This window comes from Paraburkholderia sp. MPAMCS5, from assembly GCF_036016995.1.
Taxonomy (GTDB): domain Bacteria; phylum Pseudomonadota; class Gammaproteobacteria; order Burkholderiales; family Burkholderiaceae; genus Paraburkholderia.
Genome location: NZ_JAYXBK010000001.1, coordinates 505,197 through 735,036 on the forward strand (window position 1 = coordinate 505,197; position 229,840 = coordinate 735,036).

207 protein-coding genes and 3 pseudogenes are annotated in these 229,840 nt (G+C 63.4%); 106 read left to right on the forward strand and 104 right to left on the reverse strand.

Annotated elements, in window-relative coordinates:
* Positions 1–99 precede the first annotated feature (99 nt).
* Positions 100–1,110, forward strand: coding sequence for a GlxA family transcriptional regulator (locus VOM14_RS02385; protein WP_327627053.1), 1,011 nt, complete (start codon positions 100–102; stop codon positions 1,108–1,110).
* 109 nt (positions 1,111–1,219) lie between these two features.
* On the forward strand, positions 1,220–1,510 hold the full coding sequence (locus tag VOM14_RS02390) for a DUF4148 domain-containing protein (RefSeq protein ID WP_327627054.1): 291 nt from the start codon (positions 1,220–1,222) through the stop codon (positions 1,508–1,510).
* Positions 1,511–1,708: 198 nt separating this feature from the next.
* On the opposite strand, the gene VOM14_RS02395 is transcribed toward VOM14_RS02390, so the two are convergent.
* Complete coding sequence (locus VOM14_RS02395; RefSeq protein WP_327627055.1) at positions 1,709–2,998, reverse strand: 4-aminobutyrate--2-oxoglutarate transaminase; 1,290 nt, start codon at positions 2,996–2,998, stop codon at positions 1,709–1,711.
* A gap of 166 nt (positions 2,999–3,164) precedes the next feature.
* Complete coding sequence (locus VOM14_RS02400) at positions 3,165–4,001, reverse strand: DMT family transporter (RefSeq protein ID WP_327627056.1); 837 nt, start codon at positions 3,999–4,001, stop codon at positions 3,165–3,167.
* 280 nt (positions 4,002–4,281) lie between these two features.
* On the opposite strand from VOM14_RS02400, the gene VOM14_RS02405 reads away from it, so the two are divergent.
* From VOM14_RS02405 to VOM14_RS02425, 5 genes are all read left to right on the forward strand, one after another.
* Positions 4,282–5,316, forward strand: coding sequence for a M14 family zinc carboxypeptidase (locus VOM14_RS02405; RefSeq protein ID WP_327627057.1), 1,035 nt, complete (start codon positions 4,282–4,284; stop codon positions 5,314–5,316).
* Positions 5,313–6,161 carry an alpha/beta fold hydrolase gene (locus tag VOM14_RS02410; RefSeq protein WP_327627058.1) on the forward strand — a complete coding sequence of 283 codons (849 nt, stop codon included), beginning with the start codon at positions 5,313–5,315 and terminating at the stop codon, positions 6,159–6,161. Before VOM14_RS02405 ends, VOM14_RS02410 begins: the two co-directional genes overlap by 4 nt.
* A 156-nt stretch (positions 6,162–6,317) precedes the next feature.
* Complete coding sequence (locus VOM14_RS02415) at positions 6,318–11,159, forward strand: NAD-glutamate dehydrogenase (protein WP_327627059.1); 4,842 nt, start codon at positions 6,318–6,320, stop codon at positions 11,157–11,159.
* A 155-nt stretch (positions 11,160–11,314) separates the two neighbouring features.
* Positions 11,315–12,235 carry a cation diffusion facilitator family transporter gene (locus VOM14_RS02420; RefSeq protein ID WP_327627060.1) on the forward strand — a complete coding sequence of 307 codons (921 nt, stop codon included), beginning with the start codon at positions 11,315–11,317 and terminating at the stop codon, positions 12,233–12,235.
* A gap of 92 nt (positions 12,236–12,327) precedes the next feature.
* Positions 12,328–13,386, forward strand: coding sequence for a purine-nucleoside phosphorylase (locus VOM14_RS02425; RefSeq protein WP_327627414.1), 1,059 nt, complete (start codon positions 12,328–12,330; stop codon positions 13,384–13,386).
* A 184-nt stretch (positions 13,387–13,570) separates the two neighbouring features.
* On the opposite strand, the gene VOM14_RS02430 is transcribed toward VOM14_RS02425, so the two are convergent.
* Positions 13,571–13,879, reverse strand: coding sequence for a DUF4148 domain-containing protein (locus tag VOM14_RS02430; RefSeq protein WP_327627061.1), 309 nt, complete (start codon positions 13,877–13,879; stop codon positions 13,571–13,573).
* 224 nt (positions 13,880–14,103) lie between these two features.
* Positions 14,104–15,108 carry a LysR family transcriptional regulator gene (locus VOM14_RS02435; RefSeq protein WP_327627062.1) on the reverse strand — a complete coding sequence of 335 codons (1,005 nt, stop codon included), beginning with the start codon at positions 15,106–15,108 and terminating at the stop codon, positions 14,104–14,106.
* Between the two features lie 173 nt (positions 15,109–15,281).
* On the opposite strand from VOM14_RS02435, the gene VOM14_RS02440 reads away from it, so the two are divergent.
* From VOM14_RS02440 to VOM14_RS02460, 5 genes and pseudogenes are all read left to right on the forward strand, one after another.
* Positions 15,282–16,157 carry an alpha/beta hydrolase gene (locus VOM14_RS02440; RefSeq protein WP_327627063.1) on the forward strand — a complete coding sequence of 292 codons (876 nt, stop codon included), beginning with the start codon at positions 15,282–15,284 and terminating at the stop codon, positions 16,155–16,157.
* Positions 16,158–16,179: 22 nt separating this feature from the next.
* A complete protein-coding gene (locus tag VOM14_RS02445) occupies positions 16,180–17,388 on the forward strand; it encodes an efflux RND transporter periplasmic adaptor subunit (RefSeq protein ID WP_327627064.1) in 1,209 nt (402 codons plus the stop codon).
* Between the two features lie 70 nt (positions 17,389–17,458).
* Complete coding sequence (locus VOM14_RS02450) at positions 17,459–20,644, forward strand: efflux RND transporter permease subunit (protein WP_327627065.1); 3,186 nt, start codon at positions 17,459–17,461, stop codon at positions 20,642–20,644.
* Positions 20,645–20,657: 13 nt separating this feature from the next.
* On the forward strand, positions 20,658–22,208 hold the full coding sequence (locus VOM14_RS02455; protein WP_327627066.1) for an efflux transporter outer membrane subunit: 1,551 nt from the start codon (positions 20,658–20,660) through the stop codon (positions 22,206–22,208).
* 89 nt (positions 22,209–22,297) lie between these two features.
* Positions 22,298–22,492: pseudogene (locus VOM14_RS02460) on the forward strand (divalent metal cation transporter); the annotation flags it as partial.
* A 188-nt stretch (positions 22,493–22,680) separates the two neighbouring features.
* On the opposite strand, the gene flhC reads toward VOM14_RS02460, so the two are convergent.
* The 3 genes from flhC to VOM14_RS02475 all read right to left on the reverse strand — a co-directional run bounded on the left by flhC (position 22,681) and on the right by VOM14_RS02475 (position 25,383).
* A complete protein-coding gene (gene flhC, locus VOM14_RS02465) occupies positions 22,681–23,250 on the reverse strand; it encodes a flagellar transcriptional regulator FlhC (protein WP_327627067.1) in 570 nt (189 codons plus the stop codon).
* 14 nt (positions 23,251–23,264) lie between these two features.
* The gene (flhD, locus tag VOM14_RS02470) at positions 23,265–23,585 is read right to left on the reverse strand and encodes a flagellar transcriptional regulator FlhD (RefSeq protein ID WP_327627068.1); all 321 of its coding nucleotides are present in this window, start codon (positions 23,583–23,585) and stop codon (positions 23,265–23,267) included.
* A gap of 574 nt (positions 23,586–24,159) precedes the next feature.
* A complete protein-coding gene (locus VOM14_RS02475; RefSeq protein ID WP_327627069.1) occupies positions 24,160–25,383 on the reverse strand; it encodes a YeeE/YedE family protein in 1,224 nt (407 codons plus the stop codon).
* A gap of 258 nt (positions 25,384–25,641) precedes the next feature.
* Here VOM14_RS02475 and VOM14_RS02480 point away from each other — a divergent pair, with 258 nt between their 5' ends.
* The 3 genes from VOM14_RS02480 (at position 25,642) to VOM14_RS02490 (ending at position 26,996) form a co-directional block, all read left to right on the forward strand.
* Complete coding sequence (locus tag VOM14_RS02480) at positions 25,642–26,106, forward strand: RbsD/FucU family protein (protein WP_327627070.1); 465 nt, start codon at positions 25,642–25,644, stop codon at positions 26,104–26,106.
* Positions 26,107–26,243: 137 nt separating this feature from the next.
* Positions 26,244–26,675 carry a DoxX family protein gene (locus tag VOM14_RS02485; RefSeq protein ID WP_327627071.1) on the forward strand — a complete coding sequence of 144 codons (432 nt, stop codon included), beginning with the start codon at positions 26,244–26,246 and terminating at the stop codon, positions 26,673–26,675.
* 48 nt (positions 26,676–26,723) lie between these two features.
* Positions 26,724–26,996 carry a hypothetical protein gene (locus VOM14_RS02490; protein ID WP_327627072.1) on the forward strand — a complete coding sequence of 91 codons (273 nt, stop codon included), beginning with the start codon at positions 26,724–26,726 and terminating at the stop codon, positions 26,994–26,996.
* Positions 26,997–27,174: 178 nt separating this feature from the next.
* On the opposite strand, the gene VOM14_RS02495 is transcribed toward VOM14_RS02490, so the two are convergent.
* Together VOM14_RS02495 and VOM14_RS02500 are read right to left on the reverse strand one after the other, a co-directional pair.
* Positions 27,175–28,650 (reverse strand): MFS transporter, encoded by a 1,476-nt coding sequence (locus VOM14_RS02495; protein WP_327627073.1) that lies wholly within the window; start codon positions 28,648–28,650, stop codon positions 27,175–27,177.
* A 222-nt stretch (positions 28,651–28,872) separates the two neighbouring features.
* A complete protein-coding gene (locus tag VOM14_RS02500) occupies positions 28,873–30,174 on the reverse strand; it encodes an MFS transporter (protein ID WP_327627074.1) in 1,302 nt (433 codons plus the stop codon).
* A gap of 386 nt (positions 30,175–30,560) precedes the next feature.
* Between VOM14_RS02500 and VOM14_RS02505 the strand changes: the two genes are divergently transcribed.
* Positions 30,561–31,283: a response regulator transcription factor gene (locus VOM14_RS02505; RefSeq protein ID WP_327627075.1), complete on the forward strand. Its 723-nt coding sequence runs from the start codon at positions 30,561–30,563 to the stop codon at positions 31,281–31,283.
* A gap of 15 nt (positions 31,284–31,298) precedes the next feature.
* Here the strand turns inward: VOM14_RS02505 and VOM14_RS02510 are convergent, their stop codons facing one another.
* Entirely contained in the window at positions 31,299–32,204 is a 906-nt protein-coding gene (locus tag VOM14_RS02510) for a dihydrodipicolinate synthase family protein (RefSeq protein ID WP_327627076.1), read from the reverse strand.
* Positions 32,205–32,552: 348 nt separating this feature from the next.
* Here VOM14_RS02510 and VOM14_RS02515 point away from each other — a divergent pair, with 348 nt between their 5' ends.
* From VOM14_RS02515 to VOM14_RS02540, 6 genes are all read left to right on the forward strand, one after another.
* Entirely contained in the window at positions 32,553–33,509 is a 957-nt protein-coding gene (locus VOM14_RS02515; protein WP_327627077.1) for a 4-hydroxyproline epimerase, read from the forward strand.
* Positions 33,506–34,633, forward strand: a complete 1,128-nt coding sequence (locus tag VOM14_RS02520) for an NAD(P)/FAD-dependent oxidoreductase (protein ID WP_327627415.1) — start codon at positions 33,506–33,508, stop codon at positions 34,631–34,633. The genes VOM14_RS02515 and VOM14_RS02520 overlap by 4 nt, the downstream gene beginning before the upstream one ends.
* Positions 34,626–34,901 (forward strand): 2Fe-2S iron-sulfur cluster-binding protein, encoded by a 276-nt coding sequence (locus VOM14_RS02525; RefSeq protein WP_327627078.1) that lies wholly within the window; start codon positions 34,626–34,628, stop codon positions 34,899–34,901. Before VOM14_RS02520 ends, VOM14_RS02525 begins: the two co-directional genes overlap by 8 nt.
* Positions 34,902–34,977: 76 nt before the next feature.
* Positions 34,978–36,258 carry an FAD-dependent oxidoreductase gene (locus VOM14_RS02530; RefSeq protein WP_327627079.1) on the forward strand — a complete coding sequence of 427 codons (1,281 nt, stop codon included), beginning with the start codon at positions 34,978–34,980 and terminating at the stop codon, positions 36,256–36,258.
* A gap of 200 nt (positions 36,259–36,458) precedes the next feature.
* Complete coding sequence (locus VOM14_RS02535; protein WP_327627080.1) at positions 36,459–37,226, forward strand: AraC family transcriptional regulator; 768 nt, start codon at positions 36,459–36,461, stop codon at positions 37,224–37,226.
* Between the two features lie 10 nt (positions 37,227–37,236).
* Positions 37,237–37,566, forward strand: coding sequence for a hypothetical protein (locus VOM14_RS02540; protein WP_327627081.1), 330 nt, complete (start codon positions 37,237–37,239; stop codon positions 37,564–37,566).
* 42 nt (positions 37,567–37,608) lie between these two features.
* Here the strand turns inward: VOM14_RS02540 and VOM14_RS02545 are convergent, their stop codons facing one another.
* The 3 genes from VOM14_RS02545 to VOM14_RS02555 all read right to left on the reverse strand — a co-directional run bounded on the left by VOM14_RS02545 (position 37,609) and on the right by VOM14_RS02555 (position 40,397).
* Positions 37,609–37,866, reverse strand: coding sequence for a hypothetical protein (locus VOM14_RS02545; protein ID WP_327627082.1), 258 nt, complete (start codon positions 37,864–37,866; stop codon positions 37,609–37,611).
* A gap of 145 nt (positions 37,867–38,011) precedes the next feature.
* On the reverse strand, positions 38,012–38,344 hold the full coding sequence (locus VOM14_RS02550) for a hypothetical protein (RefSeq protein WP_327627083.1): 333 nt from the start codon (positions 38,342–38,344) through the stop codon (positions 38,012–38,014).
* 169 nt (positions 38,345–38,513) lie between these two features.
* The gene (locus VOM14_RS02555) at positions 38,514–40,397 is read right to left on the reverse strand and encodes a bifunctional sugar phosphate isomerase/epimerase/4-hydroxyphenylpyruvate dioxygenase family protein (RefSeq protein WP_327627084.1); all 1,884 of its coding nucleotides are present in this window, start codon (positions 40,395–40,397) and stop codon (positions 38,514–38,516) included.
* 330 nt (positions 40,398–40,727) lie between these two features.
* Between VOM14_RS02555 and aroQ the strand changes: the two genes are divergently transcribed.
* From aroQ to VOM14_RS02570, 3 genes are read left to right on the forward strand one after another with little or no spacing between them, the layout of a single operon-like run.
* Entirely contained in the window at positions 40,728–41,183 is a 456-nt protein-coding gene (gene aroQ / locus VOM14_RS02560) for a type II 3-dehydroquinate dehydratase (protein WP_327627085.1), read from the forward strand.
* A 44-nt stretch (positions 41,184–41,227) separates the two neighbouring features.
* Positions 41,228–42,106, forward strand: a complete 879-nt coding sequence (locus tag VOM14_RS02565) for a shikimate dehydrogenase (RefSeq protein ID WP_442955508.1) — start codon at positions 41,228–41,230, stop codon at positions 42,104–42,106.
* A 57-nt stretch (positions 42,107–42,163) separates the two neighbouring features.
* Complete coding sequence (locus VOM14_RS02570; RefSeq protein WP_327627087.1) at positions 42,164–43,525, forward strand: MFS transporter; 1,362 nt, start codon at positions 42,164–42,166, stop codon at positions 43,523–43,525.
* A 90-nt stretch (positions 43,526–43,615) separates the two neighbouring features.
* On the opposite strand, the gene VOM14_RS02575 is transcribed toward VOM14_RS02570, so the two are convergent.
* From VOM14_RS02575 to VOM14_RS02585, 3 genes are all read right to left on the reverse strand, one after another.
* Positions 43,616–44,326, reverse strand: coding sequence for a TetR/AcrR family transcriptional regulator (locus VOM14_RS02575; RefSeq protein WP_327627088.1), 711 nt, complete (start codon positions 44,324–44,326; stop codon positions 43,616–43,618).
* Positions 44,327–44,454: 128 nt separating this feature from the next.
* Positions 44,455–45,747 (reverse strand): NAD(P)/FAD-dependent oxidoreductase, encoded by a 1,293-nt coding sequence (locus VOM14_RS02580; protein ID WP_327627089.1) that lies wholly within the window; start codon positions 45,745–45,747, stop codon positions 44,455–44,457.
* 58 nt (positions 45,748–45,805) lie between these two features.
* Positions 45,806–46,738, reverse strand: coding sequence for a dihydrodipicolinate synthase family protein (locus VOM14_RS02585; protein WP_327627090.1), 933 nt, complete (start codon positions 46,736–46,738; stop codon positions 45,806–45,808).
* A 128-nt stretch (positions 46,739–46,866) separates the two neighbouring features.
* On the opposite strand from VOM14_RS02585, the gene VOM14_RS02590 reads away from it, so the two are divergent.
* Together VOM14_RS02590 and VOM14_RS02595 are read left to right on the forward strand one after the other, a co-directional pair.
* Positions 46,867–47,871, forward strand: a complete 1,005-nt coding sequence (locus VOM14_RS02590; protein ID WP_327627091.1) for a LysR family transcriptional regulator — start codon at positions 46,867–46,869, stop codon at positions 47,869–47,871.
* 191 nt (positions 47,872–48,062) lie between these two features.
* Entirely contained in the window at positions 48,063–51,149 is a 3,087-nt protein-coding gene (locus VOM14_RS02595) for a transglycosylase domain-containing protein (protein ID WP_327627092.1), read from the forward strand.
* On the opposite strand, the gene VOM14_RS02600 is transcribed toward VOM14_RS02595, so the two are convergent.
* From VOM14_RS02600 to VOM14_RS02615, 4 genes are all read right to left on the reverse strand, one after another.
* Positions 51,143–52,366: an ROK family transcriptional regulator gene (locus tag VOM14_RS02600; protein ID WP_327627093.1), complete on the reverse strand. Its 1,224-nt coding sequence runs from the start codon at positions 52,364–52,366 to the stop codon at positions 51,143–51,145. The two genes, VOM14_RS02595 and VOM14_RS02600, sit on opposite strands and share 7 nt — an antisense overlap.
* Positions 52,367–52,397: 31 nt before the next feature.
* Positions 52,398–53,195: an ATP-binding cassette domain-containing protein gene (locus VOM14_RS02605; protein WP_327627094.1), complete on the reverse strand. Its 798-nt coding sequence runs from the start codon at positions 53,193–53,195 to the stop codon at positions 52,398–52,400.
* 46 nt (positions 53,196–53,241) lie between these two features.
* Positions 53,242–54,228, reverse strand: coding sequence for an ABC transporter permease (locus VOM14_RS02610; RefSeq protein WP_327627095.1), 987 nt, complete (start codon positions 54,226–54,228; stop codon positions 53,242–53,244).
* Positions 54,229–54,325: 97 nt separating this feature from the next.
* Positions 54,326–55,330, reverse strand: a complete 1,005-nt coding sequence (locus VOM14_RS02615; protein ID WP_327627096.1) for a sugar ABC transporter substrate-binding protein — start codon at positions 55,328–55,330, stop codon at positions 54,326–54,328.
* Between the two features lie 374 nt (positions 55,331–55,704).
* Here VOM14_RS02615 and VOM14_RS02620 point away from each other — a divergent pair.
* The 6 genes and pseudogenes from VOM14_RS02620 to VOM14_RS02645 all read left to right on the forward strand — a co-directional run.
* Positions 55,705–55,952: pseudogene (locus VOM14_RS02620) on the forward strand (ABC transporter); the annotation flags it as partial.
* Complete coding sequence (locus tag VOM14_RS02625) at positions 55,933–57,354, forward strand: hypothetical protein (RefSeq protein WP_327627097.1); 1,422 nt, start codon at positions 55,933–55,935, stop codon at positions 57,352–57,354. The pseudogene VOM14_RS02620 and the gene VOM14_RS02625, both read left to right, overlap by 20 nt.
* Positions 57,355–57,591: 237 nt before the next feature.
* On the forward strand, positions 57,592–58,824 hold the full coding sequence (locus VOM14_RS02630) for a Crp/Fnr family transcriptional regulator (protein ID WP_327627098.1): 1,233 nt from the start codon (positions 57,592–57,594) through the stop codon (positions 58,822–58,824).
* Positions 58,825–58,847: 23 nt separating this feature from the next.
* On the forward strand, positions 58,848–59,612 hold the full coding sequence (locus VOM14_RS02635) for a flagellar motor protein (RefSeq protein ID WP_327627099.1): 765 nt from the start codon (positions 58,848–58,850) through the stop codon (positions 59,610–59,612).
* Positions 59,613–59,664: 52 nt separating this feature from the next.
* The gene (locus VOM14_RS02640; RefSeq protein WP_327627100.1) at positions 59,665–60,366 is read left to right on the forward strand and encodes an OmpA family protein; all 702 of its coding nucleotides are present in this window, start codon (positions 59,665–59,667) and stop codon (positions 60,364–60,366) included.
* Positions 60,367–60,726: 360 nt separating this feature from the next.
* A complete protein-coding gene (locus tag VOM14_RS02645) occupies positions 60,727–62,274 on the forward strand; it encodes a methyl-accepting chemotaxis protein (RefSeq protein WP_327627101.1) in 1,548 nt (515 codons plus the stop codon).
* Positions 62,275–62,402: 128 nt separating this feature from the next.
* On the opposite strand, the gene VOM14_RS02650 is transcribed toward VOM14_RS02645, so the two are convergent.
* From VOM14_RS02650 to VOM14_RS02675, 6 genes are all read right to left on the reverse strand, one after another.
* On the reverse strand, positions 62,403–62,987 hold the full coding sequence (locus VOM14_RS02650; RefSeq protein ID WP_327627102.1) for a glutathione binding-like protein: 585 nt from the start codon (positions 62,985–62,987) through the stop codon (positions 62,403–62,405).
* Between the two features lie 71 nt (positions 62,988–63,058).
* On the reverse strand, positions 63,059–64,702 hold the full coding sequence (locus VOM14_RS02655) for a GMC family oxidoreductase (protein WP_327627103.1): 1,644 nt from the start codon (positions 64,700–64,702) through the stop codon (positions 63,059–63,061).
* The gene (locus VOM14_RS02660; RefSeq protein WP_327627104.1) at positions 64,692–65,357 is read right to left on the reverse strand and encodes a gluconate 2-dehydrogenase subunit 3 family protein; all 666 of its coding nucleotides are present in this window, start codon (positions 65,355–65,357) and stop codon (positions 64,692–64,694) included. Before VOM14_RS02660 ends, VOM14_RS02655 begins: the two co-directional genes overlap by 11 nt.
* Positions 65,354–66,337: a hypothetical protein gene (locus VOM14_RS02665; RefSeq protein WP_327627105.1), complete on the reverse strand. Its 984-nt coding sequence runs from the start codon at positions 66,335–66,337 to the stop codon at positions 65,354–65,356. The genes VOM14_RS02660 and VOM14_RS02665 overlap by 4 nt, the downstream gene beginning before the upstream one ends.
* 27 nt (positions 66,338–66,364) lie before the next feature.
* Positions 66,365–67,486, reverse strand: coding sequence for an enolase C-terminal domain-like protein (locus tag VOM14_RS02670; protein ID WP_327627106.1), 1,122 nt, complete (start codon positions 67,484–67,486; stop codon positions 66,365–66,367).
* Positions 67,487–67,497: 11 nt separating this feature from the next.
* Positions 67,498–69,333: a thiamine pyrophosphate-requiring protein gene (locus VOM14_RS02675; RefSeq protein ID WP_327627107.1), complete on the reverse strand. Its 1,836-nt coding sequence runs from the start codon at positions 69,331–69,333 to the stop codon at positions 67,498–67,500.
* 198 nt (positions 69,334–69,531) lie between these two features.
* On the opposite strand from VOM14_RS02675, the gene VOM14_RS02680 reads away from it, so the two are divergent.
* The 3 genes from VOM14_RS02680 (at position 69,532) to VOM14_RS02690 (ending at position 71,768) form a co-directional block, all read left to right on the forward strand.
* Positions 69,532–70,530, forward strand: coding sequence for an SDR family oxidoreductase (locus VOM14_RS02680; RefSeq protein ID WP_327627108.1), 999 nt, complete (start codon positions 69,532–69,534; stop codon positions 70,528–70,530).
* 87 nt (positions 70,531–70,617) lie between these two features.
* Positions 70,618–71,259, forward strand: coding sequence for a DsbA family oxidoreductase (locus tag VOM14_RS02685; RefSeq protein ID WP_327627109.1), 642 nt, complete (start codon positions 70,618–70,620; stop codon positions 71,257–71,259).
* A gap of 176 nt (positions 71,260–71,435) precedes the next feature.
* Positions 71,436–71,768 (forward strand): DUF2322 family protein, encoded by a 333-nt coding sequence (locus VOM14_RS02690; RefSeq protein ID WP_327627110.1) that lies wholly within the window; start codon positions 71,436–71,438, stop codon positions 71,766–71,768.
* Between the two features lie 42 nt (positions 71,769–71,810).
* On the opposite strand, the gene VOM14_RS02695 is transcribed toward VOM14_RS02690, so the two are convergent.
* The 3 genes from VOM14_RS02695 to VOM14_RS02705 form a co-directional block, all read right to left on the reverse strand.
* Positions 71,811–73,307, reverse strand: a complete 1,497-nt coding sequence (locus VOM14_RS02695; protein WP_327627111.1) for a PepSY-associated TM helix domain-containing protein — start codon at positions 73,305–73,307, stop codon at positions 71,811–71,813.
* A gap of 56 nt (positions 73,308–73,363) precedes the next feature.
* Positions 73,364–75,745 (reverse strand): TonB-dependent receptor, encoded by a 2,382-nt coding sequence (locus tag VOM14_RS02700; RefSeq protein WP_327627112.1) that lies wholly within the window; start codon positions 75,743–75,745, stop codon positions 73,364–73,366.
* Positions 75,746–75,836: 91 nt separating this feature from the next.
* Positions 75,837–76,238, reverse strand: a complete 402-nt coding sequence (locus tag VOM14_RS02705) for a DUF2946 domain-containing protein (protein ID WP_327627113.1) — start codon at positions 76,236–76,238, stop codon at positions 75,837–75,839.
* 225 nt (positions 76,239–76,463) lie between these two features.
* Between VOM14_RS02705 and VOM14_RS02710 the strand changes: the two genes are divergently transcribed.
* Entirely contained in the window at positions 76,464–78,614 is a 2,151-nt protein-coding gene (locus tag VOM14_RS02710) for a tetratricopeptide repeat protein (RefSeq protein WP_327627114.1), read from the forward strand.
* Here the strand turns inward: VOM14_RS02710 and VOM14_RS02715 are convergent, their stop codons facing one another.
* From VOM14_RS02715 to VOM14_RS02735, 5 genes are read right to left on the reverse strand one after another with little or no spacing between them, the layout of a single operon-like run.
* A complete protein-coding gene (locus tag VOM14_RS02715) occupies positions 78,615–79,214 on the reverse strand; it encodes a molybdopterin-dependent oxidoreductase (RefSeq protein WP_327627115.1) in 600 nt (199 codons plus the stop codon).
* Between the two features lie 52 nt (positions 79,215–79,266).
* Positions 79,267–79,935, reverse strand: coding sequence for an O-methyltransferase (locus VOM14_RS02720; protein ID WP_327627116.1), 669 nt, complete (start codon positions 79,933–79,935; stop codon positions 79,267–79,269).
* Between the two features lie 22 nt (positions 79,936–79,957).
* Positions 79,958–80,374, reverse strand: a complete 417-nt coding sequence (locus VOM14_RS02725; protein WP_327627117.1) for a DUF1801 domain-containing protein — start codon at positions 80,372–80,374, stop codon at positions 79,958–79,960.
* Positions 80,375–80,407: 33 nt separating this feature from the next.
* Positions 80,408–80,935 (reverse strand): SRPBCC family protein, encoded by a 528-nt coding sequence (locus tag VOM14_RS02730; RefSeq protein WP_327627118.1) that lies wholly within the window; start codon positions 80,933–80,935, stop codon positions 80,408–80,410.
* Entirely contained in the window at positions 80,932–81,267 is a 336-nt protein-coding gene (locus VOM14_RS02735; RefSeq protein WP_327627119.1) for an ArsR/SmtB family transcription factor, read from the reverse strand. The genes VOM14_RS02730 and VOM14_RS02735 overlap by 4 nt, the downstream gene beginning before the upstream one ends.
* Before the next feature lie 342 nt (positions 81,268–81,609).
* On the opposite strand from VOM14_RS02735, the gene VOM14_RS02740 reads away from it, so the two are divergent.
* A complete protein-coding gene (locus tag VOM14_RS02740) occupies positions 81,610–81,750 on the forward strand; it encodes a hypothetical protein (RefSeq protein WP_327627120.1) in 141 nt (46 codons plus the stop codon).
* 155 nt (positions 81,751–81,905) lie between these two features.
* Here the strand turns inward: VOM14_RS02740 and VOM14_RS02745 are convergent, their stop codons facing one another.
* A complete protein-coding gene (locus VOM14_RS02745; protein WP_327627121.1) occupies positions 81,906–82,049 on the reverse strand; it encodes a hypothetical protein in 144 nt (47 codons plus the stop codon).
* Between the two features lie 61 nt (positions 82,050–82,110).
* On the reverse strand, positions 82,111–82,401 hold the full coding sequence (locus VOM14_RS02750) for a hypothetical protein (protein ID WP_327627122.1): 291 nt from the start codon (positions 82,399–82,401) through the stop codon (positions 82,111–82,113).
* Positions 82,402–82,797: 396 nt separating this feature from the next.
* Between VOM14_RS02750 and VOM14_RS02755 the strand changes: the two genes are divergently transcribed.
* A complete protein-coding gene (locus tag VOM14_RS02755; protein WP_327627123.1) occupies positions 82,798–83,904 on the forward strand; it encodes a 4-oxalomesaconate tautomerase in 1,107 nt (368 codons plus the stop codon).
* 143 nt (positions 83,905–84,047) lie between these two features.
* Here the strand turns inward: VOM14_RS02755 and VOM14_RS02760 are convergent, their stop codons facing one another.
* On the reverse strand, positions 84,048–85,370 hold the full coding sequence (locus tag VOM14_RS02760) for a LysR family transcriptional regulator (protein ID WP_327627124.1): 1,323 nt from the start codon (positions 85,368–85,370) through the stop codon (positions 84,048–84,050).
* Positions 85,367–86,068: a GntR family transcriptional regulator gene (locus VOM14_RS02765; RefSeq protein WP_327627125.1), complete on the reverse strand. Its 702-nt coding sequence runs from the start codon at positions 86,066–86,068 to the stop codon at positions 85,367–85,369. The genes VOM14_RS02760 and VOM14_RS02765 overlap by 4 nt, the downstream gene beginning before the upstream one ends.
* 402 nt (positions 86,069–86,470) lie before the next feature.
* Here VOM14_RS02765 and VOM14_RS02770 point away from each other — a divergent pair, with 402 nt between their 5' ends.
* From VOM14_RS02770 to VOM14_RS02795, 6 genes are all read left to right on the forward strand, one after another.
* Complete coding sequence (locus VOM14_RS02770; RefSeq protein WP_327627126.1) at positions 86,471–87,316, forward strand: gallate dioxygenase; 846 nt, start codon at positions 86,471–86,473, stop codon at positions 87,314–87,316.
* Complete coding sequence (locus tag VOM14_RS02775) at positions 87,313–87,672, forward strand: protocatechuate 3,4-dioxygenase (protein ID WP_327627127.1); 360 nt, start codon at positions 87,313–87,315, stop codon at positions 87,670–87,672. Before VOM14_RS02770 ends, VOM14_RS02775 begins: the two co-directional genes overlap by 4 nt.
* Before the next feature lie 108 nt (positions 87,673–87,780).
* Entirely contained in the window at positions 87,781–89,124 is a 1,344-nt protein-coding gene (locus VOM14_RS02780; RefSeq protein ID WP_327627128.1) for an MFS transporter, read from the forward strand.
* A gap of 123 nt (positions 89,125–89,247) precedes the next feature.
* Positions 89,248–89,790 (forward strand): hypothetical protein, encoded by a 543-nt coding sequence (locus VOM14_RS02785; RefSeq protein WP_327627129.1) that lies wholly within the window; start codon positions 89,248–89,250, stop codon positions 89,788–89,790.
* A gap of 83 nt (positions 89,791–89,873) precedes the next feature.
* Entirely contained in the window at positions 89,874–91,097 is a 1,224-nt protein-coding gene (locus VOM14_RS02790; RefSeq protein WP_327627130.1) for a porin, read from the forward strand.
* A 216-nt stretch (positions 91,098–91,313) separates the two neighbouring features.
* Positions 91,314–92,780: an alkaline phosphatase family protein gene (locus tag VOM14_RS02795; protein WP_327627416.1), complete on the forward strand. Its 1,467-nt coding sequence runs from the start codon at positions 91,314–91,316 to the stop codon at positions 92,778–92,780.
* Between the two features lie 21 nt (positions 92,781–92,801).
* Here VOM14_RS02795 and VOM14_RS02800 read toward each other — a convergent pair whose 3' ends face one another.
* Positions 92,802–95,168 carry a DNA polymerase II gene (locus tag VOM14_RS02800; RefSeq protein ID WP_327627131.1) on the reverse strand — a complete coding sequence of 789 codons (2,367 nt, stop codon included), beginning with the start codon at positions 95,166–95,168 and terminating at the stop codon, positions 92,802–92,804.
* 150 nt (positions 95,169–95,318) lie between these two features.
* On the opposite strand from VOM14_RS02800, the gene VOM14_RS02805 reads away from it, so the two are divergent.
* A complete protein-coding gene (locus tag VOM14_RS02805; protein WP_327627132.1) occupies positions 95,319–95,744 on the forward strand; it encodes a PRC-barrel domain-containing protein in 426 nt (141 codons plus the stop codon).
* 46 nt (positions 95,745–95,790) lie between these two features.
* On the opposite strand, the gene VOM14_RS02810 is transcribed toward VOM14_RS02805, so the two are convergent.
* The 3 genes from VOM14_RS02810 to VOM14_RS02820 form a co-directional block, all read right to left on the reverse strand.
* Positions 95,791–96,801 carry a DUF2891 domain-containing protein gene (locus tag VOM14_RS02810; RefSeq protein WP_327627133.1) on the reverse strand — a complete coding sequence of 337 codons (1,011 nt, stop codon included), beginning with the start codon at positions 96,799–96,801 and terminating at the stop codon, positions 95,791–95,793.
* 529 nt (positions 96,802–97,330) lie between these two features.
* Positions 97,331–97,480 (reverse strand): hypothetical protein, encoded by a 150-nt coding sequence (locus VOM14_RS02815; protein ID WP_327627134.1) that lies wholly within the window; start codon positions 97,478–97,480, stop codon positions 97,331–97,333.
* Positions 97,481–97,586: 106 nt separating this feature from the next.
* Positions 97,587–98,516 (reverse strand): LysR family transcriptional regulator, encoded by a 930-nt coding sequence (locus VOM14_RS02820; RefSeq protein ID WP_327627135.1) that lies wholly within the window; start codon positions 98,514–98,516, stop codon positions 97,587–97,589.
* 141 nt (positions 98,517–98,657) lie between these two features.
* Here VOM14_RS02820 and VOM14_RS02825 point away from each other — a divergent pair, with 141 nt between their 5' ends.
* The 3 genes from VOM14_RS02825 to VOM14_RS02835 all read left to right on the forward strand — a co-directional run bounded on the left by VOM14_RS02825 (position 98,658) and on the right by VOM14_RS02835 (position 102,147).
* A complete protein-coding gene (locus VOM14_RS02825) occupies positions 98,658–99,521 on the forward strand; it encodes an amidohydrolase family protein (protein WP_327627136.1) in 864 nt (287 codons plus the stop codon).
* A 153-nt stretch (positions 99,522–99,674) separates the two neighbouring features.
* Positions 99,675–100,976, forward strand: a complete 1,302-nt coding sequence (locus VOM14_RS02830) for a dicarboxylate/amino acid:cation symporter (RefSeq protein ID WP_327627137.1) — start codon at positions 99,675–99,677, stop codon at positions 100,974–100,976.
* A gap of 121 nt (positions 100,977–101,097) precedes the next feature.
* The gene (locus VOM14_RS02835; protein ID WP_327627138.1) at positions 101,098–102,147 is read left to right on the forward strand and encodes a porin; all 1,050 of its coding nucleotides are present in this window, start codon (positions 101,098–101,100) and stop codon (positions 102,145–102,147) included.
* A 52-nt stretch (positions 102,148–102,199) separates the two neighbouring features.
* Here VOM14_RS02835 and VOM14_RS02840 read toward each other — a convergent pair whose 3' ends face one another.
* A complete protein-coding gene (locus VOM14_RS02840; RefSeq protein ID WP_327627139.1) occupies positions 102,200–103,339 on the reverse strand; it encodes an MBL fold metallo-hydrolase in 1,140 nt (379 codons plus the stop codon).
* Between the two features lie 82 nt (positions 103,340–103,421).
* On the opposite strand from VOM14_RS02840, the gene VOM14_RS02845 reads away from it, so the two are divergent.
* On the forward strand, positions 103,422–104,036 hold the full coding sequence (locus VOM14_RS02845; RefSeq protein ID WP_327627140.1) for a TetR/AcrR family transcriptional regulator: 615 nt from the start codon (positions 103,422–103,424) through the stop codon (positions 104,034–104,036).
* A gap of 12 nt (positions 104,037–104,048) precedes the next feature.
* On the opposite strand, the gene VOM14_RS02850 is transcribed toward VOM14_RS02845, so the two are convergent.
* From VOM14_RS02850 to VOM14_RS02865, 4 genes are all read right to left on the reverse strand, one after another.
* Positions 104,049–105,824 (reverse strand): SulP family inorganic anion transporter, encoded by a 1,776-nt coding sequence (locus tag VOM14_RS02850; protein WP_327627141.1) that lies wholly within the window; start codon positions 105,822–105,824, stop codon positions 104,049–104,051.
* A gap of 33 nt (positions 105,825–105,857) precedes the next feature.
* The gene (locus VOM14_RS02855; protein ID WP_327627142.1) at positions 105,858–106,250 is read right to left on the reverse strand and encodes a hypothetical protein; all 393 of its coding nucleotides are present in this window, start codon (positions 106,248–106,250) and stop codon (positions 105,858–105,860) included.
* A gap of 250 nt (positions 106,251–106,500) precedes the next feature.
* A complete protein-coding gene (locus VOM14_RS02860) occupies positions 106,501–106,917 on the reverse strand; it encodes a cupin domain-containing protein (RefSeq protein WP_327627143.1) in 417 nt (138 codons plus the stop codon).
* A 120-nt stretch (positions 106,918–107,037) separates the two neighbouring features.
* On the reverse strand, positions 107,038–108,003 hold the full coding sequence (locus VOM14_RS02865; protein WP_327627144.1) for a LysR family transcriptional regulator: 966 nt from the start codon (positions 108,001–108,003) through the stop codon (positions 107,038–107,040).
* Positions 108,004–108,125: 122 nt separating this feature from the next.
* Between VOM14_RS02865 and VOM14_RS02870 the strand changes: the two genes are divergently transcribed.
* Entirely contained in the window at positions 108,126–108,731 is a 606-nt protein-coding gene (locus VOM14_RS02870; RefSeq protein WP_327627145.1) for a peroxidase-related enzyme, read from the forward strand.
* A gap of 12 nt (positions 108,732–108,743) precedes the next feature.
* On the opposite strand, the gene VOM14_RS02875 is transcribed toward VOM14_RS02870, so the two are convergent.
* Positions 108,744–109,994, reverse strand: coding sequence for an MFS transporter (locus tag VOM14_RS02875; RefSeq protein WP_327627146.1), 1,251 nt, complete (start codon positions 109,992–109,994; stop codon positions 108,744–108,746).
* Between the two features lie 169 nt (positions 109,995–110,163).
* Here VOM14_RS02875 and VOM14_RS02880 point away from each other — a divergent pair.
* A pseudogene (locus VOM14_RS02880) lies at positions 110,164–110,397 on the forward strand (LPS-assembly protein LptD); the annotation flags it as partial.
* A gap of 3 nt (positions 110,398–110,400) precedes the next feature.
* On the opposite strand, the gene VOM14_RS02885 reads toward VOM14_RS02880, so the two are convergent.
* Positions 110,401–111,327 (reverse strand): LysR substrate-binding domain-containing protein, encoded by a 927-nt coding sequence (locus VOM14_RS02885; RefSeq protein WP_327627147.1) that lies wholly within the window; start codon positions 111,325–111,327, stop codon positions 110,401–110,403.
* Between the two features lie 301 nt (positions 111,328–111,628).
* On the opposite strand from VOM14_RS02885, the gene VOM14_RS02890 reads away from it, so the two are divergent.
* Positions 111,629–112,366: a DUF899 family protein gene (locus VOM14_RS02890; RefSeq protein ID WP_327627148.1), complete on the forward strand. Its 738-nt coding sequence runs from the start codon at positions 111,629–111,631 to the stop codon at positions 112,364–112,366.
* 5 nt (positions 112,367–112,371) lie between these two features.
* On the opposite strand, the gene VOM14_RS02895 is transcribed toward VOM14_RS02890, so the two are convergent.
* Positions 112,372–114,345 carry a putative bifunctional diguanylate cyclase/phosphodiesterase gene (locus VOM14_RS02895; protein WP_327627149.1) on the reverse strand — a complete coding sequence of 658 codons (1,974 nt, stop codon included), beginning with the start codon at positions 114,343–114,345 and terminating at the stop codon, positions 112,372–112,374.
* A 181-nt stretch (positions 114,346–114,526) separates the two neighbouring features.
* The gene (locus tag VOM14_RS02900) at positions 114,527–114,910 is read right to left on the reverse strand and encodes a hypothetical protein (RefSeq protein ID WP_327627418.1); all 384 of its coding nucleotides are present in this window, start codon (positions 114,908–114,910) and stop codon (positions 114,527–114,529) included.
* A 350-nt stretch (positions 114,911–115,260) separates the two neighbouring features.
* Here VOM14_RS02900 and VOM14_RS02905 point away from each other — a divergent pair, with 350 nt between their 5' ends.
* Complete coding sequence (locus VOM14_RS02905; RefSeq protein WP_006049832.1) at positions 115,261–115,539, forward strand: HU family DNA-binding protein; 279 nt, start codon at positions 115,261–115,263, stop codon at positions 115,537–115,539.
* A 192-nt stretch (positions 115,540–115,731) separates the two neighbouring features.
* Here VOM14_RS02905 and VOM14_RS02910 read toward each other — a convergent pair whose 3' ends face one another.
* From VOM14_RS02910 to VOM14_RS02920, 3 genes are all read right to left on the reverse strand, one after another.
* Positions 115,732–116,850, reverse strand: a complete 1,119-nt coding sequence (locus VOM14_RS02910) for a 3-deoxy-7-phosphoheptulonate synthase (protein ID WP_327627150.1) — start codon at positions 116,848–116,850, stop codon at positions 115,732–115,734.
* 150 nt (positions 116,851–117,000) lie between these two features.
* Positions 117,001–117,873: a DUF72 domain-containing protein gene (locus VOM14_RS02915; RefSeq protein ID WP_442955510.1), complete on the reverse strand. Its 873-nt coding sequence runs from the start codon at positions 117,871–117,873 to the stop codon at positions 117,001–117,003.
* Positions 117,874–117,984: 111 nt separating this feature from the next.
* Positions 117,985–118,752: a TetR/AcrR family transcriptional regulator gene (locus VOM14_RS02920; RefSeq protein WP_327627151.1), complete on the reverse strand. Its 768-nt coding sequence runs from the start codon at positions 118,750–118,752 to the stop codon at positions 117,985–117,987.
* Between the two features lie 212 nt (positions 118,753–118,964).
* On the opposite strand from VOM14_RS02920, the gene VOM14_RS02925 reads away from it, so the two are divergent.
* The 4 genes from VOM14_RS02925 (at position 118,965) to VOM14_RS02940 (ending at position 124,704) form a co-directional block, all read left to right on the forward strand.
* The gene (locus tag VOM14_RS02925; RefSeq protein WP_327627152.1) at positions 118,965–120,146 is read left to right on the forward strand and encodes an isovaleryl-CoA dehydrogenase; all 1,182 of its coding nucleotides are present in this window, start codon (positions 118,965–118,967) and stop codon (positions 120,144–120,146) included.
* 27 nt (positions 120,147–120,173) lie between these two features.
* Complete coding sequence (locus VOM14_RS02930; RefSeq protein WP_327627153.1) at positions 120,174–121,781, forward strand: carboxyl transferase domain-containing protein; 1,608 nt, start codon at positions 120,174–120,176, stop codon at positions 121,779–121,781.
* Positions 121,782–121,809: 28 nt separating this feature from the next.
* Positions 121,810–122,595, forward strand: a complete 786-nt coding sequence (locus tag VOM14_RS02935) for an enoyl-CoA hydratase/isomerase family protein (protein ID WP_327627154.1) — start codon at positions 121,810–121,812, stop codon at positions 122,593–122,595.
* Positions 122,596–122,664: 69 nt separating this feature from the next.
* On the forward strand, positions 122,665–124,704 hold the full coding sequence (locus VOM14_RS02940) for an acetyl/propionyl/methylcrotonyl-CoA carboxylase subunit alpha (protein ID WP_327627155.1): 2,040 nt from the start codon (positions 122,665–122,667) through the stop codon (positions 124,702–124,704).
* Positions 124,705–124,714: 10 nt separating this feature from the next.
* Here VOM14_RS02940 and VOM14_RS02945 read toward each other — a convergent pair whose 3' ends face one another.
* Positions 124,715–125,506, reverse strand: a complete 792-nt coding sequence (locus VOM14_RS02945; protein ID WP_327627156.1) for a phosphate/phosphite/phosphonate ABC transporter substrate-binding protein — start codon at positions 125,504–125,506, stop codon at positions 124,715–124,717.
* A gap of 31 nt (positions 125,507–125,537) precedes the next feature.
* Positions 125,538–125,816 (reverse strand): DUF1488 family protein, encoded by a 279-nt coding sequence (locus VOM14_RS02950; protein WP_327627157.1) that lies wholly within the window; start codon positions 125,814–125,816, stop codon positions 125,538–125,540.
* A 219-nt stretch (positions 125,817–126,035) separates the two neighbouring features.
* On the opposite strand from VOM14_RS02950, the gene VOM14_RS02955 reads away from it, so the two are divergent.
* Entirely contained in the window at positions 126,036–126,224 is a 189-nt protein-coding gene (locus tag VOM14_RS02955) for a hypothetical protein (RefSeq protein WP_327627158.1), read from the forward strand.
* A 102-nt stretch (positions 126,225–126,326) separates the two neighbouring features.
* Here the strand turns inward: VOM14_RS02955 and gph are convergent, their stop codons facing one another.
* The 5 genes from gph to VOM14_RS02980 form a co-directional block, all read right to left on the reverse strand.
* A complete protein-coding gene (gph, locus tag VOM14_RS02960; RefSeq protein WP_327627159.1) occupies positions 126,327–127,064 on the reverse strand; it encodes a phosphoglycolate phosphatase in 738 nt (245 codons plus the stop codon).
* The gene (locus VOM14_RS02965; RefSeq protein WP_327627160.1) at positions 127,061–127,831 is read right to left on the reverse strand and encodes an HAD family hydrolase; all 771 of its coding nucleotides are present in this window, start codon (positions 127,829–127,831) and stop codon (positions 127,061–127,063) included. Before VOM14_RS02965 ends, gph begins: the two co-directional genes overlap by 4 nt.
* A 188-nt stretch (positions 127,832–128,019) precedes the next feature.
* Positions 128,020–128,445 carry an ExbD/TolR family protein gene (locus VOM14_RS02970; protein ID WP_327627161.1) on the reverse strand — a complete coding sequence of 142 codons (426 nt, stop codon included), beginning with the start codon at positions 128,443–128,445 and terminating at the stop codon, positions 128,020–128,022.
* The gene (locus VOM14_RS02975) at positions 128,436–129,224 is read right to left on the reverse strand and encodes a MotA/TolQ/ExbB proton channel family protein (protein ID WP_327627162.1); all 789 of its coding nucleotides are present in this window, start codon (positions 129,222–129,224) and stop codon (positions 128,436–128,438) included. Before VOM14_RS02975 ends, VOM14_RS02970 begins: the two co-directional genes overlap by 10 nt.
* A 26-nt stretch (positions 129,225–129,250) precedes the next feature.
* Positions 129,251–130,045 (reverse strand): TonB family protein, encoded by a 795-nt coding sequence (locus VOM14_RS02980; RefSeq protein WP_327627163.1) that lies wholly within the window; start codon positions 130,043–130,045, stop codon positions 129,251–129,253.
* A 214-nt stretch (positions 130,046–130,259) separates the two neighbouring features.
* Between VOM14_RS02980 and VOM14_RS02985 the strand changes: the two genes are divergently transcribed.
* Entirely contained in the window at positions 130,260–131,435 is a 1,176-nt protein-coding gene (locus VOM14_RS02985) for a YVTN family beta-propeller repeat protein (protein WP_327627164.1), read from the forward strand.
* Between the two features lie 26 nt (positions 131,436–131,461).
* Here VOM14_RS02985 and VOM14_RS02990 read toward each other — a convergent pair whose 3' ends face one another.
* On the reverse strand, positions 131,462–133,813 hold the full coding sequence (locus VOM14_RS02990; RefSeq protein ID WP_327627165.1) for a TonB-dependent receptor: 2,352 nt from the start codon (positions 133,811–133,813) through the stop codon (positions 131,462–131,464).
* A 206-nt stretch (positions 133,814–134,019) separates the two neighbouring features.
* Between VOM14_RS02990 and VOM14_RS02995 the strand changes: the two genes are divergently transcribed.
* The gene (locus tag VOM14_RS02995; RefSeq protein WP_327627166.1) at positions 134,020–135,066 is read left to right on the forward strand and encodes a histidine kinase; all 1,047 of its coding nucleotides are present in this window, start codon (positions 134,020–134,022) and stop codon (positions 135,064–135,066) included.
* Here VOM14_RS02995 and VOM14_RS03000 read toward each other — a convergent pair.
* From VOM14_RS03000 to VOM14_RS03055, 12 genes are all read right to left on the reverse strand, one after another.
* Positions 135,036–135,698, reverse strand: coding sequence for a response regulator transcription factor (locus tag VOM14_RS03000; RefSeq protein ID WP_327627167.1), 663 nt, complete (start codon positions 135,696–135,698; stop codon positions 135,036–135,038). The genes VOM14_RS02995 and VOM14_RS03000 overlap by 31 nt on opposite strands.
* Before the next feature lie 2 nt (positions 135,699–135,700).
* The gene (pqqE, locus tag VOM14_RS03005) at positions 135,701–136,942 is read right to left on the reverse strand and encodes a pyrroloquinoline quinone biosynthesis protein PqqE (RefSeq protein ID WP_327627168.1); all 1,242 of its coding nucleotides are present in this window, start codon (positions 136,940–136,942) and stop codon (positions 135,701–135,703) included.
* A 4-nt stretch (positions 136,943–136,946) separates the two neighbouring features.
* Complete coding sequence (gene pqqD / locus VOM14_RS03010; protein ID WP_327627169.1) at positions 136,947–137,216, reverse strand: pyrroloquinoline quinone biosynthesis peptide chaperone PqqD; 270 nt, start codon at positions 137,214–137,216, stop codon at positions 136,947–136,949.
* Positions 137,213–137,947, reverse strand: coding sequence for a pyrroloquinoline-quinone synthase PqqC (gene pqqC, locus VOM14_RS03015; RefSeq protein ID WP_327627170.1), 735 nt, complete (start codon positions 137,945–137,947; stop codon positions 137,213–137,215). Before pqqC ends, pqqD begins: the two co-directional genes overlap by 4 nt.
* 42 nt (positions 137,948–137,989) lie before the next feature.
* The gene (pqqB, locus tag VOM14_RS03020; protein WP_327627171.1) at positions 137,990–138,928 is read right to left on the reverse strand and encodes a pyrroloquinoline quinone biosynthesis protein PqqB; all 939 of its coding nucleotides are present in this window, start codon (positions 138,926–138,928) and stop codon (positions 137,990–137,992) included.
* Positions 138,925–139,938 (reverse strand): alpha/beta fold hydrolase, encoded by a 1,014-nt coding sequence (locus VOM14_RS03025; RefSeq protein WP_327627172.1) that lies wholly within the window; start codon positions 139,936–139,938, stop codon positions 138,925–138,927. Before VOM14_RS03025 ends, pqqB begins: the two co-directional genes overlap by 4 nt.
* Positions 139,935–140,501, reverse strand: coding sequence for a cytochrome b (locus tag VOM14_RS03030; protein ID WP_327627173.1), 567 nt, complete (start codon positions 140,499–140,501; stop codon positions 139,935–139,937). The genes VOM14_RS03025 and VOM14_RS03030 overlap by 4 nt, the downstream gene beginning before the upstream one ends.
* A 15-nt stretch (positions 140,502–140,516) precedes the next feature.
* Positions 140,517–141,359 (reverse strand): formylmethanofuran dehydrogenase subunit C, encoded by an 843-nt coding sequence (locus VOM14_RS03035; RefSeq protein ID WP_327627174.1) that lies wholly within the window; start codon positions 141,357–141,359, stop codon positions 140,517–140,519.
* Positions 141,356–142,315, reverse strand: coding sequence for a formylmethanofuran--tetrahydromethanopterin N-formyltransferase (gene fhcD / locus VOM14_RS03040; protein ID WP_327627175.1), 960 nt, complete (start codon positions 142,313–142,315; stop codon positions 141,356–141,358). Before fhcD ends, VOM14_RS03035 begins: the two co-directional genes overlap by 4 nt.
* Positions 142,316–142,325: 10 nt before the next feature.
* Positions 142,326–144,047 carry a formylmethanofuran dehydrogenase subunit A gene (locus VOM14_RS03045; protein ID WP_327627176.1) on the reverse strand — a complete coding sequence of 574 codons (1,722 nt, stop codon included), beginning with the start codon at positions 144,045–144,047 and terminating at the stop codon, positions 142,326–142,328.
* Positions 144,044–145,438, reverse strand: coding sequence for a formylmethanofuran dehydrogenase (locus VOM14_RS03050; RefSeq protein WP_327627177.1), 1,395 nt, complete (start codon positions 145,436–145,438; stop codon positions 144,044–144,046). Before VOM14_RS03050 ends, VOM14_RS03045 begins: the two co-directional genes overlap by 4 nt.
* A gap of 303 nt (positions 145,439–145,741) precedes the next feature.
* Positions 145,742–146,515, reverse strand: a complete 774-nt coding sequence (locus tag VOM14_RS03055) for a HisA/HisF-related TIM barrel protein (RefSeq protein WP_327627178.1) — start codon at positions 146,513–146,515, stop codon at positions 145,742–145,744.
* 15 nt (positions 146,516–146,530) lie between these two features.
* Between VOM14_RS03055 and VOM14_RS03060 the strand changes: the two genes are divergently transcribed.
* The 3 genes from VOM14_RS03060 (at position 146,531) to VOM14_RS03070 (ending at position 149,476) form a co-directional block, all read left to right on the forward strand.
* Positions 146,531–147,583, forward strand: coding sequence for an ATP-grasp domain-containing protein (locus VOM14_RS03060; protein ID WP_327627179.1), 1,053 nt, complete (start codon positions 146,531–146,533; stop codon positions 147,581–147,583).
* The gene (locus VOM14_RS03065; RefSeq protein ID WP_327627180.1) at positions 147,580–148,743 is read left to right on the forward strand and encodes a hydantoinase/oxoprolinase family protein; all 1,164 of its coding nucleotides are present in this window, start codon (positions 147,580–147,582) and stop codon (positions 148,741–148,743) included. Before VOM14_RS03060 ends, VOM14_RS03065 begins: the two co-directional genes overlap by 4 nt.
* Before the next feature lie 142 nt (positions 148,744–148,885).
* Positions 148,886–149,476 (forward strand): amino acid kinase family protein, encoded by a 591-nt coding sequence (locus tag VOM14_RS03070; RefSeq protein WP_327627181.1) that lies wholly within the window; start codon positions 148,886–148,888, stop codon positions 149,474–149,476.
* A 43-nt stretch (positions 149,477–149,519) separates the two neighbouring features.
* Here VOM14_RS03070 and VOM14_RS03075 read toward each other — a convergent pair whose 3' ends face one another.
* The 3 genes from VOM14_RS03075 to pqqA all read right to left on the reverse strand — a co-directional run bounded on the left by VOM14_RS03075 (position 149,520) and on the right by pqqA (position 151,119).
* Positions 149,520–150,287, reverse strand: coding sequence for a (5-formylfuran-3-yl)methyl phosphate synthase (locus VOM14_RS03075; protein ID WP_327627182.1), 768 nt, complete (start codon positions 150,285–150,287; stop codon positions 149,520–149,522).
* A 74-nt stretch (positions 150,288–150,361) separates the two neighbouring features.
* The gene (locus VOM14_RS03080) at positions 150,362–150,946 is read right to left on the reverse strand and encodes a DUF447 domain-containing protein (protein WP_327627183.1); all 585 of its coding nucleotides are present in this window, start codon (positions 150,944–150,946) and stop codon (positions 150,362–150,364) included.
* A gap of 98 nt (positions 150,947–151,044) precedes the next feature.
* A complete protein-coding gene (gene pqqA, locus VOM14_RS03085; protein ID WP_013342881.1) occupies positions 151,045–151,119 on the reverse strand; it encodes a pyrroloquinoline quinone precursor peptide PqqA in 75 nt (24 codons plus the stop codon).
* Positions 151,120–151,497: 378 nt separating this feature from the next.
* On the opposite strand from pqqA, the gene VOM14_RS03090 reads away from it, so the two are divergent.
* The 8 genes from VOM14_RS03090 to rpe all read left to right on the forward strand — a co-directional run bounded on the left by VOM14_RS03090 (position 151,498) and on the right by rpe (position 160,560).
* Positions 151,498–152,997 carry a form I ribulose bisphosphate carboxylase large subunit gene (locus VOM14_RS03090; protein WP_327627184.1) on the forward strand — a complete coding sequence of 500 codons (1,500 nt, stop codon included), beginning with the start codon at positions 151,498–151,500 and terminating at the stop codon, positions 152,995–152,997.
* A 122-nt stretch (positions 152,998–153,119) separates the two neighbouring features.
* Positions 153,120–153,548 carry a ribulose bisphosphate carboxylase small subunit gene (locus tag VOM14_RS03095; RefSeq protein WP_327627185.1) on the forward strand — a complete coding sequence of 143 codons (429 nt, stop codon included), beginning with the start codon at positions 153,120–153,122 and terminating at the stop codon, positions 153,546–153,548.
* A 3-nt stretch (positions 153,549–153,551) separates the two neighbouring features.
* Positions 153,552–154,541, forward strand: coding sequence for a CbbX protein (gene cbbX / locus VOM14_RS03100; protein WP_327627186.1), 990 nt, complete (start codon positions 153,552–153,554; stop codon positions 154,539–154,541).
* A 25-nt stretch (positions 154,542–154,566) separates the two neighbouring features.
* The gene (locus tag VOM14_RS03105; RefSeq protein WP_327627187.1) at positions 154,567–155,682 is read left to right on the forward strand and encodes a class 1 fructose-bisphosphatase; all 1,116 of its coding nucleotides are present in this window, start codon (positions 154,567–154,569) and stop codon (positions 155,680–155,682) included.
* Positions 155,683–155,745: 63 nt separating this feature from the next.
* Positions 155,746–156,618 carry a phosphoribulokinase gene (locus VOM14_RS03110; RefSeq protein ID WP_327627188.1) on the forward strand — a complete coding sequence of 291 codons (873 nt, stop codon included), beginning with the start codon at positions 155,746–155,748 and terminating at the stop codon, positions 156,616–156,618.
* Positions 156,619–156,674: 56 nt separating this feature from the next.
* Positions 156,675–158,738 (forward strand): transketolase, encoded by a 2,064-nt coding sequence (tkt, locus tag VOM14_RS03115; protein ID WP_327627189.1) that lies wholly within the window; start codon positions 156,675–156,677, stop codon positions 158,736–158,738.
* A 52-nt stretch (positions 158,739–158,790) separates the two neighbouring features.
* Positions 158,791–159,828: a class II fructose-bisphosphate aldolase gene (fba, locus tag VOM14_RS03120; RefSeq protein WP_327627190.1), complete on the forward strand. Its 1,038-nt coding sequence runs from the start codon at positions 158,791–158,793 to the stop codon at positions 159,826–159,828.
* Positions 159,829–159,849: 21 nt separating this feature from the next.
* On the forward strand, positions 159,850–160,560 hold the full coding sequence (gene rpe, locus VOM14_RS03125; protein WP_327627191.1) for a ribulose-phosphate 3-epimerase: 711 nt from the start codon (positions 159,850–159,852) through the stop codon (positions 160,558–160,560).
* A 24-nt stretch (positions 160,561–160,584) separates the two neighbouring features.
* Here the strand turns inward: rpe and VOM14_RS03130 are convergent, their stop codons facing one another.
* The 3 genes from VOM14_RS03130 to VOM14_RS03140 form a co-directional block, all read right to left on the reverse strand.
* On the reverse strand, positions 160,585–161,967 hold the full coding sequence (locus VOM14_RS03130) for a DUF6513 domain-containing protein (RefSeq protein WP_327627192.1): 1,383 nt from the start codon (positions 161,965–161,967) through the stop codon (positions 160,585–160,587).
* Positions 161,968–162,036: 69 nt separating this feature from the next.
* Positions 162,037–162,615, reverse strand: coding sequence for a flavoprotein (locus VOM14_RS03135; RefSeq protein ID WP_327627193.1), 579 nt, complete (start codon positions 162,613–162,615; stop codon positions 162,037–162,039).
* Entirely contained in the window at positions 162,612–164,696 is a 2,085-nt protein-coding gene (locus tag VOM14_RS03140) for a sigma-54-dependent Fis family transcriptional regulator (protein WP_327627194.1), read from the reverse strand. The genes VOM14_RS03135 and VOM14_RS03140 overlap by 4 nt, the downstream gene beginning before the upstream one ends.
* A gap of 455 nt (positions 164,697–165,151) precedes the next feature.
* Between VOM14_RS03140 and VOM14_RS03145 the strand changes: the two genes are divergently transcribed.
* Positions 165,152–165,700 (forward strand): dihydroneopterin aldolase, encoded by a 549-nt coding sequence (locus VOM14_RS03145; RefSeq protein ID WP_327627195.1) that lies wholly within the window; start codon positions 165,152–165,154, stop codon positions 165,698–165,700.
* Positions 165,701–165,815: 115 nt separating this feature from the next.
* On the opposite strand, the gene VOM14_RS03150 is transcribed toward VOM14_RS03145, so the two are convergent.
* The 9 genes from VOM14_RS03150 to VOM14_RS03190 all read right to left on the reverse strand — a co-directional run bounded on the left by VOM14_RS03150 (position 165,816) and on the right by VOM14_RS03190 (position 174,239).
* The gene (locus VOM14_RS03150; protein WP_327627196.1) at positions 165,816–166,223 is read right to left on the reverse strand and encodes a hypothetical protein; all 408 of its coding nucleotides are present in this window, start codon (positions 166,221–166,223) and stop codon (positions 165,816–165,818) included.
* 84 nt (positions 166,224–166,307) lie between these two features.
* The gene (fae, locus tag VOM14_RS03155) at positions 166,308–166,817 is read right to left on the reverse strand and encodes a formaldehyde-activating enzyme (protein ID WP_327627197.1); all 510 of its coding nucleotides are present in this window, start codon (positions 166,815–166,817) and stop codon (positions 166,308–166,310) included.
* Between the two features lie 105 nt (positions 166,818–166,922).
* Entirely contained in the window at positions 166,923–167,975 is a 1,053-nt protein-coding gene (locus tag VOM14_RS03160; protein ID WP_327627198.1) for a triphosphoribosyl-dephospho-CoA synthase, read from the reverse strand.
* Between the two features lie 5 nt (positions 167,976–167,980).
* On the reverse strand, positions 167,981–168,961 hold the full coding sequence (locus VOM14_RS03165) for an ATP-grasp domain-containing protein (protein WP_442955515.1): 981 nt from the start codon (positions 168,959–168,961) through the stop codon (positions 167,981–167,983).
* Between the two features lie 92 nt (positions 168,962–169,053).
* Positions 169,054–170,097: a methenyltetrahydromethanopterin cyclohydrolase gene (gene mch / locus VOM14_RS03170; protein ID WP_327627200.1), complete on the reverse strand. Its 1,044-nt coding sequence runs from the start codon at positions 170,095–170,097 to the stop codon at positions 169,054–169,056.
* The gene (locus VOM14_RS03175) at positions 170,060–171,274 is read right to left on the reverse strand and encodes an ATP-grasp domain-containing protein (RefSeq protein WP_327627201.1); all 1,215 of its coding nucleotides are present in this window, start codon (positions 171,272–171,274) and stop codon (positions 170,060–170,062) included. The genes mch and VOM14_RS03175 overlap by 38 nt, the downstream gene beginning before the upstream one ends.
* 180 nt (positions 171,275–171,454) lie before the next feature.
* A complete protein-coding gene (locus VOM14_RS03180; protein ID WP_327627202.1) occupies positions 171,455–172,396 on the reverse strand; it encodes an NAD(P)-dependent methylenetetrahydromethanopterin dehydrogenase in 942 nt (313 codons plus the stop codon).
* A 99-nt stretch (positions 172,397–172,495) separates the two neighbouring features.
* Positions 172,496–173,524: a beta-ribofuranosylaminobenzene 5'-phosphate synthase family protein gene (locus VOM14_RS03185; protein ID WP_327627203.1), complete on the reverse strand. Its 1,029-nt coding sequence runs from the start codon at positions 173,522–173,524 to the stop codon at positions 172,496–172,498.
* Between the two features lie 304 nt (positions 173,525–173,828).
* Positions 173,829–174,239 carry a 4a-hydroxytetrahydrobiopterin dehydratase gene (locus VOM14_RS03190; RefSeq protein WP_327627204.1) on the reverse strand — a complete coding sequence of 137 codons (411 nt, stop codon included), beginning with the start codon at positions 174,237–174,239 and terminating at the stop codon, positions 173,829–173,831.
* A gap of 548 nt (positions 174,240–174,787) precedes the next feature.
* Here VOM14_RS03190 and VOM14_RS03195 point away from each other — a divergent pair.
* The 11 genes from VOM14_RS03195 (at position 174,788) to VOM14_RS03245 (ending at position 185,276) form a co-directional block, all read left to right on the forward strand.
* Positions 174,788–176,599 (forward strand): methanol/ethanol family PQQ-dependent dehydrogenase, encoded by a 1,812-nt coding sequence (locus VOM14_RS03195; protein WP_327627205.1) that lies wholly within the window; start codon positions 174,788–174,790, stop codon positions 176,597–176,599.
* Positions 176,600–176,787: 188 nt separating this feature from the next.
* Complete coding sequence (locus tag VOM14_RS03200; RefSeq protein WP_327627206.1) at positions 176,788–177,207, forward strand: c-type cytochrome; 420 nt, start codon at positions 176,788–176,790, stop codon at positions 177,205–177,207.
* Positions 177,208–177,238: 31 nt separating this feature from the next.
* Positions 177,239–178,150, forward strand: a complete 912-nt coding sequence (locus VOM14_RS03205; protein WP_327627207.1) for a substrate-binding domain-containing protein — start codon at positions 177,239–177,241, stop codon at positions 178,148–178,150.
* Positions 178,147–178,956: a hypothetical protein gene (locus tag VOM14_RS03210; protein WP_327627208.1), complete on the forward strand. Its 810-nt coding sequence runs from the start codon at positions 178,147–178,149 to the stop codon at positions 178,954–178,956. The genes VOM14_RS03205 and VOM14_RS03210 overlap by 4 nt, the downstream gene beginning before the upstream one ends.
* A gap of 12 nt (positions 178,957–178,968) precedes the next feature.
* Positions 178,969–179,931, forward strand: coding sequence for a LysR family transcriptional regulator (locus VOM14_RS03215; RefSeq protein ID WP_327627210.1), 963 nt, complete (start codon positions 178,969–178,971; stop codon positions 179,929–179,931).
* A gap of 51 nt (positions 179,932–179,982) precedes the next feature.
* On the forward strand, positions 179,983–181,002 hold the full coding sequence (locus tag VOM14_RS03220) for an AAA family ATPase (protein WP_327627211.1): 1,020 nt from the start codon (positions 179,983–179,985) through the stop codon (positions 181,000–181,002).
* Between the two features lie 3 nt (positions 181,003–181,005).
* Positions 181,006–181,887: a DUF58 domain-containing protein gene (locus VOM14_RS03225; protein WP_327627212.1), complete on the forward strand. Its 882-nt coding sequence runs from the start codon at positions 181,006–181,008 to the stop codon at positions 181,885–181,887.
* Positions 181,884–182,798, forward strand: a complete 915-nt coding sequence (locus VOM14_RS03230; RefSeq protein WP_327627213.1) for a calcium incorporation protein MxaA — start codon at positions 181,884–181,886, stop codon at positions 182,796–182,798. The genes VOM14_RS03225 and VOM14_RS03230 overlap by 4 nt, the downstream gene beginning before the upstream one ends.
* Positions 182,795–183,781, forward strand: a complete 987-nt coding sequence (locus VOM14_RS03235; RefSeq protein ID WP_327627214.1) for a vWA domain-containing protein — start codon at positions 182,795–182,797, stop codon at positions 183,779–183,781. Before VOM14_RS03230 ends, VOM14_RS03235 begins: the two co-directional genes overlap by 4 nt.
* Positions 183,778–184,347, forward strand: coding sequence for a tetratricopeptide repeat protein (locus VOM14_RS03240; RefSeq protein ID WP_327627215.1), 570 nt, complete (start codon positions 183,778–183,780; stop codon positions 184,345–184,347). Before VOM14_RS03235 ends, VOM14_RS03240 begins: the two co-directional genes overlap by 4 nt.
* A gap of 44 nt (positions 184,348–184,391) precedes the next feature.
* Entirely contained in the window at positions 184,392–185,276 is an 885-nt protein-coding gene (locus VOM14_RS03245; protein ID WP_327627422.1) for an MxaL protein, read from the forward strand.
* A gap of 11 nt (positions 185,277–185,287) precedes the next feature.
* Here the strand turns inward: VOM14_RS03245 and VOM14_RS03250 are convergent, their stop codons facing one another.
* On the reverse strand, positions 185,288–186,193 hold the full coding sequence (locus VOM14_RS03250) for an ATP adenylyltransferase family protein (protein ID WP_327627216.1): 906 nt from the start codon (positions 186,191–186,193) through the stop codon (positions 185,288–185,290).
* Positions 186,194–186,239: 46 nt separating this feature from the next.
* Positions 186,240–187,061 (reverse strand): LysR substrate-binding domain-containing protein, encoded by an 822-nt coding sequence (locus VOM14_RS03255; RefSeq protein ID WP_327627424.1) that lies wholly within the window; start codon positions 187,059–187,061, stop codon positions 186,240–186,242.
* Between the two features lie 124 nt (positions 187,062–187,185).
* Here VOM14_RS03255 and VOM14_RS03260 point away from each other — a divergent pair, with 124 nt between their 5' ends.
* A complete protein-coding gene (locus tag VOM14_RS03260) occupies positions 187,186–188,037 on the forward strand; it encodes an alpha/beta fold hydrolase (RefSeq protein WP_327627217.1) in 852 nt (283 codons plus the stop codon).
* Between the two features lie 13 nt (positions 188,038–188,050).
* On the opposite strand, the gene VOM14_RS03265 is transcribed toward VOM14_RS03260, so the two are convergent.
* The 5 genes from VOM14_RS03265 to VOM14_RS03285 all read right to left on the reverse strand — a co-directional run bounded on the left by VOM14_RS03265 (position 188,051) and on the right by VOM14_RS03285 (position 194,648).
* Positions 188,051–189,313, reverse strand: a complete 1,263-nt coding sequence (locus VOM14_RS03265; protein ID WP_327627426.1) for an acyltransferase family protein — start codon at positions 189,311–189,313, stop codon at positions 188,051–188,053.
* A 178-nt stretch (positions 189,314–189,491) separates the two neighbouring features.
* Positions 189,492–190,490 carry a glycosyltransferase family 2 protein gene (locus VOM14_RS03270; RefSeq protein ID WP_327627218.1) on the reverse strand — a complete coding sequence of 333 codons (999 nt, stop codon included), beginning with the start codon at positions 190,488–190,490 and terminating at the stop codon, positions 189,492–189,494.
* Between the two features lie 273 nt (positions 190,491–190,763).
* On the reverse strand, positions 190,764–191,780 hold the full coding sequence (locus tag VOM14_RS03275) for an ATP-grasp fold amidoligase family protein (RefSeq protein WP_327627219.1): 1,017 nt from the start codon (positions 191,778–191,780) through the stop codon (positions 190,764–190,766).
* A 245-nt stretch (positions 191,781–192,025) separates the two neighbouring features.
* Entirely contained in the window at positions 192,026–193,213 is a 1,188-nt protein-coding gene (locus VOM14_RS03280; protein ID WP_327627220.1) for an acyltransferase family protein, read from the reverse strand.
* Positions 193,214–193,451: 238 nt separating this feature from the next.
* Positions 193,452–194,648, reverse strand: coding sequence for a hypothetical protein (locus VOM14_RS03285; protein ID WP_327627222.1), 1,197 nt, complete (start codon positions 194,646–194,648; stop codon positions 193,452–193,454).
* 437 nt (positions 194,649–195,085) lie between these two features.
* Here VOM14_RS03285 and VOM14_RS03290 point away from each other — a divergent pair, with 437 nt between their 5' ends.
* Positions 195,086–196,264 (forward strand): GGDEF domain-containing protein, encoded by a 1,179-nt coding sequence (locus tag VOM14_RS03290; protein ID WP_327627223.1) that lies wholly within the window; start codon positions 195,086–195,088, stop codon positions 196,262–196,264.
* 95 nt (positions 196,265–196,359) lie between these two features.
* Here VOM14_RS03290 and VOM14_RS03295 read toward each other — a convergent pair whose 3' ends face one another.
* Positions 196,360–196,962, reverse strand: a complete 603-nt coding sequence (locus tag VOM14_RS03295; protein WP_327627224.1) for a UbiX family flavin prenyltransferase — start codon at positions 196,960–196,962, stop codon at positions 196,360–196,362.
* Positions 196,963–197,189: 227 nt separating this feature from the next.
* Here VOM14_RS03295 and VOM14_RS03300 point away from each other — a divergent pair, with 227 nt between their 5' ends.
* Positions 197,190–198,830, forward strand: a complete 1,641-nt coding sequence (locus VOM14_RS03300; RefSeq protein ID WP_327627225.1) for a UbiD family decarboxylase — start codon at positions 197,190–197,192, stop codon at positions 198,828–198,830.
* 213 nt (positions 198,831–199,043) lie between these two features.
* Positions 199,044–200,135, forward strand: coding sequence for a porin (locus tag VOM14_RS03305; protein ID WP_327627226.1), 1,092 nt, complete (start codon positions 199,044–199,046; stop codon positions 200,133–200,135).
* Positions 200,136–200,250: 115 nt separating this feature from the next.
* On the opposite strand, the gene VOM14_RS03310 is transcribed toward VOM14_RS03305, so the two are convergent.
* The 3 genes from VOM14_RS03310 to VOM14_RS03320 form a co-directional block, all read right to left on the reverse strand.
* Complete coding sequence (locus VOM14_RS03310; RefSeq protein WP_327627227.1) at positions 200,251–201,087, reverse strand: ABC transporter ATP-binding protein; 837 nt, start codon at positions 201,085–201,087, stop codon at positions 200,251–200,253.
* A 61-nt stretch (positions 201,088–201,148) separates the two neighbouring features.
* Positions 201,149–202,141, reverse strand: coding sequence for an ABC transporter substrate-binding protein (locus tag VOM14_RS03315; protein WP_327627228.1), 993 nt, complete (start codon positions 202,139–202,141; stop codon positions 201,149–201,151).
* Positions 202,142–202,232: 91 nt separating this feature from the next.
* Positions 202,233–203,024, reverse strand: coding sequence for an ABC transporter permease (locus VOM14_RS03320; RefSeq protein WP_327627229.1), 792 nt, complete (start codon positions 203,022–203,024; stop codon positions 202,233–202,235).
* A gap of 405 nt (positions 203,025–203,429) precedes the next feature.
* Here VOM14_RS03320 and VOM14_RS03325 point away from each other — a divergent pair, with 405 nt between their 5' ends.
* The 7 genes from VOM14_RS03325 (at position 203,430) to VOM14_RS03355 (ending at position 211,025) form a co-directional block, all read left to right on the forward strand.
* On the forward strand, positions 203,430–204,266 hold the full coding sequence (locus VOM14_RS03325) for an alpha/beta fold hydrolase (protein ID WP_327627230.1): 837 nt from the start codon (positions 203,430–203,432) through the stop codon (positions 204,264–204,266).
* Positions 204,267–204,323: 57 nt separating this feature from the next.
* Positions 204,324–205,217 carry an FAD binding domain-containing protein gene (locus tag VOM14_RS03330; protein ID WP_327627231.1) on the forward strand — a complete coding sequence of 298 codons (894 nt, stop codon included), beginning with the start codon at positions 204,324–204,326 and terminating at the stop codon, positions 205,215–205,217.
* The gene (locus VOM14_RS03335; protein ID WP_327627233.1) at positions 205,217–207,532 is read left to right on the forward strand and encodes a xanthine dehydrogenase family protein molybdopterin-binding subunit; all 2,316 of its coding nucleotides are present in this window, start codon (positions 205,217–205,219) and stop codon (positions 207,530–207,532) included. Before VOM14_RS03330 ends, VOM14_RS03335 begins: the two co-directional genes overlap by 1 nt.
* Before the next feature lie 2 nt (positions 207,533–207,534).
* On the forward strand, positions 207,535–208,032 hold the full coding sequence (locus tag VOM14_RS03340) for a (2Fe-2S)-binding protein (protein WP_327627234.1): 498 nt from the start codon (positions 207,535–207,537) through the stop codon (positions 208,030–208,032).
* A gap of 94 nt (positions 208,033–208,126) precedes the next feature.
* Positions 208,127–209,527, forward strand: coding sequence for an MFS transporter (locus VOM14_RS03345; protein ID WP_327627235.1), 1,401 nt, complete (start codon positions 208,127–208,129; stop codon positions 209,525–209,527).
* A 3-nt stretch (positions 209,528–209,530) separates the two neighbouring features.
* Entirely contained in the window at positions 209,531–209,908 is a 378-nt protein-coding gene (locus tag VOM14_RS03350; protein ID WP_327627237.1) for a RidA family protein, read from the forward strand.
* Positions 209,909–209,990: 82 nt separating this feature from the next.
* Positions 209,991–211,025 (forward strand): XdhC family protein, encoded by a 1,035-nt coding sequence (locus VOM14_RS03355; RefSeq protein ID WP_327627238.1) that lies wholly within the window; start codon positions 209,991–209,993, stop codon positions 211,023–211,025.
* Between the two features lie 36 nt (positions 211,026–211,061).
* On the opposite strand, the gene VOM14_RS03360 is transcribed toward VOM14_RS03355, so the two are convergent.
* Both VOM14_RS03360 and VOM14_RS03365 read right to left on the reverse strand, forming a co-directional pair.
* Complete coding sequence (locus VOM14_RS03360; RefSeq protein WP_327627239.1) at positions 211,062–212,681, reverse strand: class I adenylate-forming enzyme family protein; 1,620 nt, start codon at positions 212,679–212,681, stop codon at positions 211,062–211,064.
* Positions 212,682–212,685: 4 nt separating this feature from the next.
* The gene (locus tag VOM14_RS03365) at positions 212,686–213,651 is read right to left on the reverse strand and encodes a LysR substrate-binding domain-containing protein (RefSeq protein WP_327627240.1); all 966 of its coding nucleotides are present in this window, start codon (positions 213,649–213,651) and stop codon (positions 212,686–212,688) included.
* A gap of 394 nt (positions 213,652–214,045) precedes the next feature.
* Here VOM14_RS03365 and VOM14_RS03370 point away from each other — a divergent pair, with 394 nt between their 5' ends.
* From VOM14_RS03370 to VOM14_RS03385, 4 genes are all read left to right on the forward strand, one after another.
* On the forward strand, positions 214,046–214,483 hold the full coding sequence (locus VOM14_RS03370) for a PaaI family thioesterase (protein WP_327627241.1): 438 nt from the start codon (positions 214,046–214,048) through the stop codon (positions 214,481–214,483).
* 278 nt (positions 214,484–214,761) lie between these two features.
* Positions 214,762–216,219: a UbiD family decarboxylase gene (locus VOM14_RS03375; RefSeq protein ID WP_327627242.1), complete on the forward strand. Its 1,458-nt coding sequence runs from the start codon at positions 214,762–214,764 to the stop codon at positions 216,217–216,219.
* Between the two features lie 15 nt (positions 216,220–216,234).
* Complete coding sequence (locus tag VOM14_RS03380) at positions 216,235–216,870, forward strand: CoxG family protein (protein ID WP_327627244.1); 636 nt, start codon at positions 216,235–216,237, stop codon at positions 216,868–216,870.
* Between the two features lie 91 nt (positions 216,871–216,961).
* On the forward strand, positions 216,962–218,377 hold the full coding sequence (locus tag VOM14_RS03385) for an MFS transporter (protein WP_327627246.1): 1,416 nt from the start codon (positions 216,962–216,964) through the stop codon (positions 218,375–218,377).
* Between the two features lie 169 nt (positions 218,378–218,546).
* Here VOM14_RS03385 and VOM14_RS03390 read toward each other — a convergent pair whose 3' ends face one another.
* Positions 218,547–219,800, reverse strand: coding sequence for an MFS transporter (locus VOM14_RS03390; protein WP_327627247.1), 1,254 nt, complete (start codon positions 219,798–219,800; stop codon positions 218,547–218,549).
* A 473-nt stretch (positions 219,801–220,273) separates the two neighbouring features.
* Between VOM14_RS03390 and VOM14_RS03395 the strand changes: the two genes are divergently transcribed.
* Complete coding sequence (locus VOM14_RS03395; RefSeq protein WP_327627428.1) at positions 220,274–221,374, forward strand: porin; 1,101 nt, start codon at positions 220,274–220,276, stop codon at positions 221,372–221,374.
* A 94-nt stretch (positions 221,375–221,468) separates the two neighbouring features.
* Here the strand turns inward: VOM14_RS03395 and VOM14_RS03400 are convergent, their stop codons facing one another.
* Positions 221,469–222,485 (reverse strand): ABC transporter substrate-binding protein, encoded by a 1,017-nt coding sequence (locus VOM14_RS03400; protein ID WP_327627248.1) that lies wholly within the window; start codon positions 222,483–222,485, stop codon positions 221,469–221,471.
* 206 nt (positions 222,486–222,691) lie between these two features.
* Here VOM14_RS03400 and VOM14_RS03405 point away from each other — a divergent pair, with 206 nt between their 5' ends.
* The 6 genes from VOM14_RS03405 to VOM14_RS03430 all read left to right on the forward strand — a co-directional run bounded on the left by VOM14_RS03405 (position 222,692) and on the right by VOM14_RS03430 (position 229,739).
* Entirely contained in the window at positions 222,692–223,609 is a 918-nt protein-coding gene (locus VOM14_RS03405) for a LysR substrate-binding domain-containing protein (protein WP_327627249.1), read from the forward strand.
* 339 nt (positions 223,610–223,948) lie between these two features.
* Positions 223,949–224,989, forward strand: coding sequence for a Bug family tripartite tricarboxylate transporter substrate binding protein (locus tag VOM14_RS03410; protein WP_327627250.1), 1,041 nt, complete (start codon positions 223,949–223,951; stop codon positions 224,987–224,989).
* A gap of 28 nt (positions 224,990–225,017) precedes the next feature.
* Positions 225,018–225,872 carry an amidohydrolase family protein gene (locus VOM14_RS03415; protein WP_327627251.1) on the forward strand — a complete coding sequence of 285 codons (855 nt, stop codon included), beginning with the start codon at positions 225,018–225,020 and terminating at the stop codon, positions 225,870–225,872.
* A gap of 47 nt (positions 225,873–225,919) precedes the next feature.
* Positions 225,920–227,926, forward strand: coding sequence for a tripartite tricarboxylate transporter permease (locus VOM14_RS03420; RefSeq protein ID WP_327627252.1), 2,007 nt, complete (start codon positions 225,920–225,922; stop codon positions 227,924–227,926).
* Positions 227,927–228,152: 226 nt separating this feature from the next.
* Entirely contained in the window at positions 228,153–228,683 is a 531-nt protein-coding gene (locus VOM14_RS03425) for a carboxymuconolactone decarboxylase family protein (RefSeq protein WP_327627254.1), read from the forward strand.
* Between the two features lie 48 nt (positions 228,684–228,731).
* Positions 228,732–229,739 carry a LysR substrate-binding domain-containing protein gene (locus tag VOM14_RS03430; RefSeq protein WP_327627255.1) on the forward strand — a complete coding sequence of 336 codons (1,008 nt, stop codon included), beginning with the start codon at positions 228,732–228,734 and terminating at the stop codon, positions 229,737–229,739.
* The last annotated feature ends 101 nt before the right edge of the window (positions 229,740–229,840 follow it).

Sequence of the window (229,840 nt, forward strand, 5' to 3'; positions counted from 1 at the left end):
TTTTTGGCGCGCCTTGCCCGCCCGCGACACGCTTGCTACGCTCGCCTGGACCCGCGCGTTCGCCCGCGCATTCCCGTCCGTTTTCTCAAAGTTCGCGAGATGCCTGAAGAGATATCGTTCCTGCTGCTGCCGGGCTTCTCGGCGATCGGCTTCATGTCGGCGGTCGAGCCGTTGCGCGTGGCGAACCGCTTTCAAGGCGAGCTTTACCGATGGCGCATTCTGAGTCTCGACGGCGCGCCGGTCGCGGCGAGCAACGGCATTTCGATCAACGCGGACGCCGCCATCGGCGATGTGGACGACGCGCCCACGCTCTTCGTCGTGGCGGGCTTCGAACCGCTCGCGTGCTACACGCGCGAACTCGCCGAGTGGCTCAAGCGTCTGGAGCGCGGCGGCGCGACGCTCGGCGGCATCGATACCGGCAGCTTTATTCTCGCGGAAGCCGGCCTGCTCGGCCGCGCGGACAATGTGACCGTGCATTGGGAAGCGCTGTCGGCGTTTCGCGAGCGCTATCCTGCGCTGGACGCGAGCCAGGAACTCTTCGAGATCGGCGCGCGGCGGATCACGTGCGCGGGCGGTACGGCGTCGATCGATATGATGCTCGATCTGATCGGGCGCGAGCACGGCGCCGCGTTGGCGTCGGCGGTCTCGGAGCAGTTCGTGGTGAGCCGCATCCGCCAGCGCTCGGACCATCAGCGCATGGAGATCGCCACGCGTTACGGCGTGCACAACCGCAAGCTGATTCAGGTGATCGGCGTGATGGAGCGGCATATGGAAGAACCGTTGACGCCGGACCGGCTAGCACAGGAAATCGGCGTGACGCGGCGGCAGCTGGAACGGCTCTTTTGCGCGTCGCTGAAGGACACGCCGACGCATTTCTATCTGCAACTGCGGCTTTCCCGCGCGCGCGAGTTGCTGCAACAGACCGACATGTCGATCACGTCGATTTGCGTCGCGTGCGGGTTCGAGTCGCCGTCGCATTTTTCGCGGACCTATCGCGCGCGATTTGGCGCGAGTCCGAGAAGCGATCGCCAGGTGACAGGCGGCTTAATGCCGTCGAAAGCGATAATCAAGGTGCCTGTGGGCGATTTATTGCTTCCGCAGCAACAGTGAATTCATGAATTGGGGGTTTACCCTAGGATACCATCCTCCTACACTGTGCATACCTGCTGAAAAGAACCGTTTTCGGCACTGCACATAAGAATCTCTGGAGGTAGTAATCATGAAATCGCTGATCGAAGCTGCTGTTATCGCCGCTCTTATTACCGCGCCGCTCGCGGCTTTCGCGCAATCGAACCAGCCGGTGACGCGCGCACAGGTTCGCGCCGAGTTGGTCCAGCTGGAAAAAGCGGGCTACAACCCGAGCACGGCTAACAGCGACGATTACCCGGAAAACATTCAGGCCGCTGAAGCGCGCATCGCCGCGGAAAACCGCACGGCTCAGTCCACGGGCTATGGTTCCGCGACCGACGGCTCGTCGAATGCGGGCAGCCGCGCTCAAACGTCGAACTAAGCTTGAGTGGATGCAACCGGCCGGCGCGATCTAGCTGGCCGCGCGGGTAGAAAAAAACCGGCACGTCGCAACGTGCCGGTTTTTTTGCATTTGGACCAGACTCACACGCCGCCTCCGCACAGCGAAGTGCTTGTGCGACACGCCGCGCGCGCCTGACCTCGCGGCTCTGGAAACGCGACGCGAGACCGATCGTTTCCTTCAGGCCGCAACCGCCACACTCTCCTTGATGACGTCTTCGAGAATGACGAGCGCTTCGTCGAAAATCGCGTCCTGAATCGTGAGCGGGAACAGAAAGCGCACCACGTTCGAATCAATGCCGCACACGAGCAGCAGCAAGCCGCGTTCGAGCGCGCGCTGCTGCACACGCTTCGTGAACTCCGCGTCGGGCTCCGAGCCGCCCGGCTTGCAGAATTCGACGGCGACCATCGCGCCCGGCCCGCGCACGTCGGCGATATGCGGCACATCTTTCCGCAGTTCGATCAGTTTCGCCTTGACCCGCTCGCCCAGCGCAGTGGCTCGCTCGCACAACTTCTCTTCGTCGATGATGTCGAGCACCGCATGCGCGGCGGCGAGCGCGAGCGGATTGCCGGCGTAAGTGCCGCCGAGCCCGCCGGGCGCCGGGGCGTCCATCACCTCGGCGCGGCCGATCACGCCCGACAGCGGCATGCCGCCCGCGAGGCTCTTGGCGACCGTCATCAGATCGGGCACGACGTCGTAGTGATGCATCGCGAACAGCTTGCCGGTGCGCGCGAAGCCGGTTTGCACTTCGTCGGCGATCAGCAGAATGCCGTGCTCGTTGCACAGCTTGCGCAGCGCGCGCACGAACTCGGCCGGCGCGGGATAGAAACCGCCTTCGCCCTGAACCGGTTCGAAGATGATCGCGGCCACGCGCTTCGGATCGACATCGGCTTTGAACAGGAATTCGAGCGCTTTCAGCGAATCCGCCGTGCTCACGCCGTGCAGCGGATTCGGGAACGGCGCGTGGAACACGTCGGAGGGAAACGGGCCGAAGCCGGTCTTGTACGGCGCGACCTTGCCGGTCAGCGCCATGCCCATCAGCGTGCGGCCGTGAAAGCCCCCGGTGAAGGCGATCACGCCGGGCCGGCCGGTCGCGGCGCGCGCGATCTTGATCGCGTTTTCGACGGCTTCGGCGCCGGTCGTGAAGAACGCCGTCTTTTTCGGATGATCGCCGGGCGCGCGCTGGTTGAGTTTTTCGGCCAGCTCCACATACGACGCGTACGGCACGATCTGATACGCCGTGTGCGTGAAATGATCGAGTTGCTCGCGAATCGCCGCCACGATCTTCGGATGACGATGCCCGGTATTGCACACCGCAATGCCGGCCGCGAAGTCGATGAAGCGGCGGCCTTCCACGTCCCACAGCTCCGCGTTTTCGGCGCGCTGCGCGTAGAAATCGCACATCACGCCGACGCCGCGCGGCGTGGCTGCGTCCTTGCGGCTCTTCAATTCTGCGTTGTTCAGGTTCATGACGTGGCTCCTCGATGTCGGCGGACGCCGCGCGCAAGACGCGGCACATGCAGCGACTATAGTGAGATTTGGCTCTGAGCTTCAGAGCCATTTCTATAAAAATGTAGGAGCCATTTGGGCGGCGGATGGCTTGCGGGAAGTGGCTTGAAAGACGAGCTTGCGCGGCTCAAATCCGGATCAGCACCGCGCCGAGCGTAACCAGTGCGCACGCAACGACACGTCGCGCGGTGAGCTTCTCATGCATGAAAAGCCAGCCGATCAGCACTGCGAAGATCGAACTCAACTCGCGCAGCGCCGAGACCATGGCGATGGGCAAAAAGCGGTACGCCTCGATGATCAGGCAATAGGCGACCAGCGCGAGCGCGCCCGACCCGATGCCTTTCGCCACCACCGCGCGGCCGATGAACAGTCCCTTCGCGCCGCCGCGCCAATGCCATGCGAGCAGAAACTGCGGCACGTTCCAGATCAGATAGACCCACATGATGTAGCTGAGCGCGTTGCCCGCGACGCGCGCGCCGATTCCGTCGACGACCGAATATGTCGCAATGAAGAAGCCGGTGAGGAGCGCGAACGGCACGCTCTCGCCGGAGAAGCGCATGCCGCGTCGAAAGGCGAGCGAGACGATGCCGGTCGACACCAGCGCGACGCCGATCGCCGCGAGCGGCTTCAGCGATTCGTGCGCGAACACGAGCGCGCCGACAAACACGAGCATGGGCGACAGGCCGCGCGCAATCGGATAGATCTGCCCGAAGTCGCCGCTTCGGTACGCGCGGATCAGCGCGAGCAGATAGCCGAATTCGAGCGCCACCGACGCGAAGATATACGGCCACGCGGCGCGCGCCGGCAGAGGCAGCACGATCACGCCGACCGCGCTCACGGCGAGATAGGGAATCGCCATCATGCCGAGCAGCCAGACGCGGTCTTCCGACAGATGCAGGAACGCGTTCCAGGTGGCGTGAAGCAAGGCGGACAACAGGACCAGCAGGACGACAAGAGTTTCCATCGAAGGCCGGGACAGAACGAGGTTGGCTGGCCTGAGTGTGGGCCGCAAGCCCGTGATTATTCCAGCACGACGCGCGGAATCACCGAGTGGACGACTAAAGCAAAGGGGCTTTATGGGTAAAAAAGAGGCAATTTGTGGCATGTCAGATGACGTCCGGATGACGTGCATATGACACGTTTTCGCCCGCGCGCCGCCGTCATGCAAGCAGACGCGCAGCCAGGCTATATTGCGTCTTTCGCCGTGCCGGTCCCCGGCATCCCGCACTACTCGCGACGTCCTCATGCAGCCTCTGAGCTTCCTTCCCGACAGCTTTGCGGAGTACGAAGATCTCAAGGCGATCCTCGATCAGGGCAGCGCGAGCTTTGCAATCCGCACCGTCTGCGAGACCACGGTGCGCGGCCGCTGTTTCGGCGTGCACGCCGCTAGCATCGGTTCGACCGATCCGCAGGCGCCGGCCATCGGCTTTTTCGGCGGCATTCATGGACTGGAGCGCATCGGCTCGCAACTCGTGCTCGACTACATGCGCGCGCTGCTCGCGCGGCTCGAGTGGGACGAACTGCTGGTCCGGCAACTCCAGTCCATTCGCCTCATTTTCATGCCGATCGTCAATCCGGGCGGCATGTGGGCGGCCACGCGCGCGAATCCGAACGGCGTCGATCTGATGCGCAATGCGCCGCAAAACGCCGACGAGCGCGTGCCGCTTCTCGCGGGCGGACAGCGTGTCGGCGCATGGCTGCCGTGGTATCGCGGACCGCTCGGCGGCCCGATGGAAGCCGAGGCCGCCGCTTTGCTGGAGGTCGTCGAAACCGAACTGGCGGCGCGGCCCTTGAGCATCGCGCTCGATTGCCATTCAGGCTACGGCTGGACCGACAGCATCTGGTTTCCGTATGCGCGCACGCGCAAGCTGATGCCGCATCTGCCGGAAATGTACGTGCTGAAAACCATGTTCGAGCGAGCACATCCGCATCACGGCTACACGTTCGAGCCGCAAAGCCATCAATATCTGCTGCATGGCGACCTGTGGGATTTCGCCTACGACCGCACGCCCGCTCCCAACGTCTTCCTGCCGATGACGCTCGAACTCGGCTCGTGGCTGTGGATCAAGAAGAATCCACGGCAGCTGTTCTCGCGTCAGGGCTTTTTCAATCCGGTGAAGGCGCATCGCACGGCGCGCGTGCTGCGGCGTCACGCGAATCTGCTCGACTTCCTGGCGCGCGCGGCCTTCTCGTCGCAGCGCTGGCTGCCGCAGGGCAATCGTCGCGAGCAGTTGCTGCAAAGCGCGACGGATCACTGGTACAGGCAGGGCGGCGCATGAGCACCTGGATTCTGCTGCGCGGACTGACGCGCGAGACGCGTCATTGGGGCCGCTTGCCGGATCTGTTGCGCGACGCCATCGGCGCGGCGCCGCTGCTGCTCGACTTGCCCGGCAACGGCGAATTCGCTGACATTCGCGCGCCCGCGACTGTCGCCGATATGGTGGACTTCGTGCGCCTGGCCGCTGTGCAAAGAGGTGCGGCCGGCTCGGGTGCGGCCGGCTCGGGTGCGGCCGGCTCAGGTGCGGCCGGCTCAGGCGCGGCCGGCTTAGAGCTTGCCGCTCCTTGCAATGTGCTCGCGATGTCCCTCGGCGGCATGGTCGCGACCGACTGGGCACAACGGTATCCCGGCGAAATTGGCCGGCTCGTGTTGATCAACACCAGCATGCGTCCCTTCTGCCGTGCGCACGAGCGGCTGCGTCCGTCGGCGTGGCCCGGTCTTGCGCGCGTCGCCTTGCATTGGCGCGACGCGCGCCTCGCGGAGCGCGGCATTCATCAATTGACATGCAATTGCGCGGACACGCTGGACGCGGACCTCGCAACATGGAGCGCGATTCGCCGCAGCGCGCCGGTGAGCCGCGCCAATGCGTTGCGGCAGCTAGGCGCGGCGGCGCGCTTTTGCGCGGGCGACGCGAGGCCGGCTTGCCCGCTGCTGCTTCTGGCGTCGCGCGAAGACCGGCTCGTCGATCCCGCCTGTTCCGCGAAGCTCGCGGCGGCGTGGGGCGTGGATCATCGCGTGCATGCATGGGCCGGTCACGATCTGCCGCACGACGATCCCGCGTGGGTCGCGCAACAGGTGCGCGCGTGGCTTGCGCAAGACGCCGTCGAGTCCGCGCAGACGCCCTGAACGCGATTTGCGCGCTCGCAGCATGCCATGCGGCAGCGGGTATAACCTAAGTCGCGGCATCGGTTGCATGTCGGCGTGCAGGTGCATAATCCCCCTTCAGACGATGCATGCAATCCACGCGATACTCGCCATTGCCGCCAGCCGGGGGAGTTCATCATGCAAGCAAAGAATGAAGAAGCCGTCACGCACTTGCTGAACGATGTCGTCGAATTTGCACGAGGGCGCTTGCCCGAGCCGACCTTCAACATCGTCGAGCCCTTTCTGCGGCACTACTACGATTTCGTCGATGCCGACGATCTGCAAAGCCGCTCCATTCCCGATCTGTACGGCGCCGCGCTCGCGCACTGGCAAACCGCGCAGCGCTTCGTGCCCGGCAAGGAAAGACTGCGCGTCTACAACCCGATTCTCGAACAGCACGGCTGGCACTCCGATCACACGGTGATCGAAATCGTCAACGACGACATGCCGTTTCTGGTCGATTCCGTTTCGATGGCGGTCAACCGGCATGGGCTCGCGCTGCATTCGGTCGTGCATCCGGTCTTTCGCATCTGGCGCGGCTCCGACGGCGACATCGCGCGCGTGACACAAGGCGCGGAGGAAGCCGCCGACACGCGCTCGCAACTGGCCTCGTTCATCCACTTCGAAGTCGATCGTTGCGGCGACGCGGCAAAGCTCGACGCATTGCGCGACGACATCGCCAAAGTGCTGCGCGACGTGCGCGCCGCGGTTGAAGACTGGCCGAAGATCGTGGACCTCGCGCGCGTCACGATCAAGGGCATGAAGGCCGGCGAGAGCGGGCCGGATGCCATGGAAGCGCGCGCGTTCCTCGAATGGATGGTGGCCGATCATTTCACCTTTCTCGGCCAGCGCGACTACGAACTGGTGCAGCAGGGCACGGGCTACGGTTTGCGCGCGGTGCCGGACTCGGGGCTCGGCATTCTGCGCGATGAATTGCGCACCACGAGCGCCCTGGAAATCACTTCGTTGCCGCCTGCCGCAGCCGAAATCATCACCGGTTCTTCGCCGATCTTTCTGACGAAGGCCAACTCCCGCGCGACCGTGCATCGTCCGGGCTATCTGGATTACGTCGGCATCAAGATCACCGGCGCGGACGGCAAGGTGGCGGGCGAGCGGCGCTTCATCGGGCTGTACACGTCCACCGCGTATTTTCTGTCGGCTGTCGATATTCCGATCGTGCGGCGCAAATGCGCGAATATCGTGAGACGCGCCGGATTCCTGCCGAAAGGTCATCTCGCGAAGTCGCTCGTGACGGTGCTCGAAACCTATCCGCGCGACGAACTTTTCCAGGCCGACGAAAACCAGCTCTACGACATCGCGCTCGGCGTGCTGCGCTTGCAGGAACATCAGCGCACGCGTCTTTTCGTGCGGCGCGATCGCTTCGACCGCTTCGTGTCGTGTCTCGTGTTCGTGCCGCGCGACAAGTACAACACCGATTTGCGGCAACGTATCGCCAATCTTCTCGCCGACGCGTTCAACGGCGCGAGTGTCGAGTTCACGCCGCTACTCTCGGAATCGACGCTTGCTCGCATTCACTTCGTCGTGCATGCGAAACCGGGCGGCATGCCGCACGTTGATACGCGCGAACTCGAAGCGCGCCTCGTGCAAGTGTCGCGCCGCTGGCAGGACGATCTTGCCGATGCGCTGCTCGACGCATTCGGCGAAGAGCAGGGCAACCGCCTGTTGCAGCACTATGCGGATTCGTTTCCGGCCGGCTATCGCGACGACTATCCCGCGCGCACGGCGGTGCGCGACATCGAATTGATCGAGCGCGTGCAGGGCAGCGAGCGCCTTGCAATGAACCTGTATCGCCCCATCGAAGCAGGGCCGCGGACGTTCCGCTTCAAGGTGTATCGCGCGGGCATGCCGATCGCGTTGTCGCGCAGTTTGCCGATGCTCGAACACCTCGGCGTGCGCGTGGACGAAGAGCGGCCCTATCTGATCGAGGCGCTCGATGCGACGCCTGCGTGGATACACGACTTCGGCCTGCAACTCGCCGACGACGCCGAGTTCGACATCGAACGCGTGAAGAATCTTTTCGAAGATGCGTTCGAACAGGTGTGGACCGGCGCGATAGAAAGCGACGATTTCAACCGCCTCGTGTTGCGCGCGCAATTGAGCGCGCGCGAAGTGACGATTTTGCGTGCGTATGCGAAGTATCTGCGCCAGGTCGGCTCGACTTTCAGCGACGCGTATATCGAGCGCGCCGTGACCGGCAATCCCGCGATTGCGCGCATGCTGGTCGAGCTGTTTGTCGCGCGCTTCGATCCGTCGCTCGCCGGCACGCGCGAGGCGCGCCTGGAAAGCCTCTTGAAAACGATCGACGGCGCGCTCGATCAGGTGCCCAATCTCGACGAGGACCGCATACTGCGGCAATTTCTCGGCGTCATCAAAGCCACGCAGCGCACGAACTATTACCTCTTCGACGCAGAAGGAAAGCGCAAGCCGTATCTGTCGTTCAAGTTCAATCCCGCGCAGGTGCCCGGCTTGCCCGAACCCAAGCCGATGTTCGAAATATGGGTCTACTCGCCGCGCGTGGAAGGCGTGCATCTGCGCGGCGGACGCGTGGCGCGCGGCGGCTTGCGCTGGTCCGACCGTCGCGAGGATTTCCGTACCGAAGTGCTTGGCCTGATGAAGGCGCAGATGGTGAAGAACGTGGTGATCGTGCCGGTCGGCTCGAAGGGCGGCTTCGTCGTGAAGAACCCGCCGCCGCAAAGCGAGCGCGATGCATGGATGCGCGAAGGCATCGCGTGCTATCAAACGTTCCTGCGCGGTCTGCTCGATCTCACCGATAACCTGTCGGGCACGACAGTCGTACCGCCGGACAACGTGGTGCGTCACGATCCCGACGATCCGTATCTGGTGGTGGCCGCCGACAAAGGAACGGCCACGTTCTCCGACTACGCCAACGCGATTTCGCAGGAATACGGTTTCTGGCTCGACGACGCCTTCGCGTCCGGCGGTTCGGTCGGCTACGACCACAAGAAAATGGCGATCACCGCGCGCGGCGCGTGGGAATCCGTGAAGCGGCATTTCCGCGAAATGGGCGTGGACACGCAGACCATGGACTTCACGGTGGTCGGCATCGGCGATATGTCCGGCGACGTGTTCGGCAACGGCATGCTGCTGTCGCCGCATATCAGGCTCGTGGCCGCGTTCGATCACCGGCATATTTTCCTGGACCCGAGCCCGGACCCGGCGGTCAGTCTCGCGGAACGTGGACGGCTCTTTCTGCTCGACCGTTCGAGTTGGGCCGACTACGACCCTTCGCTCATCTCGGCAGGCGGCGGCGTGTTTCCGCGCAGCGCGAAGACGATTCCGCTGTCGCCCTCGATGCAGTCGGTGCTCGGCATCAGCGCGGCGGCGCTCGCGCCCGCCGAACTGATGCGCGCGATCCTGCAGGCACCCGTCGATCTGCTTTACAACGGCGGCATCGGCACTTATGTAAAGGCCACGCGCGAAACGCATCTGCAAGTGGGCGACCGCGCGAACGATGCGATCCGTGTCAGCGGCGCCGAGCTGCGCTGCAAGGTGGTGGCCGAAGGCGGCAATCTCGGGCTGACGCAGCATGGGCGCATCGAATTCGCGCAGCGCGGCGGGCGCATCAACACCGACGCGATCGACAACTCCGCGGGCGTCGACTGCTCGGACCACGAGGTGAACATCAAGATTCTGCTGGGACTGGTGGTGGCCGATGGCGAGATGACCGAGAAGCAGCGCAACGCGTTGCTCGCCGAAATGACCGATGAAGTCGGCTTGCTCGTGTTGAAGGACAACTACTACCAGACGCAGGCGCTGTCGATCGCGGGCCGTTACGGCGTCGAACTGCTCGACGCGGAAACGCGCCTCATGCGCTATCTCGAACGCGCGGGGCGTTTGAATCGCGTGATCGAGTTTTTGCCGAGCGACGACGAAGTGGCCGAGCGCCAGGCGGCGAAACAGGGGCTCACCACGCCCGAGCGCGCGGTGCTGCTGGCGTATAGCAAGATGTGGCTGTACGATGCGCTGCTCGACTCCGCAGTGCCGGAAGATCCGCTCGTCAGCGACATGTTGATCGAATATTTTCCGAAGCCTTTGCGCCAGCGCTTTAGCGAGCCGATGCAGCGTCACCCGCTGCGCCGCGAAATCCTCGCGACGCATCTGACCAACGCGCTGGTGAATCGCGTAGGCTGCGAGTTCGTGCACCGGCTGATGGAAGAGACCGATGCGAAGCCCGGCGACATCGTGCGCGCCTGCATCATGGCGCGCGACGTGTTCGATCTCGACGACGTCTGGCGCAGCATCGACGCGCTCGATAACCGCGTCGCCGACGATGTGCAGGCGCGCATGTTCGTCGAAGTCGCGCGGCTCGTCGAACGTTCGGCGCTGTGGTTCCTGCGGCATCTGTCGTCGCCCGCTGTGAATGGCGGCGATGTGACCGGGCTGCTCGCGCGTTGCCGCGACGCCGCGCAACGTCTCGCACCACAATGGCCCGCGCTGCTGCCGGCTGCCGACCTCGAAGCGCTGTCGGAGCGTCAGCGCGCGCTCGTCGATGCGGGCGTCGACAGCGACCTCGCGTTGCGCATAGCAAGCGGCGAGATTTCGGCGGCGCTGCTCGACATCGCCGAAGTCGCGTCCACGTGCGAGCGCAGCCTCGAACTCGTGGCGGGCGTGTACTTCGCGCTCGGCACGTTGCTCAATTACCACTGGATCAGCGAACGCGCGGCGGCGCTGCCTGCGCCTTCGCATTGGGACATGCTGGCGCGCGCGTCCGCGCTGGCCGAACTCGCGCGCATCAAACGCGCATTGACGATGAGCGCGCTCGCCAGCGCGAACGACGGCTCCACGCCCGATGCGCTGGTTCAGACATGGCGTGACAAACGCAACGAGCAACTGGAGCGCTATTCGCGGCTGCTGGCCGATTTGCGGGCCACGGGCGGCGCGAGCCTGTCGATGCTGCTGGTGATCGTGCGCGAGATGGCCGCGCTCGAAAAGGCATGAGCGTTGACGCAACGGCGTCGGTAGAGAAGGCTGAAGACGGTTCGAACCGGAGCGCTCGCGGTGCCCCGGTTGGACGCATGCCGCCCGGCATGGCCATAATACGAACTCCGGGCAGCTAAAAGCCTTCTGCACATTGACCGACGCCATTCACGACGATGAAAGAAGAATCGCCGAAAGCCATTATTTATGCGCTCGCCGCCAACTTCGGCATTGCTGTCTGCAAGTTTGCCGCCGCGTCGTTCACCGGTTCCGGTTCGATGTTCGCCGAAGCCATTCACTCCACCGCCGACTGCGGTAATCAATTGTTGCTGCTGTTCGGCCTGCGCCAGGCGCGCCGGCCCGCGAGCCCGTTGCATCCCATGGGCAGCGGCCGCGAGATCAACTTCTATTCGCTGCTCGTCGCGTTGCTGCTGTTTTTTGTCGGCGGCGCGTTCTCCGTGTATGAAGGCGTGCATCGTGTGATCGCGCGCGAGCCTTTGCAGTACGCGTATGTCGCGCTCGTCGTGCTGGGCGTTTCAGTCGTGCTCGAAGCGTTTTCGCTGTGGGGCGCGCTGAAGGAAATCCGCAGAGTGCATCCCGACAAAAGCATGTGGCGCTGGTTTCGCGAAACGCGCGAGTCGGATCTGCTGGTGGTCGCGGGCGAAGATATCGCCGCACTAGCCGGCCTTGCGATGGCCTTTGCCGCCGTGCTGCTCACGTTGGTCACGGGCAATCCTCTTTATGACGCGTGCGGCTCGATCGCCGTTGGCGTGCTGTTGATGATGATTGCCGCGCTGGTGGCGCGCGAGGTCAAGTCGATGATCGTCGGCGAATCGGCGAGCCCCGAAGTGCGCCGCGCGATCGAGGCGCATCTGAATGCGCGCGCGGAAATTCGCAGCATCATCAATATGATTACGCTGCAATGGGGACGCCACGTCGTGGTGGCGGTGCAGGCTGAAATGATCGACTACGTAAGCGGCCGCGCGATGGTCGATGCGATCAACGTGATCGAGGCCGATTTGCAGGCGGCGTTTCCGCAAGTGCGCTGGGTGTTTTTCGAACCGGACGTGCCGCGCGTTTCGACAAATAACGCATGACGTAGTGGAAAAGGAATTTCTCGCATCTATACTTCTTTCGGCTTGAAAGCGGCATTCTCCCAATTCGCATCACAGGCAAAAGGAAGAACATGATGCTGACTCGCACACTCGGCGCTCTTTCCGTCATCGCACTCGCGGCATGCGCGGCCTTCACTTCCGGACCCGCCAGCGCGGACGACAACGACGACGGCGGCTTGCACGGACGCCCCGTCAAGGTCATGATCATTTCGATGTTCGGTCCGGAAGGCCAGGTCTGGCTCGATAGGCTCGGGCCGTGGCGTGACATTCCTGTAGACGGCTTATCGCCTGACTATCCGGCTGTGCATTGCAACCGTCAGGAGATCTGCGTGATGACGACGGGAATGGGGCACACCAACGCCGCCGCGTCGATCATGGCGTTGACGTTTTCGCCGCGATTCGATTTGCGGCATACGTACTTCATGGTCGCGGGCATTGCCGGCATCGATCCTCAACAGGGCACCGTGGGGTCCGCCGCATGGGCGAAGTACCTCGTCGACTTCGGGATTCAATGGGAAATCGACGGGCGCGAGATTCCTGCGGGCTGGAACACCGGCTATCTCGGCATCAACACGAAAAGCCCTTCAGACAAGCCGCCGCTCGATTATCGGACCGAGGTATTCCAGCTCAACACGCAACTCGCCGATACGGCATTTGCCTTGTCGCGCAACGTCCAGCTGTCGGACGACGCGCAGGCACAGGCCGCGCGCGCGAAGTATTCGTATGCGCCGGCGAATCGTCCGCCCACGGTGATTCAATGCGATACCCTGGCGGGCGATACATGGTGGTCGGGCACGCTGATCGGGCAACGCGCCCGCGACTGGACAAAAATTCTCACCGATGGAAAGGGCGTGTATTGCACCACGCAGCAGGAAGACAATGCCACGTATGAAGCGCTAAAACGCGCGGCGTCGGTCCATAAGGTGGATCTGAACCGCGTTGCCGTGTTGCGTGCGGGTTCGGACTTCGACCGCCCTTACGACGGACAGACCAGCGCGGACAATCTGCTGAATTACGCCGCGCAAGGCGGCTTTTCCATTGCACTGGAAAACCTCTATCGCTCAGGTAATCCGCTGGTGCAGGACATCGTCACGCATTGGGGCGACTGGCGCGAAGGCGTGCCAAAACGCTAGAAAGCAGGCGCGGACCGCATCGAGTGACCCGCGCTGCACTGACGCACGACACTTACCGCTGTGGTGCGCGATACGGCGTCCACACGGGCGCGTCCGTATTCCAATGATCGAGTTCAGAAGGCGCCATGATCTACTCCATTTATTCTGGAAACCTGACTATTTAGGTGCTTTTTACGTTGAACGCTCACTGGCCATTCGCCACACGCGTGACGTCGCCACTCGTTCCTTCCTGCAACGCGATACGCGCCGCCTGCGTTTGACCGATCAACCCTTTGTTCGGATACGTCGTGCGATTCAGCGCGGGCAGCGAACCGTCACGATAGGCCGCAACGAGTTCGGCTTGCACGTCGGCGCGCGTTTTGCCGCTCGCCGTGGCAGTGGGCTGAGTCTGATAACTGCCCGCGTGACCAATGCCGCCGCCGTTGCTTTGCGCGAACACCGGAGCGCTGACAAGCAGCGAAAGAGCAAGACCTGCGAGAAGATTGCGTTTCATGATTCACTCCTGTCGATTCATTTGCAGCACAAGCGGCGCTGCGACAGGGTGAAATGTAGACTTCGAGAGGGCGTCGATAAATCGTGGTTTCGCGAAATGAATTGTCGCGATTCCAGAACAATCGCGCGAAGAGCGGTATTGATGCAGGCGGAAAGAAGAACCGCGGCATTAGAGCCGCGGCTGGAATTCACTGTTCCACTTTCTGTACTTTCAATTCAATTGACTCATGCGACCCATTCGGAAATGACAGGCGTGTCGAGCAGCGGAGCGGACTCGCGTTCTTCGAGCGTGCGCTTCGAACAGGTTGCGTCGAGTGTGCCGCGGCCACTCAACAATGGGCAGCGGTCGAACACTTCCGCAATCCAGTCTACGAAAACACGGACTTTAGGCGACAGATGCCGACTGTGCGGATAGACTGCGGAAATAGGCATCGGCAAAGGCTTTAACTCGGGCAGAACTTCAACGAGCTGGCCCGAACGCAGATGCGGCAGCACCATGAATAGCGCCGGCTGAATCAGGCCAAAGCCCTCAAGCCCGCAGGTCACGTAAGCATCCGCGTCGTTGACCGAAACGATGCTCTTCATTTTTACTTCAACCTCTTTGCCTTCAACCATGAACGCCCAATCGAGCGTGCGTCCTGTGCGGCTCGAGAAGTAGTTGACTGCTTTGTGATTTTCAAGGTCTTCGAGTGAAGCCGGCATACCGGCGCGCCCGATATATTCCGGGGCCGCGCACGTCACGCCCTCAAAGAGGCCAATACGCCGCGCCACCAGCGAGGAATCCTGTAGCGCGCCGACGCGCACCACGCAATCCACGCCTTCCTGCAACAGATCCACCGGCCGGTCCGACAAGCCGAGTTGCAGGTCGATGTCGGGATAACGTTTGTGAAATTCGCAGAGTTGAGGAATCACCAGCAAGCGGCCAATCGACCCTGGCATGTCGATACGCAGCTTGCCGTGCGGCTTTTTATTGCCGCTCTGAAAACTGGCCTCGGTTTCCTCGACGTCCGCGAGGATGCGCACGCAGCGCTCGTAATACGCAGCGCCGTCTGGCGTGAGCGACAAACGCCGCGTGGTGCGATGCATGAGCCGCGTGCCGAGGAACGCTTCGAGGTTCTGAATGATCGTGGTGACCGATGCGCGCGGCAGGTCGAGCGTTTCCGATGCGCGGGTAAAGCTGTTGGTGTCGACGACACGCGTGAACACTTGCATGGCCTGAAGCCGGTCCATTGCAAACCTCCAGAAGGAGCAGGCGTACTGAGCAGGATTCGAATCCCCAGAGCAATCGCACTGGATTGTTCAGGGGCGCCGAATTGTGTTGCCGGATTATAGGCATTTATTTACGAGTCTGCCGAACCCACAATTCGCACCATTGAAGTTCTTTGCGCGTTGCGCGGCCCGACATGGAAGCATTTAAACCGCCGTACTCTTTTGTGCCCACCGGCAGTGCGCTGGTCGAGGCCGGCAGTACGGCACTGGAAGTCACTGACGTGCAAATAGAAGGGCACGCGCAGGACATTACGTTGCGTTTGTACCGGCAGCAAAAGAAAACCGCACTGCCGGTACTGCTTTATTTTCACGGCGGCGGCTTTACGAAAGGTTCTATCGATCAGGCCGACTTCGCCTCGCTTTATTTCGCAGAACACTTACCGGCATTAGTCGTGTCGGTCGGCTATTCGCTCGCGCCGGCGTTTCCGTTTCCCGCCGCGCCTGAAGACGCACATCGCGCGGCCTTGTGGGTACAGACGCGGGCGCGCGCATTTGGCGGCAATAGCAGAAAGCTTGGGGTTGCCGGGCACGATGCAGGCGGTCAATTGGCCAATTGCCTCGCTTTCATCGCGCGTGATCGCGGCGACGTGCAGATCGTTGCGCAGGCGCTGTTCGGACCGATGCTCGATCCGAGCCTCACGCGGCTCGGCGATGAAAAGCGCCTCGGCTCGGACATCACCGCGAGAGAGTGCGCGGCCTGTTATCGCGCATATCTTCCGCAAGCGTCGCAACGCATGCATCCGTATGCGGCGCCGCTCGAATCGTCGCGGCTCGCGGGCTTGCCGGCCACGCTGATCGCGACGGCGCAAAACGATGTGCTGCATGTGGAAGCGGAGAAATACGCGAGCAGTCTGATCGACGCGGGCGTGCTGACTCAGGTGGTCCGCTATCCGGCGGTCTCGCATGCGGCATTGGCCGATCATCCGCCCGCCTTGCAGGAAGCGGTGCGATTTTTTCAGTGGCGCTTCGACGCGCGCTCATCGCTGAAACAGAAACAAGCAGAACTTTAATCAACGATATCGGGAGCATTCAATGACCATCCTTCCTCTTTCCCGTCGCCGTGTGGCTATTGCCGCGCTTGCCGTGATTGTCGTTGCCGGACTGGGCACGTTCGGCGCGATTCGTGTGGATGCAAGCTCGCCTGCCGCGCCGACCATCGTGCCGGAAGTCGATGTCGCCACCGTGGTGCAGAAAACCATCACCGACTGGCAGAGCTATTCGGGCCGTCTCGAAGCCGTCGAGAAAGTGGACGTGCGTTCGCAGGTGCCGGGCACGATCGTGTCCGTCAACTTCAAGGATGGCGCGCTCGTGAAGAAGGGCGACACGCTGTTCGTGATCGACCCGCGTCCGTATGCGGCCGAAGTGGATCGCGCGGAAGCCCAGCTTGCGGCCGCCCAGGCGCGCACGGGCTACACGCAAAGCGACTGGGAGCGCGCGCAGCGCCTGATCGCCGATAACGCGATTGCCAGGCGCGATTACGACGAGAAGCAGAACGCCGCGCGCGAAGCGAGCGCGAACCTGAAGGCCGCGCAAGCCGCACTCGAAACCGCGCGCATCAATCTCGGCTACACGAAGATCGCCGCGCCGGTGTCAGGCCGCGTGTCGCGCGCGGAGATCACGGTGGGCAACGTGGTGTCGGCGGGCGCGGGCTCGGCGGCGCTCACCACGCTCGTGTCGGTGTCGCCGATCTACGCATCGTTCGACGCGGACGAACAAACCTATCTGCAATACCTGAGCCGTGCCAAAGACGGCCGCAAGGTGCCGGTCGAACTCGGTCTCGCAGACGAAAGCGGCTACTCGCGCAGCGGCACGATCGAATCGGTGGACAACCGCCTCGATACGTCGTCGGGCACGATCCGCGTGCGCGCGCGTTTCGACAATCAGGACGGCACGCTCATTCCAGGCCTGTATGCACGCGTCAAAGTGGGCGGCAGCGAACCGCATTCGGCGCTGCTGATCGACGACGCCGCCGTGGGCACCGACCAGGACAAGAAGTTCGTGCTGGTGGTCGATCAGAACAGTCACGTCGCGTATCGCGAGATCACGGTGGGCGGCATGCAGGGCAATCTGCGTGTCGTGAAGGGCGGCCTGAAAGCGGGCGACCGGATTGTGGTGAATGGCGTGCAGCGTGTGCGTCCAGGCGATTCGGTGCGCGCGCATGTGGTGCCCATGACGACCGATCAGGACCCGAACAGCGCGCCGCTCGCGCAGGCGCGCGCCAAAGCGGACAAGAATTCGTGAGCGTCGCCGCCGCGCGATGCTATGCGCGGCGCTTGCGCGAACCGCTTGCTCCAAACATCAAGAGCTTCCAATGAACATTTCCAAATTCTTCATCGACAGGCCAATTTTTGCGGGCGTGCTATCGGTATTGGTTCTGCTGGCGGGCGTCATTTCGCTCTTCAAGCTGCCGATCTCCGAATACCCGGAAGTCGTGCCGCCCTCGGTCGTCGTGCACGCCCAGTATCCGGGCGCGAATCCGAAAGTGATTGCCGAAGCGGTTGCTTCGCCGCTCGAAGAGCAGATCAACGGCGTCGAGAACATGCTGTATATGCAGTCGCAAGCGAATAGCGACGGCAATCTCACGCTGACGGTGACCTTCAAGCTCGGCACCAATCCGGACCTTGCCACGCAGCTCGTGCAGAACCGCGTGAACCAGGCGCTGCCGCGTTTGCCGGAAGACGTGCAACGGCTCGGCGTGACGACCATCAAGAGTTCGCCCACGCTGACCATGGTGGTGCACCTGATCTCGCCGAATGATCGCTACGACATGACGTATTTGCGCAATTACGCGCTGCTGAACGTCAAGGACCGGCTCGCGCGAATTCAGGGCGTCGGCGAGGTGCAGTTGTGGGGCTCGGGTGACTACGCGATGCGCGTGTGGCTCGATCCGCAGAAGGTCGCGCAACGCGGTTTGACCGCGACCGAAGTGGTCAACGCGATTCGCGAGCAGAACATTCAGGTGGCGGCCGGTGTGATCGGCGCATCGCCTTCGGTGCCGGGCACGCAATTGCAGTTGTCGGTGAATGCGCGTGGCCGCCTGAAGACGGAAGGCGAATTCGGCGACATCGTGGTGAAGACCGCGCCCGACGGCGGCGTGACGTATCTGCGCGACGTTGCGCGCATCGAGCTGGCGGCGTCGGAATACGGCCTGCGTTCGCTGCTCGACAACAAGCCGGCGGTCGCGCTCGCCATCAATCAGGCGCCGGGCGCGAACTCGCTCGCGATTTCCGACGAAGTGCGCGCCGCGATGAAGGACCTCGCGCAAGACATGCCGGCGGGCGTCGAATACAAGATCGTCTATGACCCGACGCAGTTCGTGCGTTCGAGTATCGAGGCGGTCGTGCATACGCTGCTCGAAGCCATCGCGCTCGTGGTGCTCGTCGTGATCGTGTTCCTGCAGACGTGGCGTGCGTCGATCATTCCGTTGATCGCGGTGCCGGTGTCGATTGTCGGAACGTTCTCGCTGCTGCTGGCATTCGGATTTTCGATCAACGCGCTGTCGCTGTTCGGCATGGTGCTCGCCATCGGCATCGTGGTGGACGATGCGATCGTGGTGGTGGAGAACGTCGAACGGAACATCGAAAACGGCTTGAGTGCGCGCGACGCGACGTATAAGGCCATGCAGGAAGTGAGCGGGCCGATCATCGCCATCGCGCTCACGCTGGTCGCGGTGTTCGTGCCGCTCGCGTTCATGACGGGTCTCACGGGGCAGTTCTACAAGCAGTTCGCGATGACCATCGCGATCTCGACGGTGATCTCGGCGTTCAATTCGCTGACGCTTTCGCCGGCATTGTCCGCGATGCTGCTGCGCAGTCACGGCGCGAAGGAAGACTTCCTGACGCGTGTGATGAACCGCGTGCTGGGCCGCTTTTTCAAGGGCTTCAACAAGGTGTTTCATCGCGGCTCGACGGCTTATGGACGCGGCGTGAGCGGCGTGCTGCGCCGCAAGGGCGCGATGCTCGCGGTGTACGCGGTCCTGCTCGGCGCGGCCGTTCTGATTTCGCGTGTCGTGCCGGGCGGCTTCGTGCCCGCGCAGGACAAGGAGTATCTGATCGCGTTTGCGCAGTTGCCGAACGGCGCATCGCTCGATCGCACGGAGAAGGTGATTCGCGATATGAGCGCGATCGCGCTCAAGCAGAAAGGCGTGGAAAGCGCGGTGGCGTTTCCGGGTTTGTCGGTGAACGGCTTCACCAACAGTTCGAGCGCGGGCATCGTGTTCGTCACGCTCAAGCCGTTTAAGGAGCGCGGCGACAAGAAGCTCTCGGCGGGTGCGATTGCGGGTGCGTTGAATCAGCAATATGGCGCGATCAAGGATTCGTTCGTCGCGGTGTTTCCGCCACCGCCGGTGCTCGGTCTCGGCACGCTGGGCGGCTTCAAGTTGCAGTTGGAGGATCACGGCGCAGTCGGTTATGCGGAGTTGAACAAGGCCGCGGAAGCCTTCGTGAAGAAGGCGGCGCAAACGCCTGAACTCGGTCCGACCTTCTCCAGCTATCAGATCAACGTGCCGCAACTGAACGTGGACCTGGATCGCGTGAAGGCCAAGCAACTCGGCGTGCCAGTCACGGATGTGTTCAACACGATGCAGATCTATCTGGGTTCGCTGTATGTGAACGACTTCAACCGCTTTGGCCGCGTGTATCAGGTGCGGGTGCAGGCGGACGCGCCGTTCCGTCAACGCGCCGACGACATCCTGCAACTGAAGACGCGCAACGCCGCGGGCGACATGGTGCCGTTGTCGTCGCTCGTGACAGTGACGCCGACCTATGGTCCGGAAATGGTGGTGCGTTACAACGGCTATACGGCTGCGGACATCAACGGTGGACCAGCGCCGGGTTATTCGTCGGGCCAGGCGCAAGCCGCGGCGGAGCGCGTGGCGGCCGAAGTGTTGCCGCACGGCGTGAAGCTCGAATGGACCGATCTGACGTATCAGCAGATTCTTGCCGGCAATGCGGGCTTGTGGGTGTTCCCGATCAGCGTGCTGCTCGTGTTCCTCGTGCTCGCCGCACTGTATGAAAGTTTGACGTTGCCGCTCGCGGTGATCCTGATCGTGCCGATGAGCGTGTTGTCCGCGCTGACCGGTGTGTGGCTCACGGGCGGCGACAACAACATCTTCACGCAGATTGGTTTGATGGTGCTGGTGGGCCTGTCGGCGAAGAACGCGATTCTGATCGTGGAGTTCGCTCGCGAACTCGAACACGACGGACACACGCCGCTGTCGGCGGCCATCGAGGCGAGCCGCTTGCGTTTGCGGCCAATTCTGATGACGTCGATTGCATTCATCATGGGCGTGGTGCCGCTGGTGTTGTCGACCGGAGCAGGTTCGGAAATGCGTCACGCAATGGGCGTCGCGGTGTTTTTCGGCATGCTCGGCGTCACGTTGTTCGGGCTGATGCTGACGCCGGTGTTTTATGTGGTGCTGCGGACTTTGGCCGGCGGAACGATTCACGTCGCGCAGAAAGATTCGCCGCGCATTGGCGCGCCGGTCACGGACGCCTGAGGAGAAAAGAACAATGGAACGCTTTGAATCTTTGCGTGGATGGGGCCGCGCGGCCGCAAGCGGTTTGCTGATTGCGTTGCTCGCCGCATGTTCGGTGGAGCCCACGTACAAACGGCCCGACGTGGATACGCCGGTTGCATTCAAGGAAGCGCCGGTCGCGGCTTCCGGTGCATCGGCCGCCCCCGCGCAGGACACGGGCACGTGGAAGACCGCGCAGCCCGCCGACGACACGCATCGCGGGGAATGGTGGAAGATTTTCGGCGACCCCCAACTCGACGCGCTCGAAGCGCAGGCGGGAGCCGCGAATCAGGACCTGAAGGCGGCCGCGGCGCGCGTGCAGCAGGCGCGCGCGGTGACGCGCGCGGCTCGCTCGGACTGGTTTCCGAAACTCGATGCGGGCTTCGGTCCGACTCGCGAACGCGCGTCGGCGGCCTCGCAATTGCAGCCGGATAGCGCGGGCGGCACGACGGGCACCATCTGGCGCGCGCAAGTGGGCGCGTCGTATGAGGCCGATCTGTTCGGGCGTGTCGGGTCGAACGTGAACGCCTCCCGTGCGGACGAGCAGCAAAGCGAAGCGCTGTTCCGTTCGGTGCAGTTGTCGTTGCAGGCGGACGTCGCGCAAAACTACTTCCAGTTGCGCGAGCTGGATACGGATCAGCTCCTGTATCGCCGCACGGTCGAGTTACGTGAAGATGCGTTGAAGCTCGTCGAGCGTCGTTTCAAGGAAGGCGATATTGGCGAGCTGGATGTTTCGCGAGCCCGCAACGAACTCGCGAGCGCGCGTGCCGATGCGGTCGGCGTGGCGCGTCAACGCGCGGCGTCGGAGCATGGTCTCGCGATTCTGCTCGGCAAACCGCCGGCGGAATTCTCGTTCGCGGAAGCGCCGCTGGTGCCGGTCACGGCGCGTGTGCCGCCTGGTTTGCCTTCGGCGCTGCTGGAGCGCCGGCCGGATGTGTCGGCGGCCGAGCGCGCGATGGCGGCGGCAAACGCGCGCGTGGGTCTCGCGAAGTCGGCGTTCTTCCCCAAGCTCGATATCACCGGCGCATTCGGCTATGAGTCGGCTACGTTGGGCGATCTGTTCATGTGGTCGAGTCGCGCGTTCATTCTCGGGCCGCTGGCCGGCACGGCGTTGACGGTGCCGTTATTCGACGGTGGACGTCGCAAGGCGAATCTCGCGCAGGCGCGCGCGAAATATGACGAGGACGTCGCGCAATATCGTCAGCAGGTGCTGGTGGCGTTTCGTGAAGTCGAGGACAACCTGGCCGATCTGCGCCTGCTCGATGACCAGATGCGCGAGCAGAACAATGCAGTAGAGGCGTCGCAGCGCGCGGCGCATCTGTCGCGCACGCAGTACACGGAAGGCGCGGTGAGTTATCTCGACGTGATCGACGGCGAGCGGCAGGTGCTCACGTCGCAACTGCAAGCGAGCCATTTGCAGGGCACGCAGGCGGTGGCGACGGTGAATCTGATCCGCGCCCTCGGCGGCGGCTGGGGCGCGGCCTCGGCGGCCGATTCAACGGTGGGTTCCGCGTCGCCGTCCGCTGAACAGGTGGCGAAGCAGTAAGCGCTTTTATTACGGAGTGCTGGAGGAAAGCCGGATCGCGAGACGAGCGCGATCCGGCTTTTTTGTTTGCAAATCTTTTTTGCACTGTCGTGAAGCGCGACGCGGCGAGCCTCGGCTCCGCGATCGGCATGTCGCGCATCGATACGATCGTGCCGCTGTTGCCCGCGCTCTCGATCACCATGGCGATCCTGATTCTCGCGGACGCCGCGTTTCATGCGAGCGGCCATTATGGCGTGATCGAATTCGAAGAGGCATACAGGTTGCTCGCGCCGCTTGTCGGCACCCGTTGTTTGCTGTGGTTACCGCGGCGAATCTTTGGCTCGTCGTGCAGACGGTGGGATGGGGGCAATGAGCTGCGCGAATCGGGCGCAAAAAAAGGTCCGCTCAAAAACTGGGCGGACCTTTTAACTTGAGGCTTCGGTTCGAATCGGGCGGACCAGCCGTCATCGAGTCAATACATTGAGCAGGCGGCTCAGGCGGCTTCGGCGACCTGCGCGGCTTCGGCTGCTTCCTGGCGAGCGGCTGCGGCTTTCTTCGTCTTGCCGGCGCGCGACGGCGGCTGGCACGCGCCGCACACCACGTTGTGCTGCAAATCGTGTTTGTGCGCGACGAACTTGCCGGTGCAACGGCAGCACCTCGTCAATTGCAGAATGTCGGCGTCGAAGAAACGCACCAGCGTCCAGGCGCGCGTCAAATCCAGCACCGGTTCGGTTTCGCTGTGCTTGCAGTGTTCGAGATACAGGCGATAGCCCTTGGTCAGCGCATCGAGATGCGAGCAACGCGCTTCGTTCTTCAGGAACAGGTACGTGTTATAGAACAGCGACGCGTGGATGTTCGCGAGCCACGTCATGTACCAGTCCGCCGAAAACGGCAGCATGCCCTTGGGCGGCGATACGCCCTTCACCTCGCGATAGAGGCGGATCATGCGATCGCGCGAGAGCGTCAACTCGCTCTCCAGCACTTGCATGCGTGCGCCGAGTTCGATCAGCGCGATGGCACGAAATACTTCTTGTGCATCTTCCGTGAGGCTACGCTTGAGCATCGCAGGCACTCCGGTTAAGCGAATTGCTCGGCGGGCTGGCCTGCAAGCAGGATCGCCGCGTGAGTCGGAGCAACTGCGGTGTGCTTCGTCGTTTGCGTCAACGCCGACAACATCGCGTGGTCGTTGAAGCGGAAGAAACACAAAAGCTGGTCGGAAGAGGCCAGCTTGACGATCTGCGCGAGCGACAGCCCGGCAAGCAAATCAGCCAATTCCGACGACAGTCCCAGGCGGAACATTCCGACCGGCTTGTCCTCACGCAACATGCGTTGCGCAAGCATGATGTACGACAGGTTAATTTCGCGGATTGAGTCCAGCGTCTCGCTGCTACGGTCCATTTTTTGTGTTTCCGAAGCCCCGAATTACTAAGTCGGCTTTGTGCCGTTATGTCTTTTGTGCCTCGCCGAAAACGTTGTCCTTCGGCTACGAGTCGTGCCCTGAAACAGGTGCCGACCAATTTGATACAAGGAGTTACATTTCGTAACAGCTCGGGACGAATTGTATGAAGGGCAAAACAAGAAATCAATCCCTTCTCGAAAAAATATCTCAAAAAGATACATCAAATTTCGGTAACTTTTTCACGGGCCTGTAATACGCAATGCTGGATGGGTTTTGGGGTCGATCGGGAATTCGTCCGATCCATGAAAGCCCTTGCTGGACGGGGTGTTGCGCGTATCGTCCGCGCAACACCCGGAGGGCGGATGGAGAACCGGTAATTTAGTCCGGTACGAATGGGAGGGAAATTGGCCAAAGCAAAACGCGTAATAAATACCGTTTAATTGCGGCCTTTGGGGACAGACTTAAGTTGTAACGGATAGATGGCGCCCCGGTTACAAAATCCGGCATCCGGGGCAGCATCCGGGGCGGCATTCGGGAAGGCTTTGTAACTTCCCGTGTAACGTTTGAGCAGCTTCAGCAGCCGGTCGTGCGAACCCGCTCGACTTCCAGCCCGAACATCGGGCGCAGGCGAGTGCCCAGCACGTTTCCCGCGAATGCGGCGACGAGCCACAGCCAGCCGTGCAGGCTGCCCGAGACGATGCCGCTGAAATAGGCGCCGATGTTGCAACCATAGGCGAGACGGGCGCCGTAGCCGAGCATCAGGCCGCCGATCACCGCCGCGACCAGCGAGCGCGCCGGCACCTTCCACACCGGCGCGTAGCGCCCGGCGAGCGCCGCAGCCGCCATGGCGCCGAGAATGATGCCCACGTCCATCACCGTGGTGACGTCGTGTGTAACAGGCGCGGCCAGCGCGCCCGCGTTGGCGCGGGTGGCCCAGTACGGCCAGTTGACCACGTCGACGCCCAGCGCGCCGAACAGCTTGGCGCCCCACAACGCGAACGCGGACGTCACGCCCCACGGGCGGCCCGACAGCGCGAGGGTCGCGAAATTGAGCAGCACGAGCGCAATCGCGCCGACGAACAGCGGCCACGGCCCGTGCAGCCACGGCGACGCGCGCGGCGCGCGCGCCGGCTCGTTCACCAGCCGCCCATGACGCCGCCGCTCGATGAACACGGTCAGCGCCGCGATCGCCGCGAAAATCGCGAGATTCAGCGCGATGGCCGTACCGGCGCCGAGCGTTTTCACCATCGACAGGGGTTTCAGGGCCGGCAGCGCGGTCCAGAACGGCATGTGCGCGGTCGCCACGACGGAGCCCGTTACAAATGCCGCGAGCGTGACGATCATCCGCGTGCTGCCGCCGCCGACCGTGTACAGCGTGCCGGACGCACACCCGCCGCCCAACTGCATGCCGATGCCGAACATGAACGCCCCGACCAGCACGGACGTGCCGGCGGGCGCGACCAGCCCCGCGACCGGATGGCCGAACAGGCTGCCCGAAGCCAGCGCCGGGAAGAACAGCACGACGCCCACGGCGAGCATCAACATTTGCGCGCGCAGGCCGGCGCCGCGGCCGTCGGCGATAAAAACCCGCCACGCCGATGTAAAGCCGAACGCCGCGTGGTAGAGCGACATGCCGAGCAGCGCGCCGACGATATACCGCGCGGCCTGGCGGCCGCTGACCGTCTGCGCGAGATAGAGGGCGCCGAGCGCGAGCAGGAGAAGCGCGGCGCCGAGCGGCTTCGGATTGACCTCGAAACGGCGGGGCGCGCGTGGAACAGAAGTGGAAATATCGGACATGGTGAATTGAGAGGCAACGGCGCCGGCCGGCGGCCCGGCAAGCGTGGTTTGAATGACGACGTTAAAAAGCAATCGAAAAAGATAGCACGTCGTGCGGGTGCGCGCTGACGGGCGGCGCGTCGGCGGCCTCGATGTGGCGCGCGTTTGCCGTCAAGGGACACACGGGACCCGCGCCCGACACGCCAATCCTGCTTGCTACAATCAATTGCCGCGATGCGCCTCGTCCGAATAACCGCAGTCAATCTGCATGGAGACACTGTGCTTAAGAATCTCGATCCGCTGCTCAATGCCGACATCCTTCACGCGCTGCGGTCCATGGGCCATGGCGACGAACTCGTCATTTGCGACGCCAATTTTCCCGCCGATTCCGTTGCGCGCGGCACGGTGCTCGGCAAGCCGCTGCGTCTGGACGGCGTGAGTTCGCCGCGCGCGATCCGCGCCGTGCTCTCGGTGATGCCGCTCGACACGTTCATCGACCAACCGGCGTCGCGAATGGAAGTCGTCGGCGAGCCGCACACGCTTCCCGCCGTGCAACGCGAAGCGCAGGCCGAGGTCGATGCCGCGGAAGGGCGGGCGGTGCCGTTCGCGTCCATCGAACGGTTCGCGTTTTACGAGCGCGCGCGTCGAACCTATTGCGTGATCGCCACCGGCGAAGAACGCGGATACGGCTGCTTCGTTTTCACCAAAGGCGTTTTGCTCGCTCCCGACACGCCGCGGTCCTAGCCGACGCTTTGCCGCTTCGCGCAGTCGGCCGCGTGCGCGCTTGGAAAGCGCGGGCAATGCACATATGCTCAGAGGCAAAGTAGGGAACTGCGGCCTTTCGGCCGGGTCTGCTGCTTATTCATCTTCAGGAGCCCCTCATGACGCGTCCCGTCGATTCCGGCGTTATTCTCATTGCACGTTTTGCTCTCGCGATTCTGTTCCTCTGGGGTGGTGTGATGAAACTGCTGGGCTATGCGGGCTTTGCCGGCTATCTGCATTCGAAGGGCGTGCCGTTCGTGCAGATCGCCGCGCCAATCGCCGTCGCGATCGAGGCCTTGGGCGGGCTGTTGCTGATCGTCGGCTTCAAGGTGCGTCCGCTCGCGCTCATCATGGCCGTCTACACGGTGGCGACGGCGGTGCTGGGGCACGACTTCTGGAATGTGACGGACGCCGCCTTGCAGCGCGACATGGTGATTCATTTCTGGAAGAACATCGGAATCGCCGGGGGTTTTCTGCTGCTGTTCGTGACGGGCGCGGGGCGTATCAGCATCGACGGCGCGCGCGCGCCGCGCGGCGGCCTGGGTCTGTGAGCGCGCGTCGCGTCACTGTCCGTTGCAGTTGCAATCAAGGGAGCACATATGATTCAGAATTTCGAGCATTCCATGGGCGACACGGTCATGCACCTGTGTGCGAGTCTCGGTGAAGGGCCCACGCCGCATCGCGTGATCATCAGCCTTGCCGATTCCGCGAAAACGCTGGTGATTCTGGATGCGTCCGGTTTCCTCGGCGCCATCAAGGCCGAGATCGAGGACCCGGAAAAACTGATCGCCGACGCCATCAGCAAGGCCAAAAACGAAGGACTCATCGAAACCGCGCTCAATACCGGCACGATTCAGGAAGCGGCGCTGTAGCTCGCGCCTGATTGAAGACCGGCGATTCTCCGCTACTAACGGCCCCCGCGGCGACTCGATCCGCGTGGGCCGTTTTTTTTGAGCCGTCTACGTCGGACGGCATAACGGGACGGCAAAGGCGCAGGGCATGAGCGCATGGCACAAGCGCCCGGCACAAGCGCCCGGCACAAGCGCGATCTCAACGCGAATTGCCGACCCGCGTGGACTTCATCTCGCGCCGCGTCGAGGGCGACGCATGCGGCTGCGGATGCACGAGGCAGCTCATCACGCCGCCGAACACGAGCAGACCGACTGAAATGGCAGTGGCCGCTTGCATCCCCGAGACGATTTGCGCGGCGGCCGAGCCGCTGGCGAGCGCGCCGAATGCGGCCACACCGACCGCGCCGCCCGCCTGGCGCGCCGTGTTCAACACCGCCGAGGCGGTGCCCGCGCGTTGCGCTTCAGCCGACGCCAGCACGGCGGTGGTCATGGCCGGCACGGCGAGTCCCATGCCCGACGGAATCAGCAGGAACGGCAGCAGCAAGCCGACGAGCGGCGTGGTCGCATCGACGAAATGCAGCAGGCCGTAGCCGAGTCCGGCAGTGATCGCACCGGCGATCATCGGCACGCGCACGCCGAAGCGGCCAACCACCCAGCCGCTCGCCACGTTCGAAATCAGGAAGCCGCCCGTCAGCGGCAGGAACGCGAGGCCGGCCTGCAACGGCGTGTAGCCGCGCACCCGCTGAAGGTAGAGGCTCAGCACGAACACCATGCCGTAGTAAGTCAGGTTCACGCTGATGCCGAACAGCACGGCCGCGCTGAAACTGCGCTTGCGAAAGAGCGAGAGCGGCAGCATCGGCGCGAGCGCGCGTGCCTCGACAAAAACGAACGCGGCGCCGGCGAGCGCCGCCAGCACGAAGCCGCCCGCCACCAGCGGATGACCCACGCCGAGCGGCCGCCATTCGATCACCGCGGCGACGAACGCGGTCAACGCGACAATGGCGAGCGACTGGCCGCTCAGGTCGATGCCGCGCGGGCTCGCATCTGCTTTTGCCGCGTTTTGCGGATTCGGGCGCGCGTCGGCGGGACGCGGCACCCACAGCAAGGTCGCCAGGAAACCGGCCGCGCAGATCGGCAGATTGACGAGAAAGATGCTGCGCCAGCCGAACGCCGCGATCAGCAGGCCGCCCGCGACGGGGCCCGCCGCGATGGAGATCGCGCCCGCGGCCGTCCATAGCCCGACCGCGCGGGCGCGAAGCTTCGGATCGTGCCCGTACGACTGGTTCAGGAGCGCCAGCGAATTGGGCAGCATCGCGGCGGCGCCGATGCCTTGCAGCGCGCGCGCGGCGACCAGCATCGTGGCGTCGAGCGCCAGTCCGCACGCCAGCGACGCCAGCGCGAACAGCACCATGCCCGCGGCGTACAGCCGGCGCGCGCCGAAGCGGTCGCCGAGCGCGCCGGCCGACAGCATCAGCACGGCAAAGGCGAGCGTGTAGGCATCCACGACCCATTGCAGGCCCGCGACATTCGCGTGCAGGTTCGCGCCGATTTCCGGCAGCGCGATGTTGACGATGGTCACGTCGAGTTGCGTGACGACGAAGCCTACGCTGACGGTCGCAAGCACACGGCCGAGGGCGGGCGAAACGGGGTTTTTTAAGGAGTTCATGCGTACCATCGTAGGCTTGATCGCGCGCGCCATGTTTCGGGGCGGCGTGAAGTGTCGATGTCGGAAAAGCGCGGGTGCTGCCGGCGTGATGAAAAACTCGCGCAAGACGCGCTCCAGGCGCGTCCCATGGGTGTCCATGCGCGTCCAATGCGCGTCGAGAAACTTGCTCCCAAAACGGAAACGGCGCACCCGAAGGCGCGCCGTTTTCGCTTCACGGACGCAGGCGCCCGATCAACGCTTTTGCGGCGCGTCCTTGATGAACAGCGTGGTCAACGCGCCCAGCACGCAGATCGCGGCGACATACAGCGGCGCGGCCATCGGGTTGGACTTCATCATCAGCGACACGGCGATCGGCGTGAGGCCGCCGAACACCGCATACGCGACGTTGTACGAAAACGAAATGCCCGAGAAGCGCACCGCCGGCGGAAACGCCTTCACCATCACGAACGGAATCGCGCCGATCACGCCGACCAGCAGGCCGGCCGCGCCGTACAGCGGCACGAGCGCGGAGGTATCGACGGCCAGTTGCTGGAACATCACGTAATAGGTCACGGCCAGCGCGAGGCCGCCGATGAAAATCGTGCGCCCCGCGCCGACGCGGCCGGCGATCGAACCCGCCATCACGCAGCCGATCGTCAGGCACAGCGTCGCGACGCAGTTCGCGAGCAGCGCGGTGGCCGGCGTCACGTGAAACTGCTTTTGCAGCAGCGTCGGCGTCATCAGGATTACGACGACGATGGCGGCCGACAGCATCCACGTGAGCAGCATCGAGACGATCACCGCGCGGCCGTGGTCGCGCAGCACGGCCTTCAGCGGCACTTCGGCGGCAATCGCCTTGCGCTGTTTCAGTTCGGCGAAGACCGGCGTTTCGTGCAGCCAGCGGCGCAGGTAAACCGAAAACATGCCGAACACGCCGCCGATCAGGAACGGAATGCGCCATGCGTAATCGGTGATTTCAGCGGGCGCGAAGTGGCGATTCACCGCCGACGCGATCAGCGAGCCGAGCAGAATGCCGGCCGTCAGACCCGCCGTCAGCGTGCCGCACGCATAGCCGATGTGGCGCTGCGGGACGTGCTCCGACACGAACACCCACGCGCCCGGCACTTCGCCGCCGACGGCCGCGCCTTGCATCACGCGAAACAGCAGCAGGAGGACCGGCGCCATCACGCCGATGCTCGCGTAAGTGGGCAGGAGACCCATGATCAGCGTCGGCACGGACATGAGCAGCACGCTCAGCGTGAACATGCGCTTGCGGCCGAACAGGTCGCCGAAGTGCGCCATGACGATGCCGCCGAGCGGCCGCGCGAGGTAGCCCGCCGCGAAGATGCCGAAGGTCTGCACCTGCCGCAGCCAGTCCGGCATGGCGGCGGGGAAGAACAACTGGCCGATTGCCGGCGCGAAAAACACGAAGATGATGAAGTCGTAGAACTCCAGCGCGCCGCCGAGAGCGGCGAGGCCGAGCGTCTTGTAATCGCTGCGCGCAAGAGCGCGTGGGGTGGCAGCCTGCGCTCCACCCAGATTGGTCGCTTGCATTGCTATGTCGTTATCTTGAATTGAGAACCGCGTGTAGCGTGGAAAACGGCGGTCGTCGGGCGAGAAGTGTGACAGGAGCTGGGTAGAGCGCGGGACACCGGCGCGCCGGCCCGGGTAGGGCGGCACGATGACGACGGAAGCCAGCGCGGGATTTTACAGGATGAAAGCGATTTGTTTCGGGAAGTGCTTAATTAGATTGGGAAAGTTTCATTGAAGCCACGCTGGCCGAGGCCGCGCGGCGCTGCTTTGCGTGTGCGACCGTTGTAGTCCGTCGGCCGATTGCCAACGGATTCGTCTGAACGAACGCCAAATTAGGACTGGTCCTATGGGATCGGGTGGACGCGCCTTCGAGAATCGCCTCCACGCTATCTCTTACGAGTGATCCCATGCGCATTGCCATTCTTCAACGTGACCCCGTCGTGCGTCAGTCGATTGAAAAGATACTCACGACCGCCGGCCATACCTGCGCGGGCTACGACGACGGCCTCACCATGTCGAAATCGCTTGCCCGGTCCACCGTGGATCTGCTGGTGCTGGACTGGCACGGCACGCGTCTGTCGGGCACCGAGGTGTTGAGAACGGCGCGCGCCGTCGGCGGCGACCGCGTGCCGGTCGTGTTCGTGTCGCGAGACGCGTCGGAGGAGAGCATGGTGCGCGCATTCGTCAACGGCGCCGACGACTACGTCGCGTTGCCGCTGCGCCCGGCGGAATTTCGCGAGCGCGTCACGGCGCTCCTGCGGCGCGCCTACCCGGACCGCTTCGGCACCGCGAGCTTCGACGTCGGTCCGTACCGTTTCGACACGCATCGCCAGATCGTCACGCTGCGCGGCCAGCCGGTCGCGCTATCCGGCACGCAGTACCGGCTGGCTTCGCTGTTCTTCTCGAATATTGGCCGCGTGATGTCGCGCGATCACATCTTCGCGATGGTGTGGGGCCGCGAATTCCGTGAGTTCACGCGCACCATCGACAGCCATGTGTCGCGGCTGCGCCTGTTGCTCGAAATCGAGCCGCAAAACGAGTTTCGCTTGCAGCCGGTTTATAAGAGCGGCTACAGGCTGCTGCATCTGCGTCACGAAGAACCGCTGCACGCGGAGAAGCAGGCCGCCTGACACCGCTCGCGGTGCTCAAAGGCTCGGCAACGCGGGCCGCGTTTCGAGCGAGCGGCGAATCAGTTTTTCCACCGCCGCGCGCTCGTCGCCCACAAGAGGCAGGCGCGGCGGGCGCACCGGCTCCGTGCCGAGGCCGACCATCGTTTCGGCCAGCTTGATGTTCTGAACCAACTTCGACGAAACATCGAGCGCGAGCAGCGGAGCGAACCAGCGGTAAATCGCCCGCGCCTCTTCCAGGCGCCCGGCCTTCAGCAGCTTGTAGATCGCCACCGTCTCGCGCGGAAACGCGCACACGAGACCGGCCACCCAGCCATGCGCACCCATCAGGATGGCTTCCATCGCCAGATTGTCGACGCCGCACAGAATCGCGAAGCGGTCGCCGACTTCGTTGATCAGATCGGTCACGCGCCGCACGTCGCCGCATGATTCCTTGATCGCGACGATTTTCTTCTCGTCGGCGATTTCCGCGAACATGCCCGGCGTCATGTCGACGCCGTACGCGAGCGGATTGTTATAGATCATGAGCGGCAACGCGCTCGCGTCGGCCACGCTGCGGAAATGGTGCAGCGTCTCGCGCCGGTCGGACAGATAGCGCAGGCCCGGCAGCACCATGAAACCGGCCGCGCCGCGGCGGCTGCCGGCTTCGGCCTGGCGGCAGGCGTCGAGCGTGCTGTTTTCCGCAATGGTCAACAGCACCGGCACGCGGCCGCGCGACGCTTCCACGGCGATATCGAGCACTTGCAGCTTTTCGTCCAGCGAGAGTGTCGACGCTTCTCCCAGCGATCCGCACACGATGATGCCGTCCACGCCCGCGTCGATCTGCGCTTCGATATTCTTGCCGGTCCACGCGCGGTCTATGCTGAAATCCGCGTTGAACTTGGTGGTGACCGCAGGCAATACGCCTTCCCAGATATGCGCCACGTCTGCTCTCCTGATTGTGATGAAGTGAAGCGCAGTGTAAGCAGCGAAAACGCCGCCGTCTTGCGTCAATCGCGCGTGACGGGTGACGATTTCGGCATAATTCGCTCGGCTGGCGGGCGCGTGCTAACCAGATTCCAGCTTGTTTCGAGACGGCGGCCGGCCAGCGTGGCGTGAGCGCACGGCAACCGGCTGGCGAAATCTCCGCATGCGCGGCTGGTCTGCTGGATCAGCAGGCAAACGCGGCGCGGCTTAAAGCGCGTCGCGTCGCGGCACGCCGCCGACTCTATGCTGAAATCGTCACAATCCACGCGCAGGCGCACCAAGACTCGGGCGGTCGCCGTTCCTACCATGGGCGTCATGAAAACGCTCAATATCATCGACTCGCACACCGGCGGTGAACCGACCCGCCTCGTGGTATCCGGCGGCCCGGACCTCGGCGGCGGACCGCTCGCGCAACGGCTCGACGTATTCCGCTCGCGCTTCGACGACTGGCGCGCCGGCATCGCTACCGAACCGCGCGGCTCGGACGTCGTGGTCGGCGCGCTGCTGTGCGAACCCGACGACCCGTCGTGCGCGGCCGGCGTGATCTTCTTCAACAATGTCGGCTATCTCGGCATGTGCGGTCACGGCACCATCGGCCTCGTCGTGTCGCTCGCGCATATGGGGCGCATCGGGCCGGGACGGCATCGGATCGAGACGCCGGTCGGCGTGGTCGAAGCCACGCTCAATGAAGACGGCAGCGTCGCGGTGCGCAATGTGCCGGCCTATCGTTATCGCGCGGCCGTTCAGGTCGATGTGCCCGGCCACGGCCTGTTGACGGGCGACATCGGCTGGGGCGGCAACTGGTTTTTTCTCGTCGCCGACCATGGGCGCTCGCTGGAGGCGTCGCGCATCGCGGAGTTGACGGCGTTCAGCGGCGCGATTCGCGACGCGCTGATCGCGCAGCGCATCACCGGTGCGGACGGCGCGCTGATCGACCATATCGAACTCTTCGGGCCCGCTTCGCGCGAGGGCCTCGACAGCCGCAGTTTCGTGCTGTGTCCCGGCAACGCATACGACCGCTCGCCGTGCGGCACCGGCACGAGCGCGAAAGTCGCGTGTCTCGCGGCGGACGGCAAGCTCGCGGAAGGCGCGGTGTGGCGGCAGGAGAGCATTATCGGCAGCGTGTTCGAGGCGAGCTACCAGCAAGCCGGCGACGGCGTGTCGGTGATTCCGACCATCACCGGTCACGCGCACATCACGGCGGAAGGGCGGCTCTGCTTCGACGAGCGCGATCCGTTCGCGTGGGGCATCCGCACGGCATGACAGCGGATGCGTTGATCGTCGGCGCGGGCATTGTCGGCGCGGCCTGCGCGGCGGAACTGGCCGCGCTCGGCATGCGGGTCGAGGTGCTCGACGCGCAAGGCATCGGCGGCGGCGCGACGGCGGCGGGCATGGGCCATATCGTCGTGATGAACGACTCGCCGGCGGAGTTCGCGCTATGCCGCTACTCGCGCGACCTGTGGCTGGAACTCGCGCCGCAGCTGCGCGCGCGCGACGCGTTTGCGCGCTGCGGGACGCTCTGGCTCGCCGCCGACGAAGAAGAGTGGCAAGCCGCCCGCGCGATGCACGCCGGATTCGAAGCGCAGGGCATCGCCGCGCAATTGCTCGACGCATCCGCGCTGCGTGCCTGCGAGCCGGCGCTTGACGCGTCGCTGGTGGGCGGGTTGCGCATCGGGCACGACAGCATCGTGTATGCGCCGAGCGCCGCCGAATGGCTGCTGACGCAATCGCCGGCGGCCAGCAGGATCGCGGTGCGTCCCGGCACGCCCGTTCGTTCCGCCGATGCCACGGGCGTGACGCTGGCCAACGGCGAGCGTCGCCGCGCGGCGCACGTGATCGTCGCGAACGGGCTCGGCGCGCAGGAACTGATACCGGCGCTGCCGCTGGAACCGAAAAAAGGCCATCTGCTGATTACTGACCGTTATCCCGAGCTGATCCGCCATCAACTGCTGGAACTCGGCTATATCAAGAGCGCGCATCACGCGGTTGGCACGTCGGTCGCGTTCAATGCGCAGCCGCGGCCGACCGGGCAAGTGCTGATCGGCTCGTCGCGCCAGTTCGGCACGACCGATCCCGCCGTCGAGATGCCCGTGCTCGCGCGCATGCTGCAACGCGCCGCGCGCTATCTGCCGATGCTGCCGCACCTCAACGGCATCCGCGCCTGGACCGGCTTTCGCGCGGCATCGCCGGATGGACTGCCGTTGATCGGCCCCGCCGGCGATGCCGCGCCCGGCGTGTGGCTTGCCATTGGCCACGAGGGCCTCGGCGTGACGACGTCGCTCGCGACGGCGAAGCTGCTGGCGGCGCAGATCGTCGGAAGCGCGGCGGCGATTCCCGTCGAGCCTTATTTGCCGGGCCGTTTCGGGCAAGAGGTGACGCATGAATGAGAGCGGCGCGGCGCGCGTTCGCGTGAGCATCGACGGCCAGGCTGTCGAGGTGGACGCCGGCACGACGGTGGCGGCGGCGCTGGTTCTGGCCGGCGCGCGCAGCGGCACACGCGTGTCGGTCGGCGGCGAGCCGCGTGCCGCGCTGTGCGGCATGGGCGTGTGCCAGGAATGCCGCGTGACGATCGACGGCCGCGCGCACGCGCTGGCCTGCCAGACGCTTTGCCGCGACGGCCAGACGGTGCGCACCGAGAAGGCGGACCCACGATGAAGCCGCGGTTTCCGCTTATTGCGCCGGATACTGGCCGCCACGTTTCCATCACGCACGACAACAAGGCGCGTCTCCGATGACCCAGCACTTCGACGTAATCGTGACCGGCGCCGGTCCAGCCGGTCTGAACGCCGCGCTCGCGGCGGCGCGCGAAGGCGCGACGGTCGCCTTGCTCGACGACAACCCATGCGCCGGCGGCCAGATCTGGCGTCAAGGTCCGGGCCACTCGCGCCAGGCGCCACTGCAAGATTTGCTCGACGCCTTGAGCCGTCAGCGCAACGTCACGTGTTTTCCCTCCGCTCGCGTCATCGGGCCTCTCGCGCCGCGTGGACTGCTGGTCGAATCGGCGGAACACGGCGGCGTTTGCCTGACGTATGAGCGCCTGATTCTCGCGACCGGCGCGCGCGAGCGCCTGCTGCCCTTCGCGGGCTGGACCTTGCCCGGCGTGACCGGCGCGGGCGCGTTGCAGGCGCTGATCAAAGGCGGCATGCCGATGCAAGGCGAGCGCGTCGTGATTGCCGGCAGCGGACCTTTGCTGATTGCCGCATTGGCCACCGCGCGCGCGGCGGGCGCGCGGGTGCTCGCGGTCGTGGAGCAGGCGCGCGCGGTCGATGTCGCCCGCTTCGGCGCGTCGCTCGTTCGCGAACCTGCGAAGCTGCGCCAGGCGTTGAGCATGACGCGCGGCTTCGCCGGCCTGCATTACTGGACGGACAGCACGGTGCAGGCGGCGCGCGGCGAAGGCCGCGTGCAAAGCGTGACGATCCGGCGCGGGGGGCGCAGCGTGACGCTCGCGTGCGAGCGCATCGCGTGCGGCTTTGGGCTCGTGCCGAACGTGACGCTGGCGCAGGCGCTTGGCTGCGCGATCGATCAAGCGGGCGGCATTGTGGTCGACGCCGCGCAGCGGACCTCGGTGGATGCCGTGTTCGCGGCCGGCGAGTGCACGGGTGTGGGCGGCGCGGAACTGGCAGCGGTGGAAGGCGAACTCGCGGGCCTCGCGGCAAGCGGCGCAACGCGGGAGCGCGGCGCGCTGCACGTGCGGCGCGCGCGCTGGCTGCGCTTCGCGGCGCGCGTCGAGGCGGCCTTTGCGTTGCAGCCGGCCGCGTGCACGCCACCCGGCGACGACACGCTGCTGTGCCGGTGCGAGGACGTCAGCATCGGCGAAGTGCGGAGGTTCCAGAATTGGCGCGACGCGAAGCTGCACACGCGTTGCGGGATGGGCGCCTGCCAGGGAAAGATCTGCGGGCTCGCCGCGAATCTGTACTTCGGCTGGCCGGCGGCGAATCCGCGTCCGCCGTTCAGTCCGGCGCAGATCGGCACGCTGATGGCGGCGGGCGCGCACGCGCCGCTGGCCGAATGACTCACGCCGGATGACTCACGCCGGATGACTCACGCCGGATGACTCACGCCGCCTTGCGCCCGCGAGCGGATTTTGGCGGCCAGGACACCGCTTTATAATCGATCGCGAATCGACCGCACGCGAGGCGCCGGGCCATACAACGCCCATGCAATGCCGCGCACGCGCTCTCACACACGGCTCGCACCGACGGAACCCGCACGATGAACACGCTAGCTTTTCAGCTCGCGCCAGACGAAGCCTCGTTCTCCGGCATGCTGTCGCACTTCAGGCAACTCGAACCCGTTTTCGACGCGCTTCCCGATGTCGTCTTCTTCGTGAAGGACGCCGACGCGCGCTATGCGATCGTCAACCGCACGTTGGCTTCGCGCTGCGGCTTCAAGGAAAAGGCCGCGCTCCTGGGCAAGACCGCCGAAGACGTGTTTCCGCGGCGCTTCGGCCGCATCTACACGGCACAGGACGAGGGCGTGATTCACGTCGGCAACCAGATGATCGACCAGCTGGAGTTGCATCTGTATCCGGGCCGCCAGCCGGGCTGGTGTCTGACCACCAAGCAGCCGTTGCGCGACGCGGCGGGCAACGTGGTCGGCCTCGCCGGCATCTCGCGCGATCTGCGGGCGGACGAAAGCAGTCATCCGGCTTACAGCCGGCTCGCGGCGGTGGTGCAGTTCATCCAGGAAAACTATGTGCAGCCGTTGAACCTGAAGCAGCTTGCGGCGATGGCGGATATGTCGGTCGCGCAACTGGAGCGCTATTTCCACAAGGTCTTTCACCTGACGCCGCGCCAGGTTCTGCTGAAGACGCGCCTCGACGCCGCCACCGCGCTGCTGGTTTCCCACGACAAAGTCACCGACGTCGCCGCGCTGTGCGGCTACACGGATCACAGCGCCTTCACGCGTCAGTTCAAGGCGACCGTGGGCGTCACGCCGACCGAATACCGGATGCTGCTGCACGGCACTTCGCGAAGTTGATGCGCGGCTCATGGTTCGTCGCAAGCATCACTATTATGTGTACGTCGTCGCGCTCGACGACAAGGTCTGGAACGAGGCGCGCTTTCGCCGCGCGAATCCGGATTACCGGTTCGACAAGCCTTGCGTGTATGTGGGGATGACCGGGCTCGATCCCGATCTGCGGTTCGACCGGCATAAGGCCGGCATTCAGGCCAATCGCTATGTGCGCGACTACGGCTTGCGTCTGATGCCCGAATTGTACGAAGTGTTCAATCCCATGCCGTATCGCGGCGCACAGGACATGGAAGTGGAGCTGGCGATTGGACTACGCGAGGCAGGCTACGGCGTCTGGCAGGCGTAAGCGCCGGTATTCGAGCTGTTATTCGTGCCGTTATCCGCGCCGTTATTTCACGCCGAGGCCGCGCAGCACGGCGTTGCCTTCAGGCGTGAGTCGAATGCGCGCGCCTGCTTCGTTCGAGATGGTTTCGATCAGGCCGGCTTCGTGCAGTTGCGGAATCTCGGGTTTCGCGGACGCGTCGATGGGCGCGTGCAGCAGAAGCAGCAGCGTCGCGAGTTCGTGATGGCTGAGCAGGCGGCGCAGGATGGTCGGGCGCCTGGCGGGAACCGATGTTTCGTTGGTATTCTGTTCGGGCTGGTTCATAGTGCGCACCTCGTGCGGGTTCGTGTCCGAGGCATGATGAGGACGAAGTCTTAAACGATTCTTAAGCGGCATTGTCCTGTAACACCGTGACACGAAGATGGCGCCGGCGCACCTTACCAACGCTTAACGCACGCGACTTTTTGCCTTACGGCGCGCAGGTTTTCGCGGCCGCTTCGATCCACAGATTGTTCACATGACGCTTGCCCGCATAGAAGCGGTAAGTGGTCGCGCCATTGTCGCTGCGCACCTTGATGATGTTCGAATCGCCGAAGTCCAGCATCTGGCCTTGCGGGATCGACGTGGACTTGAACGCGGCGTTGTGATTCGTGGCCAGTTGCGTGAGGCAGGCGACCACGTCGTCGACCGAGCGCTGCGTGGTGGTGTCCGTGACCGGCTCGCCGGCATCCGGGTTCTTCTGAAAGTAGGCGCAAGCGCTGAGCAAGAGGGGAACTGACAGGACTACGGCAAACTTCTTCATATCTCTCCTGGCGTGTCATTTGGCCGACACCGGCTGCGAAAACCGGGCCGGCGCGGCCCGCGAATCAAGGCGCCATTATATCGGGCCGAGACGCCTCGACCGCCGATGCCGCAGGGCGCGTGCCCGAGCGAGCACAACGCGCCGCTTTCAGAGAGCCTGACGCGCCTTTCTATTTGCGGCGCTGCGCCTGCGCGGCGAGCCGCACCGCGGCATTGCTCGCGCCATAGCCGTCATAGCCGCCGCGCCGTTCGACGATCTCCATGAAGAAGCGCTGATCGAGCTGTTCCGTGTAAGCGTGGAAAAATTCGCCGCCGCGTTCATCGCGGTCATACAGGATGTTGTGTTCGCGCAGCGCGTCGAGCATGTCGTCCGGCAACGCGTAGCGCGCGGCGAGATCCTCGTAGTAATTGCGCGGGATGCGCAGCACCGGCAAGCCATCGGCGACAAACTCGGGAATCGCGCTGAAGATGTCGCTCGTGCTGAACGCCACGTGATTCAGGCCCGAGCCGTGATAGGTATGTAGCGCCTCGGCCACCGCCGTATGGTGATCCACCGAAGCGTTCAGCACCACGCGAACCGAACCGTCGCGGCTGCGCAGCGCGCGGCTGCGCACGAGCCCGTACGGATCGGGCACGAGCACGCCGGCTTCGGCCTGCAAGCCGAAGGCCGTGCGCAGAAACAGTACCCACGTATCCAGCGCATTCGCCGGCACCGCGAGGCACACGTGATCGATGCGGCTGAGCGGTCCCACTTCCGCCGGGCCGTTCATGTCCGTGAGGACGAAATCGGCTTCGAAAAGCGTGGGCTGATCCGGGGTTTCGTCGACGAAATAGTTCAGGCTGCTGTCCGGCGCCTGCACGGCGGGCAGCACGCGCTCGTTCGGGCCGATCTGACCGGAGAACGGCGCGTAGCCGAAGCCGGCCGCGCGCTCGAATGCCTGATGGGCGTCGTCCACGCGAAACGCCGACGCGCACAGCGACAAACCATGTTGCTGGAAGAACGCGTTCGCGAACGAATCGGGCTCGGCGTTCAGCACGATCGACGCCGCGCCGTGCTGATAGAGCGTCACATCTTTCGAACGATGCTGGCCCGCCTGGCGAAAACGTAGCTTGCCGAGCCAGTCTTCGAGACGCGCGCGCGTGGTGTGGTCCACCGCGAATTCCAGGAACTGATAGCCGACGTGCGCGGGCGCCGCCGGCGGCTCGAACAGGTCGCCGACCGGTTGCCGCGCCGCTTCGAGCAACGCGCGCGTCTGCTCTTCGAGGAACAGCAGCGAGCGATGGCCGTCCGCGGCGGTGATCGTGGTGGGCGCGGCGCGGAAACCGTCGTTGAAAATCTCCAGCGAAAGCGGGCCCTTGTAGCCCGCCTTCACGACCTGCGCGGTGAAACTGGCGAGGTCGAAATCGCCCTGGCCAGGGAAGCAGCGGTAATGGCGGCTCCATTCGAGCACGTCCATGGCGAGCTTCGGCGCGTCGGCAATCTGCACGAAGGCGATGCGCTCGCCCGGAATGTCGGCGATTCCATCCACCGTGTCGTTCAGCGACAGCGTGTGAAAGCTGTCGAGCACGAGCCCGAGATTCGGGTGATTCACTGCGTTCACGAGCTTCCACGCGTGCCGGTATGTCTTGACGTGCTTGCCCCACGCGAGCGCTTCATAACCGGCGATCACGCCCGCCGCCTCGGCCGCCCGCGCCAGCGCGCCCAGCTGGTCGATCATGAGATTGTCGTCGCCGATGGTGTCCGGCGACACGTTGCTGCACACCAGAATGCGATCCGTGCCCAGTTCGTGCATCACGTCGAACTTGCGTTTCGCGCGGTCCAGATTGCGCGCGAGGCGCTCGGCGCTCACGCCGTCGAAATCGCGGAACGGCTGGAACAGCATGATCTTCAGGCCGAGATCGTCGGCGATGCGCCGCACGTCGGCGGGCGAGCCGTCGAAATACAACAGGTCGTTCTCGAAGATCTCGACGCCTTCGAAGCCCGCTGCCTGGATCGCGGTCAGCTTTTCTACGAGGGTGCCGCTGATCGACACGGTGGCAATCGAACGTTGCATCAAAAACTCCTGCAAAAACAGTCGGACGGCAGTCGGGAACGCCTGCCGCAGCGTGCGCCGCCGGCTTCGCGCGGGCATGTTGCAATGCGCAATATGGGCGAGTTCGTTACAAGTACAGCAAGGCGCAGGCCAGAATCGCCCATATTAGGCGTAATTTTCGACAGTCTATACAAACTAACTAGATGGTACAAATTCGTATAAACCCCGAATGACGGGAGCCGTCAATGCGCGCACACTTCGCCATACGTTGAGAAGTGTTCCGTGCATCGGGTCGAACGCTTCAGGTCTTTTTTCTGCAACTGCTTGTCGTTGACGACAGGAGCCTATCTCATGAGCTTCGCATCAGTACTGGTCCTCAATGGACCGAATCTCAACCTGCTCGGCACGCGCGAGCCCGCCATCTACGGTTCGGAAACCCTCGACGACGTCGCGAGACTTTGCAGCGACGCGGGCGAGCGCCTCGACCTTTCAATCGAATTCTGCCAATCCAACGCCGAGCATCAATTGATCGACTGGTTGCACGCGGCACGCCTGAAGGTGGACGGCATCGTGATCAATCCAGCGGCGTTTACGCACACGTCGGTCGCGATCGCCGATGCGCTGAGCGCAATCGATAAGCCCGTGATCGAAGTGCATATTTCAAACGTGCATCGCCGTGAAGCGTTCCGCCACCACTCGTATGTGTCGGCGGTGGCCGAGGCGATCATCGTCGGTTGCGGCACGCAGGGCTATGTGCTCGCGCTCGAACGGATGGCCACCATCCTTAAGAATAGGGCGGCGAAATGAGCACGCCAATGAATGTGGAAGCAAAGGCACAAACGGGTGCAAACATGAATGCAAAGACTAGCGCGCAGGCAAGCGCCAATTCGTATCTCGTCGGTCTGATCGGCGCGGGCATCGGCGGCTCGCTGAGTCCCGCGATGCACGAGGAAGAGGGCAGCAAGCTCGGCTTGCACTACGTGTATCGGCGCATCGATCTCGAAGCACTGAAGCTTGACGTCAACGCGCTGCCCGACCTGCTCGTCGCCGCGGAACGCATGGGCTTCAACGGTTTGAACATCACGTATCCGTGCAAGCAGGCGGTGATTCCGCTGCTCGACGAATTGTCCGACGATGCCCGCGCGCTCGGCGCGGTCAACACCGTGCTCTTCAAGGACGGCAAACGCATCGGTCACAACACGGACTGGTCGGGTTTCGCGCGCGCTTTCCAGCGCGGCTTGCCGGACGTGTCGCTTGAACGCGTGGTGCAACTGGGCGCGGGCGGCGCGGGCGCGGCGGTCGCGCATGCGGCGCTGGCGATGGGCGCGCAAACGCTCACGCTGTTCGACGTGGACGCCGCGCGCGCCGCGTCGCTCGCCGAGGAATTGCAGAAACGCTTTGCCGACCGCACGGTGAGCGCCGGGACATCGCTTGGCGAAACGCTCGCCGCCGCCAACGGCCTGATTCACGCGACGCCGACCGGCATGGCGAAACTGCCCGGCCTGCCGCTGCCGGCCGAATTGCTGCATCGCGATCTGTGGGTCGCCGACATCGTTTATTTCCCGATTCGCACCGCGCTGCTGCAAGCGGCCGAGGCGCTCGGCTGCCGCACGCTGAGCGGCGGCGGCATGGCGGTGTATCAAGCGGTCGACGCCATGCGCATCTTCACGGGACTGGAACCCGACGCCGAACGCGTCTACACCCATTTTCAGTCTTTGTTGCAACGCTAACCGGTAGCGCAAGCCGGTAAATGACGGATAGATGACCAGTTAGGAGACTAAAACGACATGCCGCAACCTATTCAATCCAGTCCGGCCGACGCCACGCGTCAGGCCGGCGCAACGGCAAGCACCGCGCGCCGCTCGAACGCCCGCTATCAGATACTCGGGCTGCTCGCTGTCGGCACGATGATTAACTACCTGGACCGCACGGTGCTCGGCATTGCCGCGCCGCAGCTGACCAAGGAACTGGGCATCAACGCCGCGTTGATGGGTCTTCTGTTCTCCGTGTTTTCGTGGAGCTACGTGGCTTCGCAGATTCCGGGCGGCCTCTTTCTCGACCGGTTCGGCAGCAAGCTCACGTATTTCCTTTCGATGACCTTCTGGTCCCTCTGCACGCTCGCGCAAGGACTCGTGCACGGCATCTCCGGGTTGTTCGTGTTCCGGCTCGGCCTGGGCGTTTCCGAAGCGCCGTGTTTCCCGACCAATAGCCGCGTGGTCGCGACGTGGTTCCCGCAAAGCGAACGCGCGATGGCGACGGGCACGTACACCGTGGGCGAATATATCGGCCTCGCGTTCTTCAGCCCGTTCCTGTTCATGCTCATGGGCGCGTTCGGCTGGCGTTCGCTGTTTTATGTGGTGGGCGGCGTGGGCATCGTGTTCGGCATCGTCTGGTGGTTGTTTTATCGCGAACCGCGCGATCATCCGTCGGCGAATCAGGCCGAACTCGACTATATCGAAGCGGGCGGCGGTCTGACGCACCGGCATAAGGACGCGGCTGCCGCGGGTGCGCCCGCGAAGAGCGGCTTCGAATGGCGCACCATTGGACGCCTGCTCAAGCATCGCCAGCTGACCGGCATCTGTCTCGGCCAGTTCGCGGGCAACTCGACGCTCGTGTTCTTCCTCACGTGGTTCCCGACGTATCTCGCCACCGAACGTCATATGGCGTGGCTGAAGATCGGCTTCTTCGCGATCATGCCGTTCATCGCGGCGTCGATCGGCGTGATGTTCGGCGGGATCTTCTCCGACTGGCTGCTGCGTCGCGGCAAGTCGGCCAACGTTGCGCGCAAGCTGCCGATCATCGCCGGCCTGCTGCTCGCGTCGACGATCATTCTTGCCAACTATGTCGAGAGCAACGTCGCGGTGATCGCGATTCTGTCGGTGGCGTTCTTCGCGCAAGGCATGGCTGCGTTGGGCTGGACGCTCGTGTCGGACATCGCACCGGAAGGCCTGCTCGGCGTGACCGGCGGCATCTTCAACTTCGCGGCGAATCTGGCCGGCATCGTGACGCCGCTCGTGGTGGGCTTCATCGTGGCGGCGACGGGTTCGTTTGTCGGCGCGCTGGTGTTCATCGGCGTAGTCGCGTTGATCGGCGCGCTGTCGTACATTTTTATCGTCGGCGATATCAAGCGGATCGTGCTGGTGGATTGAGTGCTTGTTTGACTGCTTGTTTCAAGGCATAAAAAAAGGGACGTGGCGCAGGCCACGTCCCTTTTTGCATGTGCAGCCACACGTGGCGCTTCAGCCTTCCTTGCGCACGAAACGCAGCACGGCGTCGACGATCATCGCGCGATGACGCGCGCGCAGCCGCGGATGCGACGGGTCGCGCCCAAACGCCGTGCCGAACGTATGGCGATTCGCGACGCGATGAAAGCACAGCGAGCTGATCAGCAGATGCAGGTCGATCGGGTCCAGGTCGTTGCGAAACTTGCCGGCCGCGACACCGCGTGCGAGCAGATCTTCAATGGTATGAATGACGGTGACGTTGCGGCCCTTGAAGCTCTTGGCCTGCTCCACATATTTCGCGCCGTTGATGTTTTCGATCGTCACGAGGCGCACGAAATCGCGCTGGCGGTCGTGATAGTCGAACGTGAATTCGACGAGCGCGCGCATGCCCTCGACCGGATCGAGTTCGCTGACATGCAGATCCTGTTCGAGCGCGCGAATGTCGCCATACACCTTTTCGAGCACCGCCTGGTACAACCCTTCCTTGCTGCCGAAGTAGTAGTACAGCATGCGCTTCGTGGTGTTCGTGCGTTCCGCGATCGCGTCGACGCGCGCGCCCGTCAGCCCCATCGCGGAGAACTCCTGGGTCGCGACGTCGAGAATGTTGCGCTTTGTCTGTTCGGGGTCGTACTTGCGACGGGCGTCGCTACGCTTGGCGTCCTTAAGCGGTGCCTCGGACGGGATGCCGTTGGTATCGGGCTCGGCGGCCTTGCTTCCCTTTTTCATTGTGTAATCGAGCGGCAGTGACGGCGCATTTTAGCATGGCGAAAACCGCCTCCGGCGCGGGTTCTTGGCGCAAAAGAGCCGTGCGGCGTTCTTGCGTCGCGACGTTTGGCGTGACGCGCGCGAGACGGCTATCCCACGCTGCCGTGAACTCGTCGGCGGCGCGCGGCGAGGGCGTCGCGCGTTTGCATCGCGGTATAGGTCAACTGGGCGGCGGCGAGGCCGAGCGCGCCATAGGCGGGCGCGAGGCCGAATGCCGCGAACGCTTCGGGCACCGGACGCTCGCCCGCGATCGCCGCGGCCAGCAATTCGCCGGACACCGTGGTCGGCGCCATGCCGTGTCCGCCGAAGCCGACCGCGTGCCACACGCCGTCCGCGCTGCGGCCGATTTGCGGCATCTTGTGACGCGCGTAACTCATGAGTCCGCCCCACGCATAGTCGACTTGCACGTCGTGCAATTGCGGATAGACCTTCACCAGATCGCGTCGCAGGAGCCGCGCGATGACTTCCGGCGCGCGGTCGCGCACCGAAATGCGTCCGCCCCACAGAATGCGGGTGTCGGGCAGCGGCCGGTAATAGTCGAAGGCGAAGCGCGTGTCGTAGATGGCCGCGCGCGTGCCGATCGCGTCTTGCAGACGCGCGCCGAGCGGCTCGGTCGCCATCACGTACGTCGCGATGGGCAGCACCGCGCGCTCGACTTTCGCATAGACGTTGCGTGCATAGCCGCCGCCCGCCATCACGACGTGCCGCGCCTCGATCGCGCCTTGCAGCGTGTGCACGACGAAGCCGGCGCCGTCGCGCTGCAAACGTACGACGGGTGATTGCTCGTGAATCTGCACGCCGGCTCTGGACGCCGCATTCGCTACGCCAAGCACATATTTCAGCGGATGAAAGTGAAATGCGTTGCGCTCGAAGAGGCCGCCGTGATAACGGCGCGTGTGCAATTGCGAGGCGAGTTGGTCAGCCGTCACCGGTTCCCAATCGACGCCGAACGAATCGCGCATCAGACGCCGCTGCGCGTCGAGCCGCGTGGGGTCGTCGAACCAGTTCGCGAGAATCACGCCGGCGTCGGTGACATCGCAATCTATCCGATAGCGCGCAATGCGGCTGCGCATCAGATCGACGGCGACGGTAGTGAGCGTATAAAGCTCGCGCGCACGGACGGCGCCGAGCGTTTTCAGCAGGTCGGCGCAATCGAGGCTGTAGCCGCCGAACACGAAGCCGCCGTTGCGCCCGGACGCGCCGAAGCCGACTTGCCGCGCTTCGAGCACGGCGACTTCGGCGACGCCGCGCTCGGCGAGCCCCAACGCCGCCGACAACCCCGCGAGCCCGCCGCCGATGATGCACACGTCGACACCGCGCCGCCCGGCGAGCGGCGCATAAGCGGACGAGCGTGCGACAGTGGCTTCGTAAAAACTTTGCATAGCGGCTAGGGTAGCGGCAATCGCGCGCGCGCGTCTAGCCGCGTGTGGCGTATGCGGACTATCGTGCCCAGCGCAACACCAGCGGATCGAGCCGGCGCGCGACTTTCAGCAAGCCTTCGCGCGTGGCCGGATGCATCGCGGGCAACGGGTGGCGCACCGCGTCCGAGCGGATCACGCCGCCTGCCTTCATTAACGCCTTGCACGACGCGAGACCGCCCTGGCGGTTCTCGTAGTTGATGAGCGGCAGCCACTTCTGATAATGAGCGGCGGCGGCTTCGGTGTCGCCGGCCGCATAGGCGTCGATAATCAGACGGATGCCGTCGGCGTAACCGCCGCCTGTCATCGAACCCGTTGCGCCCGCATCGAGATCGGCCATCAGCGTGATGGCTTCTTCGCCGTCCCACGGACCGACAATCGCATCGCCGCCCAGTTCGATCAATTCGCGCAGCTTGTTCGCGGCTTGCGGCACTTCGATCTTGAAGTACGACACCTGTTCGATCTCGCGAGCCATGCGCGCGAGAAATGGCGCGGACAACGGCGTGCCGCTGACCGGCGCGTCCTGAATCATGATCGGAATGTCGATTGCATCGGACACAGTGCGATAGAACTCGGCAATGCCGCGCTCGCCGATGCGGATCGTCGCGCCGTGATACGGCGGCATGACCATGACCATCGCGGCGCCCGCGATTTGCGCGCGGCGGCTGCGTTGCGCGCATTGATACGAGCTGAAGTGCGTGGTCGTGACGATCACCGGCACGCGGCCCGCGACGTGATCGAGCACGACGTGCATCAGCGTGTCGCGCTCTTCGTCGGAGAGCGCGAACTGTTCCGAGAAGTTCGCGAGAATGCACAGGCCGTTCGAACCCGCGTCGATCATGAAGTCGATACAGCGCTTCTGGCCTTCAAGGTCGAGCTGGCCGGCTTCGTCGAAAATGGTCGGCGCAACGGGGAATACGCCGCGCAACGCGGTGGCTTTGATCGCTTGAGTCATGGTGTGCGGCTCTGGAAGAAGTGGGGCGGTTCGAGTGTCTCCGGTTGCCGACTATACGGCTGCACGGCTCGCAGGTATATTGAATTGTTTCCATCCTGTGATCGCTTTTACGACTCACTGCGGCTCTCATGAAAGACACGTTGAACATCCTGCTCGGCAAGCTGCGCATGAAGCAGTTGCAACTCCTGATCGCGCTCGACGACCAGAAGTCGCTGCACAAATCGGCGGGCATCATGTCGATGACGCAATCGGCTGCGAGCAAGGCCTTGCAGGAACTCGAATCGATGTTCGAGGCGCCGCTTTTCGAGCGCTCGAAAAGCGGCATGATTCCGAATCAGCTCGGCCATTGCGTGATTCGCTACGCGCGTGTCGTGGCCACCGATCTCACCGCGCTATGTCAGGACGTCGCTGAAATACGCTCGGGGCGCGGCGGGCGTCTCGCCGTGGGCGCGATCATGGGCGCAATACCGGAGTGCGTGGTGCCGGCCATCAACCGGTTGCATGCGGGGCAGCCGAACCTGTCGATCGAAGTCGTCGAAGACACCAGCGCGCGCATGCTGGCGCAACTCGACGAGGGCCGGCTCGACCTGGTGATCGGCCGCGCGGCGGTGGCCGCCGATCCGTCGAAATACCAGTACCGTCCGCTCGCGGACGAGCCGCTTTCGGTCGTGGTGGGTTATGGCCATCCGCCGTTGCCGAGGAAGGAGGTGAAGCTGGGCGATCTGGCGGATCATCGTTGGGTCGTGTATCCGTCGCATATGCCATTGCACGCGCTGCTGGAGCGCGAAATGGATCTCGCCGGGCTCGCCATGCCGGATAACCCGATTTCCACCGCATCGACGTTCGTCACGGTCGCCCTATTGCAAAGCAGCGCCGATCTTGTGTCGTTGTTGCCGACTGCGATCGCTGAATTGTTCGTTCGGCAAAAAATGCTGCGTGTCGTGCCGGTCAAACTGAAGTCGCCGTCGCAAACTTTCGGCATCGTGACGCGCAAAGGCGGCGTGTTGTCGCCGCCGGCCGGGCGGTTCGTGGAATTACTGCGAGAAGAAGAGAAAGTGCAGGGCGCGCGAAAGCCGATGCGCGCGTCAAAACAGAAAGCCGCGCGGGCCGTCACGAAGCGAAAAGCTGCCTGAGCGAGTGTTTTTCGCCGTCGCGCGAAGACGTCGAATATCGCACGGCAATTCGCACTTTGCTATGCGCTTCCGAACAGTGTTGTAGCGGTGACACTTGGGGGTAAATCCGAACCAATTGAGCGTCTGCGTTCGCGCTACACTGATTAAAGGGTGTCTGATTCAGAGCTGGCACCCGTCCGGGGAGAGCAGGTATGAATCGGCCATCGGTTCGGGTTCCGCTTCGCGCGACCAGCGCCACGTCGGTGCGCAAATGGTTCAAATGGGCGCTGGTGGCGGCGTTGCTGCTTGGCCTGGCGTGGCTGGTACGGCTTTGCCAGCTGGAAATAGAAACCTCGCGGCTTCAGGCGCATTACCTCTCCGAATTGACCCGCGACGTGGGTTTTTCCGTCGACGAAGGTCCAAGCCATTCCATTCGTTTTCCCGAGGCGGACAAAGGTCCTTACGACACGCGTCTCGGCTATGCGTTGCTGCCGTCTTTCCAGCAACGTCTGCTGCAACGCGGCTTTGAAATCACCGCGCAGGCGCGCGATTCGGAACGCATGCTCGCGCTTGCGGACAGAAGCCTTTTCCTGCCTTACGCCGAGAAAGACCAAGCCGGCTTGCAGCTCTTCGACGGCACCGGCGCGCCGCTTTTTGGCGGGACTTTTCCGGGGCGCGTGTATGACAGTTTCGAGGCGATTCCGCCGCTCGTCGTCAATTCGCTGCTCTTTATCGAAGACCGTTATCTGCTCGATCCGAATCAGCCGAACCGCAACCCGGCCATCGACTGGGGACGCTTTAGCCGCGCCCTCGCCGACCAGGGCGCGCGCGTGTTCAACCATCATCAGGCGACGCCCGGCGGCAGCACGCTCGCCACGCAGATCGAAAAATTCCGCCACTCGGCGGGCGGCCGCACCGCGACGCCGCCGGAGAAGCTGCGGCAGATCGCATCGGCTTCGGTTCGCGCCTATCTGAACGGCCCGCAAACGATGCCCGCGCGTCGGCAGATCGTCGTGCATTATCTGAATTCGGTGCCGCTTGCCGCGCAACCCGGCGTCGGCGAAATCAACGGCATGGGCGACGGTCTCGCCGCGTGGTACGGGCGGGATTTCAGCGAGGTGAACCGCATCCTCAATGCGCCTTCCACCGAAGAAAATCTCCCGGAGCAGGGCGCGGCTTTCCGCGAGGTGCTCTCGCTGATGATCGCGCAACGCGCGCCTTCGTACTTCCTGCATCGCGGCTATCCCGATCTCGAACGGCTGACCGACAGCTATCTGCGGCTGCTCGCGAACGGCGGCGTGATCTCCGTGGCGTTGCGCGACGCGGCGCTCGCCGCTCAAGTGCAATTGCATCGGGCCACGAAGCCCGCTGAAAACGCGGCTTCGTTCGTGTCGCGCAAGGCCGTGACGTCGATGCGCTCGAACCTGCTGGCGACCCTCGGCATTCCGAGCTTCTACGAACTCGACCGGCTGGATTTGAAGGCCACGGGCACGCTCAACAACGCGGTTCAGCAGGCCGTGAGCGAACGGCTTGCCGCTGCCGCGACACGCGACGGCGCGAAGGCTGCGGGTCTCGTCGGCTTTGAAATGCTGCGCGCGACCGACGACCCGTCGAAAATCGCCTACAGCTTCACGCTATTCGAGCGACGCGACGGCGCGAATCTCGTGCGCGTGCAAACGGACAGTGTGAATCAGCCGTTCGACATTAATTCGGGCGCGCGGCTGAATCTCGGTTCGACTGCGAAACTGCGTACCGTGGTCACGTATTTGCAGATCGTGTCGCAGTTGCACGCGCGTTATGCGACGCTCAGCACGGCGGAACTCAAAGCGATCAAACCCGATCCGAACGATCAATTGACGCGCTGGGCGCTCGACTATCTGCTGCATACACGCGACCATTCGTTGCAGCCCATGCTCGACGCAGCCGTGGAGCGCAAATACTCGGCGAATCCGGGTGAAACGTTCTATACGGGCGGCGGCGCGCAGACCTTCAACAATTTCGAATCCGACGACAATAGCCGCATTCTCACGGTGCGCCGCGCGTTCCAGCACTCGGTGAACCTGGTGTTCGTGCGGCTGATGCGCGACATCGTGCACTACGAGATGGTGCAAACCACCGGAGCTTCGTCGCAATGGCTCGGCGATCCGGCGATCCGCAAGATGTACCTGACGCGTTTTGCCGATCAGGAAAGCCGCGTGTACATGAATCGCTTCTACACGAAGTATCACGGCAAGACGCGTGACCAGGCGCTCACGCTGTTGCTGCTCGGCGTGCGCAAATCGCCGCCGAAAGTCGCGACCGTTTTGCGTAGCGTTGCGCCGGACGAGTCCAACGCGTGGTTTAACGCGAAGATGCGCGCCGCGCTGAAGAACACGCCGGCTGCATCCATACTCGACGACGAAGATCTTGAGAATCTCTACAACAAATACGGCATCGACCGCTTCAATCTGAACGACCGCGGTTATATCGCGAGCGTGCATCCGCTCGAACTGTGGACGCTCAACTATTTGCGCGAGCATCCCGACGCCACGCTCAACGAGATTCAGAGCGCGAGCCGCGACGTGCGTCTGTCGACGTATTCGTGGCTCTTCAAGACGCGCTATCACGCCACGCAGGATCGCCGCATCAAACGCATGGTCGAATTGCGAGCCTACGACGCGATCGGCAAATCGTGGCAGGCACTCGGCTATCCATTCGCGACGCTCACGCCTTCCTATGCGGCGGCAATCGGTGCATCGGGCGACAGGCCCGCCGCGCTCGCGCAACTGATCGGCGTGATTGCGAGCGACGGCAACAAGGTGCCGACCGAAAGCCTCACGCAACTCGACTTCGCGAAAGACACGCCCTACGAAACGCATTTCCAGCGCGCGGCCATCGCGCCGCAACGGCAGGTTTCGCCGGAAATCGCGGGTCTTGTCAAAGGCATGTTGCGCGATGTCGTGACAGGCGGCACCGCACGCCGCCTGGCGCAAGGCATGACGTTCCCGGACGGCCGCACGCTCGACGTCTACGGCAAGACCGGCACGGGCGATCAGCGCTTTAACGTGTTCGCGAAGGGCGCGCGGCTGATCGAGTCGCGCAAGGTGAACCGCAGCGCGACGTTCGTGTTTGCTATCGGCGATCGCTTCTACGGCACGCTGACCGCGTGGGTGCACGAGCCGTATGCCGCTCACTACGAATTCACCAGCGCGCTGTCGGTGCAATTGCTGAAGACAATGGCCCCCGCGTTGCAGCCCTTGCTCGACACGCCGCCCGCTAAAACCGCAACGGCAACGAAGGTCGCCGTCGCGAATCAATAAGGCTCGGTCGCCGGTTTGAGAAACAGTTCGTGCACCGGCGCGAAGTGCGCATAGAGCGGCAGAATCGCGCCGCCCATGGCGCGCGCGTCGGCGCCTATCGCGCCTTCAAGTAGTTGTGGGCGCACCATCCCTTCCCATTCGTAGCGATCGAGTACGCGCTCCGTGCGTCGAATGATTTCACGCACCACTTGCCGGTCGAGTTCGCCGTCGATCACCACGGCTTCGAGGTCGAGCAACGCCGCCGCATTGGTGAGCGCGCTGGCAATCGCGGGACACGCGCTGTCGAGCCACTGCTCCGTATGCCGCCACATCTCCGGCGATAACGCTCGATGGTCGTGCGCGGCGGCAGCCGGTTTGCCCGCATCGCTCAGCAACCGTTCGAGCACGAAGCCCGAGGCCGCGTGCAGCAGTTGCCGCGCGGGCTTGCGCGCGCCGCCCTCACGCAGCGGAATCGAACCGACCGCACCGGCGTTGTCGTGCGGGCCGCCATGCAGACGGCCGTCGATCACCAGTCCGCCGCCGACAAAAGTGCCCACGAACAGATACAGAAAGTTATGGATGCCGCGTCCTTGACCCATCACGAGTTCGGCGGCGCAGGCGGCCGTGGTGTCCTTCGCGAATTCGACCGGCAGCCCGGTCATGGTCGCGATGCGCGAGCGCAGGTCGATCTCGTTCCATGCATCCAGCGCGTCGGGCGGAGCGCCGAGAAAGTCGCGCCATCCGCCGAGCCACAACGGCGCCGCGACACCGACGCCCACGACCTTGTTCGCGTTCGCGCCGAGTGTCTGATTGACGCGCGCGAGCCTGCTTTCGAGCGCGGGAAACAGCGTGTGCGGATCGGGGTACGGATACTCGAATACATCGCGGCACACGACGCGGCCTGCGAAATCCATGGCCAGTACGTCGAGGCTGCGACGGCCGACCTTGATGCCGATCGTGTACGCGCCGTCCGCGCGCAACGCGATCGGCACAGAGGGTTGGCCGATCTTGCCGCGTACACGCGCCTGCTTTTCGAGTAGCCCGTCGTCGATCAGACGATCCACGATCATCGAGACCGTCTGCATCGAAAGACGCGTCAGGCGGCCCACGTCGGCCTTTGGCAGCGGCCCATGCAGGCGGATGGTCTGCAACACGATGCGCTCGTTGAACTGCCGCATGCCGACCTGGTTCGAGCCGACCGTGCGTTTGAGAGGCGAGCGGGCGCCGGTGATGTCCATCGTCGTGACCCCGCTCAGAAGGAAGCCTGCGTCATGCAATCGCCTTGACGTCGGCTTCTTTTGCGCCGGTCATGATCGCGACCGCCTCCGACATATGCACGTCTTTCGTATTGACGAGCGCGGCGCGCCGGCCAAGCCGCTGAATATGAATGCGGTCGGCGACCTCGAATACGTGCGGCATGTTGTGGCTGATGAGAATCACCGGCAGTCCGCGATCGCGCACCCGGCGAATCAGTTCGAGCACCATGTTGCCTTCCTTCACGCCGAGCGCGGCGGTCGGCTCGTCGAGAATCACCACGTGCCGCGCGAACGCCGCGCTGCGCGCCACCGCAACGCCCTGGCGCTGACCGCCGGAAAGCGTTTCGACCGCCTGACGCATCGAACGGATGCCGATTTGCAGGCCCTTCATATGCGCGGTCGCTTCTTCGAGCATGCGGCGTTTGTCGATCATCTTGAAGATCGAACCGCGCCAGCCGGGCTTCAGCAATTCCCGAGCGAGAAAAAGATTTTCCGCGATGCTCATGGCCGGCGCGACCGCGAGTTCCTGGTACACGGTTTCGATGCCTTGCGCGCGCGCATCGAGCGGGCTGCGGAATTTGACGGGCTTGCCGTCGAGGAGAATCTCGCCTTCGTCCGGCACGGTCGCGCCGGACAGCGCCTTGATCAACGACGATTTCCCCGCGCCGTTGTCGCCGATCACGGCGAGAATCTCGCCGGGCAGCACTTCGAAATCGCAACCGTCGAGCGCGGTCACGTTGCCATAACGTTTGATGAGTCCGCGCGCCTGCAGAACGGGCATCGCGGCAGAAGCGGAAGTAGGTGTCGACATGACGGGCCTCATGCAAGATGTGTGCGATTTGCGGGTTCAGGCGCGCTTAACCACGGCGATGCGAAAGTTTATCCGCGGCGACGGCGAGAATCACCAGCATGCCGGTGATCAATACCTGGTACACCGAAGAAACGCCGATCAGGGTGAGGCCATTGCGAAACACGCCGACAATCAGCGCGCCGAGCAGCGTCCCGGAAATCGAGCCGCGTCCGCCGAAAAGACTCGTGCCGCCCAGCACCACGGCGGTGATGCTGTCGAGGTTTTCCGTTTGCCCCGCTTGCGGATCGCCCACGCCGGTACGCGATACGGACAACAAGGCCGCAATGCCGTAGATCGCGCCGGCCAGCGTATACACGGTCAACAGGATCTTCTGCGACGACAAACCCATGAGCCGCGCGGCCTCCGCGTTATTGCCGAGCGCATACAGATGCCGGCCGGGAACCGTGTCGCGCAACACGAACCATGTGGCCAGATACATGAGCAGGGTGAGTACGGTGCCGTAGGTGACATCGGCGGGACCGAGCTTGAACGTGTTGCCGAAGAACATGATCGCGTCGGGCAGATTCGACACGCTTTCCGCATTCGAATAGATCTGCGTGAGCGCGAACGCAATGTTCAGCGTGCCGAGCGTGACGATGAATGCGGGCAATTTGATGCGCGTGATCAGCACACCATTTAGCATGCCGAACAACATGCTCGCGCCGATGCCGCAGAGAATCGCGACGATGGGCGGCAGGCCGAGCGTGACCGCGAACTTGGTCATGATGATCGAGCCGAAGGCCATCACCATGCCGCATGAAAGATCGATGCCGCCCGTCAGCACGATCAGCGTCTGGCCGATTGCGATGACCGCGACGACCATGGTCTGTTGCAGGATCAGCGAGAGATTCTGGAACGACAGAAAGCGCGTGCTCTGCGAGATGAAAAATGCGCAGGCCAGGAGGAGTGCAATGAGCGGCCCGATCTCGGCAAGCGAGGGCAAGCGGTCGGAGAGATGGCGCGGTTGGCCCGCGGGCGCGGAAGGAGTCGACATGATGAATTCCCTCGATACATGAACGTGGCAGGCGCCACGCGGCAGATCATGCGGCGGCCCGACGCGGGCCGCCGCTCAATACACGTTATAACCGGCGTTACTTGTTGCCCCAGCAGTTGTCGAGACCGAATCGGGTGTCCTTGCTGTCGACGCCGGACATCGGCTTGTCGGTGATCAGCGTCACGCCCGTGTCCTGATAGCCGGAGACCTTCTTGCCGGTCTTCGCGTAGTCGACGCCCGCCGTCACGCCGAGCGCGGCCATCTTCAACGGATACTGCTGCGAGGTCGCGGCGATTGCCCCGGCCTTCACGTTGCGCACGCCTTCGCAGCCGCCGTCGATGGACACGATCATCACGCTTTTATCCTTGCCCGCAGCTTTGAGCGCGCGATAGGCACCCGCCGCCGCTGGTTCGTTGATCGTGTAAACCACGTTGATGTCCGGCGATTTCTGCAAGCAGTTTTCCATTGCCGTCTGGCCCTTCGCCTGATCGCCGCGCGTGTCCTGGCTGCATACGATGGACGGATCGCCTTCCTTCACGCCGAAGCCTTCCAGGAAGCCGTTATGACGCAGCACGCCGACCGAGACGCCGGGCGCGAGATCGAGCGTGGCGATCTTCGCGGGCTTGCCGCTCAGCGCGGCCTTCGCGTATTTGCCGATCAGCACGCCGGCTTTGAAGTTGTCGGTGGCGAAGAGCGCGTCGGTGGCGTCCTGCGGATCGGTCGGCGTGTCGAGCGCAACAACCATCACGCCGGCGGCACGCGCTTTCTTGATGCTCGGCACGATCGCCTTCGTGTCGCTCGGCGTGATCAGAATCGCTTTCGCGCCGGCCGTCATCATGTTTTCGATCGCGGTGACCTGGCTCGCGTTGTCGCCGTCGAACTTGCCGGCGGCCGTCATCAGCTTCGCGCCGTCTTTTGACGCGGCCGCTTCGGCGCCTTGCTTCATCTTCACGAAGAACGGATTGGTGTCGGTCTTCGTGATGAGGCCGACGACCGGCTGGTCGGCCGCCTGGCTCGCGCTCGCACACCATACCGCCGATGCCGCGACGCACATCGACACGATTTTCCTGGCGACAGGAAGCCTGCGGGAATTCAGATTCATGGGACGCTCCTCCGGTGATTGGCAACGACGTTCTGCACTGCGGCTGATGCATGGGCGCGAACTCCGGGTCGGAGTCGAGCGCCTAAATCACTTTGGTTGATTTAGTACAGCAGGCGCGAGGAGGCGAGTCAAGCAACGCTGTTGACGAAGAAAGGACGGAGCCGCCGTGTCGGATCAGGCGAAAACGCTTATGCGGTAAGGCTCGCAGGGCAGTGGTGCAGCGCAGCGTCGAACAGCGCGGCTTCGGGAAAGTCCTGGCTGTGTTGAAAGCAGAGCGAAAGTTTGGCCGCGCGTTTTCGCGCGTTTTAGCATGCGCGGGGTGCGCCCGTCGAGGCGCGGACCACGAGTTTTGCCGGCGATGAAACATCGCATCGGCACTGTCGGGCGGCCAGCGTCAGCGGGTGGCGATTGACCGGGCCATCGTAAGCGAGTGGGCGTGTTTCTCCTCGACTAACCGCATTCCAATCTCGACGCAACACCGCGCGGCCAGACCCGCATCGAAATCGCGCGGTTCTACAAGCAGTTCGCGAAGGCGAGCGTGGTGTATGTCACGCACGACCAGATCGAAGCGATGACGTTCGCTGACAAGGTCGTGCTGCTGCATGCGGGCAAGGACACGGACCTACGATTCCAATGGACGTGCGATCTCCGTCACTCATCCCGACACGGCGCGTAATGTTTCACTGAGTTACGGCTCGAGCACAACAACGGTCGGCAACCTGGCTGGCAACACCACATACTCGTTTAATGTTGGCGATACGTCGCGTCCCGGCTCTATTGATACTCCCGGTGGCACGGTGTCACGCACATGGGATACATCGGGGAACCTGAAGCAGAGAACAACCCCGGATGGCAATACACAATACACGTGGGACAGCGCCAATCGGCCAACGAAAGCATTTGCAACTGTTGCTGGCCGCAAGACAGTAACGACCATTGAGTACAGTGACAGCAATTCACTGCGCCCGCATCTGGTCGCGACACCTGGGAAGATCAGGGCGTTCGTTTACGACACAGGAGGTAACGTCACCGGCTACGCAGAGTGGCAGACAACCGACCTGACGGGCGAACAGGGAATGCAGGCGGTTGCGGCGGCCGATCAGACGACCGTCGGGGCGCGCTACGATCCGGCGGGCCGTCTTCTGTCTGCTACTGTCGTCCGGAATGGTGCGACGACCGAAGACTGGACGTACACGTATGACGCGCGTGGCGATATCGCGACGACGCAGGACGCCGTATCGGGTTGGGCAATGCGGACCCTCGAACGCAACGCCGAGAACCGCGCGACGCAGATAGCGGGTAATAGCGGTCAGGCGAGTATCGCGTACGATGAGCGTGGGCGCGTAAAGCATTTCCAGTATAGCGAACCGGCAAGTACGTTAATTGGTGGACTTGCTCGTGTACTCGCAGTCGATTACCAATACGCCGCAAATGGTGCGGTTTCGTCACATTCAGCGAAGATCTCGACTAACGGTGCGTGGTGGCAGCCGATCAGCGACGCTGAACTAGGCGTGTGGCTCACCAACTCGGTACTTGGCAATGTCCCGGTTGCTCCGCCTGCTAATCTCACCGGGCTCCAGTCGGATGATCGCGCATTCGTTCCTGATATGTGCGTCGAGTGCTACGTGAGCTGGAAAGCCAAATTGACAGGGAAACTTTTTGAAAGTGAACTGAGTGATGCGCTTCCAACTTGGAACGAGACAACGGAGTTGATGCTGAGCGATCAGTCGCAGATCCCCTATCCTGTGCTGGTTGTAGATCAGACTGCTCGAGAGCCGGCTGTCTGCCGCCCTGCGGATGCGCTTGTCATCCTTTCTTGCAGCGATAGTAGTCGTGCCGTCTCTTCCTCTCTTTCGAGTGCATTCCATTGCTGGACAGCCTGTTCGATGGGTGCACCTTCTGCAACAGCAGCGCGACAGGGACGCGTCGAGACATCCGGCCAGAACTCTGCCGAAGCCATCCACTCGCGACCACCCAATGATTCGATTACGGCGAAGACGGACGGGCAAACGCCAAACCATTAAAGCGGCTCGACGTCAGCGCATTGCATGACGCGTGTAAGGCGTTGAAAAGCATAGTGCCCATATTGCCGCAGCCTCACGTCTAGCAAACGTTTGCGCAATTCCCTGAACATTTCCCTGTATTAAAGATTGGGAAGGGCTTGTCGTTATCCAATCAATGAAACAAGTCAGACCGTCGAACTGACTCGTGCTTGAACAACGGCACGCGCTGGACCAAAAAGCTCATCGGGGGTACTCATCGTGAATCAGCAACGCTCGCCATGGACGCGCACGGCGGCGCCGGGAGAAGTCATCTATTCGGAAGGCTTCGTGGCCGACGCGGTCATCTACGTCATTGCCGACGGCAAGGTCGAAATCTCAACCCAGTGCGATGAGAAGAAAGTTGTTCTCGCCACGCTCGGCAAGGGCGAATTCTTCGGCGAGGCGTCGTTGTTGCCGCCCGAGCCGCGAGCACACACTGCCAAGGCGCTGAGCTTCTGCCAATTGACGGCCGTCGCGGGCGGCATTGTCGAAGAAGAACTGGAACGCGTGTCGCCGCTGCTGCGCCATATCGTGCGCACGATGATCCGGCGCGTCAAGAAGAAGGACGACATTCTCGCGACGAATACGCACGCCGACTTTCTCCCCGGCGTGCTTTCCTATGCGCATGTTCTTTCGTTGATGGCCGGCGCCGAAGTCGCCGACAGATTCGACGCACGCGCGCGCCGTCCGCAAAACGAAGAGATTTCGATTCCGCTTTCCGAAGTCATCAAGAAGTGCGGCGCAATTGCGGGTCATTCGCGCCCGCACGTCATGGCCATGCTCAAGCGCATGGAGAAGCTCAATCTCGTCTCGATGGAAGCGGGCCGCTCGGAGCGGCTGAATAACACGTCCGGACGATATTCGGCGAGCGATGGCGCGGCGGGCCGCCAACTCGTCACGTTCGATCCGGTGCGAATCACGGAACGCGCGCAACAGGTGGCCGATCACGATCTCGACGTTTCCATCAGCACAGAGCTGGAACTGATCGAGCTGGACGATCTGGAGGCGCTGATCGGCGTCGACAGAAAAGTCATTCTCAACAAGCTTTCACACGGGGAAATCGCGGAAGACCTCTTTGCGTTTCGCAAGACGAAGGTGCTCAGCTACGTCGAACAGAAGGGGCTCAGCTATTTCACGCGACGCACGGCGCGTGGCGCGAGCGAGCTGAAGTCGCTCGACGATTTGGAGTTCGTCGATCAGCGCACACTGTTCGACGCGGTTAGCGCTTTCGATACCTACGATCTCGCGAAACTGCTGTCTGCTTCGGCAGGGCAGCCGATCGACGAGCGTCTTCAATCCGTCATGACGGAAGCGAGAAAGAAAGAGGTGTCGTGGGTCATGCGTCGCGAGATCAAGATCGACCCGGTCGAGATTGTCGAGATCGAACAGCGATTCATCGACACGGTGCGAGCGCTCAAGTCTGCGCAAGCGAACCCTGTTGTGGCTGAGTAATCACGCCTGAATTGCGAGGACGTATGGATCTTTTGACTGTATTTGGCGCGGTGTTCGGCCTCGCCGCGATCGTCGCGGGCTTCTCGCTCGAAGGCGGGCATTTCACGTCGCTGTTTCAACTGGAGGCGTTTGTCATTGTTCTGGGCGGTACTCTCGGGGCGGTGATGATCCAGAACACGTGGGCGCGCTTTTATGACGGTATGAAGCTATTGCGCTTTGCTTTCGTGAAGGCGCGGCAAGTGGATCGCGAAAGTCTCTCCGTGCTGCTCGAATGGGGCGATCAGGCGAAGCTGAACGGCATGTTGGTGTTCGAGTCGATTGAAGCCGGCGGCATTAGCCCGTTTGCCAAACGAGGCCTGGAGTTGCTGGCCAACGGCGTATCGACGGCCGTGCTCGAAGATGCGTTGCAACGCGAAGTGGACGCGTACGAGCGCAATCACATGGCGGCTGCGCGCATCTGGCAGCAGGCTGGCGGCTATGCCCCGACATTCGGCATTCTCGGCGCGGTGCTGGGACTGATTCAGGTGACGGGTCACATGCTGGAGCCATCGCAACTGGGGCAAGGCATCGCGGTCGCTTTCGTCGCCACGCTGTATGGCCTTGCATTGGCCAACCTCGTGTTTTTGCCGCTATTCGGAAAGATTCGCGCGCAAGTGGACAGCGAGCTGCGTTTCAGGCGCTTGTACCTCGACGGCCTGCTCGCCATTTCTCGCAAGGAATCGCCGCATACAATCGAAACCCGATTGGCCGGCGACGTGCGTGAACGGTCCGCCGAATTGCTCGGCTAATCGCGTGGAAAAAAGCCAAGCGTAAATTGATAGTGATAGCGGACTTGCATGTATGAGCACATCTTCTGGCAGCAAGCGTCTCGCGTCGGACAGAACCGGGCACGACGACCACGATAGTGGCGAACAGTCGGACCGTTGGCTGATTTCGTACGCGGATCTGATCACTACATTAATGGTGCTGTTCCTCGCGCTTTATGTTTTGCAACTCGCGAAAAACAGTGAGCTTCAGATCAAGACGCTGCAACATCATCCGGTGAAGGAAGCTGTCGACGTCAATTCGGCCGCTACCACGCCGAACGCGAAAGACGATACAAAAGAGGCTTCGAAAAAGCAGCTTCTCTCATTGCTCGAACCGTTGCAGGACAATCGCCGCATTACGATTTCGCCTACGCCGCAAGGCGTGGAAATCGCGATCAATGCCAAGGTGCTCTTCAATTCGGGCGATGCGCGTCTCTTGCCCGAGTCGTTCGCCGTGCTCGATCAGATCGCGAGGGTACTGCGCGAGCGCGCGAAAAATAACATTCTCGTGGAAGGGCACACGGACAGTTTGCCCATTTCGACAGTGAAGTACGAATCCAACTGGGAACTGTCTTCTGCGCGCGCCGGAGCCGTGGTGCGCTTCTTTGTAGACAAAGGCATCGAATCGCATCGAATGGCCGCAATAGGTCGCGCCGATAATTTCCCGCTGGTTATCGGCAACGACGCAGCGGCAAACGCCGCCAATCGCCGCGTCACGATACTCGTGGAATATTGAGCGTCGCGCGTCCAGTGCAAGTTACGGGTGAAGCGATTGAATCGCGGCCGCGCCTTCCCCACGGCCGCCGCGATTCGCTTGACCGGGCCGCTGCGCACGTTGCCCACCGCGAAGATGCCAGGCCAGCTCGTACTGGACTCTGCGCCCAAAAACAGGAACACAGGCCGGATCGGCTTCTCTTGCGCCGAGATTGTGCGCCACAGTCCGTCTGCCGGTAAAGATGCGTAAGGAAGTCACCGGTCAATGCTGGCCGGCGCTTGCGCGGTTTGTCGGGCCACGGTACTCAAGTCAGCTTTTCTTTTGCCGTTAAAGAACTTGGGGATCGAACAAGAAGATAGACAATGATGGGACACCGGAAGCATGCGCAATTTGACTGTAAAAAATAGCTTACTTGCAGTGCTGATCGTCTTTGCCGCGATGATCATGTTTGGGGGCGTGGTCGGTGTATTCGCTCTCGGACGCTCGAACCAGAATGCCCAGCAATTGCAGGAGATTGCCACTCAGGAGATTCTGGCCAACGACGGGTATAAGGACAGCACGCGCACTCGCGCCGCGCTCACGCGTGCTTACGCGGCGCTAAAGGAGCGCAACGATATCGCCACGCGCGATTCCGCGCTCGGCAGCGCCCAGCGCACGCTGGATCGCGCGGACGTCGAAACGCGTGCTTTCGCTTCGTCGTCCCGGTTCGTGGGTCAGGACGATGCGCTGAAACAGCAACTCGTCGATGCGTCCAACGCCTTGGCCGCGACGCTGAAAAAATCTTTCGAAGCACTCCAGCATGGCGATACTGATGCGTATGTGGCCATCAACGATCACGACATTACCCTGGCGGGCCAGGTCTATTCGGCGAACGTGGAGAAGTTCCAGAACCTCGCTGGCGCGCTCGCAAAGGACGCGGCGGCGCGGAACGAACGCGAATACGGCTGGATCGTCACCATGGTCGTCACGGGTGTCGCGCTTGCTTTGGCATTGATCGTCGCCACGCATTTTGCCTTGCGAACCATTGTGATTCGCCCCTTGCAACAGGCATCGAAAGTACTCGACCGGATTGCAGGCAATGACTTGACCACGTCTATTCCCGAAGGCAGCAGGAGCGAAATCGGCCAGCTGTTCACGTCGATGTCGCGCATGCAGGCCGGACTCGCGCACACGGTGTCGCATGTGCGTGTGAATTGCGAAGCGATTCACGGCGGCGCGCGCGAGATCGCCGCGGGCAATCTCGACCTGTCAAGCCGCACGGAACAACAGTCCGCATCGCTCGAAGAAACCGCGGCGAGCATGGAAGAACTGACTTCCACGGTGAAGCAGAACGCCGACAACGCCCGTCAGGCGAGCACGCTCGCATCGAGCGCCGCCGATGTCGCGCAGCGTGGCGGCGACGTCGTGCAGCGCGCCGTGCAGACCATGACCGCGATCACCGCAAGCTCGCACAAGATCGCTGAGATCACGGGCATGATCGACAGCATCGCGTTCCAGACCAACATTCTCGCGCTCAACGCGGCGGTCGAATCGGCGCGCGCGGGCGAGCAGGGCCGTGGTTTTGCCGTCGTGGCCGGCGAAGTGCGCACGCTCGCCCAACGCAGCGCAAGCGCCGCGCAGGAAATCAAGGCGCTCATTTCCGCTTCCGTCGACGACGTGCGCCACGGCAACGAACTCGTCACGCAGGCGGGCCATACGATGACTGAAATCGTAGGCGCGGTTCAAGGCGTTGCCACCATCATGGCGGACATCACGTCGGCGACGGTCGAGCAAACCGCGGGCATCGAGCAAGTCGGCAAAGCCGTGAGTCAGATGGATCAGGTCACGCAACAGAATGCGGCGCTCGTCGAAGAAGCCGCCGCCGCCGCGAGTGCGCTGGAGAATCAGGCGCAATCAATGACGGCTGCGGTGTCGGCATTCCGTCTTTGATCACGTTGCAGACAATCGACGCGACACGCTTCGAACGCCGATTGACCTTCACGGCTCAATGAACGAAGCCATCGCGCCCGCCGCGCATTCCGCGCGTGTGGCGCGGTGGCTGAGCCGGGCCTCGCCCGTCATTCGATTCCTTCGTGCTTCAACGCCAATTGCACGGCAGCGCGCGAGCGCATGCGCTCGTCGAAGTCCTTCAGTTTTTGCGGCACCTCAATGCTGACTTTCTTTGCCCACAACAGCATGGTGAACAGATAGGCATCGGCCACGCTTGCCTGATCGCCGAACAGGTAGTCGCCTTTCAGCATCGTGGAAACAAGCTGGAAACGCTGGCCGATTTTTTCGCGCGCGGCGCTCGCTTCCGCATCCGACGTCGGTTTGAAAACGCGGCCGAACTGCTTGTGAAGCTCCGTCGAAATAAACGCCAGCATCTCGATGAGACGATTCGCGCCTAACTCGCCCGACGGCGCCAGCGCGGGCTTCTGTTGCGCGACCCACGAGAGAATCGCGACGTTTTCAGTGAGCCGCTGACCGTCGTCGAATTCGAGCGTCGGCACATAGCTCTTCGGATTGATTTCGTCGAACTTCTGCCCGGTCTCGGTCGTTTTCGTTTTAAGGTCCACGCGCACGCGGTCGAAATGCATGCCGGCTTCGTGCATCGCAATGTGATCGGCGAGACTGCAAGCGCCCGGCGAATAGTAAAGCTTCATGATGTGCCTCTCCTTCGCAAATCAGTTGACGATTTCTTTTAGCAGCAACCGCCATGCCCTCTGGGAGAGATTCAAAGTTCTCCGCGCGCGGCGAGGGCGGCAATGCGGTCCGCGGTGCGGCAGGCGATGGCCTGAATGGTCAGCGAGGGATTCACTCCACCAACAGTCGGAAATACCGAGCCGTCGCAAACCCAGAGATTACGGATGTCCCAGCTGCGGCAATCCGCATTGACAACGCTCGTGGCCGGGTGATCGCCCATGCGCGCGGTGCCGTTCAGATGACACGTGTCGTCGGTTTCGCGCCATATGTCTTTGCCGCCGGCCGCCGCGAGTGCTTTCTCCATGAAGTCGAGCGAATGCGCAATCAGCCGCTTGTCGTTCTCGCAATTGGAATATGTGACGCGTGCAACAGGCAGTCCGTATTGGTCCTTTTCATCGGCGAGGGTGACACGGTTGCGTTCCTGCGGCAGCATTTCGCCGACTATCTTCAAGCCCGCCTGATGGTTGTACCTCAGCATTTCCTCGGCTAGCGCATCGCCCCACAAGCCGCGTCCGTTTTGCGACGCCGACCATGCGTTAGGCAGCGGACCCTGGCTCATATAGGCATAGCCGCCGAAGAAGTCTTTGCCTTTTTCCTCGTAATTCCAGTGCTCGGTGATCGCGAGAGAAGGCGGTCCTTTGTACCAGCGGATTTCTTCATCCATGGTGCCGTACACGGCCTGATTGGCCTGCACCATGAGGTTCTTGCCGACGAGGCCGGAGCTGTTCGCGAGACCATCGGGAAAGCGGCTATTCGCGGACATCAACAGCAGACGCGGCGTTTCGATTGCGTAGCCGGCCACCACGACGTTTTTCGCGCGCTGGAATTGCCATCGTCCTTCACGAAGATAGTGGACGCCGGTGGCGAGCCCTGCGTCGTTCGTCTCGATGCGGCCGACCATAGCGAGGTCGCGTATTTCGGCGCCTGCATGCAGCGCGCGCGGAATCCATGTGACGAGCGCGCTTTGCTTGGCGTTGGTCGCGCAGCCCGACACACAAAAGCCGCGATACACACACGGATGCGCTTTGCCGCGCGGCGCCGACAAGGTGGCGAGCGGCGTGGGGCTCCAGTCGATGCCGAGTGCTTCCGCACCGCGCGCGAGCACCATCGCCGCCGCATTCAATTCGTGCGCGCGATACGGATAGCGCGGCCGCTTCGGTCCCCACGGATAGTTGACCGGCCCCGCGATCTTCAGCGCGTCTTCCACTTGCGCGTAGTACTGCCACATCTCGCGCCAATCGAGCGGCCAGTCCGCGCCATAGCCGAGCAACGTGCGCGATTTGAACCACTCCGGCCTGAAGCGCAGCGTGACCATCGCGAAGTGGACGGTGCTGCCGCCGACCGATTTGCCGCTATTGTTGTGGCCGAGTTTGAGCGGGTTTTCGCCATCGCAAATGCGCTCGTCGATCCAGAAAAGTTTTTGCTGATGCGCTTCGTCGGAGGCGAATTCTTCTAGCGGACGCCACCATGCGCCCGCATCGAATGCGACGACCTTGAAGCCTTTTTCCGCGAGACGGCAGGCCAGCGTTCCGCCTCCCGCGCCCGTGCCGACAATGGCGAAGTCCACTTCGTCGTCGTTCGAATACTCGCTCATCGGCACCCAGCCGCCAGGCGTGAACACATCTGGCGCGCGGCCATGCTTGCCACGCGGATGATGTAGCGCGTCATCGAACACGGCGATTCTCCCTGGCTGCTTTGTCTTCGTCTCCGGGCTTTGCCTCGACGGGTTCCCACGGATCGCGACGATTGAAATACATGCGCACGTAACCGCGCGGATTGGCCGGACCGCCGAAGCCGATCTCGCTCCATGCATGCGGGTGCGAGTAATAGAGGCCGCACAGATCGTGCAGCACGCGCTCGGCAAAGAATACTTTCGACGACATGCCGCGCCACGCCGCATGAACGAGTTCGCCGCGCTGCATCTGTTCGAGCAACGCAATCTGTGCCGCCTTCTCAAGACTCGCGAAGGGCAGGTCGTGCCGCTCGCGGCTTTCGGCAGCGAGCGCGGCAAGACCTGTGCGCCACGCTTCGCGCATCGGCGGCAACGCGGCATTCCGATAACCGTCGCCCTGATTGGTGTGAAGCCGATGATCGAGCAATGCCGCAACGGGCACGGCCGGCTCCATGCTCGCTTGCGGCACGATGCGCGACGCGAGCGACGTGACGGCACGCCATTCGACTGCATCGAAGAAACGCGGCTCGCGATGTACCGCGAGCCGTTCTTCGATCACGGCGCGCGTCGGCTCGTCCCATGACGGTGTGTCGCGTTTATTCAGCACGTCATAGCCGGGATAGCGCGTTGCTCTTTGCGTGGGTCTGCCGGTTTTCATTTCTCTGTCTCCCTCAGACGCAACGCAGCGAGGCCCGCGAGTGCGAGCGCGGAAAAACTCGGCGGTGCAGGCAGCGGCGGTCCCGCGAACAGATTCTGGCTCCAGTTGCGCCATCCGCCCTGGCGACGCGCGATGCCGCGCGCGTGAAATCCCGCGCCCGCGAAACCGAGCGCGGTAGTGACGCGCAACCACACGCGCGTGAACCAGCGCTCGCGCGGCACCGCCAACGCGGCATGCACCAGCAGCGCCGCTGCAACGGGCGGCACGCTGACGGGCGCATACATCGCGCGATGCTGGAATGAGCCGCGAAAATGCAGCAACGCTGCTTCGCCGACCGTGCCGACGAGGCCGGCCGCGACCAGCAATCCCAATGCGCGGCCTGCGGGCATGCCGAAAAGTTGCGGCTCATGCGCGGGTTCGTCGCGCAAGCGTTCCGCAATCGCGCCGAGCCCGCCAGACAGCAGCAATGCCATCGGCGCGCCGATCGGCGCTGCATGAAAGAGGTTGTTCCAACTCCATCTGCCGGGACGCTTGGTGATGTTGTAGAAGTGAAAACCCGTGCCCGCGATACCGACTGCGGCCGCAGTGCGATAGATCGCATGACGCACATGATGCGTCTGCTTCCGGCGATCCGCGCCGCCGTGCAAACCGGCGAGCAAGGAAAGCGTCGCGCTGAGGAGCGGCGTGTACATCGCGGGGTTATCGAAGGAGCCGCGGTAGTGTTCCATGGCGCTGTCGGTCAGCACGGAGAACGCGAGCAGCGCGGAACTGTGATTGAAACGCCGCGCGGCTTCGACGTGCGCCTCGACCACGGGTGTGTCGTATGGCAACCGTCGTGTCGAACTCGACAATGCGCTCTGGCGTGTCGATTTTTTGTGCGCGTCGCGGCTCGCGCTGTTTGCACTCCGCGCGGCGACGGCGCTCAACGCAGCCGCGCCGGCCACCGTGCACAGCAATCCGAATATGCGTTGGGTGCCCATTCGATACCGGCTCCTTCGTTTTATCGCTTATGCGATGAGGTATTGTGCCGCGTCCCTGTGTTTGAATTCGAGCCCGCAGCCGGGCCGCGAAAGGTCGGGTGAGATCGCGCCGTCATGAGCTTGAGGTGCGCCGTCGAACAACATCGATTCGATGCGCACGTGATCATGAAACCATTCCTGATGACGCAGCCTCGGCGCCGCGCAAGCCACATGCAGATGCAAGGCGGGCGCGCAATGCGCAGACAGCGGCATATGAAACGCGTCGCACAGCGCTGCGGCCTGCATGAACCCGGTGATGCCGCCGCAACGGCTGACGTCGGCCTGCATGACGTCGAGCGATCGCGCGGCGAGGAGTTGCCTGAAATCGTCGGACGTATACGCATATTCGCCGGCGGCAATGTCCATTCCGTGCGGCGCATGTTCGCGCACGAAGCGCAAGCCCGCGACATCGTCGGATGAGACCGGCTCTTCGAACCATGCGACCTGTTGCTGTTCGAATTGCCGCGCGTAATACAGCGCATCGCGCGGGGACAATGCGCCGTTGGCATCGACAAACAAACCCGCGTGACCGATAGCGTCGCGCGCAGTCTTTACACGCGCGACATCCTTTTCGGGCTCGCTGCCGATCTTCATCTTCACCCAGCGGCAGCCGTCGCGTTCGACCCAGCCGGCAAGCTGATCGCGCAACTGGCGGTCGCTATACGTGGTGAAGCCGCCGCTGCCGTAGAGCGGCACTTCTTCGCGAACCGCGCCGAGCAATCGCGCGAGCGGCACGTCGAGCAGCCTGGCTTTCGCGTCCCACAACGCGCAGTCGAGCGCGGAGATCGCAGTGGCCGCGAGTCCCGCGCGACCCAGGTTGCGCACCTGTCGCTGCATGCGGTCCCAGTGCGCGCGAATCCCGGCAACATCTTTGCCGACGATGCAATGCGACAGCGAGTTCACGATGAGCGCGACGATGCTGGAATCGCTATACGTATAGCCGATTCCTGTCTGGCCACCCGCATCCAGTTCGACGACAACCAGCGTCGTCGCATTCCATTCGAACGTGCCGTCGCCTTCGGGCGCGTCGGTCGGAATGCGATAAGCGCTCGCGCGCACCGCGCTGACCGGTACTTGCGAGTCGCTGTTTATCGACGTGTGCGTGGCCATCTTTGCGCGCCTCAGTCGTCGTGATGACCCGGCAGCACCGCGCCAATCACCTGTTTCGCAGTCTGCACGATCACGCTGCCTTCGTTCGGATCGCCCTTCATCAGCGTGGAGGCAAATGCCTTTGCCTGGGCGAGCGTGATATGCGGCGGCAACGGTGCAATGTTCGGGTCGGCCTTCACTTCGATCACGACAGGACGATCCGACGCGAGCGCGGCGTCCCACGCCGCGCCCATCTGTTCAGCGTCGTCCACATAAATGCCTTTCAGGCCGATCAGTTCCGCGAACCTGTGATACGGCACGGAAGGAATGTCCTGCGACGCCTCGAACTTCGGATCGCCTTCCATCACTCGCTGTTCCCACGTGACCTGGTTCAGATCCTGATTGTTCAGCACCATGCAAATCCAGCGCGGATCGGTCCATCCTTTCCAGTACTTCGATACGGTGATGAGTTCCGCCATGTTGTTCATTTGCATGGCACCGTCGCCGACGAGCGCGATCACGGGCCGCTCGGGGTAGGCGAACTTCGCCGCTATGGCGTAGGGCACCGCCGCGCCCATCGACGCAAGTCCGCCCGACAGCGAGCACATCATGCCGCGCTGCACTTTCAGGTCGCGTGCATACCAGTTCGCGCACGAACCCGAATCGCTCGTGACGATGGCATTCGACGGAACGCGCGGCGACAATTCCCACACGGTGCGTTGCGGATTGACTGCGTTTTTGCCGGGCTCGTGCGCGCGTTTGTCGAGCGTCTTCCACCAACTCGCCATCCAGCCTTCGATGGTCTTGCGCCACGCGCGGTCCTGCTTCTGTTCGAGCAAGGGCAAAAGCGCGCGCAACGTTTCCGCGCTATCGCCGACGAGATTCACTTCCATCGGATAGCGCAGGCTCAGCATGTCGGCCTTCAAATCGATCTGCACGCCGCGCGCCGCGCCTTCCTTCGGCAGAAACTCCGAGTACGGAAAGCCCGAGCCGATCATCAGCAACGTATCGCACTCGGTCATCAGGTCGTAACTCGGCTTGGTGCCGAGCAGGCCGATCGAACCCGTGACCCACGGCAGATCGTCGGGCAACGCGGCTTTGCCGAGCAGCGCCTTCGCGACACCCGCACCGAGTTTTTCGGCGACGGCGATCACTTCGTCTGTCGCGTGCAGCGCGCCCGCGCCGACCAGAATCGCGACCTTCTTGCCGGCATTGAGCACGTCGGCGGCTTGCTGAAGATCTTCTGCATGAGGAACGAGGTGCGGTGCGCGATAGCCGACACCCGAATGCAAGGTGCCATGCTTGCGCGCGGGCGGCTCATAGGGCAGATCTTGCAGATCGTTCGGCAGAATGAGCGCGGTCACCTTGCGCTCGGAAAGGGCGGTACGCACCGCGCGATCGACCAGATGGCGCACTTGCGCGGGCACCGCGGCTTGTCCGACGAAAGCGCCCGCCACGTCCTTGTACAGCGAAAGGAGGTCGACTTCCTGCTGATAGTGCCCCCCGAGCGCCGCGCGTGCCTGCTGTCCGGTGATGGCGAGCACGGGCATGTGGTCCATGCGCGCGTCGTAAAGTCCGGTGATCAGATGCGATGCGCCAGGTCCCGAGGTCGCGATACACACGCCGAGTTCGCCGGTGAATTTTGCATGGGCGGATGCCATGAACGCCGCCATTTCTTCATGACGTACCTGAATGAATTCGATCGGACCCGGTTGGTCGGTATCTTTGTGACGTTTCTTCGCTTCGCTCTGAGCGCGGTTCAGCGCGCCGAATACGCCATTGATGCCGTCGCCTGGGTAGCCGTAAATGCGGCGCACGCCCCATGCTTGAAGTCGTTCGATGATGAAGTCGCCGACAGTGGTGGACATGGACAACTCCTCTACAAGAGGTTGTAACGCAGACTCAGTTGCAAGTCCCGTTCCGCGTTCTTTCAGTCAGTAAAGATGGGGCGCGTGTTGTTGTCCAATTCGCTGTGCAGTTCGCTCTTCAAATTCATCTGCGGTACAGGAGCGCTTTTTGCTGGGACCCCACACGTGAGATGTGCATGCAGTGCAAGGGAACGCGTTATGAATAAAGTCGTGGTGATAACGGGTGCGGGTGCGGGCGCGGGACGCGCGGCCGCGGAAGAATTCGCGCGGCATGGCTGCGATGTGGCGTTGCTCTCGCGCGATACGGCGCGGCTCGAACGCGCCGTCGGCGAACTGGAAAGCAGGTATGGCGTGCGTGCGCTAGGCATTCCCACGGACGTCGCCGATGCGAAACGTGTAGAGCAGGCGGCCTCGCGCGTGGAAGAGGAGCTTGGCCCTATCGACGTATGGGTCAACGTTGCAATGGCCACTGTCTTCGCGCCGGTCTCGAAGCTCACCGCGGAGGAATTCGAGCGAGGCACGCAAGTGACCTATCTCGGCCAGGTGCATGGCACGATGGCCGCGCTCTCGCGCATGCGCGCGCGCAATCGCGGCACCATCGTCAACGTGGGCTCGGCGCTCGCCTATCGTTCAGTGCCGCTTCAATCGATTTATTGCGGAGCAAAATTCGCGGTTCGCGGCTTTACCGAAGCGCTGCGCTCCGAGATCATTTACGACCGCCTCAAGGTCCATTTGACGATGGTCGATCTGCCCGCGCTGAATACGCCGCAATTCGACTGGTCGCTGAACAAGATGGGCAGGAAGGCAAAACCGGTCGCGCCGATCTTCGAACCGGAAGTGGCTGCGCGCGCGATCTATTTCGCGGCAACGCATAAGCGCCGGCAGATATGGGTTGGCTTTCCGACGGTGAAGGCGATTCTTGCCAACCGCGTCGCGCCCGGATTGCTCGACAAATATCTGGCGAAGGCCGGTTATGAAGGGCAGCTCACCGACGAGCCGCTCGATCCGAATGCACCCAGCAATCTGTTCGATCCCGTGCCCGGCGACTATGGCGCGCACGGACGGTTTGGCAGCGAGTCGAAGGACGCGAGTGGAGAAATGTTCGCGGTCCGGCATCATCGCTTTTTATGTGCTTTGGCGGGCATTGGCATTGCGGGCGGCATCGGTCTTTTGATCAGAAAAGGTCGCGGCGCGTAAAGCGCGCGGTATGCGATGCCTGGTTGGCAGGCGAAAGAAAGCGGGATCGGTGACAATACGCGTTTCACCATCGCTTTCAGGAAAGTCATGTCCAAACCGCTCACAATCGACTTCGTCTCTGATATCGCGTGCCCCTGGTGTGCAATCGGCCTTTCGTCGCTGCAACTCGCCTTGTCGCGCCTGGGCGATGCGGTTGACGCGCAGATCGTCGTCCATCCGTTCGAGCTGAATCCGCAAATGGGTCCAGAGGGCGAGGCGATTGTCGATTATCTCGGCAAGAAGTATGGGCGCACGCCGGAGCAGATTGCAGAAACACAGGCCATGATTCGCGAGCGCGGCGCAAGCGTCGGCTTCGACTTCGGTCCGCGCCTGTATGTCTATAACACTTTCGATGCGCACCGCCTGCTGCATTGGGCCGGTCTCGAAGGCAAGCAGTTGCCGCTTAAACTCGCGTTGCTGCGCGCCTATCATTCGGACGGCAAGGACCCGAGCAATCATGACGTGCTCGTGGAAGCGGCCGTGTCCGTGGGACTCGACGCGAATGCGGCGCGCACAGTGCTGCAAAACGGCGCCTACGCCGACGATGTCCGCGCCGAAGAAAAGGAATTTCAATCGCATGGCATCGACTCGGTGCCGGCCATCATTTTCAATCGCCGCTATCTGGTGAGCGGCGGCCAGCCTGTCGAAACCTTCGAGCAGGTCATCCAGCAGATTCTGGCCGAAGCGTAACGCGGCGCTTGCAGTTTGAACGCTTGGGCCTGTGCGACGACAGGCCCGTTACGACGTCAACGCAGTCCTGCCGCGTTTATCGCTGGACGCGCGTGAGCGCGCGTCGCCGAACGGCACCCATCGGATAAGATAACGGCCCTCGCGTCCATTTTTCCCGCTTAAAAGGAGTGCTTTCAGTGATTCAGCCAGGCAACGTATTCAAGGAGAACCTTGCTCAAATGCCCGCTATCGACGGTATCGAGCGCATCGATCTGATCGACGCGCAAGGCGCGGTGGTGGCGAGCATCGAGAACAAGCCAGGCAAGCAGGGCTCGCTTGCTGTGTACAACTATTTGCAGCAGACGTTCGGAACGCTGAACGCTGAAGCGGCGGAGCACGGTCTCGCGGTATTCGGCGAACATACCTTGGACGCGCGCAACCGGCCAGGCGCTCATCCGAATGTGGATCATCTGCTGGCGATTGCGTCAGGCGCGCCGGCGTTGCGCATCGAAATCATTGCGGCGGCCTGAGCGCGCATCCGGCATTTTCAGCCGCTCCGGTTTGTTCGCGGTTTATTCGAGCCGGGCCGCGTGCTTCTGCCGCGAAGCACGGCCGAAGACCGCGCGGTCGGCAAGCCAGACCGCGACGAGCGTTACGCCCATCAATGGAAACACGGTGCCGAGCAGAATGAGACCGGTTTTCCAGCCGCGCATCGGCGGCGCGGCCTTCTCTCGCGAAGGCGCGCCGAGCGAGCGTTGCGGCCTGCGCTTCCACCACATCACGCAACCGGTCACGGCCATCGCCGCGAGACCGAGCGAAATCGCGGCGCACAGAATCTGATTGGCGACGCCGAAATAGCGGCCCATATGCAATGACGTGCCGTACGACACCGCCTTCGATACCGCACCGTAATCCTCATAGCGAATGTCTTTCAGCACCGCGCCACTGTACTGGTCCATGTAAATAGTGCGTTCGAGTTTCGGATCGGCTGGAAAGTACGAGACGGTATACACGCCCGTCGACGACGCGGGCAATGCGATGTTGTAGCCGCTCGTCACACCGAGCCATGCCGCTTGCGCGACGATGTGTCCAAGCGGCAATGCGGTGGCTGCTTTTGCATCGGCGGAAGCGGGCACGCGTGCGTTGCCGACCGCCCAAGGCGTTTGCGGAAGCGGCAAGTCGTCCATCACCATGCCGGGCATCGAGTCCATCTGCGCGGCGTGTCCTTCGTGTTCGGCGGTCGTCGTGCCTTCGGCGTTTGCATCTTTCGCGTGGCCGCTTGTTGCATGAGGCAGTACGGAGCGCAACGGCAAGCCGCCCCACGTGCCCGGCGGCGCGCCGAGTCTGGCGGCAGTGGCGAGCGCCTTGAACTGCTTGCCCCACGAGCCCGACCACGGAAGACCCGACAGCACGAAAAGAAGCGCGCCCAATGCGAGCCAGATGCCCATGACCGCGTGGATGTTCTTCCAGAGCGGCCGTCCCTTCAGCGTCAAACGCGGCACGAGTGCATCTCGCACGGTGATTGCCGCGCGCGGCCACCACAATGCAACGCCCGTGCCGATCATCACCAGTGTCCAACACGCGGCAAGCTCCATCAGCAGCTCGCCTGGTTTGCCGAGCAACAGCTTGCGATGAAGCATGCGGTCCACCTGCATGAAGCGACGATCGACACTCAACGTGCCAAGCACTGCTCCACTATAGGGATTGAGATAGACGCTCTGCCTGTCGCCATCCGCGAGACGAAAGACGAATTCGGCGCTGCTTTGCGGGGACTTCGTGATGGCGGCCGTTACCGCGACGGCATCGGGTGGCATGGCCGCACGCGCTCGCGCGAGCAGCAGGTCTTCCGATAGTCGCGGCGTGCCGTGCTGTTCGACGACCAGAAGCTTCGGATAAAGCAGCGGTTCGATTTGCGGCTGAAAACAGTACAGCGTACCGGTAATGGCGAGCACGATGAGAAACGGCATCACGAAGAGGCCGGCGTAAAAGTGCCATCGCCATAGAGTGCGATAGCCGTTACTGTTATTCGCCGTGCTGGAAGCGGTTTCAGGTTGAACGATGGTGGACATGAAATCCTTTTGAAGCTAATGATCGGGCCTAAGCGCGTAAGTTCTGGAAGGGCGCGTTACATGCGCAGCTTCGCTTCCACATAAAACGTGCGGCCCGGATACGGGTGATAGACGAAGTAGCGCGCGTCGAAAATGTTGTCTACGCCAATGCCGATTTCACTCAGCCTGGTAGGCTTGAAAGTGAACTTCGCGTCCGCCACCGTGTATGAACTCGTACCGCCGAATACATCTGGATTCGTATCGGCATTTGTGAGCGTGTTGTATTGGCGTCCCGAGTAGCGCGCGGCGAGTGTGAGTGCGGAACGCTCGTCGAAACGATAAGTTGCCGCAATGTTCGCGCGCCACAATGGAATGCGATAAAAGTATTTGCCGACGCTCGCCGGGTTCTGCGCATTGGCGATGATCTTCGACTGCGTATATGCGACGCTCGCCATCAGATCCAGCCCGCGCACAAAGACGTTTTCGCCCGAGTAGCTGGTTTCAACACCGCGTGAGCGCACCTTGCCGATGTTCTGGAAGTTCGTCACGTTAGGAATGACGGTTGTGTCGGTCTGACTGAAGATCGTGTTCTTCACGTCGTCCTGAAACAGCGAGAAGCGGAAGATGCCATTCCAGTGCGCCCATTCGGCAGTCAGTTCTTTTGAAAGATCGTCTTCGGGTTTCAGGTTCGGGTTGTTATTCACGATCGCCGAGCCGCTGATTTTCCCTTGAAACAATTCGCCCACGGTCGGAAAACGATACGCGCGGCCGATCGAGGCGCGCAATGTCAGGTCGTCGCTGACGTCGAACGAGAGCGACGCTTTTGGCGAAAAGTGCCGGTCGCTCGCGTTGCTGAGCGCAATGGTTTTTCCGGACGTTGCCTGTGATCCGTCATACGCGCGCCAGTCTTCATAACGCACGCCGTACACGAGCTTCCAGCGCGGCAAAAAGCGCCACGCATCTTGCGCATAGAGTGCCTGGGTTTGTGTCTTGCCGGCGAATGCATTGGCGAACGAAGTGACCGCGCCGTCGCGCCAGTTGAGCGTGGAGTAGGTCTCGTTGTCGAGAAAGTAGTTGTCGTAGTGATAGCCGAAACTCAGCGCGTGATTCGCGAGACCTGCCTGCGCGGACGCGGGTGTGTAAGTTGTTCGCAAGTCGAGCGTCTTCCATCCGGTGCCGTCGCCGAATGTGACCGTGCCCGCGCCATTGCCGGGCGCGCCGGAATTCGCGAGGCGTGCCACGCTATTGCCGATGTCGTAATACGACGCGATCGCCTCGCCATTCCAGCCGCTTGCATTGCGCGTTTTCAACGACACGCCGTACAGCCAGTTCTCACTGTGCCCGAGGCTCGGCGCGAGCGCGGCGGCTGGAATCGCGTACTCATAGCCGTCGATTGCCACTTTGCCGCTGTAGACGGGGTTGTCGTTTGCATCGCGCAGGAAACTCGACGTCTCGCTGTTATAAGTTTGATGCCAATAGCCGAGAGTGAAGCCGCCTTGCAGCGTCGGCGTGAAGTCGTACTGCATCTTCAGCTTGAACTGATCCTGCACGGTGTGTTCGATGCCTTCGCCATTCACGCCGAGTACCGCCGTCGGCGTGTTCGTCTGATTGTTGTAGAAGTACGCGCCGGTCACAGGCGTGTCGCCGGCTCGGGCTGGCGTGCCCGATTTCGCGAGCGTGGCGAATTGCAGCGGCTGACTCGTGTTCTCAAGATGATTCACGCCGAGCAGGTACGAGAACTTGCCGATCCGGTCGCCGATGGAAGCACTCGCCTGGCTGCCGTTGAAATTCTGGTTCACGCCATAGAGACTGAAGTGCTGCGTAAATGCCTTCACGTCGGCTTCCGCTTCGAATTTCTTCGGCATGCGCGTGCTGATCAATACCGTCGCGCCGAGCGAATTGCCCGGATAGAGAGCGGAATACGGGCCATAAATCACATCGACTTGCTGGATTTCGTCGGGAAAGACCATCGACCAGCGCGGCGGAAAAGAATAGCTGTTGCCGAGCAGATTGCTGAGCAGCAGGCCGTCTGCATAGACTAGACCGCGCGCGCTCTGCGTGTTGCTGGTGCCGCGCACGGCGATGATCGAATTCAGGTCGCCGATAAAACGCTTGCGGACCGCGAGGTTCGGCATGTACTTCAACACGTCTTCGGTATTGACGACATTCCAGTTGGCGAATTGATCGCGCGTGACCGTTTCGACCGAGGCGGGCAGATTCGGATCGACGGCGCGCGTCGCGGCAGTCGGATTGGCCGTGGCCGTTGCGCTAACGTTGACGGCCGGCAGCGAGGTATCGGCGCCGACCGTGTCGGCATGAACTGGCGACGCGGCGAACGCGATCGCGGCAGCGGGGAAGGCGGCGGGCAAATACGCTGAAAAAGAACTTTGCCGCAGGCGCAAGAACGCGAGGCCCCGATGCGCGCGAACGGGCAGCCTTCGCAATGCGAAGATGAACATGACAGTTTCCTTGATGCAGTGAACGGACGATCGCGCGCGTCGTCGTCGGATGCGACGAACGCGACGACTACGCGATCAGGAACAACGGCGATCAGGAAACGGCAGGCGGTGCTCTAGGGCGTCCCGAAGGGAACGCGCCGAGTGGCGTGAAGCGGGTGGAGAGAGTGGGCGGTGCGGTACCGGCGATCAACACCATAACCGGCGGTTCGGTTGCGGCCACCGCTGGCATCGCCACGTGATGCTGCAACAGATGACAGTAGCCGCAAGCGCCGAATGCGTCGTCGTGGCTGAGATGAATCGCCGTCGTGTCGGCGGTGCCGGCGTGGTCCGCTGCACTGGGCGCCGGGTTTTGCAGTGCCGAACACAATGCGGCAATCGGCTCGTGCGCGCGGCTCGACGCCAGCGTTTGACTCACGATTGGCGCGAACACGACGAGCCACATGGCGATGAGGCCAAGCCAGGCAGTCAGTCGGTTGCGCAAACGTGGAGTCATGGCGATGAACAGGGGAAACGCGGGCGATTCTAGCACCGTAGAGTGCTTTTTTTCGACTGATCCCGGTTATACCGGCGGATTGGCCGTGGAAATCCCCTCATTTCCCGCCGTTACATTCGCGCCGGATCGCTTAATCTGCGTGGTACATGTTGCTCTTCAAGGTTGTTCTTCGAGCGACATGGGCGCGCCGCAGTCGGACGCCCGCTTTGCATCGTTATCCAATTCATGACTCATACGCGCACGCTTGTCTCCCCGATCACACAACTCAACCAGCAGGCGATTGCGCTGTACTCGGCGGACGACTTCGCCGGGGCTTTATCGACGGTGCTCCCGATAGTCGAGCCTGAAAGCGCGATAGAAGACGATGCAACGGTTCAGGACATGGCCGACGCGCTCAACATTGCGGGCGCCGCATCGTGCCGCCTCGGCAAAGCGGAAGACGCCGAACGCTACTGGCGCCGATGCCTGCACGCGAAGCCCGCTTACGCGCAGGTGTATGAAAGCCTTGGCGCGCTGCTGAGATCGTGCGGACGCCTGTCGGCCGCCAAAGCCATGTACCGGCAATTGATCGCGCTGCGCCCCGATCATGCCGACGCGCACAATCAACTCGGCGCCGTGCTCTACGCGCAGGGCTATCGCGAGGACGCCGAGGCATCGTATCGTGCGGCGCTCGCGCTTCGTCCGGAGCATGCGGAGGCGCACTACAACCACGGCATCGTGCTGCACGATCTGCGACGCCTGCATGAAGCCGAAACGGCCTATCGCGAGACGCTGCTTCGTTTGCCGGCGCATGCAGAGGCGCATAACAATCTGGGTAACGTCCTGATGGATCTGGGGCGTGTCGTGGAAGCCGATGCCGCTTATCGCGAGGCGCTGACCATCAGGCCGCAATATCCCGAGGCGTTGAACAACCTGGCGGGTGCGCTGAAGGCCGCGCATCGTCTGACCGAAGCCGAGCTTGCGTGTCGTCTTGCATTGACCCTGCGTCCCGATTACGCAGAAGCTCATGTGAATCTCGGCGCGGTGCTGAGCGATCTCGAGCGTTTGCGCGAAGCCGAGGCGGCTTATCGCAATGCAATCTCGCTTCGCCCGAACTATGCGGAGGCGCATTACAACCTCGGCGTTGCGCTCTTCAAACTCGAACGTCTGGATGAAGCCGTCGCGGCTTATCGCGAGGCTATTCGCTCGCGGCCTGGCATCGCGCCCGCGCATAACAATCTTGGCTGCGTACTGCGTTTGCTCGATCGTTTGCCGGAGGCCGTCGAAGCCTTCCAGGAGGCGCTAGGCACCTGCCCCGAACTGGCGGAAGCGCATTACAACCTCGGCGCCGCATTGGCGCAACTCGGGCATTTGCCCGAAGCCGAGCGCGCCTATCGTCGCGCGCTTGAACTGCGCAGCGATTACAGCGACGCGCACTTCGGGCTCGCGGTGCTGCTGCTCGGCATGGGCCGTTTCGAGGAAGGTTGGCGGCGCTATGAATGCCGGTATGTGCAAACGGGTTTCGTGCATCGGCAGACCGCCGAGCGGCTCAGTTGTCCGCCATGGCAGGGCGACGCGCTGTCGGGCCGCTCGTTGCTCGTCTGGCAGGAAGACGGTCTCGGCGACATGCTGCAATTCAGCCGCTACTTCGCTTTGCTCAAGGCGCAGGGTGCCGTGCATATCGCGTTTGCGTGCGCGCCCGCGCTGCATCGGCTGATGGCGAGCGTTGACGGTGTCGATGTCGTGCTCGATCACGAAGCGGCCGCCGCCCGCGCATCCACCTTCGATTGCTGGACGAGCTTGCTGAGTGCGCCGCTGCATATGCGCACGACGGTCGATACGATTCCTCGACCAGTCCGGTTGAATGTCGAGCCTTCGCTCATCGAACAATGGCGGCCTTTGCTCGATGCGTTGCCGCCTGGCCGCAAGATCGGTCTCGTGTGGAAGGGCAACGCGAAGCATCATAACGATGCGAACCGCTCGATTCCCTCGCTTGCCACGCTCGCGCCGCTGTGGAGCGTGAAAGGCCTGAGCTTCGTGAGTCTGCAAAAAGGACAGGGCGAAGACGAAGCGCGCAATCCACCAGACGGTCAACCCTTGCTCGACCTCGGCTCGATGGCAACCGACTTCGCCGACACCGCCGCGATCATCGCGCAACTCGATCTGGTGATTTGCGTGGATACGTCCACCGCGCATCTCGCCGCGTCGCTCGGTAAACCGTGCTGGGTGATGCTGCCGGAAAAAGATGTGGACTGGCGATGGATGCACGAGCGCGGCGATTCGCCGTGGTATCCGCATACGCTGCGGCTATTTCGCCGCGAGCGAGGCGAGGGCTGGCCCGTGACGGTAGAAAGAATGCGGCAGGCATGCGCCGGGCGATTCGGCGCGTCGAGCTAGTTACGACGCTTCGGCTATCTGCATGTGATAAAGGCCCCAAGGCGACAATTCGAAGCGGTCCTTGAGCGGCTTGCTCGACAACTCGGGAATGTTGTCCGCGTCATAAATGGCCCAAAGCGGCCCGACACCGCCGAGCGACAGCGGCTTTCCATCCATGTGCGTGGCCACGATGAAGCGGTACGCGCGCACCGTGTCGAGTGTCGTCATGACCGCGTAGCCGTCCACGGCGTGCATCACGATTTGCGTGCTGCCCGCGCCTGGCGCGCCGACGTGTTCGAGCAGGTCGGTGAGAAGCGGGCCGCTCAATGCATGCTGCCGCGAATCGTATTCGACAGTGGGCCTGATCGTGACCGAGGGCAGGCTCGTGATCGACGAAAGATCCACACCGAATGCCTCTGTGAACTTCACCTGATGTTTGGCGAGTAACTGGTCGAATGCGGGATCGAGCGCGCCGCGGTTGTGACGCTTGATCGCGCCGCTCACGGTCAGTACGACTGGCGACGCGTGCGTGCTCACATTGCGTTGAGGCTTCGCGGCGAATGCGGGACTCATGCTCGCCCCGAGCAGCGCCGCGCCGGAAAGGAATTGACGTTTGTTCATGTGATCTTCTCCGGCCGGTCAATCAAGAATGACAATGCCCACGAATTCCGCGCTAGCTCGTCACAATCGACATTGAAAAGCCATCCCATCCTTTTGTGCCGACGGTTTGAACCGCCGTGGAGTCGAGTCGCGGATTCGTGCCGAGCAGCCTGAAGAATTCATGCAGACCGGCCACGTCGGGGTCCGTGCTCGCGAGATCCGCAATGCGGCCACGGCGAATGACATTATCGCCTACGATCAGCGTGCCGACGCGACTCAACTGCAACGATAGACGAAGGTACTCGGGATAGCTTTTCTTGTCGACGTCGAGAAAGATCATGTCGAACGGTTCGACGTTATCGGCGACGAACTTTTCCAGCGTGTGCGCGGCGGCGCCTACCATGATCGATGCAACGCCCGATACGCCCGCGCGATCCAGATTCGCTCGCGCCACCTGCGCGTATTCCTTGTTTGCTTCAAGAGAAATGAGCTGGCCGTTCGTCGGCAGTGCTCTCGCGAGCCAGATCGTGCTGTAGCCGCCCAACGTGCCGACTTCGAGAATGCGCCGCGCGCCGCGCAGTTTCGCGAGCAGATGCAGCAGCTTGCCCTGATTGGGCGCGACGTTGATGTTCGGCAGGCCTGCTTCTGCGCTCGCGCGCAATGCGGCGTCGAGCGTGGCGTCGGCGGGTAGAAGACTGCGGGCCAGATACTCGTCGATGACATTCCATTGAACCTGATCCATTGTTTCTCCTGAATGCGGCAGGTTACTTCGCCCGTTTCGGTTTGGACTTTTTGCCGGATACGTTCAATTCGATGGCGGCATGTATAAGCGCTTTAAATGCTTTCGCGTCGAGCGCTTCTCCTTCGTGAATGTCGATGGCTCGCCTGACATTGCCGTCGAGACTCGAGTTGAAAAGCTTCGCCGGATCGTTCAATGACGCGCCTTTCGTGAAAGTCAGCTTGACGACCGACTTGTAAGACTCGCCCGTGCAGATGATTCCGTCGTGCGACCAAACGGGCGTGCCCATCCACTTCCATTCTTCCACGACGTCCGGGTCGGCTTCCTTGATGAGCTTGCGGATTGCACTCAAGGTATCGCCGCGCCAGTCGCCGAGATCGGCGATCCGTTGATCGATCAACCCGGAGGCCGATAGCGTTTCAGTTGAAGCCGGCTTGTTCACTTTGTTCTCCTGAGCTTGCTGCGCTTGCCGCATTCAGAGCCCGAATTGCTTCGCGTATTCGGTGTTCAGGCGTGGCCAGTCGAACTTCATTGCGTCGCCGGCGACGATACGCCCGAGCGGATCATTCGCAACGAAGTGATCGAGTACATCGAGGCAGATGTGCCAGCCGGCCGCGCCCATCGAAATGAAGTTGCGCTCGATGTTGTGCCACAGCGTGAGGCGCGTGCCGTTGCCGAGCGCTTCGAGTTGCCAGCGAAGATCATTGTCGCCCCAGCGATATTCCAGCACGTTCGGCGCATCGGCGCGCGTCACGTGAGTGTCGGAGACTTGCGGCGTGGGCATGCCGACGGTCGAGAGCCTGACGGGGCCGACCGAAGCGAGGCTGTGGTCCGCGTCGAAAGGCGCCCATTCGCGCAGACTGACCGGATCGGTGAGCGCTTGCCACACTTTCTCCGGCGAATGGCGCAACTCGCGCACGAGCACGAGTGTCCACTTGTCTCCCTCCTTGCGAATCTCGGCGCCGGTAGCGGGGCCGGGTTTGTATGAGTCGCGACTGTTCATCGTTTCTTCTCCTTACGGCGCGGTGCGGGGTTTGTCTGGTCGAGATGACGCTCGAGAGCGTCGAGGTGAACCGACCAGAACTGGCGGAACGGAGCGAGCCACGCGTCGATCTCCATGAGCGGCTCCGGTTTGATACGGTAGAGACGCCGCTGTGCGTCGACGCGCGACTCCACGAAACCGGCTTCGCGAAGCACCCGTAGATGCTTGGAAACCGAAGGTTGCGAAAGCTTGAGCTGCGCCTCGATATCGCCCACGGACTGCTCGGACAATGCAAGCAGACTGAGGATGGCGCGGCGGCTCGGCTCGGCGATGATGGCGAAAGATGACTCCATGACGTGTATATACTTCATCGGGTATATATGTGTCAAGTTGGGTCGATGGGGTGTTTGCCACAGGATGCAGCACGCATTCGCGCATCGGCGGATTAGCAGCGGCGATCGCTTTGCCGCTTTCGATGCACTTTGGGCCGTTCGTGTCGGCATCCTGATTGATGCGGATAGCTATCCGGTCGAAATTGTGCGCATGAAAGCATGGTTGGACGCGGCGCTGCTAATCGCGCCGCATCGAACGGATGGCGTGGGTCGCGACGGCCGTGACTGGACGCAGCCGGAATGTTCGTGGTGTAGAGCGACGGCATCGAACTCGCCGCCCCAAAAGCGCTGAGCGCAACGGAGATGATCGTCGATCCGCTCGGCAGAACCCTGGTTGACATTTCGAGCGGCGTGGCGACGCTCTGCTCGATCGCAGTCGTATTCGATAGCCGGTTGATAGAGACCAGCGCGGGTCGTCAGATGGCTGACGGCGCGTCGTTTTGAACTGTATGGACGGTTAAGCCGTTTGAGGCTTTACGCAAGGGATTTCGATGCGCAAAGCCTCGACCCGAGGCGCGGTCGCGCTTGCATTTGCGCAGCTCTGGCGGAACGGCGCGTTGGCTGGCGCCGGTTCCGGAATCGCGAAAGGGCGGGTGCCTTTATTCCGCGATCCAGAAGCGCGCCTGACGGCCTTGCTTCGACTTCTTGGGACGCTCGACGCGTGCAGTCGCGCCGCGGATGAACAGAACGGCGCCAATTGCGACCGTTGCCCAGATGCAGAGAATTACCGTCAAAGCGCTCATTTTATTTCTCAAACATTGAAAACTGCGGTTGTTCTTTTGGCCGTTTGGTCTTGGCGGCCGGTCAATGCATCGTGGGTTGATTCGCGCCGCCGGAAAGAATCTCGTCGATCAGCCGCGTGCTCAGTCCCAACTGTTCTTCTAACGACGCCCGCGCTGCTTGGGCTGCTGCCGCGTCACCGCATGCGGCTGCATTGTACGTCTGCGTTGCCAGTCGCAACACATTTTGCGAAGCGATGTGTAAGCCGCGCAACAGCTGCGGATCGGTGCCGGGCGCCGGATTGCTCCACTCGGACGCCGCCGGCTCCTGCGAAGCCTTTTCGAAGCTGCGATTCTTACGATGACTTACCGACATTTGAAGCTCCAGAGCGCGATTGGCACAACGTCAGTGTGCCCAGGCCGCACTCGATTCAATTGGTCGAATAGAGGGCAGTTTTGAAGCCAATCCGCGAGTATCCGGGACACCTGCATTTCTTCTGATTAAAGCATGCCGTATGCCCATGCGGGGAACGCATTGCGAATCAAAGGAAGCGCGCCGCGTTCAAGCCGTTCAAAGGCTTGGTGTGCAATGCAACAGAGCTTCGGTAAGCATTGCCGATAAACATTTTAGATGCTTTTGGAGGCCGCTTTAGGTGCGAGGTCGCGGCGCTCGAAATCTACAATGACAACCGCACATAGGCCCGCAATCACACAATCACATATCGGCCCGCCACTCATCGCGCCGGCCAGAGATCCCGAATGGAGACCCGCGATGTCCAGTCGCATACAAACCCGCATTCCCTGCATGATGATTCGCGGCGGCACGTCGAAAGGCGCTTTTTTCATGGCGTCGGACTTGCCGGCCGATCCCGCCGAACGAGACCGCGTGTTGCTCGCCGTGATGGGCTCGCCCGACCCGAGGCAGATCGACGGCATGGGCGGCGCCGATCCGCTGACGAGCAAAGTCGCGATCATCTCGCGCTCCTCGCGCGCGGACGCCGACATCGATTACCTGTTCGCTCAAGTCGTGGTGAACGAGGCGCGCGTCGATTTCGGTCAGAATTGCGGCAATATTCTCGCGGGCGTGGGACCGTATGCGATCGAGCGAGGGCTCGTCGAAGCCGATGAGGGCAGCACGCGCGTGGCCATTCACATGCTGAACACCGGACAAATCGCGGTGGCCACGGTGAGCACGCCGGGCCGACGCGTGACCTATGAAGGCGAAGCGCGCATCGACGGCGTGCCGGGCGGCGCCGCGCCGATTCCGCTGGAGTTCAGGGACACGGCGGGCTCGACTTGCGGCGCGCTGCTGCCGACGGGGCAGCTAAAGGATACGGTGGAGGGCGTGGAAGTGACGTGCATCGACAACGGCATGCCGCTCGTGTTGATGCGCGCACGCGACCTGCAACGCACCGGCTACGAAACGCGCGAGCAACTCGACGCGGATCACGAACTGAAGGCGCGCATCGAGAAAATCCGCCTTGCCGTGGGCCCGATGATGAACCTCGGCGACGTCAGCGCGCGCACTGTGCCGAAGATGTGTCTCGTCGCGGAGCCGCGCAATGGCGGCACGATTTCCACGCGCAGTTTTATTCCGCATCGCTGTCATGCGTCGATCGGCGTGCTCGGCGCGGTGAGCGTCGCGACGGCGGCGGTGTTGCCGGGCACCGTGTGCGACGGCCTCGCCAACGTCGATCCGGACGGCTCGCGCAAATGCGTGTCGGTCGAACACCCGACCGGCGAGTTCACGGTCGAGTTGACGCTAGGCGGCGAGCGCGAGCGTCCCGACGTGTTGAGCGCGGCGTTGCTGCGCACGGCACGCTGGCTCTTCGACGGCGTGGTGGGCATTCCTGCTTCGGTGTGGCAACGGCAGGGCTGAATGCCGCGCTGAATTTAATTCGCGGTGACGCTGAGCGGAGACCGCAATGAATGTGTCACTGTCAGCAGCGCGGCGGGTGATATGCCCTTCGAAAGCGTGCCTGCGGGATCGGGGCGCGATCTTGACTTCACTATCGTGTCAATCTAGGCCATCGCGACGCTCAACGTGCGCATCACGTCCGCTACCGAGAGGCGAATCGCATCGATCAGCGCGCGGGCCGCGGGTGACGGCGTGCCCGCCGCGCGCATCGTCAGGCCAATATCGCGGCGCGTGCTGTGCAGCGGCACATTTAGCACCGTGAGTTGCCCCGCCTGCACCTCGTAGTGCAACTGCTGCGCCGAGAGCGCGGCCACCATGTCCGTGCCGAGCAGCAGGCCGCGAATGACCGCCAGGTCGGCGGTCTCGACAGTGGGCAGCGGCGCTTTGATTTTCATTCGCTTGAACTGCGCTTCGAATAGCGCGCGCGCCGGTGCGTGGCTGCGCGGCAAAATCCACTGCACGTCCCGCAGATCCCCGATGCCCGGCTCGCTTGCGCGCGTGAGCGGATGATCGCGCCGCACGATCAGCACCATGTCTTCGGTCATCAGGCGCTCGTTTTTCAGGCCGCTCGTCGCGTCGTTCTCGCGCAGCGCGCCGAGAATAAAGTCGATGTCGCCCGCGCGCAACGCTGCAACGAGTGCTTCATAGGCGCTTTCGTCGGTGACCACGCGCACGCCCGGATTTTCCGCGCTCATCCTGGCGATGGCTTTCGGCAAGATCAGCGTGCGCCCGAGCGGCAGTGCGCCGACCGTCACCGCGCCTTGAATGTTGCCGCGCAATGCGGCGATATCGTCGGGTACGTGGCGCAATTCGTTCAATGCGCGGCGCACATGAAGCAGGAACGTTTCGCCTTCGGCGGTGAGCAGAATGCCGCGCGGGCTGCGGTGAAAAAGGCTCAAACCCGAGCCGCTTTCGAGCACGCGAACCGCGGTGCTCACGGCGGGCTGACTGATGCCGAAGGTCTTCGCCGCGCTCGGCATATGGCGGTGCCGAGCGAGCGCGACGAAGAGTTGCAGCCGCCGCGTGTTGAGCAGATACGCTGGCAATGCGCCTTCGGCGGCTGGGCGGCGGCGCGCCTGCCGCGCGAGGCACCATTGCGCGAGTTCTTCCAGCTCCGCGAAAATCCGCTCGCAACGAAGCAGCACTGCGCGGCCGACAGGCGTGGGCAGCATGCCCGAGGGGCCGCGATCGAATAGCGCTTCGCCCAGCGCCGACTCCAGTTCCTGCACGGACCGCGTGACCGCCGATTGCGCACGAAACAGCGCGGCGGCGGCGCGCGTTGCACTGCCTCGGTCGGCGACCAGACGGAATGCGCGCAATTGCGCGAGATTGAGCAGGTCCTTGGCGCTCGCGGGCGTCGTGGCCTTCGCGGGCGCTTGCTCAATTGCGTCATGGCCGACGGAAGCGAGCGATGCGTTGCGTGTCATGCCGCGCCCGCGATCAGATGCAAGGAGGGCAGTGACAGATTCAGGCTTTCCTTCGAGATATGCGTGTGTTCTTTCATCAAGGCTTCGACGCGCGCGCTTTCGCCTTTCTTCAATGCGTCGGCAATCGCGTGATGCTGCCGGTGCGCGTATCCGAGCATCATGAACTGGCGCTCGCGCGCGGCTTCGTCGAATGCGATCGTGAAGGGCGAGACAAACGGGATCTTGTCGTTCAGCGCCAACGCGGCGCTCACCGCCGTGTTCTGCGCCGCCTCGATGATGAGCGAGTGAAAGCGCCCGTTCATCTCGGCATAGCGCACGTCGTCGCCGGTTTTCAACTGGCCGTTGCGGAAGATGTCGTCGCCTTCGCGAAGGCAGTCTTCGAGCGCGGCGGCCAGCGCGGCGCCCACGCCGCTCTCGGCAACCGAGCGTGCGGCGAGGCCTTCGAGCACGCCGCGCACGTCGATGGCGTTCAGCACGTCGCGCACGCTGAAGCGGCGCACCACGTAGCCGCGCGCGCCGGAGCGATCGAGCAGTCCTTCGGAAGACAGTACGCTCAATGCGTAGCGCAGCGGCGTGCGCGAGATGCCGAGCCACTGCGCGAGCTGCGCTTCGACGAGCCGCTGTCCGGGCGACAATTCGCCCGCCAGGATTTTCTCGCGTAAGGTCTGAACAATAGCCTGCTGGGTGGTTTCGTTCATCGTTATCTACTCGTTGGACGTCGTCCAGTATAGCCATGCAAACCGCGGCGCACCACGCTTCGCGAGCGGCTTGCGAGTTGGTTTCGTGGGCATCTATTCTGTTTATTGAAAGTGCTTGAAAAAATCCAGCCGTGAAGGGGCCTCTTGCCGGTTCGGGATACCAAGCCAGCCCAGCGTGGAGGCGGCTTCCAGCCCGTGCGTAAGATGTGGAAAGCCCGTCGGTAGCGGTATTGATGGCCTGATTGTTCGTCTGGACGAGGTTTACCCGTACTTTCCTAAAAGCCCCAGAATTCCTATCTTTGTATCCCAAGATGGTTGCGCGGGTAATTTTCACCGAAAGCCGCAACCTATCCAATTGGCGCGCGCTAATCGCGCAGCACGAAGTCACGGAAGACACACGAAATGGCAAGGATCATTGGCGGCATCGGCACGTCGCATGTGCCGACTATCGGCATGGCGTACGACAAGGGTAAGCAGAACGATCCCGCATGGGCGCCGCTCTTCAAAGGCTACGAGCCGGTGGCGAGCTGGCTTGCCGAGCGCAAGCCGGACGCGATGGTGATGTTCTACAACGACCATGCGAACAGCTTCTTCTTCGACTGCTATCCGACCTTCGCGTTGGGCGTGTCGGCCAATCATGAATTCGCCGACGAGGGCGCGGGCAAGCGTCCGCTTCCGGATATCGCGGGCCATCCCGATCTGGCCATTCACATCGCCGAGCAACTCGTCGCCGACGAGTTCGACCTCACGATCTTCCAGGACCGTCCGCTCGATCACGGCTGCAATTCACCGCTTTCGCTGATGTTGCCGCACGCGGGCGGCTGGCCGCTCGCGCTCGTGCCGGTCGAGGTCAACGTGTTGCAGTATCCGCTGCCCACCGCGAATCGTTGCTATCGCCTGGGTCAGGCGCTGCGTCGCGCGATCGAATCGTACGAGGAGGATCTCGACGTGGTGGTGGTCGGCACGGGCGGTCTGTCGCATCAGGTGCACGGCGAGCGCAGCGGCTTCAATAACACCGAGTGGGACATGGAGTTTCTCGACCTGATCGTTCATGACCCGCAGCGTCTTGCCGCGATGAAGCATGTGGACTATGTGCGCCTCGGCGGCGCGGAAAGCGTCGAAACGATCATGTGGCTCGCCATGCGCGGCGCGCTCGGCCCGAAGGTTCGCGAACTGCATCGCAACTATTACCTCGCGACCAGCACGGCGATGGCCGTGACGATTTACGAAGACGAGGTGGCGCAATGAATCCGCAACTGATCGGCGTCGAAGAACTCACGGGCACCTATCCGTTCGACATTCGCGAGAGCATGAAGGCGATGCGTCTGAACCGTTTCTTCTGGCAGATGCGCGAAGCGACGGCTCGCGCGCTGTGGCTCGAAAATCGCGAGGCCGCTTACGACGCGGCGAAGCTCACGCAGGAAGAGCGCACGCTGGTGGACAACGCCGACTGGATCGGACTGATTCGCTACGGCGTGTGCTTCTTCGTGCTCGAAAAATTCGCGCGCGTGGTGAAGATCACGAATCTGGGCATGTACGCAAGCATGCGGGGCGAGACCCTCGAAGCGTTTCTGAAGACGCGCCAGGTGCCGGAAGCAGTGTAGGGCGAAAAGCCCAGCGCCGCCGGCGGGCGGCATTTCATTTAGTTAGCAGAACAAAACCCGGCTTCCACCGAAAGCCGGGACGGGAAACTATTTTCTTCGGAGACATGCATGAAATCTGCAGACTCAGTCGACATCAAGGCGTTTATCGACGCGCGCAAGGTGTCGCCCTACCAATGGCTCGTCCTCGTTCTCTGTTTTCTGATCGTGATGATGGACGGGCTCGACACGGCGGTCATGGGCTTCGTCGCGCCCGTCATCATGCATGACTGGAGCGTGTCCCGTGCCGCATTCGGTCCGGTGATGAGCGCGGCCATGGTCGGTCTCGCGGTCGGCGCATTGGCGGCAGGTCCGGTTGCCGATCGCATCGGACGCAAGAAGGTGTTGATCGCGTCGGTGTTCTGCTTCGGGCTTTTCAGCCTGATTTGCGCATTCGCTGAAACGCCCTGGCAACTCGTCGCGCTGCGCTTTCTGACCGGCCTCGGACTCGGCGCGGCCATGCCGAATTCGACGACGCTGCTCTCCGAATACGTGCCGTCGCGCAGTCGTTCTCTTCTGCTCACCATCATGTTCACGGGCTTCAATTTCGGCTCGGGCGCGGGCGGCTTTGTCGCGGCCTCGCTGATTCCTCACTACGGCTGGCGTGCCGTATTCATGTTCGGCGGCATTTTGCCGATCGTGAGCGTGCCGCTGCTGCTGTGGCTATTGCCTGAGTCCGCGCGTCTGATGCTGGTGCGCAAGATCCCTGCGGACAGGATCGCGGCGACGCTCGGCCGCGTCTGCGGCCACACGTTCGGCACGCACGCGCGCTTCACCGCGCCGGAACCGGTGGTGGCGGCCACGGCGCCGGTGCGCATGCTGTTCGCGGACGGCTACGCATTCAGCACGTTGATGTTGTGGCTCACCTATTTCATGGGTCTGTTGATCATTTATCTGCTGACCGGCTGGCTGCCGACGCTGATCAAGGACGCCGGCTTGCCCGTCGAACGCGCCGCCGCGATTACAGGCATGTTCCAGTTGGGCGGCACCGTCGGCGCCGTCGTGGTGGGCTTCGCGATGGACCGCATGGATCGCAATGGCGTGATCGGCGCGGCTTATCTGCTCGGCGGCGTGTTCATCTTCGCGCTGGGCTTGGGCACGCTGAAGTCGAGCCTGCTGCCGGTTCTCGTCACGTGTGCGGGTTTCTTCATGAGCGGTGCACAGACGGGGCTCAATGCACTCGCGCCGACCTGCTATCCGACGCGAGCACGCGCAACAGGCGTGAGCTGGATGCTGGGTTTTGGCCGTCTCGGCGGCATTCTCGGTTCGCTTGTGGGCGGCGCGCTGCTGTCGCTCGGCTTCAGTTTTCAGGTGGTGTTCTCGGTGCTGGCAGTGCCGGCGCTCATCGCGGCTTTCGCCATTGTGATGAACCGGCTCGCGCTGCGCTTCATCACGAGTCCGGTTGCCGACGCATAGGTTTCATTTCACGGTTCGTGTGAGAGATCGCGGCACGCTGCATCTGGTGTTCGTGCCGCATCTGGCGCATTCAGTGGCATTGTCTAGTGTAGTTGTTTAGGCACCCTTAATAGGAGTGGAAGCATGGATGGCAACCTGAGCGTGAGCAAAAGCAGGCTGGACGGAACCGGGTCGTCTTCCGGTTGGACATGGCCAAACTTTCAAACGATGTTGCGCGCCGGTGTGAGCGGCGGGTTGCTCGGCGCTGTGATCATCTGGATGTACGAGGCGCTCATCTGGGTCGGCGCACAGCATCTCATGCCGCTCGCCGGCATTCCGCGCAATGCAACGGGGCTCGTATTTGGCAAAGCGGTACAGGAGTCGATCGGCATATGGGCGTATGTGGTGGGCACAGGTATTCACTTCGTGTTCGCCATGGGCTGGGGCATTCTGTTCGCCGGCATCTGGCCGTATGTTCGCCGCCGCGGCGTCGAAGCCACACTGGCGGCGCTCTTCTATGCCGTCGTGGCGTGGATCGTCATGCACGTGGCCATCATGATCGCTTCAGACAACCATCCGAATTACTACGACCCGGCTGTGATCATCGGTGGATTCATGTCTCACATCTTCTTCACTGTGCCCTTGGCGTTGACGGTGAAGCGCATCTTCGAAAGAGAAGCGCGATAGCGCGGGGAGTCTCTTTCGGACCGCTGCGGGTATCGCTGAAAAAAAGTAGTTCAACAAAGACGTAGCAACTGGAGATCTCGGGAATGAAAAAAAGTATCAGGCGAGTCGACACTGTGCTGTTCAGCGCGGCGATGGCGGCTTGCGTGCCGGCGTTCGCACAAAGCAGCGTGACCTTGTACGGTATTGTCGATAACGGCTTTTCGTACACCAACAATCAGACTTCCACGCTGGGCTCGACGAGTGGCGGCAAATCGGCTGTCAAAATGGCGCAGGGCGTGTGGGCCGGCAGCCGCTTCGGCCTGAAGGGCGGAGAAGATCTCGGCGGCGGCACCAAGGCTATTTTCCAGCTCGAATCCGGTTTCAATTCGGCGACGGGCGCGCAGCAATACAGCAACGCGATGTTCGGACGCCAGGCGTGGGTGGGCGTGACGAACCCCGCATACGGCACGTTGACGGCGGGGCGGCAGTACGCGTCGTATTACCAGATGCTCTCGTCGTATAGCCCGACGACCTGGCTCACCGGTTACTACGGCGCACATCCAGGCGATGTCGACGGTCTCGATACGATCTACCGCGTGAATAACACGCTCGAATACACGTCGCCGAAACTATACGGTCTGACGGTGAGCGGCTCGTATTCTCTCGGCGGCGTGGCGGGCAGCACGAACCGCGGCTCGACCTGGTCGACGGCCGCGCAATACGCAGTGGGCCCGATCGGCCTCGCGGTCGGTTTCTCCCGCATCAACAATTCGACGCTCGGCGGCGGCGCGTGGGGCTCGGATTCGACAACCAGTAACGGCGGCACGGAGATGGGCGTGTCGGCGGTGACGAACGGCTATCAGACCGCGCAGGCGCAGCAGCGCTTCGCGGTGGGTGGCGGCTACACCTTCAACAGCGCGTGGGACGTCACGGCCACTTACTCGAACGTCCAGTACATTCCGGGCACGGGTTCGAAATTCCACGACACCGCGATCTTCAATACCGGCGGCCTCGTGGTGCACTGGAAGCCGCTCACCGCGTGGGACTTCGGCGCGGGCTACAGCTACACGCGCGCCACGCGCGCGAACGGCATCGACGACAACGCGCAGTATCACCAGTTCAACCTGTCCCAGTACTATTCGTTGTCCAAGCGCACGGGTCTCTATGCGCTTGAGGCGTACCAGCGCGCGAAGGGCAAGACCCTCGGCACCAACGGCGCGGGCCAGATCATCGACGCGACCGCGACGCTGGGCGACGGCTACAACTCCACGCCGTCTTCCACGGGTAGCCAGTTCGCTTTCGGCGTGGGCATCATTCACCGCTTCTGATTCATGAGTTGAGTGGGTGGTCGTGTGAGAAGCCGGGTTGCATTGCCAACCCGGCTTTTTGTTTTTGATGGACATCTTTCGCAACGCGCAGCGGTTGTCACTTCGCGGAACAGAAATTGCTCCCTCGTTGCACGATTCTGCACGATTCGCCCCGCGGCCTCGAAACCGCGCGCGAGATCGTCCACGAAAGCGTCCACGAAAACAGGGAGACAAATGATGACGAACAAGCCCACTGATCTGCCCGATGCGGGCCGCCGCAAAGTGCTCGCCGCACTGGCAGGTTCCATCGCGCTGTCGGCGTGCGGAGGCGGTGGTGGCGGGGGCGTGAGCGCCGGCTCGGGTTCGGGCGCCATCGGCGCGATTCCACCGGATCGCGCCAATCTTCCGCGTCCCGCACTGCCCGACCCGGCGACTTCGGGCATCGATCATGTGGTGCTCGTCACCATGGAAAACCGTTCGTTCGATCACCTGTTAGGCTGGGTGCCCAATGCAGAATCTGCGCAAACCGGACGTACCTTCCAGGACGCGTACGGCGAAACGCAAACGCCGTTCTCGCTGGCCGCGAATGCTGCCTATGGCTTTCAGGCCTGCTCGTTTGCAGACCCGAATCACGCGTACGACGCCGGGCGTACTCATCTCGCCAATGGCGCGATGAACGGCTTCCTGCTCACGGCGCCGACGAACCTTCAGCGCGGCGACCTTTTACCGATCGGCTATTTCCGGTCCGCCGATCTCGACTTCTATCGCGGCGCGGTCGCCCAATACACGGTGTGCGACTATTACATGAGCGGCATTCTCGCCGACACTTATCCGAATCGAATCTATCTGCACAGCGGCGAAACGGATCGCCTGTCGGATACGCTCGACTCATCGTCGCTGCCCACCATCTGGGACAGGCTCGATGCAAAGAACGTCTCGTCCGCGTACTACTTTCACGACGTGCCTTTCACCGCGCTTTACGGCACGCGTTACGTGACCCGCTCGAAACTCTTCGCGAACTTTCTCACCGATGCCGCCGCCGGCACGTTGCCGTCGTTCTGCATGGTGGACCCGAGCTTCGGCGGAGAAGCACAGGGTACTTCGAACGACGATCATCCTCATGCCGACGTGCGCAACGGTCAGGTCCTGCTCGGTCAGATCTACGACGCATTGCGCACCGGCCCGAACTGGAGCAAGACACTGATGATCGTCGTGTATGACGAGTGGGGCGGTTTCATGGAACACGTCGCGCCGCCTGTGAAGCCGGTTTCCACAGCCGAAGCCACGGTGGGCAACGACGGCCGGCTGGGTTTTCGCGTGCCGTGCATGCTGCTCGGGCCGCGTGCGCGCGCAAACAACGTGGCACGTTATCCGTTCGATCCCAGCTCGATTCATCAACTGCTCGCCTGGCGCTTCGGACTCGATCCGCTTGGCGTGCGCGCGAGCGATTCGACGACATTCAACATGGCCTACGCGCTCGATTTCACCGACGCCGCGCGCACCGACGCGCCCGCCATTGCCGTGACGCAAGGCACGTTCGGTTCGGCCTGCTCGAATCTGTCGACGGGGGCGTCGGGCGCGAGCGGCATCGCGCAACTGGATAAGAGTCAGGCCGTGGCCAACACCGCGATGAGTGCGCCGGGCGGCCGCTTTGCCGAGTTGCGCGCGAAAGCGGATGCACTCGGTTTCCCAGCGCCGCAGTAAGTGCGCCGATGTCGGGCCGCGTCAGAATAATTGGGCCTGGCCTGACATCAGCGTGGTGAAGTCGTCGCGCAATAGAGGCAGGATTGCGTCGGCAACTGGCTGCAACTGGCGCGTCAGATAGTGTTCATAGTCGATGGCCGAGCGTAGCGTTTCGAGCGGCTCGGGTCCGGCAATCGTCATCACGTAGCTGATCCAGCCGCCGTTCTGATATTGCAGAGGACGTCCTTGCCGGCGATTGAATTCGTCGGCAATGCGCGCCGCGCGCACGTGCGGCGGCACGTTGCGCTCGTAATCGCCGAGCGGCCTGCGCAGACGCTTGCGATACACGAGTTGATCGTCGAGCTTGCCTGCGAGCGTATCGCGCACATAGTCGCGCACGTAGTCCCGATAGGGCTGTTGCTTGAAGATGCGCCGATAAAGCTCCTGCTGAAACTGCTGCGCGAGCGGCGTCCAGTCCGTGCGCACCGTTTCGAGCCCTTTGTACACGATCTCTTCGCTGCCGTCCGGCAACACAGTGAGCCCCGCATAGCGCTTCTTGCTGCCTTCTTCCGCGCCGCGAATGGTCGGCATGAAAAAGCGCCGGTAATGCCGCTCGAATTGCAATTCGAGCGCGCTGTCGAGTCCGAATCGCTGTTGCAAATCTTGCCGCCACCACGCGTTGATATGCTCGACCAGCGCGCGTCCGATGCGGCTCGCGTCTTCTTCGCCACGCGCGTGTTTGAGCCAGACGAAGGTGGAATCCGTGTCGCCGTAAATGACTTCGTAACCTTCGGCCTGAATCAGCTCGCGCGTGCGGTGCATGATTTCGTGGCCGCGCATCGTGATCGACGATGCAAGCCGTGGATCGAAGAAGCGGCAACCCGTTGAGCCGAGTACGCCGTAAAACGCGTTCATGATGATCTTCAACGCTTGCGAGAGCGGTTTGTTCTGTTCGCGTTTGGCTGTTTCGCGGCCTTGCCACACCTGAGCGACAATCGACGGAAGACAATGGTGCGTGCGTGAAAAGCGCGCGCCGAGAAAGCCGGGCACGGATTGAGCGTCGCCGGAATTCAGCATGCCTTCCACGAGTCCCACGGGGTCGATCAGAAACGTGCGAATGATCGACGGATACAGACTTTTGTAGTCGAGCACCAACACCGAGTCGTAAAGACCGGGACGCGAGTCCATGACGAAACCGCCGGGGCTCGCGGCGCCGGCCACGTCGCCGAGATTGGGCGCGACAAAACCGTGCCGGTGCATTCGCGGCATATACAAATGCGTGAACGCCGCGACCGAACCGCCGCTGCGGTCGGCGGGCAAACCGGTAACCGTTGCGCGTTCAAGCAAAAACGGCAGCAGCTCGGTCTTCGCGAAGATACGCGTGACGAGCTCGCAATCCTTCAGGTTGTATTGCGCGAGCGCGGGCTTGTCTTCGTCGAAGCGGCGCTGGATTTCATCCATCCGCTGATACGGGTTGTCGATGGATTTGCCTTCGCCCAGCACGGCGCGCGCGACATGTTCGAGACTGAATGAAGGAAAGCTCCACGTTGCGGAGCGTAACGCCTCGATGCCGTCGATAATCAGGCGCCCCGCGGCCCCCGCGAAATAATGGTTCTGCTTCAGGCCATGCTCGCGCCATTCCATGACCGCGCCGCCGCGACCGAGCCGCAATGGCACGCGGTATTGCTCGGCGTGCTGTTGCAGCACGCGCAAATCGAACTGTACGAGATTCCATCCGATGATCGCATCGGGGTCGTGCCGCGCGATCCACGTGTTCAGCTTTTCGAGCAACTGTGCGCGTGTTTCGCAGTATTCGAGCGCGAAGTCGAGCGTGCCCGCATCGCCGTTGGGCGGCCCGAGCATATACACCTGGCGCTGTCCGCAACCTTCCAGCGCGATGGAATAGAGTTCGGCATGTGCACTCGTTTCGATATCGAGCGACACGAGTTTCAACGCGGGACGATAGTCCGTTGCCGGTTTCAGTTCGCCATTCACGAGCATGCCGCCGCTTTGCGCGTCGCCGCTGAACCGCACCGGCGCGGTGATGAAGCGCTCCATCATGTAGCGCTCGGGCGGGAAGATGTCGGCTTCGTAAATGTCGACGCCGCCTTGCGTGAGGCGTTTCTCGAAGCCGGTTAACTGACGATATTGCGGACAGTACAGTCCCATCACCGGGCGATGCTGAAAATCGCACAAGTCGAGCGGACGCAAATCGAGCGGCGCGTCGCGGCGCAAAATGGATTCGACGCGCTCGCGTTGTTCGGCGGGAATGAATGCCACCGATGTTTGATGACGCAACCGGACATGACGAGGCCCGCTGCCGGTGGCCAGCCAGAAATCGACCTCGGTGCCGGCGGGCGTATCCCGCCAATGCCGCGTCAGAATGAAACCCTGTTCAAGCTCAGTCAAACCACTGCTCCGGAAACGGCGCGCATCGCCTGATGCGATTTTACCGCCCGCCATGCAGCTTCGCGGCGTAGCCGGTATGATGATTTCGCAGCGCTTCTTCCGGCGCGATCATGCGAGCGCCGAGTCTTCTAATCATGCGGAGCCGATCAAATGACTTTGAGCAAACTTCTAGTGGCCGTCGCAGTAGCTGCAACCAGTTTCGGCGCACAGGCGCAAGTGGCGGGCACGCAGCCGCTTGGCGTGACGGTCGAGCAGTCCAATGCACTGTTGAGCGGCTGGAGCGTGAAGAAGAGCATTCTCGGCAAGGCCGTGTACAACGATCAGAACGAGAAGATCGGTTCGATCCGCGATCTCGTGGTTGCACCAGACGGTTCATTGTCCGCTGCGATCGTGGCGGCGGGCGGCTTCCTCGGTGTGGCGTCGCATGATGTCGCGGTGCCTATTGCCGCGCTCGATATTCGTTCGGGCAATTTCTATCTGGCGGGCGCCACGAAAGCGGCGTTGAAAGCGACACCCGAGTTCCAGTACAACAAGGTTCAAGCGCCGCCGAAGCCGAAGAAACTGCCGGCGCAGTAATGTGATGAGCCGGTTGGCGACCGATGCCAACCGGCGTGCATTCCCGTCACGCTTCCAATGCGAGCGCGGCGAATGTGCCCAACCAATGCTCGCCCATGTAGTCTCCCGCCACATGAGGCAATGCGCTTTGCAAATGCCGCTCGGCCGAATCGAGTAAAACGGCCCGGCGGATATCGCCGGCCGGCAACGCGCGGGCGAGCGAGCGTTGGCACCACGCGCGGCTCAGATTGAGGCCGTCGAGGTGCGCGATCTTGCCGTCGGTGCGATCGGTCACGGTAACGGGCTCGAACAGCGTGGCAGGATTTTTCGCACCGATGTCCGGCAAAAAGCGGCCGAACCAGTCGCCGAATTGTGCGGGCGGCAACACGCGCCGCATCAGTTCCGCTTCCATCAGCGAAGGCGACAGGAACTCGTCGCCCGCCGGCTCCCACGCCTGGCACGCCACATCGTGCAAGAACCAGCGCTCCGCGGTGCTGACGATCAGCGCTTCAAGCGAATCGCGCGAGGTTTGCCGCGCGAAATCCAGCGCGAGCGCAAGCGCGAACGCCATGTTGAAATGCGTGCCGACGCGCAGCGGATAAGTGGCTTTCGGCAGGAACGTCTCGAAGCGTTCGACGAAAACCTCGGTGAGCGGCGCGAAAGCTTTCGACCAGCGCGCGGCATCGGCAAGCTTCAACGAATCCAGTTGTGCGCTGAGTGCAAGCAGCCAGGCCCAGCCATAGGGCCGCTCGAAGCCGAGATTGTGAGGCAGGTCGAGGTAAGCGCGCTCGCCGGCCACGTTGGCCGCGGTAAAGTGCTCGTCGACCACCGCGACGATACGTGCTGCCTCGGGCAGAGTCGGAAAGCGCTCGATCAGATGAAGAACCAGCCAGTAGCCATGCACGCACGAATGCCAGTCATAGCTGCCATAAAAGATGGGATGCAGCGCGCGAGGGCCTTGCACATCTGGCGGACCGGCGAGCGAGTGCGTCAGTTTGTTCGGATATTCGCGCGTGAGGTGAGCAAGCGCGAGATTGGCGAACTTCGAAGCGAGTTCAGGCGTGAGTACGGCAGTCATCGGCGGCTCCTTGAGAGCGGAATACGATCAGGTCACTAGTATCGTATTGGCGGCCGACAATAGCAAAGCGATAAGCGCTGCGCGCGAGCCTTGCGTCATGCGGATTCAGGTACTGACGCCGTTAGTGGCGCGATGTTGTCGCGTGCCGACGTTAATGGGCGACAATTTCCGCGAAAGCGCGTAATGCAGAATAAGAACGGCAAAAAAGCGGAATAGATGAAAGCAACGCGTTTCTTTCGAGTTCTTTGCGTCGTGATTGTCTCTTGAAGGCGCATGCTATGGTCGCGCTCCGATACACTTACGCCAAAGCGGTCGCGGTGGTTGTCACCGACTGACGCATTTAAAGCATTTAAAGCATTTAAAGCATTTAAAGCATTTAAAGCGCCTAAAATCGATACCCCACGGAAACGAACGAAATAAGAGGATTCAGCTTCAGTTTCGTGATGCTCGTCACGGTGCCGAGCGCGGACTTCGTGGTCAGTGCGGCGCGCGTGGACAGCCACCTATACGAGAGCGACACATCGACCGACTAGTGCTTGTCGATGTTGTAGGCAAAGCCCGCATTGATCGCAGGCGCAAAAGAACTGCCGAGGTTCGCGGTGGTGGTACCTTCCAGCATGGACCCATACGTGAATGAATACAGGAAGCCGCCGCTCGACACCGCCGTGCTCAATTTCACGCCGCTATACCAGACATACCATGGACGCTGGCCTATTTAACCGTGGCGAAAACCTGGCGCGCAAGCGTGATCACGCCTATATGCGGCGCAATTGCCTTCTCTTTTCTTACTTGCTGCGAACATCGCTGTAGAGAGGCAATGCACGCGCTTCGAGCATGGCAATGGCCTGAACCGCCAGTTGCGAAAGCGTGTGTTTGCTGCTCGTCGCAATGGCAAGGCGGCTGAATATGGTGGGCTCCGTAATGCGAATGACGCGAAAGCGCCGCTTGAGCGCATCGCTCACGGTCGCGTTGAGCGGCAGTACCGCGTAGCCGATGCCTTCACTGACAAGATCGAGAATAGATGACACCGCATCCACTTCGAGTTCGATATTGAGCCTCACGCCTTGCTCCGCCGCAACCGATTCGACCATGCGCCTGATGGCATGCATGCGCCCAGGAATCACGAGCGGATAGCGTGGGATGTCGCGCAGTGCAATGGTCGCGACGGGCTCGTGCGCGGATGTCTCACGCGCCTTGCCGTCGTCGGGGCCGATCAGAAAAAGCTCTTCGGTGAAAACAGTGCGCTTGTCGATCAACGGGGTGTCGAACGTATCGTAGAGAACCGCGACGTCGACGCGGCCCATCATCAGCCATTCGATCAGATAGGTCGACAGACCTTGCGCGACGGAAATGGTCGCGCCTGGAAACGAAGTGCGAAAGCCGCGCACCAGCTCATTGGTTGCGACCTTCGCGAAGCTCGGCGTAATGCCGATGCAAAAGTGCCCGCCGACGGCGCCGCGCAACTCGTCCAGATCCTGCGACGCGCGCTGCACCTGCGAGAGAATCCCTTTCGAATGAGCCAGCATGCGTTGGCCGGCGGGCGTCAGCGCGACGCCGCGTCCATTGCGTTCGAGCAGTGTATGACGCAACTCCACTTCCAGTTGGCGCACGAGCCGGCTCAGCGCGGGCTGGTTGGTGTCGAGTGCGATGGCGGCGCGCGTAAAGCTGCCAAGTTCGGCGACGTGCACGAATGCTTCGAGCTGTTTGAGGTCCATTTCTCAGAGGTATGTGAAAATCACATATCAGCTAGTTTGGTATAGAGATTGTATCGGGCGGCTCTCGCGGCCACAATCCGCTTACTCCAGCTTACAGACAGAGCCGCATGGCGCGGCCATCCAGATAGAGACGAAGCTCCCATGAAATCCTGCCTGCCGCCCGATCCCAATCCTGTCCGGCCCGCTCACCGCTTGCCCGCCGGTGCTTGCGACGCGCATTGCCACGTGTTCGGTCCCGCGGCCGTTTTCCCGTATGCGCCGGATCGCAGCTACACGCCGCCCGACGCGCCTTTCGAGCAACTGGTCGCACTGCACGATTTTCTCGGCGCAAGCCGGGGCGTGATCGTGCAGGCGAGTTGCCACGGCACCGACAATACCGCGATGCTCGACGCCATCGCGCGCGGCAACGGCCGCTATCGCGGCGTCGCGATTGTCGACGGCGATATCACCGACGAAGCACTCGCCGATCTCGACGCACGCGGCGTGCGCGGTGTGCGCTTCAATTTTGTCGCGCATCTGGGTGGCGCGCCCGATCTCGACGTATTCGACCGTGTGCTCGAACGCATTCAGCGGCTCGGTTGGCACGTGGTGCTGCATCTCGATGCGCAGGACATTCTGCAATACGCCGAACGCATTGCGCGCATCCAGGTGCCGTTCGTGATCGATCACATGGGCCGCGTGCGGGCCGAGGCGGGACTCGATCAGCAGCCGTTTCGCCAGTTGCTGGACCTGATGCGCAATCCGCTCGCCTGGGTCAAGGTGTGCGGTTCCGAACGCGTATCGGCAGGCCGCCGTCCTTTCGACGACGCCATCCCGTTCGCTCAAACGCTGATCGAGGCCGCGCCCGACCGTGTACTGTGGGGCACGGACTGGCCGCATCCGAACATCAGCAAGGACATGCCGAACGACGGCGAACTGGTCGATCTGCTGTTCCGCTTCTGCCCCGACGAGGCGCTGCGCGAAAAGCTGCTCGTCACGAACCCCGCGCGGCTCTACGGCTTCTAGACCAATCGGTCCGCCGCGACATTAACGTAATGAACTGCCACGAAGATGGCAGGCATGCGGAAAGCAACGTGTCACGTCTTTCCGCTCACTATTCCTGTTGGAGACAACGATGATCAAACACGATTTACGCGTTATCGGTTCAGGAGCGGCTATATGAGCGAAAGCGCCGTCATGAATTCTTCCGCGCCCAGCATGAAGAAGCCGTTCTATCGAACGCTCTATTTTCACGTCTTCGTTGCGATTCTTCTCGGCGTGCTGCTCGGGCATTTCGCGCCTTCTCTCGCCGTGAAAATGAAGCCGCTCGGCGACGCGTTCATCAAGCTGATCAAGATGGTGATCGGCCCGATTATCTTCTGCACGGTCGTAACCGGCATTGCCGGGATGGGCGACATGAAGAAAGTGGGGCGCGTGGGCGGCAAGGCGCTGCTGTACTTCGAAATCGTTTCGACGCTCTCGCTCGTCATCGGTCTCGTGGCAGGGCACATCTTTCATCCGGGCAGCGGCTTCAATCTGAATCCGGCCACCATCGATACCAAAGCGCTTGCCGGATTCACGACTGCCGCGCATCAGCAGAACACGGTCGAGTTTCTGATGCACATCATTCCGAACACCGTCACGGGCGCGTTCGCATCGGGCAATGTGCTGCAAATCCTGCTGATTTCCGTGCTGTTCGGTGCGGCGCTGGCCGCGACGGGCGAGCGCGGACGTCCGCTCATCGCGATGATCGACTACTTTGCCCATACGTTTTTCGGCATTGTTCACATCATCATGAAGGTTGCGGCAATCGGCGCATTCGGCTCGATCGCGTTTACGATCGGCACGTATGGCATCGGCGCGGTGGTGCCGCTGCTGAAGCTGATCGGCGCTTTCTATGCGACGCTGCTGATCTTCGTGATCGTGGTGCTCGGCGCGATTTCGCGGATGCTCGGTTTCAGCATTCTGCGCTTCATGAGCTATATCCGCGAAGAGATCCTGATCGTGCTCGGCACCAGTTCGTCGGAAGCGGCGCTCCCGCAGATGCTCGAAAAGCTGGAGCGCCTCGGTTGCTCCAAATCCGTTGTCGGTCTCGTCATTCCCGCCGGCTATTCGTTCAATCTCGACGGCACCAACATCTATTTGACGATGGCGGTGCTCTTCATCGCGCAGGCGTTCAACATCGAACTCAGCCTCACGCAGCAATTGACGCTGGTCGGCGTGGCGATGCTCACGTCGAAAGGGGCGAGCGGGGTGGCGGGTGCGGCGTTCGTGATGCTGACGTCCACACTGCTGGTTTTCCCGCTGATTCCGGTGTCGGGCATGGTGCTGATTCTCGGCATTCACCGTTTCATGGGTACGGGTCTCGCGATTGCGAACACCATCGGCAATGGCGTCGCGACACTGGTGGTCTCGGCATGGGAGCGCGAGCTTGATCGCTCGAAGCTGAACGCGGGTATGTCGCGCCGGCGCGTGGACTGATCGCGTGATGACGGTCTAGCTGTCTCAACTATTAACGTCTCTTGTTGTCTGCGTGCGCAATCGCGCACGCAGCGGGAGACGCCTGCGCCAAAAAATACAAACTGGTCTGGAGACATCCTTCATGTATAGAAAAACAATCATGGCCACCGCGCTCTTCGCAGCGGCAAGCGGCGTCGCTCACGCCGACTCTTCTCAAGCCGCGGCGGGTGCGGCGACGATGTCTTCTTCGTCGGTGCAGATGTATGGTTTGCTCGGCATGTATATCGACAGCTCGAAACTCAGCACGACGCGCGCGAGCACGGTGCAACTGGCGGGCGGCGGTTTGATCACCTCGTACTGGGGCATTCGCGGACGCGAAGACATTGGCGGCGGCAATGCGGTGATCTTCGGCCTCGAAAGTTTTTTCCGGCCGAACACGGGGCAGATGGGGCGCAATACGACTGACGGGCTTTTTTCGCGCAACGCCTATGTCGGCCTGACCGGCGCATACGGCACCTTCAAGTTCGGCGAGCAGACCAACCCGACGTATATCAACCAGCAACTCGTCAATCCGTTCGGCTCGTCAGTGGTCTTTTCGCCGTTGATCGTGCAGTCGTACACGGCGAACTACAGCAATACCGTGATTGGCGATACGGTCTGGCAAAACGCAATCGAGTATGTGTCGCCGAACTACGGTGGACTCACGGGCACTGCGATTTACAGCGTGAGCAGTACGACGGGACATCAGGGACGCGACAACGTCGGCTTGCATTTGACCTATGCGAAAGGCCCATTCACAGCGGTATTCTCGGCGCAACGCGTGCGAACCGCGGCGGTCGCGCCATCGAGTGGACAGTACCTTTATCTCGCCGGCGCCGCGTATGACGCGAAGTTCATGAAGGTGTACGGCGCCGCGCAAATGACGAGCAACAACAACGTGGAGACCGGCTCGCATACTTATGAACTCGGCGTTTCGGTGCCGCTCAATCCATCGAATGTGATTCTCGCCGAATGGGCGCGCACGAAACACAGCGCGCCGCTCGATCGCAGCAATGTGCGCAATACCGGCAGTCTTGCCTACGAGTACATTCTTTCGAAACGCTCGCTGGTGTACGCGGTGTATTCATACGACAAGCTCACGGCGAACCCGTCGGGCAGCACGTACGGCGTGGGTATTCAGCACACGTTCTAAGTTGGCGGCAATGCGCGGCTCGGCTGACCGGAGCCGCGCATTGTTTGTGAGGTCAGGAGTTGACCTGCCCGGCGCGGTTGCATGAGAAGAAGCGCAAGAAGGAGCGCCGCGATTCTTTCGGCGTCTCCATGACTTCCATCACGTTGCGCCACCAACGCCCGCCGCGATGCGGCGCGGCGAGGTCGAGCCGCTCGCCCATGCGCGGCGTGGCAAGCGCAATGCCACGCGAGGCGGCGAGACCGATCACGCGCTCGAATGGCTCGTACCATTTGTGCATGGCCAGATCGAACGTGCCGTTGTGAATCGGCACGAGCCACTGGCCGCGCAAATCGATATGCGCCTGCACTGTATCTTCCGGTTGCATGTGGACATACGGCCATTGCGCGTCGTAGGCGCCGGTTTCGACGAGTGTCACGTGAAATGGACCGAGACGTTCGCCAATGGTTTTAAAGCCGTCGAAGTAGCCGGTATCGCCGCTGAAGAACACGCGCAAATCGCGCTCGACGATCACCCACGACGCCCACAACGTGCTGTTGCCGTCGAACAGACTGCGCCCCGAAAAATGCTGCGCGGGCGTCGCCGTGAATGCGATGCCGTCGATCTCCACGCTCTGCCACCAGTCGAGCTGGCGCACCTTGCCTGCTTCGATACCCCAATCGATGAGCCGGTCTCCCACGCCGAGCGGCGTGACAAACATCTGGGTGGTGGCCGCGAGCGCAAGCACGGTCTCGCGGTCCAGGTGATCGTAGTGGTCGTGCGAAAGAATCACGCCGGCAAGCGGCGGCAAATCGGCGAGCGCGATGGGCGGCGCATGAAAACGCTTGGGGCCGAGGTTCCGGAACGGCGACGCGCGTTCTGCGAAGACGGGATCGGTCAACCAGAACTGACCGCGCAACTTGAGCAGCATGGTTGAGTGCCCGAGCCGATAAAGGCTGCGGTCGGGCGCGGCATCGAGATGCTCGCGCGTCAGCGCATCGACGGGCAAGGCGGCCGCCGGAGCGGTGCCTGCCGGCTTGTTGAACAACACATTCCACGCAATGCTCAAGGTCTTGCCGAATCCTTCCACGGGGCGCGGCTTGACGTTACGAAAGCGCTCGCCGTCATGTTGCGCCGACAGGCCGGACAACTCGCGCCCGCGCCGGGCGGCGGTGAAACCCAAAGCACGGCTGATGGAATCGATGAGCGATGTCATGTAAGACGTCCCGGGTCGAAAGTAGACTGGCTAGTGTAGTTTATTATCGAAGAAAGTAAACCACTCGGTGTAAAATTTCCGGATGGACCCGACCGCTACTCATCAACGCCTGACCGACCGCAAGCGCCTTGCGGTGATCACCGCGGCTATCGAGGAATTTCTCGCGGCCGGTTTCGACGCGACCAGCATGGACCGCATTGCCGCCCGCGCGAACGTTTCGAAACGCACGGTCTACAACCATTTTCCGAGCAAGGAAGCGCTGTTCGCCGAGATCTTGCGGCAGTTGTGGGACGCGAGTCATGAGGGCGAGACGTTCGCTTATCGCGCGGCCGTGCCGTTGCGCGAGCAACTTATCGAACTGTTGATGCGCAAGCTGAGGCTACTGAATGACGAGGCGTTTCTGTCGCTGGCGCGCGTCGCAATCGCGGCGGGCATTCATTCGCCTGAGCGCGCGCGCGACATGGTGGCGCGTCTCGGCGAACGCGAGGAAGACCTGACCGTGTGGATACGCGCGGCCATCGCCGATAAACGTCTGCGCATTCCCGACCCTGCGTTTGCCGCGCATCAGTTGCAAGGGATCGTGAAGGCGTTTGCATTCTGGCCGCAAGTGACGATGGGGCAACCGCCGCTTGGCAAGGCCGAACAGCAGAAAGTCGCGGATTCCGCGGCGGATATGTTTCTCGCGCGCTACGCGTGAGGGCGCTCGCGCTCACGCATCGTCTTCCCAGTCGTGCCACTTCACGTGGTGCGTTTCCAGATAATCGCCAACGGCGCGTCCCACGGTCGGCACGAAATAGCGCTCGCCGATACGCTCAAAAATGCCATAGCGTTTCAGGCTGTCCTTGACCGGCCCTTTCAGTTCCGCGAAGCAGAGTTGGACCTTCATCGTGTCGAGTTCATCGTCGAGTTCGGCGAGCATGTCGGCGGCGGTGATGTCGATATCGGTCACTGGCTCGGCAGCAATCACGATCCAGCGCGTGGCAGTGGGCGCCTCGTCGATTGCGCGCCGCACCCGCTCGCGAAAGATCTGCGCGTTGGCAAAGAAGAGCGGGGCATCCCAGCGCAGCAGCACGAGTCCTGGCACGCGCCGGGCATCGGGATGCCGCGAGATGTCGTGATAGCCCTTCACGCCGTCCACGCGCCCGAGCACGGCCGCATAGGGCCGCCACGCGCGCCACAAAAACATCAGCACGGCGAGCGCCAACGCAATGCCGACGCCTGCCACCACACCCGAGAGCACGACGCCGATGAAACACACGAGCGCCTGCACGAGTTCGCCGCGCCGAAGCCGATAAAGGCGCAACAAGCCACGAGTTTCCAGCAACGCGAGCGAGGCGGCGATGACGACCGCCGCGAGCGCCGCTTGCGGCGTAGTGCGCAGCGCTTGCGGCGCGAACAGCAACAGGATTGCGACGACTGCGGCCGCCACCAGACCGGTGGCCTGCGTTTTCGCTCCAGCGGCTTCGGCAACCGGCGTGCGCGATCCGCTCGCGCTGACCGGAAAACCCTGAAACAACGCGGCGGCCACATTCGCGACGCCGACAGCAAAACATTCCTGATTGCGATCGACATGCGCACCGCTGCGCAGTCCATAAGTCTGCGACAACATGCTGACGTCGGTGAGCGTGACGAGCGCAATCGCGGCCGCGCTCGCGCACAGTGCGAGCCAGTCGTTTAACGAGAGCATCGGAAATTGAGGCGCGGGCAGACCGCGCGGCAATGTACCGACGATTGCAATGCCTGCGTGCGCGGCGAGATCGGTCAGTGATGCAGCGACAGTTGCTGCGGCGACGGCGATCAGCACACCCGGCACTTTCGGCGCCCAGCGCCTGCAAGCCAGAATGACGGCGAGCGACGCGATACCGATAGCGAGCGCCGCGCCGTTGATGTGGCCACTCACCACGCCGCGCACGATTTCCCGCGCCTGTGCGATGAAAGATTCGCCTTTAACCGGAAAGCCAAATAGTTTGGATAACTGACTAATCATGATGGTCAGTATGATGCCGTTCAGATAGCCGTAGCGAATCGGCGTCGAAAGAAGATCGGCGACGAAGGCGAGTTTGAGCAAACCGACCGCTGCGCAAAGACCTCCGGAAAGCAGCGCCAGCGCGCCCGCGATCATCACGGCTTGTGCGCCGCCGCGATGCGCGAGCGGCATCGCGGCGGCGAGAATCAGCGCCACCAGCGCGGAATCCGGTCCCAACACGAGGATGCGGCTCGGGCCGAACAGCGCGTAGGCCACGAGTGCCGCGAGCGACGCATACAAGCCCGTGACGGAGGGCATGCCCGCCGCTTCCGCGTAGGCCATACCGGCCGGCACGAGAACGGCGCTCAGCGTGACACCGGCGATGACGTCGTGCGGCAGCGAGCCGGGCCGATAGCCGCGCATCCACACGAGGGCCGGCACCCAACGCGCGAGCCGGCCCGCACCGGCAGTGTCCCCGCGCGCGGCGCGAGCGTTGGCGTGAGGTTTTCCGGTGCGCACGTTGCGTGATTATTTGCCGGGATGTCCGTTCATTTATGGCGCGAGCGAGTAAGGCTCGTCGGGTACGTTGAAGAGGCTGTCGTCGACGTTCATTTCGATCGCACAGTCGCCTTCGCGCGCGGGCGGGTTTTGCATTTCGCCGAAGCGCTTCCGCACGGCGGCCTTAAGGCGCTCCTGAATCATTCTGCGCTTTGCGGTGTGCATCTCCGTGTACGAGTCGATTTGCGTCTGCGAAAATTTGAGGGTCGCGACGCAGCGCGCATCGAGTGTCGTGTCGCCGCGCGATTCGATAACCCACGACAATTGCACGTAAAGCGTGGAGCCTTCGTCGTAGGTCATCACGCTCGGCGATTTCGGCGATTCGAAGGCGCTGGCGAGCGCCAACTGGATTTCCTCGATGCGTTGCATCCGGTCCGCTTTACGCATGACTGACATCTCCCGATAGTGTGCGAGGGCGTGACGGCGCCATTGACGCGGTCGCAACATGGTGCATGTGCACGGCGAGGCGCTGCCGTCATTTACTTAGATGTGAACTCGCAAGCAATGAACCATCCGCGTGGATAAGCAGTAACGCTCCAGCGCTCGCCGGGCGAGAGAATCGAGCGGGCGCGCGCAACGTGTATGTATTGCCGGTTTTTACACGGGATTGCAACTTGTACAGGGCAGGAACTTCGCGCTACGCGTCCACGGCGGGATCATAGGGCACGACGGGTTCATACTCGTCCGCCAGATTGCGCGCCACGATCGCGCGCGCCGCAACGGTTTGATCCAGATTGAACGGTTGATGCGGCACGCCAGGCGCAATGAAGAGAAAGTCGCCGGCCTCGGTAATCACGGACTCGCGCAAGCCGGGGCCATAGCGCGTCTCCACTCGGCCTTCGAGGATGTAAATCGCCGTTTCATAACCGGCGTGAGAGTGTGGCTCCGCGTGGCCGCCGGGCGGCACGACGACCATGTACATCGACAAGCCGGTGGCCCCCGCCGTGGCCGCGGAAATACCGACGAAATACGGCAATCGCTGCATCGTCGCCATTGCCTTGTCGGGGCGCACCTTGACGACGGTTGCGCGTGCGTCGTGCGAAACGTTCGACATAACGGCTCCTTTGCAATCGGCCGAATCAGCTTGGCGTGTCGCGCGTCGGTTGGCATAGAGGCGCGCCGTGATGCAAAGTCTAGACGATAGCGGCGTCGTTGTCGGACCTTCTACAGTGCTTTATCGGCTCGACGTTGCCTGTTTTTGTCTGGTGCGTGGCGTGCCCTTTACGCCCGGCTTGTCGTTCTGTCCCGCCAATGCCGCGCGCAAACGCGGCAGTGCGAAGTCTATAAAACTGCGTGTTTTCAGGGGCAATCTTCCTTGCCCTGCGTGCATGACGCTCACGGGCACCGGCTCCGGTTCGTAGTCGCGCAACAGCAGTTTCAGCTTTCCTTCATCGACGGCGCGCGCCACCTGATAGGACAGCACGCTGGTCACGCCCACGCCGGCGATGGCGGCGTCGATGGCCGCTTCCGCCGTATTGACCGACAGTCGCGGGCGAATCGACACCGCTTGCTGCGGCGCAGCCATTGCCGCGAAATTCCACACAGGACCAGAAGGCAACGAATCGAAATTCACGCACGCGAAGCGCGCGAGATCGGCGGGCGTAACAGGTTCACCGTGCTCGGCGAGATAGTGCGGACTCGCGCAAATCACGCGATTCACTGTGCCGACCTGAGTGGCAACCATGCTGCTATCGGGCAGATTGCCGATGCGCAGCGCGACGTCGATATGTTCGTCGAGCAGATGCAGATTGCGGTCCGCGAGCACGAGCCGCACGGCGATTTCGGGGAACGTGGCAAGGAACTCGTTGACGACGGGCAGCACATGCAGCCGCCCAAACACAACGGGAGCGGTCACAACCAGCTCGCCGCGCGGCGTGCTGTATTCGCCCGCTGCGGCGTTTTCGGCTTCGCCGACCTGTTCGAGAATCTGTTTGCACGCGGCGAGATAGGCCACGCCCGCGTCCGTTAGCGTGAGCTTGCGCGTGGAGCGCACGAGAAGCCGCGCGTTCAGATGCACTTCGAGTTCCGCGACTTTGCGGCTCACGGTCGGCAGCGGCGTACGCAGCTTGCGGCTCGCAGAGGAGAAGCTGCCGGTTTCGGCGGCGGCTACGAAAATCGACATTGCTTCCAGACGGTCCATGAATCCGCTCGCTGATCGGGAGTGAATCGATGGAAAATACCGGATTGCCGCGCGTTCGGAAAGCGCGTGATTGCGTCAGCGCTACAATCGTCTTCAGTTGAAACGCAAAACGGAGAGACAGCATGACAAATCTACAGCCGATCAGCCGCTACCCCGTTCCCGAGCCGGGCGAATGGCCCGAGGACATCAGCGCGCGCATTCTCGAAGTGCAGCAGAAGGCCGGATTCGTACCGAACGTTTTTCTCACGCTCGCACATCGGCCCGACGAATTCCGCGCGTTTTTCGCCTATCACGACGCGTTGATGCTGAAAGAAGGCGGCCTCACGAAGGGCGAGCGCGAAATGATCGTGGTCGCCACCAGCGCGGTGAACGATTGCCTCTATTGCGTCGTCGCGCACGGCGCGATTCTGCGCATTTATGAAAAGGCGCCGCTGCTTGCCGATCAGGTTGCCGTCAATCATCGCAAGGCGGACATCACTGAGCGGCAAAAGGCCATGCTCGACTTTGCGCTGAAGGTGTGCCGCGAATCCGGCACGGTCGATGAGGCCGACTTTCAAACGTTGCGCGAGCACGGATTTTCAGACGAAGACATCTGGGACATCGCCGCGATCACCGCGTTCTTCGGTTTGTCGAATCGCATGGCCAATGTCATTTCGATGCGTCCCAACGACGAGTTCTATCTGATGGGCCGCGTGCCGAAAGCCGCTGCGAATACGCCGCAAAAATAGGGCTTTTTGTGTTCACGCGCTCGCCGTGTGCGGGTGTGATGCGGGCGTGCGCAGCACGGTGTCGTCGATAGGAAAGTGCAGCAGGGCGGCAATGAGTCCGCTCGCTACCGTGGCTTCCCACAGCAGCGAATAGGAGCCGGTCAGATCGAAGACGAGGCCGCCCAACCATGCGCCGAGAAACGAACCGATTTGATGGCTTAGAAAGCACACGCCGAATAGGGTGCCCAAGTGCCGCGTGCCGAATACTTTCGCCACGAGTCCGCTCGTGAGTGGGACCGTGCCGAGCCAGGTCAGGCCCATGACGGCTGCGAATATGACGACCGTCATGGCACTTTTCGGCAGCAGAAAGAATGCGCCGATGGTCACGCTGCGAATCAGATAAAGCCAACCGAGCACGTGATGCTGCCGGAACCGGCCGCCCAGCCAGCCGCATGCCCAACTGCCGATCATGTTGAACAAACCGATCAGCGCAAGCGCGGTGGCGCCGAGTCCGAGCGGCATATGACAGAGCGACAGATAGCCCGGCAAATGCGTCGCGATGAATGCGAGCTGAAACCCGCACGTGAAGAAGCCGAGCGTCAGCAACCGGTATCCGCGATGCCGCGCGGCTTCGGCAAGCACGTTGCGCAGCGGCGCAAGCGGCGCTTCCTGATGCACCGCGCCCGACTGCGCGCGACGGTCGAGCACGATGCCGAGCGGCGCGACCAAGAGCATCAGGAAAGCCAGCGCGAAGAGCGATGTGGCAATGCCCGCATGGAGCCTGATGCCTTGCACGAGCGGGACCATCAATACCTGTCCGGCTGATCCGCCGGCGCTGACAAGGCCCATCGCCATGCTGCGCTTTTCCGGCGAGGCAATGCGCCCTACCGCGGGCAATACCACGCCGAACGTGGTGCAGCTCACGCCAATGCCGACCAGCAAACCCATGCCGACTATCAACATCGGCGCGCCCGGCGCAGCGGCTGCAATCCCGAGTCCCGCCGCGAATGTCGTCGCACCGAAAGCGACGACCGGTGCGGCGCCATAGCGATCGGCGGCCGCGCCCGCGAACGGTTGGGCGAAGCCCCACACCAGATTGTGCAGTGCAATCGCGAAGGCGATCAGCGTCACCGGCAAACCGCGATCGAATGAAAATGGGCCAATGAATAACCCGAAGGTTTGCCGGATGCCCATTGCCGCGCTGAGGACGAGCGCGGCGGCGAGAATCACCAGGGTCGTGTGATTGAATGCTGGAGTAAAGCGCTTGCTGTTGGCGGTCGACATGGTTCTGATCTCCTTCGACGCAATGGTCGCAGCGAGTATCAGAAGCGGCAAAAGAAAACTTTTTGACGATAGGTGAGCACGGCTCACCTATGCAATGCAGCGGATACAGCGCGGAGGTTCTGAAAAGCGCTTGAGGTCAGAACCATGTGCCGATCTGAAACTGGAACTGTTCATTGTCTCGGGACAATGGCCGCTCGCGCGCAATGTCGTCAGCGTTGCACGCGTCAATGACGACATGACCGCGCATCGCCTGATTGCGCGTTTGTTTGGCATTCAGTACGACGCCGATTGCGGGTCGTTAGGCGTTAACGGATTGCTGAATCAGTTTCGCGAGAATGTGCCGGGTTATACGCCAGCTTCGACGGTGGAAGAACCGGTCTCGCGATTCAGCGACTATCCGTAAGCGCTATTGCGCGGCCTGCAACGCAATGTTCGTGTCGGGTGAAGACTGCGCGGCTTCGCTGAGTATCCATCGTCTGAAGTCGAGCAGTTCTGGCCGACGCTCCGCGGTTTCCGCGCTGACGAGCCAATATGCGCCGGCCGAGGCGATGGTGTCGGAACTTGCCTCGACTAGCGCGCCGCTCGCGAAGTCGCGGTCCACCAGCGGCTTTCGACCGAGCGCGACGCCCAGACCCATGCACGCGGCTTCGAATGCAAGCTGGATCGTATCGACGCGCAGGCCGTCGCCCGGATCGATGCCCTCTGCACCGGTTGCCTCCAGCCACGCTTGCCAGTCTTCACTCGCGGCATTCACGTGAATCAGCGTCGCTTTGCGCAATGACGGAATGCCATGTTCGTCGCGCAAAGTGTCCAGATAAGCCGCGCTGCACACCGGCACGAATTGCTCGCCAAACAGGCGAGTCCACGCGGTTCCCGCCACCGGCGCGCGGCTCAGGCGAATGGCGAAGTCGAATCCGTCCACCGGAAAGCCAACTTGACGATGCGATGTATCGACGGTCACATTCACCTGCGGCCAACGCGAGCGGAATTGCTGCAAGCGCGGCAGCAACCAGCGCGACGCAAACGTCGGCGCGCAACTCAGCGCGATAGGGCGATCCGCGCGATGATTCGGCAGACGCTGCGTGCCGACGGCGATGAGCGAAAACGCTTCGGACACGTAGGATAGATAGTCCGCGCCGGCGACAGTCAGCGAAATGCCGCGCGGCTCGCGCACGAACAGTTCGACGCCGAGCGTCCGTTCGAGACCGACAATGCCGTGACTGACGGCACTCGGCGTCACATTCAATTCTGCGGCGGCGAGCTTGAAACTTTGATGCCTGCCGGCTGCTTCGAAAAAACGGAGCGCGGGCAGAGGCGGCAAACGTAGCGGCATGGTGCATCCCCTATAACGGCGCATCGCGCGCGGCGTTCGCGTGCGTGCTGTTGCGCGACAGCATACCGCGACGCGCACGGCAAACGCGTCGCGGCGCTTCGTTGCAGTGCGCAAAACGTGCCGATAAACGCGTCGATAAACGCGTCGATAAACGTGTCGATAAACGTGTCGATAAACGCCGCGCAAAATTGTTCACGCGCGATGTCGATTTGCCATTGCTTCATTCGTCGTGTCGATGTGGGCGGCGACGCGTATAGCGCATCGGGCGCCTTTGTCCTATTTCCTCGCAAGGAGATGGCTGATGACCGAACTGAACGATTCCACACAGGCACTCAAGCCGGCCCGTGAACTGGCCGACTCGCCGCGCCGTTTTCCCGGCGAAAGCGCTGAATATCGTCGTGCGCGCAACGATCTGCTCGCTGAAGAAATCGAGTTGCGCCGCCATATAGAAAGGGTGGCCGCGCAGCGGCGCGCATTGCCGCCTGGCGGTGTCGTACCTGAGGACTATCGTTTCGACAGCGAAGCCGGGCCCGTCACACTGTCCGACATGTTCGGCGCGTACAACACGCTCGTCACGTATAACTGGATGTTCGGGCCGCGGCGCGAGCGGCCGTGCCCGATGTGCACATCGCTGCTCAGCGCCTACGATGGCGAAATGCCCGACATGTTGCAGCGCGTCGCGTTCGCGGTGATTGGCCGCTCGCCGATGGAAAAGCTCGTGGCCTTCAAGAAAGAGCGCGGCTGGCGGCATCTGCGGCTGTATTCTTCTGCGGCCAATACATTCAATCGAGACTACGCGGGCGAAGATCCCAATGGCGACGACGTTCCCGCGTTCAATGTCTTCACACGAAACGGCAATACAGTACGGCACTTTTGGGCCGAGGAAATGGGCCCGTGGACTTCCGATCCGGGCCAGGACCCGCGCGGCGCACCTGATGTCATGCCAATCTGGACGGTACTCGACATGACGCCCGGCGGTCGCGGCCGCGACTGGTATCCGAAGCTCCAGTACGACACTGCGCCGCTTAACGGCAGGTGAAGAACTTACCGCGAAGTCTCGGTTGCCTGACTCCACTCCGGCGTCGATTTCAAATAAGCGGCAACGGCGCCGGAACGCATGGGCCGGCTAAACAGATAGCCTTGCACCGCGCGTGCGCCCAGTGCCTTGACCACTTCTGCCTGCGAGGCGGTTTCGAGTCCTTCCACCACGCATTCGAGTCCGAGGTTCTTGCACAGATCGAGCACCGACTTGACGATCTTCTTCGACGCGCTGTTGGAGTCCACGTCGGTCATGAAACTGCGGTCGATCTTGATCGAGTCGAAGGGCAGACGGTGCACGTAGCTGAGACTCGAATAGCCGGTGCCGAAGTCGTCGAGCGAAACGCGGCAGCCTGCTTGCTTGATCATGGTGAGCGCCGAGCGCGCCTGTTCGAAGTCGCGCGTCACCGCGGTCTCGGTGATTTCAAACGAGACGCGATGCGGCGGCACGCCGCTCGCCGCGACAATATCGATCAGGCGGCGCGCGCGCGCGGACGTCGAGATGTCGATGGCGGAAAGATTGAATGACAGATAGAGGTCGGACGGCCAATGCGAGACTTCGGCAAGCGCTTTGCGTAACAGCACTTCGGTTACGCGCAAGATGACTTCCGTTCGTTCTGCAATCCGAATGAATTCCTCTGGCTTGACGGCGCCAAGCCGCGGATTGTGCCAACGCCCGAGCGCTTCGAAGGCGATAGGGCGTTGGGTGACGACATCGGCAATTGGCTGAAACTCCAGAAAGAGCTCTGTTTCCAGTTCGGCGTGACGCAATTCCTGCGTGACGAGACTGGAGCGCCGGATGCGTGTCTCGTGCTCCGTCGAGAAAATCACGGCGGTGCCGCGGCGGCTTTCCTTACCGACGTAAAGCGCCGCGTCCGCGCGTTCGAATACTTGCGTGACGGTTCGTCCCGCATCGGGAAACGCGGCCCAGCCGATCGTGCCCGACAGTTCCGCGATATTGCCTGCGACACGATAAGGCTGGCTGAGCACGTCGCAAATGCGCTCGCCCAGTTCGAGGAGCGCGTGGTTCGATTGCCGGTCTTGCGCGAGCACGCCGAATTCGTCGCCGCCAAGACGTGCGAAGAAAATGCCCGGCTCGGCAAGCGAAAGCAGCCGCAAGCCGACTTCCTGGAGCACGAGGTCGCCGCTCGCGTGGCCGTAAATATCGTTGACCTGCTTGAAGCCGTCGAGATCGATCAGCCCGACGTTAAAGCCGCCGCCGTTGCCGAGCGCTTGTTCGGACAGCGCGCGCAGCGAGGCGAAGAAGCTGCGGCGGTTGGGCAGATCCGTGAGGCTGTCGATGCTCGCGAGGCGGAAGTTCTCGTCGCTGAGCCGTTGAGTTTTTTCCTGACTCGCCTGCAAGTCGCGCTGCACATGCACGACGCCGGCAAACGAGCGGTAATACAGTTCGATGATGAACGCCAGCGCGAGCCCGACGAGCGTCATGTCGATCGCCATCGCGATGAAAACCGGCGAGCCCGTGAAGACGAGGAACGTTGCGAAGCTTAGGATCACTATGGATAGCAAAAGCAATGCGGCCCCGCGCAAATGCATCAGGCAGAATACGCAGCCCACCACCGTGGTCGCCATGTAAAACGCCACTTGTGCCTGTTCGTACGCGGTGCCGTACGGCAACAGCATCAGCGACCAGGTTGTGAATGCAACGCCGAAAATGCCGGCGACCCAAATGAGCCGGCGTAGCTCGGGAACGGCCTTGTCGTGAGTCAGCACGTGATGCCGGCTACGCCACCATCGCGCGCATCGCACGATGCACAACATGCAAAGAACGCCGGGAATGTAGATGGACATCCACGCCGGCGCACTGTGCAGATGCGTGATCGCGACGGCCATCGTATTCACGATCAGGATGAAGTAGAGCAGAGGAATCTGGCGGCCGAACGCCTGGACCTGCGAACGCACGAGTTCGGGGTCCCCTTCGGCAACAGACAACGCTTCCCTCAATCCGGCTAAGCCAACCATTCCCGTCCCTTAACGTTTGCGCCGCATGGGCAGCCCGGTATAACGGCAGTTGCCAGAAGAAGCTTGAGGCTCCAGTGCATGAAGCGCCTCAACACGGCCGGCGGTAAGAACGACCTGTGCGCCGGACTGGGCCCGCGCGTGCCCACAAGTCGCCAGTAAGTTTGACCACGCGAAGCGCCGCTCACAGAGCCGGACAGGAGAGCACGCGCAGCGGTCCGAGCGTCGTGCCGGGTTCGCCATGCGTGGCCGGACTGCCTTGCGGCGGCGTGGCCACGAGACGCACTGCATTCTCCCCAGCATTCGCCAACACATATTTTTCGGGGCTGTTAGCGGGCTGCCAGTAAGCGCGGAATACGCCGTTATCGCCGAAAACGAGCAGCTTTCCGTGCACCGTTTTCGCGCCGCTGACAAGATCGACGGGCTCGCCGTCACGAACCTGAAAGCCCTGAGAAGGGGCGGATTGGCTCGCGCCGACGAGTGTCGCGCAGGCATTTTCGTCGGCTGAAGCAGTTGCGCACAGGGCTGCCGCAACGAGCGCCGCTGTTGCAATATGGCGAAATTTCACTTTTTCTTTCTCCCGTTTGCTGCCTGACATTGCGCCACGCAAGGCGAATGCCGGGACTTTCTCCAGTGACTCCAACCGGGTAGAAAATCCGCCGGAGAGCCGTTTTGCCCGCGCTAAAGCACTGAAATTGCAACGGATTGTGATGCGCGGCGCGCGGCGCATCAATGGGGGAAATACGTAAGCGCGCGATTCTAATGGCACTTTGGCCAAGAAAATCGTCAAATCGCCTGTGGGCGGGTGATACAAGGCTTACACGCAGGGTTTGCGCGAAAGCGCGCCTATGCGTTAGTGTGTCGGTCCCGGCGCGACAGATGTAGCGCCGGTTCCATGATTACCATACGGGAAGTGCTATGAACAAACAGGAACTGATTGATGCAGTCGCCGCAGCAACCGGCGAAAGCAAAGCGGCCACTGGCCAAACCATCGACGCTATCGTTGAAGCGGTGACCAAGGCCGTGGTCGGTGGCGATACGGTGCAACTGGTCGGTTTCGGTTCTTTCTCGACCGGCGCGCGTGCAGCTCGCGTGGGCCGCAATCCGTCGACGGGCGCCGAGATCCAGATCGCCGCAGCCAAGACGGTGAAGTTCACCGCAGGCAAGGCATTCAAGGAAGCCGTCAACGCGTCGTAATGCAACGCGCTTCGCACCGGAGCGTCCGCAATGCGCTGTCATGGCGCGGCGCGAGCGATGCCTCGGGTGTGAGGAATCACGCGCTGCCCAGCCCCGACAAGAAGAACCCATCGGCGGATGGCGCGGCGCGTGTGCCGGCTTTTTTCAAGCCCGCCCGGCGTGAGCCTGATGCCATTGAAGCCGCGTTCGCAATCAGCCCGCGCGGCGCTTGCGGGTTGCCTCGGCCAGGGTTTCGAGCACCGGCTCGGTTTGGGCCCAGCTAACGCAGGCATCCGTGATCGATACGCCGTAACGCAACGGCTCTCCGGCCTTCAGATCCTGACGGCCTTCTTCCAGATGACTTTCAAGCATGACGCCGATAATGCGGCGCTCGCGAGCGGAAAGTTGCTGCGCCAGATCCTGAGCCACATCCAATTGACGCAAATGCGATTTGCCCGAGTTCGCGTGCGAGCAGTCGATCATCACCTGTTCGCGCAGGCCCGCTGATTTGAGCGCCGCGCACGTGGCCGCGACTGATGCGCTATCGTAATTCGGCCCTTTCTTGCCGCCGCGCAGAATCACGTGAGCGTCGTCGTTGCCGCGCGTTTCGAAGATGGCGGCCATGCCCATCTTCGTCATGCCCATGAACGCATGGCTTGCTCGCGCGGCCACGATGGCGTCGGCGGCGATCTGCACGCCGCCGTCCGTGCCGTTCTTGAAACCGATCGGACAACTGAGGCCCGACGCCAGTTGCCGGTGGCTCTGGCTTTCGGTTGTGCGCGCACCGATCGCGCCCCACGCAACCAGATCGGCAATGTACTGCGGGCTCAACAGGTCGAGAAATTCGGTGGCGGTCGACAAGCCGAGGCCGTTGATGTCGAGCAGCAATTGCCGCGCAAGACGCAGGCCCTCGTTGATGCGGAAGCTTCCGTCCAGACGCGGATCGTTGATATAGCCTTTCCAGCCGACCGTGGTGCGCGGCTTTTCGAAGTACACGCGCATGATGATCAGCAGGTCGTCTTTGTAGGCGTCGGCGGCGACCTTCAGTTTGTGCGCGTACTCCATGGCCTGGTCGTGATCGTGAATCGAGCATGGACCCACGATCATGACGAGCCGGTCGTCGCGCCCATGCAAAATGTCGGCGATTTCCACGCGGGTTTTTTCCACCAGCGATTGAACCGCGGGCGGCACAGGCAATTCGTCCTGCAGAAGAGCGGGGGAAATCAGCGGACGTACCGCGCCGATGCGGACGTCGTCGATGCGCGTGGTGTCCTGGGTGGCATCGGCTGAGCCGACTTCCTGGTCGTGCGAAGGATTGTCGATGGCGCTCAAAATATTCTCCCGGTCTTTTGGTGTGAGCCGGCCTCTCGGCCTTGAATGTGGGTGGATGGCGTGTGATTCGCTGCCGGGATTATGACACTCGGGCGTGTCCAGTGAAAACGCGCCGGAAATGCCCTGGAAATACTACAGAAACGCCGCGGCTCAAAGACGTTTCATCAAGGCCATTGCCGCTGCGGGATTGCGTTCCTTAAAGCCGCTGATCACGTACAGATAGACATCGCATGCGGCTGTTTTCGCGGGCGATGTGGCGTAAGTTTGCAGGTCGCCCGGCGTCGTCCCCGCGGCCAGTTGACGGGCGCGTTCGGCCCATGCGTCGAGTGCCTTCGTCGAATAGCCCTGGGCCTGCTTGTCCGTCGTGCCCATGATGCGTGCATACACGAACGGCGCGGTGATGTCGGCGATTTGCGGATAGTCGCTGTCGCCGGCCACGACGATCGCGACTTGGTATTGGCGAGCGAGCGCGATGAATTCCGGCGTTTGGAAACTCTCGTTGCGCACCTCGATTGCATGTCTGAGCTTCAGCCCTTCGATGCTCGCGGGCAGCAGCTTCAGAAAGGCCTCGAAGTCTTCCTTGTCGAACTTTTTGGTGGGCGCGAACTGCCAGTTAATGGGGCCCAGTTTCTGCTTGAGCAGCAGGACGCCGCTTGCAAAGAAGCGTTCGATCGTCTCGCCCGCGTCCGCGAGTACTTTACGATTGGTCGCGTAACGCGGCGCTTTCAATGAAAAGACGAAGTTCTCCGGCGTTTGCTCAAACCACTTTTCATAGCTCGCCGGCTTTTGCAATCCGTAAAACGTGCCGTTGATTTCGATTGAACTGAGTTGGCGGCTCGCGTAGTCGAGTTCGCGGCTTTGCGTGAGATCGTCGGGATAGAACGTGCCGCGCCACGGCGCATAAGTCCAGCCGCCAATTCCGACCCTGATGTTGCCGGCTTTTGCTTTCGCGGCTTTCGCGGCTTTGGCGGCGCTTGTGGTTTTTGCGGCTTTTGCGGTTTTTGCGGGCTGGGTATCCGTCACCTCATGTTCTCCTTTGGGCTGCGCTTCACATACCGGTAGACCGGTAGATTAGCGTCTTTTTCAGCACCAGGCAGAACCTGCGGCCAGCATGAAGAAAGCGAAAGCGGCCCGCTATTCGCTGCCCGCTTCGTGGGATGAACGAGTCGCCGCATCAGCGCCGATTCGACGGGCAGCCTCCTCGAAACGCCGGTTCGCCTCGGCGACTTCCACTCTGAATTGCTGCAATGCATTCACCGCGAGATCGGGCGGCGTCAAGGCAGCCCACAACACGTCGATCAACTGATCCGCCGTGGCGTCGATGTCGATACGCTGGTTCGCGAGTGTCGCGTCCCAGAGCACGTGCTCCATGGGACCGAACACCATCGAGCGCAATAGGCGCAAAGGCATGTCCGTGCGGATCTCGCCGCTTTTCTGGCCTTTCGCCAATACGCGCATTAGCGGTGCGGTGTAGCGGCGCTGCAATTCGGTCAGCGCTTCGCTCAGTTCGTGGTGGCGCGCGCGTCCTTCTGAGAGCACGAGCGCGCACAGGTCAGTGCCGTTCACGAGCATGAGCCGCAAATGCGTGCGCACGATGAACGCGAACTGCTGGCGCACGCTGCCGTCGCGCGGCAATCCGGACTCGATTGCGCCGATGATCTCGTCGTACCAGTCGCCGATCACGCGCGCGCACAACTCGCGTTTTCCGCGGAAATAGCTGAAAACGGTGGCTTCGGAAATGCCCAGACGCTGCGCGATTTCCGCCGTGGTCGCGCGCTCGAAACCCTTTTCGGCGAACACGGCGCGCCCCGCCTCGAGAATCTCTTTCACGCGTTGCTGCGACTTGCGCCCGGCCGGCTGGCGGCGCGAGGCGGGCAATTCGGCCTTGAGAGCAACCGTCATATGAGTAAAAGTCAAGTTTTGGAGAGGGATTGACCGTGCGCGGCTTGTTTGATCGGATGCTAGCACAGTGCACGTAGTGCGTAGCCAGATTAAACGATTTCTGAGTATGACTCAAAAATACCGCTTGACGCTTACGTAAATCTGGCGTGAAATTCGCCTTGAACGTCGCCGGCGTGATTGACCGGCCGCCAACGAACTCTGGAGACACAGCAATGAGCAACCTGCCCGGCTTGCAATTCCCGCTCGGTGAAGAAATCGAAATGCTGCGTGACAGCATCGCGGGATTCGCTGCGAAAGAAATCGCGCCGCGTGCCGCCGAAATCGATCGCACGGACCAGTTCCCGATGGACCTGTGGCGCAAATTCGGCGATCTCGGCGTGCTCGGCATGACGGTCTCGGAAGAATATGGCGGCGCGAACATGGGCTACACCGCGCATATGGTCGCGATGGAAGAAATCTCGCGCGCGTCGGCGTCGGTCGGCCTCTCATACGGTGCGCATTCCAACCTCTGCGTGAACCAGATTCATCGCAACGGCACCGAGGCGCAAAAGCAGAAGTACTTGCCGAAACTCGTGTCGGGCGAACACGTCGGCGCGCTTGCCATGAGCGAGCCGAACGCGGGCTCGGATGTGGTCAGCATGAAGCTGCGTGCTGACAGGAAGGGCGACCACTATGTGCTCAACGGCACGAAGATGTGGATCACCAATGGCCCGGATTGCGACACGCTCGTCGTCTATGCGAAAACCGATGTCGAAGCGAATTCGCGCGGCATTACCGCGTTTATCGTCGAAAAGGGCATGAAGGGTTTCTCGGTTGCGCAGAAGCTCGACAAGCTCGGCATGCGCGGCTCGCATACCGGCGAACTCGTGTTTCAGGACGTCGAAGTGCCGCAGGAGAACATTCTCGGTCAATTGAACGGCGGCGTGAAAGTACTGATGAGCGGCCTCGACTACGAGCGCGCGGTGCTTGCTGGCGGCCCGACCGGCATCATGGTCGCGGTGATGGACGCCGTCGTGCCGTACATCCACGACCGCAAACAGTTCGGCCAGTCGATCGGCGAATTCCAGCTGATTCAAGGCAAGGTCGCCGATCTGTACACCACATTGCAGGCGTGCCGCGCGTATCTGTACGCGGTGGGCCGTCAACTGGATACGCTGGGCAACGGGCACGCGCGCCAGGTTCGCAAGGACTGCGCGGGCGTGATTCTGTACACGGCCGAAAAGGCCACGTGGATGGCCGGCGAAGCGATCCAGATTCTCGGCGGCAATGGTTATATCAACGAGTATCCGGTCGGACGTTTGTGGCGCGACGCGAAGCTGTATGAAATCGGCGCGGGCACGAGCGAAATCCGCCGCATGCTGATTGGCCGCGAACTGTTCGCGGAAACGATGTAAGCCGAGCCACAACAGGAGAACGACGCGATGCCCGTCATCGAATCCAAGCTGAATCCGCGCTCCGACGACTTCCGCGCGAACGCGGCGGCGCTCGAGGCGCTGGTTGCCGATCTTCGCGCCAAGGTCGAGAAGCTCGCGCTGGGCGGCGGGCAGGCGGCGCGCGACAAGCACACGGGCCGAGGCAAACTGCTGCCGCGCGAGCGCATCGAGAAGCTGCTCGACCCCGGCACGCCGTTCCTCGAGTTCTCGCAACTCGCGGCCTACGGCATGTACAACGACGACGCGCCGGGCGCGGGCGTCATCACCGGTATTGGGCGGATCGCGGGACAGGAGTGCGTGATCGTCTGCAACGATGCAACGGTCAAGGGCGGCACGTACTATCCGGTCACCGTGAAGAAGCACGTGCGCGCGCAGGAAATCGCCTCTGAAAACCATTTGCCGTGCGTGTATCTCGTCGATTCGGGCGGCGCGAATCTGCCGAATCAGGACGACGTGTTCCCCGATCGCGATCACTTCGGCCGCATCTTCTACAACCAGGCGAATCTGTCGGCAGCGGGCATTCCGCAAATCGCCGTCGTGATGGGTTCGTGCACGGCGGGCGGCGCCTATGTGCCGGCCATGAGTGACGAATCGATCATCGTGAAGAATCAGGGGACGATTTTTCTCGGCGGCCCGCCGCTCGTGAGAGCCGCCACCGGTGAAGTGGTGAGCGCGGAAGATCTCGGCGGCGGCGACGTGCACACGCGTCTGTCCGGCGTGGTCGATCATCTCGCGCAGAACGACGCGCATGCATTGGCGATCGCGCGCAGCATCGTCGGCAATCTGAATCGCACGAAGCATGTGCCGGTCACGTTGCAGGCGCCGAAGCCGCCGCGTTACGACGTGAAGAGCATGTACGGCGTGATTCCCGTGGATACGAGAAAGCCGTTCGATATTCGCGAGGTGATCGCGCGTATCGTCGACGACTCCGCCTTCGACGAATTCAAGGCGCGCTACGGCACCACGCTTGTGTGCGGTTTCGCGCATATCTGGGGACATCCGGTCGGCATCATTGCAAACAACGGCATTCTGTTTTCAGAGTCGGCGCTCAAGGGCACGCACTTCATCGAGCTGTGCTGCCAGCGCAAGATTCCGCTCGTGTTTCTGCAGAACATCACCGGCTTCATGGTGGGCCGCAAGTATGAAAACGAAGGCATCGCGCGCAACGGCGCAAAGATGGTGACGGCGGTTGCGACGGCGAAGGTGCCGAAGTTCACGGTGATCATCGGCGGCTCGTTCGGCGCGGGCAATTACGGCATGTGCGGCCGCGCGTATTCGCCGCGTTTTCTCTGGATGTGGCCGAACGCGCGCATCTCCGTGATGGGCGGCGAGCAGGCGGCGTCCGTGCTGGCCACGGTCAGGCGCGACGGCATCGAAGGCAAGGGCGGCTCGTGGAGCGCGGAGGAAGAAGAGGCCTTCAAACAGCCGATTCGCGAGCAATACGAACATCAGGGCCATCCGTACTACGCGAGCGCGCGTCTATGGGACGACGGCGTGATCGACCCGGCGCAGACCCGCGACGTGCTCGGTCTCGGTCTGTCCGCTGCGATGAATGCGCCGATCGAAGACACGCGCTTCGGCGTGTTCCGGATGTGAGTTCGCGCGACGCATGGGAGCCGCCACGATGCAATACGAAACGCTGAATCTCGACATCGCGGGACATGTCGCCACCGTCACGCTGAATCGCCCGGACGTGCGCAACGCGTTCAACGAAACGATGATCGCCGAGATCAACTCGGCCTTCACGACACTCGACTCGCGCGACGATGTCCGCGCCGTCGTGCTCGCTGCAAACGGCAAGGCGTTTTGCGCGGGCGCCGATCTGAACTGGATGAAGAAGATGGCCGGTTACTCGGACGACGAGAACCGCGCCGACGCCATGCGGCTCGCGACCATGCTGTCGTCGATCTACCGCTGCAACAAGCCGGTGATCGCGCGCGTGAACGGCGACGCCTACGCGGGCGGCATGGGCCTGATCTCGGCATGCGATGTCGTCGTCGCTGTGGAGAGTGCGCGCTTTTGCCTCTCCGAAGCGCGTCTCGGCCTGATTCCCGCGACCATCGCGCCGTATGTGATTCGCGCCCTGGGCGAGCAGGCGTCGCGCCGCTACTTCACGACCGCCGAACAGTTCGACTGCGCGACGGCGCTGCGCCTCGGGCTCGTCAGCGAGGCGGTCGGCGCTGAGCAACTCGACGCCGCCGTGCAGCAGATCGCGCAAACGCTCTGCGCCAACGGTCCGCAAGCGGTGCGCGCGTGCAAGCAGCTCGTGCAGGACGTCGCGGGCCGCGAGCTGAACGACGCATTGATCGAAGACACGGCGGCGCGCATCGCGCGTACGCGAGCCGGCGCGGAAGGCCGCGAAGGCGTCGCATCATTCCTCGAAAAACGCACGCCGGCGTGGCGCGACTGACGCGCGGCGCATCCATTTTTTATGGCGCCAGCAGGCCCTCACAAGAATATCCCGAGATCGAGACAACTCATGTTCAACAAGATCCTGATTGCCAACCGGGGCGAAATTGCGTGCCGCGTCGCGGCGACCTGCAAGCGGCTCGGCATTGCGAGTGTGGCCGTGTATTCCGATGCGGACGCCAACGCCAAGCACGTGAGCGCGTGCGACGAAGCGGTGCATATCGGCGGCTCGAGCGCGGCGGAAAGTTATCTGCGCGTGGAGCGCATTATCGAAGCGGCGCGCGCCACCGGCGCACAGGCCGTCCATCCGGGCTATGGTTTTCTGTCCGAGAACGAGGATTTCGCGCACGCATGCGAAGCGGCGGGCATCGTGTTCATCGGGCCGCCGGTCGAGGCGATCGCGGCGATGGGCTCGAAAGCGGCCGCGAAGGTGCTGATGCATGCCGCCGCCGTGCCGCTCGTTCCCGGCTATCACGGCGATGATCAGAACCCCGAACTATTGCATCGCGAGGCCGATTCGATCGGCTATCCGGTTCTGCTGAAGGCGAGCGCGGGCGGTGGCGGCAAGGGCATGCGCGTGGTCGAGCGCACTGAAGACTTCGCGGCGGCGCTCGCTTCGTGCAAGCGCGAGGCGTCGAGCAGCTTCGGCAACGACCGTGTGTTGATCGAAAAGTATCTGACGCGGCCGCGTCACGTGGAAGTACAGGTTTTTGCCGACCGTCATGGCGGCGCGGTGTATCTGTTCGACCGCGATTGCTCGGTGCAGCGCCGCCATCAGAAGGTGCTGGAGGAAGCGCCCGCGCCTGGACTGTCCGCCGAAATCAAACGCGAAATGGGCGAGGCTGCGGTCGCCGCCGCGCGAGCCGTGAATTATGTCGGCGCGGGGACGGTCGAGTTCATCATGACGGCCACGGGCGAGTTCTACTTCATGGAGATGAACACGCGCCTGCAAGTCGAGCATCCCGTCACGGAGATGGTGACCGGCCAGGATCTCGTCGCGTGGCAATTGCGCGTGGCCGCCAACGAACCGCTGCCGCTCACGCAGGAACAGTTGAAGATCGACGGCCATGCAATCGAAGCGCGCATCTACGCGGAACATCCGGCGCGCGGCTTCCTGCCGTCCACCGGCACGCTCAAGCACGTGCGCATGCCCGAAGGCGTGGAGTTCGTGATCGATGCGGCCGGTCTCGGCGAGCCGGGCCGCAAGGCGCCTGTGCGAATCGACAGCGGCGTGCGCGAAGGCGACACCATTACGCCGTTCTACGATCCGATGATCGCGAAGCTGATCGTGCACGGCGCGACACGCGAAGAAGCACTCGCGCGAATGAGCCGCGCGCTGCACGCGTGCGAAGTGGTCGGCCCGCATACCAACGTCGAGTTTCTGCAACGAATCGTGGAGAGCGAACCGTTTGCAAGCGGCGATCTCGACACCGGTCTGATCGAGCGGCATCACGATGCGTTGTTTGCGCCGGTAAAAAAGCCCTTTAAAGAAGCGCTGGCGCTCGCATGCGCCGCGCTGCTCACGCGCGAGGGCGGAACCGCTCACGGCGCCTCGCCGTGGGACGCGCTATCGCACTGGCGCTTGAATGGCGGCTATGCGCAGACGCTCGGCTGGCGCGCTGTCGATCACGCGGCACACGACGGCGGCGCGTTCACGGTCACGTTCGCGCGCGACGGCGGCGCGCAAACGCTCGAACACGACGGTGTGCGCGAGGCATTCACGTGGTCGGTCGGCAACGGTCTGCATGAGTACCGCGCGACCATCGGCGATGCGCGCGCCACGGGCCGCGTGTTTATCGACGGCGATACGTTTCATGTGTTCTGCCTCGGTCATGCGCTCGCGTTCGAGTGGCAGAACCTGCTCGCGCATGCGGCGGATGCCGAGCACGGCGAAGGCCGTCTCACCGCGCCGATGCCCGGCAAGGTGATCGCCGTGCTGGTCGAGGCGGGTGCGGTGGTGGAGAAGGGCGCGCCGCTCATCGTGATGGAAGCGATGAAGATGGAGCACACCATCGGCGCGCCGGCGGCGGGCACCGTGTCGGAAGTGCTGTATGCGGTCGGCGATCAGGTCGCCGACGGCGCGCAGCTTCTGGTGCTCGACACGCAATAAGCGCGTGCGCTTAGCCGAGGCGCGTATAGCCGACCGCGCGCGCCTCGTTTTCCAGTTGCCCGATGCGCGCGTAATCCTCTAGCGGCAACGCAGAAAAGCCCTGCAAACGCAGGCGTTTTGCGCGATCCGGACGCAAGGCGAGCGCTTCGTTCAGCGCCTCGCGCAAAGCTTCGACGGTCGCGGCGGGCACCGTGTCCGACGCAATCAAAGGCAAGCCCGGCGACGCCGCCGTCATGCCGATGCGGCGAACGCGCCGTGCCAGCGCAGGCATTTCGTCGCAGACATAAGCGAACGTCACGCAATCTATGGCGGCAACGTCCGCGCGATTGTCCGCAATCGCCTGCAATGATCCGACATGCGAACCGGTGCGCACCACACCGCGAAAAAACGCGCCTTCGTGCGAGTGCGGCGCGACCGCGTGGCGAAGCGCGTTCATGCCGCTGTTCGAATCGTCCTGATTGTAGGCCGCGCGCGTGCCGCGGCACGACGCGAGGGTGTCGAACGGCGCATCGGCGCGCGTAACCAGCACGCTCGCGTAATGCGCGCCTTCGCAACCCGGCGCGTCGAAGCGCGGCGTCGCGATCAACTGCACCTGTTCGTGCAGGCCATGCATCAATGGATAGCCACAGGTTTGCGACATCAGCAGATTGGGTCGCCGCCAGAAGCCGTGCAATTCTTCATCAGGTTCGACAATGCGGCACGCCGGCTTGACCATGTTCAGCACGTCGGCGAGCCAATTACGCCACTCGAATTCGAGGGCGGGCGTGACGTTGTACATCGGAAGGGCGGCGATCCAGGTCATGACGCGCTTCTTGCGTAGCCGTTTTACATGATCAATGTTCGATCATACGGAATTCGTCGATGCCGAGCCGCACCGGCTCCGACGGCCTGAATGCCCATCTTTGCGCCGCTACCGCGAGAATCTCGCTTTGCGCGCGTTCGAATGCGGCGAGCAGATCTTTTTTGCGTGAGCTTGCCGCGCCGCAATAGGCGATCAGCGCGTCGGCGCTCACTTCGAAAACCTGCGCCCGATCATCGCAGCACACTCTGAACGCGACCGTTGCGCACTCTGTGACACAGGGCCGGAATCCTTCATCCACATAGACCGACATGGCGACCTCCTTTCGCGCGCGCGCGCCTGAGTTGTCAGTATGACAAGCTCTGAGCCGACCGGTATGTGGGAGAACCAGCATTCGCGAGTGTTTCCGGGGCGCAAGGTTTTGTAATCGCGCGAGTTTTCTCCCCGGTATTCGATCCTTCGGGCCGCTGGCGGGCTCACTACACTCGCCTTCATCCAGGCCCGTGCCGGCCTGTTCAGACGAGGACACAAGATGATCGAGACCAGTCAAGCCAGTCGCGCCGCGCGCCGCACAATCCGCCCACTCGTGCTGGCCGCAGCCGTGGCGTTGATTTTCAGTCTGCAAGGATGCGCGACCTCGCTCGAAACGTTCGGGCTCGGCGCGGGTGTCGGGATGATCGGCGCGTTCGGTTTGCTGGGCTGCGCGATTGGGTGCCACTGATTTTTTCTGCGCTTGCGAAAGGCACTTGCGAAAGGCCGCGCGCGTTTAGTGGTTACGTCGGATGAAACGCGCTGTCGGAGGAAATGGGAGCTGCTTGATCTTTCAACCTGAAGCAGGTTCGCCGGTGACGAGCCGCGATGCATGCAAGCCGCGCGACTCCAGCAGCGCGGGCATCTGCGCAAACGAATCGATCAGCGCGGCGCCTCGCCATGCCGCAGCGCCGCCAGTCCCCGCATAGCCATAGCTGACGATAAACGCCGGCACACCCGCCGCGCGTGCTGCCGCGACATCGACGGCCGAATCGCCAATCAGCACAGTGCGCTCCACCGCCGCGCCGAGCAGGCGGCAAGCGTGCCACAGCGGTTCGGGCGCGGGCTTCATGCTGTCGATCGAGTCGCCTGCAACCAGGGCGTCGAAATAGCCGGCAAGCTCCGTCATGCGCAGCAACGGCGCGGCCAGCGCTGCGGGTTTGTTGGTGACGCACGCAAGTCGATAGCCAAGCCGCCGCAACTCGCCGAGACCCGTGCTCACATGCTCGAACACATAACCGAAGCGGCCGTTGGTCGCTTCATAATGCCGATGAAATATCGCGAGCGCGTCGCTCGCATCGACGCGCCGCTCAAGCGCCGCCGCTTCGAGCGTGCGCCGAACCAGATTGGGCACGCCCTTGCCGATAAATCCGCTGACCGTGTTGAACGGCAACGGCGCTTCACCCAGTTCGGCGAGCATGCGGCTGACCGCTTCGACGATGTCCGGCGCGGTGTGAACCATCGTGCCGTCGAGATCGATCAGTATCGCGCTGGCCGGCGCGCGCGCCGCGAGACATGATGTGTCGTTCATAGGGCGGCAGCCTCGCTCAGCGCATCGCGATGCCAGCGGCGCAACGTGGCGATATCCACCCAGGCGGGCCGCTTATCCGCATCAGGCGAGGCAATCGGCGCATGCGGATCGCCGAGATGCGGCAGCACGGCCAACGCGCCGTCGAAAGAATCGTGCGACGTGTACGCGGTCGGCGTCACGACAGTCGGCACGAACGCGCCGCGTGCCGCGCGCAGGCCATTGGCCGAATCTTCGAAGGCGATGCAGTCCGTGCCTTTCAGGCCAAGTTGCCGAAGCACGTCGAGGTAGACATCGGGCGAGGGCTTCTTCGCCGCAGTCGTGCCCGCGTCGCAAATGACGGCAAAGCGCTTGCGCCAGTCACGTCCGAAAGGCGCCTGAAGCAGGGCGTCGAGATTGGCGGGCGTGGTGGTCGTCGCGATGGCCAGCGGAATCGAAGCGGCTTCGGCTTCCGCCATCAGACGTGCAATGCCAGGCCGCAACGGCAAGCCGCCGCCGCTCACGCGCGCCGCGTAATGGCGGGTCTTGATCGCGTGCACCGCGTCGATCAGGTTGTTTACGCCGGACCCGGCGGCTTCTTCGGGATCGGCGACGCGCCAGTAATGCAACAGGCGCTCCTTGCCGCCCGCCACTTTCAGAAGCCGCGTGTAGAGTGCTTCGTCCCAATGCCAGTCGAGTCGCGCCTCTGCGAATGCCGCATTGAACGCATGCAGATGCGCGGTTTCGGTATCGGCAAGCGTGCCGTCGACGTCGAAGATCAGGGCTTGCATGAGGCCGCTCCTCTTCATGGTGTGCGGAGCCGGTGCGTTGCTCGCAGCCGGTTACGCAGTCACGATAGCAAAGCGAAAAGCCGATTTGAATTCAGAGATTCTTTGCGTGGCCGTAATGCATCGTTTAGAGGCATTTTTTAAGCGCATTTTTTAAGCGCATTTTTTAAGCGCATTCTTGAAGCGCAGCGTCATGGCTTCGCGCGCGGATCGGTGATAAAGCCGATTTTCGTGAGGCCGCCCGCTTGCGCGGCGGACATCACATCGGCCACGCGCTCGTACGGCACCTTGCGGTCCGCGCGCAAATGCAATTCCGGCTGCGGCGTTGTGCGAGCGGCCTCGGCAAGTCGCGCGCGCAACGCATCGGCGGACAACGCGCGGCCGTCCCACAGAAGCGAACCGTCCGCCTGCACGGCGACGTCCACATGCGCGGGTTTGTCGTTGGCCGGCTGGCTGCTTGCATGCGGAAGATCGATTTTGACCGCATGCTGCATCGCCGGAATCGTCACGAGAAAAATGATCAGCAGTACTAGCATAACGTCGACAAGCGGAGTCATGTTGATTTCGTTCATGAGGCCGCTGTCGTTGTCGTCGTCGGCGAAGGGGGTTATTGCCATTTGAGTGCTCCTTCGCCGATGCTGTCGTTGTCTTCGGTATCATCTTTCGCATGATCTTTCGCGCGGCCTTCGGCGTGCGACGGCAGTTGCAAGCCCGTCACGAAGTACGCATGCAGTCCGTGCGCAAAGCGCTTGAGCCGTGTGACGACCGACTTGTTCGCGCGGGTGAGGCCGTTGTAGCCGAGCACCGCCGGAATCGCGACGAAGAGGCCGAACGCGGTCATGATGAGCGACTCGCCGACAGGCCCCGCTACATGATCGATGGATGTCTGTCCGGTCTCGCCGATCAGCACCAACGCGTGATAAATGCCCCACACGGTGCCGAACAATCCGACGAAGGGCGCGGTGCTGCCGATCGACGCCAGCACCGCGAGGCCGCTTTGCATGCGCGCAATGGCGTCGTCCATGGTGTTTTGCAGACGCCGCGTGATCCAGTCGGAGACGTCGATGCGGTCTTGCAGATGCGGCCGCGTTTGCCGATGATGCGCCACCGCTTCGGCGCCCGCCAGTGCGAGCGCGAGAAGCGGATTGTCGCGCTGTGCCGCCGCCGATGCCGCGCCGTTCAGATCGCCGAGGCCTTTGAGCCCTTCGTCGAAATTGCCGGCTTGCCAGAACCGCGCGTCGGCCTGCGCGGTCACGCGCTTGATCCGCATGACGTTCCATAGTTTGACGACGATGACTGTCCACGAGAGAACCGACATGAGCGCGAGCGTGCAGAGAATCGCGCGCGTGACGAGATCGCCGTTTTGCCAGACATTCGCGAGGCCGTAGTGTCGCATGATCGTTTCCTTTCACTAATGCCGGATTAGTCGCTCAACCCGAAGACGAACGATTGCGAATAGGCGGCGCGCACGGCGACGCCGTGTTCTCTATACGGGCGGCACGTGCCCGCGTGGATCGCCGCGAGCGCGGCATCGTCGAGCCGCGCATAGCCGCTGCCTGTTTGCACTTGAGCGGTTTCGATATGGCCGTCCACGCCCACCACGAAACGGACCACCGTGGTGCCAGTTTCATTGCGGCGCTTCGACATGTCGGGATAGTCCGGCTTGGGGATGTTGCAGTCCCCATGCGCGACCGCACGCGGCGTGGCGGATGAAGGCGCGGCGCGTGCGGTGGCGTCGGCGGCTTCGCTTTCCGAGGGCGTTGCGGGCGCGGGGATAGCCGCAGTCTCGTTGGATGGCGGCGGTCCGGGCGGCGTATTCACCGTATTCGGCGCATTCGGCGCATTCGTTTCAATCCGCGCACGCGGCGCCGCATTGCGCGGATGGTTAACATGAGGAACGGCCGAAGGTTGCGTCCGCACCGAACGATGCGCATTTTGCGGCTGTGCAGCAACCGGCGCGGGTGGCCGATGCGAAGTAACGGCCGGACCGGCGAAAGCAGGCACATCCGGCACAGCAGGCATATCCGGCTCGGCGCTCAGCAATGACGCAACGATTGGCCGCGCTTCAATAGTCCGCTCCACGACCTGATCGCGGCCCGACAGCAGCCACATCAGCATGCCGGCATGCGCGGCGATCACGACGATCACCGCAACGAGCACGAGCGCGGCCCAGCGCCGCCGCGCGGCGTCCGTTGCGATCCATCCGGTCGTTGCCATGACTAACTGCACCATTGCGGTCGAGGCCACGCATTTGGCCACCTCCACACTGATTGTCCACCCACGCCGGGCGGTTTAGAACGGCTGCGGGCCTCGCTGCGTCAATTCGGGAAAATCTCCCGTCTGTTGGCCGTTGTCAAACGATCCCTCAATGGACTACTTTGCTTGAATGCCGGGATTTCGCGGCGCAGCGATTTCACTACGGAGTACAACAATGCTGGAGACACGCTTTCGTATCGCAACTCGGGGACATTACATCGCTTTGGCCACGGCGGCGGTCGTGGCTGCGCTCGCCACGGGCTTCGCCCATGCCGCCGTGCCCACGGCTTACGTGACGAGCGAGAAGGCCGGCGTCGGCGTGATCGATCTCGACCAGATGACGCTCACGAAGACACTCCCCGTTGGCGATGCCGGTCCGCGCGGGTTGAGTCTCAACGCGGACGGCTCGCGCCTGCTCGTGGCCAACAAGAATACCGGCGACCTCGCGGTGATCGATACGGTTTCCGGACAGGTCGTGCAACGCGTGAAGATCGGCAAGAACCCGGAATATGTGCGCGTGCGTAACGGCTACGCGTATGTGACGTATGAGCCTGGCGAAGCGGGCGGGCCGCCCGCGGCGAACGGGCCAGCCGGAAAACCAGCGGAAAAGCAGGCCGACAAGCAGGCCGACAAGCAGGCCGACAAGCAAGACGAAAAGCCCGGCGGCCAGCAAGCCGGCAAATCGCACACCGACGACGATGACGATGCCAGCAAGCCGCCAGCGGAAATCGCCATCGTGGATATGAAAACGTGGCGCGTCGTGCGCTCGGTGACGAGCGGCCACGAAACCGAAGGCATCGAATTTTCGCGCGACGGCAAGACCATGCTCGTCACCAACGAAGGCGACGATACCGTGTCGGTCTATCACGCTCGAACGGGTGCGCCGATTCGCATCGTGAAGCTCGCCGCAGGCGGGCGTCCGCGCGGCATCCGCTTGTCGCCCGATGGCAAGGAGTATGTCGTCACGCTCGAATCGCTGAGCAAGCTGGCTGTGATCGACGCGCGAACCTTCAAGGTGGTGAAGACCATCGATACGAAGCTCGGTCCGTATGGCGTGGCGTACGGTCCGGACGGCAAACGGCTTTTCGTCGCGGCGTCGCGCGACAAGACGGTCCAGGTGTTCGACGGCCACAGCTACGAGCATCTCGCCGACGTGCCGGTCGGACAGCGTTGCTGGCATTTCAGCTTCACGCCGGACGGCGCGAAGCTGCTCGTGGCATGCGGCCGCTCCGATTCGGTTTATGTGCTCGACGCTCACAGCTATCAGCCGATCACGCAGATTGGCCAGTTGCCGCTCGCGTGGGGCATCGTCACCTATCCGCCTAGCGACGGCTCGATCGAATCGCATTGACGCCGGGCCAGCGTTCATCGCTTGTGCTACTTCCACGCGTAGCGCAAGCCGACCCAGAAGCCGCGCGGCGCGCCCGGTCCGACGAACTGTTCGTTGGCCGGATTCGCGCCGTCGAACGTATGGTTCGGGCCGTTGAAGAAATTGTCGCCGAGCGCGCCGAAACTCGCATAGCGCTTGTCGAGCAGATTGGTCACGCTCGCGAAGACCTGCAACTGCCTGGTCACCTGGTATGACGTATCGAGATCGATCAGCAGATAGCCCGCGATCTTGCCGTTCACGTCCTGATTGTTCTCGTCGCCTTGCGCATAGATGCCGCCGCGCCATGTCAGGTTCGCGCCGACTTTCCACTTCGCGGTGGCCGCGTAGTCGAGTTGCAGCTTGACGGTGTTCGCGGGAATGCCGGGAAGATGATCGCCGGGCTTCACATGGATATTGCCGCTGGCGTCCGCGCTGGAGTTGCTGGGGCTGTTTTCGGTCCAGTTCGAGCGGTACGTCGCGTCGATGTAGCTGTAGCTCGCCGTCACCGCGAGCGGACCCACCTGGCTGCGGCCCGACAACTCGAATCCTTGCCGCCGCGTGCGGCCGACGTTCTGGAAAAAGCCCAGGTTGCTCGTCGCGCCGTTGCTGCTGACGAATTCGATGTCGTTGTCGAGTGTGGTCCGGTAGAGCGCCGCGCTCCATGTGGTCGCCTCGCCGATGCGTCCGCGCGCGCCGATTTCGAAGGTCTTCGAAATCACGGGTTGCAGCGGCGGGTCCGACACGAAGTCGTTCGGCAGGGAACACGGCGCGGCCGGATCGGCACAGGCCAGTTCGATTGCGGTGGGCGAGCGCATGCCTTCGTTATACGTGGCATAGGCCGTGAACGTCGTGGTCGGATTCCAGTTGATGCCGACTGCCGGATTGAAGCGTGAAAACGTATGGTGGCCGTTCAATTGTGGCTGCGTGCCACTCGCGTCGCCGATTGTCGCCTGCGCCCAGTTGTAGCGTCCGGCCAGCGTCAGCGACCATTGCTTCGTCAGGGACAACGTGTCTTGCAGATAGACACCGTAGTTGCCGTTATGCGTTTTTGCCGCCGTTTGCTGCGTGAAATCGCCGATGCCGACCGTCGCGCGCGAGTCGGTGAATACCGCATCTTGCGACGATTCCGTGTAGCGCGAATTGGCAATATCCGCCGACACGCCCGCGACGAACTGGTTCTCCATGCCGCCGAGCTTGCCGAGCAACGTGAGTTGCAGGCTCGCGCCGTAGCTGTCCGTCGAGACCACGGATTTTTCATTGGTCGCCTGCGTGGTGTCGATGTTGCCGTCGTCGTTCACCGAGCCGAAATCCGGATTGGTGTTGCTGCTGATATTGCTATTACGAAAATGCCGGTAATACGCGTTGCCGCTCAGTTCGACGTGATCGTTGAAGGAGTGTTCGCCCGAGAGCGTCACGTAGCCCGCGCTGTTCTGGTTCTGATCGGGGTAGGTATAAGGTTGCTTCGGATTGCCAAGAAACGAGCGCGGAATGGTCTGCGTGCCGTGCAGATCGTTGTCGGCGCCGCCCGCCGAAAGCGACAGCGTGGTGTCGGCGTCGGTATAGCGCAGCTTGCCGAAGATTTGACGTATACGGCTCGCATTCTGCTCGGCCCAGCCATTGTCGTTCGCGACGTTGCCGGTCACGTAGTAGTCGAGGTTCTGTCCGAGCGTGCCGCCCTGTTCGATCTGCGCGGTCTTGCGGCCCCATGATCCCAGCGCGACTTCCGCCTCGCCGCCGGCGCTCGTCCTGCCGTTTTTCGTCGTGATCGCGAGCGCGCCGCCGAGCGTGTTCAGGCCATACGTCGGGTTCGAACCGGGAATCAGCTGGATCGTGTCGATGGCCTGTTGCGGCAGCACATCCCAATTCACGACGTCGCCGAACGGCTCGTTCACGCGCACGCCGTCGACAAACACCGAAATGCCTTGCGGCGTGCCGAGCAGCGGCGACGCCGTGAAGCCGCGATAGTTGACATTCATCTGATAAGGATTGCCCTGTGCATCGGCGATATCGACGCTCGGCAGATTCTTCGCGAAGTAGTCGGTGAGCGTATTGCGATGTTGCTGCGCGATATCTTGCGCATGCACGGTCTGCACATTGGCGGGCACTTGCGCGAGCGGCGTGCCGATGCCGAGCAGCGGCGTGGTGCCGACCACGACAATCGGCGCGAGTGTAGTCGAAGGCGCGCTTGCGGGAGCCGAGGCGGCGGCGTCCGCGACATCGGCCGACGACGCGGACACCGCGAAATCTGCTTGCGCCCAAGCGCTCGCCGAGATGCTCGCGAGCGCGCTGCCGACACCCAACGTGATGCCGGCACGCCGCCGCAAACTGCGTACATGTCTCGCACGGAATGCCACGCTCATGGTTGTTTCTCCTGCTGGACCGTCGTTATCGCATTGCTCGCGCGGCCGCGTTGCGGCGCACGTAGCGCTTTTTTTGAAGGTGTGCAAAGCTTCGCATGCGTGAGCTCGCGAAAGCTCGGGAGCTTTTCCCGAAATCGCGCGCAGGCGTTCCCAAACTCGCTGCAACGAAGCGATCTGTCCAACGGGCTAAGTAGAATCCAAACGTGATGTCGAGCGAATCTCCGAACCCTTCTTCAGTGCGCCGTGATCGGCCGCATTCCGCGGTGCGGCGCGACTTCGCGTGGGTGCTTGCGCTCACGGTGCTCGCGGCCATGCTCAGTTCCGCCTTCGATTTCAGCGAGCGCGCGTATCGCTGGACGCGAGGTCTCGAACGCTTCCAGCTCGACGAATTGCCGGGCACGCTATGCGTGCTTTCCATGGGGCTCGCGTGGTTCGCGTGGCGCCGCTATCGCGAAGCGCGCCGCGAACTCGCGCGGCGCCGCGTGCTCGAAGAAGAGGCCGAGCGCCTGCTCGCCGACAACCGGCGTCTCGTGAATCAGGCGTTGCAGGCGCAGGAACTGGAGCGCCGCCATCTGGCGCGCGAGTTGCACGACGAACTCGGCCAGTACCTCAACGCCATTTCGCTCGACGCGGCGCGCATCCGCGATCTGTCGGGCGAGCGCGAGGCGGAGATTCATCGCGTGTCGCTGGGTTTGATGCAAAGCGCGAGTCATGTCTACAGGCAGATCGGCGGCATGATCCGGCGTTTGCGGCCCATCGGTCTCGACGAATTCGGCTTGCCGAGCGCGCTCGAACATTGCGTCGAAGGCTGGCGCGAGCGGCTGCCCGACGCGTCGTTCTCGCTGACGATGGAAGGCGATTTCGAAGGCTTGAGCGACGCGCTGACCATCACGCTCTATCGGCTCGTTCAGGAAGGGCTCACCAACGTTTCGAAGTTCGCGCGCACCTCGTGTGTGGAGGTGTTCATGGTGCGCGCGCCGCGCGCGGCACAAGATTCCACGCAAGATTCCACGCAAGATTCAACGCGCAGTGAAGAGAGCCGCGAGGCCATCGATGAAATCGTCGTGTCGATGGTCGATGACGGCCCCGGCGTCGACCTCGAGGCGCCGCGCGACGGGCTGGGCCTCATTGGCATGCGCGAGCGCGTCGAGGCGCTCGGCGGCGAATTCCATATGGCGAGCGTGCCCGACGGCGGCTTTCTGTTCTGCGCGCGCATGCCCGCTCAGGCGGGACTTGCCGAACCGGTGAACTGAAGGCCGAGGCGGCTCGCCATCTGCGCGAGTTGCACACCGTTGTCGGCGCCGAACTTCTGCCGGATCACCGACTGATGATTCGCCACGGTCTTCTGACTGAGTCCCAGTTTTTCGGCGATGCGCGGCAGCGTGTAGCCCTGCACGAGCAGACGCAGCACCTCGAATTCGCGCGCGGACAATTGCCGTCCTGGTAGACCTTCGCTGAATGCGTTGCGCAGCGCGAGCGCCTGCGAGATGTCGGGGCTCAGATAGCCCGCGCGCCGCGCGATGGTGCGCACGGCCTCCACCAGCACGTCGGGCGCGCTCGCCTTGGTCACGTAGCCGAGCGCGCCGGCGTCAAGCGCGCGGCGCACGAAGATCGCTTCTTCGTGCACGCTGAAAATCAGCACGCGCGCCGCGGGCTCGCGCGCGAGCATGCGCCGCATTGCTTCAATGCCGCTCGCGCCCGGCAAGGAGACGTCCATCACCACGACATCCGGGCGCAGCGCGCAGAAGCGCTGATAGGCCTGCGCGGCGTCGGCCGCCTCGCCGCACACGTGGACGTCGGCGTTGAGTTCGAGCAGGCGCCGATAGCCTTCGCGCACCACAGCGTGATCGTCGACGAGCAACACCGAGATGTCCGCCGCTATCATGGTCAGCCCCCACGCAAGTGACTTGCACTGTCGCCACGCTCGCACGAATTCGCGCCCGCGAGCTGGCGCGAATTCGCGTCGTTGCGAAACACGATGGGCTGCTCACGCGGCTTGTCGACACCCGGCTCGCTAATTCCCGCCGACATGGCCGCGTCGCGCGCTTTAAGCACCACGTTCACCACTTTTTCATGCGAAGGCGACTTGTCGCAAACAGGATCGGCTTGGGCCGCGTCGCCGGTGAGCAGATACGCCTGGCAGCGGCAGCCGCCGAGATCGTGTTCCTTTTCGTCGCAACTGCGGCACGGCTCCTTCATCCAGGCCGTGCCGCGAAAGCGATTGAAGGCGTCGCTCTCGTGCCAGATCTCGCGCAGCGGCGTCTCTTTCACATTCGGCAGAACGAGGCCTGGCAAACTGCGCGCGGCATGACACGGCAGCGCCGCGCCGTCGGGCGCCACGCCGAGAAACACCGCGCCCCAGCCGTTCATGCAGCGCTTTGGGCGTCGTTCGAAATAGTCGGGCACGACAAAGAAAATCTTGCAGCGCTCGCCATGCGTGCGGCGATACCGCTCGACCACCGCTTCAGCTTCGTCGAGCTGTTCGCGCGTCGGCATGAGCTGCGCCTGATTGTGATGCGCCCAGCCGTAATACTGCGTGTTCGCGAGTTCCAGATATTCGGCGCCCATCGCGAGCGCCATGTCGATGATCTTGCCGACATGCGGCAGGTTATAGCGATGCAGCACGCAGTTCAGCACCATCGGAAAGCCATGCCGTTTGATCGACGCCGCGACGCGCTGCTTCAGATCGAACGTTCGTGTGCTGCTGAGGAAGTCGTTGAGCTGCTGCGTCGAATCCTGAAACGACAACTGGATGTGATCGAGGCCGGCCGCCTTCAGCGCGTCGAGACGCTGGTCCGTGAGTCCGATGCCCGAGGTGATCAGATTCGTGTAGAAGCCGAGTTGCCGCGCCTCGCCGACGAGCACTTCGAGATCGTCGCGCATCAGCGGTTCGCCGCCCGAAAAGCCGAGTTGCGCGGCGCCGAGCGCGCGCGCGTCGCGCAGCACGCCGAGCCATTGCTCCGTGGTGAGTTCGCGGTTGTGGTCGGCGTAGTCGATCGGGTTATAGCAGAACGCGCAATGCAGCGGACAGCGATAGGTCAACTCCGCCAGCAGCCAGAGCGGCGGCGCGACGCCGCCACGCGCGGCTTCGTGCTGCGCATCGGCGACGGGTTGCGAGAGATCGCTCATCGCGCTACTCCAGCCATTTGCGCGCGCGCGCTTCGGTCACGAACGCGCGCACGTCGGGACCGAGGCCGCTCGTGTTGAACGCCTGTTCGAGATCGGCGATCAGCGCATTCATGTCGCGTGTGCCGTCGCAACGCTTGAGAATTTCGGCGGCGCTCTGGTTGAGCTTCACCATGCCCTCGGGGTACAGCAGCACATGTGCGTTCTGCGCGGGTTCCCATTGCAGCCGGAAGAGCTTGCTGAGCGCGGGACGGTCGGCGTTCGTCATGTCGTTCATTGCGGGAAGGCCTTTTCGATGGAATCCAGCATGGTCCACAGAATGTCGAGCTTGAATTGCAGGATGTCGAGCGCGCGTTCCTGTTGTTCGCGCCGCGTGAAGTAGTCGAGCGTGACTTCGAGTCCGTGCTGCACGTCGCGCTGGGCGAGCGTGATGCGCGAGCGGAAATACGCGAGACCGGACGCCTCGATCCATGGATAGTGTTCGGGCCAACTCGCGAGCCGGTCGCGATGTACTTGCGGCGCGAACATTTCGGTGAGCGACGAACACACCGACTCTTGCCACGGCGCGCGGCGCGCGAAATTCACGTAGGCGTCCACGGCAAAACGCACGCCGGGCGTGACGTGTTCGAGCGACCACAGTTCGTCGCGCGTGAGGCCGACCGCGTCCGCGAGACGCGCCCATGTTTCGATGCCGCCTTCTTCTTCGCCATAGCCGTCGTGATCGAGAATGCGCAGCACCCAGCGGCGCCGCGTTTCGCGATCCGGACAGTTCGACAGCACCGCCGCGTCTTTCAGCGGAATGTTGATCTGATAGTAGAAGCGGTTCGCGACCCAGCCGCGAATCTGCTCGCGCGAGCAGCCGCCGCTATTCATCTTCACATTGAACGGATGATGAATGTGATATGCCGTGCCCTTCGCGCGCAACTGCGCTTCGAATTCCTCGCGGGTCCAGGGCGTGAGCTCGCGGTTGCCGCTTTGCGCGATCCCCAAGGTGTCTTTCGCGTTCATGCCATCTCCGGTTGCCGCGCGACGCGCGTGTCGCGGTCACGTTCATAGTTCGAACGTCATGCCATCGTAGGCGACTTCAATGCCGTGCTCGGTGAGAATGCGGCGCTCGGCGCCGTCCTCGACGAGAATCGGATTCGTGTTGTTGATGTGAATGAGCACCTTGCGACGCCGCCGCTCATCCAGCGAACCCAGCGAACCCAGCGAATCCAGCACGTCGATCATGCCGCCCGCTCCGGACTGTTGCAGATGACCCATATCCGCAGCGGTTTTCTTCGACAGGCCGAGGCGGATCATTTCATCGCCGGTCCACAACGTGCCGTCGACGAGCAGCAGGTCCGCCTCGCGCATCGCGTCGAGCACGTGTGATTCGAGCACGCCGAGACCCGGCGCGTAGAACACGCGCTTGCCGGTCTGCCGGTTCGTGATGACGAGTCCGATGTTGTCGCCGCGCTGCGGCGCATTGCGATGCGGCGAGTAGGGCGGCGCCTTGCTCGACAGCGGCAGCGCGTCGATTTGCACGCCCGGCAGCGCTTCGATGACGAGCGGCGCGCCGTCGAGCGCGATGCGCCGATGCTCGACGCCGCAGTAGTGCGAGAGGATCGGCGCAATCGGGAAGCCGCTTTCCAGGTCTTGCCAGACGGCGTCAGTCGCATAGAGCGGCAGCGGCGTGTCACGCTCGCGCAGCATCAGCAGGCCGGTCACGTGATCGATCTGCGCGTCGATGACGAGCACCGACGCGATGCCGCTGTCGCGCGCGCGGCGCGCCGGTTGCAGCTCGGGGTTCGCTGCGATCTGCGCGAGCAGGTCCGGCGACGCGTTGACGAGCAGCCAGTCCTCGCCATTCGCGCTGACTGCAATCGACGATTGCGTGCGGCGCGTCGCCTTCAACGTGCCGCGCCGCACGCCGTCGCAATTGCGGCAGTTGCAGTTCCATTGCGGAAAGCCGCCGCCCGCCGATGAACCGAGTACCTTGATCTTCATGCCGCGCGGCGCAGGCTGCGCCCCTCGTGAGTGCGTGGAGAAAACATCGTGGCGAGCGCGTGCGCCACGCGCTCGCGCAATGCCGGATCGCTTGCGAGATGGCCCGCGCGCACGCATTCGACGTGGGCGCTGGGAACGGCGCGCGCGAGCCGCCGCAGATTGCCGGGCGGACACACCGGATCGCGCGAGCCGTGCACGGCGGCAAGCGGCACGCCGGCCGTGGCGGCGCGACGTGCGAGCGACAGCAAGCGCGATTCGCCGAGCCAGCAGCGATGCATCAGGTAATGCGACTGGATGCGGTATTTGCCGACGAGCGCGCGGCTCTCCTTTCGCGAGTCTCTCGCGGGCACGCGCTTGCGTCGCGCGGACGCACTGCCGAGCACCGCGTTTTCATAGCGACGCCACGCGAGCGCGAGCGCTTGCTGTTGTGTATCGCTCGCGCCGCCGCGTTGCAGGCGGGCGTGGCAACGCGCGAGCAATCCGGCGGCCCGCGTGCAGCGCGCGGCGGCGCAGAGCTTCGCCCATGCGCGCGGCGCGCGCTTGCGCGAGACGACGAACAGGCCGCGCACCTCGCGCGCCGAAGTGAGAAAGAGGCCGCGCATCACCACGCCGGTCACCGCTTGCGGATGCCGTCCCGCATACGCGAGCGCGAGCGCCGCGCCCCACGAACCGCCGAGCACGCCCCAGCGTTCGATGCCGAGCCGCGCGCGCACCGCCTCGATGTCTTCGATCAGCGTGTCCGTGCGATTGCGGCGCACGGCGCCTCGCGGCGTCGAGCGTCCGGTGCCGCGCTGGTCGATCAGCACGATCCTGAAGCGCGTGAGATCGAAGAAGCGCGTGTCGTCTGCTTTGCTGCCGCTGCCTGGGCCGCCATGCAGCACGACGACCGGCACGCCGTCGGCGGCGCCGGCGAGCGCGTACGACACGCGATGGCCGTCGCGCGTGCGCAGCGCCTCGCTTGTCGGCGTTGCGCGCGGCGAGGCACGCGTGCTTGAGCCCGGCCGCCTCACGGCAACATCCTCGCGAGCAGATTGTCGCGATCGATCCACTGATGCTTGAGCGCGCCCGCCACATGCAACACGATCAGCACGATCAGCGTATAGCCGATGACCTCGTGAATGCCGAAGAACAGCGCGCGCATGCCCGCGTCGTCCCAGCCCCACTTCGGCAGCAGCACACCCCAGAAGCGCGTGCCAAAGCGATTGAACGACGAGCCCAGATAGCCCGACAAGGGCATCCCCACCATTGCCACGTATAAAAGGCCCTGCGTAGTGCGCGCGGCGGCGCGTTGCCACGGTCGCATCGGCGGCAAGGGCGGCCGGTGAAAGGCCACACGCGCCATGATGCGCAGAAGCACCAGCAGGAAAACCGTGAGTCCGATCGACTTGTGAAGGTTGATCAGCGTCGCTTTGAGCGGCAAGCCCTTCGGCAGTCCGACCATATAGAGCCCGAGCGCGAGCATGCCGACGATGCCGAGCGCGATCAGCCAGTGCAGCGCGATCAGCGAGCCCGCATAGCGGTGCGCGCTCGCGCGGGCGCGCGGCAGCGCGGAAGAAGAACGCGCGATCGTCATGTCTGCCTCCTTGGGTTAGCTCATCACGAGTATTTCGCCGCGTCCGTCGACGGCGACATCGCCCGCATAACGGCGCGGCAGATTCGCCGCGCGCCACTGCGAAAAGGGCGCGATTTCGCCGGCGAGACTGCGGGTGAGCAACGACCAGAATACGTCGAAGCCGCGGCCGCCCTCGGTGAAGGTCGGCGGCAGATTCGTGGGACGCTGCGCGAGCAGCAGCGTTCCGCGTCTCATCCCGTATGCATAATGCGCGCCCAGTTGCCCGGCCACGCCGATGGTGCCCGCCACCAGCCGCGACGCCGCGAACTCGCCTGCATTGCCGCCGACGAGCACGAGGCCGCGGCGCATGCGGTCGGCGAGACGCGCGCCCGCGTTGCCGTGAATCGTCAGCGTGCCGCCCGTCATGCCCTCCATGTCGCCGGCGAGCGCGCCCGCCGCGAAATCGCCGCAATGGCCCCTCACCGTGAGGCGTCCGCCGCGCATTTCGCACGCGGTAAAGTGGCCCGCGTCGCCGTCGATATGCAATACGCCGCCGGTCATCTGCTCGCCGCAGTGATCGCCCGCCGAGCCGCGCACGAAGAGCCGGCCTTGCGTCATCCGCGCGCCGATGCGGTCGAGCCATGACGCGGCGTTTTCTATCACCAGGATCGTGGCATCGGTGTCGGCGTCGGTGTCGGCTTCGCCGCTGCGCGAAATGTCGAAGACATCGCCGGCCACGCATCGGTCATTGCCTGCGGGCAGCACGAGGCGCTCGATCTGCGCGACGGTCATCGCCGCGAGCGGCGCGGGCAGCAACGCGGCAGCGTCGACGCGAAAGCCCGGCGCGGTCTTCACGCGCAGCGTGGTCACGACACTCATGCGCTGCTCCCGCCGACGCCCGCCGCCAGTCGATGAAGATGAAAGTGATAAGGCCCGAGCTTGCCGCCGTAATTGCCCGCCGAAATGCGCAGCAGGCCCGCCGTGCGTCCGAGCCCCGCAGCCGCGACCATGCCCGCCGTCATCGCCGCGCCGACGTCCGCCTCGGTGAGCCCGTCGATCACGATTTCGAGCACGCAGCCCACTTCCGCGCCCAGTTCGCTGCGCGCCGACAAACCCACGAGCGTCGGACAGAACGCGTCGTTGGTGGAGGCAGTGGCGCCCCGGTACTTCGAGCCGACCTTCGATCCCGAGCGCACGACGCCGCCCGGAAACGGCATGATCACGCTGGGCAGCCTGCACATCGCGGCGACGGCCGCCTCGGAGGCCGCCAGCGCGGCGTCGATATCGCGCGCGAGGAAGATCAGGTTGCCGCCGCCGACGGCCTTCACCGTCGGCGCGCTTTCTTCGCAGACGAACTCGCCGTCCATCACCGGCACGCGCCAGTAGCGCGTGTCGCCGAGCATCTTCGAGATCTGCCAGCCGTCGCCGAAAAAACGCAGGTTCTTGCCGAGCGGCGCGAGATCGGACAGCGGCGCGCGGCTCGTTTCAGGATCGATGCCGCGATACACGGCCGTCGTGGGGCACGTGAGCACGCATTGCCCGACGCGCCGCTCGATCTGCTTCGCCAGTTCCTTCGACGACACCGCGAACAGCAGCACCGCGACACCCGGCCGGCCATCCGGCGTCTCGCCGCCTTCGAGCGTTCGCTCGACGCCCGCCTCGCAGCCGCAGCCGATCACCGAAGTCGCGAAGCCCGTCAGCGAGCGCGCCGCGTTCATCGCCCACGCCGGCGTGTGCGCGGTGATGACGAGCCGCGTCGCCTTCATCGGAAACGCTTCCGCGAAGGTGGCGTCGATCGTCGTGCCGTTGATCTGGAGGAGCGCCGGGTCGTTCATCGTATGCGGTTCACCTTGTGCGCAGTCCGGCTTCGCCTTGCGCAAAACACGCGACCGGCAACAGCTTGCCGCCGCGGCAACAGTGACAGGCTTCGTCGTCGCTGATCGCGGCGTGCGCGAAGTTGCTCGCGAGATTCGCTTCGCTATAGGCGCGCACGCGCTTTTCGATGCCGCGGTCGAATTCGGGCGACACGTAGTGGATGCCGCCTGTCGGCGTCGAGACGAGCGTGCCGTCGCGCGCGACGAGCTGGCCGTCCTTGAATACATAGGCGGGCGACGTGAACATGCGCTCGCGATCCGGATCGTCGCGATACACGGCGATGTCCGCCGCCGCGCCCACGCCCAGATGGCCGCGATCACGCAGGCCGAGCAGGCGCGCCGGTCCCGCGCGCGTGACGACGGCGATCTCGTACAACGAAAATTCGCGCGTCAGTTGCGGCAGCGCGGCGGCCACTTGCGCGTCGGCGTTGAGCTTCGCGAGCTGTTCGTCGCGAAACGATTTGTCCATTAAAAGACGGATCAGATGCGGATAACTCGTGAACGGGCCGCCGTTCGGATGATCGGTGGTCATCGCGACGCGCCACGGGTCGTCCACGAGCAGAAAAATTTCGAGCCCGATGATCCACTGCAACGCGTTCACATAGCTTTGCTCGCGATAGCGGAACGGCACCACGCCGCAGCCCGCATCGCATTCGATGTCGCCGACCACCCACTTGTGCGGCCGCGCGAGCGGCGCGTTGCGGAACTGCATCATCGTGTCGCCGGAGGCCGTGACGGTCTGCCCGAAAATGATCTGACCGACGTCGATCGAAACATTGGGCCGCGCATTCACCGCCTCGGCAATGCGGCGCGCGCCCGACGAAAACTTTTGCGGCCCCTCGACGCCATAGCTATGAAACTGGATATGCGTGAGATGAACGGGCAGGCCGTCGGCGGCGTCCATCGTCGCGATGGTCGAATCGATATTGCCCGGCACGCCGAGATTGCTCGCGTGCACATGCAGCGGATGCGGCACGCGCAACTCCGTCAACGCGCGCGTCAGCGTGCGGAGCACGTCGCGCGGCGTGATGCCGTAGTGCGCGTGCGGCTCGTCCACATCGAGCGAGCGCTGGTTGAACTTGAAGGCCGAAATGCCGCCCGGATTGACCACCTTCACACCGAGCGCCTTGCTTGCATGAATCGTCCAGCCGACGTAATCGCGCAGGCGCTCGAAATCGTCGCGTGCGGCGAGCATCTGGAGGAACAGTTCGTCGTTGCCGAGCATCACGTACGCGCCGTGATCGATGATCGGCGTGTCGCCCATTTCCAGATGCGTGTGACGCGCGTTGGACGGCATCATCGCCGGTTCGAACGCCGCGGTGTAGCCCATTTCGGCGTAGCGGTAGCCAGTGGCGAGCGTGCCGGGCGTGCACACGCCGCACGAAGGCAGCCGCAGATAACGGCCGTGCGCGTCCTGCACCGATTCATACGCGGCGTCGCGTATTGGGTCGTTGCGATGATCCTCGGGCAGCAGGAGACGCGACAGATTCATCTTGCCGCCGCCAATATGCGAATGCATGTCGATGCCGCCTGCCATCACGATCATGCCGGTGGCGTCGTATTCGCGGTCGGCCAGCACGTCGGCGGGCACATCGACGATGCGGCCGTCGCGCATCGCGAGGTCGCGGCGCTCGCCGTTCACGCCGTTGGCCGGATCGTAGAGCGTGCCGCCTTTGAGCCGGATCAGCGTCATGGCTGCACCCGCGCGGCAAGTTGCGCCGCGATCGCCGCGACGCCGGCAAGCGTGGATGACGGCGTGGACGAAAGCGCCGACCCGCGCGCGGCGGTGAGCGGCATCACCACGCAACCATCGACGCGAAACAGATGGCCGCCGCTGTCCACGCCCGGCGTCGCGACAGGGATGAACACCGTGCCCTCTCCGCGCTCGCGCGCGGCTTGCGCGAGCGCGGGATGACCGAGCACGATCGCCGGAAGATCATCGGGCAGCGCGCGCGGCCACATGGGCGGCGCGAAACTGGCGACCCACAGCAGCGCGTCGATCTCGCGCCCGGCAAAGAGACGCTCGGTGCGATAGCGATACGGATCGTGGTCGAGCGGCGCGGTCCCCGCGAGGCGCGCGGGCGTCGACACGCGCGTGCGAAGCGGCAGTCCCGACAGCCAGGTGACGGTCTGGTTGACTGTCAACGCGCCGTCATCGCCGCCGAGCGCGAGGCAGCCCGCGCGCGCGGCCAGATTCGACGCCTTGACGATGCGGTTCAGCGCTTCGATCAGCAACGCGGCATGCGGGCCGGGCAACGAAGCGGGCTCGTAGACGAGCACGGTGTAACGCGCCGAGGCGATGCGCTGTTGCAGCGCTTCGAGCGTTCGCAGCGCGGCGGTTGTGTGCGGCGCGTCGTCGGTCAATGCGTTGGGCGCGCGGCCATCGCTGATGGCGGACCACAGCGCGAGCGTATCGAACGGATCGGCGTCGGGCAGGATCGAATCGACGCGCACGTTCGCCAGCACGTTCGCCGCCGGATCGGGCGCGCAGCCGATGAACATCAACTCGCGCGGCGTCGATGTGCCCTCGATCGTGCGCGCGAAAAAGCGCGGATAACGCCGCGACGGCTGACAGCCGAAGAACAGCAGCAGGTCGGCGCGCGCGCGCACTTCGGACAGCGTCGTGAAGAACGAGCCGCGATCCTGCAACGCGTGCGTGGCCGCGCTCAGCGCATCGCCATGCACATGATCGAGGATCGCGCCGCAGCTTGCGGCTAGCGTGTACAGCGCGCGCGCGCCGCCGACATCGGTTGCGAGCGCACCGAACAGCGGACGACGCGCTGACGACAGAATCCGCGCGGCACGTGCGAGCGCGGCGTCGAGATCCACATCGTGTCCATCGACGCTCGCGCGGCACTGCGCATCCGCGGCGCCGTAACACGCGAGCGCTTGCGCGAGGCGAGGACACGCGGTGTCGTGCACGGAGAGCGTGGCGTCGTCGTGCGATTCGACGGCGAGGTCGTCGCACAGCAGCGGACAGAAGGGGCAGACCCAGTGGCGCGTCGCGGACGCGGCCGACGCGGCGGGCACGTTGGACGCACCCGAAGGGCTGGATGTCGACGGATCGGTGGGCGAGGGATGCATGGGGCGACTTTTAGCAAGCTCCATGCCGGTACATTCGACCGTGCGCCGCCACTTCATGCCATTTGCTACGAGCCGCACGGCGAACCGCGCACCGCTTGTCCAACCTTCTGCTTAAAGGACTGCAAGCATGGCGAGCCGCGCGCGACCTTGCTTCGGCCGTGCCGCCGCGCACTGCTCCGATTCGGCGCGCCGCACAATTTGTGTGTCGATCTGGAGCAGAGTGTCACGCGCGGCTCGATAAAGCTTGCGTTTGTTTACCCGAACCCCTCGTTCGCCGATTGGCATGGAACTTGTTTGGCTCGCCTACGTCGATGCCGCGAGCGGCATGCCGAGCCGGCCGTCGTGCAGCGCGGAGGCGACAAGCCAGGCGCTCGCGCCGGTTTGCGCCGCAGCGGCCAGATCGTCGCGATGACGAATGCCGCCCGCGCCGATCACGTCGGTATAAGGCGGCGCGTCGGCACGAATGCGTTCGAAGGTGGCGAGATCGGGGCCGTCGTAGCTGCCGACCTGATCGAGCGTCATCGCGATGACCCGGCGCGGCCAGCTCAAGTGCGCGGCGTCGAAGGTGTCGGATCGTGCGCCGGCGGTGAGCAGTTGGCCGGCGCGATGGTCGAGGGACAGGATGGGCGACAGGCCGGCGGTGTCGGCGGCCTGCAGCGCGCCGGCGTCGCGCAGCGTCTCGCTGCCGAATACCGGCACGAGCGTCGCCGGGCGCGCGAGGGCGTCGCGCTTGCCGTCGCGCTTGCCGTCGATCTTGCCGCTTGCGTCGATGCGCGCGAACAGCGCCTGCATCGACCGGTAGTCGGTAAAGCCCGCGTCGAGCCAGATCTCGATGCCGGGCAGCGAGGCACGCAACGCGGCAAGCGTGTCGACGTGAGGGCACTGCTGAAGGATTGCGCCGAGGTCGGCGATATAGAGCGTGCGCGCGCCGCTCGCAGCAAGCAGCGCGCGGGCGATGTGAAGCGGCTCGCCGGCGGCGGCGAGCGGCGAGCGGATGGGCCGATAGGCCGTGCGTTCGCCGCGCACCGCGCGGACCACGTGGCCGTCGAGCAGATCGAGAACCGGTATCACCTGCATGTGGGGGCGCTTCCTTTGACCAGGATCTTTGTTTTCGAGTATCTCACCGGCGGCGGCATCGACCCGGCGCTCGCCGGCGCGGCAAGCCTCGCCGATCTGAGCACGCTGATTGTAGAAGGCCGCGTGATGCGCGATGCGCTCGTCGCCGATCTGCGCGAGATCGACGGCGTCGAGGTGAGCTTCGCAAGCTCGCGCTTCGAATCCGTCGATCCCGCGCTCGCTCATTGTATGGCCGCGCCCGGCGAATCGATGACGGCCTTCGTCGCGCGCGTGGCGCGTGAGCACGATTACGCATGCATCATCGCGCCCGAATGCGACGGCTTGCTGCTGCATCTTTACGACGCGGTCGGCGCGGCGCGCTGGCTCGGTTGCGCGAAGGAAGCGATTCGCGTCGCGTCGAGCAAGAGCGCGAGCGCGGCCTGTCTCGCGGCGCATGGCATCGCGACGACCCCGGCCATCGAGCCCGGCGAGCCGCTCGCTCACGCGGCCGGCCGCTGGGTCGTGAAACCGGACGACGGCGCGGGCGGCCTCGACACTTTCGTGTTCGACGACTTCACGGCGGCTTGCGCCGAATACGAAGCACGCGCGGCGGCCGCGCGGCATCCGGTGCTCCAGGCGTGGGTGGACGGCGAGCCGCTGAGCCTTTCGCTGATCGGCGATGGCGAGCGCGTCGAACTCGTGAGCATCAACCGGCAACGCATTGGCCTGTCCGACAGCAAGGCGCCGGGGCATTGCGCGGGCATCGTCGAATTCGACGGCGTGACGGTCAATCAGATCGATACGGCGAGCGCACAGGGGCAGGTGCTGCGCGTGCTCGCGGAGCGTGTCGCGAAGGCGATGCCGGGACTGCGCGGCTTTGCCGGCATCGACGTGGTGTGGCATCCGTCGCGCGGGCCCGTCGTGATCGAAGTCAATCCGCGCCTCACGGTGGCTTACGCGGGACTCTCGGCGTCGCTCGGCGGCAATCTCGCGGTTGCGTTGCTGGCGGCGCATGGCGTGCAGGTCCGCCAGAGCGCGCGCGAGACAAGCGCTTACGCCGCGCAAGATGCGTGCGGAGCGCGGCCATGAACGCGCCGCGCGTGGCGAGTGGACCCGCAAGCGTCTCGCGTGGCGCGCCGGTGTTCGGCTGGGACGTCGGCGGCGCGCACGTCAAGGTGTCGATGAGCGATGCCGGCGGCGTGCGCGATGTCGCGCAATGGGCGTGCCCTTTGTGGCAAGGACTCGACCATCTGGAGCGCAGCATCGAACTCGTGTTCGAACGCTGGCCCGTCGCGCGGACCGATGCGGCGCGCCACGCGGTCACGATGACCGGCGAAATGGTCGATCTCTTCGAAGACCGCGCGCATGGCGTGGCCGCGATTACCACCGCGCTTGCGAGGCGGCTCGGGCCGCGCGTCGTGTTCTATGCGGGCGAGGCCGGCTGGCTCGCGCCGCGCGATTGCGCGCACGGCTGGCGCAGCGTGGCGTCGGCGAACTGGCTGGCCACCGCGCGCTGGGTCGGGACGCGCGTGGCGGACGCGCTTCTGATCGACATCGGCAGCACCACGACCGACATCATTCCGATTGTGGGCGGCCGTGTGGTCGCGCGGGCATCGACGGATGCGGGGCGGCTCGCAACCGGCGAACTCGTGTATCAGGGTGTTGTGCGCACGCCGCTGTGCGGCATCGCGCAGCGCATCGAATCGGGCGGAGCCGTTGTCAACGTGATGAACGAATGGTTCGCGACCACGGCGGACGTTTATCGTCTCACGGGCGAACTCGCGCCGCACTACGACCTGTACCCGAGCGCCGACCAGGGACCGAAAACGGAGGCGGCCAGCCGGCGCAGGCTCGCGCGGATGATCGGCCGCGATGCGCACGACGCGGGCGACGCCGAATGGCGCGCATTCGCGCTGCGTTGGCGCGCGCTGCAACTGCGCGAGATCGGCGCGAATCTGACGCGCGTGTCGGCGGCGCATCCTGGCCTCGCCGTCGCGCCGCTCGTCGGCGCGGGCTGTGGACGCTTCCTCGTGGCGGCGCTCGCGCGCGAGGAGGCGCGCGGCTATATCGACTTCGGCGCGCTGGCGGGCGGCGCGGCGGATCGGGCGGATCGCGGAGAGCAGGCGGATTGCGCGGATTGGGCGGCGACGTGCGCGCCGAGTGTCGCCGTGGGGCTGCTCGCGGCGGCGCATGACATGCAGGCAGGCGAGAACGGCGACAGCATCGACGCCACGTCGCGAGCGGCGTGATGGAGAAGGAACGCAAGCCGACGCAAGCACGCGCAGCGCCGCAGCCAACATTGCCGGAGGAGGCCGGCGCACAACACAGACAGACGGGCTCGCGGAGAAGCGCCCAGGCAAACGAGGTCAATCGCAAACGAGGACAACGATCATGTGGGTGGTCAAGATCGGGGGTAGCCTGAGTCACGAGCCGGCGCTGCGCCAATGGCTCATCGAGCTATGCGAGGTAGGGGGCGGGCGCATCGTGATCGTGCCCGGCGGCGGCGATTTCGCCGACAAGGTGCGGCAATACCAGAGCGAGTGGAGTTTCGACGACCTCGCCGCGCACAACATGTGTCTGCTCGCGATGACGCAATACGCGCTGCTCATGCAAGGCGTCCTGCCCGAACTGGTGCTTGCTTCGAGCGAGGCGAAAATCCGCCGCGCGCTGCGCGACGGGCACGTCGCCGTGTGGGTGCCGACAGCGCTGATGCGCGACACCCCCGACGCGATGAGCAATTGGGACACCACCTCCGACAGCCTCGCCGCCTGGCTCTCGACGATGCTCAACGCCGAGCGCCTGATCGTCGTGAAGTCATGCCCGATCGCGGGCAACGAGCGGCTGGAGACGCTCGCCGCCGCGGGCGTGGTGGACCGGCGCTTTGTGGATTACGTGAACGAAGCCAACTACGTGGTCGAGCTTTTCAACAAGGACCATGTCGAGCTGATGCGCGACCGGTTGCTGAATACACCGGTAATCTAGGGGGGGTTGCGCGGCATGCGTCGCGTGCGCATCCACGCCTGCATCAGGCGCGGGCCGCGCCGGCTTCGAAAGAATCCGCCGCGACGTCCGTGGCATGAAGGCCGCCCGAGCGCCGATGCAGCGCCTCGGCCCATTGCGCGACGCGCCGCGGATCGAGCCGCGAGCGCCGTCCATCCACACACAACGCCGTGCGAAAACCCGCCACGTCCGGCGCAAGCGCGCGAATCTGTTCAAACTGCGCTTCGCCGAGCGAGCCTGCAATGCCGCACATCGCGCCTCGCGCGCGCGTGAGCCGCAGCCATCCGGCGAGCGTATTCGTGTCGACATGATCGAATAGCGTGCTGCCGTCCTTCGCCCACGTGTCGAACATCACGCCGACGAAACCGAGCGCCGCCGCGTGAGCGACTGTCTCGCTGTCCATGCCGCCGCGCATGCCGCCGCTTATGCCGCCATCGCACAACAAAACCGGCACCACGGCGGCGGGCAGATTCGCGAGTTGTTCGAGGCAGCGCCGCGCTGCAGGTCCGCCCGTCACGCCCACCTTCACATAATCGACGCCCGTGTCGCTCACTTCGATCACGCGCGCGGCGATTTCATCGAGCGCATCGGACGGCACATCGCCGATCGTCGCGCTGATCGGCTTGACCGGATAACGCGCGCGCAACTCACGGACGATCCACGCAATGTCGCCGGTCGATACGCCGCCCAACGCGCCCGCGTTCGGCTCCTTCAGGTCGATGAGATCCGCGCCGGCGCGGGCGGCGTCCAACGCTTCATCGTTCGAGCGGACGCTCGCGAGCAATGCGGTCATCGTGTTCTCCGAAAAAGGACGGGAAAGACGGGCTGTGGAATGAAGCAAACGAACGAGGGAACCCGGCGAACTCACTAGGCGGCGCGGCCACCCGGCGTCGCGCTGCGCTCGCGATGTCGCGCGATGGCTGACGTGAGCCAGCCCCACGCGGTGCGTTCCGCGTCGCCCGCGGTTTTGTCGATGGCGATCTGCAAATACGCCATTTCGCGATCGACCTTGTCCGCAGGCAGCATGAAAAGCCGGCTCACGAGAATCGAGCCTTCCACTACCGCGGCCTGCGCGCGGTTGAAGCCCGCGAACGGCGCATGCGTTTCGCGGTGCACGCATTTCATGCGCAGTACGGGGCGCTCGTTGTCGTCGCGCAATTCGTCGAGTTCGAGTTCCGCATGCGCGAGCGATTGCGCGAGTCTCACGCTCGCCACACGGCTCGCCGCCTGCGTCGGCCAGTCGGTCGCGCAATGCGTGACGCAGCCCGCGAAAACGCGGACATCGGTGGTGAAATTCAACACCGCTGCCCGCGTGGCGAGGATATTGTCGAGCGTCACGGACGGACGAAACGGCGAGAGGATCACAAACTCGCCTTCGTAACGGGCTCCCATCGGCGCGATATGAGGACGGCCATCGCACGCGGCGGTAGTGACGATCGTTTCGTGAATCATGGGATGGGAACGCGCGTCCTGGCAGCGCCAAGGCCGCCCATTTAGCTAACGATTAACCATCGGTTCGCAGAGGGCCGCGCGATGCGGCCCATGCGGGCTTAACGCGTTGCGATATACATCGTGATTTCGAAACCGAAACGCATATCGGTGTAACTCGGAGTCGTCCATTGCATAGGTGCTTCCTCCATCGGTTCATAACAGCGTTACGCCGTCGGCCCGGCAGAGCGCCGGGCTTCATAGGCAGAATGGGCCACGCAAGCTCCGTGCCGGAGCGCCGGCGCACGGTTTCATGCGGCGCGTGCTTCGCCGCACTGTGCCGATAATGCAGCAAAGTGTTCCATGCCGCGCGAAAGACCCTGCTGCGCGTGTCACCTTGCGAGCGCCCATGACGACGATGTTCTGAAACCGCGCCCCGCGATGTGCGATCGATAACGGATCGATTAAGTCTGCCAAATAAAATCGTGAATTCTCAACGATGACGTCCTTGCCTACAGTGCACACAAGCGCTTCGTTCTTCCGGCAGCGCGCCTGTCCACCATCGAGGATACGTCATGAACGATTTCAGTCAACCGGTGATCGAGTCCCTCCACAAGCCGCGCAACGCGGGCGACCCTCGCGAGCGCTATGCCGCGGGCGTCATGAAGTATCGCGAGATGGGCTACTGGCAACCGGATTACACGCCGAAAGACACGGACGTCATTGCGCTCTTTCGCATCACGCCGCAACCGGGCGTCGAACCGGAAGAAGCGGCGGCGGCCGTGGCCGGCGAATCGTCGACGGCCACGTGGACCGTGGTGTGGACCGACCGGCTCACCGCGTGCGACATGTACCGCGCAAAGGCCTACCGCGTCGATCCGGTGCCGGCTTCGAACGCGGCCGAGCCGCAGTATTTCGCGTACATCGCGTATGAGCTGGATCTCTTCGAAGAGGGCTCGGTCGCGAACCTCACGGCGTCGATCATCGGCAATGTGTTCGGCTTCAAACCGCTGAAGGCGCTGCGGCTCGAAGACATGCGCATACCGGTTGCTTACCTGAAGACCTTTCAGGGTCCGCCGACCGGCATCGTCGTCGAACGCGAGCGGCTCGACAAGTATGGCCGGCCGCTGCTCGGCGCCACCGTCAAGCCGAAGCTCGGGCTGTCGGGCAAGAACTACGGCCGCGTCGTCTACGAAGGTTTGCGCGGCGGCCTCGATTTCCTGAAGGACGACGAGAACATCAACTCGCAGGCTTTCATGCACTGGCGCGACCGCTTTCTGTTTTCGATGGAAGCGGTGAACCGCGCGCAAGCGGAAACGGGCGAAGTCAAAGGCCACTACCTGAACGTGACGGCCGGCACGATGGAGGACATGTATGAGCGCGCCGAATTCGCGAAGGAACTGGGTTCATGCATCGTGATGATCGACCTCGTGATCGGCTGGACCGCGATTCAGTCGATGGCGCGCTGGGCCCGCAAAAACGACATGATTTTGCACCTGCATCGCGCGGGACACAGCACGTACACACGGCAGCGCAATCACGGCATTTCGTTTCGCGTGATCGCCAAGTGGCTGCGCATGGCGGGCGTGGACCATGCGCACGCGGGCACGGCGGTCGGCAAACTGGAAGGCGATCCGCTGACCGTGCAGGGCTTTTACAACGTGTGCCGCGAGGCGCGCAACGATGTGGACCTGTCGCGCGGCATTTTCTTCGAGCAGCCGTGGGCCGGTTTGCGCAAGGTGATGCCAGTGGCCTCGGGCGGCATTCACGCGGGGCAGATGCATCAACTGCTCGATCTGTTCGGCGACGACGCGATCCTGCAGTTCGGCGGCGGCACCATCGGCCATCCTTCGGGCATTCAGGCGGGCGCGGTGGCCAACCGCGTCGCGCTCGAAGCGATGGTGAAGGCGCGCAACGAGGGCCGCGACATTCTTCACGAAGGACCGGACATTCTCGAAGCGGCGGCGCGCTGGTGCGGGCCGCTGAAGCAGGCGCTCGACACCTGGCGCGACGTGACCTTCAACTACGCGTCGACCGATTCGCCGGATTTCGCGGCCACGCCGACGGCGGCGTAAGTCATTGGCCTGAGCGCCGGCGCGTCCAATTATTTTCGATGCGGGCTCGCGGCAGTGCATAGGCACTGCGCGTGAGACTGTGCGCGCCGTTTCGAACATTGCTATGAAAAACGAGGTACGTCATGCGTATTACACAAGGCACGTTTTCTTTCCTGCCGGAATTGACCGACGACGAAATCAGCTTGCAGATCGACTATGCGCTGCGCCAGGGCTGGGCCTGTTCCGTCGAATTCACCGACGACCCGCATCCGCGCAACACGTATTGGGAAATGTGGGCTTTGCCGATGTTCGATTTGCACGATGCAGCCGGCGTGTTGCAGGAAGTGAAGGCCTGCCGCGCCGCGCGGCCGGATCACTACATCAAGGTCAATGCGTTCGATTCGGTGCGCGGCTTCGAGACGATGCGCCTGTCGTTCATCGTCAACCGGCCGGATGAGGAGCCGGGCTTCCGTCTCACGCGGCAGGACGGGCAGGCGCGTGTGCAGCGCTACGGGCTCGCGGGCTATGCGGGCGACCGGCCCTCGGGCAAACGCTACGGTGCGGAGCGCTGAGACATGAACCTCGCACTGCCGCCGCATATCGATCTCGCCGCGCTCTATCGCGACTCCGGGATCGGCGACGTGCTCGCCGAACTCGACCGCGATCTCGTCGGCCTCGCGCCCGTGAAGACGCGCATTCGCGAGATCGCCGCGCATCTGCTCGTCGAACGCGCGCGCGAATCGCTCGGTCTCGCGAGCGGCGCGCCGACGCTGCATATGTGTTTCTCGGGCAATCCGGGCACTGGCAAGACCACGGTCGCGCTGCGCATGGCCGAGGTTCTGCACCGGCTCGGCTACATTCGCCGCAATCATCTGGTTTCGGTGACGCGCGACGATCTGGTCGGGCAGTACATCGGCCATACCGCGCCGAAAACGCGCGACGTGCTGAAGCGCGCGATGGGCGGCGTGCTGTTCATCGACGAAGCGTACTACCTGTACCGTCCGGAAAACGAGCGCGACTACGGTCAGGAAGCGATCGAAATCCTGCTGCAGACCATGGAAAACCAGCGCGACGATCTCGTGGTGATCCTCGCCGGCTACGCGTCGCGCATGGAGGTGTTCTTCGAGAGCAATCCGGGATTTCGCTCGCGCATCGCGCATCACATCACGTTTCCCGATTACGGCGACGCGGAATTGCTCGACATCGCCGAGCGCATGCTTGCGACCCTGCACTACCGGTTCGACGCCGATTCGCGGCGCGCATTCGCGGACTATCTCGCGCTGCGCACCCGCCAGCCGAATTTCGCCAACGCGCGTTCCGTGCGCAACGCGCTCGACCGCTCGCGGCTGCGCCAGGCCAATCGTCTGTTTGCCTCGGCGATGCATGGCGGCGCGCCGATCGACGCAGCCGCGCTGTCGCTGATCGCCGCCGAGGACATTCGCGCGAGCCGCGTGTTCGCCGAGCGGCATGCGCCGGGCAATGCGTCAGGCAACGCATCAGACGATGCATCAGCCGAAGCACCAAACGAAGCACCAAACGAAGCGCCGCCCGCGCCGCCAGGCTAACGCAGAACAACCTCAGGAGATCGCCATGCAAGACGGACGCACGACCCTTTCGAAGTTTCTGATCGACACCCTCGACCGCCAGCCTTGCGTGGCAGGAGCGGCGCAAAACGCGGGCCTTTCCGCGCTCCTGATCGACGTGGCCGCCGCCATCAAGTCGATCTCGGCGATGCTCACCAAGGGCGCGCTCGGCGGCAATTACGGCTCGGCGCAAAGCGTCAACACGCATGGCGAGGAACAGAAGAAGCTCGATGTCGCCAGCAACGAAATCTTCGTGCAGCAATGCGAGTGGGACGGACTACTCGCCGCGATGGCCTCGGAGGAAATGGAGCGCGTCTACACGATTCCGCCAGGTTATCCGCGCGGCGATTATCTGCTCGCATTCGATCCGCTCGACGGCTCGTCGAATATCGACATCAACGGCGTGGTCGGCTCGATCTTCTCGGTGCTGCGCAATGTGGACGACGTGGGCGCCGATTCGCGCGGCGCCGTCGGCGAATCGGCCTTCCTGCGGCCAGGGCGCGAGCAGGTCGCGGCGGGCTACGCGGTCTACGGCCCCTCGACGATGCTCGTGCTTTCGGTCGGCAACGGCACGCATGGCTTCACGCTGGAGCGCGACATCGGCAACTTCGTGCTCACGCATTCGAATATCCGCATTCCCGAAGACACGGTCGAGTTCGCCATCAACGCGTCGAACGAACGCTTCTGGGAGCCGCCGGTTCGCCGCTATGTGCAGGAGTGCAAGGACGGCCGCACCGGCTGCCGCACGGAAGACTTCAACATGCGCTGGATCGCTTCGATGGTGGCGGAAGTGCATCGCATCCTGATGCGCGGCGGCGTGTTCATGTATCCGCGCGACTCGAAGACGCCAACCATGGAAGGGCGTCTGCGTCTTCTGTACGAGGCCAATCCGATGAGCTTTCTCGTCGAGCAGGCGGGCGGCCTGTCGATTACAGGCCGCGAGCGCATTCTCGATGTCGTGCCGCACGCGCTGCATGGCCGCGTGCCGGTGATTCTCGGCTCGCGCAACGAAGTGGAGCGCATTGGCCGCTATCACGGCGAATATGACCGTGGCGAAGACCAACCCTTCACGTCGCCGCTTTTTGGCCGACGCTCGCTTTTTCTGCCGGGCTTCACGGCGTAGCCGCACGAAACCCGCACGCACGACAAGCGGCCGATCAGAACACCCTTATCCGGAGACAAGCGCATGTCAGTCAAACACCCGATCATCGCGGTGACCGGTTCGAGCGGCGCCGGCACCACGACCGTGATGAAGAGTTTTACCCATATTTTCAGGCGCGAAAAGATCAACGCGCAGACTGTGGAAGGCGACGCGTTTCATCGTTACGACAGAAGCGGCATGCGCGAAGCGATGAAGCAGCACGAGCGCGATGGCGTGGCGAACTTTAGCCATTTCGGACCGGAGGCGAATCTGCTCGAGGAACTGGAGGCGCTCTTCGCCAGTTACGGCGAAAGCGGCGCGGGCAAGTTCCGTCATTACGTGCACGACGAAGCGGAAACGCGCCTCTACAAGCAGGACGCCGGCACCTTCACGCCATGGGAAGACGTGACGCCCGACACCGATCTGATGTTCTACGAAGGCCTGCATGGCGCGGCGGTGACGGAGCGCATCGACATCGCGCGGCACGCGGATCTGCTGATCGGCGTCGTGCCGATCATCAACCTCGAATGGATTCAGAAGCTGCATCGCGATCAGACCCTGCGCGGCTATTCGCACGAGGCGGTGGTCGATACGATCTTGCGGCGCATGCCGGATTACGTGAACTACATCTGTCCGCAGTTTTCCCGCACGCATGTGAATTTCCAGCGCGTGCCGACCGTGGATACGTCGAACCCGTTTATCGCGCGAGAGATTCCGCAGCCCGACGAGAGCTTCGTGGTGATCCGCTTCGCGCGGCCCAAGGGCATCGACTTCCAGTATCTGCTCACCATGCTGCACGACTCGTTCATGTCGCGCCCCAACGTGATCGTCGTGCCCGGCGGCAAGATGGGCCTTGCGATGCAACTCATCTTCACGCCGATGATTTTGCAACTGATCGACCGGCGCTCGCGGGCCTGACGCCGAATGAAGGCTGAACGCGAAACACCTGGTGTTCTTTTCGAAGGAGACATTCGATGAGTGCCGTCGCAGAATCGATTGCAATACCTGACACCCGCTTGATGGCCGACGCGCTGCGAATGCTCGCCATCGACGCAGTGGAAGCCGCGAAGTCGGGCCACCCGGGCATGCCGCTCGGCATGGCGGACATCGCCGTCGCGTTGTGGGAGCGGCATCTGAAGCACAATCCGCGCAATCCGGCATGGCCTGATCGTGACCGCTTCGTGTTGTCGAACGGACATGGCTCGATGCTGTTATACGGGCTGCTGCATCTCACCGGCTACGACCTGCCTGTCGACGAGCTGAAGCGCTTTCGTCAGTTGCATAGCAGGACGCCGGGGCATCCCGAAGCCGGCGTGACGCACGGCGTGGAAACGACCACGGGCCCGCTCGGCCAGGGGCTCGCCAACGCGGTCGGCATGGCGCTCGCCGAGGCGCTGCTCGCGCGCGAGTTCAACCGGCCCGGTCATGCGATCGTCGATCACCGCACGTATGTGTTCGCCGGCGACGGCTGCCTGATGGAAGGCATCTCGCACGAGGCGGCGTCGCTCGCGGGCACGCTGAAGCTCGACAAGCTCACCGTGCTCTACGACGACAACGGCATTTCGATCGACGGCCATGTCGCGCAGTGGTTCAACGACGACACGCCCGCACGCTTCGCGGCCTATGGCTGGCACGTGGTGCGCGACGTGGACGGCCATGACGTCGATGCGGTAGACCGCGCATTGCAGGACGCGCGCGCAGCCGCCCGACCCACGCTGATCTGCTGCCGCACGGTGATCGGCAAAGGGGCGCCCGCAAAGGCAGGCACACACGACGTGCACGGCGCGCCGCTCGGCGCCGAGGAGATCGCGAACACGCGGCGCGCGCTCGGCTGGCCACATCCGCCGTTTGCGATTCCAGCGGACGTGCGCGCGCTTTGGGATGCAAGCGAGCGCGGCACGACGGCGGAAGCTGACTGGCGACGCCGCTTCGAAGCGTATCGCGAGCACTATCCGCATGAAGCCGCCGAATTCGAGCGCAGAACGCAAGGCGCATTGCCCGCGCATTGGCGCGATACGGTCCGCGCGATGTTGCGCGATGCGGACAGCGCAGCGCAAACCGTTGCGACGCGCAAGGCCTCGCAACAAACCATCGCCGTGCTGGCTCGCGCGTTGCCCGAATTGCTGGGCGGCTCGGCGGATCTGACCGGATCGAATCTCACGAGCTGGCCGGCCGCCGTCGATATTCATGCCGACAGCACCGGCTTGCAGGGCGGCAACTATCTGCACTACGGCGTGCGCGAATTCGGCATGAGCGCGGCGATCAACGGCATTGCGCTGCATCGCGGGCATCTTGCGTTCGGCGGCACGTTCCTCACGTTTTCCGATTACTCGCGCAACGCGCTGCGCATGGCCGCGTTAATGAAGACGCGTTCGATCTTCGTGTTCACGCACGACTCGATCGGACTCGGCGAGGATGGCCCGACGCATCAGTCGGTCGAGCACGCGGCGAGCTTGCGGCTGATTCCGGGACTCGACGTCTGGCGTCCGTGCGATACCGTCGAGACCGCGCGCGCGTGGGCCAGCGCGATTGAACGCGACGGGCCGACGTGTTTGCTGCTCAGCCGCCAGAATCTGCCGTTCGTCACGCGCGGCAGCGACCAGATCGACGCGATGGAGCGCGGCGCGTACGTGTTGCGCGACTGGCCGGATGCGAGCGCGGCGACACCCATGCGCTCGCGCGTCGTGCTGATCGCCACCGGCTCCGAAGTCGCGCTTGCACTCGATGCGCTCGCGCCGCTCGCCGACGCGGGCATCGCGGCGCGCGTCGTGTCGATGCCTTCCACGAGCGTGTTCGACCGCCAGCCAGAGACGTGGCGCGATGCCGTGTTGCCGCCGGGCGTGCCGCGCGTTGCGATAGAAGCGGGCGTGCGCGCGTTCTGGCGTCAGTACGTGGGTCTCGAAGGCGGCGTGGTGGGCATCGACACCTTCGGCGAATCCGCGCCCGCCGCCGCGCTATTCGAACATTTCAGGCTGACCACGCAGGCCGTGATGGACGAAGCGCGACGCGTCACAGCGTGCGCGTCACGCGTCATCTAATGCCCGAACCAAGCAGCGCGACAGCATTCGTTTCGACTTCAAGGAGTGTGCAATGGCCTTCATCGCTTTGCGTCAACTATTGGATCACGCGGCCGAACACGGCTACGGCGTGCCCGCGTTCAACGTCAACAACATGGAGCAGATTCACGCGATCATGCAGGCCGCGCAGGACACCGCGAGCCCGGTGATCCTGCAGGCGTCGGCGGGCGCGCGCAAGTATGCGGGCGAGCCGTATCTGCGGCATCTCGTGCTGGCCGCGCTCGAAGCGCATCCCGACATTCCGCTCGTGCTGCATCAGGACCACGGCGCGAGTCCGGCGGTGTGTCAGCAGGCCATTCGTTCGGGCTTCACATCGGTGATGATGGACGGCTCCTTGCTCCCCGATCAGAAAACGCCCGCCACGTATGACTACAACGTGGACGTGAGCCGTCGCGTGGTCGAGGCGGCGCATGCCGTGGGCGTGTCGGTGGAAGGCGAACTCGGTTGTCTCGGTTCGCTCGAAACTGGCACGGCGGGCGAGGAAGACGGCGTCGGCGCACAAGGGCAGCTCGCGCGCGACGATCTGCTGACCGATCCCGGCGAGGCGCAGATTTTCGTGGAGACGACCGGCGTCGACGCGTTGGCGATTGCGATTGGCACCTCGCACGGCGCGTACAAATTCAGCCGCCAGCCGACCGGCGATATTCTCGCCATCGACCGGATTGCCGAGATACACGAGCGCATTCCGAACACGCATCTCGTGATGCACGGTTCGTCGTCGGTGCCGCAGGAATGGCTCGCGGTGATCCGCGAATACGGCGGCGACATTCCGGCCACGTACGGCGTGCCCGTCGAGGAAATCCAGCGCGGCATTGCGCACGGCGTGCGCAAGGTCAATATCGACACCGACATCCGGCTCGCGATGAGCGGCGCGATGCGCAAGTCGATGGCGAATGCGCGCGCCGAGTTCGATCCGCGCGCCGCGTTGAAGGCGGCGACGGCGGCCGCGCGCGCGGTCTGCGCCGAGCGTTTCGAGGCGTTCGGCTGCGCGGGCCAGGCGGCGCGCATCAAGCCCTTGCCGCTCGAAGCGATGGCGCACCGCTATCACTGAACGCCTTGCAAGGAGACGGCCATGCGCGAGTTTCTGATTGCCCCTTCGCTGCTGTCGGCGGATTTTGCGCGTCTCGCCGGCGAAGTTCGTGACGTCACGGCGGCCGGCGCGGACTGGATTCATCTGGACGTGATGGACAATCATTACGTGCCGAATCTGACGGTCGGGCCGCTCGTGTGTTCGGCGATCCGGCCGCATACGCGAGCGCCGATCGACGTTCATCTGATGACGATGCCGGTCGATCCGCTCGTGGCGAGCTTTGCGCAAGCGGGCGCGAACACCATCAGCTTTCACCCCGAGGCATCGTTGCATGTGCATCGAACTATCGAACTGATCAAATCGCATGGCGCGCGCGTGGGGCTCGCGCTCAATCCGGCCTCGCCGCTCGCGCTGCTCGATCATGTGATCGAGCGGCTCGACGTGGTGCTCGTGATGTCGGTGAATCCGGGCTTCGGCGGGCAGGCGTTCATTCCTGAGACGCTGGAAAAACTGAGCGTATTGCGCGAACGCGTCGATGCAACGATGCAGCGCACGGGCCGGCCGTTGCTGATCGAAGTGGATGGCGGCGTGAAGGCGTCGAACATCGCGGACATCGCGGCGGCAGGCGCGGATGTGTTCGTGGCCGGCTCGGCGGTATTCGGCGCCGGCGATTACGCGCGGGCCATCGGCGAGATGCGCGGCGAGCTGGCGCGGGTCGAAGTCAGCGAAGCCGTTCTCGCGCAAGCGCGTTGAACGGCCACGTCGAGTCACAACGTTTCAACGCTTTTTCTTTGTCTCGCCCGGCGCGCACCACGCCGACAGATCCTGTTGCGGCCGCTCGATCGCGCAGCCCCAGTCGAGCGGCTGATCCTGATCGAAGCGTTTGCCGAGCCGCCATGCAATCTCGGCGCGCGCGAGTTGCACGCCCATATAGAACGCGTGGCCGCCGTCGGCTTCGAGACGCAGGTTCGGATAGAACTCGAACGGATCGCCCGCGCGAAGATGTCCGTCGCGGTTATAGACATGCACGCCTTCGCTGCTGACCTGCACGCGAAAGTTCGGGTCGCGCACGTTGCTCGCGAATTCGTCGATTTCTGCGGCGCTGTAGGGAAACGGGCGCTTCGCGTGAACCGTCGCGAGATCGCCGTCGATGCCCTTGGGCAGCACGTGCGCTTCGCGCGCGGCGTGCATCACGCGGCGCGCGACGTCGGCTTCGCGCACGGCACGCCGCGCGTGCAGACTCACGGACGTGGTGAGCACCGCGCTCACGCGAAGCTCCGCCGCCATGCCGAGCAACACGGCGTTGATGCCGCTCGTATCCGCTTCGGTGAGTTCGGTCACGTTGCCGACGCCCATCATGATGGCCACGTCCGGATAGCGCTCGCGCAGCCTCACGTAACGCGCGATCGACGTGGCGAGGCCGAACGGAATCGGATCGAGAATCGGGTCGGCGAGAAACGCGCGGCCGCGCGCGGCAAGAAGTTCGATGGCGGCATCGAGCGAAGCAGGGTCGCCCGGCTCGCGTGCGACGAGAATCGGCGTGGACGGCACTTCGTCCGCGATCCACAGCGTGTCGAGATTCAGGCTCATCAGATAGTCCGCGCCCGCACGGCCGCCGCGTAGCAGTTCGTCGGTGCGCATCGAATCGACACTCACGCGATAACCCTCGGCCTTCAATCGGCGCACGGCATCTTCGAGATGCGGAAACGGCGTTTCCGGCAGGCAGCCAATGTCGATCACATTCGCGCCCTGCGCCGCATAGTCGCGCGCGCGCTCGGCAATGCGGTCGAGATCGAGACGCGGCGCATCGACGATCTCCGCGAAAATCTCGGTCTCGTAGCGCGACAGATCGACGGGCTGCGCTTCGCGGCCAAAAAACTGCGGCAGGTCTTTCACTTCTTCCGGGCCGCGTTCGAAGGGCACACCGTAGTGTTCGGCCAGCGCGGCGAGATCGCCCCGGCAGCGTCCCGGCACGATCACGCGCTGCGCCGCGAGCGGCGCGAGCACGCGGCGGCGGATCATATCGGCGGTCATGAGCGCGGCGACTTGCAGGCCGATCTCGCGAATCTCCCAGCTAAACGGTGTGGGCGCCATGCTGTCGAGCACGCGAATCAGGCTCTTTTCGGCGAGCCGGCCAGTCAGGAAAACGATGTGGTCCATGTCAGTGCGCCGCGGATTGCCTCGCGCGCACGAGCCCGTGTTCCAGGCGCCGCGAGCAGCGAGCGGGTTTCATGCGATGTCGAGTGCCGCGAGGCGTTGATCGAGCGCGGTCTTCAGTTCGTCGAGCGAGCGGACGACCGTCGTGTATTCGAAGCGCGACAGCCGCTCGACATTGTCGAGTTCGATCGCGCGCGGCCGCAGTTCGACCCATTCGTTCGGGCTTTGCGTGATCACGGTCGGTTCCGTGTCGCATGCAAAGACGATGCCCGCAATGCACTGCTTGCCGGCTTGCGCGTACATGTTGGTGGGCAGCGTATCGGAGATGCCGAACGCGCATTTGGCCACCGTGTTGCTGGTGGCCGGCGCGATCACGACCGTGTGATACATGCCGTGATAGAGCATGCCGACCGGCACGCCGCTCGCGCTCTTGTCGCGGAACACATTGAAGCGCTCGCGCAGTTTGGGAAGTGCCCAGCCGTATAGCGGCAGCACTTCCTCTGCGGCGGCGGACAGAAACAGGTCCGTGCGCGGCAACGCGAGCGCGAGTTCGATCGATTCTTCGAGCAGATGGCCCGAGCCGGTCACGCACCACGCGAAGCGCGCATCGGGCTTGAAATCCGCGAGATGGCGAGCGGGCGCGTGGGTCATGCGCTATTGGCGTGCGGCGCGTCTTCGGTCGCGGATTCTTCTACGTCGTCGGGCGCGGAGCCGTCGTGCGACAGACGGATATGCAAGCGGCGCATCTTGCGGTACAGCGTGTTGCGGCTGATGCCGAGCGCCTTCGCCACGTTGCTGACGTTCCAGCGGTTTTCTTCGAGCAGGACGAGAACGGTCTCGCGTTCGTTCACCTGGATTGCGTTCAGCGAGGACAGATCGGCGTCGTCGCCGGGATGCGGGGCGGGTTGCGGCGCGCCGTGCGAGGCCGGACGTAGCGACGCAGCCGGCAGCGCGCCTGCCGCTGTGCGTTGCGTGATTTCCCCGGGCAGATCCTCGCAGCGGATGGGTTGCCCGTCGCATAGCGCAATGGCCATCTGCAATACATGCCGCAACTGACGGATATTGCCGGGCCACGCATAGCTCAGCAATGCCTGCTCGGCTTCCTTGGTCAGCTCGGGCGGATCGTCGTCGGATTCGGCTTCGAGCAGATGATGGATCAGCGGCAGCTTGTCGACCCGCTCGGCCAGCGGCGGCAGATTCAATTCGACGCCCTTGAGCCGGTAGTACAGGTCCTCGCGGAATTGCCCGCTGTGCACGAGTTCGAGCAGGTTCCGGTGACTCGCGCTGATCAACTGGAAGTTGACCTTCACGGTGACTTCCGCGCCGAGCGGCGTGACCTCGTGTTCCTCGATCACACGCAGAAGCCGCGCTTGCAACGCGAGCGGCATGTCGCCGATTTCATCCAGAAACAGCGTGCCGCCGTTGGCTTGCACGATCTTGCCGCGCCGTCCTTCGCGCTGCGCGCCTGTGAACGCGCCCGCGCGATAACCGAACAGCTCGCTTTCGATCAGGTTCTCCGGCAGCGACGCGCAATTCACGGGCACGAACGGCCCCGACGAATGCGGACTGATGCTGTGCAGCGCCTGCGCGAACACTTCCTTGCCGGTTCCCGTTTGCCCTCTGAGCACGATCGGAATCTTGCGCTGAACCACGCGCGCGCCGAGCTGGATTTGCGAGGCCATGCGCGGATCGCCGAATTCCAGATGCGCGATCTCGTCGAGGCGCGCAGCCGGCGAGCGCTTTTCGGGCGCGCTCGCGCGCGGCACGGGCGCACTCGCCGCGACGCGCACGCCGCGTCCCGCGCTGTTCTGCGGCGTCTGCGCGACAAGGAAAAAGCGGTTGGTCGCGTTCGCGCTGTACACGGTGACCGGATGGAACGAGCCGCGAATGCTGCGCGCGATCATGTCGTCGAGCGAGGCGTTGAAGGCATCCTCGATGCGCCGCCCGCGCAGTTCGCCCAGCGAGCGGAAGCCGAGCTGGAACAGCGCGCTGCGGTTCGCGGCGAGCACGGTGCTGTCGTCGGCGACCGCGAGCTTGCCGCCATGCAGCGTGCCGACGAATTCCGGGCGGCTGTGAAAGTGGATCATGTTCGCGTGCCGGTAGCGCGCATCGAGCAGACGGTTTTCGATCATCTGACGCGACATGTTGACGAGCACCAGCGAGTGCTGTTGCAGCAGTTTCGAACGGCTTGTCACATCCAGCACGCCGGCGATCTCACCGCTGTCGTCGAAGATCGGCGCGGCGGAGCAGGTAAGCGACGTATAGCGCGCATAGAAATGCTCGTGCTGGCATACGGCGATGCAGTCGCGTTCGGCGAGACAGGTGCCCATGCCGTTGGTGCCGGCTTCGCGCTCGCTCCACAGGGCGCCGACGCGAAAGCCGTCGGAGGCGACCGCTTCGGCAAACGGCACCGACGACACCTGATGAACGATCACGCCACCCGAATCGACCAGCACCACCGCGAGTTCGGGGTCGGCCAGCTGTTGATACAGCGTGGTCATTTCGAGCTTCGAGCACGCGATGAGGTCGCCCATAGCCTCGCGTCGCGCGCTTAGTTCGTAGTCCGTCAGGACCGGCGGCGTGACGAAGCGGGAAGGATCAAGCTGAAATTCGTTGACACAGCGCGCCCACGATTGAGCGACGGGTTCGCTCGTTGGGCGCGTGGCCAACTGATGATTGACGACATTGAAAATTTCACGGACGTGCATGGAGCTGTCAGCAAGCAACGACATGGGGTTCGTCTCCGTTGCGTCAATCCTGGCGCGCGGGGCGTTGCTTTGCGCTTGCTGCATGCGCTCTGCTTCGCGATGCGCGCTACGAGTGCCGCTTTATCGATAATGTCATCCCCTGGCGCCCCGGCTTCTCTGTCCGTATGCGCACTGAATGATCCGTCTTGTGTCTCTTTCTTGTTTCTCTTTCTACTCTCAGGCGGTGGCTTAAAACTCTACGCCCGATGTCGTTTGCGTTCAATAAGAAGTCGCATCAATAGTATATGGCGTGCCCGATTTTTGCTTTTCCTGAACCCGTGCCAGGCGTTGCCGCAGCTGTGCAACGCAAGTGCCGGGCTGGCGTCAGGTTCGGGGCGCGTCCGTGACGCAGAGTGCTACGCGCGCGGCTCACCTTGTACGGACTTGCGTTTGCCGGCTCGCGTTTTCCCACTATTTGCCGCTTTGCGGCGGAGAACATCATGGACCGTATCGATGCCGTTCGCCTCGCCCGTTTCTCCAGCGCCTGTGCCGATGACGCGGCGCCTCGCGCGGGCGTGCCATGGGGTGCTTCTTCCGGGACGACGTCGGCGGGCGCGTTGCCCGGATGCATGGACGTCGTGTTCATCGAGAACTTTATGGGTCAGACCATAATCGGCATCGACAGCAGCGAGTTGCACGTGCCCCAACCTATACGAATGAATCTTGCAATAGGTGTACCCGCGATTCGCGCATGCACGACCGATTGCATCGACGACACCATCAACTACGCGGCCGTGCGCAGCGCGTTGCACGCGTTGCTGGAGTCGCACGGCGTGCGTCTGCTGGAGGCGCTGGCCGAAGCGGTCGCGCGCCTTCTGATTGCGGACTTCGGCGCGCATTGGGTGCGCGTCGCGCTCGCCAAGCCGGCCAAATTCGACGACGTCGCGGCCGTCGGCGTGCAGATCGAGCGGCAGCGCGGCGATCTGCGCAAGTCGCGGGACGGACTCGCGCTCTATGCGTCGCTCGGCGAGGGGCTGATTCCGAACTGAGCCGATATGTGCGAATGCGAACGCGCGGGGCACGCTGAACACAGCGTGAACACCGTGCCCGCGCAATCCGCCCCGCACGCCACTAAGTCGCCACTAAGTCGCCACTAAGTCGCCACTATTTCGACGACGCGGTTTTTTCGCCGCCCAATCCGCAACTGCGGTATGCGGCGCTTTGCCGCGTGCGGAAGTTCTTCGTCTGCGCTTTCGCGTGATCGACGCGAAACTCCGCGCCGCCTTCGCCGCCGAGCGTCGCGTAGCGCGCGAACGTGGACTGATCGACGAAGTCGTCGTAGGGCAGCGCGGCCGCCATCTTGTCGATCACGCACGAGCACTTATAGACGTTCGCGAAATCGTGTCCGTTCTCGTCCATGCAAGCCAGTACGTATTCGACGCGTCCCTGCGTCGGATAGTTGTAGCCTCCCGTCGGGGCCGGTGTATTTTGCGCCGCGCCGTCCGCCCAGGCGAGCGGCACGGCGAGCGCGATGCAGGCACAGGCCGCCAGCGCGCGACATCGTAAGGTCATCTCATGCCTCTATGAGAGCAAGTGCACTATGCGAAGCGCGCGCGACGGCGCATTTCCGGCGTCCGCCGCGCGCGCTTCGCGCCATCAGTTGGGTGCAAACGGATGGGCGACGCTGCCCTTCTTCGATACGACCTCGGCAGCCGTCGGTTCGCCTCTGACCGCGCGCTGGATCGCCTCGCGCGTGGCCTTGTAGTTGTACTCCTGGATCTTCTTGTCGTCCTCCGCCTGCCAGTGGATGAACACGCCGACGCACAGGAACAGATCGTCGGCTTCGTCCGCCGGGATCGTGCCGTCCTCGACGCTGTCCGCGACGGCGAGCGCGACCGCATGCTGCGCGGGTCCGAACATCTGGACTGCCTGCTTCGCGCCCTTGATCGTCACCTTGTTGAAGAGAATCGTGTTCGGCTTGGCGAGCAGATTCGGCGCGACGACCGCGAGCAGCGATGTGAAGCCATCCTTATTGTTGGTCAGCGCATTGCAGAATGCGGTTTCCGCAGCGGAACCTCGCGGTCCCATCAGCAAGTCGATGTGTGCGACCTCGTTGCCGTCGCCGATGAGCGACTCGCCTATCAGGACGCGATTGATCTTGGCCATGCTGTTCCTCCGGTAAGTGGAATGGGGACTTGCCGACTGACTGAGATGCCGCCTGTGACGCTCCTGGTCCGCGATCGCCCGGCGGCGGGTTGATGCACGGTGGCACTAACTAACAGAATCCGTGCCAGTGCGCGGCGCGTCGGTCGCGTGGGTCACGTGGGTCGCGTGGGTTGCCGCATCGCCTGCCGGATTGGCCAGGCCGGGCGCGCGGTCCGCGTCGTTCTGCGCGTCGAGACACAGCGCGACGAACAGCGTGGCCACCGTCAGGTCCGCGCTGGTGCCGGGGTTGATGGCGGCGGCCTTCAGTTCGGCATCCCATGCGGCGAGCGGCGCGCGTGCCGCGCCGAAAGCGGCTTGCGCGAGCGCGCGCCGCCACGACGCGTGATGCGCGCGTGCCGCCAGCGTGACACTCTGCGCCACGGCCGCGCCGTGCTTACGCACAATGTGCGAGTCGGGCCAGCCGCCCGCGAACGTGAGAAAGAGGTTGAGCGTGGCGGCGCGCGGGTCGTCGGCGGAAACTTCGCGGAACGCCGCGAGGCCGGTCTCGAAGATGTCGTGAAAGCCGTCCGCGTATTGACGCGCGACGCTGTCGCGCGCGGCGGCGAGCGTCATCGCGTCGCGCAGGCCGACTGTCGGCGCGTCGTGGACCGATTGTTCGGGCGCGTCGCCGAGACCGCCTGGATTGGCGAGCGCGATCGCGCGATAGGCGAGGCGCGCGTCGTCGAGATCGAGCCTGGCGAGTACGCTCTCCGTCGCCGCGTGCCAGGCGTGGACAGCGAGCGGCGGCGGGGTGTGTTCGAGCGCCGCCGCGAGAGGCGCGATCAGCAGCAGAATGCCGAGGTTCGTATTGCAGCCGACCGCCGCGCGCGTGCGCGCGACGGCATCGAGCACGCGCTGGCCGACCGGCATGCCGCGCGCGAGGAGTGCATCGGCGGCCGCCTCCGCGCTCGCGATGAACTGCGCCGCGCTCATCCCGTGGCCTTCGCTCCCGATGCTGACATTGCCCGGCTTGAACGTTTCGACATCGAGCCGGCAGGCTGTGAGAAAAGCCGCGCGTATGCGCGCGGGCGGGATCGCGGGCGCGCTTGTGCCAGCGCTTGTGCCCGATCCATCGAGCGAGCCCGGCGCGCTCGGGCAATCGCGAGGCGGCTCGGCCATGGCGTTTACGCCGCGCCGCGAGCGGCGCCCGCGTCGTCACTCCGCGCGAGAGCGAGGGCGAGGGCGAGCGCGTCGCGCTGCGCGGGCAGCTTGCGAAACAGCAGGTCGTCCACGAGCGCCGCCGCGACGTCGATCGAGGTGACGGATTGCAGTCCACGCCAGGCCGCCACGCCGTTGACTTCGAGCACGAGCGGCCGCGCGGCGTTGTGGGGATCGGGAATCAGATCGACGCCGGCATAGTCGAGCCCGAGCGCCTCGGTGGCGCGCACGGCGGTCTGCGTGAGCGGCGCCTCGAGTTCGGCGGCCTCGCACGCGGCGCCCTGCGCGAAGTTATGAATCCAGCCTTTGCCGCCGACGCGCCGCATCGCCGCCACCGCGCGGCCGCCGATCACGAGCACGCGCCAGTCGAAGCCCGGACGTTCGCCGTCGATAAAACGCTGCAAATAAGCCACTTGTGCAAACGGTTTCAGCGAAGGCAGCGGGCTCAAACGGCTCGGCGCGCGCAGCACGCCGCCGTGCGCGCCGAGCCGTTTGAGCCCGTGGCCTTGCGAGCCGAACAGCGGTTTGAGCACGACCTGGCGGCCGGCGGCGGCTTCGCGCATCAGCACGCGCTGCGCGAACGCGGCAGATTCGCCGGCCCACGTCGCAGGTGTCGGCACGCCGTGGCGATGCAGCAAAAAGCTCGTCATGGATTTATCGACGCTGCGTTCGATCGCGCGCGCGTCGTTATAAACCGGCACACCCGATTCGCGCAGCGCATGCAGAATGCCGAGCCGCAAGGTGACCTGCTCGAACGTGCCGCCGGCAATGCCGCGCACGAACACCGCGTCGGGCAGCGTATGGCCGAAGCCCGGCAGCACGAGGCCATGCGGTTGCCACGTGGTGTCGATCCGGCAGTCGGCCAGGTCGATGCAGCGCGCCTCGGCGCCGCGCGCGCGGAAGGCCTTTTTCAGCCGCCCGGTGTGCCAGCCGGTTTCGTCGGTCATGATCGCGATGCGCAGCGGCGTCTGCGCGCGCAGCGGTTCCGGCGCGCCGGCGCTGCGTTGATCGTCTGTTCCGTTGGAAGACAGAACGGCGCTCATGGCTTGCCGCTCCATTGTTCATGCAGCAAGGCGGCGTCGACGCGGCCGCCGTGATACGTCGCGCCGCTTTCGAGGCTGCTCACCCACACTTCGGCGGGAGCGAAGAGCGCCGGATCGATCTGATAGAAGTCGTAGTTGAACGACGTGAAGATGTCCGCGAACGGGCGCCCATGATCGCGCGAGTTCGAGGCGGGCAGTTCGGCGGCGAGCTGTTTCGCCACCGCGTCGTGCTTCACCGTGAGATGCACGCGGCCGCCGTACAGGATTGCGTCGTTGGTGCGGCCCATCGCCTGAATGCCGTCGGGCGCGGGCGGCGGCAAGGGCGCCGAGCCGCCGGCTTCGACCACTTCGCCGAGCGGCACACCGAGCACATGCGTTTTATGCAGCGCAACTTCGCAGACGCGCGACACCACCTGCACCGTTCCCGCGACAGAGTGTGTCGGCGTGACGACAAGGGTCAGCCGCTCGGGCGCGAGGCCGCAGTCACCGAGCACCTTGTCGATAATCACCTGTGGCGGCAGGCGGTCCACTTCGAGCACCAGCACGCCGCGCTCGTGACGGTCGCGATAGCCGAGTTCCGCGAAGAGTGGCTCCTTCACGGCCAGCGCGCGCGCCGGACCCGAGCCGAGCGAGAAGAACTTCTTGCCGCCTGTCTGCTCCTTTGTCGCGGACAGGCTCCATCCTGCGTATTGACTGCCGAGGCACGCGAGCACGGGCCACGACGTGCGCACCTCGATCGTGCTCGGCCACAGCGGCTGCGCGTCCAGACTTTCGCGCACGCTCACGTGGCCGAGGCCGCCCATGCAGATGCGCGCGATCAGCACGCCCGCCGCGACGCTGCCAGGCGCGGCCACGCCCGCGTCCACCAGCACGGTGCCGCTTTCCGTGCGGCTGACGGCGGCGCCGAAGCGCGGCGCATCGTCGACGAGACGCGCGACGAGACGCTCGCTGAGCGCGTTGACGCTGAGCGCGGCGGCATCCGCGAGCGGCGGGCGAAAGTCGTCAGGAGTGGCAGTGGATGAAGGCTCGGTTGGGCTCATAGCGGGGCTCATGACAGGTTTCGATTCGTTGCAGGACTCGCGCGTGCTGCGCGTCGAGCGCTTGCCGCGCGGTATCGGCGGAAGCCGCGCGCACCAGCAGCGTGCACACGGGCTGGCCCGCTTCGATCCACGTGCCGGGCATCGGCACGTCGCGGCAGTGCGGGTCGCGCAGGCAGGCGTCGCTGAACGATTGCGACGCGGCGAACGGATGCGGCGCGAACAACACCTTCTGGCCGGCGCAACAGGTGGCGCGCGCGGGCTCGGCCGGCAGACGGCCGTGGCGGCAGGCGTCGATATGACAGGCGAGCAGGCCGCGCGGCCAGGCATCGGGCGACGCGGTTTCGTAGAGCGCCATCGTCGATGAAGGGCGCGTGTTGATTTCGAGCAGCGCCACGGTATCGCCGTCGAGCAGGAAATCGCAGCTATTGATGCCCGCGAGCCCCACGCGCGCGCAGAGCGCGGCGATCGCCGCGCGCACCTTCACTTCGGCGGCGAGCGGCAGTTCGGCTGGACCGATTGAGCCGGCATGCACGAAGGGCAAGCCGCCCATCGCGCAGGTGAGCTGCTGCGCGAAGCCGATCACGCGCGCGCTGCCGCGAGCGGCGACGAACAGCGCGGACATCGCGCGGCCGGGGCTGTGCTGCTGGAAATAGGCTTGCGCGGGAATCTGCGTATCGACGAGGGCGGCGAGCGGTTCGACATGCGTGCCGCCGCAGCCGTCCGCGTGCTTCACGAGCCAGCCTTGTGCGCGCGCGGGCCGCGTGAAGGCGACGCGCGGATGGGCAATATCGAGTTCGTCGAGCAGCGCAAAAAAACGCCGCGGATCGCGCACCGCGGCGCTCGCCTCGACAGGATTGCCGAGGAAGCGCGGCAGGCCCGGCGTGCCGCACAAGCGCGCGACGAACGGCTCCAGCCCGCTGCCGTCGACCCAGCCGATCAGCCCCGGCAAACGCGCGCTGCGTTCGAGCGCTTCGGCGAGGCGCGCGGCGTCGATCGACAACGCGGCGCCCCCGATGTCGAACCACAGCTCGGACGTCTCGCGCGTGTCGCGGTCGCCGAACACATCGAGGGCGACGGCGCGCAAGCCCGCGCGCGCGGCGGACTGTGCGAGCATCCGCGCGGACAGTCCCGCCACCGCGACGAACGGCCCATGCGTTGAAGAGGGATGCGAGATCATGGCGGCTCCAACAGCGGCTCAAGCAATCGAGGGCTCACGGCGGCCCGTATAACGTGTTGCGCGGCAGACCCGACAGACTGTCACAGCGGGCGGTCACAGCAGACTGTCACAGCGCGCGCCGCGCACACTGTCACAGCGCGCGCCGCGCACACTGTCACGCGATGTCACGCGCCGCGCCGCTCAACCGAGACCCGCCGCGACCGCGCGGGCTTCGTCGAACGCCTCGCGAAAACCCAGGTAGACGGGTTTGCCGCCAGTGCGCATCCGCGTGAACAGCCGGTGTTCCACCTGATACTTGACGTTGCCGATCGCCAGCGCGCCGATGCCGATCGCGCCGCCCGCGGTCGGCACGCCCTCGATCGGCTTGCCGTCGTTCATCACGTTGACGCCGGCGATGCCTTCGGGCGGCACGGCGTTGACATCGGCGGCGATCAGCAGATGGCGCGCATGCGCGAGGTCGTCGCGGCTCACCACCTGCACGCCGGCGACGGCGGTCGCGAGCACGATCTCGGCTTCTTCGAGCACGGCGCGCAACTCGCCGGGCGTCGTCGTGCCCACGCCTTTGGTCACGATGCCGAAGCGCTGATTGAGTTCGTCGCTGACCCGCACCGCGCGCGCCTCGCCGGTGTGGCTCGCGATCGACACGTCCGCGCCGAGCGTCGCCGCCATGGCTGCCGCCACGCGCCCAACGGCGCCGGTGCCGCCCAGAATCAGCACGCGCTTGCCGCCCAGCTCCATGCCGTACGCCTTCGTCAGATGCCGCTCGGCCAGCGCGACGAGCGCGGCGGCGGTCGTGTACGCGCCGCTCGGATCGGCGAACACCGACACTTCGAACGGCGCAACCATGGCTTTGCGCGCGGTGTCGAGCATGTCGGCGGCCAGCATGACATCGCGCCCGCCGATGAAGATGCCGGTGCGCGCCACGCCTTTCGGGCCGCGCGAAAAGATCGCGTCCTGGGTCAGGTTGGCGACCATGCCCGCTTGCACGTCGCAATACGGCACGATGACCTGATAGCCCGCGTCCGCGGCCATGTTGACGTCGAATGGACTCATCTGCGGCGTGGCCGTGAGCATGTGCAGGATATAGGGCCGTTCAGCGGGTTTTTCAGCGGTGTCGGACATGGCGGAGGGCTCGTTTCAGTGACGATGTAATGGGCTGCGCAAGCGGAGCGCGGACCCGGACGCGGACGGCAGCCGGAAGCGCGCCGCGCGCCGGGCGCGTCATGCGGCGTCGATGCGCGCGTGCGGCCGCGCTTCGTGCGAACGCACGGTCGCGCCGCGATTGCGGCCGCCGACGATCGTGCATTCGATATGCGGCAGCCCGCGCGTGGCCTCGCATGCGGCGGCGAGCGCGCATTCGGCATCGCGCGCGCTGCCGACGATCGCAAAACCCGTCGGGCCCCAGGAACTCTGGCCGATGCCCGCAGTGCGTTGCGCGGCCACGGCGCGCAACGCGCGCTCGACGTCGCGGCTCGCGAACACGCCGCCTTGCACGGGCGCGAAGTATTCGCCGATGGTTTGCTGCAGCTCCGTCAGTCCGTGCGCGAAAGGCGCGATGTTGCGCTCGGCGGCGCCCGGCAAGATCTTCATCAGCACGAGGTGGCACAAATGCGCGGCGAGTTTCTGCGGGAACGGCGCGAGCGCGGCGAGAGCGCGCTTTTCCTCGGCGCCGTGCAGCCCTTCGCGGGCGTTGTCGCTGACGAGCAGCACGCGCCAGTTCTCGGGAAACGGCTGGCGCGCGAGCAGCGGCGGCACGCCCGAACGCAGGTCGCCCGACGGCCCGCCGTCCACCAGCAGGCCGCCCGAGTCGAAGCCGAGCACGCCGATGCCGGAGCGGCCGCCGCGCCCGAGCAGGCTCGCGAGTTCGGAGCCCGTCGCGACATGGCCCAAAAGACGCACGAAAGCCGTGCCGACCGCGAGCGCGAGTTGTGTTCCCGAGCCGAGGCCGGTGTGCGCGCGCGGCGTCTGTTTGATGTCGATCGCGACGGGCGTCGGGTCGTAGGCGGCGTGCAGGCGTTCCAGACAGATCGCGATGCGCTCGCGTTCCGCATCGCTTATCGCGCCGCCGATGGCGTCGCGCTCGGCGTGCCGCGCTTCGACGCGCGTGCCGCTGCCGTCGATCACGAGCCCGAGACTGCCGAACGCGCGTCCGAGCGACGCGTTCGGGTCGAGGAAGCCGAGATGCAGCCGCGCGGGGGCATCGACTGTCACGGCGGCGTCAGGCGGAAGGCGGCGAACGTGAAGCTGCATCGCGAGTGTCCTTGTTCGTGCGTGACTGAAGGTTGCGGGAGCCGGCTGGCCGTGGCGCGGCCAGCGCGACGGCGTTTGCCAAAGGCCATGCAGCGGCGCGTGTATCGGGGCACACAGCGGCGCACACAGCGGGGCACACAGCGGCGCACACAGCGGCGCACACAGCGGCGCACACAGCGGCGCACACAGCGGCGCACACAGCGGCCCACGCGGCGGCGCACGCGGCGGCACACGCGATAACGCAGCGGCCCGGCGCAGCACGTCAAGCGAAAGCCGTACCAGGCTCGCGGCGCCGCGCGGCGCGTCAGCCGCCCTCGGTGTTGCCTTCGGCCGGCTTCGGCGCGTCGTATTTGATGTAGCGAAAGCGCTGGTCGTCAGACGGCGTGCCTTCCAGCGGGCCGCCCTCGGTGGCCGGCTGCCACTGGATGAACGACTCGATCCTGCTCGCGAGCGCGAAGTCCTTGTCCGTGATGCCTTTCGCCGAATGCGTCTTGAGTTTGACGATCACGAATGCATAGGAGACCGTCAGATCCGGGTGATGCCACGCGGCCTCCGCGAGATGGCCGACCGCGTTCACCACCATCAAGGTTCCCTTCCAGCCTTCGGTGCGGTATTTGCGCCGCAGCCAGCCGTCTTCCATATACCAGTGCTGTAGCGGACCGACGAGACGCTGCTGGATCTCGTCGTCGGAATAGACCTTGTCGGTGTTTGCCATGATCGTTGCTCCGCGGAGGGTGGATGGATCAACAAGACTCATGTTGCGCTGCAAATGACGCGCCACAGGCAGCGCCGCCGGAGCGCCGCCAGAAGTGCCACGACTCGTGCCCGCGTCGTGCGAAGCGCTTCGCCTGCCGCCTGACTCGCGGCGGACACGTTTCGTATCGGTGAATGACACAGTATGTCCCACCTGCCTCGCTCGAGTGGTGTCACGGCGTGACACCGTTGCCTCGCATCGCGCGCGAATGCCGTTGCGCGCCGGCGTCGCGCGACGGCATCGAGACGACGTCCATGCGCGGCGAAGCGCGGGGCGCGCCTTGACGATGCGCCCGCGCGGCGTGCGCCGACCGGTTCATGGCGGCGCATGGCGTGTGTCGCACGCTTCGACCGGCATGGAATATGCGTTGGCGGTCGTGCGCCGCGAAACCCGACAACGATTGGGGAGGGCGCATGAATCGTTACCCTGCATCCGTGGAGGCGCGCCCGGTGCGGCCAGGTAGCGTGGGTCATTCGTGAGTTGAACAGCAAGACCATTCTGGAGGAGACATGAACTTACGCACCACGGTTCTTGGGCTCGCGATCCTCGCGTCGGCAGCCTTGAGCTCTCTCGTTGCACAGGCCGATTCGCAGCTCGACGGGCTGATGAAGAGTCCGTCCAACTGGGCGGCACAGGCGGGCGATTACGCGAATCATCGCTATAGCCCGCTCAAGCAGATCAACGAAAGCAACGTCGGGAAACTACAGGTCGCGTGGACCATGTCGACCGGCGTGCTGCGCGGCCATGAAGGCGCGCCGCTCGTGATTGGCGACACCATGTATATCCACTCGCCATTCCCTAACAAGGTGATAGCGATCAACCTCAAGGATCAGACATTCATCTGGCAGTACCAGCCGAAGCAGGACGAGTCGGTTGTATCCGTGATGTGTTGTGACACGGTCAATCGCGGACTGGCTTACGGCGACGGCAAGATCTTTCTTCAGCAGGCCGACACCAAACTCGTCGCGTTGAACGCGAAAACGGGCGACGTGGTGTGGACCGCGCAGAACGGCAACTCGAAAGCCGGCGAGACCAACACCAATGCGCCGCACGTGTTCGGCGACAAGGTGCTGACCGGTATCTCGGGCGGCGAGTTCGGCGTGCGCGGACGTCTGATCGCGTATGACATCAAGACCGGCAAGCCGGCCTGGACCGCTTACAGCACGGGTCCGGACAAGGACATGCTGATGGACCCCGACAAGACCATGACCTACGAGGACGGCAAGATGGTCCCGGTGGGCGCGGACTCGTCGCTGAAGTCGTGGAAGGGCGATCAGTGGAAGCTCGGCGGCGGCACCACGTGGGGCTGGTATGCGTGGGACCCGAAGCTCAACCTTGTCTACTACGGCACCGGCAATCCTGGTACATGGAACCCGACGCAACGTCCGGGCGACAACAAATGGTCGATGTCGATCATGGCGCGCGATCTGAACACGGGCATGGCGAAGTGGGTCTATCAGATGACGCCGCACGACGAATGGGATTACGACGGCGTCAATGAAATGATCCTGTCCGACCTGACGATGGACGGCAAGAAGGTGCCCGCCATCGTTCACTTCGACCGCAATGGTTTCGGCTACACGTTGAATCGCGAGACCGGACAACTGCTCGTCGCGCAGAAGTTCGACCCGGCGGTGAACTGGGCCGATCACGTCGACATGAAGAGCGGCAAGCCGATTCGCAACGCCGCGTATTCGACGCAGGCAGCCGGTTCGGATCACAACGTGAAGGGCATCTGTCCGGCGGCGCTCGGCTCCAAGGACCAGCAGCCGGCCGCGTACGACCCGAATTCGAGCCTGTTCCTCGTGCCGACCAATCACGTGTGCATGGACTACGAGCCGTTCGATGTGGACTACGTGTCGGGTCAGCCGTATGTGGGCGCGACGCTGTCGATGTATCCGGGCCCGAACGAGAACAACGCGATGGGTAATTTCATCGCGTGGGATGCCTCGAAGGGCAAGATCGTCTGGACCAAGCCGGAGAAGTTCTCGGTGTGGTCGGGCGCACTCGCGACTGCGGGCGGTATCGCGTTCTACGGCACGCTCGAAGGCTACCTCAAAGCAGTCCGAATCAAGGACGGCAAGGAGCTGTGGCGCTTCAAGACGCCGTCGGGAATTATCGGCAACGTGTTCACCTATGAGTACCAGGGCAAGCAGTTCGTGGGCGTCTATTCGGGCATTGGCGGCTGGGCCGGCATCGGCATGGCGGCCGGTCTGGAGAAGTCGAACGAAGGCCTCGGCGCGGTGGGCGGCTATCGCGAGCTTGCGAAGTACACGGCGCTCGGCGGCACGCTGTTCGTGTTCGCCATTCCGGGCGGCTAATGACTGATGTAGTGGCTGATGTGAGGACGGAGATCCGGCTGGCCTGAATCGCGCGGCCGGTTTGCCCGAGACGACACAGCGGGCAGCCGGCGGCGCGAAGCGGCCGAAACCTGATCTGAACGCGTTGCATGTGAGTCATCGGGGCCGCCGCATCGAAGCGCGGCTCTATCTTGAGGAGACGTCTGCATATGAAAGGCCGATCAATCTTGTTGCGGGCGGCGGTGCCCGTCCTTTTTGTCGTGCTGCCTGTCGCGTACGCCCAGACCAATCCCGCGATTGCCCAGGTGGCGTACAAGGTGGTCGACGGCAGCAAGGTGGACAGCAACACGCTCCAGGGATGGAAGACGTGGCGCGCGCTGGCCTGCGAACGCTGTCATGGCGCGCAGCAGCAGGGCATGGTGGGGCCGTCGCTCGTCGAGGCGTTCAAGACGCTCGACAAGACCGAGTTTCATCGCACCGTATTCGGCGGGCGAGTCGAGAAGGGCATGCCCGACTTCAGCACCAGCCAGATGATGCAAAAGAACTGGGAGAACCTTTACGCCTATCTGAAAGGGCGTTCGGACGGGCAGATCAAGCCCGGCGATCTGCAGGCCATCGACGCGAAATAACGCCGGCGGTTCTACTTCAGGAGGTGGATCGATGCGTCATCGCAAACTAATGCACGTGCATGCCGCGCTTGTCGCGAGCGCGTTCTGCTACGCGGCGCTCGCCAGCGGCGCGGTGCGCGCCCAGGGTGAGGCCCTGCCCAACAACGACGGCGCCGACGGCGTGCTGCGAGTCTGCGCGGACCCGAACAACATGCCGTTGTCGAACGACAAGGGCGAGGGTTACGAGAATCACATCGCGAGCCAGATGGCGAGCGACTTCGGCTACAAGCTCGAATACACGTATTTTCCGCAGCGCATGGGCTTCGTGCGCCACACGTTGCGCGAGAAGAATCCGGAGAGCGGGCGCTACAAGTGCGATCTGATCATTGGCGTGCCGAAGGGCTACGACATGACATCCACGACGCAGCCTTATCTGCGCTCCACCTACGCGATGGTGTTCAAAAAGCGTCCTGAACTGGCGGGCATCAATACGCCGGACGATCTGCTGAAGCTGCCGCCCGACGAGTTGCACAAGCTGCGTTTCGGCATCTTCACGCAGACGCCCGCGGTCGACTGGCTGCTCGGTCACAACCTGATCGATCAGGCGGTTTCGTATCAGGTGCAAAGCGGCGATCCGCAGGAATATCCCGGCCAGATGATCGAGCGGGATTTGCAGGCGGGCAATGTCGATGTCGTGTTTCTGTGGGGGCCGATTGCCGGCTACTTCGCGAAGCGCTCCGGCGATTCGGTGAAGCTCGTGCCGTTCCCGTCCACGCCGGGCATCCGCTTCGACTATACGATTTCGATGGGCGTGCGCTACGGCGAGAAAGCGTGGAAGGACAAGGTCGATCAATGGATCGGCGCGAACCACGCGAAGATCGACAGCATTCTCACGAGTTATGAAGTGCCGCTGCTGAAGCCCGTCGATGCGCCTGCCGGCAAGCCCGCGGACGCGTCGCCATGAGGGCAGTGCGCGGGGAATGGCATCGCGCCGCGAGGCGGCGCGTGGTTGCCGCGTGCCTCGCGGCGCTCGCGTGTTCGACGTGCTTCACATGCCTGATGACGCAAGCGCACGCCGCCGCCTCCGCTCCCGGCGGCGACGCCATTTCGCGCGCCGAGCGGCTCCTCTTCACGACCGATCATCTGCATGGCCTCGCGCAGCAAACCGAGCTTGACTACACGCTCGTCAGTGCCGATCCGTCCGCGCGCGGCACCGACACCGTCAAGGTGCTCGTGACGAGCCCCGACAACGCGAAGGGCGATGCGCAGGTCTCCGATCACAGCGGCGCGGTGTCGTTGCCGAACGGCAACTTGCAGTGCAATCCGGTGATCATCTATTTCCTGGAACGCGACATTGCCGAGATGGAGCACCTGACGGGCGGCCAGCGACGCTATTTCCAGCGGCGTTTGCGGCTCGCGCTGGCCGCCGGGCCGAAGATCCAGACGGTCACGAGCCAGGTCGACGGCAAGCCCGTGAAGGCGCAGCAGATCGTCGTGCAGCCCTATCTGGACGATCCCAATGCCGAGCGCTTCGCACAATACACCGCCAAGCGCTACACGTTTTTGATGGCGGCGACCGTGCCAGGCCAGGTCGCGTTGATTCGCACCGACGTGCCCGGCGCGAACAACGATTTCGCGCATCCGTTGCAAAGCCGCACGCTGAGTTTCCAGTCGATGCTGCACAAGCTGCCGCCCGCGAGTGCGCCCGGTTCACCGAGTGCGCCGGCCGCGCCGGGCAAGTCTTCAAACGCGCCGCGCGCGAGCCGTTAGCGGACGCGCGCCGTGAACTTCATCCGCTCGCTCACGCTGCGCCAGTTGCAGATCTTCGTGGTGGCGAGCCGCTATACGAGCTTCGCGCGCGCGGCGGAGGAGCTACATCTGACGCAGCCCGCGGTGTCGATGCAGATTCACCAGTTGGAGGAAGCCGTCGGCCTGCGTCTTTTCGAACGGATCGCGCGCAAGCTGGCGTTGACCGAGGCGGGCGAGAAGTTCAGCCATCACGCGAGCCGGATTCTCGGCGAGATCAAGGACGCCGAAGACGCGATGACCTCGCTCAAGCAGGCGGACAGCGGCTCGATCGCGGTGGGGATCGTCAGTTCAGCGACGTATTTCGCGCCGAAGCTGCTGGCCATGTATTCGCATCTGTTTCCGAAGGTGGATGTGCACTTTTCGGTCGGCAATCGCGATGCGCTGCTGCGTCTGTTGCAGGACAACGCAATCGACCTCGCGATCATGGGACGGCCGCCGCCGGAACTCGATACGACGACCGAGCCGCTCGCGTGGCATCCGCAAGTGCTGATCGCGCCGGTCGGGCATCCACTGGCCGGCGCGCGGCGTTTCGATTTGCAGGAGTTGCGCGGCAATACGTTCCTGTTGCGCGAGCCCGGCTCGGGAACACGCATGGCCGCCGAGGAAATGTTTCGCCAGCACCTTTTCGCGCCCGCGAAAGTCGTCACGCTGGGCAGCAACGAAACGATCAAGCAGGCAGTGATCGCGGGCATGGGCGTGAGCCTGATTTCGCTGCACACGCTGCTGCTGGAGTTGCGTACGAAGGAGCTGGCATTGCTCGATGTGAACGGCACGCCGATCGAGCGCACGTGGCAGATCGTGCATTTACGCGCCAAGCAGCTTTCGCCGACCTGCATGATCTTCCGGCAGTTTCTGCTGGAGCAGGCCGCCGCTTATCTGGAGCGCGAGTATGCGGCGTTCGTGCCGTTGCCCGCGAAATCGAAGGTGCCGAGTTGAAGGTGCCGAGAGGGGCGGCGCGCGATGCGCCGGCCATAGGAGAGTGCAACGATGGGGTCCAGCGAACAGCTTCAGGACTGGCGTCTGCATGCGCTGCAAATCGAGGATGAAGTCGCGAGCGTCGTGATCGGCCAGGCAGACGTGATCCGGCTGATCACCGTCGCGTTGTTCGCGCGCGGGCATGTGCTGCTCGAAGGCGGCGTCGGCGTGGGCAAGACGACGGTGCTGCGCGCGTTCGCGCGCGTGGTGGGCGGCGAGTTCGAGCGTGTGGAAGGCACGATCGATCTGATGCCGGGCGACCTCGTGTATCACACGTATGTGGACGCCGAGGGCAGGCCGCGCATCGACCCCGGTCCGCTTCTGCGGCATGGCGAGCGGCTCACCACGTTCTTTTTCAACGAGATCAATCGCGCGCGTCCGCAGGTGCAGTCGCTGCTGTTGCGCGCGATGGCGGAGCGCTCGGTCTGGGCCTTCGACCGCGAATATCGCTTTGCGCACATGACGGTGTTCGCCGATCGCAACAAGGTCGAAAAGGAAGAGACGTTCGAGCTGGCGTCGGCGGCGCGCGATCGGTTTCTGTTCGAGCTAGGCATGCCGACACCGGACGATGCCCACGTGCGGCGCGCGCTCGTGTTCGACGCGGACTATCACGACGCCGACCGGCTGCTCGCGCGGCTTTCGCCCGCCATCGTGCCGTGGGAGCAGTTGAATCAGGTGGGCGCGGCGATTCAACATAGCGTGCAGTCGAGCGAGACGATCGAGCGCTACGTGCTGGACATCTGGCAGGCAACCGAGACGCCGCAGCGCTTCGGCATTGCGCTGCCCGGCGTCGATATGGAGCGGCTGATTCTCGCGGGCGCGAGTCCGCGCGGCATGAGCGCGCTGTTGCGCGCGGCGCGCGTGGTAGCGTGGCTCGCGGGCCGCTCGCATCTGATTCCCGAAGACATTCATGCGGTGCTGCAACCCGCGCTCGGGCATCGCGTGTTTTTTACGCCGATCTATGAACTGCGCCGCCAGGAACTCGCGCAAGCGCTGATTGAACAGATCGTCGCGAAACTCGCGGTGCCCTGAACCATGAACGCGATAGCGGAATTTCACTACCGTTTGCCGATGCGATCGTCGGGATTGCGTCCCGGCTCGCATCCGGGATCGAGCTTCGGCTTCGGCCAGGAATTCGCGATGCACGGGCGCCTCTTCGACTATCCGGACCCGCGCCGTCTCGATCTGCGAGCGAGTGTGCGCGCGGCGCGCTCCGAGTGGCTCGTGCGCGTGCATTTGCAGCGCGCGGCGGTGCCGGTGCAGGTGCTTGCCGATGTGTCGGCGTCGATGCATTTCGGCGCGCGCCAGACCAAGTTGCAGGTGGCCGCGGACTTCGTGGAAGCGTTGGGATACAGCGCGTTTCGCGTCGGCGATCCGTTGGGCATGCTCGCATTCGATACCCGCGCCCGCCACGATCTCTTCATGCCGGCGCGTTCGGGCCGGGGCATCGGCAATCTGCTTGCCGCGATGCTGCGCGAAAGCGAAAGCGAAAGCGAAAGCGCGAGCGGGACGGCGAGCGGCGGCAGTGTCGAAGCGCTGCAACGCATTGCGTCGACGCTCGCGGGACGCGAGGCGCTCGTCTTTCTGGTCTCCGATTTTCACTGGCCGCTCGCGGGTCTGCCGGCTGTGCTCGATCTGCTGATGCATGCATGCGTGGTGCCGATTGTCGTGTGGGACGAAGCCGAGATCGCACCGCCCGAAGGCGGTCCGCTGCTCGCGCTTCGCGACGCCGAATCGGGCGCGCGCCGCACGCTATGGTTGCGCGGCAGCGTGCGCGAGCGCTGGCGTGAAGGCGTCGCGCGGCGTCGGACCGAGCTTGCGCGGATGTTCGGCAAGCGTGCCATGCAGCCGTTCTATATTGAGAACGCGTTCGATCCCGAGGCCATGTCGCGCTACTTTCTGGAGGCGGTCGCATGAGAGCAGAGGGTGTGATGCGGGAGCGGCGAATCGTCATGTGCGTCGTGCTCGCGCTATGCGTGGCGTTTGTGCCGACGGTGACGCATGCCGCGTCGGCCACCAACGCGCCGTCGCAGCCGCTGGTTCAGGAGCCGCGCGCATTCGGCTATCTGCTCGGCGACGTCCTTACGCAGCGCATCTTGTTGCAGGACGGCGATCACGACGCGGGCGCGGTTGCATCGCCGTCGCCCGGCCGCGCGAACGCGTGGCTCGAACGCCGCCGCGTGCGGCTCGAAACCGACGCTGACGGCCGACGCTGGATGGCAATCGACTACCAGGTCGTCAACATTCCGCCGACGCTCACACAGATCGCGTTGCCCGCGTTGACGCTGAATTCGTCGGCCGGTGCGACGTTGCAGGTCGGCGAGTGGCCGCTCAGCATCGGGCCCGCCACGCCCGCCAATCCCTTCAACGCCGGCGATCTGCAGGCCATGCAACCCGACCGGACGGCGCCACCGTTGCCGGGCGCACCGTGGCGCCGGCAGGCGGGCATCGCGGGCGGCTTGCTGGTGCTCACCCTGCTTGCGTGGATGGGCTGGTGGCTGTGGCGCAACGCGCGCGAATCGGCGTATCTGCCGTTTGCGCGCGCATGGCGGCAGATGAAAAAAAATCATCAAGCGGACGCTTCGCCCGATGCATGGCTTTGCGTGCATCGGGCGTTGAACGAGACGGCGGGACATGTCGTGCATGCGGGCTCGCTGCCTCATCTCCTCATTCGAGCGCCGTATCTGCAACCGCTGCGCGCGCAACTCGAACAGTTCTACCGGCAATCGGCTGAGCGCTTCTTCACGCCGGCGTCCGCGGCCGGCGCTTATCCGCTGCGGACACTGTGCGAGGCGCTGTATCGCGCGGAGCAGCGACACCAGCGATGAACATGGCAATCGACTTCGCCGCGCCGTGGCTGCTCGTGTTGTTGCCGCTCGCCTTGCTGCCGCTGGTGCCGCGCCGCGCCGACACGCTCGCGTTTGCCTGGCTCGCATGGTTGCCCGACGACCGCGCGGGACGCTGGATCGGCTTCGTTGCGCAGGGCAGCGCGGTGCTCGCGATGCTGGCCATCGTAATAGGCCTCGCCGGCCCTGGCCGCGCGAATCGCCAGGTCTTGCGCGCGGGCAGCGGCGCGCAGATTCTGATCCTGATGGATCGCAGCGCGAGCATGGACGAACCGATGAACAGCAAAGGCGTCGAGGTGAGCGCGGGTGACTCGAAGAACAAGGTGGCGCGCGCCTCGCTCACGGAGTTCGTCGCGCAACGGCCGAACGACCGGCTCGCGTTCATGATGTTCGGCACGAGTCCGCTGCTGGCGATGCCGTTCACCTACGATCATCGCGCGATCGACGCGGCCATCGCGGGCACGGCGATTGGCCGCGGCATGCCGGATACGCAACTCGATCTCGGACTGCTGACGGCGATCGGCGAGTTCAACGGACAGCACTCGTCGAGCCGTCGCGCGATCGTGCTCGTCTCCGACGGCGGCGCGAAACTCGACGCGCGCGTGCGTCGGCTGATCGAAGACGGGCTGTTGCGCAATCAGATCGCGCTCTACTTCATTTACTTGCGCAGCAGCATCTATAGTCCCGATCTGAACGCCGCGGTGCCCTCGAGCGAGTCTTCGGCTGAAGCGGAACTGCATCGCTATTTTCTATCGCTTCGAACACCTTATCGTTTGTTCCAGACCGGCAACGCAAAATCGATGAGGGACGCGATGGCCGAAATCAACCGTCAGCAGAATGCGATCACCACGTTCGTCGAACATTTGCCGCGAGAGGACTGGAGTCCGTATTGCTTCGCGGCCGCGCTGGCGGCTTGCGTGCTGCTGATGGCGCTGCGGCTCTGTCAAGTGCGGGTGTGGTCGTGAAGCGCGCGTCGGTGCATCTCGTGTTCGCGAGCGTGGCGCTGTGCTGCGCGGGCGTGGCGGTGTACGACTGGGTTCAATGGCGGCGCGCGGAGCAGGTGAACCAGACGGTCGCGGCTGTCGTCGTTGCAAACGCAACGACCGCCAAACAGAACTCGCCCGACGTTCGCGGCCGAGACGAAGCACCGCGTGTGCGCCTCGCGCGCGCCATCGCGCTGTCCAGACGCGGTGCCTACGATGCGGCGGGGCCGCTTTTCGAATCGCTGATTCGCGACGAGTCCGGCAACGAAGTAGGGCGCGCGGCGCTTTTCGATCTCGGCAACCTCTATCTGCGCCAGGGAATCGGGCATGGTTCGTCCGGCGCCATCCAGTCGCTGGCGATGGTCGAAGAAGCGAAGGCGCGCTACCGGACCTTGCTGCGCATTGCCCCCGACGATTGGGACGCGCGCTACAACCTCGAACGCGCTTTGTGGCTCGCGCCCGAAACACGCTCCGCGTCCGGCGCGCCCGACGTCAAGGAGCAGCACAACATCAAGGTGCGCGATCCGGAAAGCAAGGACTTGCCGTGAGCGTCGGCGCGACAATGCGCGGCTTTCTCGCGGCGCGCCACTGGATGACACTCGCCGCGCTTGTGCTGCTGGTCGCGGCGCTCGCGCTGCCGCCCGTCGCATTGCTGCGTAATACGTCGAGCTACATCGTCACGTTCGACATTACGCAGAGCATGAATGTCGAGGACGTCGTGCTGAACGGCACGCCCGTGAGCCGGCTCGTGTTCGCGCGGGCCGCGATGCGCGATGCGCTCGGGCAATTGCCGTGCGGCTCGAAAATCGGCTGGAGCGCATTCACGGGGCAGCGCAGCTTTTTGCTGCTGTCGCCCGTGGAAGTGTGCGCGAACTATGACGCGCTGCTGTCGTCGCTCGACCGGATCGACGGGAACATGCGTTGGACGAACTACAGCCGCATCGCCGAGGGCGGCGTGTATTCGGCGGTTCGTGTCGCGCAGAACGCAGGCGACGGCACGGCGGTCGTATTCATCACAGACGGGCAGGAGGCGCCGCCGCTGCTGCCTTCCGATGCGCTCAAGCAGGACATCAATCCGGCGCACGTGAAGGGGTGGCTCGTCGGTGTCGGCGGCGATCAGCCCGCGCCCGTTCCGCGCACCGATGCAAACGGCAATCGCGTGGGCTACTGGCAGCGCGACGAGGTGGTGCAGGTTCCGCCCATGCACGCATCCGCGACTCACGCGCAAAGCCACGAGGAGTTGTCCGCGTTGCAGGGACATTATCTGATGTCGGTGGGTGAACAGATCGGCTTCGGCTATCGGCGCCTGGCAGATGCTGCGTCGTTGCGCGACGCAATGCTCGACGCGCGGCTCGCGCGCCGAGAAAAGGTGCCGACCGATGTGCGCTGGTGTCCCGCGCTGTTGGCGTTGCTATTGCTCGTCGCGCGGTTCATGCCAGATATCGCGGTGTGGTTTGCGCGCGAGCGGCGTGGGTGATCCGCGCGAACCTACGCCGGCATCGGCGCCGCCACGCGTTGCAGCACGGTCATGGGACCGAGCCTGCCAATGGTTTCCCTCTGCGTGTCATCGCGAACGAAGAGCGTTCCGGCAAATCCCAACGCGTTGACCGCGATGCCTTCGGTGCGTTCGGCGCAGCGCGGCACGAGCATCATCCAGCGCGTGGTGACGAGCAGGTTGTACGGCGCGGATTGCTGCGCTTCACCGTTCACATCGAGGGCCTGGATGCCGGCCGCATCGAGCAGGGACAGGTAGGCGTGTAATGCGTGACGCGCGAGTTCGAGCGGCCGCGTTGCAAGCGTTGGATCGAGGCGAACGAACGCGTGCGAAAAGCGTAGCCCGTGCACGGTGCTCACGGCGCTGTCCGTGCCCGCGTCAGCAAGCAGCGGCTCGATAGGCAAAACCGGGTGGGCGTCGTCGAGCGGCACGGGCACGATCTGCATATGCTTGTGACGTTGACTCGCGCCCGCAGCCGGGCCGCCATTGTAAAAGCCGAGGCCGTCGAACTGAGCGAGGCAACTGAACAACGCGCTGAAATCGCCCAGATTCAGCAGGTTTTCCTGTAGCTCGAATCGACGCGTGACGACCAGAAGATGGTGATCGATGACATTGAATTTATTGAGTAAAACGAAATGCGTGTCGGAGATGTCGGCGACAAAGAGGTCCGGTTCGCAGGGAAGAAATGGGTTGGCTGCTGCTTTCGATTCGCCACGGCCCGCCGATTTCTCCTTGCGCGCGAGGCTCGACACCTGGCGAATCAGAAAGCGCACGCCGCCGTCTTCGACTGTCGTGAGACTTGTTTGTATGGGATGCAGCGCGCCGCAATGGAGCGCATGCGCGGTCTGGCGCAAGACCGCGGACCACAAATTGGCGGCTGAATGAGAAGACGTGTTCATCGAAATAAGCGGCTCCGATTGGGCAGATTCGCTACGCGCCAGAAAACTAGCGCCTCAGTTCGGCAATGATCTTCTCTGCCAGGAAATCGCACGGCGGGCGCTTCGATGCCGTGCTTCGCGCGAGCACCACCTCGAGTGCGGCGATTTCGGGCAAGCCCTGCGCCTGGCCGAGTAGCGCGAAATGCGCGGGGACAGCGCATTTCGCGAGCGGCACGATGGCGAGGCCCGCTTCGGCCATCGACACGAGACCCATCAGACTCGGACTTTCGTACGAGGTCCGGTAGCTGATGCGCGCCTGCTCAAGGCTGCGAATGGCATTCTCGCGCGCCACGCTGCCGGGCAGAAAGACGGCGATAGGCAAAGGCCTTTCACGCCAGATATCGTGTGCGCTCGGCGATGCGGCCCAGACCATCGGTTCGTGCCGCAGAAACTCCCCCGACAGACCCTTCACGCGCGTGGCGCAGACGAGATCGACGGAGCCGTCTTTCACCATCGGCGCGAGCGCGACGCTCGGCAGGCCGACCACGCGAATCTCCACCTTCGGGTAGGTCGCGGAAAATTTCTTGAGAATCGGCGGCAGCAGCGAAGACGCGTAGTCGTCCGGCACGCCGATGCTCACGCGCCCGGTCACGTCCGGGCGCACCACGGCGGCCCACGCTTCGTCGCGCAACGCCAGCATGCGGCGCGCGTAGGTGAGCAGGACTTCGCCGTCCTGGGTCGGCACGACGCTGCGCGGCTTGCGCACGAAAAGCGGCTTGCCGAGCGCGGTTTCGAGCGTCTTGATCTGCATGCTCACCGCCGATTGCGACCGATGCACGACTTCCGCCGCGCGGCTGATATTGCCGGCGTCGGCCACGGCGACGATCATCGTCATGACATCGAGGTCGAGGGCTTTCACGTTTCAGTATCAGAAAAATAGATGAATACCATCAATATTACGCGATTTTCTTAAATGTTGACGTGGAGCATAGTTCGGGCAAAGGAGCCAGTGTATGAACGCCCGAACCGATTTCTCTCTGCTTGCCGTGCCCGACCTCTCGTTTGCGACCATCGCATCGGGTATTTGCGTGCCTTACGTGGAGTGCGGGCAGGGCGAGCCGCTCGTGTTCGTGCACGGTTCGCTGTGTGATTACCGCTACTGGAGCGCGCAGACGGCGGCGCTGTCCGAGCATTTCCGCTGCATTTCGGTGAGCTTGAGCCATTACTGGCCCGCAGGCGAGGCGTGCATTCAGGGCGAGTTCGGGTGGCAGTCGCATGTGGCCGAGCTGGCCGAGTTTATCGAGGCGCTCGATGTGGCGCCCGTGCATCTGATCGGGCATTCGCGCGGCGGCTGCGTGGCATTTCACGTGGCGCGCGACTATCCGCGTCTCGTGAAGACGCTCACGCTCGCGGACCCCGGTGGTCCGTTGCAGATCGACGGCATGCCGGAGGCGTTGCTGCCGCCCGCGACGAATGCGCTGCGCGCGCGCGTTGCCGAACTGATCGAGAGCGGCGAGATCGACGCGGGTCTCGAACTTTTCGTCGACTCGGTCAGCGCGCCGGGTTCGTGGCGCAAAAGCACGCCGAGCTTCCGCACGATGGCCGCCGATAACGCGGCCACGTTGCCGAAGCAGTTCCGCGATCCGTTGCCCGCATATTCGCGCGAAGCCGCTCGCGATGTGAAATGCCGCACGCTGTTGATCGAAGGACAGCGCAGTCCGCGCATGTTTCGCAACAACGTCGAAAAGCTCGCGGACTGGATCGATTACGCCGACAAGCAGACCATCGCCGGCGCGTCACACGGGATGAACGTGTCGAATGCGGGCGCCTTCAATCGGCTCGTGCATTCGTTCGTGAGCTTCTGACAGCTTCTGACGGTCATCTTCCGGCGCTGCGCTGCGCATCGAGCCTGTGCTCAGGCGCACTTCGGACCTTCGCCGCCGGCGCACACGTCCTTCTTTTAAGGAATCGGCCGCGAATCCAGTCTCTCAGCGGAGCGACCAGCCGCTCCTGGAAATACACGGCGGCAATGACCGTGCCGATCAGATAAAGCGGATACGTTGCCATGCTCGGTATCACTTCTTTGGAAGCAGCGACGCAAGCGGAAAAATGCGACGCGCACCACAGCGGCGACTTGCCGATGGAAAGCAGCTTCAGCACTTTTATCATGACGAGAAAGATCGGCACGTGAATGGCAAAGATCGAAAGAGCCGAGTTTCCGAGCCGGACTGACAGCGCCGAGAACCGTGCTGGAATCGCAACGCCGGCGAAGATAATGACAAGCAGGACCTGGGCTGGCATCAACGCGCCGTTGTGAATGACGTAGCGCGTGGCAATCGGACCGTATGTTTCGAGCCACGCGGCCAGCGCGAACGAGGCCAGGATAAAGATCCACGCCGCCACCTTCTTTGCGCCGCTGTTGCAAACCGTATTCAGGCGGCCTTCGCGGAACAGGCCGTACAGCACGATGCCCACCAGAAACTCGGGCAATCGCAACAGCGGATTGCGTGTGATCATGCCGACCGCTTCGGGACCATACCAGTTCATCAGCGTGCCGGCGATCGGCGGAATCAGATAAAGCAGCCACAAGGCCACTAGAAGCCGAGGCTTTTGTTGGGCCTTGAGAAGCCGCGGCGCAAAAAATGGAAACACGAGATAGAAGAAGAACAATGTCGCGAGCGACCAGGAGGGCGGATTGACCGACCCGTAAATTGGATGCCATACCTGCAGCAAAAACAGGTTCAGCACGAAATTAATCGCGGTATCGAGAGGAGGCAGCGTCACGTAACGCTCGGCGTCGTCGAGCGACATGACCGCGAACTGCGCAAAGCCGCGCGTGCCTGCCGCAGAGACGAGAAGCACCAACAGAAGCGAAATGAGGTGCACCGGGTAGAGATTCGACAAACGCTTGACGAAGAACTCGCGTGCGCCGCCGCGCAGCTCCGTGGTGCGCCCGAAGTATACGTGCGCGAGAATGAAGCCCGAGAGAATAAAGAAGGAGCTGGTGGCAAATCCGCCGAGATTGCTGAGTTCAATGAACGGAATCGTGCCGTTCTGCGGATACTGATGAATCGAATGAAACACCATCAAATAGACGGCTAGAGAGAAACGCAGAACGTCCAGCCCAACGAATTTGTTCATCATCAGGTCTCACGCAAAAGGTTCGCCTTGAAGCCGGATGCAAGGCTTCAGGTTCAGTTTCAGGAGTCAACACAAACATCACCCCAACGCCAGCCACAGACTCAGCGCGCCTCTCACATGAGCGATCCAGATGCGCGTCGCCCGAAGGACGGCGACGCCGCGCATTTACCTGGGATGACTAAAGGCGACGCCGGGCAAGTGGATTGGAGATATAACGAACCGCGAAATCGGACAGCGCGGAAAAAGGAAGAAGGCAAAGACTCGATAAAGCCAGCGTCCCTATTTTTTTCTTGTAACTCCAGAACGGGTTCGCGACTATCGATTGAAAGTAACTATGCGATTGCCGGCTGACCCATCGCCAGCGCGTGGCGAACGGCGCCTGATACACGGCCGAACAAAAATAGGCCTTTTCCAGCGAGAAATCGTGAAACGATGCGGGAAGCTCGATATCCAGACGCGAGCGCGCCATCTCCCGCAGGATCGCCCAACGATTGGTCAGCGCCTTGGGCGCTTTATCGTTGCTTTCCGAGTTGGCAAAACTGATTCCCGTGTTCTCCGTTCGATGAACGCGGTAGGCGCCCAGCGATTGCGGAATCGTCGCGACAGCGCCCACCAATGCCACGCCATAAATGGCATAGAAGTCGGCGCCGTAGCGATTGACGCTCGCTTCGGGAACGGGGAAGATTTTCTTCAATGCACTGGTGCGGTATGCGTTGCCCGATGCCGGCGGCGACGGATACAGCCATCCTCGGCGCAGCAGGCTGCCGCAATCGATTGGAGCGGCCGAGTGAGGCACATAAGTGCCCGATGGCTTGCCCTCTGAATCGACCACGTCGAGTCGGAATTGAACCTTCACGAAGTTGCCTGCTTCAAACACTCGCATGACTTTGGATACGGCGTCGTCATACAGAAGGTCGTCGGAATCCAGCAGGATGACGAACTCCGTGTCGATCATATTCACCGCGTCGTTATAGGCGGAAACCTGCCCGCCGTTCTGCTTGTAAAGCGCTTTAACGCGGCTCCCGTAACTCTCTATGATTTCGCGAGATCCGTCCGTCGATCCGTCGTCGATCACCAGCACGCTGGTGGGATAGTCCTGGGTAAGGGCCGAGTCGATTGCCTCGGCCAAAAAGCGACCATAATTGTAATTGCAGATCACGATTGTCATTTTTTGCATATCGCTTCACCACTTTAATGAACGGTTACTGGAGATTCGTTAAGGGCAGCCGCTCCAATCCGTGTTTTTAGTCTTGTCTGAATCTAATCGCTTCTCGACCTGGCAAAAGTGAATTTACCTTGCCGTTCGTTGCGCCGCCAATAAACGGTATTGCGCTATGTGCGGTTGATAACACAGCCGGATGGGCGCCATTCCGGCTCGGTAATAAGGGAATCGGAACCTGCATGCGGGCGGTAGCAACGAGAGTCGTTATCCGAAGAAAGCCGGCAAGCATTACGCCGCAGCGGTTGAACTTACCGGTAACGCTGGCCGCCTGGTCAAAAAGGTGTCGGGAACGAGTTTTCCCCACTCGTAATCAATGCGATCCGGGGTAAACGGTAGAACGCCGGCACCGGGTGTGAATGTCAGCTCGCCAAAGTAGACCTCGTTGCCGGGCGCATACAGATCGACGCGAACATAGTCGAAGTCCGCGCAGAGCTTGATCGCAGCGTTCAGAATCGCGTCAAGATTTTCCGGACGTGGGGCGGGCTGCGGACTCGGCTTGTACTCGCCAATGGCGATATCCAGGTGATTCCAGTCGACGTCGTACACGTTGCCGCGTGTGTCCGCGCCGAACCGGTCCGAGATCACCAGAATGTAGATCACCGGCTGGCCGGTTCTTCCGCCGAAACAATGCAGCTTGAAGTCGGCGGGAACGTTGCCGGTCTCGTCGAGCAGCAGATGCTCGAAGAAGATGGTCGGCTTGATTCGCCGGTAGTGCTTTTCCCGCGCGATCTTGTAGAAGTCGAGAGTCAGCCAGTAGTTCGCCAGCTCCTGCAGCGCCTCGAAAGAAGTGGCCGATTTGTCTTTTATCACCTTGACATAGCTGCTGCCGTGATTCGCCTTCATCACGAACGAGTTCGGCAACGCATCGAATACCTCTCTCGTGAAGGTGTCCGGCGCGGCGAGCAAAGGTATGACGTGGCTTTCGCCCAGCTTTCTCGCGACATAGGCCCTGACCGTAAGCTTGTCCGTCAACTCGACGAACCACGGGTCGGGCCGCAGGCTCTTTTGCAGGATTTTTTCGTTGAATGTGGTGGGACGAAGCAGGTTCGGATAACGGCCAATGCATTTGTGATGCAGCAGGCTCAGGAACAATGGCGCCGGCAGCATCGACTTGACCGCTTCCTTGAACTTGCGCCAGGTCGATTGCTTGCGCAACGTTGCCGTACTCTCGGGTACTTCGGCTTTTTGCTGGGAAGCGGAACTCCCAGCCTCACCCGAGAATTGCATGGAGTTGGTCGTCGTCATTCTTTTTTCCATCCCTAGAGTTATTCTCGCTGTAGCGGCGGCTTGAGTAGCCTTTCCGCATATGTCACGACCGAGATTAACGTAAGGGATTCGTTGCGCTTGCCCGCGTCGCTTTAGGAAGGTGTTTTGGCCCAATCTCACGAGATCGGCGGTTTTCGCGGTGCAGGCTTTCGAAGATTTCAGAATCGAAAGTGAAATGAATTACCACTGTCATATTCAAAGGCGCGCATAAGTTACCGCCTCAGTTACCGCGCTCCGGCTCTGCGGTGAAATCGCTCGTCGACATGGGCGAGAAGACTGCGCGACAGGCGCACCGCGCGCCCTTGAATCATCCGGTCGGAGACGCGCGAAAATGCATACGACGCAGCGAGTACCGCCAGCACCGTGGCAATGAACAATACCAGCGACGTCTCGCGGTCGCTGCGGCCGAAAACCCCCTCGAAAAAGTGTAGCGTCGCGTACACGCAGATGAAGTGCCACAAGTAGATGCCGTAGCTTTCGCGACCGAGGGCGTCGGTGCAGCGGCGGAGCAACACGCCGCGAGATTCGGCGCCGCTGGTGGAACTGCTGCGCGAGCAGACCAGCAACAGGAACGCGACAGCGCCACACGCGGCAAACACCGGCGCAAGTTCATGCGCTTTGGCGAGCCACACGCCGAGCGCCGCCGTGGCCAGCGAGAAAGCCGAAGCAAGCAGCAAAAGCAGGCACGCGGTGCGCCGTCTCACGCTCGCCGCACCGGTCAGATGCGAACGGAACGCATACCACGCCCACATTCCAACGATAAAGCACGGGCCTTGCACCGGCGGCCAGAAATAGGCGAACGAGTTGTTGCGGACATGGCAAACCAGGCTTTCGTGGCAGTCGTTCGTCCACAACGCGAAAAGAGACAAGGCTAGCAGCAACGCGGTCGCGATCAGCAAGCGCATACGATTCATCGCGATGAAAAACAGCAGCGGCGCGATCAGATAGAACAGCATCTCGACACCGATCGACCATCCACCCGGTACGACATTGTTGATGGCGGTGGGCGACAGCGCGTGCAGAAAGAGCACGTTGAGCAGGATATCGGTTGCGCCGTGTGCGCCGAGCACCCACCCGCGTTCATAGCCCGACTGCGCCGCGCCGTAACTGATGAATCCATACACGGCGATTGCCGCGTAGTACATCGGGGCAATGCGAAAAAAGCGCTTGATATAGAAGCGCAATGTGACGTGCGGTGCGCCCGTGCAGCGATCGAGTTCTGCTTCGAGCGTCATGAAGATTGTGATCGCGCTGATCACGAAAAAGAGTTGCACGCCGTATTGGCCCATGCGCGCGATCATCGCCACGCCGGGCGGCAAATGGGGAAACTGGAACGACAGGTGCACTGCAACGACCCCGACGATCGCGAGCGCCCGGCCTATATCGAGCGCGGCAACACGTCCTTCTTTCATCGGATACATCCTCCTCGACGTTCGAGGCCGCCGCGTTAGCGGCCGCGAGCTTCGTGGACACCGTGCGTTTTGCCAAAGTTCCGATTTTTTTAAGGGCCCGTCCCGTTGCCGATTGATTCGACATGCCGACGCTAACACGGCGATCGCCGGTTCATTGGCGAATGAATAGCGAGCGAGGTAGCGCGCGAAATAGCAGGCGAGGCAACCTGAACCACGCCCGCTACTCACGCGTGTTCCGTCACTGCGTCTCGTCGGTCCACGTATAGATCGGCAGCTTGCTGACCGGCGGCGTGCCGATCTGCAACGTGACGTCGCGCATCGAGGTCAACTCGATGTTGCGCAGGTCGCCCATGTAGCGGCGCGAGTCGCCGTTGTCGTTGATATAGGCGACCACGTTACCCGTGACGCCTGCGACGTTCGTGCTGGTGAGCGGCTGTCCCCAGATATCGAAGAACTGGCCCAGCGTGTAGGTTTTGACGTTGGGCGTTTCAATATGGATGATGCCGGTCTGGTCGTGTGTATGCATCTCGTAGCTGCATTGCGACAGGAGGCCCACGTTCATCGGCAACGCGAGCCACTGGCCGTTGTTGACGATCGCGAGATGCGCGTGCACGTGATACAGCTCGCTCATGTTGGCCGCGCAGGTCAGACCGTCGACGTCCGCACCAGTGCCGCCCGTCGATGTATTGCCGTTCTGCCAGTACTGTGTGCCCACTGTACCGCCGTACGTGAGCGTGGTCGCGTTCGTGTCGAACGGCGGCGGATCGGTCCACGTGTAGCTCGGGATTTGCGTCAACGGCGTGCCGACCATGATGGTCACTTCGCCATGCGGCGGAAGCACGAGGCTCGCGGGATCGCCCTTGTATTGCGTGAGCGCGCCCCCGTCGTTCACATAGATCGAAACGGGCGAGCCGCTCACGCCTGCAACATTCGACGTGCTAAGCGGTTCGCCCCAGATCGCGAAGAACTGGCCGAGCGTGTACGACGCGCCGGTGGTGGTGTCCATGTGAATCTTGCCGCTTGCATCGACCGTGTGCATCGGATACGCGCAACCGGTCTGCGCGGCCATGGTCGGCGAGACCATGCCGATGTTGGCCGGCAACGAAAGCAGTCGGCCGTTCTGATAGATCGACAGATGCGTGTACGTGTACGAGTTGCTGCGCAACCCGCAGTTCATGGCGCTCACGGGCTGACCCGTTCCGCCGGATGAAGTGGAACCCGTAGGCCAGTTCGAGTCGCCGAGCGCCGTGCCGTCCACCACGGGCGTGGCGGCGGCGAGCGTCGGGGTCGTGCTGCTCGCGCCCGATGGCGCGGTCGATCCGGCGCCGTTCGAGCCCGTGCCGGGGTTCGAGGCGCCGCCTCCGCCTCCTCCGCAGCCCGCAATAAACAGAAAGGCGCCAATGGCGACGAATCGTGAGCCCAGCCGTACCAACATCGAGTGCTCCGTGCTGTAGTTGAAAATGGATTAGGGAGAAGGCGACGCCCCACTGAATGAGCGGGCTCGCCTTTGCGGAATAGATCGAGATCGGTTGCAACGGAATGCCGCTTGCTACGGCAGGAGCATTCGTTTAAGGCTCTAAGGCTCAGAAATCGGCAGAATTAGCGTAGCAGATGCCTTCCCGAAGCGAATCCAATGAATCACGGCGATTCGCGACTTTTTTGTCGCATTTTGCGGAGTTGGAATGAGTCCGAGATAAACCACGTGCGCAATAGCGAATGAGCGGCTCGTTTTTTGCGCATCGGAAATTCGTTTCGCATATCCGTTGTGATCGCAACGGATATGCATAAAGCCGCGAATGGAAGCTGTAAAAAAATTTCAGCGTAAAATGCCCTGCCGCTGCAATTTGCCGGCGTCGAGCCCTTTAGTCAGCAATGCACGTCGATCTTCTTACTCTTTACCTTCTTCTGGTCGGAACGCTTCTTGCCAGTTCCGGCATGACGCTCTGGGAGCATCGCAGCCATCCCAAGCGGAGCAAGGAGTTAAAGGTTCTGGCAGCGGGATTCGCCACGCTGGCAATCGGCTGCGCAGCGGCGCTGTTTCGTCATAATTTGCCCGGCGTAACGGGCTCGGCGCTCAGCAATCTGGTCATTCTTACCGGTTATCTGCTGATCATGCAGGGCGTGGCCCTGCTGAGTGGCCGGCAATACCGCGCCGCTACGATCGGGCTGCTACTTCTCATGGCGTCGATCTGGGCGCTTGGCGGCACGCGCTGGCAGGAGACGGTCTGGGCGTACGTGAGCGCGGCCCCGATCGCGGTGGCGAGCGGCATGACGGCGCGCGAGCTGCTTCGCTGCGACAGCATGAAGGGCTTGCAATCGCGCTATATCGCCATGATGGTCGCGGGCGTTCATGCCGTTTTTTATGCGGCGCGGGCGGTAATCCTGCCCTGGCTCGCAACACGCTATGGGCAAGACTTACTGTCCGCCGCCGGCAAGATCACCATGTACGAAGGCGTTTTGTATTCGGTCGTTTTGCCGATGACCTTGCTGAAGCTGATCCGCGAGGAATCGCATGGCGCGCTTTTGCGGGAATCGCAAACGGACTACCTCACGCGCCTCGGCAATCGCAGATGGTTCTTCGAAGAAGGCGCGCGCATCCTCGCCGAAGGCGAAACATGCCGCCCGGTTTCGCTGCTGGCTTTCGACCTCGATCACTTCAAGAAGATCAACGACCGCTTCGGACACAAAACCGGCGACGAAGTATTGAAGTCGTTTGCTGAAGTAGCACGCAGCGTGATGGGACGCGAAGCGATTCTTGGGCGCATCGGCGGAGAAGAGTTCGCCGCGCTGTTGCCTCTGCAGGACGGCTTGCGGGCGAAAGAACTGGGCGAGCTGATTGTCCGGTGTTTCGCCGAGACGGTCTCGCACCGGACCGACGGCGTCGACATACAGACGACGGTCAGCATCGGCCTCGCGGCGTCGACGAGCGCCACGTCGACCCTCGGCGACCTGTTGTCCGCCGCGGACGAGGCGTTGTATATCGCCAAATCGCGCGGTGGAAACCGCCTGGAATGGGCGCAGCATGCCGCCAGCCAGGAAGTCGCCAAATAGCGGCGTTGTCGTTGAGCGGCGTTGTCATTGGCCGCAGACGAGCCCTCGCATGCGGTGAAACATCTTCAGGTCCGAAGGGAGCGGCGTCCCAACCCTCAACCGTTCGCGACGCTAACGATCTTCTGGCCGCAATCCCCCTTCCAGCGCTTCACCGTGCCCGCGTCGATGTCGAACAGATCGAGTACGCGTCCCAGCGTGTGATCGATCATCGATTCGAGGCTGTCGGGCCGCGCGTAAAATGCCGGCACCGGCGGATAGATGATCGCGCCCGTTTCCGTCACGGCGGTCATATTGCGCAAATGCCCGAGATGCAACGGCGTTTCGCGCACCATCAGCACGACCCGCTTGCGCTCCTTCAACATCACATCCGCCGCGCGTGATAGCAGCGAACCCGTGTTGCCCGTCGCAATCTCCGCGAGGGTCTTCATGGAGCAGGGCGCGACGATCATCCCGTCCACGCGGAACGAGCCGCTCGAAATCGCCGCGCCGATATCCGCGTTCGGGTAGTGAGTGTGGGCGAGCGCCTGCACGTCGGCCGCGCGGAAATCCGTTTCGTACGCGAGCGTCATTTGCGCCGAGCGGCTCATCACCAGATGCGATTCCACGTCCAGCTCGCGCAGCATCTCAAGCAACCTGACGCCATACACGACGCCCGAAGCGCCGCTGATTCCCACCACGATACGTTTGCGTCGGTCCATGTTCATCGTCCCCCAGTGCGGCCTGTTCGTGTGTTTGCCCGTCAAGGTTGCATGACACGGGGAGTGCCCTTCAAACGAAATCTGTTCATGCGTGGCATGAGGTCTTTTCATTGCCGGCGGATGAAATCCGTTCATGACGTACATGAGAAATCAGCGTTTGCGAGGCGAGGGTGTTCTGCCTCAGTCTGCGCTCAGCGTCGTTCACCTTGATCATTCACCGGACTGCCATGAAAAATCACCCATCGTTCCAGACACATTTGCAAGCCTTGGAGGACAAGGGCCTTGTCGTCCACGTGCATCGCGAGATCAACAAGGACACCGAACTCCACCCGCTCGTGCGCTGGCAGTTGCGCGGCGGCATCCCCGAATCGGATCGCAAGGCGTTCGTGTTTCATAACGTCGTCGACAGCAAGGGGCGCCGTTACGAGCTGCCCGTCGTCGTGGGCGCGTTGTCGATCAATCGCGAGGTGTACTCGATCGGTATGGGCGTGCCTGTCGACGAGATCGGCAAGAAGTGGCAGCAGGCCAAGGGCAATCCGATCGCGCCTGTCGTGGTGGACGAAGCGCCGTGCCAGGAAGTGTGTTTTATCGGCGACGATCTCGATGTCGATGGGCAAGGGCTCGAACATCTGCCGATTCCCATCTCGACGCCGGGCTTCGACAACGCGCCCTACACCACGTGCTCGCAGTACATTTCGGTCGATCCGGAAAACGGCGTGCAGAACATGGGCACGTATCGCGGACAGATCAAGGGCAAGCGCCGCGTGGGCTGCAATCCGTCGATCGAAATGGGGCAGGGCATCTATCAGCACTGGCTCAAGTACAAGGCCATGGGCAAGCCGATGCCGGCCGCGCTCGTGATCGGCGGGCATCCGGCCGTGTCGTTCTGCTCGGTGCAGAAGCTGCCTATCGACGTCGACGAACTGGGCGTTGCGGGTGCCATTCTCGGCGAACCGCTGCGCGTGGTGAAGTGCAAGACCAACGATCTGCTCGTGCCCGCCGATGCGGAAATCGTGATCGAAGGCTTCGTGCCGACCGATTCGCTCGAACCGGAAGGTCCGTTCGGCGAATCGCACGGTCACGTGAATCTGCAGGAATTCAATCCGTACATGAACGTGACGGCGATCACGCGGCGCAAGAACGCGCATCTCGTGTCGATCATCAGCCAGGTCACGCCGAGCGAAAGCTCGCTCGTGAAGAAGGTTGCGTTCGAGCCGCTCTTTCTCGACCACCTGAAAAATTCGCTGCGTATTGCAAGCGTTGAAAAGGTCGTGATGCACGAGCCGCTCACCAATCTGCGCAAGCTCGTGATCGTCGTGTTCAGCGAGAAGGCCACCGAAACGGAAATCTGGCGCGCACTGATGGGCGCGGCGTCGTTGCAGCCGGCCGTCGGCAAGCTGGTGGTTGCCGTCAGCAACGACATCAACCCGGAAAACAGCGACGCGATCTTCTGGTCGATGAGCTACCGGATGAACGCGATCAAGGACGTGCAGATCCTGCATGGCCGCGACACGGGACATGGTCCGCGCACCTCGGGCGCGCAACGCGGCGACGACGCAGTGGATGGCGTGATCCTGATGAACGCGACGCGCAAGGAGAAGCTGCCGCCGCTCTCGCTGCCGACGCGTCAGTACATGGAAAACGCGAAGGCAATCTGGGAAGAACTCGGTTTGCCGGCGCTGCGTCCGGAATGGCCGTGGTTCGGCGTGTCGATGGGCGACTGGGACGAGCGCAACGAAGCGATGGCGCAGCGCGCCGTGAAGAGCGAGTACTTCGTGACGGGCGAGGAACAGACGCGTCAACGCGTGGGGCCCGAGTGGATCAACAAGGACTCGGACTGGTACTTCGCAGAGAAAAAAGACATGTAAAGAGCCGCCATTAGCGGCCTTTCCCGAAGCAGTAAAGGAGCATCCCATGCAAATGCCGGTGCGGCGGCGCTGCGGCTCGGTGTATTCAAGCCGCGGCATCGCTGCATGTCCGGCGCTCGCGTGGCGCTCTCGCACATCCGCGGTGGACGACGCGGGAAGCCTCACGTCCTGCACGTCCCGCTCTATGAATAGAACGAAATCGATGGAGGAGATATGCACGAAAAAGGAGGAGCGGTTCCCGCTTTACGCGTCAGTACCTTGACGCGCTCGCTGGCAGCATTGGCGTTGGCGGGACTTGCGAGCGGCGCGGCGCATGCGCAAAGCACCGTCACGTTATACGGCTCGCTCGACGGCGGTCTGCGCAATCTCGTGAACGGCACGAAGACGGGCGGCGCGGCGCTGACCATGGCGTCGAACGGCGTGTACAACTCGAACCGCTGGGGCATCGAAGGCAAGGAAGATCTGGGCGGCGGCTACTATGCGCGCTTCGTGCTGGAGGCGGGCTTTGTGCTTTCAACGGGCGCGAACAACAACACGAACAATCAGATCTTCCAGCGCACGTCGACGGTCGGAATCGGCGGACCGTTCGGGCAGATCGACGTGGGTCATCAATATACGTTGCAGCATTTCGTGGTCAAGGACTTCGAGCCGTTCGACTTCCATTACCTGAGCATCACCGAATCGACCGCGGTGTCGGGCGGCACTACGGGCCGCGATGACAACGATATCAACTATCGCGGCATTTTCGGGCCGTGGGTGGTGCGCGGCGAGTATGCGCCAGGCGGCGTGCCGGGCAGTGTCGCGCATGGTTCGACGCTCGGCGGCGGCCTGAATTACCACACGAAGACCATCAAGCTCGGCGCGGGCTACACGCACAAGTCCAATCCGCTCACGGCGACGTCGAGCCAGTACTTCGCCAACGACCAGTACACGGCGGGCGGCGCGGTGACGCTGGGCCCTGTCGATGTGATGGCCGGCTATTCGCTCGACTTGCAGGACACGCCCGCCTCGGCGCGCAGCATGACGCGCAATCAGTACCTGTGGGGCGGCCTGCGCTATCAGGCGACGCCGTTTTTCAACGTGACCGCTGCCTACTACGACGACAAGAACAAGACGGGCGGCGTGGACGGCAGAAAGGGCGTGGCGATTATCGGCATCGACTATCTGCTGTCGAAACGCACCGAGCTGTATGCGGACATCGACTATACGCATTTCACCGGCGTGTATGTCACCAACGCGACGTTGAATCTGTCGGGTCATCAGAAGCAGACGGGCATCTCGTTCGGCATGAACCACTGGTTCTAGAAGCACGCTTCGCGCAATGCTTCGCGCAATGTCTCGCAGCAAATAAAAAGCCGGTTGGAACCTCGCGGGTTCCAACCGGCTTTTTCTTGTGCGTGCTTGTGCGTGCTTGTGGGAATCAGTGATCGTCGAGCGAGCCTTGCGCGTTGAAATGGGCGCGAATCGCCTTGGTGTAGTGAAGAAACGCGGGCGTCGCCATCACTTCGAGCGGACGCGGGCGCGGCAGATCGATATCGTAGATCTCGGCAATCGAGCCGGGCCGCTCGGACATCACGAGGACACGGTCGGACAGAAAGACCGCTTCGGGAATGCTGTGCGTGATGAGCAGCACGGTTTTCTTCGAGCCGAGCCAGATGCGTTGCAGTTCCATGTTCATGCTTTCGCGCGTCATGGCATCGAGCGCGCCGAACGGTTCGTCCATCAACAGAACCGACGGCTCATGCAGCAGCGCGCGGCAGATCGATACGCGCTGTTGCATGCCGCCGGAAAGCTGCCACGGATACTTTTCCTCGAAGCCTTTGAGACCCGCCATGTCGATCAACTGCATCGCCTTCTCGCGTGCTTCGCGCTTCGGCATGCGGCGCATCTCCGCCTGCAACAGAATGTTGTCGAGCACATTGCGCCACGCGAGCAGCACGGCGCTCTGAAACACGATGCCCACGTTCTTTTGCGGACCGCGAATCGGCTGTCCGGACAGGGTCATCGTTCCCGACGAGATTGATTCGAGCCCCGCCACCATCTTCAGCAAGGTGCTCTTGCCGCATCCCGACGGTCCCACGATCGAAACGAATTCCTGCTCGCGAATCTCGAAGTCGAGCGGTTTCAAGGCCTCCATCATGCCTTGCGCGGTGCGGTAGCTCTTGGTCACGCCGCGCAATTCGATCAGCGCTCTGGAAGACACAGGCGCGGAAGAAAATCGGTGATGCTTGTCGTCAAGCTTCAGTACGGTGGTCATAGCAAGGCCAGTTTCAGGTGAACGGGAGGGAACGACGAGCGCGCCGCCAGGGCGGGCGCGCTCATGGAACGAACGCGCTCGTGTAGTACTTCGCGGGCACGTTCGCGGCCGGATCGAGCTTGCTGTACCGCACGACCGCGGCGACGGAGTCGTCGATGTTCTTCGCGCTGACGTGGAAGATCGGCGCATTTTCGGTTTCGGGCGTGCGGTAGAACGGGATCGTCGCCTTCAGCGTGCGGATCATCGTGTCGCGCGAACCGGCGGCGGGCAGCGTCTTGAGCAGCGCGTCGACGGCGGCGGCCGGATCTTTCTCGCTGTCGGCCACCGATTTCGCCGTTGCCCGCATGAAGCGTTTGAGCAGGTCGGCGTTATTCTTGATCATGTCGTCGCGAGCGATGATGCTGAGTGTCGCCACGTTGACCTGGTAGTCGGCGAACAGAAGGGCGTGGGCGGGCTTCTTCGTGGCCTGCTCGACGGAAATGAGCGGAATCGTGGCAAAGCCGACCAGCAGATCGGCCTGGCCGGTGATCACGGCATTGATCGTCGTTTGCGGATTGCCTGTGATGGTCTTGAAGTCGGAGTCCTTCAGGCCGACCTTGTTCATGAACATCGTCCAGAGCTGCGAGGACGCGTCGCCGGGCGCGACCGCCACGGTTTTGCCCTTGATATCCTGCGGCGTTTTGATGTTCTTCTCCGCGAGGCCGACCACCGAGGTCGGGTTCTCCTGCATCAGCACGCCGATCGCCTTCACGGGCGCGCCCATCGCGGCGACCTTGATCATCGTGCTGAAATCGGCGTAACCAATGTCCACGTTATGTGTCGCGACCGCCTGCACCGTCGGTCCCGAGCCATGACCTTCCATCAGTTTCAGGTCGATGCCTTCGGCGTCGTAATAGCCCTTCACCTTGCCGAGATAGAACGGCGCGACCGCACCGTTGACGGTGTAGTTGAGCATCAGCGTGATCGAGTCTTTGGCAAAGGCGCTATTGCTCGCGCAACAGGCCGCGGCGAAACTCAGCGCGGCCGCCATGCGCTTCAGGCTTTTTGATTTCATATCGTCTCCTTCCTGTGAGCCCATAAAAATGGGTTGCTGTCTGTTCTTCGATGTAGAGGGTCAACACTGCGCGCCGTGCGTGGCGCACGCCTCAGACGCGGCCGAGAAGACGCGAACGGTGCGACGCATGCCAGGGAATCGCAATGCGCTCGAGCATGTCGATGGCGACGAACAGCAGCGCGCCGATCACGGAAAGCACGACGAGCGCCGAGAAAATCAGCGGCTGATCGAAGTTGCCGTTTGCACGTTGCAGCACGAAGCCGAGCCCCGAATTCGCGCCGACGAATTCGCCGACCACCGCGCCGACCACGGCGAGCGTGATCGACACTTTCATGCTCGAAAAAATGGCGGGCAGCGCGTGCGGCAGGCTGATCTTGAAGAACGTCTTCACGGGCGAGCTGCCCATCGACTTCGCCAGATCGATCAGGTCTTTCTCGACCGACTTGAAACCCATCACCGTCGAAACCACCACAGGGAAAAAGCCGAGCAAAAACGCCACGAGCACGCGCGGAAAAAGTCCGAAGCCGAACCACACGACGAAAAGCGGCGCGATCGCGACCTTCGGAATGCTTTGCGAAAACACGACGAGCGGGTACAGGTAGCTTTCGATCAACGGCGATGCGGCGACGAGCATCGCAATCGGCACGCCGATCAGCACGGAAAGCGCGAAGCCGCCGAGCGTCGCGTAGAGCGTCGGCAGCGACTCCTGCAACAGCATCGGCCATTGCGCGGCGATCTGTTGCAGGATCGATTCGGGCGTCGGCACCAGATAAGGCGGAATCTTGAAGATGCGGATCACGAGATCCCACGCGAGCAGTATGACCACGATGAGCAGCAGCGGACGCACCCACTGCGAGTTCAGGACTTTCCTGGTGAAATTCACGGCATTCGACCTTTCTGTTGAGAGGCTGGAAAAAGACCGCGGAATCACGGAAGAGGCCCGGATGCCGCGGCAGCTCGTGGAGGCGGACAAGCGCGGCGGCGCGGCCAGGACGTATTGCGTGGACATGGGCCGGCACGCTCTGGCAGCAAGATTGACGAGGAGTGGGGCGGCGGGCAAACGCTAATTGTTCATGCCGCATATGAGAGAAATTCATCTGCCGGGACATCTGCGGCAAGACCCGCGAAGCGTCTTGCGCGTCATGGCACGCCCCTTCGCAGCCAATGAATTGTTTTCATGCTTTACATGAAAGATCGTCGTTTGCCGCGACCACGGGCAGCCCGCAATATCCGGCTGCGGGGTCGACGACCCTGACTCGAACTCACCCGACAGCCTGTGGAGCACGCAATGAATCAACCGATCGGACCCGACGTCGTGTCGTCGCACGTGAGCGTGCGGGACGGCACGAAAATCGGCTACAACCTCTACGGCGCGAAAGACAACACAGTGCGCGTGGTGCTCGTGCATTCGCTCGCAATGGACCGTCACTTCTGGACGCCCGTCATCGAGCGGCTACTGCCGCGCGCATCCGTGCTCGCCATCGACGCGCGCGGTCACGGCGCATCGGACAAACCGGCCGGCCCCTACACCGTGTCGCTCTTCGCACAGGACGTCTACGACGTGCTGCAAGCCACGGATTTTCGCAACGTGCTGATCGCGGGCGCGTCGATGGGCGGCTGCGTTGCGCTGGAGTTCGCGGCGACCTGTGCCGACGCGATCGCCGCGGGCCTGATCGACACGACCGCGTGGTACGGCGAGAGCGCGCCGCAAGACTGGAACGCACGCGCCGCAAAAGCCGCGGAGGGCGGGCTCGCCCCGCTCGTCGATTTCCAGACGACGCGCTGGTTCAGCGACGCGTTTCGCGCGGAGCATCCGGATGTGGTGCAGCGCTGCGTCGATACGTTTTTGCGCAATGACGTCGCCGCCTTTGCCGCGACGGGCCGCATGCTGGGATCGTTCGACGGACGCGCGCTGATGAGCGCGGTGAAGGTGCCGACCTGCGTGATCGTCGGCGAAGAGGACTATGCGGCGACGCCCGCCATGGCGCGCGCGCTGCATGAAGGCATTGCCGCCTCGACCTTCACCGAGATTGCGCAAGCGCGCCACCTCACGCCGCTGGAGACGCCGGATATCGTCGCGCGCGAGCTGCATGCGCTGCTCGACCGCGCCGGCTGCGCGCAATAGATCGATAGAGAAACACGCAGAAACATGCAGAAATACGCGCAACGAGGAGTGCTCTAGATGATTCCGTTTGAGCTTGCGAGGCCCCGGTCGCTGACGGAAGCGATCGCGCTGCTGGACCCGGAAGACCCGGATATCCGTCCGGTGGGCGGCGGCACGGCAGTGATGTTGATGATGAAGGCAGGCGTGTTGCGGCCCACGCGCCTCGTCAGTCTGCGCGACATCGAACCGCGCTATGCGCAGGTTCGCGCCGGCGAAAACGGCGAGTTGCGCATCGGCGGATTGACGCGGCTCGCCACGCTGGAGCATTCGCCCGTCGTGAAGGAAGGCTGGCCGCTGCTCGCACGCACGTTGCGCACGCTGTCCAACGTGCGGGTGCGCAATGTCGCGACGATCGGCGGCAATCTCGGCCACGCCGATCCGCACATGGACATGCCGCCGGTGCTCACCTCGCTCGGCGCGCGCGTGACGATCTCGGGGCCGAACGGCGAGCGGACCGTGCCCGTCGAGGAACTGTGCACGGGCTACTACGAAACCGTGCTGGCCCGCGACGAACTGATTTCGGAGGTGATCGTGCCGCCGCAAGCAGGCCGTCCCGCCGCCTACATGAAAGTGACGACGCGCGCCGCGCACGACTGGCCGGCGCTCGGCGTCGCGGTCGTGCTCGATATGAACGGCGCGCGGATCGGCAACGCGAGCGTGATCGTCGGCGCGGCTACCGACCGGCCGACGCGGCTCACCGAGGCCGAGGCGCTCCTGCGCGGCGCGTTGCCCGACGACGCGACGTTGCGCAACGCGGGCGAAGCGGGCGCGGCGCAGCTCGACATCGTCGGCGATCCTCACGGTTCCGCGAGCTACAAGAAGCAGCTGCTGAAGGTCTATCTGGGCCGCGCGGTGCGCACGGCGCTGGCCGCCGCGAGCGCACGCGCCGCTCAATTCGAGGGTGATGCGTAATGAAGATCGACAAGACGCTGGACGAACAGCCGGCACAGAAGCAGGTGGGCCGCGCACTGAACCGGCTCGAAGCGCGCTCGAAAGTGACGGGACGCGCGGAATATATTCACAACCTCGTGCTGCCGCGCATGCTGCACGGCAAGATTTTTCGCAGCACGGTCGCGCACGGCAAGATCGTCAGCATCGATACGAGCGCCGCGTGCGAACTGGAAGGCGTGTTCGCCGTGTACACCGGCGAGGATGTCCGCAAGGTGATCCCCGAGCCGTATTACGGCCCGGCCTTTCACGACCAGCCGATTCTCGCGCTGGACAAGGTGCGCTATATCGGTGAGCCCGTCGCGGTCGTGCTCGCGGACGATCCGCATGTCGCCGAGGAAGCGACGCATCTGATCATGGCCGAGTACGAGGAACTGCCCGCCGTATTCAATGAAGTGGAGGCCGCGAAGTCGGAGGTGCTGGTGCACGATTTTCTGCGCCCGGCCGGTACGTTCCCCGATCTGAAGCATCTCGCGGGGCGCAAGGGCACCAACGTGGCGCTCGATTTCCAGTTGCGGCGCGGCGACGTCGAAGCGGCCTTCGCGAGCGCCGCGCATGTGTTCGACGATACGTTCACGACGCAGCAGGTCATGCACACGCCGCTGGAGCCGATGGTGTCGCTCGCGGAACCCGACGTGGGGACGGGAACGCTGACGGTGCATACGGCGTCGCAGAGCCCTTCGTTCGTGCGCATCGAAATCGCGCGCCTGCTCGGCTGGGACGAAAACCGCGTGCGCGTGAAGTCGGCGCTGCTTGGCGGCGGCTTCGGCGCGAAGCTGTATATCAAGCTCGAAGCGCTGGTTGTCGCGTTGGCCTTGCTGTCGCGGCGCAACGTGAAAGTTTCGCTGACGATGGAAGAGCAGTTCTTCACGATCACCAAACACGCCACCACGTTCCGCATGAAAACCGCCGTGAACGAAGAAGGCCGCATCACCGCGCGCAAATGCGAGGTGTGGTGGAACGGCGGCGCGTATGCGGACATCGGGCCGCGCGTCACGCAGAAGTCGGGCTTCACGGCCTCAGGTCCGTACGACATCGACAACGTGTGGATCGATTCGTATCAGGTGTACACGAACCTGCCGCCCGCCGGCGCGTTTCGCGGCTTCGGCATTCCGCAGATGGTGTGGGCCTATGAAAGTCACGCGGACATGATTTCGCGCGCGCTTCGCATCGATCCGCTGGAGTTCCGCCGCCGCAACATCTTGCGCGAAGGACGTCCGCATGCAACCGGCACGCCGATGCACGACGCGGCCATCGACCTCGTGCTCGAACGCGTGGCCGAGCGGATGAACTGGAGCGCGCCGTTCGAGCGCGGCACGGGCACGCTGCGGCGCGGACGCGGCATCGGCGTCGGCTTCAAGGCGCTGGTCGCGCCGACCACGTCGATGGCGATGGTGAGCCTCGCGGGCGACGGCAGCTGCACGGTCTATTCGAGCACCGTCGATATGGGACAGGCTTCCGAAACGGCGATTGCGCTGATGGCGGGCGAAGTGCTCGGCATTCCCGCCGAACGCATCAAGGTGATGCGGCCCGACACTGACGTGACGCCGTACGACATGGCGACGCTCGGCTCGCGCTCGACGTTCCACATGGGCCACGCGGTGCGTCTCGCCGCCGAGGACGTCAATCGCAAGCTCGCGGAGCTGGCCGACGAACTCGGCCTCGCGCGCGTGCCAGCAATTCGCGCGGGCGAACTGCTGCGGCGCAAGTACGGCATGCAGGCGGGCAACATCGTCGGAGTTGGCAGCTTCATTCCGCCGTACAAGTCGCCGGAACACGAGACGGGGCAGTCCGAAAACATCACGCCTAACTGGATGGTGGGCGGCGCGGGCGTCGAAGTGGAAGTGGATACGCAGACGGGTCACTTCAAGCTGTTGCGCTTCGAGCACGTGGTGGATTGCGGCACGCCGATCAATCCGAAAGTGGTCGCCACGCAGATCTCCGGCGCGGCCATCATGCAGCTCGGCATTTCGCTGTTCGAGCGCATGGAGTTCGACGAAGTCGGGCAGCTTCGCAACGCGTCGTTTGCGGAGTACAAGATTCCGGGCATCCACGACATCCCGCATACGATTGGCCGCGAGACCGTCGATTCGGTGCAGAACAACGGACCGTTCGGCGCGAAAGGCGTCGGCGAGAGCGCGACCTTCGGCGTCGCCTCGGCCATTGCAGAAGCGATCGAAGATGCCGTCGGCGTGCGTCTGAAATCGTTGCCGCTCACGCCCGAGAGCGTGTACCGCGCGCTGTGCGCCGCGCGCAATGAACCGCTATCCGAGGAATAAACATGACTGCCACTTCCATCTCCATCCATTTCACGCTGAACGGCGAGCGCGTGAGCGCCGAGGTCGAGCCGCATCACACGATTCTCGAGGTATTGCGCCAGCAGTTCGCCCTCTACGGCGCGCGCGAAAGCTGCGGCCAGGGCCTGTGCGGATGCTGCACCGTGATCGTCAACGGCGAGAGCGTATCGGGCTGCCTGTATCTCGCGGCCATGGTTGACGGCGGCGAAGTCAGCACCGTCGAGAACCTCGACGCGCACGGCGAACTCGACGTGGTGCAGCAGGCTTTCATCGAGTGCGGCGCGTTTCAGTGCGGCTTTTGCACCTCGGGCTTCATCTTGATGAGCCGCCAGTTGCTCGACCGCAATCCCGATCCGACGGACGCGGAGATCCGGCATTTTTTGTCGGGCAACCTGTGCCGTTGCGCGGCCTATCCGGAGATTATCGAAGCCGTGAAGCTCGCCGCGCAAAAGCGCAAGTCGAAGGCGGCGGTTGCTGCGTAACCCACGCGGACGCAAGCACAAGCCCATCGTAGCAACGCGCGTCCGTACAACAACAGACGACACGGCGCGCGCAACGACATCGAGGAGACAGTCGATGCAGCAACCTCTGGAAGAGAGGTCCGGCGGCGGCACGTGCGGTTCGCGCGAGCCGGCTCGCGGCGCGGGGCATGCCACGTCGGACGTCGTGTGGTATCGCTCGATCAACCGGCAGCAGTGGAGCGCGCTCGTCGCGTCGAATCTCGGCTGGTTCTTCGACGGCTATGAAACCTATGCGCTCGTCCTCACCGTGGGCGGCGCGCTCGGCCAGTTGCTCGCGCCCGCCGAGCACGCGCAGATTCCGTTCTATGCCGGGCTCGTGATCGCGTTGACGCTGCTCGGCTGGGGCATCGGCGGACTGATCGGCGGCATCCTGACTGACTACATCGGCCGCAAGCGGATGATGATGCTCGCGATCCTCGCGTACTCGCTGACCACGGGTTTGAGCGCGCTGTCGTGGGACTGGACGTCGTTCGCGGCGCTGCGCTTCATCGTCGGCCTGGCCATGGGTTCCGAGTGGGCGACGGGCACTGCGATGACCGCCGAGATCTGGCCGGACCGGCATCGCGGCAAAGGCGCTGGGCTCATGCAATGCGGGCTCGGCACGGGCTTTTTCGTCGCTTCGCTGATATGGCTTTTCATGAGCGGCGCGGGCGTGCATGCGTGGCGCTACATGTATCTGATCGGCGTGCTGCCGGGTCTCGCCACCTTGTGGATGCGCGCGGGCATTCCCGAGTCGGAGCAATGGCAGCGCGTGAATGCGGAGCGCAAGGCCACGCTCGCGCGCAGAAAATCGGGCGCCGCGCTCGACGACCGCGAACAGGCGCTGGCGCGCTTCACGCTGGTCGATCTGCTCGCCGACCCGAAGCTGCGCCGCCGCACCTGGATCGCGGTGCTGATGTCGCTCAGCACGACGCTCGGCTGGTGGGGCATTTCGACGTGGGTGCCGCCCTACATCGGTTCGGTCGCGGCGCATGCCGGACTGCCCGCGGCCACGTGGGCGAGTTTCGCGGGCATGGCTTATAACATCGGCGCGATCAGCGGCTATATCGGCCTTGGCTTTCTCGCCGACGCCTATGGCCGCAAGCGCGTCACGTGTCTGTTCTTCGCGATGGCGTTCATTCTCACGCCGGTGCTTTTCATGTGGACGCACGACGCCGGCTTGCTGCTCGCGGTGGCCTGCGTCGCCGGCTTTTTTAGCCTCGGCCAGTACACGTGGATGCCGACGTGGCTGCCGGAGCTGTATCCAACGCGCGTGCGCGGCACCGCTATCGCGCTGTGTTTCAACATTCCGCGCTTTCTTGCGTGGACGGGGCCGCTCGTCGCCGGTACGCTGATCACTCGCTTCGGCGGCTACGGTCATGCGGCGGTGACGGTCGGCTTCATCTATCTGGTGGGCCTCGTGCTCGCGCCGTGGCTGCCGGAAACGCGCGGCCAACCTTTACCTGAAGAGGTCTGAACCATGAATTTCATTTTCACCGAGAATGCGCCGGCTCCTGGCGGCCACTATTCGCAGGCCGTGCAGGCGGGCGGCTTCACGTTCGTGTCGGGCATGCTGCCCGGACCGGGCGTGGCGACAGACGGCCCGGACAACTTCGAGCGCCAGGTGCGCGCCACACTCGGTCATTGCGAGCGCGTGCTGAAGGAAGCGGGCTGCGCGCTGACCGACGTCGTGCAGTGCACCGCGTATATCGTCGATGTGAAGAACTGGCCGGAATTCAACCGGCTGTACGCGGAGCACTTCGGCGCGCACAAGCCCGCGCGCGCGGTGGTGCCCGTGCCCGAGCTGCATCACGGCTTTCTGGTCGAATTGCAGATGGTCGCGCATCAGGCGGCGTGACGGGCGACATGAAGGGCGACATGAAGGGCGGCATGAAGAACTGCGCGAAGCTTTATGGAAGCTCCGCGCACCGGAGGAGACGATGGACAGCATCGACGTAAGCGTGCTGCACAACGCGGTGGACTGGCTCAAGGCCGGCCGCCGCGTGGTGCTCGTGACGGTCACGCGCACGTGGGGTTCGAGCCCGCGTCCGGTCGGCGCCATGCTCGCGATGCGCGACGACGGCGCGGTGAGCGGATCGGTGTCGGGCGGCTGTATCGAAGACGATCTGATGGACCGCGCTCGCGCCCAACTGCTCGCGGGCCAACGGCCCGAAGTGGCGACCTACGGCGTCAGCGCCGAGCAAGCGCGGCGTTTCGGTTTGCCTTGCGGCGGCACGATGCAACTCGTGATCGAGCCGCTCGCGGGCGAGGCGTCGCTCACGGCGATGCTCGAACTGCTGGAGCAGATCGGCGAGGGCAATCTGATTGCGCGCGAACTCGATCTTGCCAGCGGCCGTTCGCGGCTGCGCCCGGCGTTGCCCGACGAACAGTTGCGCTTCGACGGCAAGACGCTCGTGAGCGTGCACGGTCCGCGCTACCGGCTGCTGATCATCGGCGCGGGCGACCTGTCGCGCTTTCTCGCGGTGATCGCGAGCGGGCTCGGCTATCAGGTGACCGTCTGCGATCCGCGCGAGGAATATGCCGACGCGTGGTCGCTGTCCGGCGTGCGAATCGTGCGGACGATGCCCGACGACACCGTGCTCGACATGCGCCTCGACGGCCACAGCGCCGTGGTTGCATTGACGCACGACCCGAAGCTCGACGACCTCGCGCTGATCGATGCATTGCACACCGACGCGTTCTATGTCGCGGCCATCGGCTCGCGCCGCAACAGCGACGCGCGTCGCGAGCGGCTCATGCTGTTCGATCTGGACGACGCGCAGGTGAGCCGGCTGCATGGACCGGCGGGCATTTTTATCGGCAGCAGGACGCCGCCGGAAATCGCGGTGTCGATCGCGGCGGAGATGACGGCCGCGAAAAACGGCGTGAAGTTGTCACGCGCGTTGAACGTGGCGCGAGCGAAGAGGCGGGAGCAGGACAGCGCGGCGTGTCCCGCGCTTGCCGGTGCGAACTGACGTGCACGAGGCGCTGAAAAGCAGACGTGCCCCGCGCTACTCCTGCTCGGGCTCCGACAGATCCGGCCTCAGGTTCACGATGCGCCACCACTGCTGACGCAGCGTGTCGCGCAGAATCTTGCCGCGCGCGCTGCGCGGCAGCGCGGCAATCAGATAGATGTCCTTCGGCATTTTTTCGCGCGCCAGTTGCCGGCGGCAATGCGCGCGCAACGTTTCCGCGCTCGGCTTCGCGCCGGGCTGCGCGACCACGAAACAGACGGTTTCCTGGCCATATACCGGATCGGGCACGCTCAACGCCGCGACATCCTGCACTTGTGGATGCGCGCGCATCACGTCCTCGATTTCCTGCGGCACGATCTTGACGCCGCCGCGAATGATCAGATCGTCCATCCGCGCGGCCATGCGCACGAAGCCATCCTTGTCGCACGCGGCGATGTCGCGCGTGAAGAGCGGCGCGCCGCGAATCGGCAGCAGCGAGCCGTCGCGTTGCAGGATGCCGAGCGCGAGCTTGTCGCCGTCCACCACCACCTGACCTTCGACGTCCGGCGCGCACGGCACGCCGTCGGCGTCGACGATATCGAAGCGGATGTGCGCCGCCGGATAGCCGACCGTGCCGAGCTTGCGGTGCGGCAGCCGGTTGCCGCACATCCATCCCGCTTCCGACGAGCCATACAGATTCAGAATGCGGATGCCGTACAGCTTTTCGAAGCGCCGCCATTGCACGGGCGAGAGCGGCGCCGTGCTGCATGTCATGGCGCGCAGCGAGGCGAAGGTGTCGGCGCTCACGTCGAGCGGCGCTTCGAGCAGCATGTTGAGGACCGTGGGCACGCCCGCGCACACGCTAATGCGGTGATCGCGAATCCACTCGCCGAAGCGGCTGCGCGAGAAACGGCGTGCGACGCAGAGCGTCGAACCGAGTTGCAGGAATGGGATGAAGCTCAGTATTTGCGCCGAGTACCAGTCGAACGAGCGGTATTCGAGCATGCGGTCGTCGGCGCTCGAACCCAGCAGTTCGATGCTGTCGAGACCATTGAGCCAGTAGCACGCGTGATCGTAGACAACGATCTTCGGAATGCCCGTCGTGCCCGACGTGCAGCACATCGACGCGATGTCGCCGGGCGCGCTTATCGTTGCGCCGTCGGGCAGCGGCGTAGCGTCTTGCTCAGGGTCTTGCTGGTCAAGCGAGATGATGTCGCCCTCGAAATCCGCATGCTCGCGCCCCGCGCGCGCCCAGGAGACGAAGCGCGCGACGGGCACGTCCGCTCCCGCGACGGACGTGTCCGTGGCGCCGGCGGGAAACACGATGAGCGCGGGTCGAATCGTATCGAGCAGCTTGCGCGCCGTCGCCTTGCCGACGAAGGGCACATCGAGCGGACACACGATGGCGCCGAGACGCCATGCGCCGAGCCACAGCAGCAGCTTGTCGGGCGCTTCGCAATCGGCCAGCAGGACGCGCGTGCCTTTCGTCACGCCGCGACGCGCAAGGTGCCGCGCGATGGCATCGACGGATTTGGCCAGTTGTTCGAAGCTCATGCTCGCGCGCCGCTCGACATCGACGATGGCGGGCTTGTCGGGTGCGGCCCGGCGGTGCTGTTCGAGCAGGGCCGCGACAGTGCGAAAAGGCGGATCGTTGGCGGGATGGCGCGCGTGAGACATGAACTCAACAGGGCTCGGGCACGGACGGCGCGGCCACCGCGGATAGCGTGGCGGCGCCGCCGCCTTTTCCGTTCTCGCCAAGCCGCGCGAGCGCCCATTCACGGAAAGCTTCGACTTTTTTCGTGCGCGCCTTGTCGTTCGGCGACGAGACGAAGTACGCGGAACTGGACGGCACGCGCATGTCGAACGGCGCCACGAGCTTGCCGCTTGCGAGATCGCCGTTCACGAGCGGTGTGCGTCCGATCGCGATGCCCACGGAGTCCACGGCCGCCGCGAGCGACGTGAGTTGCAGATGAAACACCGACTCGCCGGCGAATTCGACGGGCCCGCGTCCGGCCGCTTCGAGCCATGCGGGCCAGTCGTCCTGATACATCGAATAGAAGTACGTGCGAATCTGGCGCATGCGCGAAAGCGCCTCTTCCACGGAGTCGAACTGGCCGGCTTCGGCCAGCACGGCAGGCGAGCAGACGGGAAAGAATTCCTCGCCATGCAGCCGGTCGGAACGCGCGGCCGCCCAGCGCCCCGAGCCGTAACGAATCGCCACGTCGTAACTGTTGCGGTCGAACTCGTTGAAGGTGGAACTGGTGGCGACATGCACCGTGATGTCCGGGTGAGCGCGCTGGAATTCGGGCAGCGCGGGAATCAGGCATTTGACCGCGTAAGTGGGCAGGCACGTGACAGTGAGCACGGTGCTCGGCTTTTTCTTGCGCGCGTGAGCCGTGGCGATGGACAACAGATTGATCGCCTCGTGCACCGAATCGAGATATTCGCGCGCGGCGGGCGTCAGCGTGAGGACATTGCGGCGTCGCACGAACAGCTTGATTTCGAGCCGGTCTTCGAGCGTCTTGATCTGATGGCTGATGGCCGTCTGCGTCAATTCGAGTTCCTGGGCTGCGCGGGTGAAGCTCAAATGCCGCGAGGCGGCTTCGAACGCGAGCAGGCTCTGAAGCGAAGGGATATAGGGTCTCATCTGAATCTCAGCGTGATATCAGCGCAATGCAAGAACGCGTGGTAGTTGGATCGTAACGGTTTTCACCGGCGCGTGCGTCGCTCGGCGCAAGGCGCGACAGCCTCGCTTGGCGGCGACGCGCAAAGCTGCCCGAATGCACGGATGATCGACTGGTTACAGACCCCGAGGAAATGAAACTTTTTCATGCCGGCATGAGAAAAGTTAGTTTGCGCGCGTCGAAAGCGCTCATGCACTCTTGGTCCGGTCGAGCGAAGCGTCGTCTATCGGCGCATATTTATCAATGGTTACAAACCCGGTACCTCAATACGCCGGGCCGCGCAGGAACAACGAGAAGCGCCGGGCGCAAGGCCCGAAGTGAAACGGCCCGCTCGCGCGCGGAAGGGAGAGAAGAACAGTGGATATCGATGTGCGGGAAAATCCGTTTCTTGCCAGCCTGGGCGTGTCACGCACCGCGTGGCGCGATGGCTATGCGGAGTTTCGTCTATGTTTGCAGCCCGGTTTGCTGAACCGGCAGCGGGTGTTGCAAGGCGGCGTGGTGGCGACCTTGCTCGATGCGGCCTGCGGCTACGCGGGCCTCTTTAGCGCCGATCCGGAGCGGCCGATACACGCGGTGACGCTGTCGCTCACGCTCAACTTTCTCGACAAGGGAGTGGGCGAGACGCTGATCGCCAAGGGCTTTCTCGAACGCAAGGGCAGGTCCGTCTATTTCGCGCGCGGCGAGGCGTGGATCGATTCGGCGACGCTGATCGCGACCGCGCAAGGCACGTTCAAATACGCGGGCGGTTATGGCCGGCGCGAGCCGTCGGGCGCGACGCCAGGCGCGCTCGATTGATGCGCTCGATTGATGCGTGGCGAAACGCATGAATCGCTTTCATCCCTGATATGAAGGATGGTCGTTTGCGCGCCGCAACGCCTTGCTTCAATGTGACGGTCATGAGGTGAAGAGGCGTCGCCATCATCGCGCACGACAGGCAACACGCGCGGCAGGCAGCACGACCCACGCATTGCATACGCATTGCACACACATGGCACCCGCGTGACACACACGGCACACACATGGCACACACGGCACACACGGCACACGCAGCCAAACTATCGGAGACACACGACGTGACAGAGAACTCGACCTCCCATTCGCTCGATCTGCGAGCATGGCTCGATGAGGCGCGCGCGCTCGGCGAGCTGACCGACGTATCGGGCGCGCACTGGAATCTGGAACTGGGCGCGATCAGCGAACTGAACGTGAAGAAGGAGCGGCCCGCCGCGCTGCTTTTCGACGACATTCCCGACTATCCGCAAGGGCATCGCGTGCTCACGTGCAGCACGGCGAGCCCCGCGCGGCTCTCGTCGATTTTGCGCGTGGGCCATCAGGCGAGCCATCGCGCGCTCGTGGAGACATTGCGCGGCAAGCCGAAACAATGGCAGTCGCACGCGCCGGAGTACGACCCGGTGACAGTGACGAGCGGCCCGGTGTTCGACAACATCCAGTCCGGCGACGACGTCGATCTGTTCTCGTTTCCCGCGCCGCTGTGGCACGAGAAGGACGGCGGCCGCTACATCGGCACGGGTTGCATGGTGGTGACGAAAGACCTCGACTCGAACTGGACGAATGTCGGCACGTATCGCGTGATGATCCACGATCGCAATCACGTCGGCCTCGACATGATTCCGGGCAAGCACGGCGCGATTCAGTACGACAAGCACATGAAGGCCGGCAAGCCGTTTCCGGTGGCGATCGTGATCGGCTGCGACCCGCTCGGCTATCTGATTTCAGGCATCGAAGTGCCGTTCGGCATGTGCGAGTACAACTATATCGGCGCGATTCTGAAGAAGCCGGTTTCGGTGGTGAAAGCGCAGTTGACGGATTTGCCGATTCCTTGCGCGGCGGAGATCGTGATCGAAGGCTATGCACATCCCGGCGATGTCCGCATCGAAGGACCGTTCGGCGAATTTCACGGCTATTACCCCGGCAAGGCCGAAACGGCGCCCGTGGTGACGATCGAACGCATCTACTACCGCAATAACCCGATCATCATGGGCAGCCCGCCGGCCAAACCGCCCAACGACTATTCGTATTCGAAAGCCGTAATGCGCTCGGCGCTGCTCGTCGATGCATTGCAGGCAGCCGGCGTGCCGGATGTCGCCGGCGTGTGGGCGCATGAAATCGGCGGCGCGCGGATGTTCAACGTGGTGTCGATTCGCCAGCGCTATGCGGGACACGCGCGCCAGGCGGCTCACATCATGAGCCAGTGCGGCGTGGGCGCCTACATGTCGCGCTATTCGATCGTGGTGGACGACGACATCGATCCGGCCAATCTTCAGGAAGTGATGTGGGCTGTCGCCACGCGCACCGATCCGGACATCGATATCGACATCGTCAAACGCGGCATGGGCTCGAAGAACGATCCGATGTCGATTGCGAATCCGTACAAGGCGCCGTTCAACTCGAAAGCCATTATCGACGCGTGCCGCCCATTCGACTTCCTGCACGAGTTTCCGCAGGTCGCGGAGGCGAGCAAGGCGTTGCAAGACAAGACACGCGCGAAGTGGGAACACATTCTCGGCTGACAAGGAGATTTGCAGATGGAACTGACAGGCGAACAGATTTTGCCGCTGCCGCGCGAACGCGTGTGGGCTGCATTGAACGATCCCGACATCCTCAAGGCGTCGGTGCCGGGATGCGAGTCCTTCGAACGCATCGAGGACAACCAGTTTCAGATGGTGATGGCCGCGACGGTCGGCCCGATCAAGGCGCGCTTCAAGGGCAAGATGGTGCTGACCGATTTGCAGCCGCCGCAGTCGTATTCGATGACCTTCGAAGGATCGGGCGGCGCGGCCGGCTTCGGCAAAGGCGGCGCGCATGTCGATCTGCTCGCCGACAGCGCCGGCACGCGGCTCGTGTATCGCTCGCATGCGCAAGTGGGCGGCCGTCTCGCGCAAGTGGGCGCGCGCCTGATCGATGGTGTCGCGCGAAGAATGGCGGAGGAATTTTTCGGCCGCTTCACGGCGGCTGTCGTCGGGCCGCAGCAGGCCGCGGCCAGCGAGGCGCAGGCGATGCCGCAGGGCGCTGAGGCAGGGCCGGCAGCGGCTTCTTTCGAGGCCGGAACGGCCACGTTGAGCGCCGCACACCCCGCCTCGGGCGCGGGCGCGCGGAACTGGACGTGGGCCGTGGGCGCGGTAGTCGTGCTGGCGCTGATCGCCGTGTACGCATTGCATTGATAACAACGACGGGGCGCTGAAGCCGCGCCTGAGGCGCCCCCACAACAACATCGCGCGAGCGCCACGGGCGCATCCGCAACAGGAGACGACGATGCAGGAAGGCAATGCGCTGGAGGGCGCAGTAAGACGTGAAGAAGCGCATGCGGCGGCCGTCGATGCCATAGCGGATACCGAAGGCGCGGCGCTGATTCGCCGGATCGAAAGTGTGCCGTTTTCGCGGTGGCATACGAAGGCGCGCGTGATCGTCGGCAGCGCGACGTTTTTCGATGCGTTCGACGCGCTCTCGATCGCGTTCGTGCTTCCCGTGCTGATCGGACTGTGGCATATCCAGCCGCTCGAAATCGGCGTGCTGATCGGCGCGAGCTACGTGGGCCAATTTATCGGCGCGCTGATCTTCGGCTGGTACGCCGAGCGGCGCGGGCGCATTCGCAGCGTGAGCATCGCCATCGCGATCATGTCGGTGATGAGCATGGGCTGCGCGCTGAGCGGCAGTTTCGCGATGCTGCTCGTATGCCGGTTCATTCAGGGAATCGGCGTGGGCGGCGAGATGCCGGTCGCCGCGACCTATATCAGCGAGCTTTCCAACGCACACGGACGCGGAAAATATTTTCTGTTGTACGAACTGATTTTCCCGGTGGGTTTGATGGCGACGGGGCAGATGGGCGCATGGCTCGTGCCGGTCATCGGCTGGAAGATCATGTTCTGGATCGGCGCGGTGCCGGGTCTCCTGATCGCGCTTGTGATCGCGCGTTTGCCGGAGTCGCCGCGCTGGCTGATTTCGAAAGGGCGCTTCGCGCAAGCCGACGCCGTGGTCCGCGACATGGAAGCGAGCACCGATCGCCGCATCGAGCCGAGCCGTCGCGAGCCGGCCAACAAGGCCGTGATGAATGCGCGCGCGGGCTGGCGCGAACTGCTGTCGCCGTTTTATCGCGGCCGCACGCTGATTGTGTGGGTGCTGTGGGCGAGCGCGTTTTTCATCGCCAACAGTCTGAACAACTGGCTGCCGACGCTGTATCGCTCCGTGTATCACCTGCCGCTGCAAACGGCGCTGCGCGCGGCGTCGATGACGAACGTCGCGCAGGTCGCGCTGCTACTCGTCTGCGCGTATGTGATCGATCGTGTGGGCCGTCGCAACTGGACGGTGTCGGCTTTCTGTCTCGCGGCCGTCCTGTTCGCGTGCCTCGGGCTTTTTGCCGCGCACGACGTGTGGAGCCTGATGGTGCTCGGCACGCTGAGTTACGGACTGGTCGGCTCGATTGCGGCGGTGCTTTATCTGTACACGCCGGAGGTGTATCCGACACGGATGCGCGCCACCAGCACGGGGCTCGCGACGTCGTGGCTGCGGCTGGCCTCGGCGGTCGGTCCTTCGCTTGCCGGATTGCTGCTGCACAAGAACGGCATCGGCTCGGTCTTCGTGATGTTCGCCGTGGTGGCCGTGATCGGCGCGGTCGCCGCCTTGAAGATGACCGAGACGCGCGAACGAAGTCTCGAGGAAATCGCGCCCTGACCGTCTTCGGCCCTTCAATGCGCGCCCTTCAATGCGCGCCCTTCAATGCATATACGTGACGCGACACGCGCGCGCCTGGAGCACGAGCCCCGCGTCGAGCACTGCGATCGAAAACCAGCGGATCATCTTCAGCTCCGTGCTCACGGTCGGCTGCGGCAGCCAGTCTCGGCTAACCGGCGCGCGGTTCGTCCGCGTGCGGGTCTTCGCGAGGCGATGGCAATGCCGATGCAGCCGGAAAACGGTGTCCATTGCTGCGCAGGGCCGCGATAGATACCAGCAGGCCGACGCAGCCCATGCAAACCGACAGAACCAGAATGACGGCGCCTGGGCCGAGACGCGTCGAGAACATGCCGACCGCGAGACCGGCTATCGGCTGCGTGATGTTGTTGAGCAGAATGACGACGCCAGTGGTTTTACCGTAGTCGCGAGCCGGGATGATCTTCTGCCGCGTGCTTCGAATGTACACGTTGAACATCTTGTCGAAACCGACGATTAGCAGAAAACCCGCGACGTACCCCGCGATTCCGGGGCTGGCGGCGGCGATCAACCCGCCGGCGCAGATCGAGCTGAACGCCACCAACCCGAGCGTGCGCCGGGAGAAAGCCGCCTTCGCCGTCAACAGAAGGATCGCGATCGTGACACACGCGCCCGCCGTTTGCAGCCCCGCGTAATATCGGCTGCTCGCGTGGTGATAGCCGGTGACCATGGCCGCGGATGTCGCGAGCGTGACGCCGATCACGAGGTTTTCGGCGGCCGCCAGCATGACGACGGACTTCAGGCCACGCAGATGCGCAACGTGAGAAAGCGCTGTGCCGATCGGCCGGAACCAGGCGCCGTGTGCGCCTTCAGGCAAGGTGAATTCGAATGCGCTGCCTTTTTGCCAGTAAGCAAGGGCTAGGTCCGCGGCGAAGAAGAGAACGGCAGCGGATGCGACGACCCATTCCCACCGCCACCACGTCAGAAGGAGCGCTGCGAGCAGCGGGCCGAGCACGAGGCCGAGTTGATCGGCGAGTTGCGAGTAGGACAGCACCTTCTCGAAGCGATGGCTGCGAAATATCTGCGGCAGCATCACCTCGCGCGCGACGATGCCCTGACTCGTGAGCATGCCGCACAAGGCGGAGAGCGCGATAAGCCAGCCAATTCCCCCCATCATGTCGTAGGCCGCGACGCCCGCGACACAGACCGCCGCGCGCAGCGTCTGGCTGATGCGCATCAGATGCGTCGGCGAATAGCGGTCGCACAATGCGCCGAGTATCGGAAAGCACAGATAGCGCGGGAACGTTTCGAGCGAGAACGCAATGCCCGACCACGATACGCGGCCCGTGATCTGGAAGATAACCAGCGGCACGAGGAAAAGCAGGATCTGATCCGCGAGGCGAGCGAAGAAGAGCGAGTAAAAGAAGGCCTGATGCTGGGCACGCACGAAAAGTCACCTTTCTCCAGCGAGGAGAGCCGTAGATTTAAAAGCCTGCTGACGTCGCCCGAAAAGCCGTGGTTCGTGTTTCGTGTTTCGGTGACTTGCCGGCTCCCACAATACCCGGTTTGATGCGGCCAATAGGCTCTTCGCTGGGGCGAGAAAACCCTGCCTCGGGCGGATTGATCCTCGAAAGACCGGGGCGCGATTCTGTCCATTTTCCGCGCCCCTCATCCGCTGGCCAGCGACCCTGGACCTCCCGGCTTAACCATTTGCTCAAACGCGACGCTTTTTTTCTCAATAGACCTGCCACGGCGTACAGGCAAAATTTCAGTGCGTTACAAACAAACGAAAAAACACGGTCCACACCGGATCGGCGGCTGTTCCCAGCTGGCTATCGCGGCACATCTATAGTGGATCACCTCAAGGAGACGGCGACGATCATGGAATACAGGACCGCAACATTCGCTTGCGCGGCGTTGATGTGCCTGGCGCCGGCATTGGCGCAGGCGGGAGACGAGAGCGCGGCCGGGAGTCAATCAGCAGGGCCCAGCATGGTCACCATATATGGTTTGATCGATCAGGGCGTGGAGTACGTCAACAACGTGGCGAAGGGCAAAAACGCCGCCACCAACGCTTATCGCATGGGCGACGGAACCGCCACTTCCTACTTCGGGATTCGCGGCAGCGAGAATCTCGGTGGAGGCACGAGGGCCATCTTCGATCTGCAAGGCGGTTTTATGCCGGGCAATGGAACATCCAGGCAAGGCGGGCGTCTGTTCGGGCGCCAATCGTATGTGGGTCTCGACGGAAAATTCGGGCGGCTGACCTTCGGGCGTCAATACACGATGCGTTTTTTTGCCACTTCGTTCATCAATCCGTTTGGAACGGGCGCCCAGGGTCTCACCACACTCGACAACGGGATCGCCAACGCGCGAGCGGATAACTCCGTCAGCTACCGCTATTTCCTTGGCTCTTTCGAAGCAGGCGTGAACTACAGCTTCGGCCGCGATGCCGTCGCCGGTAATAGTGCTGCCGCGTCGAATTGTCCGGGCGAGACAACGCCGTCGAACCAATGCCGGGAATATTCGGCGATGCTCAAATACGACAGGCACACGTGGGGCCTCGCCACTTCCTATGAGCGCAATTACGGCGGCACCTCGGCGACATGGGGTGGTCTCACCTCGCCGAAGCTCACGGACAGCCGCTTCACGCTGGGCGGCTACTTCAAGATCAGCCAGGCCAAGTTCGGCGTGGGCTGGATCAGACGCGACGACGAAGGCATTTCGACGCCGAAGAGCAACCTGTTCTGGGTGACGGGCGTCGTGCCCGTGACGCCGTTCATTTATATCGACGGCATGGTGGCGCAACTCAAGTACGACCATTCGCACAACAAGGCGCTGGTGCTCGTATTGCGCGGCGAATACCTGCTCTCCAAGCGCACGTTTCTTTATCTGACGGGCGAGCACATCCACAACTACGGCAATCTCGCGCTTTCGGCGACCACGATCACGCCAGTTCCCACGCCCCCGGCTGGCGGCTCGCAGATTTCCATCATTGCGGGCATCCGGCATACCTTCTGACGTCGTGATGCCTGAATGAATACGCCCCAAAGGTCGATCCGGCCTTTGGGGCGTCTTGTTCTGGCAACGCCCGAAACTCGCGGCGTTCTCCGATTCAGCCAACCAGCTTCGCCGCGGCTTTCGCCGCCGACATGTCGGCAACTTCCGCGAAGGATTGCTTCCGCTTCAGACTGCCCACGCCGATGAACATGTCCTGCAGATAGCCGATCTCGCCGCTCGTCAGCGACAGGTCTTTCGAGTAGGGCCGCTCGGTCTCGTTGAAATCCCAGATGGCCTGCGCGGATGCCTTGTCGAACTTCCTCTGCGCATGCCTGCGTGCTTCAAAAAAGGCCTCGCGCGATGCCGGCGACATCAGATAGTCGTAGAGCGCGCCGTACGCGGCCATGAGCGCGACCAGTCCCTCATGCCTGTCCACGAGCGCGGCATCGGAGGCATAGGCGGTCTGGAAAGTGCATTGGGGCAGCGCTTGCCACAGGTTGGCGTCGCGGATCACGACGAGTCCGTCCGCGTCGTTCAGATGCGAGATGCTGGCACAGCAGGCGTCGGCTTCGCCCTTTACCACGGCCTCGTGGCACTGGTCGTTGCTGCCCATGTCGACGAAATCGACCTGCGAGGCGTCGAGCCCTTTTTCCTTCATGAGCTGAAGCATCAGCGTATGCAGGAGGCCGAGACGCGGGCCGACCGCGACGGTCTTGCCCTTCAGATCGGCGAGCGTCCTGATTTCATCGGGCCTCGCAAAGACCGTCAGCGCGCATTTCTTCATCCCCGCGCCGACAATCTTGACCCTCGCGCCTTGCGCGATCCGCGACAGCACGCCGTTGTAGCCCGAGACCATGCACACGTGCGCGGCGCCGGCGCAGATGGCGTCGAAGGGACCGGTCGCGCCGGGAATCTGCACAATCGACGCATTGACGCCGAATTGCCTGAAATAGCCCATCTCGTCCATCAGCGCGTTCAGGGTGGCGTTCTCGAGCCCAGGGTTGCTGACGATCCGGATCTGGGTGGCCGCGCCGCGCGCGAGATAGGGCGCCGCGAGTCCGCTCGCGGCGACACTCAGGCCGAGAAGGCCGGCGCCGCGCAAGAAGCGGCGTCGGGTGAACGTCGGGGTCATCGGCTGTCTCCGTACGCCGGTTCTACCGGCATGTTGTCATGAATCGATGCGGCCAGGATGCGCCGGGAGGCGCATCGCGATCGTGCCTGCGAACTGCGCGGCCGGGCAATTGAGTAAAATGGCCTCGGGCTTAACGAGTTGGTAAAAGGGGGCGCGACGTGTCGGAGCTGGACTGGTACCTTCAGATCAACTTGAAGGCGCGGCACATGCATCTTGTCGTGGCTATCGACACATACCGCAACCTCACGCAAGTCGCGGACGTCACGCATGTGACCGTGCCGGCCGTTTCGAAGTCGCTCGCCGAACTCGAACGGGGGCTCGGACTGACGCTCTTTTCGCGCACGGCGCAGGGTCTCGTGCCCACGCCCTACGGCGAATGCCTGATTCGCCACTCGCGCGCGATGCTCGCGATCCTGCATCAGGCGCGCGACGAACTGAAGGCGCTCAGTTCGGGCACCGAGGGCAAGATCCACATCGGCATGTTGCCCGCCTCGGCCTCCGTGCTGGTGCCGCTGGCGCTGAGCCTGCTCAAGCAGCGCTCGCCGGGCACCAATGTCGGCGTGCTCGAAGGCACGACGGCCTCGCTGCTGCCCGAACTCTGGCAAGGCCGCCTCGACCTGGTCGTGGGCCGCCTGCCTCCCCCGGATACGCTCGGCAGCTTCGAGGAGAGAGAGCTTCTCGAAGATCCGGTGACGCTGGTCACGGGCCGTCATCATCCGTTGGCCCGCAGGAAAACGTTGAAATGGACGGACCTGCTTCCGTATCCGTGGATACTGCCGCCGCCCGGCTCGATACTGCGCGATCCGCTTGAGCGCGCGCTCGAGGCGCACGAGGTGCCGCTCGCCAACAACTACATCGAAACGCTGTCGATTCACGTCGTGCGTGCTCATCTGCAAGTCTCGGATTTCATCGCCGTGATGGCCGACACGCCCGCCAACGATCCCGCGCAGCCGCTTCATACGCTTCCGTTAAGCCTGCCCCGGCTGCTGCGCCCCGCCGGCGTGCTGTGGAACCGCAATCGCGGCCTCACGCCCAGCGCGCAACTCATGGTCGCGTGCCTCCAGGAAGCTGCCGGACGGCTCGCCGAGAAGGGCAAGGCGACGCGCCGGACGCCCGCGCCCTGACGCGCCTGAGCGCCGCGCGCCGAAGCGCGCGGGGCGTGTCCGATCCTTCACGCCACCTTCGCTCCGGCCTTCACGCCACCTTCACGCCACCTTCACGCCACCTTCACGCCACCTTCACGCCGACTTCTCCGACGCTGCCGCCGCTCCCCGTCGCGCGCCTTAACCGTTTCCTCAATCCCCCCGCCGTTTTTCTCAATTGACCCCTGTCGGCGCGCTGGCAGAATTTGACTGCGTTCACTCAATACATGAACGGAGACAACGCGATTCGCACCGGGACGGCAACCGTCCCGTTTTGCAACGACAGCGGATCACGGACCATTATCGGAGACAGGGACGACCATGAAGTACAGGACCGCAATTCGCGCTTGCGCGGCGCTGATCAGCCTTGCCGCGATGGCGATTACCGGGCGCGCGTATGGTCAGTCGGTCGAAAATTTCTACCACGGCAAGACCGTGACGCTTGTCGTGAGCGCCGACGCGGGCACGCCCACGGACATCATCGCGCGCCAGTTCGCGCGCTTTTTCGTGAACTACCTTCCCGGCAAGCCGCACGCGGTGGTGATGAATGTCGTCGGAGCCGGGGGCATGGTCGCGGCCGCCTCGCTGCAATCCAGGCAGCCCAATGACGGAACCGTGATCGGTTTCCTGCAGCGAAACAACCTCTATATCCCGTTGCTCGATCCGAGACAGAACCGGTTCGATCCGCGCAAGGTGCGTTGGCTCGGCAGTCTCAACAAGGTCGAATACTGCCTCGTTTCGATGACGCGTTCCGGCGTGACCACGGCAGACGATCTCACGAAGAAAAAGATGTACATCGGCGCGACGGGTTTCGCCAACGAAGACCGCACGCTGCCCGCGCTGCTCGACGAGTATCTGGGCGCGAAGATGAGCATCGTGCCCGGCTATACCGGTCGCGGCGAAGTTTATCTGGCGATGCAGCGCGGCGAAGTGGACGGTTGGGCCTCGACCATCGACGGCCTGCAGCAGGGCGAGCCGGTGCGCATGCTCGCCAACGGCAAGATGAAAGTGCTGCTGCATCTCGGCTGGAACAGCCCGGCGCCCTTCGCCGATATTCCGAATCTGAGCGCCTATATCACCAACCCCGACGTCAAGGCGCTCTTCAACCTGTTCCTGCTGCCGTTCCAGGCGGGGCGGCCCATCGCCGTACCGAACGGCGTGCCCGAGGATCGTCTCGATGCGCTGCGCGATGCCTTCGCAAAGACGATCGCCGATCCCGCGTTTATCGCGGCGATGAAAACATCGGGCTACCCGATCGACCCGATCGACGGCAACGCGGTGGAACAGATTGTCGGCAAGCTCTACGCGACACCCGAGCCGCAGCTCGAAAGCGCACGCAAGCTCATCTTCAGTTCCCATTGAGCGCGAAATCACCCAGAGGTTTAATGACATGACACCCGAAATCATCGACATCCACCCGCATATCATCTCCGCGGACAGCGGGCGCTATCCGATCGCGCCGCAACACGGCCATCGCTCGAAGTGGTCCGCCACGCGCCCCGTCACGTTCGAGCAGATGATCTCGGAGATGGACGAGGCGGGCGTCGCGAAAGCCGCGATCGTGCATTCGTCGACGACCTACGGTCACAACAACGCGTACGTGGCTGACAGCGTGGCGCGGTATCCAAAGCGCTTCACGGGCGTGTATTCGTTCGATCTGCTCGCGCCCGATGCGTTGCAGACCTTCGATCACTGGCTCGCCAACGGCATGGGCGGAATCCGGCTGTTCACAGGCGGCGCGACCCATCAAGGCGATGCAAGCTGGCTCGTCAATCCGGCGACCTTCCCGATCTGGGAGCGTTGCGCCGAAATCGGCATGACCATGGCGGTGCAGACGACGCCCGACGGTTTGTCGATGGTGTCCGAACTGGCGGAGCGCTTTCCCACGGTGAAGATCGCCCTCGATCATTGCGCGCGGCCCGATCTCGAAGACGGCCCGCCGTATGCCCGCTGCGCGGCGCTCTTCGAGCTGGCGAAATACGACAACGTGTATCTGAAGATCACGCCGCGCACCTTTGATCTCGCGCAGGCGGCGCCCGGCGGCGCAGAGGCGTTTTTCCCGCACCTCGCCAAGGTGTTCGGCGCGGATCATCTGGCCTTCGGCTCGAACTATCCGGCTTCCGCGGGACCGCTGAAGAAGCTGATCGATCAGGGACGCGCATGTTTCGCCGGTCTCGGCGACGACGAGCGCGCATGGGTCTGGGGCCGTACGGCGAAGGTTCTTTATCCGTCGCTTGCCGACTGAACTCATCACGCGAGCCGACCGGGCTAGCCCTTTCATCAGGATGACGCATGGAATTTTTCAACGACGCAACGCTATTGGCAGCAGGCCATGCGCTGTCGACACTCCTGCAATTCAACCGTCTGATCTTCCTTGTTTTCGGCGTGGTGGTCGGACTGTCGATCGGGCTGCTGCCGGGCATCGGAGGCTTGACGGGCTTCGCGTTACTGGTGCCGTTCACCTACACGATGGACCCTTACGCGGCCTTCGCAATGCTGCTCGGCATGGCTTCCGTCATTACGACTTCTGACGTGATTCCGGCCGTGCTGTTCGGCGTGCCGGGCCATGCGGCTTCGCAGGCGACCGTGCTCGACGGTCTGCCCATGACAAAGCGTGGCGAGGCCTCGCGCGCATTGAGCGCGTGCTACATGTCCTCGCTGTTCGGCGGCCTGATCGGCGCGATCATCCTGGCGTTTTCGCTGCCGTTGGTGCGGCCTTTCGTGCTCTCGATCGGCACGCCCGAAATGCTGGGGCTCACGATATTCGGCGTCTCGATGGTGTCGGCGTTATCGGGAAATGCCCCGCTGCGAGGCGTGGTCGCGGCGTGTTTCGGCATTCTGGTCGGCATGATCGGCACCAACGTCGCAACCGGACAAATGCGCTGGACCGGGGACATCCTTTATTTGCAGGACGGTATTCCGCTGGTGCCGATCATCCTCGGCATCTTTGCATTGCCCGAGTTGTGCGAGCTGGCCATTCGACGTACGGCAATCGCCGAGAACGTGCAGTTCAGTTCGCGTGAGGGGATGAAGCAGGGCGTCGTCGACAGTTTTCGCAACTGGTTTCTGATTCTTCGCTGCGGCGGGCTCGGCGCGGTACTCGGTGCGGTGCCGGGCATCACCGGCGCGGTGACGGACTGGATTGCCTACGGTCACGCGCTTCAGACCTCGAAGGGCGCGAAGCAATCGTTCACCAAGGGCGACGTGCGCGGCGTGATCGCGCCGGAAGCGGCCAATAATGCGCGGGAAGGCGGCAGCCTCGTGCCGATGCTCTCGTTCGGCGTGCCGGGCGGCGCCGCGCAGGCCATTCTGCTCGGGGCGATGATGGTGCACGGCTTCATCCCCGGCCCCGACATGCTGACCAAGCATCTCGACTTCACTTATTCGATGGTCTGGTCCATCGCGCTCGCCAACATTTTCGGCGCGGGCCTGTGTTTTCTGCTGAGCGGTCAATTCGCGAAGATTTCGACGCTGCGCTACACGCTCATCCTGCCGGTCATCATGCCCATCATCTACGTAGGCGCGTTTCAGGGCTCGCGTAGCTGGGGCGATCTGTTCGTGCTGCTGATCGCCGGCGTGATCGGCTGGACCATGAAGCGTCTGAAATGGGCGCGTCCGCCGCTGATCCTCGGTCTCGTGCTCGGCGTGCTGATGGAGCGCTACATGTCGATCTCGTTCGTGCGCTACGGCACGGACTGGGTGACGCGCCCCGTCGTGATGGTTCTGCTCACGCTCGCGGCGCTGGTCTTTTTCAAGCCATTGTTCAGCGCGCTACGCGCGGGCGGCCTCGCGCGGCTGAGGCCGAGCGGCAAGATCGTCGTCAAGCTCGAAGATCTGGTCTATGTCTTTTTCATCGGCATTGGAATCTACATGCTGGTGACGGCGCAAAGCTGGCTGCTGATGGCGCGCATTGGGCCGACTGTTATCGCGAGCATTCTGGTGATCGCCGGAACCTGCAGTCTTCTCTACAAGGTACTCGTCATTCCGGCACACGCGGGCGCGGCACACGCCGAGGTCGGCATCCACATGGACGTGTCGAGCGATCACGCAGAAAAGCTGCCGAACAAAGTGACGCTGATGCGCGCCGCGAGGTTCTTCGGATGGTTCGTCGGATTTCTGGTGTGCATGTCGGTGATCGGCATGATCCCGACGGTGCCGATCGTCATCGTCGCGTTCATGCGCATAGAAGGACGCGAGCCCTGGCGGCTCAGCCTGATCCTCGCGGCTTGCGTGACGGCGCTCATCTATGGCGTTTTCGATCAGATCATCCATATTCCCTGGCCGAGCAGCCTCTTGTAGGCCAGCGATCATGGCGACTGCTAATGGCGGCGCGGGCGGCGCGGGCGGCGCGCACCAATGCCACTACCGGCTTCTTTGGCGCACGCCCGCAAACGAATGCCGATGGATTTGCCGTATCTGCGGCGCGCTGATGGTCCGTGGAAAACCCTACGAGCCATTGTGAGCGTCGCTGCTTGAACACCTCGTCACTGGAAGAACACAGGAAGAACACTGGAAGAACACTGGAATGACCGACAACCGACTTCAACGTATCGACCCCGACAACGCCACCGGCGCCCAGCGCAACGTCATTGCGCGGCTGGGCGAAGGGCGCGGGCGCATTCCCACGCCGTTCAATATCTGGCTGCACAATCCGGCACTGGCCGAAGGCATGGAGATCATCGGCACCCATGTCGATCGCTCGCCCGTGCTCAGCGAAGCGGAGAGCGAAGTCGCCATTCTTTCGACGGCGGTCTTCTGGAAGGCGCCGTACGTGATCGCCAATCATCGACGGCATGCGTTGAAGGCGGGCATTCCCGAGGCGGTGGTCGAGGCGATCGTGGAGCAACGCCGGCCCGAGGCAGGCGACGGCCGGCTTGGCCTCGTCTGCGACGCGGTCTGCGACATCCTCGCGGGCGGCGCCATCGACGACGCGCGCTTTGCCCGTTACGAGGCCGGGCTCGGGCGGGCGGCGATTGCCGAGCTGCTCGTCACGATCGGCTATTTCACGTCGATTTCTCTCGGCATGACTTTGCACGCGCTGCAGCCGAAGGATTGACGCGCACCTGTTCCTTGAAGAGATGGCGAACCCGCGGAGATACACGACGTGTCAGCGCTCGACTGGTACCTGCAGATCAACCTGAAGGCGCGGCACCTGCGCCTGCTCGTCACGATCGATACATACCGCAATCTGACTCAGGTGGCCGACGTCACGCATGTGACCGTGCCTGCCGTCTCGAAGTCGTTAGCCGAGCTTGAGAAGGGTCTCGGCCTCATGCTGTTCTCACGCACGGCGCAGGGTCTCGTGCCCACGCCCTACGGCGATTGTCTGATTCGCCATGCACGCGAGATGCTGACGATCCTCCATCAGGCGCGCGACGAGTTGAAGGCGCTCAGCTCGGGGACCGAGGGCAAGGTTCACATCGGCATGCTGCCCGCTTCGGCTTCCGTGCTGCTGCCGCAGGCGCTGAGCCTGTTGAAGCAGCGCTCGCCGGGCACCAACGTGATGGTGACGGAAGGGACGACGGCGTCGCTGCTGCCCGAACTCTGGCAAGGTCATCTCGATCTGGTCGTGGGGCGTCTGCCCGCGCCGGACACGCTCGGCAGCTTCGAGGAAAGAGAGTTGCTCGAAGAGCCGGTCACGCTGATGACGGGCCGTCATCATCCGTTGGCGCGCAGGAAGACGCTGGCATGGTCGGATCTGCGTCCTTATCCGTGGATACTGCCGCCGCCCGGCTCGATATTGCGTGATCCGCTGGAGCGGGCGCTCGAAGCGCATGACGTGCCGCTGACCAGCAACTACATCGAAACGCTCTCGATTCACGTCGCGCGCGCGCATCTGCAAATTTCGGATTTCATCGCCGTGATGGCGGGCACGCCCGGCGGCGACACGGCACAACCGCTGCATACGCTTCCGTTAAGCCTGCCGCGGCTGCTGCGCCCGGCCGGTGTGCTGTGGAATCGCAATCGCGGCCTCACGCCGAGCGCGCAGCTCATGGTCTCGTGTCTCGAGGAGGCCGCGCAGCGTCTCCAGACTGCCGCCGATACGGCGGCGCGCGCGGGCGCGTCGGCGGTCGCGGGGAACCGGCTGCGCGCCTCCACGCAGGCGCGTTGACGGGATTCCGTTGCCGCGGGCGCTCATCTGCGCCGCTCGCCGCAGATGGCGTATTTGTCAGCGCGCCGCCAGCGTTCGGACAGTTGCGCCGCTCTAAACTT

Bases quoted from the DNA above. Each gene is read 5' to 3' on its own strand.
- VOM14_RS02385 (WP_327627053.1), top strand. From the start codon at position 100: ATGCCTGAAGAGATATCGTTCCTGCTGCTGCCGGGCTTCTCGGCGATC.
- VOM14_RS02390 (WP_327627054.1), top strand. From the start codon at position 1,220: ATGAAATCGCTGATCGAAGCTGCTGTTATCGCCGCTCTTATTACCGCG.
- VOM14_RS02395 (WP_327627055.1), bottom strand. From the start codon at position 2,998: ATGAACCTGAACAACGCAGAATTGAAGAGCCGCAAGGACGCAGCCACG.
- VOM14_RS02400 (WP_327627056.1), bottom strand. From the start codon at position 4,001: ATGGAAACTCTTGTCGTCCTGCTGGTCCTGTTGTCCGCCTTGCTTCAC.
- VOM14_RS02405 (WP_327627057.1), top strand. From the start codon at position 4,282: ATGCAGCCTCTGAGCTTCCTTCCCGACAGCTTTGCGGAGTACGAAGAT.
- VOM14_RS02410 (WP_327627058.1), top strand. From the start codon at position 5,313: ATGAGCACCTGGATTCTGCTGCGCGGACTGACGCGCGAGACGCGTCAT.
- VOM14_RS02415 (WP_327627059.1), top strand. From the start codon at position 6,318: ATGCAAGCAAAGAATGAAGAAGCCGTCACGCACTTGCTGAACGATGTC.
- VOM14_RS02420 (WP_327627060.1), top strand. From the start codon at position 11,315: ATGAAAGAAGAATCGCCGAAAGCCATTATTTATGCGCTCGCCGCCAAC.
- VOM14_RS02425 (WP_327627414.1), top strand. From the start codon at position 12,328: ATGCTGACTCGCACACTCGGCGCTCTTTCCGTCATCGCACTCGCGGCA.
- VOM14_RS02430 (WP_327627061.1), bottom strand. From the start codon at position 13,879: ATGAAACGCAATCTTCTCGCAGGTCTTGCTCTTTCGCTGCTTGTCAGC.
- VOM14_RS02435 (WP_327627062.1), bottom strand. From the start codon at position 15,108: ATGGACCGGCTTCAGGCCATGCAAGTGTTCACGCGTGTCGTCGACACC.
- VOM14_RS02440 (WP_327627063.1), top strand. From the start codon at position 15,282: ATGGAAGCATTTAAACCGCCGTACTCTTTTGTGCCCACCGGCAGTGCG.
- VOM14_RS02445 (WP_327627064.1), top strand. From the start codon at position 16,180: ATGACCATCCTTCCTCTTTCCCGTCGCCGTGTGGCTATTGCCGCGCTT.
- VOM14_RS02450 (WP_327627065.1), top strand. From the start codon at position 17,459: ATGAACATTTCCAAATTCTTCATCGACAGGCCAATTTTTGCGGGCGTG.
- VOM14_RS02455 (WP_327627066.1), top strand. From the start codon at position 20,658: ATGGAACGCTTTGAATCTTTGCGTGGATGGGGCCGCGCGGCCGCAAGC.
- flhC (WP_327627067.1), bottom strand. From the start codon at position 23,250: ATGCTCAAGCGTAGCCTCACGGAAGATGCACAAGAAGTATTTCGTGCC.
- flhD (WP_327627068.1), bottom strand. From the start codon at position 23,585: ATGGACCGTAGCAGCGAGACGCTGGACTCAATCCGCGAAATTAACCTG.
- VOM14_RS02475 (WP_327627069.1), bottom strand. From the start codon at position 25,383: ATGTCCGATATTTCCACTTCTGTTCCACGCGCGCCCCGCCGTTTCGAG.
- VOM14_RS02485 (WP_327627071.1), top strand. From the start codon at position 26,244: ATGACGCGTCCCGTCGATTCCGGCGTTATTCTCATTGCACGTTTTGCT.
- VOM14_RS02490 (WP_327627072.1), top strand. From the start codon at position 26,724: ATGATTCAGAATTTCGAGCATTCCATGGGCGACACGGTCATGCACCTG.
- VOM14_RS02495 (WP_327627073.1), bottom strand. From the start codon at position 28,650: ATGGTACGCATGAACTCCTTAAAAAACCCCGTTTCGCCCGCCCTCGGC.
- VOM14_RS02500 (WP_327627074.1), bottom strand. From the start codon at position 30,174: ATGCAAGCGACCAATCTGGGTGGAGCGCAGGCTGCCACCCCACGCGCT.
- VOM14_RS02505 (WP_327627075.1), top strand. From the start codon at position 30,561: ATGCGCATTGCCATTCTTCAACGTGACCCCGTCGTGCGTCAGTCGATT.
- VOM14_RS02515 (WP_327627077.1), top strand. From the start codon at position 32,553: ATGGGCGTCATGAAAACGCTCAATATCATCGACTCGCACACCGGCGGT.
- VOM14_RS02520 (WP_327627415.1), top strand. From the start codon at position 33,506: ATGACAGCGGATGCGTTGATCGTCGGCGCGGGCATTGTCGGCGCGGCC.
- VOM14_RS02525 (WP_327627078.1), top strand. From the start codon at position 34,626: ATGAATGAGAGCGGCGCGGCGCGCGTTCGCGTGAGCATCGACGGCCAG.
- VOM14_RS02530 (WP_327627079.1), top strand. From the start codon at position 34,978: ATGACCCAGCACTTCGACGTAATCGTGACCGGCGCCGGTCCAGCCGGT.
- VOM14_RS02535 (WP_327627080.1), top strand. From the start codon at position 36,459: ATGAACACGCTAGCTTTTCAGCTCGCGCCAGACGAAGCCTCGTTCTCC.
- VOM14_RS02540 (WP_327627081.1), top strand. From the start codon at position 37,237: ATGGTTCGTCGCAAGCATCACTATTATGTGTACGTCGTCGCGCTCGAC.
- VOM14_RS02545 (WP_327627082.1), bottom strand. From the start codon at position 37,866: ATGAACCAGCCCGAACAGAATACCAACGAAACATCGGTTCCCGCCAGG.
- VOM14_RS02550 (WP_327627083.1), bottom strand. From the start codon at position 38,344: ATGAAGAAGTTTGCCGTAGTCCTGTCAGTTCCCCTCTTGCTCAGCGCT.
- VOM14_RS02555 (WP_327627084.1), bottom strand. From the start codon at position 40,397: ATGCAACGTTCGATTGCCACCGTGTCGATCAGCGGCACCCTCGTAGAA.
- aroQ (WP_327627085.1), top strand. From the start codon at position 40,728: ATGAGCTTCGCATCAGTACTGGTCCTCAATGGACCGAATCTCAACCTG.
- VOM14_RS02565 (WP_442955508.1), top strand. From the start codon at position 41,228: ATGAATGCAAAGACTAGCGCGCAGGCAAGCGCCAATTCGTATCTCGTC.
- VOM14_RS02570 (WP_327627087.1), top strand. From the start codon at position 42,164: ATGCCGCAACCTATTCAATCCAGTCCGGCCGACGCCACGCGTCAGGCC.
- VOM14_RS02575 (WP_327627088.1), bottom strand. From the start codon at position 44,326: ATGAAAAAGGGAAGCAAGGCCGCCGAGCCCGATACCAACGGCATCCCG.
- VOM14_RS02580 (WP_327627089.1), bottom strand. From the start codon at position 45,747: ATGCAAAGTTTTTACGAAGCCACTGTCGCACGCTCGTCCGCTTATGCG.
- VOM14_RS02585 (WP_327627090.1), bottom strand. From the start codon at position 46,738: ATGACTCAAGCGATCAAAGCCACCGCGTTGCGCGGCGTATTCCCCGTT.
- VOM14_RS02590 (WP_327627091.1), top strand. From the start codon at position 46,867: ATGAAAGACACGTTGAACATCCTGCTCGGCAAGCTGCGCATGAAGCAG.
- VOM14_RS02595 (WP_327627092.1), top strand. From the start codon at position 48,063: ATGAATCGGCCATCGGTTCGGGTTCCGCTTCGCGCGACCAGCGCCACG.
- VOM14_RS02600 (WP_327627093.1), bottom strand. From the start codon at position 52,366: ATGGACATCACCGGCGCCCGCTCGCCTCTCAAACGCACGGTCGGCTCG.
- VOM14_RS02605 (WP_327627094.1), bottom strand. From the start codon at position 53,195: ATGTCGACACCTACTTCCGCTTCTGCCGCGATGCCCGTTCTGCAGGCG.
- VOM14_RS02610 (WP_327627095.1), bottom strand. From the start codon at position 54,228: ATGTCGACTCCTTCCGCGCCCGCGGGCCAACCGCGCCATCTCTCCGAC.
- VOM14_RS02615 (WP_327627096.1), bottom strand. From the start codon at position 55,330: ATGAATCTGAATTCCCGCAGGCTTCCTGTCGCCAGGAAAATCGTGTCG.
- VOM14_RS02625 (WP_327627097.1), top strand. From the start codon at position 55,933: ATGCGGGCAAGGACACGGACCTACGATTCCAATGGACGTGCGATCTCC.
- VOM14_RS02635 (WP_327627099.1), top strand. From the start codon at position 58,848: ATGGATCTTTTGACTGTATTTGGCGCGGTGTTCGGCCTCGCCGCGATC.
- VOM14_RS02640 (WP_327627100.1), top strand. From the start codon at position 59,665: ATGAGCACATCTTCTGGCAGCAAGCGTCTCGCGTCGGACAGAACCGGG.
- VOM14_RS02645 (WP_327627101.1), top strand. From the start codon at position 60,727: ATGCGCAATTTGACTGTAAAAAATAGCTTACTTGCAGTGCTGATCGTC.
- VOM14_RS02650 (WP_327627102.1), bottom strand. From the start codon at position 62,987: ATGAAGCTTTACTATTCGCCGGGCGCTTGCAGTCTCGCCGATCACATT.
- VOM14_RS02660 (WP_327627104.1), bottom strand. From the start codon at position 65,357: ATGAAAACCGGCAGACCCACGCAAAGAGCAACGCGCTATCCCGGCTAT.
- VOM14_RS02665 (WP_327627105.1), bottom strand. From the start codon at position 66,337: ATGGGCACCCAACGCATATTCGGATTGCTGTGCACGGTGGCCGGCGCG.
- VOM14_RS02670 (WP_327627106.1), bottom strand. From the start codon at position 67,486: ATGGCCACGCACACGTCGATAAACAGCGACTCGCAAGTACCGGTCAGC.
- VOM14_RS02675 (WP_327627107.1), bottom strand. From the start codon at position 69,333: ATGTCCACCACTGTCGGCGACTTCATCATCGAACGACTTCAAGCATGG.
- VOM14_RS02680 (WP_327627108.1), top strand. From the start codon at position 69,532: ATGAATAAAGTCGTGGTGATAACGGGTGCGGGTGCGGGCGCGGGACGC.
- VOM14_RS02685 (WP_327627109.1), top strand. From the start codon at position 70,618: ATGTCCAAACCGCTCACAATCGACTTCGTCTCTGATATCGCGTGCCCC.
- VOM14_RS02695 (WP_327627111.1), bottom strand. From the start codon at position 73,307: ATGTCCACCATCGTTCAACCTGAAACCGCTTCCAGCACGGCGAATAAC.
- VOM14_RS02700 (WP_327627112.1), bottom strand. From the start codon at position 75,745: ATGTTCATCTTCGCATTGCGAAGGCTGCCCGTTCGCGCGCATCGGGGC.
- VOM14_RS02705 (WP_327627113.1), bottom strand. From the start codon at position 76,238: ATGACTCCACGTTTGCGCAACCGACTGACTGCCTGGCTTGGCCTCATC.
- VOM14_RS02710 (WP_327627114.1), top strand. From the start codon at position 76,464: ATGACTCATACGCGCACGCTTGTCTCCCCGATCACACAACTCAACCAG.
- VOM14_RS02715 (WP_327627115.1), bottom strand. From the start codon at position 79,214: ATGAACAAACGTCAATTCCTTTCCGGCGCGGCGCTGCTCGGGGCGAGC.
- VOM14_RS02720 (WP_327627116.1), bottom strand. From the start codon at position 79,935: ATGGATCAGGTTCAATGGAATGTCATCGACGAGTATCTGGCCCGCAGT.
- VOM14_RS02730 (WP_327627118.1), bottom strand. From the start codon at position 80,935: ATGAACAGTCGCGACTCATACAAACCCGGCCCCGCTACCGGCGCCGAG.
- VOM14_RS02735 (WP_327627119.1), bottom strand. From the start codon at position 81,267: ATGGAGTCATCTTTCGCCATCATCGCCGAGCCGAGCCGCCGCGCCATC.
- VOM14_RS02740 (WP_327627120.1), top strand. From the start codon at position 81,610: ATGATCGTCGATCCGCTCGGCAGAACCCTGGTTGACATTTCGAGCGGC.
- VOM14_RS02745 (WP_327627121.1), bottom strand. From the start codon at position 82,049: ATGAGCGCTTTGACGGTAATTCTCTGCATCTGGGCAACGGTCGCAATT.
- VOM14_RS02750 (WP_327627122.1), bottom strand. From the start codon at position 82,401: ATGTCGGTAAGTCATCGTAAGAATCGCAGCTTCGAAAAGGCTTCGCAG.
- VOM14_RS02755 (WP_327627123.1), top strand. From the start codon at position 82,798: ATGTCCAGTCGCATACAAACCCGCATTCCCTGCATGATGATTCGCGGC.
- VOM14_RS02760 (WP_327627124.1), bottom strand. From the start codon at position 85,370: ATGACACGCAACGCATCGCTCGCTTCCGTCGGCCATGACGCAATTGAG.
- VOM14_RS02765 (WP_327627125.1), bottom strand. From the start codon at position 86,068: ATGAACGAAACCACCCAGCAGGCTATTGTTCAGACCTTACGCGAGAAA.
- VOM14_RS02770 (WP_327627126.1), top strand. From the start codon at position 86,471: ATGGCAAGGATCATTGGCGGCATCGGCACGTCGCATGTGCCGACTATC.
- VOM14_RS02775 (WP_327627127.1), top strand. From the start codon at position 87,313: ATGAATCCGCAACTGATCGGCGTCGAAGAACTCACGGGCACCTATCCG.
- VOM14_RS02780 (WP_327627128.1), top strand. From the start codon at position 87,781: ATGAAATCTGCAGACTCAGTCGACATCAAGGCGTTTATCGACGCGCGC.
- VOM14_RS02785 (WP_327627129.1), top strand. From the start codon at position 89,248: ATGGATGGCAACCTGAGCGTGAGCAAAAGCAGGCTGGACGGAACCGGG.
- VOM14_RS02790 (WP_327627130.1), top strand. From the start codon at position 89,874: ATGAAAAAAAGTATCAGGCGAGTCGACACTGTGCTGTTCAGCGCGGCG.
- VOM14_RS02795 (WP_327627416.1), top strand. From the start codon at position 91,314: ATGACGAACAAGCCCACTGATCTGCCCGATGCGGGCCGCCGCAAAGTG.
- VOM14_RS02805 (WP_327627132.1), top strand. From the start codon at position 95,319: ATGACTTTGAGCAAACTTCTAGTGGCCGTCGCAGTAGCTGCAACCAGT.
- VOM14_RS02810 (WP_327627133.1), bottom strand. From the start codon at position 96,801: ATGACTGCCGTACTCACGCCTGAACTCGCTTCGAAGTTCGCCAATCTC.
- VOM14_RS02820 (WP_327627135.1), bottom strand. From the start codon at position 98,516: ATGGACCTCAAACAGCTCGAAGCATTCGTGCACGTCGCCGAACTTGGC.
- VOM14_RS02825 (WP_327627136.1), top strand. From the start codon at position 98,658: ATGAAATCCTGCCTGCCGCCCGATCCCAATCCTGTCCGGCCCGCTCAC.
- VOM14_RS02830 (WP_327627137.1), top strand. From the start codon at position 99,675: ATGAGCGAAAGCGCCGTCATGAATTCTTCCGCGCCCAGCATGAAGAAG.
- VOM14_RS02835 (WP_327627138.1), top strand. From the start codon at position 101,098: ATGTATAGAAAAACAATCATGGCCACCGCGCTCTTCGCAGCGGCAAGC.
- VOM14_RS02840 (WP_327627139.1), bottom strand. From the start codon at position 103,339: ATGACATCGCTCATCGATTCCATCAGCCGTGCTTTGGGTTTCACCGCC.
- VOM14_RS02845 (WP_327627140.1), top strand. From the start codon at position 103,422: ATGGACCCGACCGCTACTCATCAACGCCTGACCGACCGCAAGCGCCTT.
- VOM14_RS02855 (WP_327627142.1), bottom strand. From the start codon at position 106,250: ATGCGTAAAGCGGACCGGATGCAACGCATCGAGGAAATCCAGTTGGCG.
- VOM14_RS02860 (WP_327627143.1), bottom strand. From the start codon at position 106,917: ATGTCGAACGTTTCGCACGACGCACGCGCAACCGTCGTCAAGGTGCGC.
- VOM14_RS02865 (WP_327627144.1), bottom strand. From the start codon at position 108,003: ATGGACCGTCTGGAAGCAATGTCGATTTTCGTAGCCGCCGCCGAAACC.
- VOM14_RS02870 (WP_327627145.1), top strand. From the start codon at position 108,126: ATGACAAATCTACAGCCGATCAGCCGCTACCCCGTTCCCGAGCCGGGC.
- VOM14_RS02875 (WP_327627146.1), bottom strand. From the start codon at position 109,994: ATGTCGACCGCCAACAGCAAGCGCTTTACTCCAGCATTCAATCACACG.
- VOM14_RS02885 (WP_327627147.1), bottom strand. From the start codon at position 111,327: ATGCCGCTACGTTTGCCGCCTCTGCCCGCGCTCCGTTTTTTCGAAGCA.
- VOM14_RS02890 (WP_327627148.1), top strand. From the start codon at position 111,629: ATGACCGAACTGAACGATTCCACACAGGCACTCAAGCCGGCCCGTGAA.
- VOM14_RS02895 (WP_327627149.1), bottom strand. From the start codon at position 114,345: ATGGTTGGCTTAGCCGGATTGAGGGAAGCGTTGTCTGTTGCCGAAGGG.
- VOM14_RS02905 (WP_006049832.1), top strand. From the start codon at position 115,261: ATGAACAAACAGGAACTGATTGATGCAGTCGCCGCAGCAACCGGCGAA.
- VOM14_RS02920 (WP_327627151.1), bottom strand. From the start codon at position 118,752: ATGACGGTTGCTCTCAAGGCCGAATTGCCCGCCTCGCGCCGCCAGCCG.
- VOM14_RS02925 (WP_327627152.1), top strand. From the start codon at position 118,965: ATGAGCAACCTGCCCGGCTTGCAATTCCCGCTCGGTGAAGAAATCGAA.
- VOM14_RS02930 (WP_327627153.1), top strand. From the start codon at position 120,174: ATGCCCGTCATCGAATCCAAGCTGAATCCGCGCTCCGACGACTTCCGC.
- VOM14_RS02935 (WP_327627154.1), top strand. From the start codon at position 121,810: ATGCAATACGAAACGCTGAATCTCGACATCGCGGGACATGTCGCCACC.
- VOM14_RS02940 (WP_327627155.1), top strand. From the start codon at position 122,665: ATGTTCAACAAGATCCTGATTGCCAACCGGGGCGAAATTGCGTGCCGC.
- VOM14_RS02945 (WP_327627156.1), bottom strand. From the start codon at position 125,506: ATGACCTGGATCGCCGCCCTTCCGATGTACAACGTCACGCCCGCCCTC.
- VOM14_RS02950 (WP_327627157.1), bottom strand. From the start codon at position 125,816: ATGTCGGTCTATGTGGATGAAGGATTCCGGCCCTGTGTCACAGAGTGC.
- VOM14_RS02955 (WP_327627158.1), top strand. From the start codon at position 126,036: ATGATCGAGACCAGTCAAGCCAGTCGCGCCGCGCGCCGCACAATCCGC.
- gph (WP_327627159.1), bottom strand. From the start codon at position 127,064: ATGAACGACACATCATGTCTCGCGGCGCGCGCGCCGGCCAGCGCGATA.
- VOM14_RS02965 (WP_327627160.1), bottom strand. From the start codon at position 127,831: ATGCAAGCCCTGATCTTCGACGTCGACGGCACGCTTGCCGATACCGAA.
- VOM14_RS02970 (WP_327627161.1), bottom strand. From the start codon at position 128,445: ATGGCAATAACCCCCTTCGCCGACGACGACAACGACAGCGGCCTCATG.
- VOM14_RS02975 (WP_327627162.1), bottom strand. From the start codon at position 129,224: ATGCGACACTACGGCCTCGCGAATGTCTGGCAAAACGGCGATCTCGTC.
- VOM14_RS02980 (WP_327627163.1), bottom strand. From the start codon at position 130,045: ATGGCAACGACCGGATGGATCGCAACGGACGCCGCGCGGCGGCGCTGG.
- VOM14_RS02985 (WP_327627164.1), top strand. From the start codon at position 130,260: ATGCTGGAGACACGCTTTCGTATCGCAACTCGGGGACATTACATCGCT.
- VOM14_RS02990 (WP_327627165.1), bottom strand. From the start codon at position 133,813: ATGAGCGTGGCATTCCGTGCGAGACATGTACGCAGTTTGCGGCGGCGT.
- VOM14_RS02995 (WP_327627166.1), top strand. From the start codon at position 134,020: ATGTCGAGCGAATCTCCGAACCCTTCTTCAGTGCGCCGTGATCGGCCG.
- VOM14_RS03000 (WP_327627167.1), bottom strand. From the start codon at position 135,698: ATGATAGCGGCGGACATCTCGGTGTTGCTCGTCGACGATCACGCTGTG.
- pqqE (WP_327627168.1), bottom strand. From the start codon at position 136,942: ATGAGCGATCTCTCGCAACCCGTCGCCGATGCGCAGCACGAAGCCGCG.
- pqqD (WP_327627169.1), bottom strand. From the start codon at position 137,216: ATGAACGACATGACGAACGCCGACCGTCCCGCGCTCAGCAAGCTCTTC.
- pqqC (WP_327627170.1), bottom strand. From the start codon at position 137,947: ATGAACGCGAAAGACACCTTGGGGATCGCGCAAAGCGGCAACCGCGAG.
- pqqB (WP_327627171.1), bottom strand. From the start codon at position 138,928: ATGAAGATCAAGGTACTCGGTTCATCGGCGGGCGGCGGCTTTCCGCAA.
- VOM14_RS03030 (WP_327627173.1), bottom strand. From the start codon at position 140,501: ATGACGATCGCGCGTTCTTCTTCCGCGCTGCCGCGCGCCCGCGCGAGC.
- VOM14_RS03035 (WP_327627174.1), bottom strand. From the start codon at position 141,359: ATGAGTGTCGTGACCACGCTGCGCGTGAAGACCGCGCCGGGCTTTCGC.
- fhcD (WP_327627175.1), bottom strand. From the start codon at position 142,315: ATGAACGACCCGGCGCTCCTCCAGATCAACGGCACGACGATCGACGCC.
- VOM14_RS03045 (WP_327627176.1), bottom strand. From the start codon at position 144,047: ATGACGCTGATCCGGCTCAAAGGCGGCACGCTCTACGATCCGGCCAAC.
- VOM14_RS03050 (WP_327627177.1), bottom strand. From the start codon at position 145,438: ATGCATCCCTCGCCCACCGATCCGTCGACATCCAGCCCTTCGGGTGCG.
- VOM14_RS03055 (WP_327627178.1), bottom strand. From the start codon at position 146,515: ATGCAGGTGATACCGGTTCTCGATCTGCTCGACGGCCACGTGGTCCGC.
- VOM14_RS03065 (WP_327627180.1), top strand. From the start codon at position 147,580: ATGAACGCGCCGCGCGTGGCGAGTGGACCCGCAAGCGTCTCGCGTGGC.
- VOM14_RS03070 (WP_327627181.1), top strand. From the start codon at position 148,886: ATGTGGGTGGTCAAGATCGGGGGTAGCCTGAGTCACGAGCCGGCGCTG.
- VOM14_RS03075 (WP_327627182.1), bottom strand. From the start codon at position 150,287: ATGACCGCATTGCTCGCGAGCGTCCGCTCGAACGATGAAGCGTTGGAC.
- VOM14_RS03080 (WP_327627183.1), bottom strand. From the start codon at position 150,946: ATGATTCACGAAACGATCGTCACTACCGCCGCGTGCGATGGCCGTCCT.
- VOM14_RS03090 (WP_327627184.1), top strand. From the start codon at position 151,498: ATGAACGATTTCAGTCAACCGGTGATCGAGTCCCTCCACAAGCCGCGC.
- VOM14_RS03095 (WP_327627185.1), top strand. From the start codon at position 153,120: ATGCGTATTACACAAGGCACGTTTTCTTTCCTGCCGGAATTGACCGAC.
- cbbX (WP_327627186.1), top strand. From the start codon at position 153,552: ATGAACCTCGCACTGCCGCCGCATATCGATCTCGCCGCGCTCTATCGC.
- VOM14_RS03105 (WP_327627187.1), top strand. From the start codon at position 154,567: ATGCAAGACGGACGCACGACCCTTTCGAAGTTTCTGATCGACACCCTC.
- VOM14_RS03110 (WP_327627188.1), top strand. From the start codon at position 155,746: ATGTCAGTCAAACACCCGATCATCGCGGTGACCGGTTCGAGCGGCGCC.
- tkt (WP_327627189.1), top strand. From the start codon at position 156,675: ATGAGTGCCGTCGCAGAATCGATTGCAATACCTGACACCCGCTTGATG.
- fba (WP_327627190.1), top strand. From the start codon at position 158,791: ATGGCCTTCATCGCTTTGCGTCAACTATTGGATCACGCGGCCGAACAC.
- rpe (WP_327627191.1), top strand. From the start codon at position 159,850: ATGCGCGAGTTTCTGATTGCCCCTTCGCTGCTGTCGGCGGATTTTGCG.
- VOM14_RS03130 (WP_327627192.1), bottom strand. From the start codon at position 161,967: ATGGACCACATCGTTTTCCTGACTGGCCGGCTCGCCGAAAAGAGCCTG.
- VOM14_RS03135 (WP_327627193.1), bottom strand. From the start codon at position 162,615: ATGACCCACGCGCCCGCTCGCCATCTCGCGGATTTCAAGCCCGATGCG.
- VOM14_RS03140 (WP_327627194.1), bottom strand. From the start codon at position 164,696: ATGTCGTTGCTTGCTGACAGCTCCATGCACGTCCGTGAAATTTTCAAT.
- VOM14_RS03145 (WP_327627195.1), top strand. From the start codon at position 165,152: ATGGACCGTATCGATGCCGTTCGCCTCGCCCGTTTCTCCAGCGCCTGT.
- VOM14_RS03150 (WP_327627196.1), bottom strand. From the start codon at position 166,223: ATGACCTTACGATGTCGCGCGCTGGCGGCCTGTGCCTGCATCGCGCTC.
- fae (WP_327627197.1), bottom strand. From the start codon at position 166,817: ATGGCCAAGATCAATCGCGTCCTGATAGGCGAGTCGCTCATCGGCGAC.
- VOM14_RS03160 (WP_327627198.1), bottom strand. From the start codon at position 167,975: ATGGCCGAGCCGCCTCGCGATTGCCCGAGCGCGCCGGGCTCGCTCGAT.
- VOM14_RS03165 (WP_442955515.1), bottom strand. From the start codon at position 168,961: ATGACCGACGAAACCGGCTGGCACACCGGGCGGCTGAAAAAGGCCTTC.
- mch (WP_327627200.1), bottom strand. From the start codon at position 170,097: ATGAGCCCAACCGAGCCTTCATCCACTGCCACTCCTGACGACTTTCGC.
- VOM14_RS03175 (WP_327627201.1), bottom strand. From the start codon at position 171,274: ATGATCTCGCATCCCTCTTCAACGCATGGGCCGTTCGTCGCGGTGGCG.
- VOM14_RS03180 (WP_327627202.1), bottom strand. From the start codon at position 172,396: ATGTCCGACACCGCTGAAAAACCCGCTGAACGGCCCTATATCCTGCAC.
- VOM14_RS03185 (WP_327627203.1), bottom strand. From the start codon at position 173,524: ATGCAGCTTCACGTTCGCCGCCTTCCGCCTGACGCCGCCGTGACAGTC.
- VOM14_RS03190 (WP_327627204.1), bottom strand. From the start codon at position 174,239: ATGGCAAACACCGACAAGGTCTATTCCGACGACGAGATCCAGCAGCGT.
- VOM14_RS03195 (WP_327627205.1), top strand. From the start codon at position 174,788: ATGAACTTACGCACCACGGTTCTTGGGCTCGCGATCCTCGCGTCGGCA.
- VOM14_RS03200 (WP_327627206.1), top strand. From the start codon at position 176,788: ATGAAAGGCCGATCAATCTTGTTGCGGGCGGCGGTGCCCGTCCTTTTT.
- VOM14_RS03205 (WP_327627207.1), top strand. From the start codon at position 177,239: ATGCGTCATCGCAAACTAATGCACGTGCATGCCGCGCTTGTCGCGAGC.
- VOM14_RS03210 (WP_327627208.1), top strand. From the start codon at position 178,147: ATGAGGGCAGTGCGCGGGGAATGGCATCGCGCCGCGAGGCGGCGCGTG.
- VOM14_RS03220 (WP_327627211.1), top strand. From the start codon at position 179,983: ATGGGGTCCAGCGAACAGCTTCAGGACTGGCGTCTGCATGCGCTGCAA.
- VOM14_RS03225 (WP_327627212.1), top strand. From the start codon at position 181,006: ATGAACGCGATAGCGGAATTTCACTACCGTTTGCCGATGCGATCGTCG.
- VOM14_RS03230 (WP_327627213.1), top strand. From the start codon at position 181,884: ATGAGAGCAGAGGGTGTGATGCGGGAGCGGCGAATCGTCATGTGCGTC.
- VOM14_RS03235 (WP_327627214.1), top strand. From the start codon at position 182,795: ATGAACATGGCAATCGACTTCGCCGCGCCGTGGCTGCTCGTGTTGTTG.
- VOM14_RS03245 (WP_327627422.1), top strand. From the start codon at position 184,392: ATGACACTCGCCGCGCTTGTGCTGCTGGTCGCGGCGCTCGCGCTGCCG.
- VOM14_RS03250 (WP_327627216.1), bottom strand. From the start codon at position 186,193: ATGAACACGTCTTCTCATTCAGCCGCCAATTTGTGGTCCGCGGTCTTG.
- VOM14_RS03255 (WP_327627424.1), bottom strand. From the start codon at position 187,061: ATGATCGTCGCCGTGGCCGACGCCGGCAATATCAGCCGCGCGGCGGAA.
- VOM14_RS03260 (WP_327627217.1), top strand. From the start codon at position 187,186: ATGAACGCCCGAACCGATTTCTCTCTGCTTGCCGTGCCCGACCTCTCG.
- VOM14_RS03265 (WP_327627426.1), bottom strand. From the start codon at position 189,313: ATGAACAAATTCGTTGGGCTGGACGTTCTGCGTTTCTCTCTAGCCGTC.
- VOM14_RS03270 (WP_327627218.1), bottom strand. From the start codon at position 190,490: ATGCAAAAAATGACAATCGTGATCTGCAATTACAATTATGGTCGCTTT.
- VOM14_RS03275 (WP_327627219.1), bottom strand. From the start codon at position 191,780: ATGACGACGACCAACTCCATGCAATTCTCGGGTGAGGCTGGGAGTTCC.
- VOM14_RS03280 (WP_327627220.1), bottom strand. From the start codon at position 193,213: ATGAAAGAAGGACGTGTTGCCGCGCTCGATATAGGCCGGGCGCTCGCG.
- VOM14_RS03285 (WP_327627222.1), bottom strand. From the start codon at position 194,648: ATGTTGGTACGGCTGGGCTCACGATTCGTCGCCATTGGCGCCTTTCTG.
- VOM14_RS03290 (WP_327627223.1), top strand. From the start codon at position 195,086: ATGCACGTCGATCTTCTTACTCTTTACCTTCTTCTGGTCGGAACGCTT.
- VOM14_RS03295 (WP_327627224.1), bottom strand. From the start codon at position 196,962: ATGGACCGACGCAAACGTATCGTGGTGGGAATCAGCGGCGCTTCGGGC.
- VOM14_RS03300 (WP_327627225.1), top strand. From the start codon at position 197,190: ATGAAAAATCACCCATCGTTCCAGACACATTTGCAAGCCTTGGAGGAC.
- VOM14_RS03305 (WP_327627226.1), top strand. From the start codon at position 199,044: ATGCACGAAAAAGGAGGAGCGGTTCCCGCTTTACGCGTCAGTACCTTG.
- VOM14_RS03310 (WP_327627227.1), bottom strand. From the start codon at position 201,087: ATGACCACCGTACTGAAGCTTGACGACAAGCATCACCGATTTTCTTCC.
- VOM14_RS03315 (WP_327627228.1), bottom strand. From the start codon at position 202,141: ATGAAATCAAAAAGCCTGAAGCGCATGGCGGCCGCGCTGAGTTTCGCC.
- VOM14_RS03325 (WP_327627230.1), top strand. From the start codon at position 203,430: ATGAATCAACCGATCGGACCCGACGTCGTGTCGTCGCACGTGAGCGTG.
- VOM14_RS03330 (WP_327627231.1), top strand. From the start codon at position 204,324: ATGATTCCGTTTGAGCTTGCGAGGCCCCGGTCGCTGACGGAAGCGATC.
- VOM14_RS03335 (WP_327627233.1), top strand. From the start codon at position 205,217: ATGAAGATCGACAAGACGCTGGACGAACAGCCGGCACAGAAGCAGGTG.
- VOM14_RS03340 (WP_327627234.1), top strand. From the start codon at position 207,535: ATGACTGCCACTTCCATCTCCATCCATTTCACGCTGAACGGCGAGCGC.
- VOM14_RS03345 (WP_327627235.1), top strand. From the start codon at position 208,127: ATGCAGCAACCTCTGGAAGAGAGGTCCGGCGGCGGCACGTGCGGTTCG.
- VOM14_RS03350 (WP_327627237.1), top strand. From the start codon at position 209,531: ATGAATTTCATTTTCACCGAGAATGCGCCGGCTCCTGGCGGCCACTAT.
- VOM14_RS03355 (WP_327627238.1), top strand. From the start codon at position 209,991: ATGGACAGCATCGACGTAAGCGTGCTGCACAACGCGGTGGACTGGCTC.
- VOM14_RS03360 (WP_327627239.1), bottom strand. From the start codon at position 212,681: ATGTCTCACGCGCGCCATCCCGCCAACGATCCGCCTTTTCGCACTGTC.
- VOM14_RS03365 (WP_327627240.1), bottom strand. From the start codon at position 213,651: ATGAGACCCTATATCCCTTCGCTTCAGAGCCTGCTCGCGTTCGAAGCC.
- VOM14_RS03380 (WP_327627244.1), top strand. From the start codon at position 216,235: ATGGAACTGACAGGCGAACAGATTTTGCCGCTGCCGCGCGAACGCGTG.
- VOM14_RS03385 (WP_327627246.1), top strand. From the start codon at position 216,962: ATGCAGGAAGGCAATGCGCTGGAGGGCGCAGTAAGACGTGAAGAAGCG.
- VOM14_RS03395 (WP_327627428.1), top strand. From the start codon at position 220,274: ATGTGCCTGGCGCCGGCATTGGCGCAGGCGGGAGACGAGAGCGCGGCC.
- VOM14_RS03400 (WP_327627248.1), bottom strand. From the start codon at position 222,485: ATGACCCCGACGTTCACCCGACGCCGCTTCTTGCGCGGCGCCGGCCTT.
- VOM14_RS03405 (WP_327627249.1), top strand. From the start codon at position 222,692: ATGCATCTTGTCGTGGCTATCGACACATACCGCAACCTCACGCAAGTC.
- VOM14_RS03410 (WP_327627250.1), top strand. From the start codon at position 223,949: ATGAAGTACAGGACCGCAATTCGCGCTTGCGCGGCGCTGATCAGCCTT.
- VOM14_RS03415 (WP_327627251.1), top strand. From the start codon at position 225,018: ATGACACCCGAAATCATCGACATCCACCCGCATATCATCTCCGCGGAC.
- VOM14_RS03420 (WP_327627252.1), top strand. From the start codon at position 225,920: ATGGAATTTTTCAACGACGCAACGCTATTGGCAGCAGGCCATGCGCTG.
- VOM14_RS03425 (WP_327627254.1), top strand. From the start codon at position 228,153: ATGACCGACAACCGACTTCAACGTATCGACCCCGACAACGCCACCGGC.